The organism is Streptomyces sp. NPDC111520 (genome assembly GCF_055635295.1).
On record NZ_JBVKBW010000004.1, the window covers coordinates 457,409 to 652,188 of the forward strand.

At 72.1% G+C, this 194,780-nt stretch carries 98 protein-coding genes, 4 pseudogenes and 1 riboswitch (1 of these 103 cut by a window edge); of the genes and pseudogenes, 55 read left to right on the plus strand and 47 right to left on the minus strand.

Features of this window, described 5'->3' with window-relative positions:
* On the plus strand, positions 1 to 15,102 hold the 3' portion of the coding sequence (locus ACZ7MY_RS11825; protein ID WP_499601211.1) for an SDR family NAD(P)-dependent oxidoreductase. It extends 12,486 nt beyond the left edge of the window; the window shows 15,102 of its 27,588 coding nt (coding positions 12,487-27,588); its start codon lies beyond the left edge, outside the window; it ends in the stop codon at positions 15,100 to 15,102.
* Between the two features lie 65 nt (positions 15,103 to 15,167).
* On the plus strand, positions 15,168 to 32,039 hold the full coding sequence (locus ACZ7MY_RS11830; RefSeq protein ID WP_499601212.1) for an SDR family NAD(P)-dependent oxidoreductase: 16,872 nt from the start codon (positions 15,168 to 15,170) through the stop codon (positions 32,037 to 32,039).
* Positions 32,040 to 32,127: 88 nt separating this feature from the next.
* Here ACZ7MY_RS11830 and ACZ7MY_RS11835 read toward each other — a convergent pair whose 3' ends face one another.
* The 3 genes from ACZ7MY_RS11835 to ACZ7MY_RS11845 all read right to left on the minus strand — a co-directional run bounded on the left by ACZ7MY_RS11835 (position 32,128) and on the right by ACZ7MY_RS11845 (position 35,185).
* Complete coding sequence (locus ACZ7MY_RS11835) at positions 32,128 to 33,147, minus strand: ACP S-malonyltransferase (protein ID WP_499601213.1); 1,020 nt, start codon at positions 33,145 to 33,147, stop codon at positions 32,128 to 32,130.
* Positions 33,148 to 33,332: 185 nt separating this feature from the next.
* A complete protein-coding gene (locus ACZ7MY_RS11840) occupies positions 33,333 to 34,181 on the minus strand; it encodes an ABC transporter permease (protein ID WP_499601214.1) in 849 nt (282 codons plus the stop codon).
* Entirely contained in the window at positions 34,178 to 35,185 is a 1,008-nt protein-coding gene (locus ACZ7MY_RS11845; RefSeq protein WP_499601215.1) for an ABC transporter ATP-binding protein, read from the minus strand. Before ACZ7MY_RS11845 ends, ACZ7MY_RS11840 begins: the two co-directional genes overlap by 4 nt.
* 451 nt (positions 35,186 to 35,636) lie before the next feature.
* Between ACZ7MY_RS11845 and ACZ7MY_RS11850 the strand changes: the two genes are divergently transcribed.
* From ACZ7MY_RS11850 to ACZ7MY_RS11865, 4 genes are all read left to right on the plus strand, one after another.
* The gene (locus ACZ7MY_RS11850; RefSeq protein ID WP_499601216.1) at positions 35,637 to 36,296 is read left to right on the plus strand and encodes a glycosyltransferase family protein; all 660 of its coding nucleotides are present in this window, start codon (positions 35,637 to 35,639) and stop codon (positions 36,294 to 36,296) included.
* Entirely contained in the window at positions 36,293 to 36,976 is a 684-nt protein-coding gene (locus ACZ7MY_RS11855) for a thioesterase II family protein (protein ID WP_499601217.1), read from the plus strand. Before ACZ7MY_RS11850 ends, ACZ7MY_RS11855 begins: the two co-directional genes overlap by 4 nt.
* Before the next feature lie 217 nt (positions 36,977 to 37,193).
* Complete coding sequence (locus ACZ7MY_RS11860) at positions 37,194 to 38,597, plus strand: class I adenylate-forming enzyme family protein (protein WP_499601218.1); 1,404 nt, start codon at positions 37,194 to 37,196, stop codon at positions 38,595 to 38,597.
* A gap of 58 nt (positions 38,598 to 38,655) precedes the next feature.
* Complete coding sequence (locus ACZ7MY_RS11865; RefSeq protein ID WP_499601219.1) at positions 38,656 to 39,711, plus strand: sulfotransferase; 1,056 nt, start codon at positions 38,656 to 38,658, stop codon at positions 39,709 to 39,711.
* A 39-nt stretch (positions 39,712 to 39,750) separates the two neighbouring features.
* On the opposite strand, the gene ACZ7MY_RS11870 is transcribed toward ACZ7MY_RS11865, so the two are convergent.
* The 5 genes from ACZ7MY_RS11870 to ACZ7MY_RS11890 all read right to left on the minus strand — a co-directional run bounded on the left by ACZ7MY_RS11870 (position 39,751) and on the right by ACZ7MY_RS11890 (position 48,092).
* Positions 39,751 to 41,412 carry a flavin monoamine oxidase family protein gene (locus ACZ7MY_RS11870; protein ID WP_499601220.1) on the minus strand — a complete coding sequence of 554 codons (1,662 nt, stop codon included), beginning with the start codon at positions 41,410 to 41,412 and terminating at the stop codon, positions 39,751 to 39,753.
* Positions 41,413 to 41,589: 177 nt separating this feature from the next.
* Positions 41,590 to 42,312: a 4'-phosphopantetheinyl transferase family protein gene (locus ACZ7MY_RS11875; RefSeq protein WP_499601221.1), complete on the minus strand. Its 723-nt coding sequence runs from the start codon at positions 42,310 to 42,312 to the stop codon at positions 41,590 to 41,592.
* Positions 42,309 to 43,271: a metallophosphoesterase family protein gene (locus ACZ7MY_RS11880; protein ID WP_499601222.1), complete on the minus strand. Its 963-nt coding sequence runs from the start codon at positions 43,269 to 43,271 to the stop codon at positions 42,309 to 42,311. The genes ACZ7MY_RS11875 and ACZ7MY_RS11880 overlap by 4 nt, the downstream gene beginning before the upstream one ends.
* Positions 43,252 to 46,146, minus strand: a complete 2,895-nt coding sequence (locus ACZ7MY_RS11885) for a helix-turn-helix transcriptional regulator (protein WP_499601223.1) — start codon at positions 46,144 to 46,146, stop codon at positions 43,252 to 43,254. Before ACZ7MY_RS11885 ends, ACZ7MY_RS11880 begins: the two co-directional genes overlap by 20 nt.
* Before the next feature lie 692 nt (positions 46,147 to 46,838).
* Positions 46,839 to 48,092, minus strand: a complete 1,254-nt coding sequence (locus ACZ7MY_RS11890; protein WP_499601224.1) for an MFS transporter — start codon at positions 48,090 to 48,092, stop codon at positions 46,839 to 46,841.
* A gap of 530 nt (positions 48,093 to 48,622) precedes the next feature.
* Here ACZ7MY_RS11890 and ACZ7MY_RS11895 point away from each other — a divergent pair.
* Positions 48,623 to 50,794: an acyltransferase family protein gene (locus tag ACZ7MY_RS11895; protein ID WP_499601225.1), complete on the plus strand. Its 2,172-nt coding sequence runs from the start codon at positions 48,623 to 48,625 to the stop codon at positions 50,792 to 50,794.
* A 70-nt stretch (positions 50,795 to 50,864) separates the two neighbouring features.
* Here ACZ7MY_RS11895 and pdxR read toward each other — a convergent pair whose 3' ends face one another.
* On the minus strand, positions 50,865 to 52,298 hold the full coding sequence (pdxR, locus tag ACZ7MY_RS11900; protein ID WP_499601226.1) for a MocR-like pyridoxine biosynthesis transcription factor PdxR: 1,434 nt from the start codon (positions 52,296 to 52,298) through the stop codon (positions 50,865 to 50,867).
* 47 nt (positions 52,299 to 52,345) lie between these two features.
* Between pdxR and ACZ7MY_RS11905 the strand changes: the two genes are divergently transcribed.
* The 3 genes from ACZ7MY_RS11905 to ACZ7MY_RS11915 all read left to right on the plus strand — a co-directional run bounded on the left by ACZ7MY_RS11905 (position 52,346) and on the right by ACZ7MY_RS11915 (position 57,254).
* The gene (locus ACZ7MY_RS11905) at positions 52,346 to 53,575 is read left to right on the plus strand and encodes an MFS transporter (RefSeq protein WP_499601227.1); all 1,230 of its coding nucleotides are present in this window, start codon (positions 52,346 to 52,348) and stop codon (positions 53,573 to 53,575) included.
* A gap of 568 nt (positions 53,576 to 54,143) precedes the next feature.
* Positions 54,144 to 56,096: a LamG-like jellyroll fold domain-containing protein gene (locus tag ACZ7MY_RS11910; RefSeq protein ID WP_499601228.1), complete on the plus strand. Its 1,953-nt coding sequence runs from the start codon at positions 54,144 to 54,146 to the stop codon at positions 56,094 to 56,096.
* A 159-nt stretch (positions 56,097 to 56,255) separates the two neighbouring features.
* Positions 56,256 to 57,254 carry a hypothetical protein gene (locus ACZ7MY_RS11915; RefSeq protein ID WP_499601229.1) on the plus strand — a complete coding sequence of 333 codons (999 nt, stop codon included), beginning with the start codon at positions 56,256 to 56,258 and terminating at the stop codon, positions 57,252 to 57,254.
* A 180-nt stretch (positions 57,255 to 57,434) separates the two neighbouring features.
* Here ACZ7MY_RS11915 and ACZ7MY_RS11920 read toward each other — a convergent pair whose 3' ends face one another.
* Complete coding sequence (locus ACZ7MY_RS11920) at positions 57,435 to 58,097, minus strand: DUF4097 family beta strand repeat-containing protein (RefSeq protein ID WP_499601230.1); 663 nt, start codon at positions 58,095 to 58,097, stop codon at positions 57,435 to 57,437.
* A 235-nt stretch (positions 58,098 to 58,332) separates the two neighbouring features.
* Between ACZ7MY_RS11920 and ACZ7MY_RS11925 the strand changes: the two genes are divergently transcribed.
* On the plus strand, positions 58,333 to 59,085 hold the full coding sequence (locus ACZ7MY_RS11925; RefSeq protein ID WP_499601231.1) for a helix-turn-helix domain-containing protein: 753 nt from the start codon (positions 58,333 to 58,335) through the stop codon (positions 59,083 to 59,085).
* A 66-nt stretch (positions 59,086 to 59,151) separates the two neighbouring features.
* Here ACZ7MY_RS11925 and ACZ7MY_RS11930 read toward each other — a convergent pair whose 3' ends face one another.
* The 5 genes from ACZ7MY_RS11930 to ACZ7MY_RS11950 all read right to left on the minus strand — a co-directional run bounded on the left by ACZ7MY_RS11930 (position 59,152) and on the right by ACZ7MY_RS11950 (position 62,044).
* On the minus strand, positions 59,152 to 59,484 hold the full coding sequence (locus tag ACZ7MY_RS11930) for a hypothetical protein (RefSeq protein WP_499601232.1): 333 nt from the start codon (positions 59,482 to 59,484) through the stop codon (positions 59,152 to 59,154).
* A gap of 125 nt (positions 59,485 to 59,609) precedes the next feature.
* Positions 59,610 to 60,101, minus strand: a complete 492-nt coding sequence (locus tag ACZ7MY_RS11935; protein ID WP_499601233.1) for an FBP domain-containing protein — start codon at positions 60,099 to 60,101, stop codon at positions 59,610 to 59,612.
* 146 nt (positions 60,102 to 60,247) lie between these two features.
* Positions 60,248 to 60,826, minus strand: a complete 579-nt coding sequence (locus tag ACZ7MY_RS11940) for a hypothetical protein (RefSeq protein ID WP_499601234.1) — start codon at positions 60,824 to 60,826, stop codon at positions 60,248 to 60,250.
* 63 nt (positions 60,827 to 60,889) lie between these two features.
* The gene (locus tag ACZ7MY_RS11945; RefSeq protein WP_499601235.1) at positions 60,890 to 61,357 is read right to left on the minus strand and encodes a GNAT family N-acetyltransferase; all 468 of its coding nucleotides are present in this window, start codon (positions 61,355 to 61,357) and stop codon (positions 60,890 to 60,892) included.
* Positions 61,358 to 61,444: 87 nt separating this feature from the next.
* Positions 61,445 to 62,044, minus strand: coding sequence for a PadR family transcriptional regulator (locus ACZ7MY_RS11950; RefSeq protein ID WP_499601236.1), 600 nt, complete (start codon positions 62,042 to 62,044; stop codon positions 61,445 to 61,447).
* A 69-nt stretch (positions 62,045 to 62,113) separates the two neighbouring features.
* Between ACZ7MY_RS11950 and ACZ7MY_RS11955 the strand changes: the two genes are divergently transcribed.
* The gene (locus ACZ7MY_RS11955) at positions 62,114 to 62,812 is read left to right on the plus strand and encodes an ABC transporter ATP-binding protein (protein ID WP_499601237.1); all 699 of its coding nucleotides are present in this window, start codon (positions 62,114 to 62,116) and stop codon (positions 62,810 to 62,812) included.
* Positions 62,813 to 62,817: 5 nt separating this feature from the next.
* Positions 62,818 to 65,613: an ABC transporter permease gene (locus tag ACZ7MY_RS11960; RefSeq protein ID WP_499601238.1), complete on the plus strand. Its 2,796-nt coding sequence runs from the start codon at positions 62,818 to 62,820 to the stop codon at positions 65,611 to 65,613.
* A 64-nt stretch (positions 65,614 to 65,677) separates the two neighbouring features.
* Here ACZ7MY_RS11960 and ACZ7MY_RS11965 read toward each other — a convergent pair whose 3' ends face one another.
* Both ACZ7MY_RS11965 and ACZ7MY_RS11970 read right to left on the minus strand, forming a co-directional pair.
* The gene (locus ACZ7MY_RS11965; RefSeq protein ID WP_499601239.1) at positions 65,678 to 69,805 is read right to left on the minus strand and encodes a carboxypeptidase regulatory-like domain-containing protein; all 4,128 of its coding nucleotides are present in this window, start codon (positions 69,803 to 69,805) and stop codon (positions 65,678 to 65,680) included.
* Between the two features lie 318 nt (positions 69,806 to 70,123).
* Positions 70,124 to 70,924, minus strand: coding sequence for a barstar family protein (locus ACZ7MY_RS11970; protein ID WP_499601240.1), 801 nt, complete (start codon positions 70,922 to 70,924; stop codon positions 70,124 to 70,126).
* A gap of 136 nt (positions 70,925 to 71,060) precedes the next feature.
* On the opposite strand from ACZ7MY_RS11970, the gene ACZ7MY_RS11975 reads away from it, so the two are divergent.
* The 3 genes from ACZ7MY_RS11975 (at position 71,061) to ACZ7MY_RS11985 (ending at position 72,270) form a co-directional block, all read left to right on the plus strand.
* Positions 71,061 to 71,285 (plus strand): hypothetical protein, encoded by a 225-nt coding sequence (locus tag ACZ7MY_RS11975; RefSeq protein WP_499601241.1) that lies wholly within the window; start codon positions 71,061 to 71,063, stop codon positions 71,283 to 71,285.
* An 89-nt stretch (positions 71,286 to 71,374) separates the two neighbouring features.
* Positions 71,375 to 71,770, plus strand: a complete 396-nt coding sequence (locus ACZ7MY_RS11980) for a hypothetical protein (RefSeq protein WP_499601242.1) — start codon at positions 71,375 to 71,377, stop codon at positions 71,768 to 71,770.
* Between the two features lie 158 nt (positions 71,771 to 71,928).
* Positions 71,929 to 72,270, plus strand: a complete 342-nt coding sequence (locus ACZ7MY_RS11985; protein ID WP_499601243.1) for a DUF5713 family protein — start codon at positions 71,929 to 71,931, stop codon at positions 72,268 to 72,270.
* A gap of 63 nt (positions 72,271 to 72,333) precedes the next feature.
* Here ACZ7MY_RS11985 and ACZ7MY_RS11990 read toward each other — a convergent pair whose 3' ends face one another.
* Complete coding sequence (locus tag ACZ7MY_RS11990) at positions 72,334 to 73,026, minus strand: class I SAM-dependent methyltransferase (RefSeq protein WP_499601244.1); 693 nt, start codon at positions 73,024 to 73,026, stop codon at positions 72,334 to 72,336.
* A gap of 169 nt (positions 73,027 to 73,195) precedes the next feature.
* On the opposite strand from ACZ7MY_RS11990, the gene ACZ7MY_RS11995 reads away from it, so the two are divergent.
* Both ACZ7MY_RS11995 and ACZ7MY_RS12000 read left to right on the plus strand, forming a co-directional pair.
* Positions 73,196 to 73,813, plus strand: coding sequence for a hypothetical protein (locus tag ACZ7MY_RS11995; protein WP_499601245.1), 618 nt, complete (start codon positions 73,196 to 73,198; stop codon positions 73,811 to 73,813).
* 348 nt (positions 73,814 to 74,161) lie between these two features.
* Positions 74,162 to 81,103, plus strand: a complete 6,942-nt coding sequence (locus ACZ7MY_RS12000) for a glycoside hydrolase domain-containing protein (protein WP_499601246.1) — start codon at positions 74,162 to 74,164, stop codon at positions 81,101 to 81,103.
* Positions 81,104 to 81,578: 475 nt separating this feature from the next.
* On the opposite strand, the gene ACZ7MY_RS12005 is transcribed toward ACZ7MY_RS12000, so the two are convergent.
* Positions 81,579 to 85,787, minus strand: coding sequence for a Kelch repeat-containing protein (locus tag ACZ7MY_RS12005; RefSeq protein WP_499601247.1), 4,209 nt, complete (start codon positions 85,785 to 85,787; stop codon positions 81,579 to 81,581).
* Positions 85,788 to 86,468: 681 nt separating this feature from the next.
* On the opposite strand from ACZ7MY_RS12005, the gene ACZ7MY_RS12010 reads away from it, so the two are divergent.
* Positions 86,469 to 90,587, plus strand: a complete 4,119-nt coding sequence (locus tag ACZ7MY_RS12010) for a carboxypeptidase regulatory-like domain-containing protein (protein ID WP_499601248.1) — start codon at positions 86,469 to 86,471, stop codon at positions 90,585 to 90,587.
* Positions 90,588 to 90,677: 90 nt separating this feature from the next.
* Here the strand turns inward: ACZ7MY_RS12010 and ACZ7MY_RS12015 are convergent, their stop codons facing one another.
* A complete protein-coding gene (locus ACZ7MY_RS12015) occupies positions 90,678 to 91,892 on the minus strand; it encodes an FAD-dependent oxidoreductase (protein WP_499601249.1) in 1,215 nt (404 codons plus the stop codon).
* 64 nt (positions 91,893 to 91,956) lie between these two features.
* Here ACZ7MY_RS12015 and ACZ7MY_RS12020 point away from each other — a divergent pair, with 64 nt between their 5' ends.
* Positions 91,957 to 92,562 (plus strand): PadR family transcriptional regulator, encoded by a 606-nt coding sequence (locus ACZ7MY_RS12020; protein ID WP_499601250.1) that lies wholly within the window; start codon positions 91,957 to 91,959, stop codon positions 92,560 to 92,562.
* A 36-nt stretch (positions 92,563 to 92,598) separates the two neighbouring features.
* On the opposite strand, the gene ACZ7MY_RS12025 is transcribed toward ACZ7MY_RS12020, so the two are convergent.
* Positions 92,599 to 93,243, minus strand: a complete 645-nt coding sequence (locus tag ACZ7MY_RS12025; RefSeq protein ID WP_499601251.1) for a dihydrofolate reductase family protein — start codon at positions 93,241 to 93,243, stop codon at positions 92,599 to 92,601.
* Between the two features lie 334 nt (positions 93,244 to 93,577).
* Here ACZ7MY_RS12025 and ACZ7MY_RS12030 point away from each other — a divergent pair, with 334 nt between their 5' ends.
* The 3 genes and pseudogenes from ACZ7MY_RS12030 (at position 93,578) to ACZ7MY_RS12040 (ending at position 95,643) form a co-directional block, all read left to right on the plus strand.
* Positions 93,578 to 94,405, plus strand: a complete 828-nt coding sequence (locus ACZ7MY_RS12030; protein ID WP_499601252.1) for a universal stress protein — start codon at positions 93,578 to 93,580, stop codon at positions 94,403 to 94,405.
* A 71-nt stretch (positions 94,406 to 94,476) separates the two neighbouring features.
* Positions 94,477 to 95,285: pseudogene (locus ACZ7MY_RS12035) on the plus strand (universal stress protein).
* Between the two features lie 124 nt (positions 95,286 to 95,409).
* Positions 95,410 to 95,643, plus strand: a complete 234-nt coding sequence (locus ACZ7MY_RS12040; RefSeq protein ID WP_499601254.1) for a hypothetical protein — start codon at positions 95,410 to 95,412, stop codon at positions 95,641 to 95,643.
* Between the two features lie 96 nt (positions 95,644 to 95,739).
* On the opposite strand, the gene ACZ7MY_RS12045 is transcribed toward ACZ7MY_RS12040, so the two are convergent.
* The 4 genes from ACZ7MY_RS12045 to ACZ7MY_RS12060 all read right to left on the minus strand — a co-directional run bounded on the left by ACZ7MY_RS12045 (position 95,740) and on the right by ACZ7MY_RS12060 (position 101,251).
* Positions 95,740 to 96,510 (minus strand): NUDIX hydrolase, encoded by a 771-nt coding sequence (locus ACZ7MY_RS12045; protein ID WP_499601255.1) that lies wholly within the window; start codon positions 96,508 to 96,510, stop codon positions 95,740 to 95,742.
* 69 nt (positions 96,511 to 96,579) lie between these two features.
* Positions 96,580 to 99,249: a CHAT domain-containing protein gene (locus ACZ7MY_RS12050; protein WP_499601256.1), complete on the minus strand. Its 2,670-nt coding sequence runs from the start codon at positions 99,247 to 99,249 to the stop codon at positions 96,580 to 96,582.
* A gap of 72 nt (positions 99,250 to 99,321) precedes the next feature.
* The gene (locus ACZ7MY_RS12055; RefSeq protein ID WP_499601257.1) at positions 99,322 to 100,869 is read right to left on the minus strand and encodes a CATRA conflict system CASPASE/TPR repeat-associated protein; all 1,548 of its coding nucleotides are present in this window, start codon (positions 100,867 to 100,869) and stop codon (positions 99,322 to 99,324) included.
* A gap of 34 nt (positions 100,870 to 100,903) precedes the next feature.
* Entirely contained in the window at positions 100,904 to 101,251 is a 348-nt protein-coding gene (locus ACZ7MY_RS12060) for a CATRA system-associated protein (RefSeq protein ID WP_499601258.1), read from the minus strand.
* 264 nt (positions 101,252 to 101,515) lie between these two features.
* Between ACZ7MY_RS12060 and ACZ7MY_RS12065 the strand changes: the two genes are divergently transcribed.
* From ACZ7MY_RS12065 to ACZ7MY_RS12090, 6 genes and pseudogenes are all read left to right on the plus strand, one after another.
* Positions 101,516 to 101,761, plus strand: a complete 246-nt coding sequence (locus ACZ7MY_RS12065) for a plasmid mobilization protein (protein WP_499601259.1) — start codon at positions 101,516 to 101,518, stop codon at positions 101,759 to 101,761.
* A complete protein-coding gene (locus tag ACZ7MY_RS12070; RefSeq protein ID WP_499601260.1) occupies positions 101,758 to 102,132 on the plus strand; it encodes a fic family toxin-antitoxin system, toxin component in 375 nt (124 codons plus the stop codon). Before ACZ7MY_RS12065 ends, ACZ7MY_RS12070 begins: the two co-directional genes overlap by 4 nt.
* Positions 102,133 to 102,419: 287 nt before the next feature.
* The gene (locus ACZ7MY_RS12075; protein WP_499601261.1) at positions 102,420 to 102,626 is read left to right on the plus strand and encodes a helix-turn-helix domain-containing protein; all 207 of its coding nucleotides are present in this window, start codon (positions 102,420 to 102,422) and stop codon (positions 102,624 to 102,626) included.
* A pseudogene (locus tag ACZ7MY_RS12080) lies at positions 102,569 to 103,075 on the plus strand (RNA-guided endonuclease InsQ/TnpB family protein); the annotation flags it as partial. The gene ACZ7MY_RS12075 and the pseudogene ACZ7MY_RS12080, both read left to right, overlap by 58 nt.
* A gap of 448 nt (positions 103,076 to 103,523) precedes the next feature.
* On the plus strand, positions 103,524 to 103,757 hold the full coding sequence (locus ACZ7MY_RS12085; protein ID WP_499601262.1) for a hypothetical protein: 234 nt from the start codon (positions 103,524 to 103,526) through the stop codon (positions 103,755 to 103,757).
* A gap of 92 nt (positions 103,758 to 103,849) precedes the next feature.
* Positions 103,850 to 104,335 carry a hypothetical protein gene (locus tag ACZ7MY_RS12090; protein ID WP_499601263.1) on the plus strand — a complete coding sequence of 162 codons (486 nt, stop codon included), beginning with the start codon at positions 103,850 to 103,852 and terminating at the stop codon, positions 104,333 to 104,335.
* A 367-nt stretch (positions 104,336 to 104,702) separates the two neighbouring features.
* Here ACZ7MY_RS12090 and ACZ7MY_RS12095 read toward each other — a convergent pair whose 3' ends face one another.
* A complete protein-coding gene (locus ACZ7MY_RS12095; RefSeq protein ID WP_499601264.1) occupies positions 104,703 to 105,572 on the minus strand; it encodes an LLM class F420-dependent oxidoreductase in 870 nt (289 codons plus the stop codon).
* A 174-nt stretch (positions 105,573 to 105,746) separates the two neighbouring features.
* Here ACZ7MY_RS12095 and ACZ7MY_RS12100 point away from each other — a divergent pair, with 174 nt between their 5' ends.
* Together ACZ7MY_RS12100 and ACZ7MY_RS12105 are read left to right on the plus strand one after the other, a co-directional pair.
* Entirely contained in the window at positions 105,747 to 106,280 is a 534-nt protein-coding gene (locus tag ACZ7MY_RS12100; RefSeq protein WP_499601266.1) for a GNAT family N-acetyltransferase, read from the plus strand.
* Between the two features lie 948 nt (positions 106,281 to 107,228).
* The gene (locus tag ACZ7MY_RS12105; protein WP_499601267.1) at positions 107,229 to 109,895 is read left to right on the plus strand and encodes an outer membrane protein assembly factor BamB family protein; all 2,667 of its coding nucleotides are present in this window, start codon (positions 107,229 to 107,231) and stop codon (positions 109,893 to 109,895) included.
* A 101-nt stretch (positions 109,896 to 109,996) separates the two neighbouring features.
* Here the strand turns inward: ACZ7MY_RS12105 and ACZ7MY_RS12110 are convergent, their stop codons facing one another.
* Positions 109,997 to 110,980, minus strand: coding sequence for a helix-turn-helix domain-containing protein (locus tag ACZ7MY_RS12110; protein WP_499601325.1), 984 nt, complete (start codon positions 110,978 to 110,980; stop codon positions 109,997 to 109,999).
* A 129-nt stretch (positions 110,981 to 111,109) separates the two neighbouring features.
* Here ACZ7MY_RS12110 and ACZ7MY_RS12115 point away from each other — a divergent pair, with 129 nt between their 5' ends.
* From ACZ7MY_RS12115 to ACZ7MY_RS12125, 3 genes are all read left to right on the plus strand, one after another.
* Entirely contained in the window at positions 111,110 to 111,382 is a 273-nt protein-coding gene (locus ACZ7MY_RS12115) for a DUF3253 domain-containing protein (RefSeq protein WP_499601268.1), read from the plus strand.
* A 120-nt stretch (positions 111,383 to 111,502) separates the two neighbouring features.
* Positions 111,503 to 111,856, plus strand: a complete 354-nt coding sequence (locus tag ACZ7MY_RS12120) for an antibiotic biosynthesis monooxygenase family protein (RefSeq protein WP_499601269.1) — start codon at positions 111,503 to 111,505, stop codon at positions 111,854 to 111,856.
* 130 nt (positions 111,857 to 111,986) lie between these two features.
* Positions 111,987 to 113,459 carry a hypothetical protein gene (locus ACZ7MY_RS12125; RefSeq protein WP_499601270.1) on the plus strand — a complete coding sequence of 491 codons (1,473 nt, stop codon included), beginning with the start codon at positions 111,987 to 111,989 and terminating at the stop codon, positions 113,457 to 113,459.
* Between the two features lie 51 nt (positions 113,460 to 113,510).
* Here the strand turns inward: ACZ7MY_RS12125 and ACZ7MY_RS12130 are convergent, their stop codons facing one another.
* Positions 113,511 to 114,041, minus strand: coding sequence for a hypothetical protein (locus tag ACZ7MY_RS12130; RefSeq protein WP_499601271.1), 531 nt, complete (start codon positions 114,039 to 114,041; stop codon positions 113,511 to 113,513).
* A gap of 413 nt (positions 114,042 to 114,454) precedes the next feature.
* Here ACZ7MY_RS12130 and ACZ7MY_RS12135 point away from each other — a divergent pair, with 413 nt between their 5' ends.
* The gene (locus ACZ7MY_RS12135) at positions 114,455 to 119,095 is read left to right on the plus strand and encodes a family 78 glycoside hydrolase catalytic domain (protein WP_499601272.1); all 4,641 of its coding nucleotides are present in this window, start codon (positions 114,455 to 114,457) and stop codon (positions 119,093 to 119,095) included.
* Between the two features lie 212 nt (positions 119,096 to 119,307).
* Here ACZ7MY_RS12135 and ACZ7MY_RS12140 read toward each other — a convergent pair.
* The 3 genes and pseudogenes from ACZ7MY_RS12140 to ACZ7MY_RS12150 all read right to left on the minus strand — a co-directional run.
* Positions 119,308 to 119,475: pseudogene (locus tag ACZ7MY_RS12140) on the minus strand (tannase/feruloyl esterase family alpha/beta hydrolase); the annotation flags it as partial.
* 428 nt (positions 119,476 to 119,903) lie between these two features.
* Positions 119,904 to 121,010: a hypothetical protein gene (locus ACZ7MY_RS12145; protein WP_499601273.1), complete on the minus strand. Its 1,107-nt coding sequence runs from the start codon at positions 121,008 to 121,010 to the stop codon at positions 119,904 to 119,906.
* 426 nt (positions 121,011 to 121,436) lie between these two features.
* Entirely contained in the window at positions 121,437 to 122,099 is a 663-nt protein-coding gene (locus ACZ7MY_RS12150; RefSeq protein WP_499601274.1) for a TetR/AcrR family transcriptional regulator, read from the minus strand.
* A 338-nt stretch (positions 122,100 to 122,437) separates the two neighbouring features.
* Here ACZ7MY_RS12150 and ACZ7MY_RS12155 point away from each other — a divergent pair, with 338 nt between their 5' ends.
* A complete protein-coding gene (locus tag ACZ7MY_RS12155; protein ID WP_499601275.1) occupies positions 122,438 to 122,947 on the plus strand; it encodes a cupin domain-containing protein in 510 nt (169 codons plus the stop codon).
* 235 nt (positions 122,948 to 123,182) lie between these two features.
* On the opposite strand, the gene nicT is transcribed toward ACZ7MY_RS12155, so the two are convergent.
* The gene (nicT, locus tag ACZ7MY_RS12160) at positions 123,183 to 124,280 is read right to left on the minus strand and encodes a Nickel transporter NicT (protein ID WP_499601276.1); all 1,098 of its coding nucleotides are present in this window, start codon (positions 124,278 to 124,280) and stop codon (positions 123,183 to 123,185) included.
* 28 nt (positions 124,281 to 124,308) lie between these two features.
* Positions 124,309 to 124,510, minus strand: a riboswitch (cobalamin riboswitch).
* Positions 124,511 to 124,892: 382 nt separating this feature from the next.
* Between nicT and ACZ7MY_RS12165 the strand changes: the two genes are divergently transcribed.
* Complete coding sequence (locus ACZ7MY_RS12165; RefSeq protein WP_499601277.1) at positions 124,893 to 125,678, plus strand: thioesterase II family protein; 786 nt, start codon at positions 124,893 to 124,895, stop codon at positions 125,676 to 125,678.
* Between the two features lie 60 nt (positions 125,679 to 125,738).
* On the opposite strand, the gene ACZ7MY_RS12170 is transcribed toward ACZ7MY_RS12165, so the two are convergent.
* The 3 genes from ACZ7MY_RS12170 to ACZ7MY_RS12180 form a co-directional block, all read right to left on the minus strand.
* On the minus strand, positions 125,739 to 148,856 hold the full coding sequence (locus ACZ7MY_RS12170) for a non-ribosomal peptide synthase/polyketide synthase (RefSeq protein ID WP_499601278.1): 23,118 nt from the start codon (positions 148,854 to 148,856) through the stop codon (positions 125,739 to 125,741).
* A 66-nt stretch (positions 148,857 to 148,922) separates the two neighbouring features.
* The gene (locus tag ACZ7MY_RS12175; protein WP_499601279.1) at positions 148,923 to 164,858 is read right to left on the minus strand and encodes a non-ribosomal peptide synthase/polyketide synthase; all 15,936 of its coding nucleotides are present in this window, start codon (positions 164,856 to 164,858) and stop codon (positions 148,923 to 148,925) included.
* Positions 164,859 to 165,275: 417 nt separating this feature from the next.
* Positions 165,276 to 165,488 carry an MbtH family protein gene (locus tag ACZ7MY_RS12180; protein ID WP_499601280.1) on the minus strand — a complete coding sequence of 71 codons (213 nt, stop codon included), beginning with the start codon at positions 165,486 to 165,488 and terminating at the stop codon, positions 165,276 to 165,278.
* A gap of 348 nt (positions 165,489 to 165,836) precedes the next feature.
* On the opposite strand from ACZ7MY_RS12180, the gene ACZ7MY_RS12185 reads away from it, so the two are divergent.
* The 3 genes from ACZ7MY_RS12185 to ACZ7MY_RS12195 all read left to right on the plus strand — a co-directional run bounded on the left by ACZ7MY_RS12185 (position 165,837) and on the right by ACZ7MY_RS12195 (position 168,420).
* Positions 165,837 to 166,415 carry an SUKH-4 family immunity protein gene (locus tag ACZ7MY_RS12185; protein ID WP_499601281.1) on the plus strand — a complete coding sequence of 193 codons (579 nt, stop codon included), beginning with the start codon at positions 165,837 to 165,839 and terminating at the stop codon, positions 166,413 to 166,415.
* A 371-nt stretch (positions 166,416 to 166,786) separates the two neighbouring features.
* Entirely contained in the window at positions 166,787 to 167,389 is a 603-nt protein-coding gene (locus ACZ7MY_RS12190; protein ID WP_499601282.1) for a GPP34 family phosphoprotein, read from the plus strand.
* A 188-nt stretch (positions 167,390 to 167,577) separates the two neighbouring features.
* Positions 167,578 to 168,420, plus strand: a complete 843-nt coding sequence (locus ACZ7MY_RS12195; protein ID WP_499601283.1) for an ArsR/SmtB family transcription factor — start codon at positions 167,578 to 167,580, stop codon at positions 168,418 to 168,420.
* Between the two features lie 33 nt (positions 168,421 to 168,453).
* On the opposite strand, the gene ACZ7MY_RS12200 is transcribed toward ACZ7MY_RS12195, so the two are convergent.
* Positions 168,454 to 169,203: a hypothetical protein gene (locus tag ACZ7MY_RS12200; RefSeq protein WP_499601284.1), complete on the minus strand. Its 750-nt coding sequence runs from the start codon at positions 169,201 to 169,203 to the stop codon at positions 168,454 to 168,456.
* A gap of 205 nt (positions 169,204 to 169,408) precedes the next feature.
* On the opposite strand from ACZ7MY_RS12200, the gene ACZ7MY_RS12205 reads away from it, so the two are divergent.
* On the plus strand, positions 169,409 to 170,494 hold the full coding sequence (locus ACZ7MY_RS12205) for a hypothetical protein (protein ID WP_499601285.1): 1,086 nt from the start codon (positions 169,409 to 169,411) through the stop codon (positions 170,492 to 170,494).
* 55 nt (positions 170,495 to 170,549) lie between these two features.
* On the opposite strand, the gene ACZ7MY_RS12210 is transcribed toward ACZ7MY_RS12205, so the two are convergent.
* Positions 170,550 to 171,056, minus strand: coding sequence for an SRPBCC family protein (locus tag ACZ7MY_RS12210; RefSeq protein ID WP_499601286.1), 507 nt, complete (start codon positions 171,054 to 171,056; stop codon positions 170,550 to 170,552).
* A gap of 3 nt (positions 171,057 to 171,059) precedes the next feature.
* On the minus strand, positions 171,060 to 171,401 hold the full coding sequence (locus ACZ7MY_RS12215) for an ArsR/SmtB family transcription factor (RefSeq protein ID WP_499601287.1): 342 nt from the start codon (positions 171,399 to 171,401) through the stop codon (positions 171,060 to 171,062).
* A gap of 105 nt (positions 171,402 to 171,506) precedes the next feature.
* On the opposite strand from ACZ7MY_RS12215, the gene ACZ7MY_RS12220 reads away from it, so the two are divergent.
* The 3 genes from ACZ7MY_RS12220 (at position 171,507) to ACZ7MY_RS12230 (ending at position 174,376) form a co-directional block, all read left to right on the plus strand.
* A complete protein-coding gene (locus tag ACZ7MY_RS12220) occupies positions 171,507 to 172,964 on the plus strand; it encodes a glycoside hydrolase family 47 protein (protein ID WP_499601288.1) in 1,458 nt (485 codons plus the stop codon).
* A gap of 113 nt (positions 172,965 to 173,077) precedes the next feature.
* Positions 173,078 to 173,605 carry a carbonic anhydrase gene (locus ACZ7MY_RS12225; protein WP_499601289.1) on the plus strand — a complete coding sequence of 176 codons (528 nt, stop codon included), beginning with the start codon at positions 173,078 to 173,080 and terminating at the stop codon, positions 173,603 to 173,605.
* A 315-nt stretch (positions 173,606 to 173,920) separates the two neighbouring features.
* Positions 173,921 to 174,376, plus strand: a complete 456-nt coding sequence (locus ACZ7MY_RS12230) for an NUDIX domain-containing protein (RefSeq protein ID WP_499601290.1) — start codon at positions 173,921 to 173,923, stop codon at positions 174,374 to 174,376.
* Between the two features lie 67 nt (positions 174,377 to 174,443).
* Here the strand turns inward: ACZ7MY_RS12230 and ACZ7MY_RS12235 are convergent, their stop codons facing one another.
* Positions 174,444 to 176,333, minus strand: coding sequence for an ABC transporter ATP-binding protein (locus tag ACZ7MY_RS12235; protein WP_499601291.1), 1,890 nt, complete (start codon positions 176,331 to 176,333; stop codon positions 174,444 to 174,446).
* Between the two features lie 431 nt (positions 176,334 to 176,764).
* Here ACZ7MY_RS12235 and ACZ7MY_RS12240 point away from each other — a divergent pair, with 431 nt between their 5' ends.
* From ACZ7MY_RS12240 to ACZ7MY_RS12260, 5 genes are all read left to right on the plus strand, one after another.
* Positions 176,765 to 177,145: an HIT family protein gene (locus ACZ7MY_RS12240; protein ID WP_499601292.1), complete on the plus strand. Its 381-nt coding sequence runs from the start codon at positions 176,765 to 176,767 to the stop codon at positions 177,143 to 177,145.
* A gap of 219 nt (positions 177,146 to 177,364) precedes the next feature.
* Positions 177,365 to 178,651: a tetratricopeptide repeat protein gene (locus ACZ7MY_RS12245; RefSeq protein ID WP_499601293.1), complete on the plus strand. Its 1,287-nt coding sequence runs from the start codon at positions 177,365 to 177,367 to the stop codon at positions 178,649 to 178,651.
* Between the two features lie 192 nt (positions 178,652 to 178,843).
* Positions 178,844 to 179,278, plus strand: a complete 435-nt coding sequence (locus ACZ7MY_RS12250) for an Rrf2 family transcriptional regulator (RefSeq protein WP_499601295.1) — start codon at positions 178,844 to 178,846, stop codon at positions 179,276 to 179,278.
* A 290-nt stretch (positions 179,279 to 179,568) separates the two neighbouring features.
* Entirely contained in the window at positions 179,569 to 181,239 is a 1,671-nt protein-coding gene (locus tag ACZ7MY_RS12255) for a hypothetical protein (RefSeq protein ID WP_499601296.1), read from the plus strand.
* 492 nt (positions 181,240 to 181,731) lie between these two features.
* Positions 181,732 to 181,932 (plus strand): dehydrogenase, encoded by a 201-nt coding sequence (locus tag ACZ7MY_RS12260; protein WP_499601297.1) that lies wholly within the window; start codon positions 181,732 to 181,734, stop codon positions 181,930 to 181,932.
* Positions 181,933 to 181,973: 41 nt separating this feature from the next.
* Here the strand turns inward: ACZ7MY_RS12260 and ACZ7MY_RS12265 are convergent, their stop codons facing one another.
* Positions 181,974 to 183,023, minus strand: a complete 1,050-nt coding sequence (locus ACZ7MY_RS12265) for an aldo/keto reductase (protein ID WP_499601298.1) — start codon at positions 183,021 to 183,023, stop codon at positions 181,974 to 181,976.
* A gap of 75 nt (positions 183,024 to 183,098) precedes the next feature.
* Here ACZ7MY_RS12265 and ACZ7MY_RS12270 point away from each other — a divergent pair, with 75 nt between their 5' ends.
* Entirely contained in the window at positions 183,099 to 183,635 is a 537-nt protein-coding gene (locus tag ACZ7MY_RS12270; RefSeq protein ID WP_499601300.1) for a TetR/AcrR family transcriptional regulator, read from the plus strand.
* A 194-nt stretch (positions 183,636 to 183,829) separates the two neighbouring features.
* Here the strand turns inward: ACZ7MY_RS12270 and ACZ7MY_RS12275 are convergent, their stop codons facing one another.
* Positions 183,830 to 184,438, minus strand: coding sequence for a TetR/AcrR family transcriptional regulator (locus tag ACZ7MY_RS12275; RefSeq protein WP_499601301.1), 609 nt, complete (start codon positions 184,436 to 184,438; stop codon positions 183,830 to 183,832).
* A 46-nt stretch (positions 184,439 to 184,484) separates the two neighbouring features.
* Here ACZ7MY_RS12275 and ACZ7MY_RS12280 point away from each other — a divergent pair, with 46 nt between their 5' ends.
* The 3 genes from ACZ7MY_RS12280 to ACZ7MY_RS12290 all read left to right on the plus strand — a co-directional run bounded on the left by ACZ7MY_RS12280 (position 184,485) and on the right by ACZ7MY_RS12290 (position 185,635).
* Positions 184,485 to 184,949, plus strand: a complete 465-nt coding sequence (locus tag ACZ7MY_RS12280; RefSeq protein ID WP_499601302.1) for an SRPBCC family protein — start codon at positions 184,485 to 184,487, stop codon at positions 184,947 to 184,949.
* Between the two features lie 80 nt (positions 184,950 to 185,029).
* Positions 185,030 to 185,206, plus strand: coding sequence for a hypothetical protein (locus ACZ7MY_RS12285; protein ID WP_499601303.1), 177 nt, complete (start codon positions 185,030 to 185,032; stop codon positions 185,204 to 185,206).
* Between the two features lie 102 nt (positions 185,207 to 185,308).
* Positions 185,309 to 185,635 carry a hypothetical protein gene (locus ACZ7MY_RS12290; RefSeq protein ID WP_499601304.1) on the plus strand — a complete coding sequence of 109 codons (327 nt, stop codon included), beginning with the start codon at positions 185,309 to 185,311 and terminating at the stop codon, positions 185,633 to 185,635.
* An 801-nt stretch (positions 185,636 to 186,436) separates the two neighbouring features.
* Here the strand turns inward: ACZ7MY_RS12290 and ACZ7MY_RS12295 are convergent.
* Positions 186,437 to 186,931 (minus strand): hypothetical protein, encoded by a 495-nt coding sequence (locus tag ACZ7MY_RS12295; protein ID WP_499601305.1) that lies wholly within the window; start codon positions 186,929 to 186,931, stop codon positions 186,437 to 186,439.
* A 617-nt stretch (positions 186,932 to 187,548) separates the two neighbouring features.
* On the opposite strand from ACZ7MY_RS12295, the pseudogene ACZ7MY_RS12300 reads away from it, so the two are divergent.
* Positions 187,549 to 187,777, plus strand: a pseudogene (locus ACZ7MY_RS12300) (transposase); the annotation flags it as partial.
* A gap of 68 nt (positions 187,778 to 187,845) precedes the next feature.
* Here ACZ7MY_RS12300 and ACZ7MY_RS12305 read toward each other — a convergent pair.
* Both ACZ7MY_RS12305 and ACZ7MY_RS12310 read right to left on the minus strand, forming a co-directional pair.
* Positions 187,846 to 189,288, minus strand: a complete 1,443-nt coding sequence (locus ACZ7MY_RS12305; RefSeq protein WP_499601306.1) for an MFS transporter — start codon at positions 189,286 to 189,288, stop codon at positions 187,846 to 187,848.
* 115 nt (positions 189,289 to 189,403) lie between these two features.
* Entirely contained in the window at positions 189,404 to 190,849 is a 1,446-nt protein-coding gene (locus tag ACZ7MY_RS12310) for an aldehyde dehydrogenase family protein (protein ID WP_499601307.1), read from the minus strand.
* 308 nt (positions 190,850 to 191,157) lie between these two features.
* On the opposite strand from ACZ7MY_RS12310, the gene ACZ7MY_RS12315 reads away from it, so the two are divergent.
* Positions 191,158 to 191,982, plus strand: a complete 825-nt coding sequence (locus ACZ7MY_RS12315; RefSeq protein WP_499601308.1) for an SDR family NAD(P)-dependent oxidoreductase — start codon at positions 191,158 to 191,160, stop codon at positions 191,980 to 191,982.
* Positions 191,983 to 192,185: 203 nt separating this feature from the next.
* On the opposite strand, the gene ACZ7MY_RS12320 is transcribed toward ACZ7MY_RS12315, so the two are convergent.
* The 3 genes from ACZ7MY_RS12320 to ACZ7MY_RS12330 form a co-directional block, all read right to left on the minus strand.
* Positions 192,186 to 192,761 (minus strand): TetR/AcrR family transcriptional regulator, encoded by a 576-nt coding sequence (locus ACZ7MY_RS12320; protein WP_499601309.1) that lies wholly within the window; start codon positions 192,759 to 192,761, stop codon positions 192,186 to 192,188.
* An 83-nt stretch (positions 192,762 to 192,844) separates the two neighbouring features.
* Positions 192,845 to 193,087 carry a hypothetical protein gene (locus ACZ7MY_RS12325; protein ID WP_499601310.1) on the minus strand — a complete coding sequence of 81 codons (243 nt, stop codon included), beginning with the start codon at positions 193,085 to 193,087 and terminating at the stop codon, positions 192,845 to 192,847.
* Between the two features lie 494 nt (positions 193,088 to 193,581).
* Complete coding sequence (locus ACZ7MY_RS12330) at positions 193,582 to 194,340, minus strand: SDR family NAD(P)-dependent oxidoreductase (RefSeq protein ID WP_499601311.1); 759 nt, start codon at positions 194,338 to 194,340, stop codon at positions 193,582 to 193,584.
* Between the last annotated feature and the right edge of the window lie 440 nt (positions 194,341 to 194,780).

The window sequence follows — 194,780 nt, forward strand, 5'->3', positions numbered from 1 at the left end:
GGCGCCGGCATGCTGCTCGTGGAGCGGCTGTCCGACGCCCGCCGCAACGGCCACCCGGTCCTGGCGGTGGTGCGGGGCTCGGCGGTCAACCAGGACGGTGCGAGCAACGGCCTCACCGCCCCGAACGGTCCGTCGCAGCAGCGGGTGATCCGCGCCGCGCTGGCGAACGCCGGCCTGACGGCTGCGGACGTCGACGCCGTGGAGGCCCACGGCACGGGCACGACCCTGGGCGACCCGATCGAGGCCCAGGCGCTCCTGGCCACCTACGGCCGCGACAAGACCGAGGACCAGCCGCTGTGGCTGGGCTCCATCAAGTCCAACTTCGGCCACACGCAGGCCGCGGCCGGTGTCGCGGGCATCATCAAGATGGTCCTCGCGATGCAGCACGGCGTGCTGCCGGAGACCCTGCACGTGGACGCGCCGAGCCCGCACGTCGACTGGTCCGAAGGCGCGGTCTCCCTGCTGACCGAGCAGATGGACTGGCCCGAGACCGGCCGCCCGCGTCGCGCCGGCATCTCCTCGTTCGGCATGAGCGGCACCAACGCCCACGCCATCATCGAGCAGGCCCCCGACACGGTTCCGGCCCCGGCCCCGGTCCCGGCCGGGGACGCGCCCGCCGCGCGGACCCTCCCGTGGCTCCTCTCCGCCCGGACGCCGGAAGCGCTGCGCGCCCAGGCCGGCGCCCTGCACGCCCACGTCGAGGCCCACCCCGACGCCCGCCCCGCCGACATCGGCCACTCCCTCGTCACCAGCCGCGCCCTGTTCGACCAGCGCGCGGCGGTCGTGGCGGCGGACCGGGGCGAGCTGCTGCGCGGCCTGGCCGCTCTGGCGGCGGACGGCCCGTCGGCGTCGGTGACGCGGGGCGCGGCCGGGGCCGGGAGGCTGGCGTTCCTGTTCACGGGGCAGGGAAGCCAGCGGCTGGGGATGGGGCGTGAGCTGTATGCGGCCTATCCGGTGTTCGCGAAGGCGCTGGACGCGGTGCGTGAGCGGCTTGGGCTGGATGTGCTGTTCGGCGACGACGCCGAAGCGTTGGACCGTACGGAGTCCGCGCAGCCGGCGCTGTTCGCGGTCGAGGTCGCACTCTTCCGGCTGCTGGAGAGCTGGGGTGTGAAGCCGGACTTCGTGTCGGGTCACTCCGTAGGTGAGATTGCCGCGGCCCACGTTGCGGGGGTGCTGTCCCTGGACGATGCCTGCACGCTGGTCGAGGCGCGGGGCCGTTTGATGCAGGCGCTGCCTTCGGGTGGTGTGATGATCGCCCTCGAAGCGGCCGAGGAAGAGGTTCTGCCGCTGCTGAACGGGCGGGTGAGCATCGCCGCCGTCAATGGCCCGCGGTCGGTGGTCATCGCGGGTGACGAGGATGCCGCGGTCGCGATCGTGGAGTCCTTCGGGGACCGGAAGTCGAAGCGGTTGACGGTCAGTCATGCGTTCCACTCCCCGCACATGGACGGCATGCTGGACGCCTTCCGCGAGGTGGTGTCCGGGCTGACGTTCGCAGCCCCGCGCATCCCCGTGGTCTCCAATCTGACCGGCGCCCTGGTCACCGACGAAATGGCCTCCGCGGACTTCTGGGTGCGCCACGTCCGCGAAGCCGTCCGCTTCCTCGACGGCGTCCGCGCCCTGGAGGCGGCCGGCGTCACCACGTACCTCGAACTCGGCCCCGACGGCGTGCTCTCGGCGATGGCGCAGGAGTGCCTGACCGGTGAGAACGCCGCCTTCGCCCCGGCTCTGAGGAACGGCCGTCCGGAGGCCGAGACGCTGCTCACGGCGGTCGCGACCGCCCACGTGCGCGGTGTCCCCGTCGACTGGCAGTCGTACTTCGTCCCCGACCGCCCCCAGCGCGTCGACCTGCCGACCTACGCCTTCCAGCGTTCCGTCTACTGGCTGGACGCGGGTCGTTCGCAGGGCGACGTCGCGTCGGCCGGTCTGGGTGCGGCGGATCACCCGTTGCTGGGTGCGGCCGTCGAGCTGCCGGATTCGGACGGGGTCGTCTTCACCGGTCGTCTGTCGCTGAGCACGCATCCGTGGCTGGCGGATCACGCGGTGATGGGCTCGGTGTTGCTGCCGGGTACCGCCTTCGTCGAGTTGGCGGTGCGTGCGGGTGAGTTGGTCGGGTGTGAGGTCCTGGAGGACCTGACGCTTGAGGCGCCGCTGGTGCTGCCGGAGCACGGTGGTGTGCAGCTGCGGCTGTCGGTGGGTGCCGGTGACGGTGAGGGCCGTCGGGCGCTGGTGCTGCATTCGCGGTTCGAGGGTGCGGTGGAGGATGCGTCGTGGGTGCGGCACGCCGCTGGTGTGCTGGCCGGGCGAGGCGCGGTGCCGGCCTTCGACCTGGCGGTGTGGCCGCCGGTCGGCGCGGAGCCGGTTGCGATGGACGGGTTGTACGAGGGTCTGGCGGATGCCGGCTTCGGTTACGGGCCGGTGTTCCGTGGGCTGCGGTCGGTGTGGCGTCTCGGTGAGGACGTGTTCGCTGAGGTGCGGCTGCCGGAGTCGGTGGAGTCCGAGGCGGGTGCGTTCGGGGTGCATCCGGCGCTGCTGGACGCGGCGCTGCACGCGCTGGGCGTGAGCGGCACCGACAGCGCGGACGGTGAGGCGAAGCTGCCGTTCTCATGGCAGGGCGTGACTGTCCACGCCGTCGGCGCGTCCGCGCTGCGCGTGCGGTTCACCCCCGTCCACGGCGACGAGGTCGCCCTGCAGATCGCCGACGCCACCGGTGCACCGGTGGCGTCCGTGGCTGGCCTCGCTCTGCGCGGTGTGAGCCGCGACCAGCTGAGCACGGCCCAGGACGCGACCCGTGACGCCCTGTTCCGCGTGGACTGGCCCGAGCTCCGGACCGCCGACGCCGCAGGTTCCGGGGCCGACGACTGGATGCTGCTGGGCGCCGGATCCCAGGCGTTCGCCGACCTGGCGGCGCTGCGCGGTGTGGCCGCCGAGGGCGGGACCGTCCCGGCGGTGCTGGTCGTACCGTGCGAGACGGACGAGCCGGCGAGGGACGTCGCGGATTCCGCGCACGCCGCCGCTCAGCGGGCGCTGGACCTCGTGCAGGAGTGGCTGGGCGACGAGCGCTTCGGCGACTCGCGTCTGGTGTTCCTGACGCGGGGCGCCGTCGCTGCCCTGCCGGGTGAGGACGTGGCGGACCTCGCGCACGCCTCGCTGTGGGGCCTGGTGCGTTCGGCACAGTCGGAGAACCCGGGCCGGTTCGGCCTGATCGACGTCGACGAGGACAACGACTCGCTCTCCGGGGACGTACTGTCCAAGGCGCTGGCGACCGCCGAGGCCCAGCTCGCCGTACGCGGCGACACCCTCCGCGTGCCGCGGCTGGCCGCCGCCGTGGCGGGCGACGACACCGTCAGTGCGCTGGACGCGCAGGGCACGGTGTTGGTGACGGGTGCCAGTGGTGAGCTGGGCGGCCTGTTCGCCCGCCATCTCGTGTCCGAGTACGGGGTGCGCAACCTGCTGCTGGTCAGCCGCAGAGGTGAGGACGCCCCGGGTGCTGCGGACCTGACCGCTGAGCTGGCGGGGCTGGGTGCGTCGGTGGCGTGGGCGGCGTGCGACGTCGCCGACCGCGATGCGCTGGCCGGGGTGCTGGAGGCGATTCCGGCGGAGCGTCCGCTCACGGCGGTGGTGCACACCGCGGGTGTCCTGGACGACGGTGTCGTCGCATCGCTCACGGCGGAGCGTCTGTCGGCGGTGCTGCGTCCGAAGGTGGACGCGGCGTGGAACCTGCACGAGCTGACGCGGGACATGGATCTGGCGGCTTTCGTCCTGTTCTCCTCCGCGGCCGGTGTGTTCGGTGGCGCCGGGCAGGCGAACTACGCCGCCGCTAACGTCTTCCTGGACGCACTCGCCGCGCACCGCCGGGCGCAGGGCCTGGCCGCGACGTCGCTGGCCTGGGGCCTGTGGGACGGCGGCATGGGCGGGGACCTGGGGGAGACCGATCGCGGACGGATCAACCGCGGCGGCATCACCGTACTGGCCCCTGAGACCGGCCTCGCTCTCTTCGACGCCTCACAGCGCACGACCGAACCGCTGCTCGTTCCGCTGCCGCTGGACATGCCCGCCCTGCGCCTCCAGGCGCGCAGCGGGATGCTGCCCGACCTGCTGCGCGGGCTCGTCCGCGTCCCGGCGCGACGGGCGGCCGCGCACGGTGCCGCCGCCGGCGCGTCCGCGTTGCGCGAGCGGGTGGCCGGACTCGCCGAGAACCAGCGCCTCGCCGCGCTGCTGGACGTGGTGCGGGGTGAGGTGGCGGGTGTTCTGGGTCACGGTTCCGTTGATGAGGTGCCTGCGGATCGTGCGTTCAAGGAGTTGGGCTTCGATTCGCTGACCGCGGTGGAGTTGCGGAACCGGTTGGGTTCGGTGGCCGGTGTGCGACTGCCGGCGACGCTGGTCTTCGACTACCCGACGGCCGGGGCGCTGGCGGAGTTCTTGCTGGGCGAGGTTCTGGGTCTGGTCGAGCAGCCGGCCGGTGCCGCGTTGGTGCCGGTGCGGGCCGGGGTGCTGGACGACGAGCCGATCGCGATCGTGGGCATGAGCTGCCGGTATCCGGGCGGGGTGGAGACCCCGGAGGATCTGTGGCGGCTGGTGCTGGGTGGCGGCGATGCCATCTCGCCGTTCCCGCAGGGTCGTGGCTGGGATCTGGACGCGCTGTTCGATCCGGACCCGGACGGCCGGGGCACCACCTACACCCAGTCGGGCGGGTTCCTGCACGACGCGGGTCGGTTCGACCCCGCGTTCTTCGGGATCTCGCCGCGTGAGGCGGTGGCGATGGACCCGCAGCAGCGGCTGCTGCTGGAGACCTCGTGGGAGGCGTTCGAGCGGGCCGGCATTGACCCGGCCGCGATGCGCGGCAGCCGTACCGGCGTCTTCGCGGGCATCATGTACCACGACTACGCCACCCGGATCACCTCCGTGCCTGACGGCGTCGAGGGATACCTCGGCACGGGAAATTCCGGGAGCATCGCGTCGGGTCGTGTGTCGTACGCGTTCGGGCTCGAGGGTCCGGCGGTGACGGTGGACACGGCGTGTTCGTCGTCGCTGGTGGCGCTCCACTGGGCGATCCAGGCACTGCGCAACGGTGAGTGCACGATGGCGCTGGCCGGTGGTGTGACGGTCATGGCGACGCCTGGCACGTTTACGGAGTTCAGCCGGCAGCGTGGTCTGGCGCCCGACGGGCGTATCAAGTCCTTCGCTGCGGCGGCGGACGGTACGAGCTGGGCCGAAGGCGCGGGCATGCTGCTCGTCGAGCGGCTGTCGGACGCGCGCCGCAACGGCCACCCGGTGCTGGCGGTGGTCCGGGGTTCGGCGATCAACCAGGACGGCGCGAGCAACGGCCTGACGGCGCCGAACGGTCCGTCGCAGCAGCGGGTGATCCGCGCCGCGCTCGCGAGCGCGGGCCTATCGGGCGACGAGATCGACGCGGTCGAGGCGCACGGCACGGGCACGACCCTTGGCGACCCGATCGAGGCGCAAGCCCTTCTGGCCACCTACGGTCAGGAGCACAGCGACGAGCAGCCGCTCTGGATCGGCTCCATCAAGTCCAACATGGGCCACACGCAGGCCGCGGCCGGTGTCGCGGGCATCATCAAGATGATCATGGCGATGCGCCACGGCGTGCTGCCGCAGACCCTGCACGTGGACGAGCCGACCCCGCACGTCGACTGGACCGAGGGCGCGGTCTCCCTCCTGACCGACTCGGTTCCGTGGCCCGAGACCGGCCGTGCGCGTCGCGCCGGCATCTCGTCCTTCGGCATCAGCGGCACCAACGCCCACACGATCATCGAGCAGGCCCCCGACGACCTCGCCCCGATCACGAAGGCCCGGCCGACCCCCGCCGCTCCGGCAACCACCGCACTGCCCTACGTGCTGTCGGCGAAGACCGAGGACGCCGTGCGCGACCAGGCGGCCCGCCTGCGTACGCACCTCCTCGAAGAGGCCCCGGAGATCGGCACCGCCGATGTGGCCTACTCGCTGGCCACCCGGCGCGCCGCATTCCAGCAGCGTGCGGCGGTCGTGGCGGCGGACCGCGACGAGCTGCTGCGCGGCCTGTCCGCCCTCGCCGAGGGACACGGTGCCGCGGGCCTGGTGCGGGGTTCGTCCTCGGCCACGGGCAAGCTGGCGTTCCTGTTCACGGGGCAGGGAAGCCAGCGGCTGGGGATGGGGCGTGAGCTGTACGACGCCTATCCGGTCTTCGCGCGGGCGCTGGACGCGGTGCGCGAGCGGCTTGGGCTGGATGTGCTGTTCGGCGACGACGCCGAAGCGTTGGACCGTACGGAGTCCGCGCAGCCGGCGCTGTTCGCGGTCGAGGTCGCACTCTTCCGGCTGCTGGAGTCCTGGGGTGTGAAGCCGGACTTCGTGTCCGGTCACTCCGTAGGTGAGATTGCCGCCGCCCACGTTGCCGGGGTGCTGTCCCTGGAGGACGCGTGCACGCTGGTCGAGGCTCGCGGGCGGCTGATGCAGGCGCTGCCTTCCGGTGGTGTGATGATCGCGTTGCAGGCGTCGGAGGACGAGGTTCTCCCGCTGCTGAACGAGCGGGTGAGCATTGCCGCGGTCAACGGGCCTTCGTCGGTCGTCATCGCCGGTGACGAGGACGCCGCGGTCGCGATCGTGGAGTCCCTCGGTGACCGGAAGTCCAAGCGCCTGGCGGTCAGCCACGCGTTCCACTCGCCGCACATGGACGGGATGCTCGACGCGTTCCGTGAGGTGGTGTCCGGGCTGTCGTTCGGGGCCTCGCGCATCCCGGTCGTCTCCAACCTCACCGGTGCGGTCGTCACGGACGAGATGGCCTCGCCCGAGTTCTGGGTGCGGCATGTCCGTGAGGCCGTGCGCTTCCTGGACGGCGTTCTCGCCCTGGAGGCCGCGGGCGTCACCACGTATCTCGAACTCGGCCCCGACGGTGTCCTGTCGGCCATGGCGCAGGAGTGCCTGACCGAGGACGGGGCCACCTTCGCCCCGGCACTGCGCGGCGGCCGGCCCGAGGTCGGCACCCTGACCGCTGCTCTAACCCAGGCCTACACCGCCGGAGTCGCCGTGGACTGGGAGGCGTACTTCGCGCCGACCGGCAGTCGGCAGGTCGAACTGCCCACTTACGCCTTCCAGCGCGAGTGGTTCTGGCTCGAGTCGGGCGGCGCACAGGCCGGCCCCGGCGATGCCACGGGATTCGGTCTCGGTGCGGCGGATCACCCGTTGCTGGGTGCGGCGGTTGAGCTGCCGGATTCGGATGGGGTGGTGTTCACCGGTCGTCTGTCGCTGAGCACGCATCCGTGGCTGGCGGATCACGCGGTGATGGGTTCGGTGTTGCTGCCGGGTACGGCCTTCGTCGAGTTGGCGGTGCGTGCGGGTGAGTTGGTCGGGTGTGAGGTCCTGGAGGACCTGACGCTTGAGGCGCCGTTGGTGCTGCCGGAGCACGGTGGTGTGCAGCTGCGGCTGTCGGTGGGCGCCGGTGACGGTGAGGGCCGTCGGGCGCTGGTGCTGCATTCGCGAGTGGAGGACGGGCCGTGGGTGCGGCATGCCGCTGGTGTGCTGGCCGGGCGAGGCGCGGTGCCGGGCTTCGACCTGGCGGTGTGGCCGCCGGTCGGGGCGGAGCCGGTTGCGATTGACGGGTTGTACGAGGGTCTGGCGGATGCCGGCTTCGGTTACGGGCCGGTGTTCCGTGGGCTGCGGTCGGTGTGGCGTCTCGGTGAGGACGTGTTCGCCGAGGTGCGGCTGCCGGAGTCGGTGGAGTCCGAGGCGGGTGCGTTCGGGGTGCATCCGGCGCTGCTCGACGCGGCGCTGCACGCGCTGGGCGTGAGCGGCACCGACAGCGCGGACGGTGAGGCGAAGCTGCCGTTCTCCTGGCAGGGCGTGACCGTGCACGCCATCGGCGCGTCCGAGATACGGGTGCGGTTGTCGCGTACGGGCCGTGATGTCGTCGCGCTGGAGCTGGCGGACGCTGAGGGTGTCCCAGTGGCGTCCGTGGCCGGTCTCGTGTTGCGGGCGTTCTCGCCGGAGCAGTTCGCCGGGCCGGGTGCCGGGCAGGGTGACGCGCTGTTCCGGGTCGAGTGGTCGCCGGTGCCGGCCGGCGGTTCGGTCGACGACTGGACGCTGGCGAGTGCCGGACTCGAGACCTTCGAGGCTGAGAGCGGCGCGGTTCCGGCGGTGCTGGTGGTGCCGTGTGTGGCCGACGAGTCGGTGCCGGACGTGGCCGGTGCCGTCCATGCGGAGACCGGGCGGGTGCTCGCGTTGGTCCAGGAGTGGCTGGATGACGAGCGGTTCGCCGACTCGCGTCTGGTGTTCCTGACCCGGGGCGCGGTGGCCGCTGTGCCGGGCGACGAGGTCGCGGATCTGGTGCACGCCCCGGTGTGGGGTCTGATCCGGTCGGCGCAGTCGGAGAATCCGGGCCGGTTCGGTCTGGTCGACCTCGACGGTGAGATCGCCCCGGAGGTCGTGGCGGCGGCGTTGGCCGCCGGTGAGCCGGAAGTCGCGGTCCGGGAAGGGGAGTTCCTGGCCCCGCGTCTGGCGCGGGCCGTCGCGATTCCCGACGCTGAGCCGCTTGCCCTGGACGGCACGGTGTTGGTGACGGGTGCCAGTGGTGCGCTGGGCGGGTTGTTCGCGCGTCATCTGGTGTCCGCGTACGGGGTGCGGGATCTGCTGCTGGTGAGCCGCCGCGGCGAGGCTGCGCCGGGTGCCGCGGAGCTGGCGGCGGAGCTCACGGATCTGGGTGCGTCGGTGGCGTGGGCGGCGTGCGATGTCGCCGACCGGGACGGCTTGGCGGGGGTGCTCGATGCCATTCCGGCCGAGCGTCCGCTGACAGCGGTGGTGCACACTGCCGGTGTCCTGGACGACGGCGTCATCGCGTCCCTGGACCAGGAGCGCCTGTCGGCGGTGCTGCGTCCGAAGGTGGACGCCGCGTGGAACCTCCACCAGCTCACGCAGGACATGGACCTGGCGGCCTTCGTCCTCTTCTCCTCCGCCGCCGGCGTGTTCGGCGGCGCCGGTCAGGCGAACTATGCGGCCGCCAATGTCTTCCTGGACGCACTCGCCGCGCACCGCAGGTCGCAGGGCCTGGCGGCGACATCGCTGGCCTGGGGCCTGTGGGACGGCGGCATGGCCGGCGAGGTGGTGCGTTCCGGTCGGGGCGGCGTGGACGCCCTGACGGAGGACGAGGGCCTCGCCCTCTTCGACACCGCCCACGCCACCCAGGCCCCGGTCCTCGTGCCCATGAAGCTCGACCTGGCCGCGCTCCGCGCCCAGGCGGGCAGCGGGATGCTGCCGCCGCTGCTGAGCGGCCTGGTCCGCGTTCCCACTCGCCGCGCCGCCAAGGCCGCTTCGGCCGCGGCGGGCAAGCTCGCCCGGCAGCTCGCAACGCTGCCCCAGGACGAGCGGGCCGAGGCCGTACTCGATGTGGTGCGGGGTGAGGTGGCGGGTGTTCTGGGTCATGGTTCCGTTGATGAGGTGCCTGCGGATCGTGCGTTCAAGGAGTTGGGCTTCGATTCGCTGACCGCGGTGGAGTTGCGGAACCGGTTGGGTTCGGTGGCCGGTGTGCGACTGCCGGCGACGCTGGTCTTCGACTACCCGACGGCCGGGGCGCTGGCGGAGTTCTTGCTGGGCGAGGTTCTGGGTCTGGTCGAGCAGCCGGCCGGTGCCGCGTTGGTGCCGGTGCGGGCCGGGGTGCTGGACGACGAGCCGATCGCGATCGTGGGCATGAGCTGCCGGTATCCGGGCGGGGTGGAGACCCCGGAGGATCTGTGGCGGCTGGTGCTGGGTGGCGGCGATGCCATCTCGCCGTTCCCGCAGGGTCGTGGCTGGGATCTGGACGCGCTGTTCGATCCGGACCCGGACGGCCGGGGAACGAGCTACACGCAGTCGGGCGGGTTCCTGCACGACGCGGGTCGGTTCGACCCCGCGTTCTTCGGGATCTCGCCGCGTGAGGCGGTGGCGATGGACCCGCAGCAGCGTCTGCTGCTGGAGACCTCGTGGGAGGCGTTCGAGCGCGCGGGCATCGACCCGGCCGCCATCCGCGGCAGTCACACCGGTGTCTTCGCCGGTGTGATGTACCACGACTACTCGAGTCGGCTGACGGCTGTTCCCGAGGGCGTCGAGGGATACCTCGGCACCGGTAACTCCGGGAGCATCGCGTCAGGTCGTGTCTCGTACGCGTTCGGGCTCGAGGGTCCGGCGGTCACGGTCGACACGGCGTGCTCCTCCTCGCTGGTGGCGCTGCACTGGGCGATCCAGGCACTGCGCAACGGCGAGTGCACGATGGCGCTCGCCGGTGGTGTGACCGTCATGGCATCGCCCGGCACGTTCACCGAGTTCAGCCGCCAACGCGGTCTGGCCCCCGACGGCCGGATCAAGTCCTTTGCGGCCGCTGCCGACGGCACCAGCTGGGCCGAAGGCGCGGGCATGCTGCTCGTCGAGCGGCTGTCCGACGCCCGCCGCAACGGCCACCCGGTCCTCGCGGTGGTCCGCGGTTCGGCGATCAACCAGGACGGCGCCAGCAACGGCCTCACCGCCCCCAACGGCCCCTCCCAGCAGCGGGTGATCCGGCAGGCCCTGGCCAACGCCCGGCTCACCGCGGCCGAGATCGACGCGGTCGAGGCGCACGGCACGGGCACGACGCTGGGCGACCCGATCGAGGCCCAGGCCCTCCTGGCCACCTACGGCCAGGAGCACGCCGACGAGCAGCCGCTGTGGCTGGGCTCGGTCAAGTCCAACATCGGCCACACCCAAGCCGCGGCAGGCGTGGCGGGCATCATCAAGATGATCATGGCGATGCGTCACGGTGTGCTGCCGCGGACCCTGCACGTGGACGAGCCGACCCCGCACGTCGACTGGACCGAGGGCGCGGTCTCCCTCCTGACCGAGCAGACGGACTGGCCCGAGACCGGCCGCCCGCGCCGCGCCGGCATCTCGTCCTTCGGCATCAGCGGCACCAACGCCCACACGATCATCGAGCAGGCCCCCGACGACCTCGCCCCGAGTCGTATCGTCGCCCAGGATCCCGCCGAGGACGACGGTTCCGTCTGCGCGTACGTGCTGTCGGCGAAGACTCCGGACGGCCTCCGCGACCAGGCGGCCCGCCTGCGGGCCCGCCTCGAAGAGGCACCTGGCCTCGCCTCCGCCGACGTGGCGTACACCCTCGCCACCCGGCGCGCCACCTTCGAGCACCGTGCGCTCGTCGTCGCCCCCGGCCGGGACGAGCTGCTGCGCGGCCTCGCGGCCGTTGAGGCCGACGGCCCGGCGGCCTCGGTGGTGCGGGGCACGGCAGGCGCCGGAAAGCTCGCCTTCCTCTTCACCGGGCAGGGCAGCCAGCGGCTCGGCATGGGCCGCGAGCTGTACGACACGTACCCGGTGTTCGCCGACGCGCTCGACGCGGTCTGCGCGCACCTCGCCGTGCCGCTGAAGGACGTTCTGTTCGGCGACGACAGCGACCTGCTGAACGAGACCGCCCACACGCAGCCGGCGCTCTTCGCCGTCGAAGTGGCGCTCTACCGACTGGTCGAGTCGTGGGGCGTGAAGCCGGACTACCTGTCCGGTCACTCCATCGGCGAGATCGCCGCCGCGCACGTGGCCGGGGTGCTGTCCCTGGAGGACGCGTGCACGCTGGTCGAGGCGCGCGGACGGCTGATGCAGGCACTGCCCACCGGCGGCGTGATGATCGCCCTCGAAGCGGCCGAGGACGAGGTCCTGCCGCTGCTCAACGACCGGGTGAGCATCGCCGCCGTCAACGGGCCGCGTTCGGTGGTCATCGCGGGTGACGAGGACGCCGCGGTCGCCATCGCCGCGGAGTTCCCGGACCGCAAGACCAAGCGGCTGACGGTCAGTCACGCCTTCCACTCCCCGCACATGGACCCCATGCTCGCGGACTTCCGCAAGGTCGCCGAGGGACTGTCCTACGCCGCGCCCCGTATCCCCCTCGTCTCCAACCTCACCGGCGCCCTGGTCACGGACGAGGTGACGTCGCCCGACTTCTGGGTCCGGCACGTACGTGAGGCCGTCCGCTTCCTCGACGGCGTACGCGCCCTTGAGGCCGCGGGCGTCACCACGTACCTCGAACTCGGCCCCGACGGAGTCCTCTCCGCCATGGCCCAGGACTGCCTGACCGCCGAAGGCGCGGCCTTCGCCCCCGCCCTGCGCGGCGGCCGGCCCGAGGCCGAGACCGTCACCACCGCCCTCGCCCAAGCCCACGCCACGGGAGTGACCGTGGACTGGGAGGCGTACTTCGCGCGGACCGGCGGCCGGCAGGTCGAACTGCCCACCTACGCCTTCCAGCGGGAGTGGTACTGGCTGGAGTCGGGCGGCCACTTCATCGGGGACGTCACCTCGGCCGGACTCGGTGCGGCGGACCACCCGCTGCTCGGCGCGGCGGTCGAGCTGCCGGACTCGGACGGGGTCGTCTTCACCGGGCGCCTGTCGCTGACCACGCACCCGTGGCTCGCGGACCACGCGGTCATGGGCTCGGTGCTCCTGCCGGGCACCGCCTTCGTCGAGCTGGCGCTGCGCGCCGGCGAGCAGGTCGGCAGCGAGGTCCTTGACGACCTGACACTGGAGGCGCCGCTGGTGCTGCCGGAGTCGGGCGGTGTGCAGCTGCGGCTCTCCGTCGCCGGCGCGGACGACGACGGCCGCCGGGCCGTCGTGCTCCACTCGCGCGGCGAGAACGCGCCCGCCGACGAGCCGTGGACGCGGCACGCGGGCGGTGTGCTCGCCCCCGCGGCGGCGGTCCCCGCCCCCGCTACCGACCTGACGGCCTGGCCGCCGCCCGGCGCCGAGCCGGTCGCCATCGACGGGCTGTACGACGGCATGGCGGCCGCCGGATTCGACTACGGCCCGGTCTTCCAGGGCCTGCGCGCGGCCTGGAGGCAGGGTGACGAGGTCTACGCCGAGGTGAGCCTCGACGAGGACGCGGCCGCGACGGCCGAGTGGTTCGGTCTGCACCCGGCCCTCCTCGACGCCACCCTGCACGCCGCCGGCCTCGGCGGACTCGTGGAGGACACCGGGCAGGGACGTCTGCCGTTCGCGTGGGGCGGAGTGCGCCTGCACGCCACCGGTGCGGCGGCGGTACGGGTCCGCCTGGCCCCGGCCGGCCGCGACACGGTGTCCCTTCACCTGGCCGACGCGACCGGGGCGCCCGTCGCCTCGGTGGAGTCGCTGGTGCTGCGCGCCGTCTCGCCCGAGCAGATCGGCGCCGCGGCGCGCGGCGGGCGCATGGAGTCGCTCTTCGAGGTCGACTGGACGGCGCTGCACCTGGCACCGGTGCCGGCCGCCCAGCAGCGCCCCATGGCACTGCTGATCGCCGACGGTTCCGGCCACACGGGTCTCGACGCCGCAGGCGTCCGCTACGAGACCTGCGCGGGCCTGACCGCCCTCGCAGATGACGGCGAGGTCGTGCCGGAGGTCGTCGTGGTGCCGCTGGCCGGCGCCGCCTCCGACGACCTGCCGGGTGCGGCGCATGCCGAAACCGGGCGGGTGCTCGCACTGCTGCAGGAGTGGCTCGGCGACGAGCGGTTCGCCGACTCACGCCTGGCCTTCCTGACGCGGGCCGCGGTGGCCTCCGTACCGGACGACGAGGTCGCGGATCTGGCGCATGCCCCGGTGTGGGGCCTGGTGCGGTCGGCCCAGTCGGAGAACCCGGGCCGCTTCCTCCTGATCGACACCGACGACGCCGAAGCCTCCTACCAGGCGCTGCCCGCCGTGCTTGCCGCGGGCGAGCCGGAGGCCGCGGTGCGGGACGGCGCGGTCCGCGTGCCGCGCCTCGTCCGCGCGGTCGTGGCACCGGACGCCGAACCGCTCGCCCTGGACGGCACGGTGCTGGTGACGGGTGCCAGTGGTGCGCTGGGCGGCCTGTTCGCCCGTCACCTGGTGACCGAGTACGGCGTACGGGACCTGCTCCTGGTCAGCCGCCGAGGCGAGGACGCCCCGGGCGCCGCGGACCTGACCGACGAACTGGCGGAGCTGGGTGCGTCGGTGGCCTGGGCGGCGTGCGATGTGGCCGACCGGGACGGGCTGTCCGCGGTGCTGGAGGGCATCCCGGCGGAGCGTCCGCTGTCGGCGGTGGTGCACACCGCCGGTGTCCTGGACGACGGCGTGATCGCGTCCCTGGACCACGAGCGCCTGTCGGCGGTCCTGCGTCCGAAGGTGGACGCGGCGTGGAACCTGCACCAACTCACCCGGGACCTCGACCTGTCGGCGTTCGTCCTGTTCTCCTCCGCCGCCGGTGTCTTCGGCGGTGCGGGCCAGGCGAACTACGCCGCCGCCAACTCCTTCCTGGACGCCCTGGCAGCGCACCGCAGGTCGCAGGGCCTGGCGGCCACGTCGCTGGCGTGGGGCCTGTGGGACGGCGGCATGGCCGGCGAACTGGAGGCCGGCGAGGTGTCCCGCCTCGGACGCGGTGGCGTGAACGCCCTGTCCGAGCAGGAGGGCCTGGCCCTCTTCGACACCGCGGCCGCCTCGGTGACCGCGGCCTTCGTACCCGTCAAGCTCGACCTGACCGCCCTGCGCGCCCAGGTCACCGGCGGAGGCATGCTGCCGCCGCTGCTCAGCGGCCTGGTCCGCGTCCCCGGCCGGCGTGCGGCGGGCGCCGTCGACACCGGCACGCAGGGAGGCGCCGCCCTTCGGGAGCGCCTGGCCGGACTGTCGCCGGAGGGACGCGAGGAGGCGCTGCTCGAGCTGGTCCGCGGTCACGTCGCGGGCGTGCTCGGCTTCGCCGGTCCCGAAGCGGTCGACGGCGCACGGTCGTTCAGCGACGTCGGCTTCGACTCCCTCACCGCGGTCGAGCTCCGCAACCGCCTGGGCGCGGCGACGGGAGTGCGGCTGCCGGCCACGCTCGTCTTCGACTACCCGACCCCGAACGCCATCGTGGAGTTCCTGCGGGACGAGCTCTGGCAGGGCGGCGCCGCGGCGGTTCCCCCGCTGCTCGCCGAACTGGACCGCCTGGAGCGGACGCTCGTCGAGGCCGTACCGGACGACGACGGCCGGAACCGGATCACCGAGCGGCTGCAGGCCCTGCTGGCGGCCTGGAGCGCGGCCGGCGAGCCGGCGGGACCCGCCGGCGCCGACGTGGCCGAGACGCTGGAGACCGCCACCGATGACGACCTCTTCGACTTCATCGGCAAGGAATTCGGGATCTCCTGACGCGACGGCCCGGCCCGCCCACCCGACGACTCCGCCTTTCTGACTTCCGTACGAGGGATGCAAGCATGAACGAGGAAAAGCTTCGGTACTTCCTGAAGCGCGTGACGGCCGATCTCCACGAGACCCGCCGCCGCCTTCAAGAGGTCGAGTCGGCGGAGCCGGAACCGATCGCGATCGTCGGCATGAGCTGCCGCTTCCCGGGCGGCGTCGAGTCGCCCGAGGGCCTGTGGCGGCTCGTGTCGGAGGGGACCGACGCCATCTCCCCGTTCCCCACCGACCGGGGCTGGGACATGGAGCGGCTGTTCGACGCCGACCCCGACGGGCAGGGCACGAGCTACGTCCAGCAGGGCGGTTTCCTGCACGACGCGAACTGGTTCGACCCCTCCTTCTTCGGGATCTCGCCCCGCGAGGCCGCGGCCATGGACCCCCAGCAGCGCCTGCTGCTGGAGACCTCGTGGGAGGCGTTCGAGCGGGCCGGCATCGACCCGGCGACCCTGCGCGGCAGCCGGACCGGTGTCTTCGCGGGCGTCATGTACCACGACTACGCGGCGCGGCTGCGGGCCATCCCCGAGGAGGCGGAGGGGTACCTCGTCACGGGCGCCTCCAGCAGCGTCGCCTCGGGCCGCGTGTCGTACACCTTCGGCCTGGAGGGACCGGCGCTCACCGTCGACACGGCCTGCTCCTCCTCCCTCGTCACCCTGCACCTCGCCATGCAGTCGCTCCGCAAGGGCGAGTGTTCCCTCGCCCTCGCCGGCGGCGCCACCGTGATGGCCACGCCGGGCACCTTCACCGAGTTCAGCAGGCAGCGCGGCCTGTCCTTCGACGGCCGCTGCAAGTCCTTCGCCGACGCCGCGGACGGCACCGGCTGGGCGGAGGGCGCCGGCATGCTGCTGGTCGAGCGCCTCTCGGACGCCCGGCGCAACGGCCACCCCGTACTGGCCGTCGTGCGCGGCTCCGCCGTCAACCAGGACGGCGCGAGCAACGGCCTCACCGCCCCCAACGGCCCGTCCCAGCAGCGGGTGATCCGCGCGGCCCTGGCCGACGCGCGCCTCACGCCCTCCGACGTCGACGCCGTCGAGGCGCACGGCACCGGTACGACGCTCGGCGACCCCATCGAGGCGCAGGCACTCCTGGCCACCTACGGCAAGGAGCACAGCGACGAGCAGCCGCTATGGCTGGGCTCCATCAAGTCGAACATCGGGCACACGCAGGCCGCCGCCGGCGTCGCCGGCATCATCAAGATGGTCATGGCGATCCGCAACGGCAGGCTCCCCAGGACCCTGCACGTGGACAAGCCCTCGACCAACGTCGACTGGTCGGCCGGTGCGGTCTCGCTGCTGGCCGACCCGGTCGCGTGGCCGGAGACCGGTCGCGCGCGCCGGGCCGCCGTCTCGTCGTTCGGCGTCAGCGGCACTAACGCGCACATCATCATCGAGGAAGCCCCCGCCCCCGTTCCCGACGCCCCGGAGACCGCGGGCGTGGCCGAGGCCGAGGCCGGCGACGAGGCGACCGCCGGCGAGGTGACTCCCGAGGCGGCGCCGCTGCCCGTCCTGGTCGCGGCGACCCACGACCCGTCCACGTCGGACCCGTTGCACTCCCTGCCCTGGACCCTGACGGCCAAGACCGAGGGTGCGCTCCGCGGCCAGGCCGAACGCCTCCTCGCGCACCTGGACGCCGACCCCGGCCTGCGGCCCGTCGACGTCGGCCACTCCCTGGCCACCACCCGCGCCGCGCACGCACGGCGCGCGGTCCTGGTCGGCCGCGAGCGCGCCGACTACGTACGGGCCCTCACCGCACTCGCGGCGGGCGAGCCATCGTCCCACGTCGTCCAGGGGTCGACCCTCGGCGGCAAGACGGTGTTCGTGTTCCCAGGGCAGGGTTCGCAGTGGGTCGGTATGGCCGTGGAACTGCTGGATTCCTCGCCGGTGTTCGCGGAGCGGATAGGGGAGTGCGCTCGGGCGCTGGAGCCGTTGACCGGCTGGTCGCTGGTCGATGTGCTGCGCGGTGTCGAGGGTGCTCCGTCGCTGGAGCGCGTGGACGTGGTGCAGCCTGCGTTGTTCGCGGTGATGGTGTCGCTGGCGGAGGTCTGGAAGGCGGCCGGCGTGCGTCCCGCGGCCGTGATCGGGCATTCGCAGGGTGAGATCGCGGCGGCCTGTGTCGCCGGGATTCTCTCGCTGGAGGACGCGGCCCGCGTTGTGGCTCTGCGGAGTCAGGCGATTGGTCGGGTGCTGGCCGGTCTCGGTGGCATGGTGTCGGTGGCGTTGCCCGCGAAGCAGGTGCGGGAGCGGATCGCGGCGTGGGGTGAGGAGCGGATCTCGGTTGCCGCGGTGAACGGACCGTCCTCCGTGGTGGTCTCCGGTGAAGTGCAGGCTTTGGAGGAGCTGCTTGCCTCGTGTGAGGCGGACGGGGTGCGGGTGCGGCGGATCGCGGTGGACTACGCCTCGCACTCGGCTCAGGTCGACCTGCTCGAAGAAGAACTCGGGAAGTTGTTGGCGCCGATCACCCCGGGTGAGGCGCAGGTGCCGTTCCTGTCGACGGTGACCGGCGAGTGGATGACCGGACCCGAGCTGAACGCCGGGTACTGGTTCCGCAACCTGCGGCAGACCGTCGAGCTGGAGCAGGCGGTCCGGACGCTGCTGGAGCAGGGCTTCGGGTTGTTCATCGAGTCCAGCCCACACCCCGTCCTGACGGTCGGTCTTCAGGAGACCGTCGAGGACTCCGGTCGTGAGGCCGCCGTCCTGGGCTCCCTGCGCCGCAACGAAGGCGGTCTGGAGCGGTTCTGGCTCTCCCTTGGCGAGGCCTACGTCCATGGCGCGTCGGTGGACTGGCAGGCGGTGTTCGCCGGGGCCGGCGCCCGCCACGTCGACCTGCCCACCTACGCCTTCCAGCGCGAGCACTACTGGCTCGACGCCGGAACCATCGGCTGGGACATGTCCTCGGCGGGCCTTCGTTCCGCCGACCACCCGCTCCTTGCGACGTCCGTGGTCCTCGCGGACGCCGACGGCCTGCTGCTCACCGGACGGCTGTCCCTCGACACGCACCCGTGGCTCGCCGACCACGCCGTCTCCGGCACGGTCCTGCTCCCCGGCACCGCCTTCGTGGAACTGGCCGTGCGCGCCGGCGACCAGGTCGGCTGCGGCCTGGTCGAGGACGTCACCCTGGAAGCGCCGCTCGTGCTGCCCGAGGGCGAGGGAGTCGAACTGCAGATCAGCGTCGGGGCGCCCGACGAGTCCGGCCGGCGGCAGGTCGCCTTCCACTCCCGCGGCGACCGCGCCGCCGACGACGAGCCGTGGGTGCGGCACGCCACCGCTGTCCTGGCGGAGCGGGCGGAGGAGCCGGCGTTCGAGTGGGCCGCCTGGCCCCCGGCCGGTGCCGAGCCCGTCGCCATCGACGGACTGTACGAGGCCCTGGCGGTGGCCGGGTTCGAGTACGGTCCGCTCTTCCAGGGGCTGCGGGGCGTCTGGCGCCGGGGCGAGGACGTCTTCGCCGAGGTGACCCTCGGGGAAGAGGCGGAGCCGGGCGCCGAGCACTTCGGCCTCCATCCGGCACTCCTGGACGGCGCGTTGCACGCCATCGGCGTCGGCGGTCTCGTCGACGACGCCGGGCAGGGACGTCTGCCGTTCGCGTGGTCGGGCGTGACCGTGCACGCCATCGGGGCGTCCGAGCTGAGGGTGCGGCTCTCCCGCGCGGGCCGTGACACGGTGGCGCTGGAGGTGGCGGACGCCGAGGGCGCGCCGGTGGCGACCGTGCGCGGTCTCGCGCTGCGGACCTTCTCGCCCGAGCAGTTCGCCGGCCCGGGCACCGGGCAGGGCGACGCCCTCTTCCAGGTCCAGTGGTCGCCCCTCCCGTCCGGCGGTACGACGGTCGCCGCCGAGGAGTGGACGACCCTCGGCCCCGCAGCGGCGTACGCCGACCTCGCCGCGCTGGGCGCGGCCCTCGCGGAGGACGGCACCGTCCCCTCGGTGGTGGTCGTGCCATGCGTGGCCGACGAGCCGGTGGAGGACGTGGCCGGTGCGGTGCACGCGGCGACCGGGCGCGTGCTCGGCCTCGTGCAGGAGTGGCTCGCCGACGAGCGCTTCGCCGGCTCACGCCTGGTGTTCCGGACCTGGGGCGCCGTGGACGCCCTGCCGGACGAGGACGTGAAGGACCTGGTGCACGCCGCGGTGTGGGGCCTGGTCCGGTCGGCGCAGTCGGAGAACCCCGGGCGCTTCGGTCTGGTCGACCTCGACGGTGCGGGCGACGGCGAGGCCGACGCGCGGGCACTGTCGTCGGCGCTCGCCTCCGGCGAACCGGAAGCCGCCGTGCGCGACGGTGTGGTGCGGGTGCCGAGGCTCACCCGGGCGGCGGTGGAGCCGGAGGCCGAGCTCCCGGTCCTTGAGGGCACGGTGCTGGTGACGGGTGCGAGCGGCCTGCTGGGTGGGTTGTTCGCGCGTCATCTGGTGTCCGCGTACGGGGTGCGGGACCTGCTGCTGGTGAGCCGTCGTGGTGAGGACGCGCCGGGCGCCGCGGAGCTGACGGCGGAGCTCACGGATCTGGGTGCGTCGGTGTCGTGGGCGGCGTGCGATGTGGCCGACCGCGATGCGCTGTCCGCGGTGCTGGCGGAGCGTCCGCTGTCGGCGGTGGTGCACACGGCCGGTGTCCTGGACGACGGTGTGATCGCGTCCCTGGACCAGGAGCGTCTGTCGGCGGTGCTGCGTCCGAAGGTGGACGCGGCGTGGAACCTCCACGAGCTCACGCGGGACATGGACCTGTCGGCGTTCGTCCTGTTCTCCTCCGCTGCCGGTGTCTTCGGCGGCGCCGGGCAGGCGAACTACGCGGCGGCCAACTCCTTCCTGGACGCCCTTGCCGCGCACCGCAGGGCGCAGGGCCTGGCGGCGACGTCGTTGGCCTGGGGTCTGTGGGACGGCGGCCTCGCCAGCGAGCTGGAGGCCGATGACGTGTCGCGGCTCGGACGCGGTGGCGTGAACGCACTGTCCGAGCAGGAGGGCCTGGCTCTCTTCGATGCCGCCTGTGCCTCCGGCACCGCGCTCTTCGTGCCGGCGAAGCTGGACCTGGCCGCCCTGCGTGCCCAGGTGGCCGGCGGGGGCATGCTGCCGCCGCTGCTCAGCGGACTGGTGCGCATGCCCGCTCGGCGTGCCGCGCGGGCGGGGTCGGCCTCGGCGGGCAAGCTGGCCCGGGAGTTGGCCGCGCTGCCGGTGGCGGAGCGGGAGGCGTCCGTGCTGGAGCTGGTGCGTACGCAGGTGGCGGCGGTGCTCGGGTTCACGGGTCCGGAGGCGGTCGAGCCGGGGCGTGCCTTCAGCGAGGTGGGCTTCGACTCGCTGACCGCCGTGGAGCTGCGGAACCGGCTCGGCACGGCGACCGGTGTGCGGCTGCCCGCGACCCTCGTCTTCGACTACCCGACACCGACCGCCCTCGCCGGCTATCTGTGCGCCGAACTGCTCGGCCGGCAGGATGCGGCGGCCGCGCCCACCGCGATCGCGGTGCGCGACGACGAGCCGATCGCGATCGTGGCGATGGCGTGCCGCTTCCCCGGCGGCGTCCAGAACCCCGAGGACCTGTGGGACCTGGTCTCGGAGGGCAGGGACGCCATCTCCGCGATGCCGGACGACCGCGGCTGGAACGTCACGGACCTGTTCGACCCCGACTCCGACCGGCCGGGTACCAGCTACAGCATGAACGGTGCGTTCCTCTACGACGCGCACCACTTCGACCCGACGTTCTTCGGCATCTCCCCGCGTGAGGCCCTTGCGACCGACCCGCAGCAGCGGCTGCTGCTGGAGACCTCCTGGGAGGCGTTCGAGCGGGCCGGCATCGACCCGGCCTCGGTGCGCGGCAGCCGGACAGGCGTCTTCGCGGGCGTGATGTACAACGACTACGGGACGCTGCTGCACCGCGCGCCGGAAGGGCTCGAGGGCTACATCGGCACGGCGAGTTCGGGCAGCGTCGCCTCGGGCCGGGTGTCGTACACCTTCGGTCTGGAGGGCCCCGCGGTCACGGTCGACACGGCCTGCTCGTCCTCGCTGGTGTCACTGCATCTCGCCGCCCAGGCGTTGCGCAACGGCGAGTGCGATCTGGCGCTGGCGGGCGGTGTGACCGTGATGGCGACACCGGGCACCTTCGTCGCGTTCAGCATCCAGCGCGGTCTGTCCGCCGACGGCCGCTGCAAGCCGTTCGCGGCCGCCGCCGACGGCACGGGCTGGGGCGAGGGCGTCGGCATGCTGCTCGTGGAGCGGCTGTCCGACGCGCGCCGCAACGGTCACCCGGTGCTGGCCGTGCTGCGCGGTTCGGCGGTCAACCAGGACGGCGCGAGCAACGGCCTGACGGCGCCGAACGGCCCGTCCCAGCAGCGGGTGATCCGCGCCGCGCTCGCGAGCGCGCGTCTGTCGGCCGGCGAGATCGACGCGGTCGAGGCCCACGGCACGGGCACGACGCTGGGCGACCCGATCGAGGCACAGGCGCTGCTGGCGACGTACGGCCAGGAGCACAGCGACGAGCAGCCGTTGTGGCTGGGCTCGGTGAAGTCCAACTTCGGCCACACGCAGGCCGCGGCGGGTGTCGCGGGTGTGATCAAGATGGTGATGGCGATGCGGCACGGTGTGCTGCCGCGGACGCTGCACGTGGACGAGCCGTCCCCGCACGTGGACTGGTCCGAGGGCGCTGTCTCGCTGCTGACGGAGCGCATGGCCTGGCCGGAGACGGGCCGCCCGCGTCGCGCCGCCGTGTCGTCGTTCGGCATCAGCGGCACCAACGCCCACACGATCATCGAGCAGGCCCCCGACGACCTCGCCCCGAGCGACAGCGTCGCCCTGGCTCCCGCCGAGGACGACGGCTCGGTGCTGCCGTACGTCCTGTCGGCGAAGACCCCGGACGGCCTCCGCGACCAGGCCGCCCGCCTGCGGGCCCGCCTCGAAGCGGCGCCCGGCCTCGCCGCCGGCGACGTGGCCTTCACGCTCGCCGCCAAGCGCGCGGCCTTCGACCACCGTGCGGCGGTCGTGGCCGCCGGCCGGGACGAACTGCTGCGCGGGCTGGCCGCCGTGGAGGCGGACGACGCGGCGGGGCCCGTGGTGCGGGGGACGGTGAGCGCCGGGAAGCTGGCCTTCCTGTTCACCGGGCAGGGCAGCCAGCGGCTGGGGATGGGCCGGGAGCTGTACGCCACGTACCCGGTGTTCGCGCAGGCGCTGGACGCGGTGTGCGCGCGGCTGGATGTGCCGTTGAAGGATGTGCTGTTCGGCGAGGACGCCGAGGCGCTGGATCGTACGGAGTTCACGCAGCCCGCGCTGTTTGCGGTCGAGGTGGCGCTGTTCCGGCTGCTGGAGTCCTGGGGGGTGAAGCCGGACTTCGTGTCCGGTCACTCCATCGGTGAGATCGCCGCCGCTCACGTGGCCGGGGTGCTGTCCCTGGAGGACGCGTGCACGCTGGTGGCGGCTCGCGGCCGCTTGATGCAGGCGCTGCCCACGGGTGGCGTGATGATCGCGCTGCAGGCGTCCGAGGACGAGGTCCTTCCCCTGCTGGACGAGCGGGCGAGCATCGCCGCCGTCAACGGCCCGCAGGCCGTGGTGATCGCCGGTGACGAGGATGCCGCGATGGCGATCGTGGAGTCCTTCGAGGACCGGAAATCGAAGCGGTTGACGGTCAGCCACGCGTTCCACTCCCCGCACATGGACGGCATGCTCGACGCCTTCCGCGAGGTGGTCGAGGGGTTGTCGTTCGGGGCTTCGCGCATCCCGGTCGTCTCGAACCTGACCGGCGCCGTGGTCACCGACGAGATGGCGTCGCCCGAGTTCTGGGTGCGCCATGTCCGTGAGGCCGTGCGCTTCCTGGACGGTGTACGTGCCCTGGAGGCCGCGGGCGTCACCACGTACGTGGAGGTCGGCCCGGACGGTGTGCTGTCGGCGATGGCGCAGGAGTGCGTTGACGCTGACACCGCGGCGTTCGTGCCTGTTCTGCGCTCCGCCCGGCCGGAGGCCGAGACGGTGAACGGTGTCCTGGGCTCCGTGCAGGTGCGCGGTGGCCGGGTGGACTGGGAGGCGTACTTCGCGGGCGCAGGTGCCCGGCGGGTGGATCTGCCGACGTACGCGTTCCAGCGGGAGCGGTACTGGATCGACGTGCCGGTGTCGCAGGTGGGTGATGTGGCGTCGGCGGGTCTGGGCCGGGCCGAGCATCCGTTGCTGGGTGCGGCGGTGGAACTGCCCGATTCGGAGGGGTTGCTGTTCACGGGCCGGTTGTCGCTGGAGTCGCACCCGTGGCTGGCCGACCACGCCGTGTCGGGTGCGGTGCTGCTGCCGGGGACGGCGTTCGTGGAGCTGGCCCTGCACGCCGGTCAGCGGGCGGGTACCGGGCTGTTGGAGGAACTCACCCTGGAGGCACCGCTCGTCCTGCCCGAACGCGGTGCGCTCCAGCTGCAGATCAGCGTCGGGGCTGCCGACGCGTCGGGACGACGGCCGGTCGCCTTCCACTCCCGCGCCGATCGTGCGGTGGACGAGGTGCCGTGGGTGCGGCATGCCTCCGGTGTGCTGGCCGTGGACGAGGCGGAGCCGGTGTTCGACCTGGCGGCATGGCCGCCGGCAGGGGCGGAACCGGTCGCCGTCGACGGACTGTACGAGGCCCTGGCCATGGCCGGGTTCGAGTACGGAGCGGTCTTCCAGGGCCTGCGGTCGGTCTGGCGTCTCGGTGACGACGTGTTCGCCGAGGTCGGGCTCGGGGACGAGACGGCGGCCGGGGCGGAGCGGTTCGGTCTGCATCCGGCGCTGCTCGACGCGGCCCTGCACGCCATCACCCTCGGCGGACTCGTCGAGGACACGGGACAGGGACGTCTGCCCTTCTCGTGGTCGGGCGTGAGCGTGTACGCGGTGGGCGCGTCCGAGGTACGGGTGCGGCTGTCGCGTGCGGGCCGTGACGTGGTGGCGCTGGAGGTGGCGGACGCCGAGGGCGTGCCGGTGGCGTCGGTGCGGGGTCTGGCGCTGCGGGCGTTCTCGCCCGAGCAGTTCGCCGGGCCGGGTGCCGGGCAGGGTGACGCGCTGTTCCGGGTCCAGTGGTCGCCGGTGCCGGCCGGTGGCTCTGTCGACGACTGGATGCCGCTGGGGGACGGGTCCCAGGCGTTCGCAGATCTGGCGGCGCTGGGTGCGGCCGCCGAGGGCGGCGCGGTTCCGGGGGCGCTGGTGGTGCCGTGTGCGGCCGACGAGCCGGGTCCGGACGTGGCCGCTGCGGTGCATGCGGAGACCGGGCGGGTGCTCGCTCTGGTGCAGGAGTGGCTGGGTGACGAGCGGTTCGCGGACTCGCGTCTGGTGTTCCTGACCCGGGGCGCGGTGGCCGCTGTGCCGGGCGACGAGGTCGCGGATCTGGTGCACGCCCCGGTGTGGGGCCTGATCCGTTCGGCGCAGTCGGAGAACCCGGGCCGGTTCGGCCTGATCGACCTCGACGGTGAGATCGCTCCGGAGATTGTGGCGGCGGCGCTGGCCACCGGTGAGCCGGAAGTCGCGGTCCGGGACGGGGCGTTCCTGGCGCCGCGTCTGGCGCGGGCCGTCGCGATTCCCGACGCTGAGCCGCTTGCCCTGGACGGCACGGTGCTGGTGACGGGTGCCAGTGGTGAACTGGGCGGCTTGTTCGCGCGTCATCTGGTGTCCGAGTACGGGGTGCGGGATCTGCTGTTGGTGAGCCGGCGTGGTGCGGACGCCCCGGGTGCTGCGGACCTGACCGCTGAGCTGGCCGGTATGGGTGCGTCGGTGGTGTGGGCGGCGTGCGATGTGGCCGACCGGGACGCGCTGGCCGGGGTGCTGGCGGAGCGTCCGCTGTCGGCGGTGGTGCACACCGCCGGTGTGCTGGACGACGGCGTGATCGCGTCCCTGGACCAGGAGCGCCTGTCAGCGGTGCTGCGTCCGAAGGTGGACGCGGCGTGGAACCTGCACGAGCTCACGCAGGGCATGGACCTGGCGGCGTTCGTCCTGTTCTCCTCCGCTGCCGGTGTCTTCGGCGGCGCTGGTCAGGCGAACTACGCGGCGGCGAACGTCTTCCTGGACGCCCTCGCCGCGCACCGCAGGGCGCAGGGCCTGGCGGCGACGTCGTTGGCCTGGGGTCTGTGGGACGGCGGCATGGCCGGCGAGCTGGAGGCCGGAGAGGTGTCACGGCTGGGGCGCGGTGGCGTGAACGCCCTGACGGAGGACGAGGGCCTCGCCTTCTTCGACACCGCGGCCGCCTCGCCGACGGCTGCGTTCGTTCCCATGAAGCTGGACCTGGCCGCCCTGCGTGCCCAGGTCGCCGGCGGCGGGATGCTGCCGCCGCTGCTCGGCGGGCTCGTCCGGATGCCTGCTCGGCGTGCCGCGCGGGCGGGTTCGGCCTCGGCGGGCAAGCTGGCCCGTCAGCTGGCCGCGCTGCCGGTGGCGGAGCGGGAGGCGTCCGTTCTGGAACTGGTGCGTACGCAGGTGGCGGCGGTGCTCGGGTTCGCCGGTCCGGAGGCGGTCGAGCCGGGGCGTGCCTTCAGCGAGGTCGGGTTCGACTCGCTGACCGCCGTAGAGCTGCGGAACAGGCTCGGCACGGCGACCGGTGTGCGGCTGCCCGCGACCCTCGTCTTCGACTACCCGACCCCCGCTGTACTGGCCGAGTATCTCTGCTCCGAGCTGCTGGGCGTACAGGAGCCGATCGACGCGCCGGTGGCCGTCGCGGTACGTGACGACGAGCCGATCGCGATCGTGGGGATGGCGTGCCGCTTCCCTGGCGGCGTGCGCACGCCCGAGGACCTGTGGGACCTGGTGACTGAGGGCAGGGACGCCATCTCCGCGATGCCGGACGACCGCGGCTGGAACATCGCCGAGCTGTTCGACCCCGACTCCGACCGGCCGGGCACCAGCTACAGCATGAACGGCGGGTTCCTGCACGACGCGCACCACTTCGATCCGACGTTCTTCGGCATCTCCCCGCGTGAGGCCCTTGCGACCGACCCGCAGCAGCGGTTGCTGCTGGAGACCTCGTGGGAGGCGTTCGAGCGGGCCGGCATCGACCCGGCCTCGGTGCGCGGCAGCCGGACGGGTGTCTTCGCGGGCGTGATGTACAACGACTACGGGACACTGCTGCAGCGCGCGCCGGAGGGGCTCGAGGGCTACCTGGGCACCGCAAGCACCGGCAGTGTCGTGTCCGGTCGCGTGTCCTACACCTTCGGCCTGGAGGGCCCCGCCGTCACGGTCGACACGGCCTGCTCCTCGTCCCTCGTCACCCTCCACCTCGCCGCCCAGGCGCTGCGCAACGGCGAGTGCGATCTGGCGCTGGCGGGCGGTGTCACCGTGATGGCGACGCCGGGCACCTTCGTGGCGTTCAGCATCCAGCGCGGGCTGTCGGCCGACGGCCGCTGCAAGCCGTTCGCGGCGGCCGCCGACGGCACCGCGTGGGGTGAGGGCGTCGGCATGCTGCTCGTGGAGCGGCTGTCCGACGCGCGCCGCAACGGCCACCCGGTGCTGGCGGTGCTGCGGGGCTCGGCGATCAACCAGGACGGTGCCAGCAACGGCCTGACGGCTCCCAACGGCCCGTCCCAGCAGCGGGTGATCCGGCAGGCCCTGGCCAATGCCCGGCTCACCGCCGCGGACGTGGACGTCGTGGAGGCGCACGGCACGGGTACGACGCTGGGCGACCCGATCGAGGCGCAGGCGCTACTGGCGACCTACGGCCAGGAGCACAGCGACGAGCAGCCGCTGTGGCTCGGCTCGGTGAAGTCCAACTTCGGTCACACGCAGGCCGCGGCAGGCGTGGCGGGCATCATCAAGATGGTGATGGCGATGCGCCACGGCGTGCTGCCGCAGACGCTGCACGTGGACGAGCCGTCCCCGCACGTCGACTGGTCCGAGGGCGCCGTCTCGCTGTTGACCGAGCAGAGGGACTGGCCGGAGACGGGCCGCCCGCGCCGGGCCGGCATCTCGTCCTTCGGCATCAGCGGCACCAACGCCCACACGATCATCGAGCAGGCCCCCGACGATCCGGCGCTGCTGGTGGGCGTGACGTCGCCCTCCGCGGAACGCGCCGAATCCGTTCTGCCCTACGTGTTGTCGGCGAAGTCCGCTGACGCGCTGCGCGATCAGGCGGCCCGCCTGCTGACGTGGCTCGAGGACGCCCCGGAGACGGGGAGCGTCGACGTGGCCTACACGCTCGCCACCAAGCGCGCGGCCTTCGACCACCGTGCGACGGTCGTGGCCGCCGGCCGGGAGGAGCTGCTGCGCGGCCTCGCGGCCGTGGAGTCCGACGGCCCGGCGGCCTCGGTGGTGCGGGGCACGGCAGGCGCCGGAAAGCTCGCCTTCCTCTTCACCGGGCAGGGCAGCCAGCGGCTCGGCATGGGCCGCGAGCTGTACGACACGTACCCGGTGTTCGCCGACGCCCTGGACGCGGTCTGCTCGCACCTCGATGTGCCGCTGAAGGACGTGCTGTTCGGCGACGACGCGGACCTCCTCGACCGGACGGAGTGGACCCAGCCGGCGCTGTTCGCCGTCGAGGTCGCGCTGTTCCGGCTGCTGGAGACCTGGGGTGTGAAGCCGGACTTCCTGTCCGGTCACTCCATCGGTGAGATCGCCGCCGCGCATGTCGCCGGGGTGCTGTCCCTGGAGGACGCGTGCACGCTGGTCGAGGCGCGCGGACGGCTGATGCAGGCGCTGCCTTCCGGTGGCGTGATGATCGCGCTGGAGGCGGCTGAGGACGAGGTCCTGCCGCTGTTGGACGACCGCGTGAGCGTCGCGGCCGTCAACGGGCCCCAGTCCGTGGTCATCGCGGGTGACGGGGAGACGGCCGCGGCCGTTGTGGAGCTGTTCCCGGACCGCAGGTCGAAGCGGCTGACGGTCAGCCACGCCTTCCACTCCCCGCACATGGACGGCATGCTCGACGCCTTCCGCGAGGTCGCAGAGGGCCTGACCTACGCCACCCCGCGCATCCCGGTCGTCTCCAACCTCACCGGCGCCCTCGTCACCGGCGAGATGACCTCGCCCGACTTCTGGGTCCGCCACGTCCGCGACGCCGTCCGCTTCCTCGACGGCGTCCGCGCCCTGGAGGCCGCAGGCGTCACCACCTACCTCGAACTCGGCCCCGACGGCGTCCTGTCCGCCATGGCCCAGGACTGCCTGACCGCCGAAGGCGCCGCCTTCACCCCCGTCCTGCGCTCCGCCCGCCCGGAAGCCGAGACGGTGAACGGTGCCCTGGGCTTCGTGCAGGTGCGGGGTGGCCGGGTGGACTGGGAGGCGTACTTCGCCGGCACCGGTGCCCGCCTGGCGGACGTCCCGACGTACGCGTTCCAGCAGGAGCGGTACTGGATCGATGTGCCGGTCGCGCAGGTGGGCGACGTGGCGTCCGCCGGTCTCGGGCGGGCGGATCACCCACTGCTGGGCGCGGCGGTCGAACTACCGGACTCCGAGGGCCTGTTGTTCACCGGCCGCCTTTCTCTCGATGCCCACCCGTGGCTGGCCGACCACGCCGTCTCCGGCGCCGTGCTGCTGCCGGGGACCGCGTTCGTCGAGCTGGCCCTGCACGCCGGTCAGCGGGCGGGCACCGAGCTGCTGGAGGAACTCACCCTGGAGGCACCGCTCGTCCTGCCCGAGCGCGGCGCGCTCCAGCTGCGGCTGTCGCTGGCGGAGCCGGACGCGAACGGCAGGCGCGCGCTGCACGTGCACTCGCGCCCCGAGGCCGCGAGCGGCGAGAGCGCGCAGGACGTGCCGTGGACCCGGCACGCGAGCGGTCTGCTCGGCACCGGGACCGCGGTGACCACGCCGCAGGCGCAGGATCCGGCGCTCTGGCCGCCGGCCGGGGCCGAACCGCTGGACGTGACGGGACTGTACGACGGCTTCGCCGCCGTCGGGTTCGCGTACGGCCCGGCGTTCCGCAACCTGCGGGCGGCCTGGCGCCGCGGTGACGAGCTGTTCGCAGAACTGCTGCTGCCCGAGGCGACCTTGGCCCAGGCGGCGCAGTTCGGGGTGCACCCGGCGCTGCTGGACGCGGGGCTCCACGGCATCGTGCTGGGTTCGTTCCTCACCGCCGACGACGAGGAGCGGGGTGAGGAGGGCCCCCGGATGCGGCTGCCCTTCTCCTTCGGCGGCGTCGGCCTGCACGCCGTCGGCGCGGGCGCGCTGCGGGTGCGGCTCGCCCCCGCCGGCTCCGGCGCGGTGTCGCTGGTGGCCTTCGACGAGCGCGGCGAACCGGTCGTGTCGGTCGAGTCGCTGCTGCTGAGGGAACTCGACCCCGCCCGGCTGCGGGCCGCGGCCGGCCCGGCGTTCCACGACTCCCTGTTCCGGCTGGAGTGGCCCGCCGTGGCCGGTGCCGGGGCCCCCGACGGCGGGACCTGGGCCGTGGTCGGCACGGACGCGCTCGGCCTGGAGACCATGCTGCGGGCAGCGGGTGCGGCGGTCGACGTGTACGCGGACGTGGACGCGCTGGCCGGTGTGGTGGCGGCGGGCAAGCCGTCGCCGGACACCGTGCTGGTGTCGTACGCCCCGGCCGGCGCCGGGAGCGCGGCGCGGGTCGCGGAGGAGGCCCGGCACGCGGCGCACTCCGCGCTCGGGCTCGTGCAGGCGTGGTCGGCCGAGGAGTCGCTCGCCGCTTCGCGCCTCGCGTTCGTGACGCGCGGCGCGGTCGAGGCCCGGCCCGGCGAGGGCGTGCGGGACGTGGCCCGGGCGGCGGTGTGGGGCCTGGTGCGCTCGGCGCAGTCCGAGAACCCCGGCCGCTTCCTGCTGCTCGACCTCGACGCGGAGGACGACGGCGGCGACGCCCCGGCGAAGCTCGGCCCGCTCCTGGCGGCCGCCGCTGCCGCGCAGTCGGCCGGCGAGCAGCAACTCGCCGTCCGCGGGGGAGTGCTGCACGCCGCACGGCTGGCCAGGGTCCCCGCGGCGCGACCCGAGGCGACCGAGCCCGCCGAACCTGCCGAGGACACACAGGTCCCCGCCCTCGACCCGAAGGGCACCGTCCTCATCACCGGCGGCACCGGTGTGCTGGGAGGCCTGCTGGCCCGGCACCTGGTCACCGAACGCGGCGTGCGGCACCTGCTGCTGACGAGCCGGCGCGGTCTCGACGCCGAGGGCGCCGCGGAGCTCGTCGCCGACCTCACCGCGCTCGGCGCCGAGGCGACCGTCGCCGCCTGCGACGCGTCCGACCGGCAGGCCCTGGAGGCGCTGCTGGCGGGCGTCCCCGCCGAGCACCCGCTCACCGCGGTCGTCCACGCCGCGGGGCGTCTCGACGACGGCCTCGTGCCCTCGCTGACCCCCGAACGGATCGACACCGTCCTGCGTCCGAAGGTGGACGCGGCGCTGCACCTGCACGAGCTGACACAGGACGCGGACCTCGCCGCCTTCGTGCTGTTCTCGTCGGTGGCCGGCACGCTCGGCAACCCCGGGCAGGCCAACTACGCGGCGGCGAACGCCTGTCTCGACGCCCTGGCCCAGCACCGGCGCGCGGCGGGGCTGCCCGCGGTGTCGCTGGCGTGGGGCCTGTGGGAGACGCCGAGCGGGATGACCGGCGAGCTGACGGCCGCCGACATGCAGCGCCTGGCGCGCGCCGGACTGTCCCCGCTGACCTCGGCGGAGGGCCTGGCCCTGTTCGACACGGCCTGCGCCCTCGCCGCGACGGACGAGCGGACGGACACACCGTCGGACGGGGCCGGCAACGGCGTCCTGGTCGCCATGCACCTGGACACCGCGCCGCTGCGGGCCCGGGCAGAGGCCGGCGGCCTGCCGGCGGTCTTCCGGGGCCTGGTGCGCGGTGGGCCGCGCAGGGCCGCCGGGCACAGTGCCGGTGAGGCGGCGGCGTCGGCCGCCGCGCGACGGCTCGTGGAGCTGCCCGGGCTGCCGGAGGAGGAGCAGGAGAAGGTGCTGCTCGACGTGGTGCGCGCCCAGGTGGCCGCCGTGCTCGCCTACCCCTCGCCCGACGCGGTGGGGGAGTCCCAGGAGTTCCTGGAGCTGGGTCTGGACTCGCTGACCGCCGTGGAGCTGCGCAACCAGCTGAACGCCGCGACGGGTCTGCGCCTGCCCCCCACGCTGCTCTTCGACTACCCGACCCCCGTCCTGGTCGCCGGACTGCTGCGCTCCGAGCTCGCCGGGGCCGCCGGCGGCGCGGCGTCGCCCGCCGCGGGCGACGCGGGGAACGCCGGGCAGGAGGGCGACGGCGGGGTGTTCGGCGCGATGCTCCAGGAAGCCGGCGCGCAGGGCACCTCGGGGCAGTTCATGGAGATGCTCATGCAGGCCTCGCGGTTCCGGCCCTCGTTCTCCTCGCCCGCGGAACTGCGCAAGGCACCCGCCTTCGTGCGGCTCTCCCGGGGCGAGACGCGGCCCGGAGTGGTCTGCTTCCCCTCGATCCTGTCGATCTCCGGCCCACACCAGTACGCCCGGTTCGCCTCGGCGTTCCGGGGGCGCCGGGACGTGTGGGCGATGGGCGTGCCGGGCTTCCTGCGGGGCGAGCAGCTGCCGACGAGCGTGGAGGCGGTCATCGACGCGCAGGCGGAGGCCGTCCTGCGGCACACCGACGGCGCGCCGGTCGTGCTGCTCGGCCACTCGTCGGGCGGCATGCTCGCCCACGCGGTCGCCGCGCGGCTGGAGGACCAGGGCGCACGCCCGGACGCGGTCGTGCTGATCGACATCTACTCGCACGACGACGACGCGCTGGTGGGCCTGCAGCCCGGCCTGGGCCAGGGCATCGCCGAGCGCCAGGACAGCTACGTGCCCGTCGACGACACCCGACTGCTGGCCATGGGTGCCTACTTCCGGCTCTTCGCGGGCTGGAAGCCGACGGCCGTGACGTCGCCGACGCTGCTGGTCCGGGCCGGTGAGCGGTTCTTCGACTGGTTCCGGCCCACCGACGGCGACTGGCGTTCCTACTGGGACCTGCGGCACACCGCCGTGGACGTGGAGGGCGACCACTTCACCATGATGGAGCGGCACGCGGCGACGACCGCGCGGGCCGTCGAGGAGTGGCTGACCGGCACCCTGTGACGGGGGCCGCCGGCCGGAACGACGGAGGGCCGGACCCCACCACTCCCGGTGGGGTCCGGCCCTCCGCCGTCGTTCCGGGCGTTCCACATCAGGCGCGCCGCGGGCGCTCCCGTTCCCGCTCCCGGGAGCGCTTCTTCGGCAGCCCCACCGTCACGACCTCGAAGGAGTCCTTGGTGAGGTCCAGCCGGTGGAAGAGGTTGTCGGGCCCGGTGACGCAGACCGTGCCGACACCGAGCCCCTTGAGGCCCGCCACCACGTTCGGCCAGTGGATCGGCCGGTCGAAGGTGTCCAGCATCATCGTGCGCAGCGCGGCGGCGTCGCGGACGACGGTCCCGTCCACGTCGTTGACCACGGGGAGTGCGGGGTCGGCGAGCTCGTACGCCCCGAACACCTCCGCCTCCGCCTTGCCGCGCAGCGCCGAGAAGGACGCGGCGTGGACGGCGGGCCGCATGGAGTACATGGAGTAGCCGCCCGCGGCGCTGATGAGGGCCTTCAGCCCGTCGAGTTCCTTCTCCTGCACCGACAGCATGTGGAAGCCGGCGTCGAGGCGCCCGGAGACGTCGTACCAGGCGCCGCGGTCGTCGAGGTCCGCGAGGATCGCGTCGAACGGCTCCTGCGGCACGCGGACGAAGCAGTGGGTGACGACGTCCTGGTAGGAGCCGGCGAAGTAGTCCTCCTCGCAGCGGGCGCACTCCTCCGTGAGCCGTACGACCTCGGCGAAGGAGAGCGAGCCGACGAAGGCGGCGGCCGCCTTCTGGCCGAAGCTCGGCCCGGCGCACACGTCGGGGGAGACCCCCAGGGAGTCCACCGCCCGGTCCGCCATGGCCATCGAGGCGATCAGGAAGGCGATCTGCGAGTAGGCGGAGTAGTCGTCGTCCGCGGCACGGAAACGGTCGAACAGCGAGTAGCCGAGCGCTTCGTCGGCCTCGGCGAGCCGATCACGCGCGTAGGGGTCCAGCAGCAGGAACTTGCCGATCTCGGGGAAGGACGAGGGCCCCATGCCGGGGAACACGATCGCCGTGCGGGTCCGGCCGGCGTCGTCGCCGGAATGCGGCGGAGGGGCAGCGGCGCCGCTGTCGGTGTCGGGGGTCAGCTCGGAATTGCTCATGGTGTGGATGCCTTTGCCGCCGGCCGGTTGCCCGGTCATGGTCGCAGTACGTCGGGAGCGGTTCGGAAAGGGCCCCGTGCACCCGGCCGCGCGCGGGGTGCGCGCGACCCGGTCCACGAGGCCCTGGGAAGTACGGAGGACGCAGAGAGGAGGGAGGAGCCGGGAACCCGGGATGCCGGGCGCCGTCAGTCCTGGGCCCTGCGCAGGAAGCCCGCGATGCCGATCGCCCCGAAGATCACGATCGCCCCGCTGAGCGCCAGCAGGTCCACCCACAGCGGGATCGAGGCCGGGCCCGCGGCCGGCAGCATCAGGTCCCGGATGCCCTCGCTGACGTACGTCAGCGGGTTGACCGTGCACAGCACCTGGAACCAGCGCATGTCGGAAAGGGCCCGCCACGGGAACTGGGTGCACCCGGTGAACATCAGCGGGGTCAGCGTCACGGCGAAGACCACGCTGATGTGCCGGGCCGGGGCGAGGGTGCCGATGGTCAGGCCCACCGTGCTGCCCGCGAGCGCGCCCATCAGGAGCACACCCAGCGTCGGCAGGAAGGTGTCCAGGGGCCAGGAGACGTCGTCCAGGACGAGCAGGCCGATCGGGATCATCACCAGAGAGGCGATGACGCCGCGCAGCGCGCCGAAGACGAGCTTCTCCACGGCGACCAGGGTGGTCGGGATCGGGGCGAGGAGCCGGTCCTCGATCTCCTTGGTCCAGGAGAAGTCGATGACCAGCGGCAGTGCCGTGTTCTGCAGGCTGACCAGGAAGCTGTTCAGCGCCACGACGCCGGGCAGCAGGACCTGCTGGAACCCGCCCGCGGTGAAGCCCAGGTCGCCCAGCACCTTGCCGAACACGAAGAGGATGAACAGCGGCTCCACGAGCACCTGGGCCAGGAAGATGCCCAGTTCGCGGCCGGTGACGAAGACGTCCCGCCACAGGATGAAGAAGAACGTGCGGGTCGCCGTGCGCACGCCGGTGCGGGCGGGCCGCAGCTCCTCGGGGAAGCCGGCGACGGGGTCGGGGGCGGTGGTCGTGGTCATCGCAGCTCCCGGCCGGTCAGATCGATGAAGACGTCCTCGAGGGTGGCGGTGCCCACGCTCAGGTCCTTGATGTCGCAACTGGCGTCCGCCAGGGCGGTGATGACTGTCGGCAGCACTGAGCCGGACGGCGCGTCGCTGTAGAGGCGCAGGCGCACCAGGGCCTGCGCGTCGGCCTGCTCCTCGGTGTCCTCCTGCTGCACCACCTCCACCCGTTCGACGGTCTCGATCCCCTCCAGCAGGCGAACGACGCCCTCCGGGCCCGGCTGCGCCGGCTGCACGGTGAGGGTGAGCGCGGTGCTGCTCAGGCTCTTCAGCAGCGCCTGCGGGGTGTCGAGGGCGAGCAGCCGGCCGTGGTCGACGATGCCGACGCGGTCGCAGAGCTTGGCGGCCTCGTCCATGTCGTGGGTGGTGAGCACGGTGGTCACGCCCCGCGCGCTCAGCTCGGCGATGCGCTCGTGGATGAACAGGCGGGCCTGGGGGTCGAGCCCGGTGGACGGCTCGTCGAGGAAGAGCACGTCGGGGCGGTGCATCAGGGCGCGCGCGATCATCACCCGCTGCGCCTGGCCGCCGGACAGTTCGTCGCCGCGCGCCTTGCGGCGGTCGGCGAGCCCGACCCACTCCAGGCACTCGTCGGCGAGCCGGTTCCGCTCCGAGCGGCTCATGCCGTGGTAGCCGGCGTGGAAGACGAGGTTCTGGCGCAGGTTCAGGGACCGGTCCAGGTTGTTGCGCTGCGGTACGACGGCGAAGGCGCGGCGCGCCCGGGCCGGGTGGGCGGTCACGTCGACGCCCTGGACGAACGCCCGGCCCGAGGTGGGGGCGACCCGGGTCGTCAGGACGCCGATCGTCGTCGTCTTGCCCGCGCCGTTCGGTCCGAGGAAACCGAAGACCTCGCCCCGGCCCACCGAGAAACTCAAACCGTCCACCGCGGGACGGTCGCGCCCCGGGTATTTCTTGACCAGCCCGTCCACCACGACGGCGGAATCCGTGGTCTGATGTGATGTCATTGACGCCTACGAATCGTGCGGGACGCGGCAACGGCAGTCCGGGGATTCGCACGGGAATGTCGTGTGACCGGCCGCGCGTCGAGCGCCGACTGAATAGGGCATGGGTGTGGTGCGGATCCTGTCTAGCAGAAGGGGTTTGACCGGATAAAGATTTCTTGTCGGTCTAGGGGGGCGGCAGGGAATTCTAAGGGTGATTAGGGGGACGGTCGTTCGTTCCCGGATCGCTTTTCGGGCCGCGTGGGCAAACAATGGGGAAAGACGTGTTGCCACCCGGTCGGGAATCCCTCTAGCATCGCCGCATGATCGCGCCGAATTGCATCGCGGGAATTGAATTTCCGGCGGGTCGTGCTCGTGCGAGTTTTTCCGCGGCCGCCGGATCGCCGTCGCGGACGGTGCCCGGCGCGACCGTCGCCGCCGTCCTGCGCATGCTCCTCCCGGGCGGGGAGACCCCGTGAAGGCCCTCGTGGTGCCGGCGAACGGACCTGCACTCCTGCACGCCCTGCGGGGGATCGCCGACGCGGGCGTCGTGGACGTGGGCGTCGTCGTGGCCGGCCCGGACGACGGCGTCAGGGCCGAGGCCGGGGACGGCTCCCGCTTCGGCGTCAGCATCACCTACCTGCCGGGGCACCAGCAGCGGGCGGGTGTGGCCGGCGCCGTCCGCAGCGCGCGCGAATGGCTGGCCGACGACGACTTCGTGCTGTGCGCGGGCGACGGGTTCCCGGCCGGCGGGATCGGCGCGCACCTGGAGGAGTTCCGGGTCCGGCGGCCCGCCGCGCAGATCGTGGCGGACCGGAACCCCGGCCCTCCCCCTTGGGAGGTGTACTTCTTCACCTCGGCCCTGCACACGGCCGTGGAGGCCGCCGAGCCCCGAGCCCAGCCCGCCACCGGGCCCCCAGCCGGGCCTCAACCCGGCCCCCAAGCCGACCCTCCCGCCGAGCCGGAGGCCCGGCCCCCCGCCGGGAGCGGGCCCGGACTGTCCGACGCCCTGCGGTGGCTGTACGACCGGGGACTCGGCGTCACCGCCTGCGTGGGCCCGGCCGAAGAGCACGGCGAACCGGTCGGCACGGGCTCCGCGCCCGGGGCGGCCGAGGTGGGGACCACCGGGGGATGAGCACCGAGGGCAGCAGCCACGCCCGCGCCGTAGCGGACGTCGCGCTCGACGACGTCGTGCTCATCCGGATCCAGCAGCCGGCGGTCCCGAGCAGGTACCGCCTGGTCTGCTTCCCCGACCTGCCCGACGCGGGGAACTCCTCGGTCTGCTACCTCGCCATGTCGGAACTGTTGCTGCCCACCGTCGAGTTGCTGATCGTCCAGTACCCGCTGCCGGCCGCCGCGGAGGCCGGGCCGGCCGGGAACTGCCCCGGCCTCGCCGACAAGATCTACGACGCGGTGCGCGACTGGACCGACCGCCCGCTGGCCCTGTTCGGACACGGTCTGGGCGCCGAACTCGCCTACGGGGTCGCCCAGCGGCTGGAACGGGAGACCGGCACCGTGCCGCTGACGCTCTTCGTGTCCGGCCGCCCGGGCCCCGGTCACCGCGGCTTCCTGGGCCCGCCCGCCCTGCGGTGCCGTGTCGTCGCCCTGACGGGGGACCACGACCCGCAGGCGCCGCTGCCGGGCGTACGGGCCTGGCGGCGCTGCACGGCGGGCCGGTTCGACCTGGAGGTCTTCCCCGGCGCGCCCGGCTACCTCGACTCGCACCGCCGCGAGGTCGTCAATCTCGTCCACGACCAGCTGATCTCGCTCCACGGACCGGAACCCGACCGCACGGCGCCGAAGCAGGGGCCCTAGGGGGCGGAACAGGGGTACCCCGCCCCGTCCCCTGGTCCCTAGCGTGACGGGTGGAGAACCGCGTCCACCGGACGGGACCGACCGACCGCACCCCCGTCGTGCGGGCCCGCGCATCCCGTCCCCGCGATCCCCCTACGGGTCCGGACACGCCGTCGGCACCGCGCGGACCACGTCAGCACCGGCCACGTTCGGCCCAGAGGAAGGACAAGTGCGACCGATGACCGCGAAGATCTTCGCAGCAGACTCGGTACGACCCGTCGACGACTTCGAGCAGGACGCCGTCCGCGTCGCCGACGTGCTCAGGGAACACGGGATCGGCCCCGGCGACCGCGTCATGCTGAAGGCCGGGAACTCCGCGAGCTACGTCTGCGTGCTGTACGCGCTGATGGACGTCGGCGCGTCCATCGTCCTCGTCGACCAGCAGGAGCACGTCGAGGAGACCCGGCGGATCGCCCTGCGCACCGGCGTCAAGGTCACCATCGTCGACGACGAGACCCCCATCGACCAGGGCGCCGACCCCCTGTACCTGTACGAGCTGATGGTCGCCACGGCGGGCCTGCCCACCGTGCCGCGCACCCTGTCGTTCGAGACGTGGGGCGAACTGCCCGACGGCCTGATCATGTGGACCTCCGGCTCGACGGGCTCGCCCAAGGGCGTGGTCAAGTCCGGCGCAAAGTTCCTGCGCAACCTGCGGCGCAACGCCGAGCAGGTCGGCCACCGCCGCGACGACGTGCTGATGCCGCTGCTCCCCTTCGCCCACCAGTACGGGCTGTCGATGGTCCTCATCGCCTACCTCACCCGCTGCTCCCTGGTCATCGCCCCCTACCGGCGTCTGGACCGCGCCCTGCGCATGGGCCGTGACGCCGGCGTCACCGTCATCGACGCCACCCCCTCCAGCTACCGCAGCATCCTGAGCCTGGTGACGCGCAAGCCGGCGCTGCGCGAACACGTCGCCGGCGCCCGGATGTTCTGCGTCGGCGCGGCCCCGCTGGACGCGCCGCTGGTGGCCGGCTACGTCGAGGAGTTCGGCCTTCCGCTGCTGGACAGCTACGGCTCCACCGAGCTGGGCAACATCACCTTCGCCACCCTCGGCAACCCCGTCGCCTGCGGTCGCGCCATGGACGGCATCCGGCTGCGGATCGTCGACGAGGACGGCGCGCAGGTGCCCGCGGGCCGGCCCGGCGAGATCGAGGTCGACACCCCCGACGCGCTCGAGGGGCAGATAGCCGACGACGGCTCCGTCGTCCCCGCCCCCACCGGGTGGCAGCGCACCGGCGACCTCGGCCACCTCGACGAGGCCGGGAACCTGCACGTCCTGGGACGCAAGTTCGCCGTCCACCGGATGGGCTACACGCTCTACCCCGAGCTGATCGAGCGGAAGGCCTCGGCCGCCGGCTGCCCCACCCGGATCGTGCCGCTCCCCGACGAACTGCGCGGCTCCCAGCTGGTGTTCTTCGTCGAGGACGAGGAACAGCGGGACGCCGGCTACTGGCGGGAGCGGCTGTGCTCGCTGCTGCCCGCGTTCGAACAGCCCAACCGGGTCGTCGTGCTGGAGCAGTTCCCGCTCAACCGCAACGGCAAGCCGGACAAGAAGCAACTCGCGCGGATGGCCGCCGAGTGACAAGGCGTCCGCCCCGCCGGGGGCGGCGCGCACGACCAGCACGTGAAAGGACGCCGGTGTGCTTCCCGAGCAGTTGACCTTCGTCGTCGGTACCGGGCGCTGCGGCTCGACGGCGCTGTCGGCGGTGGTGAACCTGCACCCCGGCGTCCTCAGCCTCAACGAACTCTTCGCGAGCGTCACCGACCCCGGTGCGTTCGGGGAGGAGCCGTTGAGCGGAGCCGAGTTCTGGGGCTGCCTGGCCCGCCCGAACCCGGTCAGCGACAGCCTCGTCCGCAACGGCGCGCCGCCTCCGGAGTTCCTGTACCACCGCCACCCGCAGGGGCGCTACTCCGCCGAGACGACGGGCATCCCCGCCATCAGCATGATGGTCCTCCCGCACCTCACCGACGATCCCGACGGGCTGCTGGACGAGCTGGAGCCCGAGGTCAGCGCCTGGCCCACGCGCCCCGCGCCGCTGCACTGGCAGGCGTTCTTCAGCACCCTCGCGGAGCGGTTCGGCACCAAGGGCGCCGTCGTCGAACGCTCCGGGCTCTCCCTGGGCAGGGTCGAGGAGCTGCACGCGCTCTTCCCGCGGGCACGCTTCGTGCACCTGTACCGCAACGGCCCCGACTGCGCCCTGTCCATGAGCCGGCACATCGCCTTCCGGATGATCCCGATGATCGCGGAGATCACCGAGCGCTGCGGCGTGGACTCGCCCTACGAGCTGACCGCGGACCACTTCGCCCAGCTCCCGCCCGACCTCGCCCCCCTGCTGACCGGCACCTACGACCCCTCCCTCGTCATGGACCGGCCGATCCCGCTCACCGTCTTCGGCGAGATGTGGTCGCGCTGGATCGTCGACGGCGTACGGGCCCTGGACGGGCTCCCCGCCGGCACCCACACCTCGCTGTCCTACGAGCGCCTCCTGGAGCGGCCGCACGAGGAGCTGACCCGGCTGGCCGGGTTCATCGGCGCCGGGGCCGACCCCGGCTGGCTGGAGGCCGCCGCCCGCCACCTCGACGGCGACGGCCGCCGCGGCTCCGCCCTCCGGCTCGGTCCGGCGGAACTGGAGGAGCTGCGCGCGTCCTGCGCGGAGGGCACCGCGGCGCTGGAGGACGCCGTCGGCCGGCCGTAGTCCGGCGTCCGGCGGCGACGCGTACGGGGGACCCGCGCCTCAGGCGTCGTAGGGCAGGTCCAGGGGCGCGAGGGCCTCGAAGAGGTCACCGGGCCCGGGATTGTCCGGGTGCGTGGTCCCCCCGAGGTGCTCCAGGACGCCCCACACGGCGTTCAGCGCCGTCGTGACCGCGCCCTCGGCGAAACCGGCCGTCCACGACACGTCGTCGCCGCACAGGAAGAAGCCGCGCTCCGCGGCGGGCAGGCCGCGCTGCATGAACTGGGTGAACAGCCGCCGCTGGTAGCGGTACTGGCCCGGCAGGTTCGCCTTGAACGCGCCCATGAAGTGCGGCTCGGTCTCCCACGTGATCGTCAGGGGGTCGCCGACCACGTGGGAACGGATGTCCAGCCCGGGGTAGACGAGGGCCAGCTTGTCCAGCAGGACGTCCAGCCGCTCGTGCGGGTCCAGCGTCGCCATCTTCAGCGAGTCGTCGTTCCACGTGTACGACAGGCACATCACCCCGGGGCGGTCCGGGCCGTCGTCGAAGAGGTACACCCCGCGCGGCATGCGGTCCGTGAGGGTCATGCTCATCACCGGCTCGCCGGTGAGCGGGTCCCGGTCGTGCCAGAACGGGCGGTCGGTCAGCACGAACAGCTTGGAGGCGCCCATGTAGTGGGTGCGCTCCACCGCGGTCCACAGCGGCTGCGTCAGCAGCGCCGGGTCGCACTCCACGCGGTTCAGCAGCGTCCACAGGTGCGGGGTGAACACCACCGCGTCGAAGCGGTCCTCGCGCCCGGAGGCGTCGGTCACCCGGAAGCCGCCGCCGTCCCGGACGACCGAGCGCACCCGGGGCCGGACCGAACCGCCGTTCAGCGACATCAGGGACGTCCCCGCCGGCCAGTGCGCGCACCGCTGCGGCCGGTGCTCCCACAGGCCGTACGGCAGCCGCTGGGAACCGCCGGTGATGGCGACCTGGTTGTCGTCGGCCTCGGTGTAGACCACGCGCAGGATCTCCAGCAGCGAATTCGGGAAATCGGTGTCCCAGCCGCCGGTGCCGAATCCCACCTGGCCGAAGATCTCCCGGTGCCGGAACGACTGGAACGCCGAACTCGTCGCGAGGAAACCGTAGAAGGACTGGTCGTCGAATTCCCGGACCAGCCGGTTCCACACCCGTTTCAGGGTCTCGGTGTCACGCCGCTGGACGGCGTCGCGCATCGTGGCGAGTTCGGCCCGCTCCTGCAGCGCCTTCTCCCACGCGGAGGCCACCTGCTGGTAGACGTCCGGGAGGTCGTCGGCGACCTCCGCCCGGTGCCGCTCGCCCATGAGGTGGACGAGCGTGCTCGGCGTGCTCGCCGCCAGCGGATTGGGGAAGGGCGTGGTGCGCAGCCCCAGCAGGTCGACGTAGTGGAACAACGCGCGGGCGGAGAGCGGGAAGCGCATCGCCCCCATCTCCGCCACGCGGTCCGGCTGCCCGGGGAAGGGCACCGAACGCATCCGGCCGCCGATCTGCTCCGCCTCGTACACGACCGGGCGCAGGCCCAGCCGCATCAGCTCGTACGCGGCGGTCATGCCCGCCATGCCACCGCCGACCACGGCCACCGGCGTCCCCAGGCGCTCCGGCGGCAGCGCGCCGAGCCCGGCCGGATGGCTCAGCCAGCCGTCGTAGGGGAACGGGAAGTCCGGCACGAGCATGGTGACGGGGGCCGGGCTGACTGACGTCATCGGGAATACCTCTCGGGCCGATTCCACAGCGCTTCCAGGAAACCGGAGACGATTCGAGCGGAGCCGGGAAATCACAGCGCGAACCGCTGCTCCCGCAGAACGGGACGCCGCGGTCCGCGACTGCGCAGTCGCGCCGGTAATGCCACGCTATTTCGGCGGCCGACGGCGCTACAACCCCTATCCACCCTGGTAACGGACCGTACCCGGACGGCTTTCCGCCGCCGCCGTAGGGGCGGGAAAGGCGATGGCCGTGACGACGATCCCGCGGTCCGCCAGCCAGCGGCCGGAGAACCGCTCGACGAGCCGGCCGTCCGGAGCGCGCCGCGGGCGCAGGACGCGCGCCGTGAACGTGCCCTGCGGGCGGCCGGCCGCACTGTCCTCGCGGAAGGCGATGTCGGCGTCGTCGAAGTCCAGTTCGGTGCCGATCAGCGGGTACCACGTCTTGTAGACCGCCTCCTTCGCGCTGAACAGCAGCCGGTCCCGGCTCACCCGGGAGCGGGTGCCGCCGGCGCGCGCCCACACCAGTTCGCCCGGCAGCGCGATCGACTCCAGCACACCGTCGGGCAGCGGCAGATCGGGCTCGGCGTCGATGCCGATCATCGCCAGATCGGTGTCCCGGGCGAGCGCCGCGGCCCGGTAGCCCTCGCAGTGGGTCATGCTGCCGACGACCCCGGCCGGCCACCGCGGGACGTTGCGCACGCCGGGCAGCACGGGGGAGGGCGGCAGCCCGAGCTCCGCGAGGGCCCGCCGGGCGCACGCGCGCACCGTGGCGAACTCCTCGCGGCGCCGGTCCGGCGTGCGGGCCACGACCGCCGCCTCCTCGGGGTAGAGCGTCGCGGAGCCGTCGGGCCCGAAGGACTCGCCGGTGGCCGCCGCCTCGGGCAGCAGTGCCTCGATCACGTCCGCGCCTCCCGCGCTCCGGGCCCGGCGGCCTCCTGCGGTTGCCGGGAGTCGGCGTACGGCAGGATCTGCCGCAGCAGCCCCTTGGGGTGGCCGCGGCGCCGCCACTCGCGCGGGTAGCCGATCGACACCTCCTCGAACCGGACCCCGTCGTACCAGGTGGTCCGCGGGATGTGCAGGTGCCCGTAGACCACGGCGGCGGTGGTGAACCTGCGGTGCCAGTCGGCGGTCAGCACGGTGCCGCACCACTGCGCGAACTCCGGGTGCCACAGCACCTGCGTGGGCTGGCGCACCAGCGGGAAGTGGTTGACCAGCACCAGCGGCACCGACGGGTCCTGCGCGGCCAGGCGTCGGCGGGTCTCGGCCACCCGGGCCCGGCACCAGTCGTCGCGGGTCCGGTACGGATCGGGGTGGAGCAGGTACTCGTCCGTGCACACCACGCCGGCCTCGTGCGCCCGGGCCAGGGACTCCTCCTTGGTCGAGGTGCCCGCCACCCGGAACGTGTAGTCGTAGAGCAGGAACAGCGGCGCCACCCGCACCGGCCCGCCGGGCCCCTCCCACAGCGGCCAGTCGTCCTCCGGGGTGAGGACGCCGAGCCCGCGGCACATCTCCACCAGGTACCGGTAGCGCTCCTCGCCCCGCAACTGCAAGGCGTCCTCGCGCGGCGTCCACAGCTCGTGGTTGCCCGGCGCCCACACCACCTTCGCGAACCGCCCGGCCAGCAGGCCGAGGGCCCACGCGATGTCCTCGGTCAGCTCGCCGACGTCACCGGCCACGATCAGCCAGTCGTCCTCGTGGGAGGGCCGCAGCGACTCCGTGATCGGACGGTTGTCGGCCATGCCGACGTGCAGGTCGCTGACGGCGAGCAGCCGCGGCCCCGGAGGCGGCGCGCCTCCCGGCGCGCCTTCCGGCGCGGTGGGGGCGTGGAGCGCGGCGGGGTCAGGCGATATGGGCGACATCGAGGTCCAAACTGACGGGCAGGTCACGACGGTGAGAGATGTTGATCTTCCGGTAGACGCGGGTCAGGTGCTGCTCGACGGTGCTGACCGTGATGAAGAGCTTCGCCCCGATCTCCCGGTTGGTGTAGCCCTGCGCGGCCAGCGAGGCCACCCTGCGCTCCGCGTCCGTCAAGGCGGCCGCGGCCGCCGGCTGCGCCCGCTCCGGCGCCTTCGGCGCGGCGGCCTGGCCGGGCTGCTCGGACTGCAGGGAACGGCCCAGCTTCTGCGCGCCGCAGCCCTCGGCGATCCGCCACGCCCGGCGGGTGTGCAGCTTGCTCTGGACCGGGTCGCCCAACTGCTTGTGGGCCTGGCCCAGATCGGTCAGCGTGCGCGCCAGCTCGTACCAGTCGCCGACCGCCTGGAGGAGCGTGACCGACTCCGACAGCAGCCGCGGCCGCTCGCCGACGGGCCGGGCCGCCGCCAGCGCGCGCAGCGCGATCCCGCGCACCCGCGGTCCGGCGTCCCCGGCGAGCTGCTCCCGTGCGAAGTGCTCCACCTGGTCCCGGCTGCCCAGGGCGAGCCAGGCCTCCGCGACCCCGACCCGCCAGGGTGCCAGCGTGGAGCGGTCCATCCGCCAGCGCCGCATCAGCCGGCCGCAGGTCGTGAAGTCCGTGAGGGCCGCGTGCGGCCGGCCCGTCTCCAGCTCGTGCCGGCCCCGCGCGTACAGGTACTCGATCCCGAAGCGGGTGGTGAACATCTCCTCGGGCACCGGGCGGTCCACCAGTTCGGCGGCCGCCTCGTGGTCGCCCATCGCGGTGCTCGCCTCGATCAGCACCGCCAGCGGGGCACCGATGCCCACGCCCCAGCAGTGCGGGGGCAGTTCCTCGAGGGCCTGCTCGGCCATCTGCCGCGCCTGCGCCAGGTGCCCGTGCCGCAGCGCCATCTGCGCCCGGAAGGCCCGCAGGATCGCCGTCGAACTCGCCGGCCAGCGGGCGGTGACCTCCGCCAGCAGCCGGTCGGCCCATTGCGTCGCGGTCCCCAACTGGTCGGCGTACACCAGGGCCAGCAGGCAGATGTGCACCGTCGGCTCGGTCTCCTCCGTCAGCTGGAGAGTGGCGAGGATGCGGTCCGCGGTGTCGGAGAGGCGCACGTCCTCCTCGTCCGGCGACGTCCCGCCCCCGGCCGCACCGCCGGACAGCACGCCGTGCAGCGCGGCCGCCGCCGCGAGCCGGTTCTCCTCCGGCCGGGAGACCGGGACCTCCACCGCGTTCTCGTGCAGCGGCGCCAGCGCGGCGTCGACCCGCTCCAGGACCTCGGGGTAGGTGCTCGCCAGAACCGACCGCAACCACCGGACCTGCGCGGCGAGTTCGGAGTCGGGCCGCGAGGCCGCCCCCGCCGTGTGCCGCATCGCCGTGACCGCGTCGTCGGCCCAGCCGTTCCACAGCAGGTCGGCCGCGAGCCGCAGCGCGTCGACCGCCTGCAACTGCCCGGCCCGCGCCGCCCCGGCCAGCGAACGCACCTGCCGCGGCCACGCGGAAGGGGTGACCCGCCAGATGATCCCGGCCAGGGCGAGCCTCACCTGCGCGCGCTCGCGCTCGCTGCGGCAGCAGCCCTCGGCCATGCGCAGACAGCTCACCGCGAAGCCCACCCGCTGCGCCGCCATCGCCTCACGCGCGGCGTCCGCCAGCACCTGGGGCACCCACTCCTCGTCGGGCGGGCTCATGTCGTGCCCCAGCAACTGCTCGGCCACGAGCAGCGGGGGAGCGCCGTCCTCGTACAGCAGGCGGGCGGCGCGTCGGCGCAGCCGCGTCACGGCCTCGTCGTCCAGGCTCTCCGCGACCGCCGCACGCACGCCGGGGTGCCGGAAGCAGCCGTCGTCCAGGACGCCCGCCTCGGCCAGCGCGGACACCACCTGCCGGACGGCGCGTTCCTCGACCTCCACCAGCCGGGCCAGCAGCGGCAACGGTGCCTCGCCGCCGAGCAGGGCGATCCCCTGGGCGACCCGCAGGCCGTCGGCGCCGACGCGGTGCACGATCAGCAGCGCGCTGCGCAGGAAGCGCTCGCCCGCGAGGAGCGGCCCGTCCGGGGTGCCGTCGTCGTCGGAAGGGGCCGACGGCCGTTCCTGGGCCTGGGAGAAGTGGTCCTCGACCAGGCCGTGGACGAGCAGCGGATTGCCACCGCTGGCCGTGTGCACGGAACGGGCCAGCCGGCCGGTGGGCGCGGCGCCGGCCGGGCGCTCGCCCGGCTCGCCCCCGTGGGCCCGGGCGGTCAGCAGCCGTTCCACCCCGGCGACGCCGAGCGGCCCGACCCGCACGTGCAACCCCCGTGTGGGGTGCAGCAGTTCCTCCAGCACCCCGGGGGGCGTCCGGCGTGCGTCGGCGCCGAGCGTCACGATCACCGACACGGCGCCCGCGCCCGTCGAGGGGAACCGGCGCAGCGCGTACGACAGGACGTGCAGCGACTGGGGATCGGCGTACTGGACGTCGTCCAGGGCGATCAGGACCGGCGCACGCGCGGACATCCTGCCCAGTTCGGCGTGGAAGCTCTGGAGGATCTCGGCCGCCACGGGTTCCCCGCAGGAGCCCGGATCGTCCGCCCGTGGCGCGCCGACGAGTAAAGGCGGCAGGGGGCCGTGGGCCGGCTGCCGGGCGTCGCGCAGCAACTGCTCCATGACGCCGAACGGTATGGCGTGCTCCGCCGGGGAGCCGACGGCGGTGAGGAGCCTGTGCTCGGCGACCACGTGGTCCTCCAGGACGCGGTGGAGCAGTGCCGTCTTCCCGGACGCCACGGGCCCGCTGATCACCGCCGTCCGCCCTGACCCGAAGGCCGTGCCGGGGCTCTCACCGGAGGCGAAGGCGACAAGCCTTGCGATCTGCTCATTTCGTTCCACTAGCACGACGTGCAACCCTCCGCAATGCGATGTGAAATAGCGCCACGGTGGGCATGATTTCCGATGTCCGGCCACTTCGCGTGGTTCCGCGCACGGGATCCCGGAAATGACGCTGCGGTAACATAGGGAAACTCGCAGATGCTCACAAGGCGCACTGACACCCCCCGGTCATTCCTTTTCGACCCCGTTCCGGACTGTATCAACGTCCCAGAGCCGACGCCGTCTCAATCTGTCGTCCGGGTATTGCCGCAGAGTGAGCAGCCGGTGGACGCCGGGTGGCGGGGACGATGTGTGTTGTCGCAGGTCACAGATGTGCGCCCGGGAAGGGGAGGGCGGTAACCTCAATAGAACCTCAAATGTGGAACGGGGTCTTCGAGAACGGGGTCCGGGAAGACCGTTCCGCGGCGCGGACCGACATAGGGGGGTCCTCGCGGAGAATAGGGGTGAGCGAAGACGGGGCGATTGGTGCGCCACGCGTCGCGAGGGGTCCCGAATTGATCCCCCGTCGATCTCGCCGGGCGGGTGGTGTGGAATGGCCCGCAAGAGGGCTGAGGTGCGCAATCCGCACCGGCCGGGCCTGAATGATCTTAACCGCGGCCCTTTGCGGAGTAATAGCGGGGCACCGGTGAGGAAGATCACGTTTGTCTGCCGGGAGCCGGGAGCCGGGAGCCGGGTCCGTACGTCCGGTCGCGCGCGGCTCAGCCGTACGTCGAGACGGGGGCGGACGTCTCCGCCGGGGCACGGTCCCGCGGCCGGCGGAAGCAGAGGCCGGTCAGGCAGAGAAGCACGGCCCCCGCGAGGAACGGGGCCCGCGGCCCGATGCCGTCGTAGGCCAGCCCCGCCAGCAGGGTCCCCAGCGCGCCCGCGCACATGGAGGTCATCTGGAAGGACATCGTCACCCGGCTCAACAGCCCCTCCGGTACCTGGGACTGACGCAGCGACACCGCGGTGGCGTTCCACACCAGGCCCACCGTGCCGTACACGGCGATCAGCGCCGTCGCCACCGTGAAGGACCGGGCCGAACCGATGCCGGCGCAGAGCACCGCGGTGGCCACCATGCCGATCCGCAGCACCCGGCGGGCCCCGATCCGGGCCTCCAGCCGGGGCGCGAGCGGCACTCCCGCGATGCCTCCCAGGGCGTAGGCCACCGTCAGCACCGCATAGCCGGGGCCCGCAAGACCCAGCGTCTGGCGGGCGTACAGCACCAGGACGGACATCAGGCCGACCACGACGAGGTTGCCCATGACGGCCACCGCGCACAACTGCCGCAGCAGTCGGTGCCTCCACAGCCAGATCAGCCCCCGCAGGGCGTCGTCCCGCAGCGATCGCCGCACCGGGGCGCCGTCCTCGGGAAGGGCCCGGGCGCGCCCCGCCACCAGCAGGATCAGCGCCGCCGAGCACGCGTACGACACGGCGTCGACGGTGAGCGGGAGCACCGGCGTGACGCCGAACAGGACCGCCCCCACCGGGGTGCCCAGCATGGTGCCGGCCAGCAGGGCACTGACCTGCAGGCGCGCGTTCGCCTTGGTCAGCCGTTCGGGCGGCACCAGCGCCGGCACGATGCCCGACCAGGCTCCGTTGAAGAGGGTCTGCCCGCAGCCCAGGAGGAAGGCCACACCCGCCAGCACCGGTATGGACAGGCCGTCGACGAGGGTGAGGAGCGCCAGGCCCGCCATCACGACCGCACGGGTCACGTCGACCAGGCACAGGATGCGCCGGCGTTCGAACCTGTCCGACAGCGCGCCGGACGCCAAGCCCACCAGCAGCCAGGGGAGTTGTCCCGCGAAGGCCACCAGGGCGACCTGCCGGGCGTCCTCCGTGAGGCCGGCGGTGAGCAGCGGGAGGGTGATCAGGCGCATGCCGTCGCCGATGCCGGAGATCGTCACCGAAGCCCACACGGCGTAGAACGGGCGTGGAAGTCGGACGCGGCCGCCGGACGTGGGAGTGCTCATGGCTGGGTCGCAGTTCCTCGGAGCCGGAGGTGGACGGGTCGCGTGTCGGACTCGGCCGCAGCGCATCCGGAACGAGCGCCATGCTGTTCGGGCGTGCCCAACGAACGGGGACATCGGGGGCGACGCCCGGTTGCCGGCGCGTTAATTCACGGGAGCGGGACCGCGGGCACGCCGCCAAGAGCGGTTGTCCGGCGGCGTCTTCGCCGACGCGACGGGCGCGCCGTCGCCGGTGGGCGACGTCGTTCCGGCATCCGGACGACACCGGGGCGCACACCGGTGGCCGCCTGCGTCCGTCCCGACGGCGGCGCGTACGGTGCGGTGTGCGATCCGGCACCCCGCGAGGAGGCGGGGAGATCGTCGCCGCTCCCCGGGGCCCCGCGACGATGAACGGCCGGGCAACAGCGGGCGTGCGGTCGGCGAAGAGCGTGCGAACCGAACCGGAGGACCACAACCCCGCCCGGAGGCGGGAGGTCTTGGCCGGTGGCGTCGGGCGGGTGGGCGTCCGTCAGCAGTGGACTAGGGAGAGTTTCGTGGTGCGAGCGTCGTGGCCTGCCGAGAGCGTGAGGCCTGCGCCGGAGTCCCCACCGCCGACCAAGGGCGACGGCGAGGGTCCGGGGCCGGCCGGTGGCGGGCCCCAGGGACCGCCGGCCGCCGGCGGACGGCTGCGCTCGGACATCCAGGGACTGCGCGCGCTCGCGGTCGTCCTGGTGGTGCTCTCGCACGCCGGGGTCCGGCGGCTGGCGGGGGGCTACATCGGGGTCGACGTGTTCTTCGTGATCTCGGGCTTCCTCATCACCTCGCTGCTGTCACGCGAACTGGCCAGGACCGGCCGCGTGTCGCTGCGCCGGTTCTACGCCCGCCGTGCGCTGCGACTGCTCCCCGCCTCCACCGCCGTGGGGCTCGTCACGCTCCTCGGGGCATGGCTGTTCCTGTCGAAGGTCCGGTTCAGCGAGTACGCCGGGGACGCGCTCAGCAGCATCTTCTACGCGGTGAACCTCCGGCTGGCGAGCGCGGGCACCGACTACCTCAGGGCGGACAGCCCGCCCTCGCCGTTCCAGCACTTCTGGTCCCTGGCGGTCGAAGAACAGTTCTACCTCCTCTGGCCGTTGCTGCTGTGGGCGAGCTGGCGGCTCGCCCGGCGGCGCACGGCCCTGCTGGCGGCGCCCCTCGCCGTGCTGTGCGTGATCTCCTTCGTACTGAACGTCTCGATCACCGCCGACTCGCCCTCCTGGGGGTACTTCGGCTCCCACACCCGTCTGTGGGAGCTGGGCACGGGCGCGCTGCTCGCCCTCTCCGCGAGCAGGCTGGAACGGCTGCCGGCCCGGACGGCCGCGGCCCTGAGCTGGACCGGCCTGGTGTCGCTGCCGGCGGCGGCCCTGCTGTTCGACGACGACACGCCCTTCCCCGGGTGGTACGCCCTCGTGCCCGTGCTCGGCACCGCGCTGGTCCTGGCCGGCGGTTGCCCGCCCGTCCGGTCGGGCGCCGGCCGGCTGCTGTCCCTGCGCCCGGTCACATGGGTCGGCGGCCTGTCCTACAGCTGGTACCTGTGGCACTGGCCGGCGCTGATGATCCTGCCGAGGGCGCTGAACAGACCGCCGGGCGTCGGTTTCGCACTGGTCTGCGCGGCGGTCGCGCTCCTGCTCGCCTGGGCGACGCTGCACCTGGTGGAGAACCCGGTGCGGTTCCACCGCGTGTTCCGCGGCCGTCCGGTACGGGCGCTGGGGCTCGGGGCCGGGCTGACGGCGTGCGCGGTCACGGCGGCACTGGTCGCGACGGCCTTCCCGCCGTCCATCGACTCGGGTGTGGCAGCGCCGCGGCTGAGGAGCGTGCTCGACGGGGCCGCCGACCCGCAGGCACGCCTGACCGAGCTGCTGTCGGAGCCGTCCCCGAGCCTGCCGGCCAACCTGCGGCCCGGACTCGCCCGGATCAAGTCGTCGTCGTCCGCCATCTACCGGGACGGCTGCCACATCGGCTACGAGAGCGAGGCGACCCCGCGGTGCGTCTACGGCGACCGGTCGGCGCCGAAGACCGTGGTGCTCTTCGGGGACTCGCACGCGGCCCAGTGGTTCCCGGCCCTCGACCGGCTGGCCCGTGCACACCACTGGAGGCTGGTCTCGCTGACGAAGGCCTCGTGCAAGGTCGCCGACGTCACCACCGTCTACCAGGGCAGGCCGTACACCTCCTGCGACCGGTGGCGCACCAGGGAACTGGCCCGGATCAGGTCCCTGCACCCCGCGCTGGTCGTCGCCGCCTCCTCGGACGCGGCCGACCTGGCCGGGCCGTCCGGCGACCCGCGCGCGCGGTGGACGGAGGGCTTCGAACGGACCTACCGCGAACTGAGGGCCTCGGGCGCCGAGGTGCTGGCCGTCGAGGACACCCCCTGGCCCGACGGCGACGCGGTCGAGTGCGCCGGGGAGCATCCCCTGGAACTGCGGCGGTGCGCCTCCGAGATCGGGCGCGCGGTCAGGGATCCCGGCAAGAAGCGCGAGATCACCGAGGCGGCGGCGGTCACCGGCGTCACGGTCCTCGACCCGGCACCCTGGCTCTGCGGCGCGGGCGGGGTCTGCCCCGTCGTGGTCGACGACACCTTCGTCTACCGCGACGACAGCCACCTCAGCGAGTCCTACGCCGAGGCCATCGCCCCGGTACTGGACCACGCGATCGCCGGCCTCTACGGAGCCGACCTGAGCCGGCATCCGTGACCCGCCCCCGCTTCCACTCCCGCCCCTGGGACCGGCACCGCGACCGGTGACGCGCTCGGGCCCGCCGGCATCAGTCCGCGAGCAGCCCGCCGACGGCGGCGACGCCCTCGGTGATCGCGCGGCGGCCGGTGTTGCCGAAGCCGAGTACCAGGCGGGGCCGCCCGCCGGCCGCGTCCGGCGCCGCGTGGTGTCCGGCCATCCCGTAGAGGCCGACCCGCCGGGCCCGGGCCGCGGCCACCACCCGTTCCTCGTCGCGGCCCGGCCCGAGGTGGGCGACGGCGTGGAAACCGGCGGCCAGCCCGGTGAGCCGCACGCCGGGAGCGTGCGCGGCGAGTGCCTCGACCAGGGTGGCGCGCCGGGCGGCGTACTCGGCGCGCATGCGGCGCAGGTGGCGGTCGTAGCGACCCGAGGTGATCAGGTGGGCCAGGGCGATCTGGTCGAGGGTGGGAGATCCGCGGTCGTCGGCGGCCTTGAACGCCACGACGGCGCCGAGGAGGGCCGGCGGGCAGAGCAGCCAGCCCAGCCGGAGCGCCGGTGCGAGGGACTTGCTGACGGTGCCGATGTTCAGCACCCGGTCGGGGGCGAGGCCCTGGAGGGAGCCGACGGGGTCGCGGTCGTAGCGGAACTCCGCGTCGTAGTCGTCCTCGATGACGAAGGCGTCCCGCCGCTGCGCCCAGTCGATGAGCGCACGCCGACGCCCGGCGGTCATGACGACGCCGGACGGCCACTGGTGCGCCGGGGTGACGAGGACCGCCCGCGCGCCGGTGGCCTCCAGGGCCCGTACGTCGACCCCGTCCTCGTCCACCGGCACCGGTACGGCCGTCATCCCGGCGTGCACGGCGGCCCGGGACGTCGCGGCGGGCGCGCCGGGATCCTCGTGGGCGAGGGTGGTCACGCCGCGGGCGGCCAGCGCCCGCAGGGCCAGCGCGAGCCCCTGGGCGTAGCCGGTGCAGATGACGGTGCCGTCCGCGTCGGCGGCCGCGGCCCGTACCCGCCGCTGGTACCCGGCCACCACCTCGCGCGCCAGGGGCGGGCCGTGCGGGTCGCCGTAGTCGAGGGCGGCGGTCGGCAGGGTGCGGGCGGCCTCACGGACCGCCCACAGCCAGTCGGCGAGCGGGACGGAGGCGAGGTCGGGGACGCCCGAGCGGAAGTCGGCGACGAGCGGCGGCCCGTCCGGCCGTTCCCCGGACGGTGTCCGGCCGGGCGGCGCGGCGAACGCGTGTTGGGGGCGGGCGCGGGCGGCGACGGTGGTGGCGGCGCCGATGCGGCCGGTGAGGTAGCCCTCCGCCTGGAGCTGGGCGTAGCAGTCCTGGACCAGGCCGCGGGAGACCCCGGTGCGGCGGGCCAGTTCGCGGGAGGACGGAAGGCGTTCGCCGACCTGCAGACGGCCGGCCCGGATGGCGTCCCTGATCTGGCGTTCCAGCTGCGCGCGCAGCCCCTCGCCGCTGTTCCGGTCCACGGCGAGCAGCAGTTCGGGTGACAGACCGGACCACTGCAGCGGCATGGAAATGGAGCTTACCGGGGGACCGGTGGGCTTCTAGCGTCGATGCCATGACCACGCCACCCAGCACCCCGCCCGGCATCCCACCCCGTATCCCGTCCACCACCGCGGGAGACGGCACCGCCCCGCACGTCCCGGCACCGGCCCCCTCGCCCGACCGCCCCCCACTGGTGACCCGTCAGCTGCTGCTGCGCTTCTGGACGGTGGTCGGAGCTTCCGCGAGCTTCTTCCTGCTGCTGTCGGTGGTGCCGCTGTACGCCGAACGCGGCGGCGGCGACGCGGGCCTGGCCACCGGCGCCCTGATGTTCGCCACCGTCGGCGGCGAACTGGCCACGCCCCGGCTGGTGGCCCGCTACGGCTACCGGACGGCGCTGGCCGCGGGCCTGGTCCTGCTCGGCGCGCCCGCACTGGTGCTCACCGCCGGGGACGGCATGGCCTGGATGGTCGCGATGTGCCTGCTGCGCGGGCTGGGCTTCGCCCTCACCGTCGTCGCCGGCGGCGCCCTGACGGCCTCACTGATCCCGGCCGCCCGGCGCGGCGAGGGGCTGGCGCTGGCCGGGATCGTGTCGGGCGTGCCGTCCCTGGTGGGCCTGCCGCTCGGTGTCTGGCTGGCCGCGCACATCGGGTTCACGCCGGTGTGCGTGGCCGGTGGGCTGGCGGCGCTGGCCGCGGTCGTGGTGGTGCCGGGGCTCCCGGGACGGGAACCTTCCGCCGCCCGGGACGCGGGAGTGGGAGTGGTCGCGGGTCTGCGTGACGGTGCCCTGGCCCGGCCCACAGTGGTGTTCGCCACGACCGCGCTCGGCACGGGGATCCTCGTGACGTTCCTGCCGGTCGCCGTCCCCGCGTCGCTGTCCGCCCTGGTGACGATCGCGCTCTTCGCGCAGCCCGCGACGTCCACCGTGGCCCGCTGGTTCGCCGGCCGGTACGGCGACCGCCACGACCCCGCCCGCCTGGTGCTCCCGGGCCTGCTCGCGTCGGCCGCCGGTCTGCTGCTGACGGCGGCGACGGGCAGCCCGGCGGCCGTGCTCGCCGGGGTCACGCTGTTCGGCGCCGGCTTCGGGGTCGCGCAGAACGCGACGCTCACGCTGATGTACGCCCGGGTCCCGGAGTCCGGGTACGGCACGGTGAGCGCGCTGTGGAACGTGGCGTACGACGGCGGCATGGGGGTGGGAGCCCTCGCCTTCGGCGTGGCGGCGGCCCATACCGGCTACCCGGCCGCCTTCGCGCTCGCCGCCGCCGTGATGCTCGTCGCCCTGGCCCCGGCCCTGCGCGACCGCTGAGGAGGGCGGCCGCCACCGAGCGCGGCCCCCGGCCCGGAACCAAGGAGGCGCGCCCCGTCCGTCGCCGTTTGCTCGCGGGGCTTCGCCTCGCTAAGCTCACCGATGTCAGTACTTGACTCGTCAAACAATGATCGCGGCGGGGTGTGCGAGCGGTCACCTGTCGCGGCCGTTCGCGGCGCACGCGTAAGCCACTGATTTCGCACCGGCCGTTCCCGGGGATCCGCCGCGGGTAATTCCACGCGCCTTTCCCGTCGTTGCGCCGTCCGCGCCGCCCGACGCCCTCGCAATGGGCCACGATGCGCCCGGAATCGGGAAAGTGTGACGCCCTGCCGTGCGATCGGAACGTCCGCACAACCCATTCCGTCGGTATTCCTGGCGGCGGTCACGCACCCCGCCCGACTTGGTGACCAACCGTCATGACCCCACGTCACGGACTGGGATGGCGGGCTCGCATTCCGGTTCTCGTCAGGCACTGGATCTGTTTTCGTCATCTCCTGTCCGCCCGGGAAGCGACGCTCCTGACTAACGTCGTTGGTGTTTGAAACTATCGACCCCAGAAGGGCCCCCTATGTGCATTCACGATGACAACCCGTCGCACGAGCCGGACGGGCAGAGTCGGCGGGGGTTCCTCCGCAACGCAGCGCTGGCCGGTGCGGGGGCGGCGGCCGCGGGTGCCGGTGTGTCCGCGCTCGTCGGTACGCCCGCGTTCGCCGCGGACGCGAGTCAGAGCGGCAGGACCGGCAGTTGGAGCCCGGACCCGACCGCCCTCCAGTTCACCCTCGCGGTCATGCCGGACACCCAGTTCCTCTACTGGGGCAGCCAGGACAGCGTCAACCGGACGCCGCAGGAGGAGTCGTTCCGCTACATCATCGACAACAGCGGCGAGGGCACCGACAACATCGTCTTCATGGCGCACCTCGGTGACCTGACGCAGGACGCCGATGCGTCGTCCTTCGCCCAGGTCGACAAGGCGTTCGCCCTCCTGGACTCGCACGGCGCCGCCTACAGCGTGGTCGCCGGCAACCACGACGTGAGCGGTGACGACTCCCGCGGCGACACGCCGTACCTGCAGACCCTGGGGCCGCGGCGGTTCAAGCGCTCGAAGACGTTCGCCGGTTCGGACCCCACCGGTTACAACACCGCCCACGTCTTCAAGGCCGCGGGCCTCTCCTGGCTGGTGCTCGCCCTGGACTGGCGGACCACCGACCAGGGCTTCGCGTGGGCCAACGACGTCATCAAGGCCCACCCGAAGATGCCGGTGATCCTCACGGCGCACGACATCGTCTACTCGGACTACGACGACAACGTCTTCCCGTACGAGTCCGGCAACCCCGAGGACAACGCCGACCTCTCCGGCTACGGGCAGACGATCTGGGACAAGCTGATCAAGGACAACGACCAGATCTTCCTGACCCTCAACGGCCATTACTGGCCGTCCGGGCGTACGACCAGGAAGAACACCGCCGGCAACGACGTGCACCTGCACATCACGAACTACCAGAACCGCTACTTCGGCGGCGGCGGCATGATCCGGCTGTACCACTTCGACCTGGCCCGCAACACCATCGACGTCGAGACCATCAACCCGTGGATCCTGGCCCAGGACCCGGAGTCCCGCAACAAGCTGGCGGCCGAGCACGCTCGGATCACCGGCGCGGTCGACGACTTCTCGGTGCCGATCGACTTCGAGAGGCGGTTCTCGAGCTTCATCCCGATCCCGGTCCGCCCCGCCCGCCCGGCGAGCAGGCAGCTGGTCAAGGGCACGCTGGCCTACTGGCGTTTCGACGGCCAGGGCGCGCCCGGCACCCCGCTCACCGCGGGCGACACGATCCGCGACCTGTCCGGCAAGGGCAACGACCTCACCGTGGTGACCGTGCCGGGCAGTGCCGCCGACGCGCTGACCTGGTCCGACGACCACCACCCCGACCAGCCCGCGCACGCCAGCCTGAAGTTCGCCGGTGGCAGGAACCCCGTCAACGGCTCCTACCTGACCACCGGGGCCAAGGCCCCGCTGAACGCCGAGACGTTCAGGTCCGGGTACACCTTCGAGACGTTCGTGCGGATGCCGCTCGACTGGGACGCCGGCAGGAACGGCAACGCGTCGATCCTCAGCCGCCGGGGCTCGGCCGGGGCCGCGGGCAAGCACGGCAAGAACACCGACGCGAACGAGCCCCTGGCCCAGTTCGCCATCACGAACAACGGCCGCGAGGCGCAGTTCAACCACTACCCGCTCAACAACACCTACCCGACGACCAACTGGGGTCACGGCATGGTGGAGCTGAAGTGGTGGCACGTGGCGGTCGTCAACGACGGCCGCTACACCCGGATGTACGTCGAGGGCGCGCCCGTCGCCGACAACCCGAAGCGCGTGTCGCAGGGCCTCACCACGCTCGGCCTGCCCTGGCTGGTCGGCGGCCACGAGTACGCCGGTGCGGTCGACGTCGTCCTCCACGGCAACGTCGGTGACATCCGCATCGTCAACCGCCCGCTGTCCGTGGACGAGTTCCTGACCGCGGAGTAGTCCTTCGCCCTTCCGCCTCCGGCCCACCCGCCGGAGGCGGAAGGGAACCCCGCCGGGGCGCGGGCCCGTCGGTGGAACCGGCCCGACGGACCCCTGCGGGGCGTCCGGTCCGCGTCTGGCAGGATCACCGCGACGTGAACCGGGTCAGGGGGGGTCGAAGTGGGATTCTTCGGGAACAAAGACCGACGGAAGGGCGAACAGGAGGCGATCGATCATCTCGTCGAGCGTGTCCTGACGCTTCTGCGGCAACCCCCGGCCGAGCGGGAAGCAGGGCTGCGCGACTGCCTCGCCACAGCCGAGGTCCGGTTCGGCGACGAGCACCTCGTGACGGACTATGTGCTCTGGGCCCTCTGTGCCCACCTCGAATCCGAGGGTCAATGGCCGGAGGCGGAAACGAGGGTGCTTCGTCTGCGTACCCGCCACGACACCTTGGAGATCTGGATCCTGCATGTCAGGATCTTGTCCCAGCAGGGCCGTCACGAAGAGGCGGCACGTGAACTCGACGAGCTGATCGAAGCCGCTTCGACGTCGCTGGACGAGTTCGGGGCACAAGTCCTGCTCTGCCGCGCGGTGCGTGGGAACGAAAGGTTCTGGCTGGGCCGGGTCGAGGAGAGCGAGCAGGAACTGCGCAGTGTCCTCGAGCGGAGCCGGCTCCTGCCGCCGCCCGCCGGGTTCGCCGCGCGCTGGTTGGCGACAGACCTGCTGTCCCACCTCTTGACGAGCACGGGACGCCCGGAAGAAGGACTGGCGATCGCGGAAGAAGCGTTGGGAATGGTGACCCGGTACGACGAAGGAGAACTGCGGTTGCGGTTCGGTCTGGAGCTGTGCTGTGCCCATGCCCTGAACCGTCTGGGGAGCCATTCCCAAGCGTTGGAGAGCGCGAGAAGTGCCTATGCCGTGATCGCCGGGGCCGCGAGGTCGGCCATGCCCCCGTCTGTGGTGACCCTGCAGTCGGCGGAAGCCCTGTCGGGCATCCATGCCGCGGAGGCCCTGCTCGGGTTGGGGCGACGTGAGGAGGCCGCGCGGGAGGGCGGCAGCAGCATCGCCACCCTGAGGAGGATGCACGGCCCGCACTTCGGAATCCTCCGGCAGGCGGAGCGCAGCCTCGCCGACCTGCTGGATATCACCGCAGGCGACGCTGACGCCGTGACCGCGTAGGGCTTCGACCGGGTCGAGGCGTGTGGATGGTTCTCGCTGCGCCGATGTTCGGACGCAGGTGTACGAGGGGCATGACGGGGACGGAGAGCCGTCATGGCTGGGTTTGCGCGCCCCGGGGTCCCGCGTGCTGTCCGCGGGGCCCCGGGGGTGGCTGGGCCGGTCGGCGCCGGCGCCGTTCCCTCACGCGCTGCGGGCGGTGATGTTCCCGTGCGGGGTGGTGGCGTGGATGTGGAGTTCGGTCGCGCCGTCGTTCTTCAGGGCGTTGCTGACGCGGCCGTGGCCCGTGCCGGCGTCCAGGGCGGCGGACACCCCGGAGGCGGCGGTGACCGTGATGTCGCCCATCTGGGTGCGGAGTTCGACCGTGCCGCGGACGGCCTCGGTGATCCGTATGTCGCCCCGCGCGGTGCTGATGTTCGCGGGGCCGGTGAGCCGGCCGACCTCGACGTCGCCGTCGACCGCGGTGAGACGGACGCCGGAGGCCTCGTCGATCTTGATCTGCTGGTACGCGCCGTCGAAGACGACGTCGCCGAGCCGGCCGACCCCGCGGAGCTCGCTGCCGGAGGTCTTGCCCTCGACGCGCGATCCGGTGGGCAGTTGGACGGTGACCTCCAGGGCCCCGGAGGGGCCGAGGAGCCGGTTGCCGGAGGCGGTGCGGATCTGCAGGACGCCGTCGGAGTAGGTGACGGTGGTCTGCTCCGCGGTCCGGACGTCGCGGCTCTTGGCGGGGTCGGCCGGCAGGACCTCGACGACGGTGTCGGCGCGGTCGGCGGCGATGAACTGGACGCGTCCGGCCGGGATCTCCAGGACGGCGGAGATGGGGGCGGTGGTGTCGAACTTCTGCATCGTGCACTCCCGTGCTCGCTGTCGGTTTCTGACATGGGAAACGCTACGTTGCTTTCCAGTCGACGGCAACGTTCTTGTTGCGTCAAATCCCCATCACCGCAGGTGAGATGAGGGAATTTGTTGCAACGATCCTGAAGATAATGCAACGTCGGCCGCTTCGATCATTGCAATGGTTGGGAAGTGAACGCTATGGTGCGGCAATCGGGGACATCGCGCGATCACCAGGGAGATCACGATGCCGGGAGGCAGGCTCACCCAGCAGGAACGCCAGCAGATCGCGTCGGGGCTGGCCGACAGCCTTCCGTACGCCGAGATCGCCCGGCGGCTGGACCGTCCGACCTCGACGGTCACGCGCGAGGTGATGCGCAACGGCGGCCCCACCGCCTACCGCGCCGACCTCGCCCACCGGGCCACCGAGCGCCGGGCGCACCGCCGCAAGCCCGCGGCCGTCAGGGGGGCGCAGTCGGCCCCTCCGGCGCACGGACGTGATCCGGAGGCCGTGGCCGAGTACGAGGAGACGTTCACCACGGTCATGATGGCCTCCGGTCTCAACAAGATGGGGGCCCGGGTGCTGACGTGCCTGTTCACCACCGACGCGGGCAGTCTGACCGCGGCCGAGCTCACCCAGCGGCTCCAGGTCAGTCCGGCGTCCATCTCCAAGGCGATCGCCTTCCTGGAGAGTCAGAGCCTCGTCCGTCGGGAACGGGACGAACGCCGCCGTGACCGCTACCTCGTCGACGACGAACTCTTCTACCAGGCGACCATCGCCAGCGCCCGGGCCAACGACCAACTGGTGGCGACGGCGCGCCAGGGCGTGGCCGTCCTCGGCCCCGACACCCCGGCCGCCGCCCGCCTGGAGAACATCGCCCGCTTCCTCGACTTCATCAGCGAAAGCGTCACCCGCGCCGCCGAGCAGGCCCGCGCCGTCCTCCACACCAGGCCTGACGCGACCTCACACGACGCGCCGCAGCCGGGCCGGGACGCGTGAGGGACCCGCGGCCACGGAGGCGGGCGTGGGCAGGAGAGCCCCGGGACCGGAACGGGACGGGTGTCGTCAGCGCTGCCTGCGGATCACCCGGTAGCGGCGCTCCACGTCGGCCATGAACCATTCCGGCACCTCGCCCACGGCGCGCAGGTGCCTGCGCTCCTCGGGGGAGAGGCCCTGCGCGGCGTCGTCCACGGCCAGCGCGTAGTCGGCCATCCTGTCCGACGCGTACTCGCGTCTCAGGTCACCGCCCGTCGTGGTCGCGCCGTCGTTCCTGCTGAACAGGACCGTGATCCACCCGAACACGCGCAGTCGGCCCGCCTTCTTGCGCAGCTCGTCGCGGACGACGAGCCAGCACAGGCGCTCGTCGGTCACGTTCGGCATCGCTCGTGCCTCCGCCATGCGCTCTCCCCTCCCCGCACGCGTTCACCTGATCCGCGTGGCGGCGGGAGCCTACCGGCCGGGAGCCGCCGTGCCGCGCCATTTACCGCGCGTACGGCCTGACGTGCCTCCGGTCCCGACCCGTCTCAGGCGGCGACCTTCGCCAGGAACGCGGCGAGGTTCGCGACGGTCCGCTGGATCTTCTCCTCCAGGGTGAGGGTCTCGTGGAGCCGCGCGCCGATGCCCGCGTCCTTCTTGCCCCGTACGTACAGCGGGCAGGCGAGGTCGCTGCACATGTAGGCACCCACGGTGTTGCCCTGTTGCCCGGCCTTGCCGGCCCTCGGGGCGACCATGAGGGAGACGCCCCCGGAGTGGGTGGTCAGGCACATGGAGCACATGCTCAGCCGCGCCTGCCAGGAGGCCGTGTTCGACGACCGCAGGACGACCGCCGTCGTGCGCCCGTCCAGCTCCGTGACGAGGTACGACCGGTCCGGCGCCTGGGGGTCGCGCCAGCCGAGGAAGTCCAGGTCGTCCCAGGGCTGCTCGGCCAGGTCGCGGGGCACGTGCAGGCGCTTCGCCTCGCCCTTGCTGCAGTTCACGAAGGCGCCGCGGATCTCCCGCTCGGTCAGTGGCTTCATGAACGGCAGGCTAGTTTACCTAAAGGTATTAGGCAAATTATTAATGTGTGCAGCTACGACGCAGGGCCGTGATGGTTTGGGGAGGCTCGGCGCTCGCCGGGCGGTTACCGGGCCGGCGAGGGGTGATCGGCGGTTGGAGCGCAGGCTCAGCGGTAGTCCTCGGGGTGGCCCTGCATCCAGCGGTTGATCCGGTCGCGGGTCGCCACGAGGTCGTCCTGGTGTTCCTTCAGGTTCTCGAAGGAGGTGTCCTTGCCGAGGGTGCCGTGCAGTCGCGCCATCCACGCGAGCGGCTCGCGGAAGTGCCCGGGGCCCTGGGGGTCGGCCTTCATGGCCTCGTCGAGTCCGGCGAGTTCGTCGTGCACCCGGGTGAGGAAGTACGCGCACTCGCCCTGGGACGTGGTGGGCGTGCAGCCGGAGTGGTAGGTCGCCTGGAGGGTGGCGAAGGCGTCGCGCACCTTCTCCACCGGGACCTCGGGCTGCCCCGCCGAGGGGGACTCGGACCCCGCCGGTGCCGACTCCGAACCGGCCCCCGGTGCCGACTCCGAACCGGCCCCCGGAGCGGACGCCTCGGCCGGCTCCGAGGCGGACACGGGCGTACGGGTGCCGCCGGCGGTGCGGTCCGCGCCGTCGTCCGACGGCGCGGAACACGAGAGGAGGAGCGCCACGAGCGGGACGGCGAGCAGCGGGGCGGCGGGAAGGCGCCGAGCGGTGGGTTCCTTGATCATGGCAGGTACGACGTGGGGCGGGGCCGCACGGTTCCCCGCCGCCCGGGCAGATCCGCCGGCGCCTCAGGCCTGCAGCGTGTAGCGGAAGACGCGGGTGTCCCGGACGAGGAAGCCGAGACGTTCGTACAGCCGGTTCGCCGCCTGCCGCGAGGGCCGGGACGTGAGGTCCACCGTACGGGCTCCGGCGACGTCGGCCAGCCGGATCGCCTCCTCGGTGAGGGCGGCGCCGACGCCGTAGCCGCGGGCGGCCTCGTCGACCACCACGTCCTCGACCCAGGCGCGCATCCCGGTCGGCAGGGGGAACATCGCCAGCGTGAGCGTCCCGACGACGCGACCGTCGACACGCGCCACCAGTACCGTGTTCGCCTCGGCGGCCAGCAGCCTGCGCAGCGATTCGCGGTCCGGCGGCGCCGCGCTGGCGGACAGTTGGGGGAGCAGGCGTGTGAACGCCTCGACCAGCTCGTCGTCCGCCTCGCGGACGACCTCTACCTCAACGCTCATGATCCGGTTCCTGTCCAGGTGTCTCGGCACCGGGTGGCGTCCGCGGTGCCCGGGGAGCGGCCTGATGCGGCCGCGGGCTCCAGTCTTCTCAGGAACCCGACGCCGGGCCATTCCTGCTCATCCACCCGTGGCCGGTGCCGTGGGCGCGTCCACGGCCGGGGGTTCCTCCGTCGCTTCGTGCGAGGGGACGCCGGGTCGCGCGAGCACCGCCAGCCGGTCGGCGGCGGTGTCGACCAGTTGCAGGTCGGTCTTGGTGTGGGCGATGGCGGCGTCGATGAGGAGGGCGACGAGGGGGTCGTCGGTGTGGGTGCGGCGCAGGCGGGTGAGGGCGGCGAGTTCGGAGAGGTAGGTCTGCCGCTGGTTCGCCACGAGGGTGTCCAGGGCCTCGGGGCCGAGCGAGGCCGCGCCGAAGAGCTTGAGGAAGAGTTCGTCGCGGTATCCGCCGGTGCGGACCCAGGCCGACGTCGCCCAGTTGTCGAGCTCGTCGAGTCCCTGGTGGGTGAGGGTGTAACGGGTCTTGTCGGGGCGGTCGTTCTGCGTGACGTGCGACCGGGTGACGTGGCCGTCGCGGACCAGCCGTTCGAGGATCTGGTAGAGGTGCCCGATGTTGAGGCCGCCCCACTGCGGGCCGATCGCCTCCTCGAAACGGCCCTTGAGCTCGTAGCCGTGACTCGGTCCCTCGGCCAGCAGCGCGAGCACCGCGTGGTGCAGTGGCATTTTGCATCCCCTCTGTGTTGTGACAATGTACCCGTGCATTGCCGCAATGCAGGAGGGGTGGTCGGAAGCATGGGCGTGACCTTGCGGGGCGTGACCCGCCGGCATCCGGGGGTGGTGGCGCTGGACGGCGTCGACCTGGAGATCGGGGACGGCGAATCGGTGGCCCTGACCGGTCCGTCCGGCGCCGGGAAGTCGACCGTCCTCCACCTGGTGGGCGGCATGGATCTGCCGGACTCCGGCACCGTCGAGGTCGACGGCACCGTCCTGGCACCGGACGGGCTCGACGCCCACCGCCGCCGGATCGGCTTCGTCTTCCAGCGCTTCCACCTCCTGCCCGCCCTCACGGTGCTGGACAACGTGCTGGCACCGGTACTGCCCCGCCGGGTGGACTTCGACCGGCGCGCCCGCGGCATGGAACTGCTGGAGGCCGTGGGCCTGGAGCGGCGCGCCGGCGCGCTGCCCTCGGAGCTGTCGGGCGGTCAGCAGCAGCGCGTGGCCGTCGCACGGGCGCTGGTCAACCGGCCCGGCCTGCTGCTGGCGGACGAGCCGACCGGCAACCTCGACAGCGCGACGGGCCGGGAGATCATCGACCTGCTGCTGTCCCTGACCGCGCAGTTCGGGATGACGCTGCTGGTCGCGACCCACGACGTGGAGGTGGCCGCCAGCTGCGACCGGATCCTGCGCCTGCGCGACGGGAAGGTCGTGGCCGACGAACGCGTCACGCCCGCGGCCGACGTCCTGGACCGGCTCGGAGGCCTGCGCCCGTGATCGCCATGATCTGGTCACAGCTGCGCCGGCACCGGGCCCGCGCGCTGGCGCTGGCCGCGGGCATCCTCGTGGCCGCCACCAGTTTCACCCTGCTCACCTCGACCGTGACCACCAGTCAGGCGCGGACCACCGAGACCGTGCGGAAGAACGCCCGCTCCGCGTACGACGTCCTGGTCCGCCCCCACGGCAGCCAGACCGCCCTCGAACGCGGCGACCAACTCGTCGGGGCCAACTTCCTGTCCGGGATCTTCGGCGGCATCGGCACGAGCCAGTACGAGCGGATCAAGGAGATGCCAGGGATCGAGGTCGCCGCGCCCGTCGCCAACGTCGGCTACCTGATGGTGCAGGGAACGCTGAAGGTGGACCTGTCGTCGTTCGTGGACGGCGAGGCACAGGGCCAGATGCTGAGGATCCAGCCGACACTGACCGCGGGGCTGGGCCGCTACCGTGTCGCCGACCAGTACCTGTACGTGAGCCGCAACCCGATCAAAGCGTCCGAGACGCTCTCGGACTCCACGTACCCCGGCCTGCAGGAGGAACACGCCGACCACCGGACCTATCCGGTGTGCTGGTACTACAACTACAACAAGACCGACATTCACGTCGAACACACCGCGGACGGCGCATTCGGTCCGCTGCAACCCAACCTCATACGCGAGGACCGCCGCGAGAAGTCGCCCTTCGACCCCGACATGAACAGCTGGCTCACCTGCCGGTCGGCGGGGGGCAGGGCGGTCGCCGAGATCCCCGTCTCCTACCCGGTGCTGCTGTCGGCGGTGGATCCCGCCGCCGAGGACCGGCTGGTGGGCCTCGGGCACGCCGTCACCTCCGGCCGCATGCTCACCGAACGGGACAAGCCCGCCTGGGGCCGCAAGGAGAACTGGTCCAACGAGTCCTACTGGACGATCCCGATGGTGCTCAGCGACCAGAGCCTGACCTCCGGGACCATGAATGCCACCGTGGAACGCCTGGACACCGGCGACCCCGCGACGCTGCGCGGCAAGCTCGGCAGCCCCGCCGCCCACGACTTCGTCAACGACCTGCGCGGAACACCGGTCGGACGCGTCAGCGCCGAACTCGAGCAGGGCTTCCCCGGCGCCTCCCTGTTCGCCCCGCAGGCCGACAGCTACTGGACGGTCGGCCCCGTCGACTACCGCCGCACCGGGACGGACCTGGCGCCGCGCGCCCGCGCCGACCAGTCCCCGGAGCTGTGGCGCACCAACAGCGACCGCCAGTTCATCCAGCTCGTGCCCGAGGAGAACACCGGCGCCCAGTTCCGGGAGGTCGTCAGCCACCCCGGAACCGCCTGCTGGGGCACCCGTACCTGCGCGTACGAGGACTACGGAAGGACCCCGGTCCCGTACCTGAAGCCGGTCGGCCGCTACGACGCCACCGAACTCCCCGGATTCTCCACGCTGTCCGCCGTGCCGCTGGAGACCTACCGCTCACCGCAGGTCACCGGCGCCGACGACGCCGGGCGGGCGGCCCTGCACGACCGGCCGCTGCGCCCGGACCGCAACCTCGGCGGCTACCTGGCCGCACCGCCCACCATGCTCACGTCCCTGGACGCGCTGCCCGTACTGACCGGGAGCCGCCGGCAGCCGAGCGTGCAGGACAAGGCCCCCATCAGCGCCATCCGGATCCGGGTTGCCGGCGTGACCGGCGTCGACGCCGCGTCACAGGCCCGGGTCAACGCGGTCGCGGGGCGCATCCGCACCGCGTACCCCGGCCTGCAGGTGGACATCACCATCGGCAGTTCGCCGGCGCCGCAGACCATCGCGCTGCCCGGCGTCCACGTGGTGGAGAACTGGACCGCCAAGGGCGTGGCCCTGCGCATCCTCAAGGCCGTCGACGCCAAGAGCGCGGTGCTGTTCGTGCTGGTCCTGATCGTCTGCGCGCTGTTCCTCGCCCAGGCCGCCCTGGCGTCGGTGCGTTCACGGCGCATCGAGATCGGCACCCTGCGCTGCCTGGGCTGGAGCCCGCCGGAGATCATGCGCCTCATCCTCGGCGAACTCCTCGTCATCGGCCTGGGCGCGGGCGCCCTCGGCGCCGTGCTGGCCTACGTCCTGGGCGTGGTGCTGGGACTGCCCGACGCGGGGCGGAAGGCGGCGCTCGTGCTGCCCGTCGCGCTGTTGCTCGCGGTCACCGCGGGGCTCTTCCCGGCCTGGCGCGCCACCCGGCTCAAGCCGCTGGACGCGATCACGCCCCCGGTGACCGCCACCGGACGGGCCGCGCCCGTCAGCTCCGTCCTCGGGCTCGCCGTGCGCAACCTGCTGCGCTTCCCCGGCCGTACCGTGCTCGGCGCGGCCGGACTCGCCCTGGCGGTGGCGGCCTTCACCGTCCTGCTCGCCCTCACCCTGGGCTTCCGCGGCGAAGTGGCCGGCTCCCTGCTGGGCAACGCCGTCGTCGCGCAGGCCCGGACCGCGGACTACCTGAGCGTCGCGCTGTCGCTGCTGCTGGGCGCCGCCGGGGCCGTCGACGTCCTGGTCCTGTCCATGCGTGAACGCGCCGCGGACCTGGCCGTGCTGCGGGCCACCGGCTGGACGACGCGTGAACTGGCCCGGCTCAGCTACTACGAGGGTGCCCTGCTCGCCGTGCTGGGCGGCCTGGCCGGCGCGGTCACCGGGCTGGTGACGGTACTGGCGATCGGCTGGGGCACGCTGGGCGGGCGTCTTCCGGCCGTCGGCGGCGCGGCACTGCTGGCCACCCTGGCCGCTGTGGTCCTGGTCTGCGCGGCCCTGGCCCTGCCGGTCCGCGCGCAGTCGCGCGTCGCGCCCGCCCGTCTGCTGGCCATGGGGTGACCACTGCCGCGGGCAGGCGCGGTGGGGCCGGTCCCGACGGACCGGGCCCACCGCGCCGTTGCGCCTAACGCCTGGTCAGGACCACATCGGCGGTGACGGCGTCACGACCGCCCGTCCGCACGGTGCGCTCGGCCGTCCGGTAGCCCTCGGCTCCGACCCTCAGCGCGACGGTACGTCCGGCCTCCGGGAGCCACAGCTGGTAGGTGCCGTCGACGGCGGTGCTCAGCGTGTGCGCACCCGTCCCGGTCCCGACCCGCACCGTGGCCCCGGCCAGCGGCGTGCTGCCGCCGTGCCGCCCCGCGCCGCTGACGGTGCCGCTCAGGTGCGTCCACCCCGGTGGCGCCACCACGGTCATGGTGACGGGCACGGTGACGGAGCCGTACGGCCCGTCGCTGTCGACGACCAGCCGCGCGCGGTGCACACCCGCGTCGGCCGGGCCCATGCCCCGGGCGTCGACGGTGACCCTCAGTTCCGCCGTCCCGCCCGCGGCGACGGACGCGGAACCCGCCTTGCCCGCCAGCCACGCCACGTCCCCGTGGGGCGAGTCGTAGCCCGGCAGTTCCAGGGCGGAGCTCTGCATCACCCGGTCGGCGCTCAGGCCGCCCATGACGGACCAGCCGGGTGCTCCCGCCGCCGCGTACAGCGGCTGCGGCAGGTTCGGCAGCGCGCTCCACGCGTCCGTGCCCGGATCGTAGGCGTACGCCTCGTTGGTCACCGCGGCGGCCCCGACCAGCACACCGCCGGCGGCCATGAGCCGGCCCGCCCCGACGGCCGTCGCCGCGCCCCAGAAGTCCACCGGCGGATCGGCGATCGGGGTCCAGCGGCCCGCGGCACGGTCCAGGGCGTACCCGGCCGCCGTGGCGTGCGGAGGCTGCCCGTCGCCCTGGTGGACGCCGCCCGCGCAGTACAGCGTCCCCTCGACCGTCCCGCAGCTCTGCCAGGAGGTCGGCAGGGGGTAGGCAGGGCCCGCCGACCACGTGTCGCTCGCCGGGTCGTAGACCTGCACGTCGCGCGAGCCGCAGGTGAAGCTCGTGCAGCCGCCGACCACGTACAGCCGGTCGCCCACCGCCGCCGCGGCGGAACTGCCGTACGCCTTGGGCGCGTCGGCGATCCGCGACCAGGTGTCGGTCGCCGGGTCGTAGACCTCGCCCCCGGCGATCGGCGCGCCCGCGCGGTTCTTTCCGCCGACGACGTACAGCTTGCCCCGGACGAATCCGTAGGCCGCGCCGGTGCGCTTGGTGACGGCCGGCGCGAGGTCCTTCCAGGCCGCCGTGGCCGGGTCGTAGGAGCGCAGGGCGGTGGTCCACTGGCCGTCGGGCGTCTGGCCGAGACCGGCGTAGAGGACGCCGTCGTACGCGGCCGCGATGCCCCCGCTCATCGGCTGCGGGAGATCCGCGAGCGGCTGCCACGCCTGCCCGGCGGTCGCCCCGCCGGCCCGGCCCTCGGCCGCGACGGCGGTCGCCGTGGTGCCGAGCGGATCGGGGCTTGCCGCCGTCCGCTCCCTGACGGCACCCGCCGCACGCGGGGCGTCCGCGACGGCCTGCTCGCCGACGGCGAGTGAGGCGGGGGCCCCTCCGGTGTTGCGGACCTTCACGGTGACGGTCCTCTTCCCACCCCACGGAACGGTGACGCCGACCGAACCCGGGACGGCCTTCAGCCGGGACGGGTGGAGGGCGAAGTCCGCGGCGGTGACGGCGCCGGCCTTGACCGTCACGCCGGACGTCCGGGCCGGGTAGCCGAAGGCGGGCAGCCCGGCCGTGAACTCCTGGCGGCCGGTGCGGGAGGAGAAGGCCCAGTACAGCCCGTCGCCGACGGCCGGGTCGTCCGGCGTGGCGATGCTGCGCCCGCCGTCCTGCGGGGCCTTGGCGGCCGAGACGGCCGCTCCGGCGATCCCGGCACCGGTGTTGGCGTCCGTCACCCGGCCCGTCAGCAGCCCGCCGGGCACTGTGACCAGCGAACGGGTGCCCACGGCGACGTTGTCCAGCTGCCAGATGCCCGTCAGCGAGCCCGCGAAGTGGAAGCGCAGCCGCACCGAGGGATTTCCGGCGTAGTCCGTGAGCGGAACCGTCTGGTGGGAGGGGCCCTCCACGACGTCCGTGTGGTGCCAGAGGTTCTCCCAGTGGTCCCCGCCGTCGGTGCTCACGTCGATGTCGGCCGTCGGGTCGTTGAAGCGCCACAGACTGGGCAGCGCGGTGTCGAACTCCAGCGCCGGCCGGGTCTGCGCCGAGAAGTCGTAGGAGGGACTGATCAGTTCGGTGTCGACCTCGCCCCAGCCGAGGGCGTAGTCGTCGACCTGGGCGAAGCCGCCGTCACCACCGCTCTGGTTGCCGCGGGTCAGCGGGTCGTCGAAGCCCCAGCCCCCGGCGCCGGTGTGGTTGACGACGCTCCACCCGGCGGGCGTGGCGGCGGTGTCGAAGGACTGGAAGCCGCCCCCGTGGTAGTCGACGGCGTAACCGGGCGGGAGGGCACCGGAGCCGACCAGCGGGAGCGCCAGGTCCGCGGTCCGCGGGGACGAACCGAGCACGACCTGCGTCTCGGCCGGCCGGTAGCCGGGGTACAGGCCGGTGGCACGCAGCGTGTAGGTCTTGCCGCGTTCGAGGCGGACCGAGTAACGGCCGGTCGCGGGATCGGTGTAGACGGTCCCTGGGACGCCGTCGACGGTGAGCTGGGCGTAGACGCCCCATCCGTGTCCGCCGCCGTCCCGCACGGTGCCGGAGACCGTGGCGGTCGGCACCGCCGCGAGCGCGGCGTTCCGGGTCAGCTCCGCTCCGTCCGCCAGGGTGACGGTGCCCAGGTCCTTCCGGTCGTAGCCGAAGGCGTCGACCTTCAGCGCGTACGAGCCGGCGGGCGCCGCCAGCGACCAGCGGCCGTCCGCCGCGGTGCGTGCCGTGAGCGTGCCCAGCCGTACGGTCGCCCCGGACAGCGCCTTCCCGGTGGCCCGGTCGGTGACCTTGCCACCCACCGTGCCGTGCGGGCCCGCCCGGAAGGCGTCCACGCCCTTCGGGGTGCCGAGGCCCGTCGGACCGTCGTAGCCGGGGCCGGCGACGCAGCTGTTCGCGGGATCGCACGGGGGCGCCGTGTCCGGGTCGCAGGGCGCGTCGTCGGAGCAGTGGGCGTTGCTGCCGGCGGTCACGTCGTTGAGGCCGTCCCGCGTGCGGTACGGGTACGCGGCCGGGTAGGTGCCCGCGACGGGCGTCCCGGCCAGCGCGTACAGACCCGCGATGATCGGGGCCGAGGCGCTGGTGCCGCCGTACACGCCCCAGCCTCCCCCGGAGTAGGTGTTGTAGACCGCCACACCGGTGTCGGGGTCGGCGACCGCGCTGACGTCCGCCACCGAACGCCGGTCGCATCCCGTGCCCGTCTGGAACGCCGGCTTCGGCTGGTACGCCGAGCACCCGGAGCCCGTGCCGCTCCACACCGTCTCCGTCCAGCCCCGCGCACCGGTGTCGCTCCTGCGGAGCGAGGTGCCGCCGACCGACGTCACGAACGGGGAGGAGGCCGGGTAGCTCAGGCCGTGGCCGTAGTCGCCGGAGGCGAACACCACGGCGGTCCCGGGATGGTCGAAGTACGCGGCGTCCAGGGCGGCGAGGTCGGGTCCGTCGTAGTAGGCGCCGTAGGAGTTGGAGACGTAACGCGCGCCCAGCGCCACCGCGGTGTTGACGGCGGCGCCCAGGTCGTCCGTGGCGGAGCTGTCGGCCTCGACCAGGAGGATGTGCGCCTTCGGCGCGACGGCCGAGACCATGTCCAGGTCCAGGGAGATCTCGCCGGCCCAGCCGTCGTTGGGCAGCGGGAGGTCGGTGCCCCCGCGCTGGTCGACCTTGCGGAAGCAGCCGTCGTCCGCCGTGCACGGCGGCAGCCCGTACCGGGCCCGGTAGGCGGCGAGGTCCTGCTCGGCGTTGGGGTTGTCGTACGCGGCCACGACCGCGACGGTCGCCCCGGCGCCGCCGTCGGCGGGCAGGCCGTACGCCGAGCGCAGGTCCGCCGGGCCGAACCCCTCGGGCGCGGCGGAACGCGCGCCGGCTCCGCCCGCGCCCTGCGTCTGCCGCACCGCGAAGCAACCGAAGTGCCCGGGCTGCGGCGTGCCGCACAGCGACTCCGTCGCGGGCCCGGTGTCGTCGGCGACGGCCGGGCTCTGCTGCGGGACTTGGACGGCGAGAACCGCCAGCAGCAGGGCCGCGGCGGCGCCGGTCACACGTTGCCACGGGGATCCCGTCGGCCGGGCGGGGACACTCCTCGGGAACCGCAGGAGGCGTGAGGGGCGGGGAACGGGCACAGGGCGACTCCGATGGAGGGCGGAGCGGACAGGACAGTACGCCGACGACGCGGCCGGACGACTTCACGGTTGCCGGAAGAAAGATCGCGTGCCCACGACAACCAGGTCAATGGGCGGACTTGGCGTCTTGGCGCCATGTGTCGTATTCACGCCGCGCCGCGCTCCGCGGCGACCCAGTGGTTCCGTACCGCGCTTCTCCGCGCGCCTGACGCCCACGCCGTGCCCACCGGCCGCACGTCAGCGGAGGATCACATCGGCGCGGCGCCTGCCGAAGATCTCGAGCACGACGTCGAACAACGTGGCGACGTCACCGTTGTAGCGGTAATGGGGCTCGGTCAGTCGTGACCTTGCGAGGTCCGAGTGGTTCCACTCCAGCGTGAACGGGGTGGACGCGCCCCAGCCGCCGATGAGGCAGTCGTCCAGGGCCGCGGTGTTCCAGCCGAAGTATCCGCCCGGCCCGTTCACCGCTTCCCCCAACGCGCAGTAGAAGCTGTCCTCGTCCACGACGTGCAGGCCGTCCAGAGTGAAGACCCGCCCCGCGGGCGCGTCTTCACGGGGCCGGTAGCCACGAGAGTAGAGGGCCACCGACAGCCAGGCACGGCGGCCTGTCGGGCCGAGTGAGCGCCACAGGCCCTTACGGTCCAGCCTCCCCGTCCTGATCAGGTCCCATGACCAACCGGACTGGGGAAGGGCGTCATCGCACCACAGGCGCACGGTGACGTCGACGGAGCCCGGATGAAGGGCCGACGCCCTCGCACCTGTGACTTCCAGCCCACCGACGAAGTATCCACCCATCCGGGTTCCCCGGGCGTCGAGGAGGTCCAGGTACGCGTTCCCCGCCTGAGCCCGTCGGCCGCCGATGTGGTCGAGGCAGTCCAGCAGACCGCCCTGCGGTGCGCATCCGAGGAGCTCGACCCGCCGGTATCCGCCCTTGAGGGGGACGAACAAGCCACGGGCTTCGCGTGCGTGGCCCCAGAAGTCCTCCGGATCCTCGTCGCTGGTCAGGGCGTACCCGAATCCCTGCTGCCCTTGCGGCACTTCGTACCCCCCGGTCGTGATCGGGGTTGATCCTACGGTCCGTACGACACCGGGGTCAGAGCGGCTGCGGTCCTTTCGACCCACAGCGCCCCCGAACCGGTGCCCCGGGCTCCCGACGGCGGTGCACCATGGAGCCGTGCGAGTCTTCGGCAACCCAGCGACGGCCCCCCGGATGCTGTTGCTCAACGAGGTGAGGTTCGATCCGGGCCTGCTCTACCGCCTCGACCGCTCCTTGTTCCTCATGCCGGGAGACCGGATCTCCCTCGACGGTGGCCGGCTCCTCGTCCGGCGGGCCGACGGCCGGGAGGAACGCCCTGCCGCCGACTGCGCTCCGTGGTGCGGGCGTTGGCGGCTCGACTGATGCAGCGGGCCCTCTTGCGGAAGGTTCACGAGCTCACGTCCGCCGGAAACGCCATGACGCCGTCGTGCAGGGTCCTGCATGATCGAGTGGTGCTGGTCGAAGTCATGAGTTTCGCGCCGTCCGACGGCGGCCTCCCGCTCGCCGAGATCAAGACGGCCTTCGGCAGCATCGCCCTTCGCTGGCTCGGTCCTCCCCGGGCTGAGCCGGGTGAGCACTTCGTCGAGTGGACCGTCGACGAGCCCATCGTCTGGGGGCGGAACGCCCAACCCGTCGACGGTTGCGGACCGGCGGTCCGACCCGAAGGACGCCGTGTCGTCCTGCGCGGACAGCTGGACCCCGCGGAGGACGGTGTTGCCGTCCTGACCCTCGAAGGCACGCCGGTGCTGCTGGACGTGGCGTGCCCACTACCGTCCGACGTCGCCGACACCTGGGTGGAGCTCTCCCTCGATCCGGACGAGATCACCCTCTTCCCCTATGAGCTCTGACCACAGAACGGACGGTGCACCGTCGCGTGCGGCCATCCGTCTCGGTGCTCGACCGCCGGTCCAACCGTGCGAAGAGGGCCTGTCGTCCGCTGGGGCGCTGTTGTCAGTGGTGCTGTGCATGATCGGCGGGTCAGCTTCTCACGGAGTTAGGAAGTGCCATGCCGATCAAGAACCACCAGGTGTCCGGGCACGCGTTCTTGCGGCAGATGTATGACGACCCGTACTTCCCTGATCCCGTGGTCGACCACGGGAAGGCGATCCTGCTGCGGCTGTGCGAGCAGATCGAGGCCGAGCAGCCGTCGGACATGGGAGGTCTGTACGCGCTCGCCCAGGTCGCGACGGAGGAGTTCAACCTGCTGGACAAGGAGTTCGTTGCGGCCGGGAGTGAGATCGAGACGGTCGCGCGTGAGTGGATCTGTGATGAGTTCTGCTTCGTCGCGTCGGCATACGGGTTCACAGAGGCGGATGCGGAGGAGTTGACCGCCGGCCGGGACTGGTGAACGAGGACGGGAAGGCTGGTCGTTGCAGTCGCCGCATGGCTGTGACCGGTGCGCGACCCCGGGTCAGGATCCGGCGGTCGCCGGACGCGGAGGGGCAAAAGGTGCGGGCTGCTCCGGCTTGCGGGCGAGTAGGCAGGCGCGCGGTCTGCTCGCCCGGCCGCCCGGCTCCTGCTCCAGCCTCGCGGTGACGACGAGTCCGGCCTGCTCCATCAGGCCGATCACGCGGTTCAGGGGCAGGAGGTACGACTCGTAGGACACGGGATGGCCGTAGCCCTGGGTCGGCCGCAGCCGTTCGTCGCCGACGTAGTCTCCCCAGAGCAGGTGACCGCCGGGCGCGAGCGTGCGGTGGAACTCGGCGAACACCGCAGGCAGCCACTGCGGTGGCGTGTGGTGGGTGGAGTACCAGGCCAGGATGCCGCCGAGCTCGCCGTCCCCCGTCTCCAGCGCGGTCAGCGAACCCTCGGTGAACCGCAGGTCCGGATACGCCTGCCGGGCCAGCCTGATCATCTCCGGCGACAGATCGACGCCGAAGGCGGACACTCCCAGCCCGGCCAGGTGCGCCGTGACGCGGCCGGGGCCGCATCCCAGGTCCGCGACCGGCCCGGGGCCGGCCGTCCGCACGAGTTCGGCGAACGCCGCCAGCATGCCGCGTGACAGCGGGTCCATGGCGGCCGGCGGCGGAATGCGTTCGACGTAATCGGCGGCGACCGTGTCGTACGACTCGCGGACGGCGGTCAGATAGGAGGGCTCAGCCATGCCGGCGACCCTAGACGAGCGGTCCGACAGGCGGCGTCACGACCGGCGGTTGGGCACGCCGGTCATTGCGTTACGTCGCGAGTGGCCGGAGCAGGCGCCCGAGGGCCGGGACAGCCGGAGGCGGCGCGAGTCGGATGCGCCCTCGTGGATCGCGGCCTACCCTCGCACGATGGCCGGCTTCGAGACCCATCGCCGCCGCGTGCACGACGCGGATCTGCCGGTCCGCGCCCGCCACAACGCCCTGCGCACCTGCGTGGTGAGCTTCGCTCCGTACGGGTTTCGCGCGACGTACCACCACTTGTGCCGCAGCGCCCGGATCCCCGCCGTCCTGGAGGACGATCCGGCGGCACTGGTCCGTGCCGTGGAGGAGCTCCGGTCCGCACGCCGACTCTGGCTCGCCGACGAGACCGCCTACGTGACCCGCCGCCGGCGGGAGAAGGGCCTCGGGCGACGTGTGCCACAGCCCGACGGCGGCTGGCGGGACCAACGACGGGGACCAGAGGGCTCTCTGGCCTTCTGCCCCGATCCCGAGTTCCACCCCTCCGAGCCCCTGCCGACCGTGGTGGGACGCGTCCTCGCCTCCGCGATCCCGCTCGGAACCGACAGCCCGCGATGCCGAGCCTGCGGCAGCGACGCGAAGACGTGCTCCTGGAAGAGCGGTCGCCACGTGTACCGCCTGTGCGCGCGATGCGGAGTGAGTCTCGGCTCACGTCCATCGGACGTCGACCGGCGCCTCCTTGCCGCCAGGTCCCTGCGATGGAAGGAACTGTGGAAGCGCGCGGCCTGACCGACGCGGGGCCGTCGCACCCGGCGAAGTCCCGGGAAGTCCCGGGAAGTCCCGGGAAAGCCCGTCAGATGCGCGCCGAAAGCCGCGGAGAACACGGCTGTTATCCGGACATGGCACCCGGCACGCACCTTCTGTGCGATTTTTGTTCGCTTCCCGTATGCCTTCGGCGTATCTGATGATCGAAGGCCGTGAACGCGGCGGGGGTGTGAACCCGTGCGTCCACTGCCGTCTCGCTCTGGGTTGCACGCCCGGCGTCCCGGGCTGACAACGTTGTCTTCGGGTGGGCCGATCCGTGCGTGCGTACTGCGACGCTGGAGAGGTCACGTGTCCATCAGATCCCATGTCCCCTTGCCCCGCGCGGTTCCACCCGGAACCGCCCCCCGTCGTGGCCGCCCCCTGCGCGCGACGGTCGCCGCGCTGCTCTCGGGCGCGCTCGGCCTCGCCGCACTCGCGGGCGGCGGCGCGGCCGCGGCCGTCCCCCTCGCGACCTCGTCCGCGGGGTCCACGGGAAGCTCCGCAAGCGGGGGCACGGACTACACGAAGCTGGTCGACCCCTTCGTGGCGACCGCCGGCGACGACGGCAACGACCTGCCGGGCGCCCAGGCGCCCCACAGCCTCGCCAAGGTCAGCCCGCTGACCACGCCGAACCGCAACCACCCCGGGTACGACTACAACGAGGACCACATCGCCGGGTTCACCGCGACGAACCTCGACGGCGTCGGCGGCTCGGGCGGCGGCGGTGACCTGCTGGTCGTCCCGACCTCCGTGCGGTACGACAAGCGCCCCGCGCCCAGCACCTACGCGCACGCGTACAGCCACGACGACGAGACCGCGACGCCCGGCTACTACCAGGTGGGCCTCGGCGCCATCTCCGGAACCGGCTCCGCGGTGACGCAGGACCCCGGCACCATCAAGGCGGAGGTGACCGCGACCACGCGCACCGCGCTGGAGCGGTACAGCTTCCCCGCCGGTTCGGAGCCCGAGCTGGTCCTGGACCTCGCGAACAACTTCACCAGCCGCACCCGCTCGACCGTGCAGGCGACGACGCTCCCGGACGGGACCACCTCGCTCAGCGGGCTCATCGCGGGTTCGTTCAACGGCGCCTCGTACAAGCTGTACTACAACGCCACCACCAACGTGCCCGTGACCTCGCTCAAGAGCTGGGGCAACGACGGCAAGCTGAGCGACGCGACCGCGCAGGACGGCTCCGACACCGGCGTCGTCCTCGGGTTCGACACGTCCCACGGGAACGACGTCGAACTGCGCGTCACGCTGTCGCCGATCAGCGCGGAGCAGGCCGCGACCGACCAGCGCAACGAGGTGGGCGACCTCACCTTCGACCAGGCGCGCGCGAGGACGAAGGCGGAGTGGAACAGCGCGCTCGGCGCCGTCGACGTCCGCGCCTCGGCGAAGTCCGACCCCGGGTCGACGCTCACCAAGGAGTTCTACACGCACCTGTACCGCATGTACGCGCTGCCGGTGAACGCCACCAGCACCACCGGCACGTACCGCGGCGCCGACGGCGCGGTGCACAAGACGAACGGCTTCACGTACTACGACGGCTGGTCGACCTGGGACGACTTCCGCAAGTACTCCGTCGAGTCGTACATCGACCCGGCCACCTACCGCGACATGATCCAGTCGCTGATCGAGCTGTTCGCCGACGCGCGCGCCTCCGGCAAGAGCCTCGGCAGCCTGACCCACTCGGTCCCGACCGTGCGCTGGGAGCGCTCGGCCGTGCTGGTCGCCGACGCGCTGTCGAAGGGCTACAAGAACTTCGACCGGCTCGACGAGGCGTACCCGGCGCTGCTGCAGTACAGCGGCTACTACACGGGTGCTCAGCTGCGGCAGGGCTACGTCACCGGTGACCCCGGCACCACCGTCCAGCGCGGCTACGACCAGTGGGCGCTGTCCGTCATCGCCGACGCGCTCGGCAAGGAGGACGACGCCAAGAAGCTGCGCGCCCAGTCGACGATGGCGATCGACAACCTCGTGAAGTCCGGCGCCTGGACCGCGGCCGACGGCACCGAGGTCGGCCTGCTCACCCCGCGCGCCGCGAACGGCGACTGGCAGAGCGCCGACTACGAGAAGTTCGAGGCGGCCGGTCTCTACCAGGGCACGCTCTGGCAGTACCACTGGTACGACGCCTACGACATGGGCGGCCTGATCGAGGCGATGGGCGGCCAGAAGGCCGGCAAGGCCGCGATCAAGCACATGTTCGGCGAGGACTCGGCCGTCGACGACGGCTCGACCATGCTGCACTCCAACGCGAACGAGATCGACCTTCAGGCCCCGTACCTCTTCAACTACGTCGGCGAGCCGAGCCTGACGCAGAAGTGGGTGCGCGCCATCTACACCGGTACGACCTGGAACCGCTACATCGCGACGGGCTCCACGAACGAGGCCCCCAGCTCCGGCGGCGAGTTCCGCCCGCCGGTCAAGACCCAGGTCTACAAGCTGTCCCCGAACGGCTTCCTGCCGACCATGGACAACGACGCCGGCACCATGTCGACCATGTTCGTCGGCGCCGCCCTGGGCCTGTTCCCGGTGACCGCCGGCTCCAGCCAGTTCCAGATCGGCAGCCCGTTCTTCGACTCCACGACGATCAGCTACGCCAACGGCTCCAAGTTCACGGTGAAGGCCGACGGCGTCTCGCCGGCCAACTACTACGTGCAGAACGCGACCCTGAACGACAAGCGGTTCGACAACACGTGGCTGGACTACTCGCAGATCATCGCGGGCGGCACCCTGGACTTCACCATGGGTTCCAAGCCCTCCCAGTGGGGCGCCAAGACCAAGCCCGCGTACTCGCTGGACACCGACTCGGGCGACACGGGTGACGGCGACACGGGCACGGACAAGGGCGACACCCTCGTCTCGGCCCGTCCGGGCACCGTCGACACCGACGAGGACGGCACCGTCGACGGCAGCGTGAAGCTCACCCTGTCCGGCCCGGCGACCTTCGACGCCCACAAGGGAACCAGCCTCACCAAGACCGGTGCGGCGACCGTGACCGGCCTGCCGAAGGGCGTCACCGCGGACCTGCGCGTCGACGACAAGCGGACGGCGACGCTGTCCCTCACCGGCACCACTCAGGTCGACGCGCGCTTCGGGATCACCTTCCGCGACGCGGCCTTCGCCCACGGCGTACGGGCCTCGACGGTGAGCGGCACCGGGATGTCCCCGACCGACCCGCTCCTCATCTCCGCCGCCGCGGTGCACCGCAAGGCCCTGGGCGCACTCGTCGACCAGGCGTCCGTGGTGCGCGGCGCCAACTACTCCGACGGCTCCTGGAACCTGTTCCGGTCGGCCCTCGAACGCGCGCGGACCGTCCTCGCGGACTCCGGCTCCGCGACGGGCACGATCATGGCCGCGCAGGACGCGCTGCAGACCGCCATCAACGGGCTGACCATCGACGAGGGCGGCTACGCCGTCCTGCAGGCCGAGTCCCCCGACCAGAAGGAGGGCCCCAGCCTCATCAGCGAGCGGAACAACTCGGACGGCAACCTCGGTGGCGTCACCGAGGGATCGTGGGAGCGGTTCAGCAAGCTGGACTTCGGCGGGGTCGCGCCGCGGACGATCTCGGTCCGCTACGCCAACTCGCAGCCGACGAACGCCAAGCCCAGCAGCGTCGACATCCACGCCGGCGCCGCCGACGGCCCCGTCGTCGCCACCGTCTCGCTCCCCGGGACCGGCGGCTGGCAGTACTGGAACACGGTGCAGGCGGCCGTCACCGACCCGGACGCCCTGCTGGGCGCGAAGAGCGCGACGTTCGTCTTCCACGCCCCGTCGGGTCAGCAGTGGGTGTCGAACTTCGACTGGTACCAGTTCTCGCCGTACGAGGTTTCGACGTCTCCCACGACCACGCTCGCCACGCTGACCGCGGTGAACAGCAGCGCGACCGGCAACGGTTCGCTGCCGCTCAACCTGGGCAACGGCATCTTCGAGAACGTGACGAACGGCGCGTGGGCGCAGTGGAAGGACACGGACCTCCGCAACGGCGCCGACACCGTGACCGTCCGGTATGACAAGCCCCAGTCGCGGGCGGCGTCGGACTCGCACATCGAGCTGCACCTCGGCTCGAAGGACGGTGCGACGAGCGTCGACATCCCGCTGGACTACAGCGGTTCCGGCTGGGGAACCATCGCCACCACGAGCGTGCACCTCGACCCGAGCGTCTTCACCGGCGTCCAGGACGTGTACGCGGCGTTCGTCTCCAGCACGCAGACCGCCTCCCAGCCCTACGTCGGCAACGTCTACTCGCTGGCCCTGACGCAGACCGCCGACGCCCCCGTGGGCTTCGACGCCACCGCGTGGCACTCCAACAGCGGCGGCGGCCTCAAGAGCGAGCCCGTCGGCTGGACCGGCTCCGGTTCCACCACCGACCTCGGCGGCACCTACAACGGCGCCTGGGTCAACTACGGGGACATCGACTTCGGCGGTTCCCCGAAGAGCACCGTCACGATCACCTACGTCAACAACTCCGCCCGCTGCGGCACCGGATCCGCCGTCCAGCTCTACCTGGACTCCTTCGACACGGCCGACCCCGGCACGCCGTACGCGACCGTGCCGCTGCCCGTCACAGGCTCCGCGTGGTCGTCCGGCGGGGCGACGAGCCTGACGCTGCCCAAGGCGATCACCGGCAAGCACACCGTCTACCTGCGGCTGACGACCACCCCGGACTCCTCGCACCCGTACGTCGCGAACCTGGGCCGGATCACCTTCAACCACGTCGAGACGCCCGCCGTCACGGACAAGACCGCCCTGCGGAAGGCGATCGAGCAGTACGAGGGGCTCTCCGCCGACGCGGCGCGCTACGACGCGATCGACTTCGGTGTGTACGGACGTGAACTCGCGGCCGCACGCACCCTCGTGGCCGCCGACGACGCGACCCAGCTCGAGGTCGACACGCAGACGCGCAGCCTCACCCTGGCCGCGGGCCAGCTGATCCCGCTCCCGCGGCTGAAGCTGGAGGACCTGGTCACCACCGCGTCGGCCCTCGACAACGACCGCTACACGGACGCGTCGTGGAAGGCGTTCACCGCGGCACTCGCCGCGGCGAAGACCGCGGTCGCGGACGGAACGGCCACGGACGCGGCCCTCACCACCCGTTACGAAGCCCTCCGCCACGCCATGGCCGGGCTCATCACGAAGCCCAGGACGGTGCCGGCCGCGCCCGACGCGGTGTCGGCGACCTCGTCCGGCACGAGCGTGACCGTCGCCTGGTCCGCGCCCAAGGACACCGGTGGCTCACCGGTCACCGGCTACCGGATCACCCTCAGCGACGGCCACCAGATCAAGATCGACGATCCGGACAGCCGGAGCACGACCTTCACCTGGCTGCGGTCCGGCAGGTCGTACACGGCACGCGTCCAGGCGGTGAACTCCGTCGGCACCTCCCAGCCGAGTCCCGCCACGGCACCCGTGGTCACCGGCGGCGGCAAGCCGCAGAAGCCGGCCGTGACCGGTGTGATCACCGACGGCAAGCAGGTCCGCGTGACCTGGCGCGCCGCCGGCGACGGCGGATTCCCGGTCATCGGCTACACCGTGGCCCTCGACGACGGAACCACCGCGCACGTTCCCGCCACCACGGGCACGACGCTGCTGACGACGGCGGGCAAGGCGAAGGCCCACGCGGCCACCGTCACCGCGGTCACGCTCGCCGGAACCTCGGACGACACCGCCGCGACCCCCCTGGTGACCACCTCGGCGGCCGCCGCGGCGGACGCCTCCGATCCGGCGTACGAGCCGTCCCCCTTCCCGGACGACACGCTCAACGCCACCTACGCGTCGGACAAGTGGCCGGGCACCGGTGACGGGACCGACTACTTCTACGGCCTGCTCAACGGCTTCGAGGACCTCGACTCCGGCATCCTCGCCGCCAACACCAAGGTGCCGGGCGGCACGCCGCTCACCGCCGAGAACGACCGGATCGCGGTGCGCATCAACAACGCCGCGACGCAGAAGGAGGTGGACCGGGCCGAGGTCGACGCGACCAACAGCTCCACCGTCACGATGGCCGACGGCCTCGGCTCCCGGCTCGGCCAGATCTACCTGGACGCCCTGAACGGCGGCCGGCTGCCGAAGACCGGCGCGCTGTTCTCGCGCGTCACCAAGGGCCTCGACATGGGCGGAGCGGCGAAGGACCACTTCGGCTACCAGCGCCCGTACGTGCGGCTCGGGTTCGTCGGCGACGGCGGCGCCGTCTACGAGTCGCAGGACGGCTCCTACGGCAGCCTCACCACCAGCGGTTCGTACCCGAGCGGCCACACCTATGGCGGCTACGAGGCGGGGACCATCCTCGCCACGCTCCTGCCGGAGCTGGCACCGTCGATCCTCGCCCGCACCTCGGAGTACGGGGACAACCGCATCGTCCTCGGGTTCCACTACCCGCTCGACGTCATGGGCGGCCGCATCGCCGCACAGGCCACCGTCGCGCACCGGTGGGCGGACCCCGACTTCGCGAAGCTGCTGACGCAGGCCCACACCGAGATGGAGAACGTGCTGCTCGCCAGTTGCGAGAAGGCCGGCTACGGCGACACGCTCGAGGCCTGCGCGGGCGACTCCTACGCCGGCCTGAGCACCGCGCAGCACGTCGACCTGTACACGCAGCGCCTGGACTACGGGTTCTCCCGGGTCGGGGAGTCCGGGCAGGCCCTCAAGGCGCCGTCCGACGCGGCGGCCCTGCTGAGCACGGCTTTCCCGGAGCTCACCACCGATCAGCGCACCCAGATTCTCGAACAGACCGCGACGGACTCCGGCTCCCCGCTGGACCTCACCGCGGACGGCGGAGCGAGCTGGGAGCGGATCAACCTGTCGGCCGCGATGGCGGCGAAGGTCGTCGTCAACGCCGACGGATCGGTCAAGGTGACGAACCACACCGACGCCACCAAGGCCAGTGTTGCCGACGCCAAGGCGATCACCGTCGGAGGCGTCGCCATCGACGGGTTCGACCCGGCCGTGTCCACGTACGTCGTGGACTGGCCGAAGAACAGGAAGATCCCGGCGCTGTCGGCCGTACCGGCCGAGTCCGGCGCGCGGGTGAAGGTCACCGACGGCAGCTCGGTCCTCTCGTCGACCGGGCACCGGTTCACCACCCGCACCATCAAGGTGACCTCGGCCAGCGGTTCGGTCACCCGGACCTACACGGTCGGGTTCCAGCCCACGGACAGCGACCACCGGCCGATGGCGGCCGGCGGCGGCCGCGACGGGACCGGCTCCGACGACGACGCCGGATTCTGGGCGACGGTCACGGAGTGGGCGACGCACAAGTGGCTCCCCTGGTCGTAGGGCACGCTACGACCGCCGGACCTGCCGCCCCCGTGAGGGCGCGGCAGGATCCGGCTGATCCCCAGCGGGCGCCACACCGCCGAGGGCCCCTGTGGGTGAACGCATGCTGTTCACCCACAGGGGCCCTTCGGCGTTGCCATGCCGGGCTCAGAGCACCCCCACCAGCACGATGACCACGGTGGGGAGTGTGATGAAGACGGTGCCGAGGGGGCCGGGCCGCGCGTCGGATGGCTGGGGCAGCGTCAGCGGATGTGGCCGGGCGCCGTGCTCGGGGATACGGCGCCCGGCCCGCCGACGGGACGAACCCGTCGCGGCTGTGTCGAGGGTCCCGCCCCGGCCGTCGGGGCGGTGCCGCGGCGCGCCCAAGGGAGCGCGCCGATCGTCCGGTCGGACCACGGCGGCGGCCGCGTACGGCCTCCGGCAACCGGGCGCGACGGAGGGGCGCGGGACCCCGGCGTCCCGCGCCCCCGGTGCGCTACGCCCGTTTCAGGGTGACGTCGTGGGTGACGACGACTCCCTTCTTGAGCCGGACGGTGGCCACGGTCGGCCGGTACCCGTCCTTGGCGACGATGACGGTCAGCGGGTTGTCACGGGTGTCGAGCCACAGTCCGAAGGTGCCGTCGGGGCGCGTCGTCAGTGTGTACGAGGCGGCCCAGCCGTCGATCTGCACGGTCGCGCCGGCCAGTGGGGCCGATCCGCCCGAGGCGGTCGCCCCGCGGATCGTCCCGCTGATGCCGCCCCAGGTCTTCGGCGGGTCGACGTGCAACGAGACGGGGATGTCGGGCAGGACGTACGGGGTGTCGCTGAACAGCGCCAGCCGGGCCGCGTACTCGCCGGGTTGCGCCGCCTCCAGGGCCGTGGTGTCGAAGGTGAGCGTGAGCACCGTCTTCTGGCCGGGGGCCAGGGTGATCCTCTTGCCGGACTCGCCCAGCCAGCCGACCTCTGACAGCCCCGCCTGGTCGTATCCGGGCAGGAGTTCGACCGCCGTGGTGGGGGAGAGCTCGTACGCGTCGACGGTGCCGCCGACCTTGTAGAAGCCCGACGCGCCGCCGCTGCGGAACGTGGGGGTGTTGGCGTTGGGCAGCGCGTCCCAGGTGCCGGTCGCGGGGTCGAGGGCGAACCCCTGGTTCGTCAGCAGACTGTCGTCGGTCACCCCGCTGGAGATCAGCAGCAGTCCGTTGGCCGCGGTGTGCGCCGCGCCCCACAAGGGGATCGGCATGTCGGGCAGGGCCGACCACTTGTCGGTGGCGGGGTTGTAGACGTACACCGAGGACACGGCGACGGCGCCGCCGCTCTCCCCGCCGGCGCAGTAGATCCTGGTGCCGATGGCGGCGCAGGACTGCCAGGCGATGGGCTCCGGGTAGGGGGCGATCGCGGACCAGCTGTCGTCCCCGGGGTCGTAGACGGAGGCGTCGGTCGTGCCGCAACTGTTGGCCGCGCAGCCGCCGATCATGTACAGCCTGCCGTCGAGGACGGTGCTGCCCGCCCCGGCGTACGCCCTGGGTGCCTTCGCGCCGCTGCTCCAGCGGTTGCTGACCGGGTCGTAGACGTCGAGGCCCGGGTCGATGCCCCCGGTGCTGCTGCCCCACCCGCCCGCGGCGTAGAACTTGCCGCCGATGAAGCCGTGCGCGGGTGCGCGGCGCGGGTGCGGGGACGAGGTGAGCCGGGTCCAGGCGCCCGTGTCGGGGGAGAGGCGGTACAGGTCCCCGGTGTCGTCCTCGCCGTCGTAGCCGTAGGCGGAGTAGACCTTGCCGTCGTAGGTGTCGACGGCGTTGTCCATGATGGCCGCGGGCAGGTCGGCGACGGGCTTCCAGGCGTCACCCGACGGTCCGGTCCCGCGCGTGGCCGGCGCGTGCCCGCCGCTGCGCGTGGTCCTTCCGTCGATCTGCGCGGTGTCGCGGCCGTCCGCACCGGGCGCCGGCAGTCGGCGCAGGGCGGAACGCCGGAGGGGCGCGCCGTCCTCGGTTCCGCCGGAGCCCGCGCGTTCCGCCAGCGTCAGGGTCGCCGGGGCGCCTCCGGTGTTGCTGACGGTCAGCTGGTGGGTGGTGGTCCCGCCGAGGACGGCGGTCGCCTCGATCGGGTCCGTCGTCAGGGACAGCCGGCCCGCCTTGAGCTTCCAGGTCGAGGCGACGGCGGAGTCGGCGCGGGCGGTGACCGTCTTGGTCTGCCCGGTGTAGTGCGGTGCCTCCGCGGTGAGGGTGTGCTTGCCCAGCGGCGCGGTCAGGGTGAAGAAGCCGTCGCCGAGGTTGGGGTCGTCGGGGGTGGCGGCCGTGATCGCGCTCGGGGCCGGCCCGTCGCCGCCGGTGACGGTGGCGGACACCAGTCCCGCGCCGGTGTTGGCGTCGGTGACGGTTCCGGTGATGAGACCGGCCGGGGTGGGCGTGAGGCCGCGATCGCCGATGAACACGTTGTCCAGGGCCCACCACAGGGCGTAGGAGGCGGTGTAGTGGAACCGCAGCCGCACGGACGGCTTGCCCGCGTACGCGGCCAGGGGGACGTCGAGGTGCTTCGGGCCGGCCGCGTCGGTGGTCAGGGAGCGGACGTTCTTCCAGGTCTCGCCGTCGTCGGTGCTGGCGTCGAGGTCGGCGGTCTGCCCGAAGAAGGGCATCAGGTCGGTGTCGAAGGCCAGTTCGGGAACCGTGACGTCGGTGAAGTCGAACCGCGGACTGACCAGGCTGGAGTCCTGGGCGGCCGGGTAGCCGTAGTGGTCGCTGTCGACGATCGCGAAACCGCCGTCCCCGCCGGTGGTGTTGGACCGCCCTCCGGGGTCGTCGAACGCCCAGCCGCCCTCGGTGCCCTCGGCGTCGACGACCGACCAGCCCTCGGGGGCGGAGGCCGTCGAGGTGAACGCCTGGGTCGGGCCGGTGAGCTTCGGTGCGTAGGCGGGGGCGCCGGCCGACCAGACGTCGGCGGGCACCGGGACGTCGAGCTTCTGCGCGGCCGTGCCCGCGTCGAGGTGCCGGACGACCTCCTCGTAGCCGGGGACGGTGGCCGCGATCCGCAGTGTGTGCGCACGGTTCTGGGGGAGCGTGAGGCTGTACGCCCCTGTTACGGGGTCGCTCCACACCGGGCCGCCGGGCGAGCCGTCCACGGTGATCCTGGCGTAGAGCGGCCAGCCGTGGCCGGATCCGTCGGTGACCTTCCCCGTGACGGTGCGGCTGGGCACGGTGCGCAGCGCGAAGTCCTTCGTCAGGGCCGCCCCGTCGGCGATCGTGACGTCGGGTGCGGACTCGGTCGCGTAGCCGAAGGCCTCGACGTCGATGTCGTAGGTTCCGGCCGGCAGTGACAGGGTGTAGGCCCCCGAGGCGTCGGAGTGCACGACGACGTCACCGCCCGAGATCGCGGCCCCGGCCAGCGGCTCGCCCGTCCCGGAGTCCCTGACCTTCCCGGAGACCTCGCCGCGCGGCCCGCCGCGGAACGCGCCCAGGCCGCGGGGCGTGCCCAGCCCCGTCGGGCCGTCGTATCCCGCGCCCGCGGTGCACAGGTACGCGGGCTCGCACGTGCCGTTGGAGCCGCTGGTCACGTCGTTGAGGCCGCTGGCGGCGGCGTAGGGGTAGGAGTTGGGGTAGCTGCCGGCCGCCGGGGTCCCGGCGGCGGCGTACACCCCCGCGATGATCGGTGTGGCCGCGCTGGTCCCTCCGTAGACCTGCCAGCCGCTCTGCCCGTAACTCTGGTACACCGCCACGCCGGTGGCGGGGTCAGCGACGGCCGAGACGTCCGCGACGGTACGCCGCGGGCAGCCGGTGTCCTTCTGGAACGCCGGTTTGGCCTGGTAGGCGGAGCAGCCCGAGCCGGTGCCGCGGTCGCCGTTGCTCCAGACCGACTCCGACCATCCGCGGGCGGTGTTCGGGTCGCGGGCGAGGGAGGTCCCGCCGACGGAGGTGACGTAGGGGGACGCGGCGGGGTAGGGGACCCCGTAGTTCAGGTCGCCCGCGGCGACGACCATGGCGACGCCGGGGTGGTCGTAGTGCGGGTCGCTGGTCTCGGCGGGGTCCTCACCGCCCCCGGGGAGGCTGTCGTAGTAGGAGCCGTAGGAGTTGGAGACGACCTCGGCGCCGAGCGCGACGGCCTGGTCGACGGCTGCCCCGAGGTCCTCGCGGTCGGCGCTGTCGGCCTCGACGAGCAGGATGTGCGCGTTCGGGGCCACCGCGGAGACCATGTCGAGGTCGAGGGAGATCTCCCCGGCCCATTCGGGGTCGGGCTGCGGGAAGTCGGTGCCGCCGCGCTGGTCGACCTTGCGGAAGCAGCCGTTGTCGGTGGTGCAGGCCGGCAGGCCGTACTGCTCCCGGTACACGGCCAGGTCCTGCTCGGCGGTGGGGTCGTCGTACGCGGCGACTACGGCCACGGTCCGGCCGGTGCCGCCGCCTGACGGGAGGTCGTAGGCGCCGCGCAGGTCGGCGGCGCCGTAACCGGCGGGTTCCGAGGCCCGCCTGGCGGTGCCGAGGTCCGTGCGGCGCAGGGCGAAGCACACGAACTCGTCCTTCTCCGGGGCGGAGCAGGAGGGTTCCGCGGACAGCCCGTTGTCCCTGGCGGTGTCCGCGGTCTCCCGTGCCGCGCCGGCCGGTGCCTGTGCCGTGGCCGGTGCCTGCGTCCCCAGCAGGGTGAGCAGCGACAGGCCCAGCACCGCCAGTCCGGCAGTGAGTCTGTGCCGTCCTGAGCGGGTGGGCTTTTTTGGTATCTGCACGTGCCTGTTCCCATCTGTCCGTTGACGCGCGATCAACCAGGCGGCCGGCGATCGAATGAATCCATTCACCGCGGGCGGCCCCATTAGACATCGCTTCTTCTCGCGAGGTGGCCCGTCCGACTGATCACGCGGCGGGGCGGGTGACATGGAACGAGGAATTCCGGTCCGGCCGAATATGCGGGCGGCTCCGCGGGCGCATCAAACGTCGACGGGGATAAAATTCGGGCAATGTCCCGGCTGCGGGGCTGAATTCGCCGGACGGAAACCGGGAAAGTCGGGGATGTCGGTGAATGGCGCGGCACATCGCGTCAAGGGGGCCGACCGGGCGCAAGCGGGGCGCGCGCGGTGCAAGGTGGCGCTGCCCGGGCGGAGAGCCGGGAATCGGGCGATGCGTGCGTCAACCACCGTCATGGCGGGGCCTGTCGTACATCACGCCATTCATCCGCGTCCTGTCTCCGGATTCCGGACGCATTCCGGTCGGGCGCACCGGAGAACGCGAAACTGCGGCCCTTTCCTGCCCTTTGCGGCGTTGACACGGATACAAGATCTCTCCGCTAATGGTCTCCCGGCGAGCGACCACCGGAGTTCGCCGCCGAACCCTCAGGTTCGGTGTTCCCGTGCTGATTTGGGAGTCGGACGTTGCGCGTACCACACATATCCCCTCCACCGCTGCGGCGAAGGATGTCCACCTGGCCGGCGGTGATCGTCACCGCCGCGCTGGCCGTCCTGGGCGTCCAGACACCGTCCCAGGCCGCGGCGCCCTCCACCGCGACCGCCGCCACGACCGCCGCCCCCGCCGAGGGTGGCGCGCCCTACCAGGCGGCATGCGGCGCCGCCAAGAAGGGCGAGGCCACCTGCTACGCCCTGCGCCGCACCGATGTGAAGCCGTCCAAGGGCCTGCGGACCCAGGCGGCCCCGGGCGGGTTCGGCCCGGCCGATCTGCGCGCGGCCTACGACCTGCCGGCGGGCGGCGGCGCCGGGCAGACGATCGCCATCGTGGACGCCTTCGACGACCCGACCGCCGAGGACGACATGGCGGTCTACCGGGAGCAGTACGGCCTGCCCGCCTGCACCACCGACAACGGCTGCTTCCGCAAGGTCGACCAGCGCGGCGGCACCGACTACCCGCAGCCCGACCCCGACTGGGCCGGCGAGATCTCCCTCGACCTCGACATGGTCTCCGCGGTGGCCCCGAACGCGCACATCCTGCTCGTCGAGGCCGATACCCCGGGCTTCGAGGACCTCGGCGCGGCCGTGGACCAGGCCGTCGCGCTCGGCGCCAGGTTCGTGTCCAACTCCTACGGCACCGACTACCGCTTCGGCAGCGGTGAGGACCCCTACCAGACGGCGGTCCTGGACGCCCACTACGACCACCCCGGCGTCGCCATGGTCGCCTCCTCCGGCGACTACGGGTACGGCGTCTCCTACCCGGCCGCGTCGCCCCACGTGACCGCCGTGGGCGGCACCTCCCTGACCGCCGACAGCGGCACCGACCGCGGCTGGACCGAGACGGCCTGGGCCGGTGCGGGGTCGGGGTGCTCGCTCTACGAGCCCAAGCCCGCCTTCCAGAAGGACACCGGCTGCGCCAACCGCGCCGTCGCCGACGTCTCCGCGGTCGCCGACCCCGCAACCCCGGTCGCGGTCTACCAGACCTACGGCGGCGGCGGCTGGGCCCAGTTCGGCGGGACCAGCGCCGGCTCACCCATCATCGCCGCCGTCTACGCCAACGCCGGCACCCCGGTGGCGGGCACCTACCCCAACTCCTACCCCTACGCGGCGGACGCGGGGCTGCACGACGTCACCACCGGCGACAACGGCACCTGCACCCCGGCCTACCTCTGCACCGGCGCCGCCGGATACGACGGCCCGACGGGCCTCGGCACCCCCGACGGCCTGCGGGCCTTCCGTACCGGCCCGCACGGCACGTTGTCGGGCACCGTCACCGACCAGGCCACCGGCAAGCCCCTCGCCGGCGCCACCGTCAGCGCCGGGACCGGCAACCTCACGCGCACCGCGTCCGACGGCCGCTACACCCTGGGCCTCCCCGTGGGCGGCTACGACGTCACCGTCGACGCCTACGGCTACGCCAGTGGCGCCGCCGAGGATGTCGACGTCACCGAAGACGGCTCCCTCACCCGTGACTTCGCGCTGAAGCCGGTCCCCAGCCGGAGTGTCTCCGGCAAGGTGACCGACGGCTCCGGCCACGGCTGGCCGCTCTACGCCAGGATCACCGTGGACGGAGTCCCCGGCGGCCCGGTGTGGACCGACCCGGCCACCGGCGCCTTCACCCTCAGCCTTCCCGAGGGCCACGACTACACCCTCCACGCCGACGCGGCACTCCCCGGCTACACGACGGCGACCAGGAACCTCACCGTCACCGACGCCCCCCAGTCGCTCCGGCTGGCCCTGCGCGCCGACCCGTGGAAGGCCACCGCACCCGGCTACGCCGTGCACCTGGACGGCGCCACCGAGCACTTCACGTCCACCGACTCCGCCCCGCAGGGCTGGCGCGTCGTCAACGCCGACGGCAGCGAGGGCGGCTGGACCTTCGACGACCCCCAGGGACGCGGCAACCAGACCGGCGGTGACGGGGCCTTCGCCATCGCCGACAACCCCACGATCGGCTCGCCCCACGACACCCAGCTGATCAGCCCCGCCTACGACCTGACCGGCACCGCCGATCCCGAGCTGGCCTTCGACGCCATGTACTGGGTGTCCGACGGCAAGGCCGTCTCGGTGGACGCCAGTTCCGACGACGGCGCCACATGGACGTCGCTGTGGACGGCGACGGCCGGCTTCGCGGACCACGCGAAGGTCGAGATCCCGCTCGACGGCCTCGCCGGCAAGCGGGACGTGCGGGTGCGGTTCCACTTCGTCACCGAGTTCGCCTGGTGGTGGGGCGTCGACGACGTGTTCGTCGGCGACCGCGGCTACACGGCCACCCCCGGCGGCCTGGTCACCGGCACCGTGACCGACGCCAACACCGGCGAGGGCCTGGCCGGAGCCGCCGTCACCGTCGCGGGCGAGCCGGGGGCGACCGCGACCACCGTCGCCACACCGCAGGACCCGGCGCTCGGGGACGGGCTCTACCTCATGTTCTCGCCGGCCCTCGGCGAGCACGGCATCAGTGCCGCGAGGGCGCGGTACACGGAGCAGACCAAGACCGTCGGCATCGCCGCCGACAGCGCCGTCCGGGCCTCCTACAAGCTGAAGGCCGGGCAGTTGACGGTCACCCCGGACTCCGTCGGCGCGAGCCTGGGCTGGGGCACGTCCACCACGCGCAACATGACGGTCAAGAACACCGGAGGCGCGCCCGTCACCGTCACCCTCGGCGAACGGGCCGGCGGCTTCCACGCCCAGGCCCTCGGCGCCGGCGCACCCCGGCAGACGGTCAAGGGGACGTTCTCCCCGTACGCGAGCAAGAAGGGACCGGCCGCGGCCGGCGCGCAGCACTCCGCCGCGCCGTCCGGTGACGCCTGGCAGACCGCCCCGAACCTCCCGGAGACCGTCCTCGGCAACGCGGTCGGCAGCCACGGCGGCAAGGTCTACTCCGCCTTCGGCTACACCGGCTTCGACGTCACCAACGCGATGTACGTCCTGGACCCCGTCGTCGGCACCTGGAGCCGGGCGGCCAGTGCGGCCGACCGCCGGGAGGCGCCCTCTGGCCAGTTCGTGGACGGCAGGTTCTACGCCGTCGGCGGCTGGCTCCCGGACAACACCACCGACCCCAAGCTGGAGGTCTACGACCCCGTCACCGACCGCTGGAGCACCGGGGCACCGGCGCCCGCGGCCTACGCCGGCCAGGGCAGCGCGTCCCTCGACGGAAAGTTCTACACGGTCGGCGGCTGCGACGACCGGTGCGGCACCGCCGAGGCGTACGCCTACGACCCCGACACCGACTCCTGGTCCCGGATCGCCGACTACCCCGAGAGGGTCGCCTGGGAGTCCTGCGGCGGCGTCAACGGCAAGCTGTACTGCGCCGGCGGCGACGCCGACTCCCTCGGCGAGAGCAAGCACGCCTACGTGTACGACCCGGCCGCCGACACCTGGACGGCCCTCCCCGACCTGCCCGTCCCGCTGTGGAGTTCGTCCGCCACCGCGGCCAACGACCGGCTCGTGGTCTCCAGCGGCATCAGCCACGAGGCCCTCACCAACCAGGGCTTCGCCTACGACCCGCAGGCCGGCGCCTGGACGGCCCTGCCCAACGCCAACGTCGCCACCTACCGCGGCGGCGCCGCCCTCGGCCTGTACAAGATCGGCGGCGGAAGCGAGCCGTACACCCCGAGCAGCACCGTGGAGCTCCTGCCCGGCTACGACCAGGGCGGCACGACCGACGTCCCGTGGCTGAGCGCGAGCACTCGGCACTTCACCCTGCAGCCCGGCGCGAGCACGACCGTCACCGTCACGCTGGACGCCTCGGTGCCCGAGGTCACCCAGCCGGGCGACCTGACCGCGCAACTGGCACTGGACAACGACAGCCCGTACGGGATCCGGAAGGTCCCGGTGTCTCTGCACGTCGACCCGCCGAAGACCTGGGGCAAGATCACCGGAACCGTCCGGGGCGTCCAGAGCGACGGCACGAGCAGGCCGCTGGCCGGCGCCACCGTCGAGATCGGCAGCTGGGCGGCCGACTACTCCCTGAGGACGGCGGCCGACGGCACGTACTCCCTGTGGCTGGACACCCGCAACAACCCGCTGGACGTCATCGTCGCCAAGGACGGCTACCGGCCGGTGGCCACCACGGTGAAGCTCAAGAAGGGGGCGACCGTCACCGTCGACTTCACGCTGAAGAAGCAGTAACCGCCCGTCCTGCGGAAGCGGACGCGGGCCGGCCCCTTCGGGCCGGCCCGCGTTCCGTCCGGTGCGACGGTCCCGTCCGCTCACGGCCCGTCACACGACCGGGGCGTCGAAGTCGATCGGGTACCGGAACTGCCAGGCCTTCTTCTCGGGCTTGGCGAGCTTGAACATCGCCGGCAGCAGCGCGTCGCGGACCACCCGGCCGACGGGGCCGGCGGCCTTGCGGGCGTTGGTGCGGGCGGTGTCCTTGATGATCCGCTCCACCCGGGGCCGGCGCAGCTCCTCGTAGCGGGACAGCGCACGGGGCAGGGGCAGGTCGCGCAGGCAGCGGGCGAGTTCGACGGCGCTCTCCGCCGCGAGCGAGGCGCCCTGGCCGGAGCTGGACGAGGGAGCGTGGGCCGCGTCCCCGGTCAGGACCATCCGGCCGCGGCTCCAGCGCACCGAGCGCGGCATGTTCTCCGTGCTGCCCGCGAACAGCATCGTCTCCGGGTCGGTGGCCGCGAGCATCCGCGCGGCCGGGGTGGCGTCGCCCTCGCACACCTCCGCCAGGTGCTTGAGCCAGTAGGCGCCGCCGCGCTCGCGCTGCTCGCCCACCGAGAGGGCCTGCGTCACCGGCAGGTTGACGAACCAGATGCCCGTGCCGTCGGCGAACACCTGCCAGGCGAAGAAGCACCGCTTGCCGAAGGCCATCTGCATGAAGCCGCCGGTGGGCGGGACGCCGGTGGCGGCGACCGTCGCGCCGAACCCGGCCGTGCCGGCGAACTCGGGCTCGGGCGCGGACGGGTCGATCAGCCGGCGGACCGTGGAGCGCAGGCCGTCCGCGCCGATCAGGACGTCGGCGGTGGCCGTGCCGCCGTCCTCGAAGCGCGCGGTGACACCGTCGGCGTCCTCGCTCGCGTCGACGATGCGCTTGCCGTAGACGGTGGTCACGTCGCGCTCCTTCGCCGCGTCCCGCAGGGTGCGGAACAGCTCGGCCCGGATCACGAAGCGCGTCGGGCCGATGCCGGGCAGCGTGCCGAACTCGGCCAGCTTCCTGCCGTTCCAGCTCCGCAGCACCATGCCGTTCATGTCGGTGCTGACCGCGCGGATCGCGTCGCCCACGCCGATCGCGTCGAACGCCTCGAATCCGTTGGGTGCCAGCCCCATGCCGCCGCCGACCCCGTCGGCGGGGCCTTCGTACGCCTCGAAGACCGTCGCCTCGATACCCGCCCGCCGGAGCGCCATCGCGGTGACGGGCCCGGCGATGCCGCCGCCGATGACCAGTGCGGAGCGGACCGTGCCGTTGGTCGTGCCAGTCGAGTTCGTCATGACGGAATAGTTGCACTGCGACTAGTTGCTAGTCAACTAGTTCGACTGAGGGTAGCATCGGACCATGAGCGCTGCCCCCCGGAGTTCCCCCCTCGCCCTGACCGTGCTGGCCCTGCTGCACTACAAGCCGCTGCACCCGTACGGCGTCCAGCGGCTGCTCAAGGAGTGGGGCAAGGACCAGGTCGTCAACGTCGGCCAGCGGGCCGGCCTGTACCGCACCATGGACCGTCTGCTCGCCGCCGGACTCATCGCCGTCCGCGAGACGGGCCGGGACGCGCTCTACCCGGAGCGCACGGTCTACGAGGTCACCGACGAGGGCAGCGCGACGGCGCACCGCTGGCTCGACGAGATGCTCTCCACGCCGAAGCAGGAGTTCCCCGAGTTCCCCGCCGCGCTGTCGCTGCTGATGATGCTGACCCCGCAGGCGCTGCGGGACGCGCTCGGGCGCCGCGCGCGGGCCCTGGAGACCGCCCTCGCGCGGCACGACGCGGACCTCGCCCGCGAGGTGGAGAGCGGGCTGCCGCGCATCGCGACGCTCGAGCTGGGGTACGTGCGCGCGATGACGGCTGCCGAGCTGACCTGGGTCCGGGGCGTGCTGGCGGACTGCGCGGACGGAAGCCTGGACTGGTCCCCCGAGGAACTGCTGGCCCACGCCGGTGACGACGGCTGACCGATCGCCCGGCTCGGCCGCCCGCGCGGGACGGCGTCAGCCCTCGCGCCGCACACCGCGGTCGGGCGCGCTCATGTCCCCCGTCCCCGGGATGCCGCCGGCCAGCCCGTAGCGCAGGTACACGGTGCCCCTCGGATTGGCCACCGGCGGTTCGAGGAGCGTGACGTTGGTGGGCACCGCGCCGCCGTCGAAGACCTTCTTCCCGACGCCGAGCACGATCGGGTGCACCCACAGGTCGAGGCGGTCGAAGAGCTTCTCGCGCAGGAGGGTCTGCACCAGGTTCAGGCTCCCGACGACCTTCACGTGCTCGTGCCGGTCGCGGATCCCGCGCACCGCGCCGGCCAGGTCCGGGCCGAGCTGCGTGGACCCGGCCCAGGAGAGGTCCGGCCTGCCGCGCGAGGCCACGTACTTGGGGACGGCGTTGAAGAGCTCGGCGATGCGGCCGTCCTCGCCGCCCTTCTGGTGCGGCCAGTAGGCGGCGAAGATGTCGTACGTCCGCCGGCCGAGCAGGAGGGCGTCCGTGCCCTCGTAGGCGGCGCCGACCTGCGCCCCGGCGACCTCGTCCAGCAGGGGCGCCTGCCAGCCGCCGAACGGGAACCCCACCGGGTCCTCGTCGGGGCCGCCGGGCGCCTGCCCCACGAGGTCGAGGGTCGCGAACAGTTCGATGTGGATGAGGCCCACGGTCTTCTCCCGATGCGTCGCGTTCGTGTCGTCGTGTTCGTGTACGGGAGGTAGACCCGCGGGCGCCCGCGGACTCATCGCCGCGACGGCGACCGCCCGCGCCGGGCCCCGCGGCCGGCGAGGGCGCCCCGGGATGCGCCGCCGGCCGAGCCGGGGCAATCTGGCCGGGGGGAAGGGGCACGTCGTGGTGACGCCGTCCCCGGCCGGGAGGGGCTTCGGCCTCGAGCCGCCCCACAGGGCCCTCCAGAGCCTTCCGGGGACCCTCGCGGAGCGTGACACCGCACGAGCGTGCACCGCGACCGACCTCGTGGATCCACGCGGGCAAGGAGTTCCGGTGAGCAATGTCGTCGTGGCAGGAGTCGACGGTTCGGCGTCCAGCCTGGACGCGGTGGAGGAAGCCGCCCGGGAAGCCCTCCGGCGCCAGGCGGAACTGCGCGTCGTCCACGGGCTCTCGCTGCCCGCGATGCCCATGCACGTGCCGATGGACCCCGCACCGCTCGGCCCGCCCGAGGACAGCCTGCGGAAGGCCGCCGAACGCTTCGTCCGCGAAGCCGCGGAACACGCCAGGCGCACCGCGCCGCAGGTGGACGTCACCAGCGCCGTGATGAACGGCGACGCCCTGACGGTCCTCGAACTGCAGTCACGGACCGCGGACCTCGTGGTCGTCGGATCACGGGGCATGGGCGGGTTCATCGGGATGCTCCTGGGATCGACCGCGGTCTTCCTCACCGCGCACGGACAGTGCCCGGTCATGGTGGTCCGGGAACCCCCGGTCGTCTCCGGGCCGGTCCTGCTGGGCGTCGACGGTTCCACCGCCGGCGACAAGGCCGTCGACTTCGCCTTCGGCGAAGCCGTGCTGCGCGGGGCCGAGGTCGTCGCGCTGCACGCCGGCGCGGACCCGTCCCGTGCGGCGGACGAGGGCGCGGAGATGACGAGGGCACTCGCCCCCCACTGCGAGAAGCGCCCGAACGTCGCGGTGCGGCACGCGCTGGTGCACGAGGGCCCGCGGGAGGCGCTGATCGAGGCCAGCAGGACCGCGCAGCTGACGGTGGTCGGCGCGCGCGGCCGCGGCGGGTTCGCCGGGCTGCTGATGGGTTCGGTGAGCCAGGCCCTCATGCAGCACGCGCACTCTCCCGTCGCGGTCGTCCGCGGCAAGGGGTGAACCGCCGGCGCGCACGGCGGTGACCCCGACCGCGGGAGCGCCCGGAGACCGAAGCGAAGGACGGAGGAGCCGTGGGCAGCCTGGTCGTCGTAGGAGTGGACGGCTCGACGTCGAGTGACGCCGCGGTCGTGCAGGCCCGCCCGGGAAGCCCACCGGCGCCGTGCGAAGCTCCGCGTGGTGCACGCTTTCACCTGGCCGGCCGGGCCCACGTACGCGCCACTGGACCCGTCGCCCCTCAACCGCATGGCGCACGACGCCGCCGAGCGCGCCCGCGGTGCCGCGCCCGGCACGGAGGTCACCGGCACGGTGATGCTCGGCGGTGCGGTGTCGGTGCTGACGGCCGAGTCCCGGGCCGCCGACCTGCTCGTCGTCGGCAGCCGGGGCACGGGCGGCTTCCTCGGCATGCTGCTGGGCTCCACCGCGGTGTCCGTGGCCGCACACGCCGAGTGCCCCGTCATGGTGGTCCGCGAGGACCCGCCGCACACCGGTCCCGTCGTGGTGGGTGTCGACGGCTCCCCGCACGGTGAGGACGCGATCGCGTTCGCCTTCGCCGAGGCGGCGCTGAGGGAAGCGGAGATCCTCGCGCTGCACGCCTGGCTGCCGGACTACGCCCCGCCCGGTACGGGCGTGGAGAGCGCGGAGCGTCTGCTGTCCCTGGCGCTCGCCGGCCACGGGGAGCGGTATCCCGACGTCACGGTCCGGCAGGAAGTGGGGAGCGGAGAGACCCGGGAGGTCCTGATCGAGGCGAGCAGGACCGCCCAGCTGACGGTCGGGGGCCAGGGGCCGCGGCGGCTTCACGGGACTGCTTCTCGGCTCGGTGAGCCAGGCGCTGCTGCACCACGCGCACGGCCCGGTCGCCGTCGTCCGCGGCGAGGCCTGATCGGGCGCCGGAACCGTACAGGATGTGGCAGTTGGGGTCACGCCGCGTGGCGGGCGGATAGATTGGTGGTCTGCTGCGACGGGTTGCCGGATGTGGGATCCGGTGAGGTTGGGGGAGTCTGGTCATGGGGGAGGAGGAGCCCGGGTTCACCGAGCGCTGGCTCGAGACCGGCTCGGGGCCCGGTGCCGTGGTCCGGGCCCGCGTGACCCGGGTGAACCACGAGGCCCAGACGGCGTACCGGGCCTGGCTCGACCACGCCACCTCGTGCCCCACCTGCCAGGACGGCGCCGCCCGCCGGTGCACCGTCGTACAACCCCTCTGGGACGCCTACCAGGCGGCCGGCCACGCGGACTTCTGAACGGTCACCGGCGCGACGAACCGGCGCCCACCGGCGAGCGGACGGGGAACAGGGCTCCACGTCCACGTCCTCCGGCGCCCGGTGGACGGCGCGGCCTCAGGGGGCCGAAGGCAGCAAACCGCGGGCCGTGGCCAGGCTCCAGGCCGCCAGGGTGAAGCCGTCGTGGATCTGCCCCTCGGCGAGCGCGGCGCGCATCTCGGCGGGGGTGAGGGCCCGGAAGGCGTCGATCCCCTCCTCGAGCGCGTCGGGGCCGGGGGTCTCCGGGAACGAGGACGAGGCGAGGCGGGCGAGGTACAACTGGTCGCGCCCGCTGTGCATGCCGGTGTCGGAGCTGAGCTCGCCGAGATGGATCATCTCGGTCACCTTCCCCCCGAGTTCCTCGAGCAGTTCGCGGCGTGCCGTGGTGGCGGACTCCTCGCCCGGCGCGCCGAAACCGCGGGGGATCTCCCAGTGCCAGTCCCGGTCGGCGTGCCGGAAGTGGTGCAGCAGGACGATCCTGCCGTCCTCAAGGACCGGCAGGACCGCGGCACCCCCGTCCACGCCCTCGGCGACGAAGCGGATGTAGGTGTTGACGCGCCCGGAGCGGAAACGCACGGCGTCGCGGATCATGCACACATAGGGGTCGCGGAAGACGACGCCGATGTCCGCGCAGTCCGCGGGGAAGCCGAACGCGGTGGCCACCTTCTCCACTTCCCGCGTCACATGGTCCTGGTCGGCGCGCTCCAGCAGGATCTCGTACGCGGTTCCCGGGGGGTTCACGAAGAGCTCCGGCCGCCGCTCCCGCAAGGCGTCGTACGCCCTCAGCCGTGCCTCCCTGCGCTCGCGCACCTGGTCCTCCGCGTGGTCCGCGTGGTCCGCCTGCGTCATGTGTCCCCTCGTCTCTTCCGGTTGGTGCCGATCTCGGACCCGGGCCGCGCCGGCGGCGGGCCGCGGTGGCTACAGGTACAGGGCCAGCGGGGTGTGCTGGATGCGGCCGGCCAGGTTCGGATAGTCGTCCAGCACGTCGAGGTAGTGCTCGTGGAGGGCCTGGACGACGTCGAAGGGCGCGCTGTCGGCGTCGCCCAGGGCACGTCTGCTCTTGCGCAGCAGAGCGCGTACGGTCTCCACCATCGCGATGTCCAGGACGTACCACAGGGGCAGGCACACGGCTCCGGCGCCGCTGATGATCAGCGAACGCATGAATCCAAGGACGTCGCCCCCGTCCGAGCGCATGCCCTGCCCCGCCACGCACGCTCCCAGCACGGACAACTTGTTGCGCGGCAGGTTCACGCGCAGGGCGAGGTCGAACTGGGTCAGCACGTCCTGGTCGCCGAGGTGGAGCAGCGGGCCGGAAGCCTCCGGGCCGTCCAGGTAGGTGCCGTGCCCGGCGTACACGAAGAACTCCGGTTCCACGGCGGCGAGGGCGCCGAGCCCGTCCCAGTCGGCGCCGTGGGCGGGCCCGCCGTAGTCCAGGCCCTCCGGCGGGTGCCCGGCCACCACGACGTGGTCGCGGTCCCAGCCCGTGCCGACCAGTTCACGTCCCGAGGCGTCGGAGTCGGTGGACAGCAGGGCCGCCAGGTCGTCGTCCCGTTCCACGAGCTGGCGCTTGAGCAGGTGGCGCCCCTGCGTGACGAAGGCGGCGACGCTGACGGAGTGGGAGAGCGGGACCCGTGCGGCGAGCGGTCGGGTGTCGCCGGGCCCCACCGCGACGTGCAGCGGTACGGCGAAGACGTGGTCGGTGGGGATCAGGGTGAGATGGATCGTGGTGCCGCCGTCCTCGACGCGGTCCCACACGGGTGCGACGAGCAGGTCCCAGACACGGCGGCAGGTCGCCTCGGAGGGCCACGGCGCCTCGGGATCGGACAGGTCGGCCCACACCAGCTCGGCCAGCTCCGTCACACTCTCGTACGGGATGCCCGGCACGGTCGTCAGGCGCCCGTCCCGGCAGACCATGATGCCGAGGGAGTCGGACACCGCTCCGCCGCCGCCCGTCACGCCGTCGGGCGCCGCGTAGCGGAAGTAGCGGACCACGCAGGAGCCCGGATGGTTGAGGGTGTACTGGACGAGGCGGTGCGCGATGTCCTCGTCGTGCGGGACGGAGGCCAACGGGGCTTCCAGGAAACGCTCTTCGTACTCGCGCTCACGGTCGGCCAGCACCTCCCGGAGGGCCCGCGCCAGCTCCGGTGAGGCGGAGCGCAGACCGGCGCGCACCGCGGGCGCGGCGCCGCCGCCCTCGGCCGCGGGGGCTCCGGCGATGTGACGGGCGGGCGGTCCGAGGACGGAGGGGCGGGAGGAGCCGAGCAGGTCCAGCAGCTCACGGCCGGCGGACTCCTCGACCAGGGAGAGGATCCGCTCCTGGTCCGCCTGGCGGTCGTGCCCGCGGACGACGGCCTCAGCGGTGGCGTGCAGGAACGCCGGCCGCATGTGACGGTTGTACGTCCGCTTGTACGCGGGCAGGGCGATGGCCGACCGGACCGAACGCGCCAGCCCCAGCCGCCGCGTGAGGACGTCCTCGGGACGGCTGTCGGGCGGCAGGGTTTCGGCGGTCCGCTGGTACCCGCGGACGGTGTAGGCGTAGAAGTCGACGTCCAGCCCGGCGTGGTGCCCGTCCGCGGAGTCGTCCTGCTCGATCTCGTCGAGGAGTTTCCTCAACTCCGCCAGCCCCGAGCCGCCGCCGCTGCGGAGCGCGAGATTCTGCCGGGCGATGGCCCTCCAGCGGTGCAACGGGAGGGTCAGCAGCTCCTCGAAGTGCTGCTGGGCGTTCTCCGGGTCGCACAGGGCCTGATTGGTGCGCGACTGGGCCACCCGGTAGACGTCGGCGAGGCCCTCGGAGATCGCCAGGGAGCGTGAAGTGACCGCCAGCGACCGTGCGGGCTGCCCGGCCTCCCGGAGCGCGATGGCGAGATTGTGCAGGACGTTGGAGTAGCCGCGGAGGAACTCGCGGTGGCGGGCCGGAGCGCCCGGCGCCGGAGGAGCGACGAGGCCGACACCGTGAAAGTGCGCCAGCTCCTCGATCTCCCCGAGGAGCACCTCGAGTTCCCCGGCGAACCCGGCAGTGTCGGAGCCCTTTCCGCCGTCCCGGTTCGCCTGCCCCTGCTCCTCGAACCGTGCCCGTTCGCGGTTGCTGCGCAGATCCGGCACGGCCCACCACAGCCCGGCCTGCTCCGCGACGTCCACCGCGGTGCCGAAGGAGATCCGGGCCGAGGTGAAGCTGCCCAGCCGGTACCGGATCCGGCCCTCCCCGTCGAACCACCGGGCGAGCGCGTAGGCGGCGAAGGGGTCGTCGGCAGGCAGCGCGCCGCGGAGGTGGAGGTCGTGCAGCCGCCGGGCGTCGTCGCGTGAGGCCTTGATCAGCTGCAGGCCGCTGAACAGCCGGTACGCCACGTCCGCGTGGACGATCTCGCACCAGTGGGCGCCCACCCGGCGCGCCGTCGCCCGGACGTCGTCGGGCCGGCCCTGATCGGACTCCGCGGCCAGCCGTAGGAGGCGCAGGCCGTCGTCCTGCCGCATGGGGACGTCGAAGTCCACGTCGAAGCGCAGGATGACGTCCTCGACGTCGAGCTGTCCGATCAGCTCGAGGACGGCCGAGACGGGGTCGTGCGGCGGTGGGCTCGTCGACTGGGGCATGGTCTGTTCGGCTCCCGCTTCTGTGAGGACGGGCGGTGGTCGGCAGTCGGGGGCGGGGACGAGCCGGGGGAGTCAGCGGCGGCGGGCCGCCCGGTGGACCGCCGCGGTGACGGCCAGTCCCACGGCTGCGCACGCGCACAGCGTCACCAAGGGCGGCAGCAGGGTGTGACCGAGCCGGAGGCGCCACACCGTCAGCGCCAGCCAGCACACCGAGGACCCGAGCAGGCCTGCGGCCGCCGAGTCGATCCAGCGGTAGGAGAGGGAGACCGCCGACACCGCGGCCTGCCTGAGCACGGCCAGCGGCAGGAGCAGCGCGACGGCCGCGAGGACGAGGATCGCCGGCAACTGGGCCGGCTTCGGGAGCGGAAGGTCGTAGTCGAGGGTCTGCACCACGGTCAGCGCGGTCAGCAGGGACCCCAGGGTCGACGTCTGCACCAGACTCAACCGGTTCCGGTACTCGTTCAGCGCCCGGTCGGTGACGGCGGTGGCCGCGGCGCGCGCCGACTCGGCGCGTTCACGGGCGGTCGACATGTACTCCACGTCGTTCTGGACCTGGGTGATCAGGGCTTCGGCGGCCGCCACGTCGCGCTCCGGCCAGGAAGTGCCGGTACCGACGCGCCGTGACGGGGGCGTGTACCGGCGCATGTTCGCGACCGCGATTCCCACGGTGCGGGCCAGGTCGCGATGTCTGGTGAGGGTCCAGAGTGTTCCCTCCGGCCCGAGCCGTGTCCGGTCCAGCTGGGCGGCCGCGGCCAGGACGTCCTTCAGGCTCACCGGTTCGCCCGCCGCGCTCGGCTGCAGTGCCCGCAGCAGGGCTTGACTCTCCCGGTCGCTCGCTGCCAGGCGCTCGTGGAGGGTCCCGGAGGCGAGTTGGTGGACGCGGGCCTCGAAACCGGCCTTGGCGGCATGCATCAGGTACCGGGTCAGCGGCCGCATGCCGTACTCACCCGGCGCCGCCCAGGCCCACTCGTCCAGTGCCTCCTCGGCCGGCGCCGGAGCCAGCACGCAGAAGTCGCCCACCACCTGCGCCGGGTCGTCCCGGCCGGTGCGCCAGACGGAGAACCCGTGCTCGGTGACGTCGTGCCCTCGCCACCAGGTCTCCTCTCCGTCGCCGGAGGCCGGTGCGTGGTCTCGGACCACTTGGGCCATGGACCGATCCGAGCCGGGTGTGTCTCCCCGGTACAGCGCGGTGAAGACGTGGAACTCGCCCAGGATCTCCGTCGGCGGAGGATCGGTGGCTCCTGCTCGGGACACGGCCGCCGACCACTGGTTCAGCAAGGTGTTCCACTGTTCGGGGCCCGCGTCGGGGTCGTTCGGCGCGAGTAGGGCGACCAGCCCCACCACGTCGTGCTCGGCGAACAGCAACGCGGCGTGGATGCCGGGACCGTCCGTCTGCTTCCGCGCCCCGGCCAGGACGGTGTACGCCGCGATAGTGGCCGCACGATCGTCCAACCTGAGATGCTCGTCCGTGGGCAGGCCGTCGATCGGGGCCGTCATGCCGAGCAGTCGGCAGGCGTCCCACAGGCGTCGCAAGTAGGCGTGGGGAGAATCCCTGCCCCGCTTCGGTACGGCCGGTGCGAAGCAGGTGATGATCAGCGACGGTTTGGCGAACCGGTGCACCAGGCGTCACCCCTTCCAGGAGGACGAAGGACGCTCAATCGTCCGAGGCCGGCGCGTCCCCCGTGCCGCCCTGTCCGTCCGTTCCGTCCAGGCGGAGGCCGAGTTCGCAGACCAGGGCGTTGCGCTGCTCGAGCAGATCCGCCGGTATGGGGGACTTCCGGCCACCCGGCAGGGCCTTGGCACGGTAGCTGGACTCCAGCCCCTGCAGTGCGTTGAGGGCCTTGGTGACCGCATCGTCGCGGTCCGCGGTCTTCCCGGCCGTCAGTGCCGCGCTCAGGCCCCGCAGCACCTCGTCCACCTCGAGCCATTTCTCGGCCGACAGGAACCAGTCGTCCAGAGCCTGAAGCCGTCGGGCTGCACGCCGCGTCGCGTCAGCATCCACCGGTAGCCCCCCGTTGCTGCTTCCCCGCGTCCCTGACGGGACGGGGAGCCCAGAATAGCGCCGCATCACCGGGCGTGCGGCCTGAATTCCTCTGTATGCAGGGGCTGTTCGCCGGATGTGGAGGCGGGCGGGACCGCGGACGCGGCAGTGGTGCCAGGAGCATCGCGGGGGCGACGAAGTGGTGCCGCTCGACAAGCCGTCCAGGGCGGGAAAGGGGAGCGCCGATTCGACGTAGCGCTACGTACGGGCTGCTACAGTGCCGGTATGAGCAGCCAGAGGCAGATCAACGTGAGGGTGGACGCGGAGACGGCCGCCGGCATCGAGGCGCGGGCCAAGGCCGCCGGAATGAGCGTGTCCGACTACGCCCGCCAGGTCCTGGCGGACGAGGCCAACGACCTCCGGCACCGGTTCCTGGGCGCGGGCGCGCACTTCGCGGACGCCTGGGGCGACACCTTCGCGGAGGCGTTCGGCCACCCGAAGCCCGGCGAGGGTGCCGGGGCCGCGGCGTGATCGTCCACATCGACCGGGCGTGGCTGCTGGACCTCGCGCACCGGCACATGCCCGGCGACCCCGACATTACCGACTTCGGTTCCATGGCGGCCGCCGTGGCCAGGCACGCCGACAAGGTGATGGACACCCCCGTCTACACGGAGGTGCACCACCGCGCCGCCGCACTCATGCACCAGCTGATCCGGGTGCCGGCGCTGGAGCACGCCAACGAGCTGTTCGCCGCGGTCGTCGCGGCGGCGTACCTGACGGCCGGCGGGGCGATCGTGACCGTGGGCGCGAAGGAGGCGGCGGAGCTGGCGGCGCGGATCGACCGGGACGCCCTGGACGTCAGGGCGGTCGCCGAGGTCGTCCGCGGATGGGTGGCGGCGTAGGCGGTCCTCTCCGGCGGACGTGACGGACCCCGGCCCCGCGAGGGCCGGGGTCCTCCTGCTTCCTTCCCCTGCGCACCGAGCCCGGGGCATCGGCTGCCGCCGCGGTGCGCTCGGCGCAGGTGGTCAGGCGGGGGCCGCGGCGAGCGCGCCGATCCGGTCGGCCGCGGCCACGTCGCCGCCGTCGGCGCGGAGCCGCGCCAGAAGTGTGGGGTGGCCGTCAGAGCAGGGGCGGCACCCGACCGCACTGCGACATAGAGGCTCACATGTAAAATGATAGAGTGTCAGGTATGGCGCAGCAGGTTAAGCGAGCTTTCAGGTATCGCTTTTACCCCACGGACGGGCAGGCAGCTGAGCTGTCGCGCACGTTCGGCTGTGTACGCCTGGTGTACAACAAGGCGCTGGAGGAGCGCACTCGTGCCTGGTATGGCGAGCGGCGCAGGATCTCCTACATGCAGTGTCGACTCGTCTCGTCCGTGAGAACCAAACGGTCGTGATCGAGGACCTCGCCGTCCGCAATATGCTGAAGAACGGCAAGATCGCACGTGCCATCTCTGACGCCTCGTGGACGGAACTGCGCTCCATGCTGGAGTACAAGTGCGCTTGGTTCGGGCGTGACCTCGTCGTGATCGACCGCTGGTTCCCCAGCTCGAAGCTCTGCGGAGACTGCGGCGCAGTTCGCGAGAGGCTGCCGTTGCACGTTCGCGAGTGGCGGTGCGATTGCGGCGCCATGCACGACCGCGATGTCAATGCGGCGCGCAACATTTTGGCCGCCGGGCTGGCGGTGTCTGCCTGTGGAGGCGGTGTAAGACCTCGACGGGAGTCCTCCTGGACGGGGCAGTCGTCGGTGAAACAGGAACTGCAGCGGGCAACCGCTGGAATCCCCCGTCCACGGGCGGAGGAGGAGGCCAAGCAGTCGATCACCGCGAGGTCGGCCGACTCTTGAGACGGACTCGCCGCTAGGCCACTGGGCGGGACCAGGGTCGGTTAAGGCGACGAAGGAGGCCGTTGGGCAGTTGGCCCCGGCCTTGGATGATCAGAGCCTGCCGAGACGTTGGAGTCGCGGCGGAACTACACTGCCCCGGTGCCGGGATGTTTCAGGAGCCAGGCGTCTTCGCGCCTAACCAATGGAGTGGTCGACGAGCAGGGCGACCGCCGTCGACACTCCCTGGACCAGCATGGGCCGCTGGTCGTTGCGCATCCGCGGTGAGGTGGTGTCGAAGACGCCTCCGCCCCGATTTGGCTTGCGGGATTCCGCCCGTACGGTGCGGGCCCGTGACGGTGCCCGGATGCCGGGGAGGATCGCGTGGCGTGGGCGGCGGCCCGATACATTGGGGTGTCCGTCGGTGGGGCCGGCCGGATGCGGGATCCGGCGAGGTTGGGGGAGTCTGGTCATGGGGGAGGAGGAGCCCGGGTTCACGGAGCGCTGGCTGGAGACCGGTTCCGGTCCCGGTGCCGTGGTCCGGGCGCGTGTGAGCCGGGCGAACCAGGCGGCTCAGACGGCGTACCGGGCCTGGCTCGACCACGCGACCTCGTGCTCCACCTGCCAGGACGGCGCCGCCCGCCGGTGCACCGTCGTACAACCCCTCTGGAACGCCTACCAGGCGGCCCAGCAGGCGGCCTTGTGACTCCGACGTGGCACCGATGACGCACCGATGACGCCCCATGAGCTTCGGCGGAAGCCGGCGGTCATGGCGGCCCCGAGGGCTACGATGCCTCCATGCCCGAGCAGTTGTACGCCCGTACGAGCCGCGGTTGCACGGTCGGGGACCTGGATCCCCGGCTGCGCACGGCGGTACTGGCCACGGCCGAGACCGAACTGCTCGGCGACGTCGCGGCGGCCGCGACCGCCTGTGTGGAGACCCGCAGCGTGCCACGGCGCCGTCCCGGCGTCCTCGCGCGCCTGACCGGGGGCGGCGCCCTGCGCGAGACGCTGACCGCCGCCGTGCTGCTGCCGAGGCACCTGCTGGTCTCGGTGACCGACACGAGCACGGGGACGACCACGGCGCGTTCCGGGCGGCTGGCCGACATGACCCTCACCGAAGGCGATCAGCGACTGGCCGTCGACAGCGGGATGTCGGTGTTCACCCGCTGGTCGGACCGGTCCGAGGCCGAGTCCCTGCACGTCGCCCTCGGCGACGACCCCGCCGGTAGCTCGTTCAAGGACGCGCTGCGCGACGCCGTCCGGGCGGCGAAGAGCGGCTGAGCCGCCCCGCGCCGCCCGGACGGCGCGCTGCGGCTCCGCCACGCCGCCGCGGACGAGGCGGCGGCGACCACTGCCGCGCCGCCGCGGCCGGACCCGTCACGCGACGGGTGGCGGGCGGGAACTCAGACGCGGTGCTCGGGTGCGACGTACTCGAGGCGGCTGCGGAAGGGGTGGACCGGTCCTGGGTCATGGATGCGTGTGTGTCTCGGGCGCACGGGAGCCCACCTTCGGCGGCGGACGCCGGCGGTCACGAGGTGCCCGCCGAAGTGCTTTCCCGACGAGGGTGGTTGCTCTCCGTGTGGTCACCCCCCTGACCGGGTCGGCCGCGGGTTGGTGACACCCCTCCGCCCGCCGTGTCGGCCCGGCGTCAGCCTGCGTCGGGGATCCAGGTGCGGGCGAGTCGCGCGACCCATGCGGTGGCGGCGTCGGGGTCCGGCGGGGGCGCGCCGACGACGACGAGTTCCGAGACGCCCGCCGAGGCGAGGGCGGGCAGGTGTTCCGGCGTGCCGTCGCTCAACGCGACCGCGACGGTGAACTCGTCGAAGGCGCGGCCGTGGCGGGCGCACGCGTCGGCGAGGACGGCCGTGCGCGAGGGGACGTCGGCGGCGGGGACGTTGAAGCCGTACCAGCCGTCCGCGTGCGCCGCCGCGCGGCGCAGCGCGGTGTCGCTGTTGCCTCCGACGACGACCGGGAGCCGGGCGCCGCGCAGCGGCTTGGGGTTGACCCGGATCGCGTCGAACCGGGTGAACTCCCCGGTGAAGGTGGCCGGGTCCTCGGCCCACAGGGTGCGCATCGCGGCGAGGTACTCCTCGGCGCGCCGGCCGCGCGCGGCGAAGGGCACGTCGAGCGCGGCGAACTCTTCCGCCGACCAGCCGACCCCCACCCCCAGGGTGAAGCGTCCGGCCGAGAGCACGTCGAGTGTGGCGGCCTGCTTGGCGAGCGCCACAGGGTGGTGCTCCGGCAGCAGGAGCACCCCGGTGGCGAGTTCGATCCGGCTGGTGACAGCGGCGGCGTAGGTGAGGGCGAGCAGCGGGTCGAGCCAGTCCGCGTCCGCGGGCACGGCGATGCGTCCGTCGGGGGAGTACGGGTACCGGGAGGCGGGTGCGTCCACGAGCACCACGTGCTCGCCGCACCAGAGCCTGGCGAAACCGTGCGCCTCCGCTGCCGCGGCCACAGCGGCGACGACCTGCGGACGGGCACCGTCACCGATGCCGAGCGCGTGCAGTCCCACTCGCATCCGCCACCTCCTGGCGTCACCCTAGGCGGGAAGCGCGGACCCGCCCGGGTGACGCGGCAGGCCGCGCGGAGCCCGCCCGGTGCGTCACCCGGACGGTGCAGGCCACCGGGGGCGGCCGGGACGGGCCGCCGCACCGGTTACCCTTGCGGCCTCCACCTCCGACGGGAAGAGCCGATGACCGAGATCCAGACCCCCCGCCTGCTCCTGCGCCGCTGGCAGGACGACGATCTGGTCCCCATGGCCGAGATCAACGGCGACCCGCGGGTCATGCGCTGGGTCGGCGACGGCTCCGTGCGCGACCTGGAACACACGGCGGAGGCCATCGAGCGGTGGGAGGAGGAATGGGACGAGGAGGGCTTCGGCCTCTTCGCCGTCGAGTTGCTCGCCTCGGGTGAACTGGCGGGCTTCACCGGCCTCACGCTGCCCGGGTTCCTGCCCGAGGTGATGCCCGAGGTGTCCGTCTGCTGGCGGCTGGGAGCGCAGTTCTGGGGCCAGGGGTACGCCTCGGAGGCCGCACACGCCGCGATGGAGTTCGCGCTCCAGGACCGCGGCCTGGAACGCCTGGTCGCGGTCGCCCGGATCGGCGACACCGCCTCGGAGAAGGTGATCCGCAAGCTCGGCATGGTGCCGGAGCACGACACCACGCATCCCACGTACGGCTTCCCGCTGCGCGTCCACACCATCGACCTCACCGAGTACGAGGCCTGAACCGGCGCGACCGCCCCCGCCGGCGTCGGCGGGGGAGCCACCCTGCATGGCGACGTCCTGCACTGGAAGTTCCGTGCCAGACGCATGAACTTGCGTGCCACGCTTGCCGAGAGCCGAGGCAGAGGGTGGGCGCCGCAACGCGGTACCGCACGACGAAATGTCCTCGGTGAGTACCGCCTTTCTGAGGACGCGTCATCCTTGTTTCCGCCTTCGGTTCGGGGCTTCGCCGGAGAGGGGAGGCGAGGCCCGACCGGCCGCGACCAGAATGTGGCGGTGGGCACTGTGCTGTTGCGCTCCCTTTCACATCGGGCGAGAAGCCGGGATGCCGCTTCCAGCGGGCGTTCGGGAACGAGGACGTATTCCGCGCCGTGCGCGTCCGCACCTCCTTCCGGGAGCGTTTCCTCTCGGCTCCACGGCGGTGCCGTTCGGGGCCCTGCGGCTGACCCCGATGGGTCGCCCCCTTCCTGCGAACGTGCTGCTCGTGCTGCTCCGGCCCGGCGGAGGAGCGTCCCGCACTCGCTAGGCGCCTCTGAGACGGTCTTTCCGCACCGAAGTGCGTTCGGAAGCTGTTCCGGCTGAACGGTGCTGCATCTGCGTCCCGCAGCCTTCCCGCCTCCTCTTCGGGGAATTCAACCGTCCAAGGGATTCGCGGCACCCCGACCTTCACGGGAGGCTTGCGCGGAGTTCCCTCGCATTCCGCAGCCGTCAGCGCTCACATGGAAAGCGCCGGTCAATTTGGAAGGGCATCGCCGTACGCCGCCCCGATTTCCGGAAACGGCGCCCCGACGGCCCTTTTTCCTTCACCGCTGCGGCCGCATATCGCGCCATGAAGGCGACCGCCCGGCGCCGCGGGGCGTCCTTATGCTCTCGACCGCAAGATCACCAAGGATCGGGAGGCGCTTACTCATGTCCATACCCCGCACACCAGCCCGAGCATGGCGAGGGCGGATGCGTGCCGCCCTGGCCGGGCTCGCGATGGCCGCACTCACGGCGGCCCTGCCCGCCACCGCCGTGGCGGCGACGGCCGTACCGTCCGCGACGGCCGCGACCCCGGTCGTACCGGCGGCCTCCGCGTCCGACTGGCCGTACGCGGGTGGCGACCTCGGCGACACGCACAACGCGGCCGCCGAGCGCACCATCGGCACGGGCAACGTGGCCGCCCTGAAACCCAAGTGGACCTTCACCACCGGGGACAGCGTGTCGGCCACACCCACGGTGGTGAACGGCTACGTGTACGCGCCCGACTGGGCCGGCAACCTCCACAAGGTGCAGTCGACGACCGGTCAGAAGATCTGGAGCCACCGGATCAGCGACTACACCGGGATCGCCGGCGACATCTCACGGCTCAGCCCCGCGTACTGGAACGGCACGCTCGTCACGGGCTCGGGCGAGCAGCGCGGCAACAGCACGGAGGGCGCGTACCTCTTCGGGATCGACGCCCTGACCGGCACGCGGCTGTGGAAGACCCGGATCGACGCGGACCCGGCCGCCATCGTGACGTCGTCGCCCGTCATCGCCGACGGTGTCGTCTACGTCGGCGTGTCGTCCAAGGCCGAGCGGTTCGCCCCGCCGTACACCTTCCGCGGCAGCGTCGTCGCGCTGGACGCCGCCACCGGCAAGCAGCTGTGGAAGACCTACGTGATCCCCGAGGGCTACACCGGCGGCGCCGTGTGGGGCAGCAACCCGGTGGTCGACAGGAAGACCGGCCTGGTCTACGTCGGCACGGGCAACAACTACACCGTGCCGCCCGGCGTCTGCACGTCCCCCGACGAGACCGACTGCGACCCCGGGGCGGCCGACAACTACCAGGACTCCATCGTCGCCTTCGACCTGCACACCGGCGCGATCGCCTGGGCCACCAAGACCCTGACCGCCGACACCTGGACCGTCGGCCAGCGGTTCGGTGACGACTTCGACTTCGGCTCCGCGCCCAACCTCTTCACCACCACCGTCGACGGCAAGGCCACCGACCTGCTCGGCATCGGCCAGAAGAGCGGCGTCTACTGGACGCTCGACCCCGCCACCGGAAAGATCGTCTGGGCCACGGCGGTCGGCCCCGGCGGCAACCTCGGCGGCCTCCAGTGGGGTTCGGCCGTGGACGGCAAGCGCATCTACGTCGCCAACACCAACACCAACCACCTGCCCATCACGCTGACGTCGGCGACCGGACAGAAGTCGACCACCACGGGCGGTTTCTGGGCGGCCCTGGACCCGGCCAGTGGCACCATCCTGTGGGAGACCGCGACGCCCGACTCGGCGTCCCCCATGTCCTTCGTGTCCAGCGCCAACGGCGTCGTCTACGGCGGCTCCACGAATCCGGCCGGCAACAACATGTACGCCATGGACGCCGCGACCGGCGCGATCAAGTGGGGCTTCCCCAGCGGGGGCGCGGTCCTCGGCGGCGCGTCGATCGTGGACGGCTCGGTGTACTGGGGCTCCGGCTACCACACCCAGAACATGGGCCCGTTCTTCCCGGCCAAGGGTGACAACAACAAGCTCTACGCGTTCTCCCTGCCGCAGACCCTCCCGCAGACGGTCTACGTCTCGCCGTCCGCCGTCGCCTCCGCGGCCGACACCAGCTGCAGCACCCCTGCCTTCACTTCCGTCAACGCGGCCGTCAAGGCGGTGGCCGGCGGTGGCCGGGTCGTCGTCTGCAACGGAACGTTCCACGAGAACGTCGCGGTGACCAAGCCGCTGGCCCTCGAAGCCCGTTCGAACGTCACCATCGACGCCACCGGCCTGATCAACGGCATCGAGATCAGCGCGCCCGACGTCACGGTGACCGGGTTCACGGTGAGGAACGCCGTCGGCGAGGGGATCCTCGTCAACAGCGTGAAGAACGCGACCATCGCGAACACCATCGTCTCGGGCAACAACACCGGCACGGGCCCGAACGCCGTCGCCAACGCCTACATTTCGTGCGGGACGCCCGCCGAGCCCGGTGACTGCGGCGGAGGCATCCACCTGCTCGGCAGCTCCCACGCCACCGTGCTGGCCGGCACCGTCAGCGGCAACGGCGCCGGGATCGTCGTCAGCGACGAGACCGGTCCCGCGACGGGCAACACCTTCAGCGGGAACTCCGTGCACGGCAACGCCTCGGGATCCGGCTTCACCCTGGTCTCCCGCAACGGCGCGGCGGCCCCCGGCGGCGTGCGGGCCACCGACGCCGGAGGCGTCTTCAGCAACGGCATCACCGGCAACAACGTGTTCGACAACGGACTCGACACGGGCGGCGGCGGAGTCACCCTCGCGTCGGCGGTGACGGGCGGCGCCGTCTACGGCAACACCGTGCAGAGCAACGTCATGACCGGCAACGGCTGGGCGGCCGTGGCCGTGCACGGTGGCGCGTCCGGCGTGGACCTGGGCGGCAACGTCATCGGCAACAACCAGATCGGCACCAACAACACCGTCGGTGACAGCGACACCGGCGCCGGCGACGATCTGCAGACCACGGGCCTGCTGGTGAGCACCGTGGACCCGATGTCCGTCCGGATCACCGGGAACACGATCTCCAACAACGTCCTCGGCATCTGGACGCACGGCCCGGTCGCGGCGGGCGACGCCGCAGGCGCCAACAAGTTCAGCAACGTCACCGTCCCGGTGTCGGCCCACTAACCCCGGGCCCGCCCACCGCCGCGTCCTGCCGGACACCGCTCCGGCAGGACGCGGCGGCGAGCCGCCGTGCCCCGGAGCGCGGACCGCGCCCCGTCACGGCCTCAGGGAGTGACGGCGCTCGGAGCCTCGCCGAACTGCCGCTTGAAGGCGCGGCTGAAGTGACTCACGTCGGAGAAGTGCCACCGGGCCGCCACGGCGGAGACGGTGTGCCTTCCGCCGAGTGCGACGAGTTCCTCGCGTGCTCGCTCCAAGCGGCGCCGCCGTACGTAGGCCATCAGGGATTCGTCGGTCTCGGAGAACGCCCGGTGCAATGTGCGAACGGACACCGAAAGGGTCCGCGCTATCTCCGCCGGAGACAGGTGGGGGTCCAGGAGGCGGGATTCCACGCAATTGCGTGCGGCTGTGCGGAGCGAAGGGCGGAGGGCGGTGTCGGCGGAAATTCCCTTGGCCATGAGCGCGCCGGCCAGCAATTGCAGAACGGATTGCTGAGCGGCACGGACGCCCGCCGGACTCAAATCGCCCCGTGCCTCGCGGACCAGATGGAGCTGCCCCAGCAGAAGTCGCGCCTCCGGTGTCCTCTGGGAGATGAGCGAGAGTGCCGGAGCCCGGTCCAGCCCCGCGTCGGTCAGGGTCCCGGACGGCAGCAGCAGCACCCGTGCCCGTGTGCCGGGCCGGTAGGAGAACTCCCGCGGCACCTGCGCATCCCGCACGCACAGGGTGCCCGGCGCGACCTGGACGGTGCGACCCGCCTCGGTGAGGCTCAGCCCGCCGCTCTGCACGATGTGGACCGCCGTGCGCCGCTCCGTGGAGCGCTTCATGCCGATGACGCCTTCCACCGCGTCGCCGTACTGTTCGCTGACCGCGATGTTGCCGATGGAGAAGGAATCCAGCCAGCACCGGTAATGGCCCGTCGTGTACTGCCTGGGTACGCGTAGCGAATGCACCTGCCAAGGACGGGCGTCGTTCAGTCCCTGCCACCGCTGTTTCAGCAATTCATCGCGTCGCGCATGGGCCAGGGCGACCTGGATGTGAATTCTGGGTGAACGGGAACGGGATGGCGTACCGGCGCTCGAGTTGGCTGACATGATCACATCGAAAGTATAGTGGAGTACCCGGTCGTGATCGCGGACCGGGAAACCGAATGCGGCCCGAATGCCTCGTCGGTGATCTCAGGGGGCTTTGAATGCCCCGACGGAAGCTGCGACACTGGTCGTGTGTCCGGCGACGAGCGGCGAACAGGCCGGCGCCTGGAGCGAGCCATCCTGGAGCTGCTGGACGATCGTGCTCCGACCGCGTCGATCTGCCCTTCCGACGCGGCGAGGGCGGCGTACGAAGGCGATGACGACGGCTGGCGGGAGCTGATGGAAGCGGCCCGGCGCGCGGCCCGGCGGCTCGTGGCGGCCGGCGAAGTGGAGATCACGCAGGGAGGCCGTCCCGTCGAGCCGGACGAGGCCCGCGGCCCCATCCGCATCCGTCGCCCCCGCTGACGTACGGCGCTGCCTGGCGGAAACCGCGGAGCGGCGCCCTCGAGGGGCGGCGTCAGGTCATCAGGGGGTAAAGATCCGACGGCCTGTCACAGGGCCGAAGCGCCGCCGGTCACCGTGTGCATGAGTCACTCCCTGGAATCGAAGACCGGCGTCGACGGCCCGGTCACCGTCATCAAGAGCTACACCGTGCCGGCGGACGAGGCCGACCACTTCGCCGAGGTGTACCAGGAGAACGCCCGGATCATGTCGGCCCAGCCCGGCTTCCTCCGCTCCCGTCTGCACCGCCCCCTGGCCGACGCCCCCGAGACGCGGTTCGTCCACGTCGCCGAGTGGGCCTCGGGCACCGCCCTTGACAAGGCGACCGGCAACCCCGAGTGGCATGCCTCGCTGCAGCGCATGTTCGACGACCCGGGCCTCCACATCACGTCAGAACCCGTCGGCTACCGCGTCGTTGTCGAACTGCACCCCTCCTGACGGCAGCGGCGAAGGGAGGGCCGCCGCTGCCGGCGGCGGCCCGAGCCGACGGGAAGACGCGCCGGCGAGATCGCGTGCCGGCCGCGGACCACCCCGCGTCGCGTCGGAGGCCGCCTGACATCCTGGCCGCATGGATGCCGATGCCCTGACTCCGGTCCACCTCGGCGGGGTGATGGACGGCCTGGCGGCGAATCCCGCCTTGCCGGCTCCCATGATCCGCCGGCTGTTCGCCTGGCGGCGGGGCATGGGGAAGGTGGCGCGGCGTCCGGATCTCACCGAGGACATGGTCGCCGAGATCGTGGCGATCGACGACGACCGGCTCCTGCACGGCCTGGCGCTGAACGACCGTCTGCCGGACCGGCTCCGCGTCCGGCTGGCCGCCCATCGGGACAAGGGGGTGCGGTCCGCGCTCGTGGTCAACGCCGCGACCGCACCGAGGGAGATGCTGGAGCAGCTCATCGACGACCCCGCTCGACAGGTCCGCGAGAACCTGGCCAAGGGCCGCCACACGCCGCCCGACCTCCGGGCCCGGCTCGCCGACGACCGCGACCCCACGGTCCGCGCCGCGCTGGCGAGGCACTGGACGGGGGCGCCGGAAGCGGTCCGCCGGATCCTGCTGACCGATCCCGAGGCCGAGGTCCGGGCCGCGGCCTGTTCGACCTACTTCGCGGCCGAGCCCCATCCGGTACCGCCGTCGGATCTGCTGCCGGCGTTGCTCGCGGACCCCGTGACCCGTGCGGGCGCGGTGATCCACGCGGTTCTCGATCCGGGCACCCTCCGGCGGCTCGCCGACGATCCGGACAGCGACGTGCGCGCCGAGCTCGCCCGGCACCCCGACCTGCCGCCCTCGGTCCGCGACGTCCTCGCCGTCGATCCGGCGCTGAACGTCCGGGTGAAGGTCTTCGCCCGGCCCGACACGCCCGAGCACGTGCGGGAGCGGATCCACGCCTCGGTCCACGAGGTGTCGCTTTCGCAGGCCGACCCGGGCCCCGACGCCGACGACGACGCGGTCCTGCGGTGGTTCCAGGACTCCTTCGCGCCGACGGAACTGCGGATCCTGCGGCTGCCATGGGTCACAGCCGACCCGCTGCCGCACATCGACTCGCCCTACGTCGGCTTCCGCGTCTCGGCGGCCGCCGGCAAGGGCCTTCCCGCCGAAGCGGTGGCCCGGCTGCTCGACGACGAGGAGGAGATCGTCCGCCTCACCATGGCGGCCGCCGCTCCGCACCTGGTCGGTCCCGCGACCGCCGAGAGCATCGAGCGCCGCTACCGCAGGCGGGACAAGTTCACGTTCTGGTGGGACCGGGCCGAGGTCCTGGCGTTCCCCCCGGAGGTGCTGCGGCGCTTCGCCACGGACGCCGAGCCCCGGCTTCGCTCCTTCGCGCCCCGCGATCCGGATCTGCCCGCGGAACTCGCCGGGAAGCTGGCCTCCGACCCCGAACAGCGCGTCCGCAGCGCGGTCGCGGCTCACCGCAACCTTCCGCTCCCGTCCCTGTTCCGGCTCCTCGCCGACTCCTCGGAGCACGTCGCGGAGGCCGCCGCTGCCTCGCCGCACCTGCCTGTCGAGCGCATGGAGTGGCTGCTCACCCGGGCGGGCCTGTAGCCGTCACGTCGGAGCAGGGCAGCTCCGGGACGACCGACCGGTGCCTTCCCGTCAGCGTCCCCGGCCCTTGGGGTGCTCCCCGAGGCTGACCGCCCGGTGGATGACCGCCGCCAGGTCGTGGATGTCCTCGGTGAAGGTGTCGACGTGGATCCGGCGTCCGTTGCGCAGGTGGATCCGGCACGTGGAGCCCATGCCCCGGGCTTCGGCGAGCGGCCGGTCGTCGCCGCCGGACGTACTCACGTGCGCGACGTCCTCCCAGGGGATCACGGTGGCGGTGCCCGCCACCCGGTAGGTGAACCCGCGCTCGTGGATGTCGAAGCACTGTTCCCGGGTACGGAATGCCTGCACCAGCCGCCAGGTCCCCAGGCCGAACCCGACCAGGCCGAGGCCGAGCAGGAGCCCTGCCAGTCCCGGTGCCCCCTCGGTGGTGCCCACCGACGCGATGGCGATCGGAAGCCCGATGGCCGTGCCCGCGGCCCCGACGAGCAGCCAGATGCCCGCCTGCCGCAGACGCCGTGCGCCGTCGGTACGGTGCTCGCGCACGAACCTCCCCAGTTGCCTGGCCGCTTCCGTACGTCTCATCGGGCCCCTCCCAGGTCGTGGACACTTCAAACTAGGCTCACACCTCCGAGCGATCCACCCCTACCGCCGGGTGTTGTCGGGACGGCCGGCGGACGGCCAACGGCACTGTCGCCGTGGTCGGTTGGGGCGATGTCGGCACGGCGGACGATTCCCGCTCCCGACATCGCCCGGCAGCCTGATCCGGAACACGGTCTTCGCCCCCGCCGGGAGCGCGGCAGGCCGACTCGGGTGCCGGGCCGCCAAGGCACCGGGTCAACCCCCTCCAGCACAGGATGCGATGGACCCGTCGGGTTAAACCGTTTCATTGATCTATCGAATCTGTGCGAGCAAGTCTGTCCAACTCGTTGCCAGAGTGGTGAGATGCCCTCCAGAGTGTCATTGAAGCGATTCATTACGCCTCTTGAGGAGCGCCCGTGCGTCAGCACATCGCCGCCGTGGTCGCTGCATCTGTCCTCGTCGTGGTGCCCACCACGACGGCGACTGCAGCGAGTCCACCCGCCGCCCCAGCCGCCGCTGCAACGAGCGTCAGCCATCTGACGGTCAACGCCCTTGACGAGCCGCTCGGCATCCCGTTGACAGCACCCACCCTCGGCTGGCAGCTCGGCTCAGAACGCCGCGGCGTCACGCAGCGGGCCTACGAGATACACGTCGCCTCTTCGGCCGGCCGCATCGACAGACCCGACGTCTGGGACAGCGGGAAGGTCACCTCACGCCAGTCGGTCGGCGTCCGCTACGGCGGCCCCGCGCTGCGGCCGCACACCGACTACGTCTGGTCCGTCCGGGTGTGGGACGACCGGGGCACCGCCTCCCAGTGGAGCAAGCCCGCCACGTTCGGCACCGCTCTGGGCGGCCGGCCGTGGAGCGCCTCGTGGATCGGCGCCGACACACCGGCCCTCGGCGCCCAGTGGAAGGACTACACGGTCGAGTTCACCGCTTCCGGCATCAACGGGGCTCTCGGCGTCTACTTCCGCGGCCAGGACACCGAGAACGCCTACATGTGGCAGATCAGCGAGGCCGACGACGCGCTGCGCCCCCACGTGAAGCGCAACAGCGGCTACTCGGTCCTCAAGGCGACACCGTTCCCGTCCGGGTTCGACTTCGCCGCCGAGCACGACTACGCGATCGCCGTCGACGGCGACACGATCACCACCACCGTCGACGGCAAGCAGCTGGACCGGCGCACCGACACCACGTTCGGCGGCCCCGGCACGATGGGCTTCCGCACCAGCGGCGCGGAGCGCGGACTGGTCCGCGACGTCACGGTCACCAGCGCCGACGGCACCGTCCTGGCCGACACCGCCTTCCCGGCGGGCGACCGCACCTTCGCGTCCGGCACCGTCACCGCCGGCGGCCTGCGCGTCGACAGCGAGGGCGGCGAGGCCTGGCTGCGGCGCGACGAAGCCGTCCCGCTGCTGCGCAAGGAGTTCGACCTCGGCGGCAAGAAGGTCGCCCGGGCCCGCGTCTACGCCTCCGCGCGCGGCGTGTACGAACTGCGCCTGAACGGCGCACGGGTGGGCGACGCCGAACTCGCGCCCGGACTGACGGCGTACGACAAGCGCATCGACTACCAGACCTACGACGTGACCCGCCAGGTCCGCGCCGGCGCCAACGTGCTCGGCGCCGAGGTCGCACCCGGCTGGTACAGCGGCAAGGTCGCCATGTTCGGTACCGACGTCTACGGCAAGGACGACTCGGTGATCGCCGAGATGCTGGTCGAGTTCACCGACGGCACCAACACCACCGTCCGGACCGACGGCACCTGGACCACCACCTCCGGTCCGACCCGTGAGGCCGACCTCCTCGACGGCGAGTCCTACGACGCCCGGGTGGCGAAGCAGGTCGACGGCTGGGACAAGCCCGGTTACGACGACGCGGACTGGGCCACGGCGGAGGTCCGCGACGAGCCGGTGAACGTGCTCGAACCCCAGACCGCGGTCGACGTACGGGTCACCCAGGAACTCAGGACCGCGAAGCGGATCGACTCGCCGACCCCGGGCACCTTCCTCTACGACCTCGGGCAGAACATGGTCGGCCACGTCCGCCTCACCCTCAAGGGCGAGCCCGGCCGTACGGTGACGATCCGTCACGGCGAGGTCCTCAACCCCGACGGGACGCTCTACACCGCGAACCTGCGCACCGCGAAGGCGACCGACCACTACACCTTCGCCGGCGACCGGCCGGAGACCTTCGAGCCCTCGTTCACCTTCCACGGCTTCCGCTACGTCGAGGTGTCCGGCGTCGACGAGGCCCCCGCGGCCAAGGACCTGGTCGGCGTCGTCGTCGGCACCGACGGCGACCTCACCAGCAGCCTCGACACCGACTCCGACCTGGTCGACCAGTTGCAGAGCAACATCGTCTGGGGCATGCGCGGCAACTTCCTGTCCATCCCCACGGACACCCCGGCGCGCGACGAGCGGATGGGCTGGACCGGCGACATCAACGTCTTCGCCCGCACCGCCGTCTACAACATGGACGCCCAGTCCTTCCTGACCAAGTGGCTGCAGGACCTGCGGGACACCCAGCGGCCCAACGGCTCGCTGCCCGGCGTCGCCCCCGTGGTCCCCGGACGCTTCGACGGCGGCTACGAGTCGGCCGGCTGGATGGACGCCGGCGTGCACGTGCCGTGGACGCTGTGGCAGGCCTACGGCGACACCGACGTCATCCGCGACAACTACGACATGATGAAGGCCTACGTCGACTTCCTCGACGCCGACTCCACCAACCACATCCGCTCCGCCGGCGGTTACCTCGACTGGCTCAACCTCGACGACGCGACCCCGGCCGACGTGCTCGACACCGCGTTCGTCGCCAAGAGCACCCTCGAGTTCGCCCAGATGGCGGCCGCCGTCGGACGGGACGACGACGCGGCCGCGTACCGGCAGCGCCACGAGGCGATCAGGTCGGCGTACCAGGCGGCGTTCATCGGCGCCGACGGCACCGTCAAGGGCGACAGCCAGACCTCGTACATCCTGACGCTCACCAACGACCTCGCCCCCGCCGACCGGCGCGACGCGATCGTCGCCAAGTTTGTCAAGACCCTCGAGCGCCGCGACTACCACCTGTCGACCGGCTTCCTCGGCGTCGACGGACTGCTGCCGGCGCTCACCGAGGCGGGCCGCACCGACATCGCCTACCGGCTGCTGCAGCACACCGACTACCCGTCCTGGGGCTACGAGATCGGCAAGGGCGCGACCACGGTCTGGGAGCGGTGGAACTCCATCAACCCCGACGGCACCTTCAACGACGTCGGCATGAACTCGTTCAACCACTACGCGTACGGCGCGGTCGGCGAGTGGATGTACCGCACCATGGCGGGCGTCTCGGCGGCAGAACCGGGCTACCGCAAGGTGCTCATCGCCCCCGAGCCCGGTGAGGGCGTCGACCACGTCGACTTCAGCCACCAGACGCCGTACGGCACCGTGCGCAGCGCGTGGGACACGACCGGCGGCGCGATGAAGCTCGACGTCACCGTGCCGGCGAACACCACCGCCGAGGTGCGCATCCCGGCGGCGAACCGCTGGGCGGTCACCGAGGGCGGCACGCCGATCGGCGACGTCGACGACGTGGCCTACGTCGAGCAGGCCGGCGGCGACGTCGTGCTGGAGGTCGGCTCGGGGCACTACGCGTTCGCGGTCGACCCGGTGCTCGGGGACCTGGGGGCGGCCCGGGCCCAGGCGGGGTCGTTCGCCGACGACGTCGACGCGCTGCAGGTGCGCGGTCTCGGCAAGATCGCCAAGGGGCACCTGCAGCTTCGCACCGCCCTGACGCGCAAGGAGCTCGACGCCGCGTGGCGCCTGCAGGCCCAGGGCGCGGACGAGCGGCTGACCGCCGCCGCGGTGCACCGTGCGCTCGCCGGCGTGGCCGACCTCGACCGGTGGACGCGGACGTACGCCGAGCAGGGCGCGATCGACAAGACCGCGGCCACGAAGCTGCGTGACTCACTGACCGGCATCGAGAAGGTCCTTTCGCGGGCGTCGTCGCGCCTGGTCGGCGCAGTGGCCGCGCTGGACGTGCCGGCCGGCGAGATCCTCCCGGGCGACGTCGTCCGCGTGAACGTGGCGTTGAAGAACACCGGCAAGCAGCCGCTTACCGGCGTCGATTCGACACTGCAGGCACCCAGCGGCTGGACGGTGAAGCCCGTGGGCCGGCACGCGACCACGACGGGCGCGGGCAGCACGCTCGAGCACGCCTACGACGTCACCGTCGCGAAGGACGCGCCGGCGTCCGTGGCCGACCTCACCGGCTCGGTGTCCTACCAGTACGCGGGAGGAACGGCGACGCTACCGGTGTCGGCGGGCCTGGTGATCGCCCCCGGCGTCGCCATCGGCCGGGTGTCCACCACGCCCGACCCGGCCGCCCCGGGCGAGCGGACCACCGTCCGCACCGTGCTGACCAACCGCACCGACGTCGCGCAGTCCGGCAAACTCACGCTCGGCCTCCCCGACGGCTGGCCGACGCCGGACCCGGTCGGCTACCAGATGGCCCCGGGGCAGGAGACGACGGTCGACACCGTGGTGACGGTGCCCCTATCCGTCGTCGAGGGCCCGGCCGCGGTGACCGCGGCGACCGGCTCGACGGCGGCGGAGCAGGCCACCGGCTCGATCACGGTCTCCCTGCCCACCCCGCCCGCGCAGTCGGGCGACCACGTCGACCTCGGTGACGGGACGTCGGAGTCCGCCCACCGGCTCACGGCGTCGGAGCACTCGGGGACGAACACCGAGGCCGGGCTGACCCGGCGGTACACCCACTCCTCCTACCCGGGCGGCTGGTTCGAGTTCGACGCCGCCGTACCCACCACCGGCCGCTTCGTGGTCCGCGTCGTCGAGACCTTCGACGGCCCTCGGCGCAAGACCTACGACGTCCAGGCCGACGGCAAGGCGGTGCACAGCGTCGACCTGAGGCGGACCGAGGGCGGCCAGGGCACGATCACCCACCAGTTCGTGGTCGATCCCTCCGCCGACACGGCCGACGGCACCGTACGGCTCCGCTTCCAGGACACCGGCGCCGACTACGACCCCTCGATCGCCGACGTGTGGGTGATGCCGGCCGACTGACACCGCCTGTGAACGTCGTGTGCCCGGGTTCCCCGCGGTCGGGGAACCCAGGCACACGACGCGCGGCACGGGTGTGGGGGAGTGACGGGAGGTGTGGCGCCGCCGCCTGAACCGGTCGCCGGTGCCGGGCCCGGGGGCATCCCGGGGACGGCACCGGCGGCATGGACGTCCCCGAGGGCTCCGGCCGACTCCCTCAGCCCGTCACATCGAGGTCAGTGCCGGGACGGGGCGACGCAGCGGAAGCTGGAGGCGTCGTGCGGGTCGCCGTGGCCGTCGTGGCGGGAGACCTCCGGGTAGCGGCACAGGTCACGGTCGACCTCCTGCCCGGCGGAGTTCAGCAGGGTGGCGGGCAGGGTCCTGGGGGCCTTGCCGTGCTCGACCCGGGTCCCGTCACCGGCGGCTGACCGACGGCAGCCGGGCCGGACGTTCCGGACTCGCGCCCCAGGCCGAAGCCGCTGGCGACCTGGACCGGGTCGTCGCTGTCGGCTCCTCGATCGTCCGCGCGACCGTCCGGGCGAACGTCCCGCAGGGCGCGGCCGCCGGGTCGCCGCCTTCGCCCACACAGACGACCCGCGGCCGGTCGCCCTGCGCCACCAGTACGGCCGCTACCTGCCCCGCGCCTTCTCCGGCCCGGGGCACGCAGCCCGCGAACCTCCACCCGGTCGGGTTCTGTTTGCGACGGCACGCGTCGCAGGCGTGACGATCTCGTTCGCCCGTTTGAGAGCGGCGTTCTGCATCCACGGCCACGTCGCCGGCGTCAAACCTTCGGCACCGCGTCCGCGTCGAGGACGGCCGGAGGCTCCCGCCCTCAGGCCGTTTCGGCGTAGCGCTCTCCCGCGTACGCCCGGATGACCGGGACGACCGCCTCCGCGCCGCCGGGCAGGCGGTCAAGCCGGACCAGGGCGTAAGCCTGGTGGCCGTCCAGCAGATAGCTGTGCGGGAGGTTCGTGGGCGTGCCCGGCAACGGCCACACCACGACCCACGGCCGCGTGTCCCGGCTACCCGGAGACCGGGGTCCGACCGAGACAGCCGCGACCTGCGCCCAGGTGAAGTACTGCTCCTCCTCGGTGAATTCACGCATGCCGATCCCGGCGGGGCCGACCCGCAGCCGCAGGGGCCGGTGCCATCGGAGGAGGGACCGGCCGGCGAGGGGCCAGCAGGCGACGGCACCGACCAGGCAGCAGAGCGCGATGACGGTCACGAAGCCCTCGGTGGGGCGGCTGATCAGCTCCCAGAAGGAGTACGTGAGGACGGCGGCCGCCGCAGCCCACACCACGGCCCAGGTGCCGGCCTGGCGGGTGTCGGCGAAGACCTGCTCGCCACCGGACACATCCCGTTCGGGCCCCGTCACGGCCACCGGGATCGGCGGCCGCACGGAGCGCGGCGCGGTCTCGAAGCGGGCTCCGGCGTGCTCCGCGAGGGCTGCGGTCAGCTCGGAGACGCTCTGGTCCAGGTCCGTGCAGTCCACGAGGGTGTAGCGGATCCGGTCGTCGCCGAAGGTCAGGTCGGGCTTGCGGCGGAGTGTCACGCCAGGTGCGGTCCACAGGGTCAGCAGCGACTTGGGCGACGCGGGGAGCTCGTCGACGTTCTCCGCGGAGTTGGGGACCTGCCGGAGAGAGACGGTGTCGATCTGCTCCCAGGCCAGCTCGGCGTCGTGCAGCGTGATGCCGAACCCGTCGACCCGCAACTGGAAGGGCCGTTTCGCCTTGCGCAGGTCGCGCCACCCCCGGAGGACCGACACCACCGACAGGAACAGGACGAACCACGCGGCCATCGCGCTGTCGCTGCCGGCCGTCGTCCTGCCGTTCGTCTTCAGGTCGGCCAGCCACAGCAGGGCGACCGCCGTCACGATGATCCCCCCGACGAAGAACCGTCTGCCGCGCCGTCTCAGCGTCCGCTCGACCGTGAATTCCATTGCCCCCGCGTTTCCCCTCGTCATCCCGCCCGAACACACCCATGGTGCGGCTCCGCATGCCCGGGTCGCGGGTCCCGGCGACGCGGTGTTGCCCAACCGTGACGCCCGCGAGACAACACCGCCCGGCGGTCGCCCGGGCGGCTCCCGGCGTTCATCCGCGCGCCACGGCATCGTGGTTCTCCAGGCGCAGCGCGCCGGACCGGAGGCAGTTGCTCGTCGGGTGTGCCTCCGGACGTCCCGGAAGGCGTCAGCCGCTGCTCGCCGTTCGCGCCGGGTTCCACCGGCGAAGAATTGCCCGCCCCCGCCGCCGATGCAGGTCGCGATATCGACGCCGCTGGTGCGGTGGTGCCCTCGCCTGCACCACCATCCCCGAGCCCTGGTGAACCGGCTGTCCCGCCCTCGCGGCCTGAGGCCGGAAGCAGGGACCTATGAGCCGAGCAGCCCTCGGATCACCACCTCGCTCAAGGATTCCGTCTTCTGCCGCCACTCCTCCGCCTGAGGTTCCCCCTCCTCGTTCATGCGGCGTACGAGTTGCCTCTGGGTCATGACGACTGCGGGCCCCGTGAGCGCGCTGAACAGGACGTCCATGCTCATGGCCGGCATCCGGCCCGAGGCGATGAGCCGCTGCGCCAGCGGTTCGAGCTTCTCCACGAAGCGGCCGGTGTACTCGCTGTACAGATAGTTCAGGCGGTCGGTCTCGAGAATGGATTCGTCGGAGATTATGCGGTTCGCATGGGGCATGTTCGCCGCCAGGGCGTGGAAGGTCCGCACGACGCACTTGAACTTGTCGACGTCGTCCAGGTCACCGTCGAGGATGGAGCTGAGCCGTTGGACGGGAGCCCTGAGGGCATGGTCGACCGCCGCGCGCCAGAATTTCTCCTTCGAACCGAAGCGGTCGTTGATGAAGTTGTGGTTGACCCCGAGGCGCTTGGCCAGTTCCCGCACGGACGCGCCCGAATAGCCCAGTTCGGCGAAGGCCTCGAGTCCACGCTGGAGGATCTCGGCATCGCTGAGGTCGACCTGCGGCGATCTCGCCCGGCGGCGGTCGTCCCGCGTGTCGTCCATCGCGCCGTTTGCCGGCACTGACACCTCACCCATCCTTCTGACGTCTCATCGGCCGAGCGGCCGAATCCCAGCTGGTGGCCGGAAGTCACGCCACCTGCGCCGCGGTGCGCCACCACCCTGACGGACTTCGGGGCTCGAGCGGCCTCGGGAGGCGGCGCCCCATCGAACATTACCGCCGCACGTCGCTGAAAGCCGACAGAGGTCCGACGGTCGCGCAGTGGCCTGACCTGGGAGGTCCGGGAAGCGCGCTGCAGCAGGGGCTGCCTGTCTGACAGCTGTCAGGGCCGGGTAATCTGACAGCTGTCAGGCGCCGGGTCGACCGCGCCTGCTTCTACTGTGAGGAGTCCTGGATGAGTCTTCCCATGCTGCAGATGGACACCGACGACCCTCGCTGGACGAAACGTGGAGCCATCCACGTGCCCGCCGGCGAAGGCATCACCAAGTGGGTGTCGGACAACGTCTACTCGGTCAAGGTCCACACCGACAACACAGACGGACACCTGGGCTTCGTCGAGGCGGACATACCGCCCGGCGCGGGGCCGGTGGCGCATGTCCACAACCGCAACAGTGAAGCCTTCTACCTGCTCGACGGCGAACTCGAGTTCCTCAACGGCGACGAGAAGATCATCGCCCGATCGGGGGACTTCCTGTACGTCCCGCCCGGCATCCGCCACCGTTTCCTGAACAAGAGCACCCGTCACGCCAAGATGCTCTTCCTGTTCACCCCCGGCGGCCCCGAGGCCCTCTTCATGAGGGGCGACGAGCCCGTACCCGGTGTGCCCGCCCCCTTGTGGGACGCCCAGCGATTCGCCGATTACGGGGAATCGCTCGCCGATCTGGACATCGACTCACCCGTGATGCCGGAAAGCTGAACCGGCCCCCTGACGCTCACACCTTGGGGCCTTGCGGGCGCTCAGTTGCCCGTCAGGCCCCAAGGGCCCTGCCCCCGTCGCTGCGGCTCTGCGTGCAGGTAGGGCAGGCCGCACCACGGACCGATGACCGGCACCCATCCCTTGAGGGCCGGACGTGGGAGGACCGTTCGGAGGGATCGTGGGCGATGCGCCCGGTGCCGGCTGCGCGTCGGGTGCGCCTCCGTCCCGGAAGGCGTCAGCCGCCGCTCGCCGTTCGCGCCGCCCAGCGATCCTCCACCCTGGCGAGGCGCCAGTAGGCGATCGCGACGGCCCACACGGCCACGAACAGGCCGACGATCACGTAGCCGACGTTGTCGAGGTCGAGTCCCGCCACCCAGCCCGTGAAGCCGTCCGTCATGTCGAGCTTGTCGTGCAGGACACCGATGAGCTCGATGGTGCCGATGAGGAAGGCGACCGCGATCGACAGACCGGTGATCGTGAGGTTGTAGTAGACCTTGCGGACCGGGTTGGAGAACGCCCACTGGTAGGCGAAGTTCATGAAGGTCCCGTCGAGCGTGTCGAACAGGCTCATGCCGGCGGCGAACAGCAGCGGCAGGCAGAGGATCGCGTACCACGGCAGTCCCGCCGCGGCCCCGCTGCCGGCCATGACCATGAGCGCCACCTCGGTGGCCGTGTCGAAGCCCAGCCCGAACAGGAAGCCCAGGGGGTACATCTGGCCCGGGCGCGTGATCGCCTTCGTCAGCCGGCCCAGGATCCTGTTCATGAAGCCGCGCGAGTCCAGGTGCGCCTCGAGTGCGGACTCGTCGAAGGACCCCCGGCGCATGCTCCTGAAGACCCGGAGGATGCCCAGCAGCGCGACGAGGTTGAGCGCGGCGATGGCGTAGAGGAAGGTTCCCGAGACGGTGGTGCCGACCAGCCCGAGCGTCTGGTGGGTGCCGGAGTCCTCGTCGGCGAGGGTGCCGGCGAGCTGCGTGCCCCCGGCGACGAGGGCCGCCAGCGCCACGACGACGCTCGAGTGCCCGAGGGCGAACCAGAAGCCCACCGAGACGGGCCGCTTGCCGTCCGCCATGAGCTTGCGCGTGGTGTTGTCGATGGCGGCGATGTGGTCGGCGTCGAAGGCGTGCCGCATCCCCAGCGTGTACGCGGTGATGCCGAGGCCGAGACCGAAGGCCTTGGAGCCGACCTCGTAGTGGTTCGGCACCACGAGGAGGAAGAGGATCCCGAAGGCGACGACGTGCAGAGCCACGATCACCGCCATCAGGCCGACGGTGCGGACGGTGTCCTCGCGCCGCCAGCGGAAGGCCCCGGGCAGGTCGGATGTGGGCAGGGTCATGCGGTCACGCTCCAGCACCTCGTGGATCACTTCGTGAGATGCCGCGGCCGGTCTCCTGGCTTACGGGCGAAGCGCGCCCGCCTCTGCCTTCCCGGCCTTGGTGAGGCCAGTGGCACCGCCGATGGCGGAAGAGGCGGGAACTACCCGATCACAGTGGCGAGGGCCGCTCCGGAGTGAGCTTGTGTCAGCTGTCACCGGTCTTCCCGAGCACCGCGGCGCAACCACCCTAGATTCCCTGGTGGGAGGCCTGCAAGGCTCCGGGACCGGAGGGGTTGAAGATCACATCCGGGCCTGCGGAGGCGTCGCCCGTGCACCCCGTGCCCGACCGGCGGCCCGCCCGTGCCGGCGGCTCCCCGCCGCAGGCGGACGGACCCGTCCGGCGGTGGTGCTCGGTGTGCCGCTGCCGACGGCCGACGATAAACTCAGGCCGACAAGCCGCACGCTCCGGAGCAGGTACGTCGCCGGGTCCGTCTCCCCCCGCCCTTTGGCGCCGCGCACACGATTCGGGCGCTCTTGGCATCCCCGGGGTCACCGGGCCGGCGAAGTCCACGGACGGATGGCGCAACAAGGCGAGGCGGCGCTGACGCCGCGATCCCCATCGGACGGATCCACGTGAACCCACAGAATGCCGGCACCTCCCCTACGGCGACCAGTCGCTGGTTCCGGACCATCAGGCCCGCTCCGGCCCCCACGCTGCGACTCGTGTGCTTCCCGCACGCGGGAGGAACCGCCAACTTCTTCCGTCCGTGGAAGGGTCTCGTACCCGAAGGCGTGGAACTGCTCGCCGCCCAGTACCCGGCGCGCGAGAGCCGCTTCCTGGACGCTCCGGCCGAGACGATGGACGAGCTGGTCGCGGACCTCGCCGGCGCGTCCCGTGAACTTTTCGACGTCCCTGTCGCCTTCTTCGGACACAGCATGGGGGCGTCCGTCGCCTATGAGCTCGCCACTCGCCTGAGGGAGGAACACGGGCGGACCGTGACCGCACTGTTCGTGTCGGGACGCGGCGGCCCGGGGAAGGAGCGGAGGAGGCCGGGGCTGGCGGACGCGGGCGACGAGGAGCTGATCGCGGACCTGTCCGAGATGGGCGGCACACAGGCCGAGGTGTTCCGCGACCCCGCGTTGGTCGAGCTCGTGCTGCCCGCGATCCGCGCGGACTACCGCCTGCTGGAACGCTACGACGCCCGCGTTCCCGACGAGGACTCCCGTCTCGACGTTCCCGTTGTCGCGTACTACGGGAACGGTGAGAAGGACCTCGATCACGAATCCGTCATGGCGTGGTCGGCGATCACGAGGGCGAGTTTCGATTTCCGGTCCTTCGAAGGCGGCCATTTCTACCTCGTGGAAGAAGCCGACAGCCTCGTGAGGGACCTCCTCGCACGGCTCCGGACAGCGAACTGATTCCTGCTGTCCCGGTGGAGCGTGGGGCCCACGCGCGATCCCGCGCGTGGGCCCCGGATGTCACTTCGAACGCCCCGTCAGGACGGCGGCCAGTACGGCCCCCACCTGAAGCAGGGGCCCGGGCCTGGTCATGTCGTTGTGCGAGGCGGCGACAGGATGGATGTGCAGGCTCCCGTCGACGTAGGGCGCCCACCGCCGGATGACTTCCTCCTGCGGGTACCCGGTACCGGTCGCGGGGAAGTGGAGGACGTCTCCGGTGAAGTGTCCCGGCGTGGCGCGCCGGACCATCCGCCAGTTGTCCCGGGTGTTCCGCACGACCCCTCGGACGTGGTCCTCGGTCAGCTCCCGCAGGTCGGCCATCTCCTCCTTGATGATCTCCAGTGCCCCGGGCACGGTGAGCGGTTGTCCCGCGGTGTCCACCGTGAGCCCCAGGGCGTGCAGGAGCTGGACCAGGACGGTGTGGTCGTCGGCCTCTCCATGGACGGCGTCGGTGTCCGGCGGGTAGGCGTCCATCATGGCCAGCAGGGCCACCTCCTGCCCGGCCTGCTGGAGCCGTACCGCGACGGCGTGCGCGAGGTTGCCGCCCATGGACCAGCCGAGCAGGTGGTAGGGGCCGCTCGGCTGGACGCCCGTGATGTGGTCGACGTACCAGGTGACCAGCGCGTCGAGGTCGGACGGGGGCGTCCGCGTGTTGCTGACGCCCGGAGCCTGCAGTCCGTACACGGGTCGGCCGGCGTCCAGGTGACGCACCAGGCCGATGTAGGGCAGGCCGAAACCGCTGGCGGGCGGCAGGCAGAACAATGGCGGCCGGTCCCCGTACCCGCGGAGCGCGACCACCGGCTGGAAGAGGTCCTCCTCGGTGCCGGTGCCGGTGCCGGTGCCGCTGCTGGCGCCGAGCAGCGATGCCAGGCCCGCCACGGTCGGGTTCTGGAACACGCTCACCAGTGAGAGGTGCGCGCCGGTGGTGTTGCGGATCTCGCCCAGCAGCCGCACGGCGAGGAGCGAGTGCCCGCCGAGTTCGAAGAAGTTGTCATCCACCCCGGCCACGGGAACACCGAGGACGTCGGCGAACATCTCGCGGAGCAGGTGTTCTTCGGCGGTGCGCGGCTGCCGGCTCGTGTGTCCGGTGGTGTGGTCCGGGGCCGGCAGCGCCGCGCGGTCGAGTTTGCCGTTCACGGTCAACGGCAGCGCGTCCAGGACGACGATCGCGGAGGGGACCATGTAGTCCGGCAACACGGCTGACAGGCCGGCGCGGACTTCCGCGGTGTCCACGTCTCCGTCCGTACCGCCTGCCGGCACGATGTAGGCGGTGAGGCGTCGGTCGCCGGGTTGGTCCTCGCGGACGATGACGGTGGCGTGGGCGACGGCGGGGTGGGTGAGGAGTGCGGTTTCTATTTCGCCGAGTTCGATGCGGAAGCCGCGGATCTTGACCTGGTGGTCGGTGCGGCCGAGGTACTCGAGCTGTCCGTCGGTGTTCCAGCGGGCGAGGTCGCCGGTGCGGTACATGCGTGCGCCGTGCTGGCTGTGGGGGTTGGCGACGAAGCGTTCGGCCGTCAGGCCGGGCCGGTCGAGATAGCCCCGGGCCAGCTGGACGCCCGCGAGGTAGAGCTCGCCGGCGACGCCGGGGGGTACGGGCTGGAGTGCGGCGTCCAGGACGTAGGTCTGGGTGTTCCAGACCGGGCGTCCGATCGGTACGACGCTGTTGGTGTGGGGTTCGCAGGTGTGGGCGGTGACGTCGATGGACGCTTCGGTCGGGCCGTAGAGGTTGTGCAGCGGGATCGGCAGCACGGCGTGGAACTGGTCGCGCAACGAGGCTGACAGCGCCTCGCCGCTGCAGACCACGGCGCGCAGAGATGTGCACTCGCGGGCCGTGGGTTCGGCGGCGAAGACCTGGAGCATCGACGGGACGAAGTGGGCGATGGTGACATGCTGGCGCCGGATGAGGTCGGCGAGGTAGTCGGGGTCGCGGTGGCCGCCGGGGCGGGCCACGACGAGGGTGGCGCCTTCCAGGAGGGGCCAGAAGAACTCCCAGACGGATACGTCGAAGCCGAAGGGGGTCTTCTGCACGACCCTGTCGTTGGGGGTGAGCCGGTAGGTGTGCTGCATCCAGGTGAGTCGGTTGACCACACCTGCGTGCGGGACGGTGACGCCCTTGGGGCGTCCGGTGGAGCCTGAGGTGTAGATGACGTAGGCGGGGTGGGGCGGCAGCGGCATCTGGTCGGGGTCGGTGTCGACCTGCGACTCCAGATCGGTCGCGGGGTTGTCCAGCACCACCCGCGCCACGCCCTCCGGCAGTGCGCCCTCGAACTGGCGGGTGGTCACCACCAGCGCCGGTGAGGCGTCGCCCAGCACGTAGGCCACGCGCTCCGCCGGGTACTCCGGGTCGATCGGCACATACGCGGCGCCGGACTTGAGGACGGCGAGCAGCGTGACGGCAAGATCCGCGGAGCGGTCCATCATGACCGCTACCCGCTGCTCCGGGCCCGCACCATGCGCCGCCAGCAACCTGGCCAGCCGGTTGGCCGCCGCGTTCAGCTCCGCATAGGACAGCGCGGTGTCCTCGAACACCACCGCGGCCGCGTCCGGGGTGCGGGCCGCCTGGGCCTGGAACAGCTCGGGGAGCGTCGCCGGAGGAACGGCACGCGCGGTGTCGTTCCACTCGGTCAGGATCCGCTCCCGCTCGCCGGTTTCCAGCACCCCGACCTGGGCGAGCGCGGTCGACGGTGCCGTCTCCAGTGCCGACACGATGGCTTCCGCCGCCGTGGTCACCATCGAGGCAAGGGCGCCCGGGTCGATCAGGGACACGGCCTGGGCCTTCACGACGAAGCCCTCACCGGTGTCGTCGATGCTGACGGCGACGGGGAAGTTGGTGCGCTCGCGCGCTTGGAGCAGAGCGACACCGTCAAGCCCGGAGCCGGCGGCGGCAGCCTCGCTGTGGCGGTAGTTGAACAGCGAAGTGAACAACGGCGTCTGGGCAGGCACCTTGCTGGCCTGCTGCGCCACCGCCAGCGGGGCGTGCTCGTGCACCAGCAGCTCCGCGAGCTGCCGCTGCATCCCTTGCACCGCCTCCAGCACGCCCCCGGCACTCGCGTCCATCCGGACGGGAAGGGTGTTCATGAACAGTCCCGGCACCCGGTCCGAGCCCGTTCCGGCGTTCATCCGGCCGAACAGCACTGTGCCGAACACCACGTCGTCACGGCCGGACGTGGCCGACACGACGCGCGCCCAGGCGACGTGGAACAGCGTCGCCGGGCTGATACCCAGGCTCCGCGCCTGCTCCCGCAGGCGCACCGCGAGGCCCGCGTCCAGGGGCGTGCGCGCCTCGGTCACGTCACGGCCGTCCCCGAACACGTCGAGCAGGCCGTACGGAGCGGTGGGCTCGCTCACGTCGCCGAGCAGCGCCGCGAAGAACGCCTCGTGCTCCCGGGTGGACGCGCCCAGCCTGGCCTGCCCGACGAACTCCCGGAACGGCAGCGGATCGGGCAGGGTGTCCTGCCGCCCGTCGAGGAACGCGGCCACCTCACCCATGACCACGTCCAGCGCGGTGTGGTCCTGGATCAGGTGATGGACCTGGAGGACCACCGTCCAGTGGTCCCCGCCCGGCCGCCGGGCCACATGGGCGCGCAGCAACGGGCCCTGGGAGAGGTCCATGCTCGGCGGGCAGGCCGCGAGGAGCCGTTCCGCCGGGTCCGCGCCGCCATGGCCGGGCTCTGCGGCGAGGTCCACCTCCCGCACGGGGAGTGTCGCCCGGCGCGCCACCACCTGGACCGGCTCGCGCAGACCCTCCCAGACGAAGGAGGTGCGCAGGATGTCGTGCCGGTCGACCACGCGCTGCACCGCGGCGAGGAACGCGTCCACCCGTACCCGGGAATCGAAGCGCAGCGCGATCGGCAGGACGTAGGGGTCGCTGTTGTTGTCGCTCTCCATCAGGGAGTGGAAGAAGATGCCCTCCTGCAGCGGGGCCAGCGGGTAGATGTCGGCGATGTTGGCCGCCCCTCCGGGAACGGCGGCGACGATCCGGTCGATCTCCTCACCGGCGAGGTCGATCAGCGTCACCATCCCCGGCGCGATCGCTGTGGCGCCGTCGGGTATGCCGTTCGGCGGGACGGCCACCTGTCCGCTCGTCCGTTCGACGGCCGCGGCCAGTGCCGCCACCGTCGGGCTGACGAACAGCGAGCGGACGTCCACGGCGATGCCCCGCTCGCGCGCCCGCTCCACCAGCGTCACCGCGAGGAGGGAGTGCCCGCCGAGCTCGAAGAAGTTGTCGTCGACCCCGACCCGGGGCAGGTTGAGCACGTCGGCGAAGACAGCGCACAGGATCTCCTCCCGGACGTTCGCCGGAGCCCGGCCGGAGGAACCGGCACCGAAGTCGGGAGCCGGGAGTGCCTTCCGGTCCAGTTTGCGGTTCGCGGTGAGCGGGAGCGCGTCGAGGACGACCACGGCCGCGGGCACCATGTAGTCGGGCAGCAGTCCGGCGACGTGGGCGCGCAGTTCGGCGCCGTCCGTCTCGGCGTCCGCGACGACGTAGCCGACGAGGCGCTTGTCGCCTGGCTGGTCCTCGCGGACGATGACTGCGGCCTGGGCGACGGCCGGGTAGGCGGCCAAGGCGGCCTCGACTTCGCCGAGTTCGATGCGGAAGCCGCGGATCTTGACCTGGTGGTCGGTGCGGCCGAGGTATTCGAGCTGCCCGTCGGTGTTCCAGCGGGCGAGGTCGCCGGTGCGGTACATCCGCTCGCCGGGTGTGCCGTAGGGGTTGGCGACGAATCGTTCTGCGGTCAGCGCGGGCCGGTTGACGTATCCCCGGGCCAACTGCACGCCGGCCAAGTACAACTCGCCCGCGACGCCGGGGGGCACCGGCCTCAGGGCGGAGTCCAGCACGTAGGCGCGCATGTTCCACAGGGGTGCACCGATGGGGGGAACGCCGGCACCGGACAGGGGGGTGCTGGCCAGGGAGGCGACCGTCGCTTCCGTCGGCCCGTAGATGTTCAACATGAGCCGGTCGCGAGACCACCGCTCCGCGGTCTCCGGCGGGCACACGTCACCGGCGACCACCAGCGTCACCCCCTCCGGGAGACCGCCCGCGGAGGCGAGCAGCGGCAGCGTCGCGGGCGGCAGGGTCGCGTGCGTGACGCGCTGCCGGGCGACCAGCTGGGCCAACGGCGCGCCGGGGGACATCTCGTCCGCCGAGGCCAGCACCACGGCCGCACCCGCCAGCCACGCCGGCCACATGTCGGCCACCGAGGCGTCGAAGCTGGGCGAGGCGAACTGGAGCAGCCGGCTGCCCGGTCCGATCCGGAGGCGTTCGATGTGGTCGGCGGCGAGGTTCGGCACACCCCGGTGGGTGACGAGGACACCCTTGGGGGTGCCGGTCGAGCCGGAGGTGTAGATGACGTAGGCGGGGTGGGCGAGCAGCAGCGGGCCGTGGCGTTCGGCGTCGGTCACGTCGTGGCCGGGTCGGCCTGCCAGGTCGTCCCGCAGGTGCGCGTCCTCCAGGGACAGGTGCTCCACGTCGGTGGGCGGCAGCTCGCCTTCTGTCGCCCGTCCGGTGACGAGAACCGCCGGTCGGGCGTCGGTGAGCATGTGGGCGATCCGGTCCGCGGGATAGCGCGGATCGACCGGCAGGTAGGCGCCCCCGGCCTTCATCACCGCCAGGATGGCGACGACGAGGTCGATCGACCGTGGCAGGGCCAGAGCGACGATGTCCTCCGGCCGTACGCCGCGGTCGATGAGAACGCGGGCGAGCCGGTTGGCCCGGGTGTTGAGTTCCGCGTAGGACAGTGCGGTGTCCTCGAACACCACCGCGGTCGCGTCCGGGGTGCGGGCGGCCTGCGCCTGGAACAGCTCGGGAAGCGTCGCGAGGGGAACGTCGCGGGCGGTGTCGTTCCAGCGGACCAGGACCCGGTCCCGCTCGGTGGCGTCCATGACCTCCGCGCGGTTGACCGGCACCGACGGATTCGCGGTGACGGATTCCATGACGCGGGCGAAGCGTTCGGCGAGGTCGGCGGCGGTGTGGTGGTCGAACAGGTCGGTGGCGTAGGTGATCACGCCGCGGAGGCCGGCGGGCTTGCCGTCGTCAGTGAGGTGTTCGTTGAGCTGGACGTCGAGGTCGAACTTGGCGGGGCTGTCGCCGGTGGGCCAGGCCTCGATGGTCAGGCCGGGCAGTTCCAGCGTGGCCTGTGTGAGGTTCTGCAGGGTGAACATCACCTGGAACAGGGGGTGGCGTGCCATGGACCGGGCGGGTGTGAGCTCTTCCACCAGGCGTTCGAAGGGCACGTCCTGGTGGGCGTAGGCGTTGAGTGCGCGTTCACGAGTGCGGTGGAGGAGCTGCGTGAAGTCGGGGTTGTCCGACAGGTCGGTGCGCAGGACGAGGGTGTTGACGAAGAATCCGACGAGGTCGTCGAGTGCCTGGTCGGTGCGTCCGGCGATGGGGGTGCCGATGGGGATGTCGTCGCCGGCGCCGAGGCGGTGCAGGAGGGTGGCCAGTGCCGCCTGGACGACCATGAAGACGGTCACGCCGTGGGCGCGTGCCAGGTCCACGACTGCTTGGTGGACGTCGGCGTCGATGTGGAGGTCGACGGTGGCGCCGCGATGGGTGGCCACGGGGGGACGCGGCCGGTCGGTGGGCAGTGCCAGTTCTTCGGGTACGCCGTCGAGTGCGTTGCGCCAGTGGGCGAGCTGCTCGGTCAGGAGGCTGCCGGGGTCGGAGGCGTCGCCGAGGAGTTCGCGCTGCCAGAGGCCGTAGTCGGCGTACTGGACGGGCAGGGGCTCCCAGGTGGGCGCGGTGCCGGTGGTGCGGGCGGTGTAGGCGGTGGACACGTCGTGTGCCAGCGGGCCGAGCGACCATCCGTCGCCCGCGATGTGGTGGAGGACCACGACCAGCACATGCGCATCGGGACCGATCTCGGCCAGCGACATGCGTACGGGGATGTCGGTGGCCAGGTCGAACCGGTGCCCGGCGGCCTCGCTCACCCACGCTCGCAGAGCGTCCTCCGTCACCGGGGTGACCCTGAGCAGGTCACCGACCGCGTCGGCAGGCGTGACCCGCTGGTGGGGCCGGCCGTCGACGGTGGTGATCACGGTGCGCAGGACCTCGTGCCGGGCCACGACGTCGCGGAGTGCGGCGTGCAGGGCGTCGGTGTCGAGAGCGCCGGTCAGCCGCAGGGCCATGGGGATGTTGTAGGTGGGGGAGGGGCCTTCGAGTTCGCCCAGGAACCACAGGCGTTGCTGGGCGAAGGACAACGGCACGAGTGCCGGCCGCTCGGCGGGCAGCAGCGGCGGCCGGGACGCGCTGGTGGTCGTCAGCCGGTCCGCGAGTTCGCGGAGCGTGGGTGCCTCGAACAGGGTCCGGATGGGGAGCTCGACGGCGAACGTCGATCGGATGCGGCTGATCAGGCGTGTCGCGAGGAGGGAGTGGCCGCCGAGTTCGAAGAAGTTGTCGTCGATTCCGACGGACGGCAGGCCGAGTACTTCGGCGGCCAGCGCGCACAGGATCTCTTCCTGGGCGTTGGCCGGGCCCCGGCCGGTGGCAGCGGTGGCGTAGTCGGGGGCGGGCAGGGCCTTGCGGTCCAGTTTGCGGTTCGCGGTGAGCGGGAGGGCGTCGAGTGTGACGATCGCCGCCGGCACCATGTAGTCGGGCAGCAGGCCGGCGACGTGGGCGCGCAGTTCGGCGCTGTCCGTGGTGGGGCCCGGGACGACGTAGCCGACGAGGCGCTTGTCGCCGGGCTGGTCCTCACGCACGACCACCGCCGCCTGGGCGACGGCCGGGTGGGCGGCCAAGGCGGCCTCGATCTCGCCGAGTTCGATGCGGAAGCCGCGGACCTTGACCTGGTCGTCGGTACGGCCCAGGTACTCCAGCTGCCCGTCGGCGGTCCACCGGGCGAGGTCGCCGGTGCGGTACATCCGCTCGCCGGATTGACCGTACGGGTTGGCGACGAACCGCTCCGCGGTCAGCGCCGGCCGGTCGAGGTATCCCCGGGCCAGGCCGGCCCCGGACACGTACAGCTCCCCGGCCACGCCGGCCGGCACCGGCCGAAGCGCCGTATCCAGCACGAACACCCGGGTGTTGGTGATCGGCTCCCCGATGTACGGGACCGCGCTGTCGGCGGTCAGCACCGCCATCGTCGTGCAGACCGTGGACTCGGTCGGGCCGTACGCGTTGACCAGCCGTCGCCCAGCCGCCCATCGGGCGACCAGATCCGGCCGCAGTGCCTCACCGGCGGTCACCAGCGTCGTGACCGTGGGCAGGCTGTCCGCCGCGAGACCCGCCAGCATGACGGGTGGCAGGGTTACATGCGTCACCTTGGCGGCGGCGAGGAGGCGGGTCAGCGCATGCTCGTCCACCAGGTCGTCCTGGGCCGCGAGGACGAGGCAGGCTCCGCTGCCGAGGGTGACGGTGAGTTCGGCGATGGCGGCGTCGAAGCTGGGTGAGGCGAATTGCAGGACGTGGCTCGCGGGTGTGACGGCGAACTTCTCCGCCTGTGCGGTGACCAGGCTGGCCAGGCCGTGGTGGGTGACGGTGACGCCCTTGGGGCGCCCGGTGGAGCCGGAGGTGTAGATGACGTAGGCGGGGTGGGCGGTCAGCAGGGGGCCGTGTCGCTCGGTGTCCGTCAGGTCGTGGTCGGGGAGGGCAGCCAGGGCCTGTCCCAACTGCGTGTCGTCCAGGGTCAGGTGCGTGACGTCCGCTGCGGGCAGCTTGTCCCGTGTTGCTTCGTCGGTGATGACGAGTGCGGGCGCTGCGTCGGTGAGGAGGTAGGCGATGCGGTCGGCGGGGTAGGCCGGGTCGATGGGCAGGTAGGCGCCCCCGGTCTTGGTCACGGCCAGGAGGGCGACGACGAGGTCGACGGAACGGGGCAGTGCCACGGCGACGAGTTGCTCGGGTCCGGCGCCATGTTCGGCCAGGTGGCGGGCGAGGCGGTTGGCGCGGGCGTTGAGTTCGGCGTAGGTGAGTTCGGTGTCACCGAACACGACCGCGGTGGCCCCCGGCGTACGGGCGGCCTGCGCCTGGAACAGCTCGGGCAGCGTCACCGCCTGCACGTCCCGCGCCGTGTCGTTCCACTCCACCAGGACCCGCCGGCGCTCATCCGCACCCAGCACTTCGAGGCGGCCCACGGGAAGGTCCGGGTCGGCCGTTGCCGCATCCAGTACCTGGACGAGTCGTGCGACGAGCACGTCGACGGTCGCCTGGTCGAACAGATCGGCGGCGTAGGTGACGATCCCGTTCACGCCGGCGGCATCGCCCTCGGTGTCGAAGGCCTCCGCGACGACGAAGGACAGGTCGAAGACGGGGTTGTCGCCGACCTCGATCCTCTCGATGTCCAGTCCGGGCACATCGAGCGTGGCCGGTGCGACGTTCTGGAGTACGAGCATGGTCTGGAAGAGCGGGTGGCGGCCCGTGGACCGCGCGGGGGCGAGGTCCTCCACCAGGCGTTCGAACGGCAGGTCCTGGTGGGCGAGGGCGCCCAGGCTCTGGTCGCGGACGCGGTGGAGCACGTCGCGGAATCCGGGGTCGCCGGACAGGTCGGTGCGGACGACGAGGGTGTTGATGAAGAAGCCGACGAGCTGGTCGAGGTTCTCGTCGGTGCGTCCGGCGACGGGGGTGCCGATGGGGATGTCGGTGCCCGCGCCGAGGCGGGAGAACAGGGTCGCCAGTGCGGCGTTGAGCACCATGAACATGGTGACGCCCTCGGCCCGGGCCAGGGCGGTCATCCGCTGGTGCAGGGCGGCGTCGACGCGCAGGGCTGCGGTGCCGCCCCGGTGGGTGGCCGTCCGGGGCCGGGGGCGGTCGACGGGCAGGGCGAGTTCTTCCGGCAGCCCGGCCAGCCTCTCCCGCCAGTAGGCCAGTTGGGCGCTGTGCAGGCTCGCGGGGTCGTCCGGGGCACCGAGGAGGTCGCGCTGCCAGAGGGTGTAGTCGGCGTACTGCACCGGCAGCGGCGCCCAGGTGGGGCCCTGGCCGGCGGAGCGGGCGGCGTAGGCGGCCGACACGTCCCTCGCCAGGGGGCCCAACGACCAGGCGTCGGCGGCGATGTGGTGCACCACGATCACCAGCACGTGTTCCTGCGGGCGCAGCCTGAGGAGCCGGGCGCGCAGCGGGATGTCGGTGCGCAGCTCGAACGCGGAGCGCGAGACCCGCTCGATCTCGTCCCGCAGGTCCTCCTCGGCGATGTCGACGAGCGGCACGTCGAAGGCCACGGACTCCTTCGCGAGGACCGACTGCCGCGGTGTGCCGTCGGGGGCCGGGAACACGGTCCGCAGCACTTCGTGCCGTACGAGGACGTCGCGCAAGGCGTCACGCATCGCCTCGGCATCCAGGGCGCCCGTGAGGCGCAGGACCACCGGGATGTTGTAGTTGGCGTTCCCGCCCTCCAGTTGACGCAGGAACCACAGCCGGGTCTGGGCGAAGGACGGCGGTAGGACGTCCGGCCGCGGCCTGGGCGTGACCCGGGGCCGTGCCTCGCCCGCGTCGCCCAGCCGCGTCGCGAGTCCGGCGACCGTGGGGCTCTCGAACAGGGCCCGGATGGGGACCTCCACCCCGAGCACCGTGCGGATGCGGCTGACCAGCCGTACGGCGAGCAGCGAATGGCCGCCGAGCGCGAAGAAGTCGTCGTCCACACCGACGTGCGGCAGGCCGAGGATGCCCGCGAACACCTGGCACAGCAGCTGCTCCTGGAGGGTCCGCGGCTCCCGGCTTCCCTCGGTCGTCCCGTACACGGGCGCGGGGAGCGCGCGGCGGTCGAGCTTGCCGTTGGAGGTGAGCGGCAGTGCGTCCAGGACCACGACCGCCGACGGCACCATGTAGTCGGGCAGCAGACCGGTGACGTGGGCGCGGACACCGTCGGCGTCCACGTCCGTTCCCGCGACGACGTAGCCGATGAGGCGCTTGTCCCCGGGTTGGTCCTCGCGCACCACCACTGCCGCCTGGGCGACGGCGGGGTGGGAGGTGAGGGCGGCCTCGATCTCGCCGGGCTCGATGCGGAAGCCGCGGATCTTGACCTGGTCGTCGGCGCGGCCGAGGTATTCGAGCCGGCCGTCGGTGGTCCAGCGGGCGAGGTCGCCGGTGCGGTACATGCGCTCGCCGGGCGTGCCGTAGGGGTTGGCGACGAAGCGCTCGGCGGTGAGCGCGGGGCGGTGCAGGTATCCGCGGGCGAGCTGGGCGCCGGCGACGTACAGCTCGCCGGGGACGCCGGGGGGAACCGGCCGCAGGGCCGCGTCGAGCACGTAGGTCCGGGTGTTCCACATCGGGCGGCCGATGGCCGTGATTCCCCGGCCGGCGTCGCCGGCGGCGAGGTCCACGGGGTGGTCGGTGCAGCCGACGGTGGTCTCGGTCGGTCCGTAGTGGTTGACGACGGGCACGTCCGGGTGGTCCCGGTGCCACTGCTGGAGTTGCGCCGAGCGCAGCGGTTCGCCGCCGAGCATGAGCTGCCCGGTGGGCGCCCAGTCGCCGGGGAGGGTCTGGAGGAACGCCAGGTGGCTGGGGGTGGCCTTGAGGAAGGTGATCTCGTGGCCGGCGAGGGTGGCGGGGAGCGTCTCGTCCCAGGTGGCGATGTGGAGTCGTCCGCCGCTGGTGAGCGCGCCGTACAGGGCCGTGACGCCGAGGTCGAAGGCGATGGACGCGTGCAGCAGGGTGCTTCCGCCGAGGTGCGGATAGGCGTCCCAGGTGCGGGCGATGTAGTTGACAACGCCCTGGTGGGTGATGGTCACGCCCTTCGGCCGTCCGGTGGAGCCGGAGGTGTAGATGACGTACGCCGGGTGCGCGGGCCGCAGCGGGCCGTGCCGCTCGGCGTCGTCGAGGTCGCCAGCGGGCAGGCCGTCGAGGGCGGTAGCCGTGTCCGGGTCGTCGAGGACGACGCGGGGGACGATCCCCTGCGGGTCGACGGCTCGCGTGGTGACCAGGAGCGCCGGACGTGCGTCGGTGAGCAGGTGGGCGATGCGGTCGGCGGGGTGGTCGGGGTCGACGGGCAGGTAGGCGGCGCCCGTCTTCAGTACGGCAAGCAGTGCGACGATGAGGTCGGTCGAGCGGGGGAGCGCCAGCGCGACGAGGTGTTCCGGTCCGGCGCCTTGTGCGGCCAGGAGGCGGGCGAGCCGGTTGGCGCGCGCGTTGAGGTCGGCGTACGACACCTCGGTGTCCTCGAACACCATGGCGGTGGCGTCCGGGGTGCGGGCCACCTGCGCCTGGAACAGCTCCGGCAGCGTGGACGCCGGCACCTCGTGTGCCGTGTCGTTCCACTCCACGAGCACCTGGCGGCGTTCGGCCGCACTGAGCAGGTCGATGCCGGTGACGGGCCGCTCGGCGTCGGCGGCCACGGCGTCGAGGAGCCGGACGAGCCGCTCGACGAGTGTGACGACCGTGCTGTGGTCGAACAGATCGGCCGCGTAGGTGATGACGCCGGTCAGGCCGTTCGGCCCGCCGTGGGGAGCGAAGGTCTCCTGGAGCTGGACGTCGAGGTCGAACTTGGCCGGCTGCTCGCCGGCCGGCAGCGGGGCGGTACCCAGCCCCGGCAGGTCGAGGACGGGTGCGGCGGTGTTCTGCAGGCCCAGCATGACCTGGAACAGCGGGTGGCGGGCCATGGACCGGGCGGGGGCGAGGTCTTCCACCAGCCGTTCGAACGGCACGTCCTGGCGGGCGAGGGCACCCAGGTTCTGCTCGCGGACGCGGCGCAGCATCTCCCGGAAGGACGGGTCGCCCGACACGTCGGTACGGAGAACCAGGGTGTTCACGAAGAACCCGACGAGCTCGTCCAGGCTCTCGTCGGTGCGGCCGGCCACCGACGTACCGATCGGGATGTCGGTGCCCGCGCCGAGGCGGGACAGCAGGGTCGCCAGTGCGGCGTTGAGCACCATGAACATGGTGACGCCTTCGGCACGGGTTAGGGCGCCGAGCCGCTGATGCAGGTCGGCGTCGATGCGCAGGTGCGCGGTGCCGCCGCGGTGGGTGGCCACGGGGGGCCGGGGGCGGTCGCCGGGCAGGGCGAGCTCCTCCGGCAGACCGGCCAGTGCATCGCGCCAGTAGGCGAGTTGCGCGCTGTGCAGGCTCCCGGGGTCGTCGGGGTCACCGAGGAGCCGGCGCTGCCAGAGGGTGTAGTCGGCGTACTGGACCGGGAGCGGTTCCCAGGTGGGGGCGTGGCCGCCCGAGCGGGCCGCGTACGCTGTGGAGATGTCCCGTGCCAGCGGGGCGAGCGACCAGCCGTCGCCGGCGACGTGGTGCAGGACCAGGAGCAGGACGTGGTCCTGCGGCGCCACCGTGAACAGCCGTGCCCGCACCGGGATGTCACGGGCGAGGTCGAAGGCGCGGTGGGACTCCTCGGCCACCGCCCGCTCCAGCTCGCCTTCCGGCACCTCGGCCGTGGTCAGCGGGAGTTCGATCGCGTCCGGGCCGAGGATGTGCTGCTCCGGCGTGCCGTCGACGCTCGGGAAGACGGTACGGAGAGCTTCGTGCCGGGCGATGACGTCGGTGAGGGCGGCCCGCAGGGCGTCGTGGTCGAGGTCGCCCGTGAGACGGAGGGCGATGGGGATGTTGTAGAGCCCGGAGGGTCCTTCGAGTTCGCCGAGGAACCACAGGCGTTGCTGGGCGAAGGACAGCGGCACCGTCGCGGGGCGCGGTCCGGCGGTGAGCCTCTGACGTGCCGTCCCGGAGTCCGTCACGCGCTGCGCGAGTCCGGCCACGGTGGGGGTCTCGAACAGGGCCCGGATCGGGATCTCGGTCCCGAGGGCGGCGCGGATACGGCTGACCAGGCGCGTCGCGAGGAGGGAGTGGCCGCCGAGGTCGAAGAAGTTGTCGTCAACGCCGACGTGCGGGAGGCCGAGGACGTCGGCGAACGCCTGGCTGAGCAGCTGTTCCTGGAGGGTGCGGGGTTCGCGTCCCGTGCTCGTGGCGGTGTGGTCGGGGGCGGGCAGGGCCTTGCGGTCCAGCTTGCCGTTCACCGTGAGCGGGAGCGCGTCGAGGACCACCACGGCCGAGGGCACCATGTAGTCGGGCAGCAGCCGGGACACGTACTCCCGGACCTCCCCGCCGTCGACGGCGGTCTTCGGGACCACGTAGCCGACGAGGCGCTTGTCGCCGGGGTGGTCCTCGCGGACGACCACGGCGGCGTGGGCGACGGCCGGGTGGGAGGTCAGGACGGTTTCGACCTCGCCGAGCTCGATGCGGAAGCCGCGGATCTTGACCTGGTGGTCGGTGCGGGCGAGGTACTCCAGCTCTCCGTCGGCGTTCCAGCGGACCAGGTCCCCGGTGCGGTACATCCGCTCGCCGGGCCCGTCGTAGGGGCTGGCGACGAAGCGCTCCGCGGTCAGCTCCGGCCGGTTGACGTACCCCTGGGCCAGCCCGGCCCCGGACACGTACAACTCCCCGGCCACCCCCGGCGGCACCGGCCGCAGGGCGCCGTCCAGGACGTACAGCCGGCTGCCGGAGACCGGTCCGCCGATCGGCACGGAACCGCCATCGACGCGTTCCACCGGCTGCCAGGTCGCGAACGTCGTCGTCTCCGTCGGCCCGTACACGTGCAGCAGGCGCTTCGGCGCGCCGAGCTCCAGGAGCCGCCGCACGCTCGAGGGGTCGACCGCCTCGCCGCCGAACAGCAGGTGCCGCAGGCGTCCGAGTCCTTCGGGCGACTCCGCCACCAGGCGGTTGAAGAGCGCGGTGGTGACGAACATCGCGGTGATCCCGTCGCGTTCGATCTGCGCGGTGAGCCGTTCGGGCGCCAGCAGCACCTCCCGGTCGACGCCGACCAGCGTCGCGCCGTTGACCAGCGCACCCCAGATCTCGAACGTGGCCGCGTCGAACGACACCGACGACGCCTGGGCGACGACGTCGTCCGTGCCCAATGCGACGTAGTTCGCCTGCCGGACGAGGCGGACGACCGCCTGCTGCGCGACGAGCACCCCCTTGGGGCGCCCCGTCGACCCGGAGGTGTAGATCACGTACGCCGGGTGGACGGACAGCAGGCGCCCGCCGCGCTCCGCGTCCGACAGGTCCTCCCCACCGAGCTCCTCCAGCGCGGAGGCCGTGGCGGGATCGTCCACCACCACATGCTCCCCGGGGATGTCCGCACGGTCCTGGGCCTGCTGCGTGACCAGCAGGGACGGCCCGGCGTCGGCCAGCATGAAGGTGATCCGGTCGACCGGATATGCCGGGTCGATCGGGACGTAGGCCGCCCCCGCCTTGACCGCCGCCAGCAGCGCGACCACCAGATCGGCCGAGCGGTCCATCATCACCGCCACCCGGTCCTGCGGCCTGACGCCCCGGGAGACCAGGAGCCGCGCCAGACGGTTCGCCCGTGCGTTCAGCTCCGCGTAGGACAACGTGACGCCGTCGAACTCGACCGCCGTGGCATCCTGCCGGCGGGCCACCTGGGCCTCGAACAGCTCCGCCAGGGTGGCCTGCGGCGCCTCGCGGCCGGTGTCGTTCCATTCGGTGAGCAGCTGCTTGCGCTCGACGTCACCGAGGAGGTCGACGCGGGTGACCGGCAGCGCGGGGTCCGTGGTCACGGCGTCGAGCACCCGGATGAACCGCTCGCCGAGCGTCCCCACGGTGGCGTGGTCGTACAGGTCGGTCGCGTAGGTGAGGGTGCCGGACAGGCCCGCGGGCCGGCCGTCGGCATGGGTCTCGCGGAGCTGGAGGTCGAGGTCGAACTTGGCGGGCAGGTCCCCGTTGCTCAGCAGACGGCTGTCCAGGCCGGGCAGGTCGAGTGCCGGGTCGGCGGTGTTCTGCAGGGCCAGCATGACCTGGAACAGGGGGTGCCGTGCCATGGACCGGGCGGGCGCCAGGTCCTCCACCAGCCGTTCGAACGGCACGTCCTGGTGGGCGAGGGCGCCCACGCTCTGCTCGCGGACGCGCCGCAGCAGCTCCCGGAAGGAGGGGGCGCGCGACACGTCGGTACGGATCACCAGGGTGTTCACGAAGAACCCGACGAGGTCGTGCAGGCTCTCGTCGGTCCGTCCGGCGACGGGGGTGCCGATGGGGATGTCGGTGCCCGCGCCGAGGCGGCTCAGGAGGGTGGCCAGCGCGGCGTTGAGCACCATGAACGTCGTGACGCCCTCCGCGCGGGCCAGCGCGGTCAGCCGTCCGTGCAGGTCCGCGTCGATGCGGACGGCGGCCGTGGCGCCGCGGTGGGACGCCACCGGCGGCCGGGGGCGGTCGGCGGGCAGGTTCAGCTCTTCCGGCAGGCCGGCGAGGGCCTCACGCCAGTGGGCCAGCTGCGTGCTGTGCAGGCTCGCGGGGTCGTCCTCGCCCCCGATGAGGTCGCGCTGCCAGAGGGTGTAGTCGGCGTACTGGACCGGCAGGGGCTCCCAAGCGGGGACCCGGTTGTCGACCCGGGCGGCGTACGCGGTGGAGATGTCCCGCGCCAGCGGTGCCAGTGACCAGCCGTCGCCGGCGATGTGATGGACGACCACCACCAGGACGTGGTCCTGCGGCGCCACCGCGAACAGCCGTGCCCGCAGCGGGATCTCGCGCCCGAGGTCGAAGGCGCGGGCGGCTTCCTCGCTGATGGCCTGGGCGATCCCACCCTCGGGTACGTCGATCACGGGCAGTTGGAGGTCGATCGCATCGTGGCCGAGGACGCGCTGGCTGGGCGAGCCGTCGACGTTGGGGAAGACGGTGCGCAGGACTTCGTGCCGGGCGACGACGTCGTGCACGGCGGCACGAAGGGCCTCGTGGTCGAGGTCGCCGGTCAGCCGGAGGGCGACGGGGATGTTGTACAGCCCGGAGGGGCCGTCGAGTTCGCTGAGGAACCACAGCCGTTGCTGGGCGAACGACAGCGGGACGACCTCGGGGCGCGCCCTGGCGGTCAGCCTGCGCCGGGCCGTCCCGGCTTCGGCCAGACGGCCGGCGAGTCCGGCGACGGTGGGGGTCTCGAACAGGGCCCGGATCGGGAGTTCCGTCCCGAGGGCGGAGCGGACCCGGCCGACCAGCTGCGTCGCGAGCAGCGAGTGCCCGCCGAGTGCGAAGAAGTTGTCGTCCACCCCGACCTTCGGCAGGCCGAGGACGTCGGCGAACATCTCGCACAGGAGCTGTTCCTGCGGGGTTCGCGGTTCGCGGCCCTCCTCGGTTGTCGCGTACGCGGGCGCGGGCAGGGCCTTGCGGTCCAGCTTGCCGTTCACGCTGAGCGGGAGGGCGTCCAGGACGACCACGGCCGAGGGCACCATGTAGTCGGGCAGCAGGCCGCCGACGTGGGTGCGGACCTCGGTGCCGTCGATGTCGGCCCTTGGGACGACGTAGCCGACGAGGCGCTTGTCACCGGGCTGGTCCTCGCGGACGATGACTGCGGCCTGGGTGACGGCGGGGTGGGAGGCCAGGGCGGCCTCGACCTCTCCGGGTTCGATGCGGAACCCGCGGATCTTGACCTGGTGGTCGGTGCGGCCGAGGTACTCCAGCTGCCCGTCGGTGTTCCAGCGGGCGAGGTCGCCGGTGCGGTACATCCGCTCGCCGGGCGTGCCGTAGGGGTTGGCGACGAAGCGCTCGGCGGTCAGCCCGGGCCGGTTGACATATCCCCGGGCCAGGCCGGCTCCGGAGACGTACAGCTCTCCGGGCACGCCGATCGGCGCCGGGCGAAGCGCCGCGTCGAGCACGAACACGCGGGTGTTGGTGAGGGGGGTGCCGATGTGGACGCCGGTCGGCGGGGTCAGCCGGGCGAGGGTGGCGCAGACCGTGGTTTCGGTGGGCCCGTAGGCGTTGACGAGGGTGCGGCCGGACGCCCAGGGGGCGACCTGGTGCGCGGGGAGGGCCTCGCCCGCGGTGATGAGGGTGGTGAGGTGGGGGAGTTCGCGGGGATCGAGGTGGGGGAGGACGGCCGGGGGGAGGGTGGCGTGGGTGACGTTCCGGCCGTTGACCAGACGGGTCAGCGCCGGGCCCGGGACGAGGTCGTCCTTGGCGGCGAGGACGAGGCAGGCTCCGCTGCCGAGGGTGACGGCGATCTCGGCGATGGCGGCGTCGAAGCTGGGTGAGGCGAATTGCAGGACGCGGCTGGCGGGTGTGATGGCGAACTTCTCCGCCTGTGCGGTGACCAGGCCGGCCAGGCCGTGGTGGGTGACGGCGACGCCCTTGGGGCGGCCGGTGGAGCCCGAGGTGTAGATGACGTAGGCGGGGTGCGCGACCAGCAGGGGGCGGCGCCGTTCGGCGTCCGTGAGGTCGTGGTCGGGGAGGGCCGCCAGTGATTGCCCCAAGTGGACCTCGTCCAGGTCCAGTTGCGCGGCCTCGGCTGCGGGCAGCTTGACCTGCGTTGCCTCACTGGTGATGACCAGTGCGGGCCGGGCGTCGGCGAGCAGGTAGGCGATGCGCTCGGCGGGGTAGGCGGGGTCGACGGGCAGGTAGGCGGCGCCGGCCTTGGTCACGGCCAGGAGGGCGACGACGAGGTCGACGGATCGGGGCAGTGCCACGGCGACCAGTCGTTCCGGTCCGGCGCCACGCTCGGCCAGGTGACGGGCGAACCGGTTGGCGCGTGCGTTGAGGTCGGCGTAGGTGAGTTCGGTGTCGCCGAAGACGACCGCGGTCGCGTCCGGCGTACGAGCGGCCTGCGCCTCGAAAAGCCCGGGCAGCGTCACCGCCGGCACGTCCCGCGCCGTGTCGTTCCACTCCACCAGGACACGCCGGCGCTCATCGGCACCCAGCACCTCGATGGCGCCGAGCGGCGCGTCCGGCGCCGTTTCCAGCGCGGCGACCACCCCTTCGCCGACGGTCTCCATCATGGCGCACAGGACGTCCGGCGACCCGGGCGCGACGACCTGGGCGGTGAGCACGAACTCGTCCCCCGTGTCGTCGACGATCATGCCGACGGGGTAGTTCGTCCGCTCCTGCATGAACAGCACGTCCATGCCCGGGAGCCCGTCACGCGCCTGCTCGGAATCCGTCCTGCTGTGGCGGTAGTTCAGGAGCGAGGTGAACAGCGGGGCGTCCCCGCGGATGCCGCTCGTCCGCTGCGCCAGCGCAAGCGGTGCGTGCTCGTGCAACAGCAACTCGGCCAGCTGCGCCTGCACGGCGCGTACGACGTCGCGCGTGCCCGCGCCTCCGGTGCGGACACGGACCGGGAGCGTGTTGATGAACAGGCCCACGACCCGCTCGGCACCCGTGCCCATGCGGCCGAACAGGATGGTCCCGAAGACCACGTCGTCGCGGCCCGAGGTCGCCGCCAGCACACGGGCCCAGATGACGTGGAACAGCGTCGCCGGGCTCACACCGAGGCGACGTGCCTGCTCCCGGAGCCGCCCCGCGAGTCGCGGATCCATCCGGGCGGTGGACTCGGTGGCCCCCGTGCCGTCCCCGTGGACGTCCACCAGCCCGAACGGGGCGGTCGGCTCGGTGACGTCGCCGAGCAGGCGGCCGAAGTACGCCTCGTGCTCCTGCCGGGACACCTGGCCCCGTGCCTGGGCGACGACGTCGCGGTACGGCGCGGGCGCGGGCAGTTCGTCGTCGCGCCCCTCGATGAACGCGTGCACCTCGCCCAGGATGACGTCGAGCGCGGTGTGGTCCTGGATCAGGTGGTGGACCTGCACCAGCGCGAGCCACTGATCGCCGCCCGGCTGCGCGGCCACGTGCACACGGATCAGAGGGGCACTGCTGACGGTCATGGACGCTTGGCACGCGGCCAGCAGCCGGCCGACCCAGTCGTGGTCGTCGGCCGGGGCATCGCCGTCGCCGGTCAGCGCGACTTCGTCCACCGGCAGCTCGGCGTGCCGGAGCACCACCTGCACCGGTTCGGGGAGCCCTTCCCACAGGACGGCCGTTCGCAGGTTGTCGTGCCGGTCCACCACCTTTCGCAGGGCGGCCACGAACGCGTCGAGCCTGCCACGGGAGTCGAAGCGGAGGACGGTGGGCAGGACGTACACGTCCTCATCCGCGGTCCCGCCGCCCATGAGGTGGTGGAAGAGGATGCCCTCCTGCAGCGGGGCGAGCGGGTACACGTCCAGCACATTCGCGGCGCCGCCGGGGATGCGGGCGGTGATCTCCGCGATGTGCCCGACGTCCAGGTCGACCAGCGGAAGCATGTCCGGCGTGATCACCTGCGCACCGGCCGGGATGCGGTTCGCGGGCACCTCCACCTCGGTCCGGCCGGTGGTCGCCGCCAGACCGGCCACGGTGGGCGTGGTGAACAGGGACCGTACGTCGATCGACAGACCACGGGCACGCAGCCGCTCCACCAGCGTCACCGCCAGCAGCGAGTGGCCGCCGAGGTCGAAGAAGTTGTCGTCGACCCCGACGTGCGGCCGGCCGAGGATCTCGGCGAAGGCTTCGCAGAGGATCTCCTCGCGGGGGGTGCGCGGCCCTCGGCCGGCGTGCCCGGAGGTGTACTCGGGGGCCGGCAGGGCCCTGCGGTCCAGCTTGCCGTTCACCGTGACAGGGAGGGCGTCCAGGACGACCACGGCCGAGGGCACCATGGAGGCGGGCAGCAGGCCGCCGACGTGGGCGCGGACGTCGGCGCCGTCGACGTCCGTCTTCGGGACGACGTAGCCGATGAGGCGCTTGTCGCCGGGCTGGTCCTCGCGGACGACGACGGCGGCCTGGGCGACGGCCGGGTGGGCGGCCACGGCGGCCTCCACCTCGCCGAGTTCGATGCGGAAGCCGCGGATCTTGACCTGGTCATCGGTGCGGCCGAGGTACTCCAGCTGACCGTCCGCGGTCCAGCGCACGAGGTCGCCGGTGCGGTACATCCGCTCGCCGGGCTGACCGTACGGGTTGGCGACGAAGCGCTCCGCGGTGAGGCCGGGGCGCCGGAGGTAGCCGCGGGCGAGCTGGGCGCCGGCGAGGTACAACTCGCCGGGGACGCCGGGCGGAACGGGCCGCAAGGAGGCGTCGAGGACGTAGGTGTGGGTGTTCCACACCGGCCGGCCGATGGGGACGGTCGGGTCGTCGGCGGTGAGGTGCGAGGCGTGCGTGACGTCGATGGACGCCTCGGTGGGGCCGTAGAGGTTGTGCAGTGGAGCGTCCAGCGTGCGGAGGAACTGGTCGCGCAGGTCGGGGGTGAGGGCCTCGCCGCTGCAGAGGACCGCGCGCAGGGTGGTGCAGTCGGACGCCGAGGGTTCGGTGAGGAAGGCCTTCAGCATGGACGGCACGAAATGGGTCACGGTGACCTGCCGCGCCCGGATGAGGCCGGCCAGGTAGCCCGGGTCACGGTGCCCGCCGGGGCGGGCCACGACCAGGACGGCACCCTGGAGGAGGGGCCAGAAGAACTCCCAGACGGACACGTCGAATCCGAACGGGGTCTTCTGCAGCACCCGGTCCGCGGCCCCGATCGGGTACTGGTGCTGCATCCACTCCAGCCGGTTGACCACGCCTCGGTGCGGTACGGCGACCCCCTTGGGCCGCCCTGTGGAGCCGGAGGTGTAGATCACGTACGCCGGGTGCGCGGGCAGCAGCACACCGTCGCGGTCACCGTCGCCCAGGTCGGCCGGGGACAGGCCGTCGAGGGCGAGCGCCGTGTCGGGGTCGTCCAGGACGAGGTGCCGCACTTCCCCACCGTCGGGAAGACGCGGGTGGAGCGCGCCGGTGGTGACGACGACGGCGGGCCGGGCGTCGGAGAGCAGGTGGGCTATCCGGTCGGCGGGGTGGTCGGGGTCGATCGGGAGGTAGGCGCCGCCGGCCTTCACCACCGCCAGGAGGGTGGCGACCAGATCGGCGGAGCGTTCGAGATGCACCCCGACGAGGCTTTCCGGGCCGACGCCGTGGGCGGCCAGGTGGCGCGCGAGGCGGTTGGCGCGGGCGTTGAGGACGGCGTACGACACCTCGACGTCCTCGAACACCACCGCCGTCGCGTCGGGGGTGCGGACCACCTGCGCCTCGAACAGTTCGGGCAGCGTCGCCGCCGGGACCTCGTGCGCGGTGTCGTTCCATCCGGCCAGGACCTGCCGGCGTTCGTCGTCGCCGAGCAGGTCGATGGAGTCGACGGGCCGCGCCGGGTCGGCGGTCACCGCGTCGAGCACCCGGACGAGCCGCTCGGCCAGCGCCTCCACGGTGCCGTGGTCGAACAGGTCCGCCGCGTAGCCGATCCCGCCCCTGAGACCGGCCGGGACGCCGCCCGGGCCGAAGGTCTCCCTGATGGAGACGGCGAGATCGGCCCTGGCGGGCGCCTCCCGGCTCACGAGCACGGTGACGTCGAGGCCGGGCAGCGCTAGGACCGGTTCGACGTTGTCCTGCAACGCCAGCATGACCTGGAACAACGGCTGACGCGCCAGCGACCGGGCGGGCGCGAGGTCCTCCACCAGCCGCTCGAAGGGCAGTTCCTGATGGGTGAGCGCGTCCAGGTTCCGCTCGTGCACCCGGGCCAGAACGTCACGGAACGACGGGCGTCCCGACAGGTCGCCCCGGATCACCAGGGTGTTCACGAAGAAGCCGATGAGCTCGTTCAGATCGACTTCGGTACGCCCGGCCACCGGAGTGCCGATGGGGATGTCGGTGCCGGCGCCGAGACGGGAGAGCGTGGTGGCGAGCGCGGCATGGAGCACCGCGAACATGGTGACGCCCTCGGCCCGGGCCAGGGCGGCGATCCGCCGGTGCAGGTCGGCGGTGATGTCGAGGTCAGCGCTGTCGTCGCGGTGGCTCGGCACGGACGGTCGCGGACGGTCGAACGGCAGGGGCAGTTCCTCCGGCAGATCGGCCAGGGCCTCCCGCCAGTACGCCAGTTCCCCGTTCAGGAAGCTCGCCGGATCGTCCTCGCCGCCGAGGAGGTCACGCTGCCAGAGCGCGTAGTCGGCGTACTGGACCGGCAGCGGCTCCCAGTCGGGGGCCCGGCCGCCGACCCGGGCGGTGTACGCCGCCGAGACGTCCCGCGCCAGAGGCGCCAGGGACCATCCGTCGCTGGCGATGTGATGGGCCACCAGGACCAGCACGTGGTCCCGCGGCGCCACCGCGAGTAGACATGCCCGCAGGGGGATCTCGCGGGAGAGGTCGAACGGGCGGGCGGACTCCTCGGCCACCACCGGCGCGATCTCGTCCTCCGTCACCTCGATCACCGGCAGGCGCAGCCCGGCCTCCTCCGGCGTGAGGATCCGCTGCTGGGGGATGCCGTCGTCCGTCGCGATCAGCGTGCGCAGCGCCTCGTGCCGCTCGATCAGGTCCACCAGTGCCGTGTGCAGGGCCTCGTGGTTCAGGTCGCCGGCAAGCCGCAGGGTGATCGGGATGTTGTACATCCCGTTGGGGCCTTGCAGTTCGCCGAGGAACCACAACCGCTGCTGGGCAAAGGACAGAGGAATCATCGGAGCTCTCTACGACAAATGACGGACTGAACAGGTGGAACTGCGGGACCGAGCGGGGCGGCGGCGCTAGCGCTGCCGGGGACGCAGGGCGGGCCGGCTGTGCTTCTCCGGTCCCAGCCGCTTGGCCAGTCCGGCGGGGGTGGGCGTTTCGAAGATCGCGCGGATCGGGACGTCCCTGTTGAGGGCGGCGCGGATGTGGCCGGCGAGCTGCGTGGCGAGGAGGGAATGCCCGCCGAGATCGAAGAAGTTGTCGTCCACTCCGAAGTCGGGGAGGCCCAGTACCTTCGCGAAGATGCCGCAGAGAGCCGCCTCTTCGGGTGTGGCGGGTTCCCTGCTCTCGGCTTGGCCGGCGTAGTCGGGCTCCGGGAGGGCGGAACGGTTCAGCTTGCCGTTCACCGTGACCGGCAGCTCGTCCAGGACGACGATCGCGGACGGGACCATGTAGTCCGGCAGGAGCGTGCCGACATGGGTCCGCAGCACGCCGCCCGCCGCCGCCCGGAAGGCGCTGACGTCCTCGGCGGACACCTCGGGGGACGGCACGATGTAGGCCGTGAGACGTCGGTCGCCGGGTTGGTCTTCGCGGACGATGACGGTGGCGTGGGCGACGGCGGGGTGGGTGAGGAGTGCGGTTTCGATTTCGCCGAGTTCGATGCGGAAGCCGCGGATTTTGACCTGGTGGTCGGTGCGGCCGAGGTATTCGAGTTGCCCGTCGGTGTTCCAGCGGGCAAGGTCGCCGGTGCGGTACATGCGTTCGCCGGGCGTGCTGCTGTGGGGGTTGGCGACGAAGCGTTCGGCGGTGAGGCCGGGCCGGTCGAGGTAGCCGCGGGCGAGTTGGATGCCGGCGAGGTAGAGCTCGCCGGCGACGCCGGGGGGTACGGGTTGGAGTGCGGCGTCCAGGACGTAGGTCTGGGTGTTCCAGATGGGGCGGCCGATGGGGACGACGCTGGTGGTGTGGGGTTCGCAGGTGTGGGCGGTGACGTCGATGGATGCTTCGGTCGGCCCGTAGAGGTTGTGGAGCGGGATGCCGAAGGCTTCGTTGAAGCGGTCGCGGAGTTCGGCGGGGAGGGCTTCGCCGCTGGCCATGACGGCGCGCAGGGACGGCATCGTCCACTGTGATGTTTCGGCCGCCGCCGTGAACACCTGGAGCATGGAGGGGACGAAGTGGGCGATGGTGACGTGCCGGCGCCGGATGAGGTCGGCGAGGTAGTCCGGGTCGCGGTGGCCGCCGGGGCGGGCGACGACGAGGGTGGCGCCTTCCAGGAGGGGCCAGAAGAATTCCCACACCGATACGTCGAAGCCGAAGGGGGTCTTCTGCACGACCCGGTCGTTGGGGGTGAGTTGGTAGGCGTGCTGCATCCAGGCGAGTCGGTTGACCACGCCTGCGTGCGGGACGGTGACGCCCTTGGGTCGTCCGGTGGAGCCTGAGGTGTAGATGACGTAGGCGGGGTGGGCCGGGAGCGGCATCTGGTCGGGGTCGGTGTCGGCCTGCCCCTGCAGTTCGGTCGCCTGGTCGTCCAGTACCAGCCGCACCACACCCTCGGGCAATGCACCCTGGAACTGGCGGGTCGTCACCACCAGCCTCGGCGTGGCGTCGTCCAGCACGTAGGCCACGCGTTCCGCCGGGTACTCGGGGTCGATCGGCACGTACGCGGCGCCGGACTTGAGGACGGCGAGCAGCGTGACGGCAAGATCTGCGGAGCGGTCCATCATGACCGCCACCCGCTGCTCCGGGCCCGCACCATGCGCCATCAGCAGTCGCGCCAGCCGGTTCGCCCGCGCGTTCAGCTCCGCGTAGGTCAGCGTGGTGTCCTCGAACACCACCGCGGCCGCGTCCGGCGTACGGGCCACCTGCGTCTGGAACAGCTCGGGAAGCGTCCCCGGAGCAACATCCCGGGCGGTGTCGTTCCACTCGACCAGCAGCCGGCGTTCCTTGTCGTCCAGGACGTGGATTGCGCGCAGCGGCCGCTCGGGCTCCTCCTCCAGCGCCGTGACGAGGTCCTCGACCGCGGTGTGCATGAAGGCGCCCAGCGACCGCGGATCGACCGGGTCCACCGCCTGGATGGTGAAGGTGAAGTGGGGGTCCTGGTCGTTGACGGCGAATTCCAGCGGGTAGTTGGTGCGCTCGTGCCCGTGCAGCAGTTCCATCCCGTCGGGGCCCGGTGCAGCCGTGTCCTCGGCGTGACGGTAGTTGAAGAGTGACGTGAACAGGGGTGTCCGGGCGGGAAGGGCGCTGGCCCGCTGGGCCAGGATGAGCGGCGCGTGCTCGTGCACCAGCAGGTCCGCGAGTTGTTGCCGCATGGCGTACACGGCCTCGCGCACGCTCACGGAGCCGACGTCGAGGCGGGCGGGCAACGTGTTGACGAACAGACCGGGTACCCGGTCGGCTCCGGCGCCCGCGTTCATCCGGCCGAACAGCACGGTGCCGAACACCACGTCGTCACGGCCCGAGGTGGCCGACACGACGCGCGCCCAGGCGACGTGGAACAGCGTCGCCGGGCTGACACCCAGGCTCCGTGCCTGCTCCCGCAGCCGCTGCGCCACATCGGGACCGAGGGGCATGCGCACCTCGGACACGCCGCGGCCGTCGCCGTGCACGTCCAGCAGCCCGTACGGCGCGGTCGGCTCGCTCACGTCCCCCACAAGCCCCGCGAAGAACCGCTCGTGCTCCTGCGCCGGGATCGTGAGCCGTGCCCGCGCTACGAACTCGCGGAACGGCAGCGGCGCGGGCAGCGTGTCCGCGCCTCCGGAGAGGATCGCGCGGATCTCGTCGAAGACCAGGGCGAGGGACGTACGGTCCTGCACGAGGTGGTGCACCTCGAGCAGCACGACCCACCGCCCGTCGTCGGGGTCCTGCGCGACCGCGGCCTGCAGCAGGGGCGCCCGCCGGACGTCCATCGGCGCCGTGCGCGTGTCCAGCAGGCCGCCGACGACGTCCGCGCCCTCCAGCCGGAGCGTCCTGACCGCGACGGGGGCCGTGCGCAGGACGACCTGGACGGGCTCCCGGAGCGCTTCCCACAGGAAGGCCGTACGCAGGATGTCGTGCCGGTCGACGACCTGCTGCACGGCGGCGAGGACGGCGTCCACCCGCTCCCGGGAGTCGAAGCGGAGGACGTACGGCAGCGTGTACAGGTCGCTGCCGTTCTCGCCCTCCAGCAGGTGGTGGAAGAGGATGCCCTCCTGGAGCGGCGCCAGCGGGTAGATGTCTGCGATGTTGGCCGCGCCGCCGGGCACCTCCGCGGTGATGATGGCGATCTCCTCCGCCGTGAGCTCGGCCAGCGTCACCATCTCCGGTGTGATCGCCGTGGCCCCCGCGGGGATGCCGTTGGCCGGCAGCGCCACCTTCGGTACGCCCTCCAGCGCCGCGAGACCGGCCACGGTCGGGCTCGTGAACAGCGTCCGCACGTCCACCGCGACACCCGCCGCCCGGGCCCGTTCCACGAGCGTCACCGCCAGCAGGGAGTGCCCGCCGAGCTCGAAGAAGTCGTCGTCGACACCGACGGAGGGCAGGCCGAGCACCTCGGCGAACAGCGCGCACAGGATCTCCTCCTGCACCGTCGACGGCCCGCGGCCGGTGACCGCGGCGGCGTAGTCCGGAGCCGGCAGCGCCCTGCGGTCGAGTTTGCCGTTGACCGTCAACGGCAGTTCGTCCAGGGCCAGGATCGCGGACGGGACCATGTACTCGGGCAGCACCTGCGCCAGGCGTGCGCGCATCTGCGCGACGTCCGCGTCACCGGCCGCCACCACGTACCCGGCCAGGCGCTTGTCGCCCGGGCGGTCCTCGCGGACCACCACGGCCGCCCGCGTGACGGACGGGTGGGCGAGCAGGGCGGCCTCGATCTCGCCGAGTTCGATGCGGAAGCCGCGGATCTTCACCTGGTCGTCGGTGCGGCCCAGGTACTCCAGTTGCCCGCCGGTGTTCCAGCGAGCCAGGTCGCCCGTGCGGTACATCCGCTCGCCGGGCGCGCCGTGGGGGTTGGCGACGAAGCGCTCGGCGGTCAGGCCCGGCCGGCCCAGATAGCCGCGGGCCAGCTGCACACCGGCCAGGTACAGCTCGCCCGCCACGCCGGGCGGTACCGGCCGCAACGCGGCGTCCAGCACGAACACCCGGGTGTTCCACACCGGGCGTCCGATCGGCACCCCACCGCCGGCGTCCGCCCCCGGCTCGCACGTGAAGGCGGTGACGTCGATGGCGGCCTCGGTCGGGCCGTACAGGTTGTGCAGCGGGATCGGCAGCACGGCGTGGAACTGGTCGCGCAACGCGGCCGGCAATGCCTCGCCGCTGCAGACCACGGCCCGCAGGGAGGCGCACTCCCGGGCGGCGGGTTCGGCGACGAACACCTGCAGCATCGACGGGACGAAGTGGGCGACGCTGACCTGCTCGCGCCGGATCAGTCCGGCCAGGTACCCCGGGTCGCGGTGACCGCCCGGACGGGCCGCCACCAGCGTCGCGCCCTCGACCAGCGGCCAGAAGAACTCCCACACCGACACGTCGAACCCGAACGGGGTCTTCTGCACGACGCGGTCGTCGGCGGTCAGGCGGTAGGCGTCCTGCATCCACGCCAACCGGTTGACCAGGCCCCGGTGGGTGATCGTCACGCCCTTGGGGCGCCCGGTGGACCCGGAGGTGTAGATGACGTAGGCGGGGTGATCGACCAGAAGGCCCCGCGTGCGCTCGCCGTCGTCCAGGTCGGCCGGGGAGAGGGCGTCGAGGGCGAGCGCGGTTTCCGGGTCGTCGAGGACGAGGCGGGGGAGCTGCCCGCTGGCTGCCGGGTTCAGGGCGGCGCTGGTGACCAGGAGTACGGGACCGGCGTCGGCGAGGAGCCCGGTGATGCGGTCGGCCGGGTGGTCGGGGTCGACCGGGAGGTAGGCGGCGCCTGTCTTGAGGACGGCCAGCAGCGTGACGACGAGATCGGCGGAGCGCTCCAGGAGGACCGCGACAAGGGTCTCGGGTCCGGCGCCGCGTTCGGCCATGAGCCGGGCGAGCCGGTTGGCCCGTGCGTTGAGGTCGGCGTAGGACACCCGCTCGTCCTCGAAGACCACGGCGGTGGCGTCAGGGGTGCGTGCGGCCTGGGCCTGGAAGAGGTCCGGAAGCGCCGCCGCCGGCACCTCGTGAGCGGTGTCGTTCCACGTCGCCAGCACGGTGTGACGCTCGTCCGGGCCGAGCAGGTCGATGTCGGTGACGGGGCGTGCGGGGTCGGCGGTCGCCATGTCGAGAACGCGGAAGAACCGCTCGGCCAGTGATTCCGCCGTGCCGTGGTCGAACAGGTCGGCGGCGTAGGTGACGGAGCCGGTCAGGCCGCCGGCGCCGGTCTCGCGGAGCTGGACGTCGAGGTCGAACTTGGCGGGCAGGTCACCCGTGTGCAGGACGTGGGTCTCGACACCGGGTAGGGCGAGGTCGGCCGGAGCGGCGTTCTGCAGCGCCAGCATGACCTGGAAGAGCGGATGACGGGCCATGGACCGGGCGGGGGCCAGGTCCTCCACCAGCCGCTCGAACGGCACGTCCTGGTGGGCGAAGGCGTCCAGACCCCGTTCGCGTACGCGGTGCATCAGTTCCCGGAAGGACGGTTCGCCCGAGACGTCGGTGCGGATGACCAGGGTGTTGACGAAGAAGCCGACCAGCTCGTCCAGGTTCTCGTCGGTGCGGCCCGCCAGCGAGGTCCCGATGGGGATGTCGGCACCCGCGCCGAGGCGGAAGAGCAGCGTGGCGAGGGCGGCTTGCAGCACCATGAAGACGGTGACGCCCTCGGCACGGGCCAGATCGGTGATCCGCTCGTGGAGTTCGCCGTCGATGCGCAGGCCGACGGTCCCGCCGTGGTGGGAGGCCACCGGCGGCCGGGTCCGGTCGGTGGGCAGGGTGAGTTCCTCCGGCAGACCGGCGAGGGCCTCGCGCCAGTGGTCCAGTTGGCGGTTGAGGACGCTCGCCGGGTCGTGGTCGTCGCCCAGGAGTTCGCGCTGCCAGAGCGTGTAGTCCGTGTACTGGACCGGGAGCGCTTCCCACGCGGGCGTCCGGCCGCCTGCCCGGGCGGTGTAGGCGGTGGAGATGTCGCGGGCGAGCGGCGCCAGGGACCAGCCGTCGCCGGCGATGTGGTGCAGTACCAGGACCAGCACGTGTTCCCGCGGGGCGACGGCGAACATCCGTGCCCGCAGGGGAAGTTCGTCGGAGAGGTGGAAGGGGCGACGCGCCTCCTCGGCCACGGCCCGCGCCACCTCGCCCTCCGGCATCTCCTCCGAAGAGAACGGCAGGTCGATCGCCTGAGGGGCGAGGACGCGCTGCTCGGGTGCGCCGTCGACATGCCCGAAGACGGTCCGGAGCACTTCGTGGCGCGCGATGACGTCGGCGAGCGCGGCCCGGAGGACGTCGGGATCGAGGTCGCCGGTGAGACGGAGGGCGATGGGGATGTTGTAGAGCGCGGACGGCCCTTCCAACTGCTCCAGGAACCACAGGCGCTGCTGGGCGTACGACAGCGGCACCGTCGCGGGCCGCGGCCGGACGGTCAGCGGCAGACGCGCGGCGTCGGCGCCGCTCTGCGCGAGACGCAGGGCGAGCCCCGCGACCGTGGGGGTCTCGAACAGGGCCCGGACCGGGACCTCGGCCCCGAGGGCGGTACGGATACGGCTGACCAGACGGGTGGCCAGGAGGGAGTGTCCGCCGAGGTCGAAGAAGTTGTCGTCCACCCCGACGTGCGGGAGGCCGAGGACGTCGGCGAACGCCTGGCTGAGCAGCTGCTCCTGGAGGGTCCGCGGTTCCCGGCCCGGGCTCGCGGCGCTGTAGTCGGGGGCGGGCAGGGCCTTGCGGTCCAGCTTGCGGTTGACCGTGAGCGGGAGCGCGTCCAGCTCGACGATCGCCGACGGCAGCATGTGGTCCGGCAGTACGGCCGACAGGCCGGCACGGATGTCCGCGACATCCGTTCCGCTCGCCGGGACGACATAGCCCACCAGGCGCTTGTCGCCCGGCTGGTCCTCGCGGACGATGACAGCCGCCTGGGCGACGGACGGTTGGGCGAGCAGAGCCGCCTGGATCTCGCCGAGTTCGATGCGGAAGCCGCGGACCTTGACCTGGTCGTCGGTGCGGCCGAGGTATTCGAGCAGCCCGTCGGAGTTCCACCGGACCAGGTCCCCGGTCCGGTACATCCGCTCGCCGGGCGTGCCGTAGGGGTTGGCGACGAACCGCTCCGCCGTCAGGCCGGGCCGGTTGACGTACCCCCGCGCCACCTGCACGCCGGCGAGGTACAACTCCCCGGCCACTCCCGGAGCCACCGGCCGCAGCGCCGCGTCCAGCACAAAGGCCCGGACGTTCGCCAGCGGGCGGCCGATGGGCGGAGTGCGCTCCCACGACCGTGCGGCACACCGCATCAGCGTGGCGCCGATGGTCGTCTCCGTCGGCCCGTAGCTGTTGTAGAACTCCCGGTCGGCAGTGGCCCACCGGTTGACGAGACCCGCGTCCGGCGCCTCACCTCCCACCACTAGCGTTCGCAGCTCCGGCAGGCGCGCGGGGTCCAGTTGCCGCGCGACCCCCGGTGTCACGTGCGCCACGGACACGTCCTGCGTACGCATCAAGTCCTGGAGGCGTTCGAGGTCGACCCGGTCCTCATCGGCGGCGAGCACGAAGGCCGCACCGGAGACCAGGGTGATGAAGAGGTCCTGCACCGACACGTCGAAGCTGAACGCCGTCGCCCCCAGCATCCGGGAACGCTCGTCGATCCCGTACTGCGGCGCGACGGCGGTGATGTTGTTGGCGAGCGAGCGATGCGTGACCGCGACGCCCTTGGGACGCCCCGTGGAGCCCGAGGTGTAGATGACGTACGCGCGGTGGTCGGGCAGCAGCGGGTTGCCGCGGTCCGCGTCGGACAGATCATGCGTGGCCCGGCTCGACAGGTCGTCGAGGGACGGACGAGTGACGTCGACGCCCGGCAGGCTCTCCCACGTCGCGTCGCCGCCGATGAGGACCGAGGGCCGTGCCTCGGCTAGCAGGTACGCGATGCGATCGACCGGGTGACCGGGATCGACGGGGAGGTAGGCCGCGCCTGTCTTGAGGGTGGCCAGGATGGCGACGACGAGGTCGACGGACCGGGGAAGGGCCAGCGCGACCAGCCGCTCGGGTTCCGCGCCGTGTTCGATCAGCAGCCGGGCGAGCTGGTTGGCGCGCGCGTTGAGTTCGGCGTAGGACACGTCCACGCCTTCGAACACCACGGCGGTGGCGTCCGGGGTGCGTGCGACCTGGGACTCGAACAACTCGGCGACCGCGGCCTGCGGCAGCTCCCGGGCCGTGTCGTTCCACTCCACCAGGACGCGGTGGTGTTCGGCCGGGCTGAGGACGTCGATCCGGCTCACCGGGACGGACGGATGCGCGGTGACAGCTTCCAGGACCCGGGTGAAGCGTTCGGCGATGGCGGCGGCGGTGTGGTGGTCGAACAGGTCGGTGGCGTAGGTGATCGCGCCGTGCAGGCCCGCGGGCTTGCCGTCGCCGGTGAGGTGTTCGTTGAGCTGGACGTCGAGGTCGAACTTGGCGGGACCGCCGCCGGTGGGCAGGGCCTCGGCGGACAGGCCGGGCAGGTCCAGCGTGGCCCGCGCGTTGTTCTGCAGGGTGAGCATGACCTGGAACAGGGGGTGGCGGGCCATCGACCGGGTCGGCGAGAGCTCTTCCACCAGGCGCTCGAACGGGATGTCCTGGTGCGCGTAGGCGTTGAGCGCGTGCTCACGCGTGCGTTCGAGGAGCCGGCTGAAGTCGGGGTTCCCCGACAGGTCGGTGCGCAGGACGAGGGTGTTGACGAAGAATCCGACCAGGTCGTCGAGTGCTTCGTCGGTGCGCCCGGCGATGGGGGTGCCGATGGGGACGTCCTCCCCGGCGCCGAGACGGTTCAGGAGCACAGCCAGTGCCGCCTGGACGACCATGAACACGGTCACACCCTGCGCCCGCGCCAGGTCGACGACCGCCTGGTGGACGGCGGCGTCGATGTGGAGGTCGACGGTGGCGCCGCGGTGGGAGGCCACGGGGGGACGGGGCCGGTCGACCGGCAGCGCCAGCTCCTCCGGCGCCCCCTCCAGCGCGTGGCGCCAGTAGGCGAGCTGCTCGGTCAGGAGGCTGCCGGGGTCGGACGCGTCCCCCAGCGACTCCCGCTGCCAGAGGGCGTAGTCGGCGTACTGCACGGGCAGCGCTGCCCAGGTGGGGACGTCACCGGTGGCGCGGGCGGTGTAGGCGGTGGACACGTCGTGGGCCAGCGGGCCGAGGGACCAGCCGTCGCCCGCGATGTGGTGGAGGACGACGACCAGCACATGCTCATCGGGACCGGTCCGGATCAGGCGGGCGTGGAGCGGGATCTCGTTGGCCAGATCGAAGCGGTGCGCGGCCGCTTCGGCCCCGGCCTGTGAGGCCTGTTCGACGTCGACGAAGGTGAGCAGGTCAGGGACTTCGTCCGTGCCGATGATGCGCTGGTGGGGCCGGCCGTCGACGGTGGTGATCACGGTGCGCAGGACTTCGTGCCGGGCCACGACGTCGTGCAGCGCGGCGCGCAGGGCGTCGGTGTCCAGGCTGCCGGTCAGGCGCAGCGTCATCGGGATGTTGTAGGTGGCTGTGGGGCCTTCCAGTTCGCCCAGGAACCACAGGCGCTGCTGGGCGTACGACAGCGGCACCAGCTCCGGCCGCCGCGCCGGCGCCGGCCGGGGCCGGGAGGCACGGGAGGTGGTGGTCAGCCGGCCGGCGAGGGCGGCCGGGGTGGGGGTCTCGAACACCGTCCGGATCGGCACGTCCACCCCGAGCACCGACCGGATGCGGCTGACCAGCCGGGTCGCGAGCAGGGAGTGGCCGCCGAGTTCGAAGAAGTCGTCGTCGACCCCGACCGACGTCAGGTCGAGCACTTCGGCGAAGACCGCGCACAGGATTTCCTCCTGCGCGCTCGACGGACCGCGGCCGCCGACACCGGTGCCGTAGTCGGGGGCGGGCAACGCCTTGCGGTCCAGCTTGCGGTTGATAGTGAGCGGGAGCCCGTCCAGTGCGACGACCGCCGCCGGCACCATGTAGTCCGGCAGCACGGCGGACAGGCCGGTACGGACGTTCCCGATGTCGAGCCTTTCGGTTCCGCTCGCCGGGACGACGTAGCCGACCAGGCGCTTGTCGCCCGGCTGGTCCTCACGCACCACCGCCGCCGCTTGGGCGACGGACGGGTGGGCGAGCAGAGCCGCCTCGACCTCGCCGAGTTCGATGCGGAAGCCGCGGATCTTGACCTGGTCGTCGGTCCGGCCCAGGTACTCCAGCTGCCCGTCGGTGTTCCAGCGGACCAGGTCCCCGGTGCGGTACATGCGTTCGCCCGCCCCGTCGTAGGGGTTGGCGACGAACCGCTCCGCGGTCAGCGCGGGCCGGTCGAGATATCCCCGGGCCAGGCCGGCTCCGGATATGTACAGCTCCCCGGGCACGCCGAGCGGCACCGGCCGAAGGGCCGCGTCCAGCACGAACACCCGGGTGTTCCAGATGGGCTGCCCGATGGGGACACGGGTGCCGTGTCCGGGATGCAGGGGCGCCAGCGTCGACCACACGGTGGTCTCCGTCGGGCCGTAGAGGTTGGTCACCGACACCGCTGCTGCCGTCAACTGCTCAGCGAGCGCCGATGTCAGTGCCTCACCGCCGACCAGCGCCCGCAGCCCGCCGATCGCGTCCGGTGCCTCCGCGGCCAGGGCCTGCCACACCGCGGGCGTCGCCTGCAGCACTGTGGCGCCCGACTGGCGGATCAGTTCGGCCAGGGCCCGCGGGTCCCGGGCGGTGTCACGGTCGGCGAGCACCACGCGGGCGCCGGACACCAGGGGTACGTAGACCTCCAGCGTGTGGATGTCGAACGCCACCGTGGTCACCGCGACGAGGGCGTCGTCGGTGCCCAGCGCCAGGTGCTCGCGCAGGGCGGCCACGAAGTTGCCGAGCGCGTGGTGCGAGACCACCGTCCCCTTCGGCCGGCCCGTGGAGCCGGAGGTGTAGATCACGTACGCGGCGTGGGCGGGCAGCAGCGCCACGCCGCGCTCGGCGTCGGTCAGGTTCCCGCCCTCACGACGTGAGACCGCCTCGGCGGTCTCCGGGGCGTCCAGGACCAGCCGCGCCGCGCCTTCCGGCAGCACTGGTTCCACCGCACGCGTGGTCACCACCAGCGCGGGCCGGGCGTCGGCCATCACGTAGGCGATGCGATCGGCCGGGTGGCCGGGGTCGATCGGGAGGTAGGCGGCGCCTGTCTTGAGGGTGGCCAGGATGGCGACGACGAGGTCGACGGAGCGGGGAAGGGCCAGCGCGACCAGTCGTTCGGGCCGTGCCCCGTGCTCGGCCAGCAGCCGGGCGAGCCGGTTGGCGCGGGCGTCGAGTTCCGCGTAGGACACGTCGACGCCCGCGAACACCACGGCGGTGGCGTCCGGGGTGCGTGCGGCCTGCGCCTGGAACAACTCCGACACCGTGGCCCGCGGCACCTCACGGGCGGTGTCGTTCCACTCCTCCAGGATGCGCTGGTGTTCGGCCGGGCTGAGGACGTCGATCCGGCGCACGCGGACCGACGGGTCGGCGACCACCGCCTCCAGGACCCGGACGAGACGTTCGCCGATGCCGGCGACGGTGTGGTGGTCGAACAGGTCGGTGGCGTAGGTGATCGCGCCGTGCAGGCCCGCGGGCTCACCCGCGTCGGTGAGGTGTTCGCCGAGCTGGACGTCGAGGTCGAACTTGGCGGGCACCTCGCCGGTGGACAGGATCTCGACGTCCAGGCCGGGCAGTTCGAGATCCGGTGTGGTGTTGTTCTGGAGGGTGAGCATCACCTGGAACAGGGGGTGGCGGGCCATCGACCGGGCCGGGGTGAGCTGTTGCACCAGCCGTTCGAACGGCACGTCCTGATGCGCGTACGCGCTCAGCGCCGTCTCACGCGCCTGACCCAGCACGTCCAGGAACGTCGGATCACCGGACACGTCGGAGCGCAGGACGAGGGTGTTGACGAAGAACCCGACGAGGTCCTCCACCGCCTCGTCGGTGCGTCCGGCGACGGGGGTGCCGATCGGGATGTCGTCCCCGGCGCTGAGGCGGTTCAGGAGGACGGCCAGTGCCGCCTGGACGACCATGAACACGGTGACGCCATGTGCGCGGGCCAGCTCGACCAGCGCCCGGTGGACCTCGACGTCGACGTGGAGGTCGACGGTGCCGCCGCGGTGGGTGGCCACGGGGGGACGGTGCCGGTCGGTGGGCAGGGCCAGTTCCTCGGGCGCCCCGTCCAGCGCGTGGCGCCAGTAGGCGAGTTGCTCCGACAGGATGCTGGCGGAGTCGGCCGCGTCACCCAGCAGCTCCCGCTGCCACAGGCCGTAGTCGGCGTACTGCACCGGCAACGCGCCCCACGCGGGGAGTTCACCGGTGACGCGGGCGGCGTAGGCGGCCGACAGGTCACGCGCCAGCGGGCCCAGCGACCAGCCGTCACCCGCGATGTGGTGCACCACCATGACCAGCACATGGTCGTCCGGCCCCACCTCGGCCAGCGACGTGCGGACGGGGATCTCGGTGGCCAGGTCGAACCGGTGCCCGGCGGCCTCGGTCACCCAGGACCGCAGGGCGCCTTCCGCCACCGGTACGACCGGCAGCACGACACGGGCCTCCTCGGACGGAAGGATCCGCTGGTGGGGCCGGCCGTCCACGATGGTGAAGACCGTGCGCAGCACCTCGTGCCGGCCCACGACGTCGTGCAGCGCGGCGCGCAGGGCGTCGGTGTCCAGAATGCCGGTCAGCCGCAGCGCCATGGGGATGTTGTAGGTGGCCGAGGGGCCTTCCAGCTCGCTGAGGAACCACAGGCGCTGCTGGGCGAACGACAGCGGCACCAACTCCGGTCGCCGCGCGGGCGTCAACGGGGGCCGGGACGCGCCGGAGGCGGTCAGCCGGACCGCCAGTTCACGGAACGTCGGTGCTTCGAACAGCGTCCGGATCGGCACCTCCACCCCGAACACCGACCGGATGCGGCTGACCAGCCGGGTCGCGAGCAAGGAGTGCCCGCCCACCTCGAAGAAGTTGTCGTCCACCCCGACGGAGGGCAGGTTGAGCACGTCGGCGGCCAGCGCGCACAGGATCTCCTCCTGTGCCGACGCGGGACGCCGGCCGCTGCTGTCCGCATCGTGATGCGGAGCCGGCAGCGCCTTGCGGTCCAGCTTGCCGTTCACCGTGAGCGGCAGTGCGTCCAGTGCGACGATCGCCGCCGGCAGCATGTAGCCGGGCAGTACGGCTGACAGACCGGCCCGGACGTCCGCGATGTCGACACCGTCCACGCTGCCCGCGCCGTCGGGACCGCTCACCGGGACGACGTAGCCGACGAGGCGCCGGTCGCCGGGCTGGTCCTCACGTACGACCACCGCAGCCTGGCCCACGGACGGATGCGCCGTCAGCGCGGCCTCGACCTCACCCGGCTCGATCCGGAAACCGCGGATCTTCACCTGGTCGTCCGCCCGGCCCAGGTACTCCAGTTGACCGTCGGCGCCCCATCGTGCCAGGTCACCGGTCCGGTACATCCGCTCGCCAGACGCGAACGGGCTGGCCACGAACCGCTGCGCGCTCAGGGCGGGGCGGTCCAGGTATCCCCGCGCCAGCTGCATGCCGGCGATGTACAGCTCGCCCGTCACACCCGGCGGCACCGGCCGCAGCGCACCGTCGAGCACGTACGCCCGGGTGTTCCACACCGGGCGGCCGATGGGCACGGTGGAGTGCCCGCGGTCCGCCGCATTCCACCGTCCGTACGTGACCTGGATGGTCGTCTCGGTCGGCCCGTACAGATTGATCAACGGAACGCCCCACGCCTCGGCGACGCGCGCCGCCAAGGGAGCGGGAAGCGCCTCGCCACCGGAGAGGACGAGGCGGAGGCGACCGGCGTCCTCCAGGGGGAGGGTGTCCAGGATCGAGGGAACGAGCTGCGCCACCGTGACGCCGTGGCCCACGATATGGGCCATCAACCTCTGCGGGTCCCGGGCCTCCTCGGTGGAGACCAGGGACATCGCGGCGCCGCTGACCAGTGGCAGCCACACCTCGCAGCCGGCCGCGTCGAAGCTCGCGGACGTACGTGCCAGCACGACGTCGCCGGCCTTCGTGCCGCTTGCCTCGCGCAGGCACAGCAACTGGTTCACCAGCCCCGCGTGCGGTACCGCCACGCCCTTGGGCCGGCCGGTGGACCCGGAGGTGTAGATCACGTACGCCGGATGCGCGGCCCGCAGCACCGCGCACCGCTCGGCGTCGGTCAGGTCGGCGTCACCCAGGTCCTCCAGCACGGCGACGGTAGCCGGGGCATCGATCGCCAGAGCGGTCACCTCGTCCGGCAGTTCCTCCCGCGCCGCCTCACTGGAGAGCACGAGGCCGGGCCGGGCGTCCCGGAGCAGGTAAGCGATCCGGTCGGCGGGATAGGCGGGATCCACGGGCACGTACGCCGCCCCCGCCTTCACCACCGCGAGCAGGGCGACCACCAGGTCGGCCGAGCGGTCCATCAGCACGGCCACCCGGTCCTCCGGCCCCACACCCTTGGCGACCAGCAGCCGCGCCAGACGGTTCGCCCGGGCGTTCAGCTCCGCGTACGTCAGCCGGGTGTCCCCGGACGCCACCGCGGTCGCGTCCGGCGTGCGCGCGACCTGCGACTGGAACAGCTCGGGAAGCGTCGTGAGGGGAACGTCCCGCGAGGTGTCGTTCCACTCCACCAGCATCCGGTGGTGTTCGACGGGGGTGGCCAGGTCCAGCCGGGCGATCGGCGTGTCGGGCTCCAGGCCGGCCAGGGCGGTGAGCAGATGCAGGAACCGCGTCTGGTGGGCGGCGTTCTCCTCCTCGGTGTAGAGCGCCGGGTTGGCCAGGAAGTCCAGCCGCAGACCCGTGTCCCGCTCGTAGATGAGGATCGTCAGGTCGTCCACCGCACCGTTCGCCAGGTAGGTGCGCGCGGTGGTCTCGCACTGCCCGAACCGGGGCATCGCCCGGTCGTCGGGAAGGAAGTTGATCGCGGGACCGAACACGCGGCCGCCCGTGCGGGCGAGTTTGAGGTCGCGGTACAGGTCCTCGTACCGGTAACGCTGGTGCTGCAGCACCCCCCGGCTCCGCGCGGACGCCTCCCTGGCCAGGTCACGCACGCTCATGCCCGCCGCGACGCGCATGCGCAGCGGCAGCACCTGGGCCATGCTCGCCACCGACCCCTGCACCCGTGACCCCTTGCGCGCCGTGACGGTCAGCCCCATCACGACGTCCTGCGCCTGTGCCACCCGGTGCACGTACAGCCCGGCGGCCCCGATCAGCAGGGCGGGCATGGCGACGCCCGAGGCGCGGGCCACCTGCCGAAGCGACTGCGCCACCTCGGCCGAGACCTCGGCGGTGCGGCGGTGAGCACGGTGGGACGCCGACGCCGTCCCGGAGGCCAGGGTGACGGCCTCGGGCGCGTCCTGCATCCGCTCGGCCCAGTACGCGCGGTCCCGCGCGAACCGCTGGCTCGCGCGGTAGGACTCGTCGTCGGCCAGGATCTCCTCGAGGGTGGCGAACGGCGTGAACGGGCAGTCGCGCCCCTCTTCGAGGGCGGTGTAGATCTCCGTCACCCGGTTCAGCCACACCCCGTAGCCGACGGCGTCCACCGCGATGTGATGGGCCCGCAGGTACACCACGGTCCTGTCCTCGCCCACCGTGAGCGCGGTGAAGGTGATGATCCGGCCGTGTTCGAGATCGGCGGGGCGGGCCGCGTCGGCCCGCATCCATGCCTCCGCGGCCGCCACCGGCTCGGGCTCCGCCCGCAGGTCGACCACGGGCAACCGGTAGTCGGCCAGGGGTTCCGCCACCTGCCACGGGCCGTCGTCGTCCTGCCCGAACCGCCGGTGCGACACCTCGGCCTCGGCCAGCGCCTGGCCGAACGCCGCCTCCAGCAGGGCGAGCTGCAGAGGGCCGGCGATGTCCAGGTACTCCACCATGTTCTGGGCCGGGCTCTCCGGATCCAGTTCCTGGGCGTACCAGATGCCCTTCTGAGCCGCGGTCAGGGCCTTCTTGGCATGGTTAGGCATATTGAATACCCCGTGTACTTGATATCCAGCGAGAAATCAGCGCGAATTCCTGTGCCACACGGACCCCGTATCTGTCGGCGACAGATTAATTTTGCTCTCGGAGTCCGGCCGCGTGCGCGGTGCAATGCGGGCCCCCGGGGTGGCGACCGGGGAGGCCCTTTAGTTGTTTTTGAAGGTGTGGTGCGTTCTCGCTGACATCAGAAGAACGAGGGGTTGCCTTGAATGCGGCCCGGGCGAGCGGTCCGGCGCCCGTCGGGTCACCCGTGGTCCGCGTGCGGTCCCCGGGCGGTTGGCGGGGGAGCCGCTCCGGAGTTCGGGGAGCGGCGAGGCCGCAGGGTGCGTGCGGCGGCCCCCGCCCGGTCGCTCGGCTCCGAGTGCGGTCCGCCGGGATTCAACGGACGGCAGGCGCCGGTGCGTTCAGTTGCCACCCATGGCGTCGACCAGGCTCTTGGGCCGCATGTCGGTCCATGTACGCTCAATGTAGTCCAGGCAGTCCTGTCGTGAAGCCTCGCCGAATGCGATCTCCCAGCCCTCGGGGACGTCGACGAAGGTCGGCCACAGCGAGTGCTGCTCTTCTGCGTTGACCAGCACCAGGTAAGTGGCGTCCTGGTCCTCGAACGGGTTCGTCATTTCCGGTGCTTTCTGATATTCGCGCAAATTACTTGTGCTTTACCGAGCTTTACTTCCGCGGAATGTAGCGATGGTAGGCAAACTTGGAGTTACTTCCAGTGAGCACAGGGATGATCTTGCGGTGGCAGGGCGATCGCGGTGCACCCGCCGCATCGCCTGGGTGAACGAGGCCCCTCACTGCGACCACTTCCCTGGATCGGCTGTCGCCGGAGGGCGGGTGAGCGACCTGCGCGAGAGCGTCCGGCAGTGGCGTCGAGCGCCGCGGCACCGCTCCACCGGCGGCGAGCGTCAAGGAGAGGAGACGTAGCCTGAGTCCGTTTCAGATGGATCCGTCGAACAGGAAGCACCATGATCGCCTCCGTGACCCCCGCCCTCCTCGCCGAGGTCTTCGCTCCGGGGCGCATCGTGCGCGTCCCCCTCGACGTGCAGGGGGACCTGCTCGTCCACGAGGCCACGGCCCGCTTCCTGGCCGAAGTGGGCCTGCCCCGGGCCGACGGTGTGCTCTTCGAACTCCGGGAGGACCTGGCGGACGGACTGACCCCGTTGTCCGCGCACCGGGACGTCGGTCGCCTGGTGGACTTCGAGGGCTTCACCTCCGACGCGCACCACTGGCTGCATCTGGGCCGGGTGTTCTCGAGCGACGTGGTGCTCGACGGGAGGACGGGGTCCGTCCGCGCGATCAACCCCGACACCCGCCGGATCGAGGACGTCCACACCGACGTCTCCGGGATGGCCTACGGCATGTACCTCCTGGAGCGCCGCCGGCCTGACTACGACCCCCCGGACGAGTTCCCGGAGATCGACGACCTGATCGCCGTCGCGGAGGAGATCAGGGAAGCGCTGTCCCGGGTCGACCCGCTTCCGTACGCGGACGGGGACGGAATCTGGGAGACCGTCCACGACGAGGTGTCCGGAGGGATGTGGTGACGTCCGCCCGCCGGCACCACGGCCGCCCGGCGGGGCCGAGCCGTGCAGCCCGGTATCTGGTGACGCTCCATGGTGCCCGGCTACGCCGAGCGTCTCGTGGATCCGGCCACCGATCCGGCGGTCGGGTCGCCGCGTGTGACGGTACGTCGCGCCGATGCGGTCATACGTCGACACGACCGGGAGAATGCCCAGGTCTCCCCGCGCCTACCGCTGCTGGCGCGCCGTCCGGGAGCAGGGCCGCAGAAACGCGCTTCCGCGACCCGCGACGTCCGCTCCGGAGGACGGGCGGGCGGCGGCGGCCCTGTCGTGTCGACGGCGGGACCGGGGTCGCCTGCGACGTACTGTGGTGGCCTCTACGACGGAGAGTCGCCATGACCACACCGCGGGACCTGCTGATCGTCGTCATGCATGTGTCGCCGAGCCCCCCGGTACCGCAGGGCGACCTGTCTCTCGCCCTCGCGGGGGCCGAACTGCTGGACCTGCTCGCCCACGGAGCGGCCACCCTGGACGGTGACCTCGTCGTTCCCGGTGACCGCTTCTCCACGGGCGACCGCCTCCTGGACCGGGCCGCAGCCGCCGTCGCACCTGCACCGTACGAGTCGGTCAAGGACTGGCTGTGGCGCAGGGGCCGCGACCTGACAGCCGCCTATCGGGAGGACCTGCGGGCCTCCGGAGTCGCCGTCATGCGGCGCCGCCACTGGTGGCCACTGGAGGCCGGCGAGCTGGTGATGGTCGAGTCCGCCGCCCGCCAGGAGGCCGTCGAACGGTGGACGTCCAGGGAGCCCGTCCTGGTCGCACTCGCCGCCGCGGTCAGGGTTCCCGCGGACCCCGGCAGTGAGGCGCCCGACGTCACGGACGACACGGTGGCGACCGTGCTCGCCGAGGTGAACGCCGCCGTGGAGGAACTGGAGGCGGTGCGGCAGCGCCTGACGATCGAGCAGGAGGCGTACGACAACATCTGGCGTGCCCCCTGACGCATGCCCGCAGCGGCGCTCCATCCTGCGCCGCCACCACCGCCTTCCGTTCGCTGCCTCGCCTCGCCACTCGCTCCGGTCTCGCCTCGTAGGAGCCCCCGGCCGCGGAGTCGGCCGGGCGGTTGACATGCAGCCGATTGGCTGCCTATCTTGACATGCAGCTGTTCGGCTGCATATGGAGGCTCAGGATGGACGAGGTGTTCAAGGCGCTGGCGGACGCGAGCCGGCGCCGGTTGCTGGACAGCCTCAACAACCGCAACGGACAGACCCTGTCGGAGCTGTGCGTGGGTCTGGACATGGCCCGGCAGTCGGTCAGCAAGCATCTGGCCGTCCTGGAGGGTGCCGATCTGGTCACCACGGTCAGGAGCGGCCGGGAGAAGCTGCACTACCTCAACGCCGAGCCGATCAACGCCATCGCGGACCGGTGGATCAGCCGCTACGACCGTGCGCGTGTGCACGCGCTCGCCGACCTGAGACAAGCACTGGAGACACCACCCATGGGTGACACCGAATTCCTCTACACCACCTACATCAAGACGACGCCGGACAAGCTCTGGCGGGGCCTGACCGATCCCGCTTTCACCCGCCGCTATTGGGGTGTGGAGATCGTCAGCGACTGGAAGGCCGGCTCGCCCATGACCTGGGTCGGTCAGGGGCTGGCGGACGCGGACCCCGAGCAGGTCGTCCTGGAATCGGATCCCTACCGGCGGCTCTCCTACACCTGGCACACCTTCACCTCCGACTGGGCCCGGGCGGCCGGCGTGGAGGACGAGACCTTGGCCAGGATCACCGCGGAACCGAGGTCCCGCGTCACCTTCGACATCGAGCCCCTCGGCGCGATGGTCAAACTCACCGTGCGCCACGACGGTTTCGAACCCGGCAGCACCGTGCTGCAGATGCTGCAGAGCGGGTGGCCGGCCGTCATCTCCAGCCTCAAGAGCCTGCTCGAGACCGGAAGTGAACTTCCCGGGCCGGCCCCCGCGGAGCCGGAGCAGGAGCCGGAGCACGAGGACACGGACGCGGCGAGCTGACGCGCACCCCGCCGCGGCGCGCCGTGGACCGACCTACGTCGCGGGCCAGGTGCCCAGTGCGCGGGCCAGCCGGTCGCTCTGCTCCCGGGTGATGCCCTGGGCGATGCGGACGCCGCACCGCGGGCTCATGGGCTCGTCGCACTGCAGGATTCCCCGGAAGGGCTCCTGGCTGCCCGAGAGCGGGGACGGGGCGAGCGGCGTCCACTCGACCGGCTCCCACAAGGGGTGGTCGGTGAGGAGGGATTCGGCGAGGCCCCGGCTCGGAATGATGCCCACGTGATTCAGCGCCTTGTCGACGTGGTCCGCGGCGTCCTCGGGTGTGTCCTGGTCGCCGAGCGCGGGCAGCAGGAGGAGCAGGCGGACGTGCTCGTCGTGGATCCCGGGGGCGTCGTGATCGGGCGTGCGGGCGATGTGGTGGAGTTCCCGCCAGGAGAGCCCCGGGCCGGCGTGGTGGCCGCCTACGGAGGCCAAGTGGCCGTGCCGTCCCCATGCGGGATGCGTGATGAAGTACTCCGTTCCCGGGTCGTCGGGGATGTTGACGCCGAGGACCGTCGCCGTGTGGCCGCCGGTAAAGGGGATCCGGAAGACGGGCCAGCGATCCTCGTCGTTCAGGGCGTCGTAGGCCGCGTCGGCATCGGCCCCGTCGACGTCGAAGTACGACAGGGCCGGGTCGTAGTCCTCGGTCTGGCTCAGCCACAGGAGGTAGGCCGCCCAGAAACCGGGCAGCGCCAGCAGTTCCTCCCCGGCGACGACGGGGGCCTTCTCGAATCCTTCTATCAGCACCGGACCAGGTTCTCATCCGCCGCGCCGCACCGACGGACCGTGGGGCGACACAGCCGTGAACGGACGGGGACGCGGGGAAGGCCGGTCGGAGCCGATGTCCCGTGGCCGTCACAGAAGGGCAACCACCTGTCGCCGAGGGCGGGAGTGCCGGTCAGCAGGGACGCATCATGGTGCCGCTGGGGAACGACAAGGGGGGCGGGGAGCAGTGGAATTCACGGTCGAACGGACGCTGAGAAGACGCGGGAGGCTGTGGGTCGGCTGGGGCATCGCCCTGGCGACGGGCGCGCTCGTGTGGCTGTTCGCCTCCCGCAGCGCCGACCCCGGTCAGGCGCTCCTGGGAGTCCTGTCCGTGCCGGTCACGGGGTACGGGTGGATGCAACTGCGCCGGGTGCGGCGGCCGTTCCGGCTGCGCATCGACGCCCACGGGCTCACGTTGCACGACGCCACGCTGTCCTGGGAGCAGATCCACGCGGTCTCCCTGTGGCACGAGAAGGCGGCCGACAGCGACACCACGCCGCCACCGCCGCGCCTGCTGCTGTGGACGGTGCCGGGGGTCACGCTGCCGCGCGTACAGGACCGGAGCCTGGACGCCTGGAACCGCTACACCCTGGTGAACTGCGCGGACCTGGACCAGCATGTCGGGCAGCTCACCGCTGCCCTCGCCGAACACGCCGGCGACCGCTTCGAGACGGCACCGCGCGCGGTACGACCGCCGATCCCGGTGACCGTCTCCGGACCCGAACTGAGCGTCCCCGGCGGGGAGCGGAGGTTCACGGCCGACCTGGGCGACGGCCGGCGGACGCGTGTCCGTACGGTGTGGGCGCTGGCGTTCAGCGCGCTGTTCGTGTCGGTCTACCTGTACGTGATCCTCAACCACGACCGGATCGACGGCGACTCGGGAATCGGGATCCCCCTCACGGTGTCGATGCTCGGCACGCTCGTCTGCTGGATCCAGGTGCGCTTCGCGTACGTCCGCTGGCGCAAGCCGATGGAGCTGCGGATAGGTGCCACCGGCATCGGAATGCGCGAAGTGGCAGGCGAGGAGCGGTTCTTCCGGTGGACCCAGATAGCCACCGTCACGGTCGGCCGGCGGCCGTACGGTGCCGACTCCCACCCCGCGCTGACGGTGTGGGTGCTGCCGGGCGCGCATGCCTCCGCTCACCCCGAGCACTTGATCGACGGTCACCGGGCCTACGTCCTGGACCGGATCGACCGCCTGCCGGGTGGCGCGGAGGCGGTCGTACCCGTGCTGCGGGCGTATGCGGGGGAGCGGTACACCGAGACGGCCTGATCGCCCGGCGAGACCGAAGAGGTCGTCGCTGCGCTGAAGAACACCTTCCCGGCGATCAGCCCTGGGACTCCTTCGGTGCGAGGCCGGTGACGTAGGCCGCCAGGTTGCCCAGGGTCTGTCGACCGCCCTCGATCGCGTGGTACTTCTCGACCGCCTCGTCGCGCAGTTCCCTGGTGGGGAACACCGTGCGCATCACGATCCGGGTTGCCGCGCCGTCCGGTGCGAAGGTCAGGAACGACTCGAAGGCGTTCGGGTCGTCGCGGTACTCACCGTGCAGCAGCGCGATCCGCTCGGGCGGGGTGATCCGCTGCCAGCGGATCCACTCGGGGTAGTCGGTCCCGTCCGGCCCGTGCAGGGTGAAGTTCCACTCCCCGCCCTCACGGAACTCGAAGGACCGCGTGGTGGTGGAGAACCCTTCCGGACCCCACCACCGAGACAGGTGCCGGACGTCGGTGAACGCCTCGAACACCAGCTCCCGCGGGGCGTCGATGACCCGCGAGATGACGATCTCCCGGTCGGCCGTCTCCTGCTCCGCCGGCGTTTCCTGCCCTGACGCTGCCATCGGTCATTCCTCCTGCTGTGTCTGCTTGAGGTCCTGCACGTAGGTGTCCAGCCGGTCGAAACTCTCGTTCCAGAAACGCTCGAATCCGCCGACCCACTCACGGACCGGGCGCAGCCCGTCCGCGTCCAGGCCGTACAGGCGCTGCTTGCCCGCCTCGCGGACCCGCACCAGCCCCACCTCCCGGAGCACCCGCAGGTGCTTGGACGCCTGCGGCTGGCTCATGCCCAGTTCCCGGGCCAGCTCGGTCACCGGCCGCTCACCCGTCCGCAGCAGCGCCAGGATGTCCCGGCGCTGCGGCTCGGCGATCGCGTTGAACGCGTCCGACGTCGTCGCAGCTCGTGCCATGACCGCCATCGTATGCCCATATCGGCATGCGTCAAGGCCGGGAGTACGGGTGATGTTCCGTGCTGCCCGAAGATCGAACGGCGCTTTCGGGGGATGCCTCAGGACATGAGGAAATGCTCGGGTCGCGGCGGAATCTCACGGCGCGGGCTGCTCGGTGCCCTCGCGGCCCTCGCCCCCGTCGCTGCCGCCCCGGTCGTGTCGCTGCCCGGCACGGCCGCCGCGGCAGCGGAGCCGTACGCGGGTCTGGGGGAGGAGGCGGTGGCCGCGTTCCGCAGTGCCTGGGACGCGTACCGGCGGCTGGCCTGGGGCCGGGACGAGCTGCGGCCGCTCAGTGGCCGTGGCGCGGACTTCTTCGCCCCGGGCCACACCTTCGGCCTGACGATCGTGGAGGCCCTCGACACGCTGTACCTGATGGAACTCGACGAAGAGCTGGCCACGGCTGTGCGGTGGGTGAAGGACGAGCTCACGCTCGACCAGGACGTCTCCGTCCAGGTCTTCGAGACGGTCATCCGGATGGTCGGAGGGCTGCTGTCGGGGCACCTCGCGACCGGGGACCCCGTACTGCTCGACCGCGCCCGTGACCTCGCGGACCGGCTGATGCCGGCCTTCTCCCGATCGCCGACGGGCGCGCCCTACCGGTACGTCAACCTCGCCACGGGTGCGGTGAGCGGCCGGGTGAACTACGTCGCCGAGATCGGCAGCTGCGTCACCGAGTTCGGCGAGCTGTCCCGGCTCACCGGCGACCGCTCCTACTACGAGGCGGCCAAGGAGGCGCTACGGGCCGTCTGCGAACGCCGCTCACGGCGGGACCTGGTGGGCACCGCCCTCGACGTCGAGACCGGCGAGTGGACCGGGACCACCGCCACCCTCAATCCGCCGGTCGACTCCTTCTTCGAGTACCTGTGGCACGGCTGGAAGCTGTACGGCGACCAGGAACTGCACCACTGGTACACCACGCTCACCGCCGCGGTCTTCAGGTACCTCGCCGACCGGGGGACAGGGCGGCTGTGGTTCCGGCAGGCGGAGATGAGCACGGGGCGCGCCACCGGCAGGCTCGAGTCCGAGCTGACCGCCTTCTACGCCGGACTGCTGGCCCGCAGCGGCCGTGTCGCCGACGGCGAGAGCTACCACGACAGCTGGACGGCCGTGCTCGACACATACCGCCTGCCGCCGGACCTCGTCGACTACCGGAACCTCCGTGCGACCGACCCGTCCTATCCGCTGCGCCCCGAGTACGCCGACTCCTGTCTGTCGTTGTGGCTGATCACCGGGAAGGAGCTGTACCGCGCACGCGCCCGCGAGATGTTCCGCCGTCAGGAGCGCTACTGCAAGGTCGCCAACGGCTACACGGTCGTCCGCGAGGTGACGGCGAACCCGGTGAAGCTGGGGGACCTCACTCCGGCGTACTGGTTCAGCGAGAACGCCAAGTACTACTACCTGCTGTTCGCTGAGGCGCGGCGCTTCGACTACGGCTCCGCCTATCTGACGACGGAGGGCAATGTGCTGCGCGGGCTGCTGGACCCCGCTCCCGCGCCGGGCAACGAGGGCGCCGTCGGGAAGTGACCTTGCCGTCGCGTGGCAGGGGAGGCAGCGGCAGGGCAAGGTGGGCGGCACGTGAGCAGGCCGTCGGCGTCACCCGGGGGCCGGGCTGAGAGCGAGAAGGGGTTGCCGTCACTGTGATCGACACGGATGAGCTGGCCAGGCGGAACGCCGGGTTCACCGATACCGGGGCATTCGCCGGTCTCAAGCTCTCACCCAGCGGCAGTCTGCAGGTCATCGGATGCGTCGACCCTCGTGTGGACCCGTCCGAGGTGCTCGGGCTCGAGCTCGGTGAGGCGGCGGTGATCCGCAACGTCGCAGGGCGGGTCACGCCGGCGACGCTCCGGACGCTGGGGATGCTGTCGAAGGTCGTGCAGGCCCGGACCGGCGCCACCGGCCGGCGGGTCATCCACTATGCGGTCATGCACCACACCGACTGCGGGATCACGGACCTGGTCCCCTTCCCCGAGCTGCTGGCCGACTACTTCGAAGTGCCGGCCGCTGAGCTGGACGCCAAGGCGGTCACCGACCCGGTCGCCGCGGTCCGGGTCGACGTGCAACTCCTCAAGCAGCGGATCCAGGCCGGAGCCTTCGTCTCTGGGCTCGTGTACGACGTGGCCACCGGGCTCATCGACGTCGTCGTCCCGATCGCGCAAGTGGAGTGACCCACCACGCGGCGACCGCGGCCGGCGGGTCCGGCGCGTCCGGCGTGGTCGTGCGGCGTGCGCCGGAATCCTCCTTGTCGTGCCGGGCGGGTTCTGAGCGATGACGACGTCCCGCGGGTGACACGAGGTGGACTGAGCGGACCACCCTGCCACGCGCCCCACGCACATGCGGGCCCGGATGAGCCTGCCCGGATCATCAACCGTACGACGGGCCTTACGCCTGTCCACTCGGCGTGTTTGGAACGCCGCCCGTCGATGCGCGATCGTGTCTCTTCCGCGGGACGTTGCGGCGACCCATTTTCCGAGAGGCACGGCATGAAGCGCATCATCGCTGGATTGTGGCGGATGATTCGGGGGTCCCTGCAGTGGCGGATCATGTGGTTGACGAACAGCACGTACATGGTCGGCGTCACCGGCGTCGTCCGCGACGCCGAGGGCCGCGTGCTGCTGCTGCGCCACCGGCTGTGGCCCGAAGACCGCCAGTGGGGCCTGCCCACCGGCTACGCCAAGGCAGGTGAGGACTTCCGCGACACGGTCGCCCGCGAGGTCCGTGAGGAGACCGGCCTCGAAGTCGAGGCCGGCGAGTTGGTCCACCTCAAGAGCGGATTCAAGCTGCGGGTGGAAGTGGCGTATGCCGCGAGGCTCGTCGGCGGCACCTTGGCGATCGACTCGTTCGAGGTCCTCGAGGCCAGGTGGGCGACGCCGAACGACCTGCCGGCGGGGTTGCAGGAGTCGCACCGAATCCTGATCCAGGGCGGGCCCGGCGCCTGACCCGCCGCGCCGGTCCACCACGTGTCGGCGGGCTCCGGTCGCAGCGTCCGGCTCCCGCACCCGGTCGTCAGCGGTCCTGGGAGAGTTCCAGGAGTTCGGCGAAGGTTCCGCCGGCGTGGAGGAGTTCGTCGTACCGTCCCTGTTCGGTGATGCGGCCGTGCTCCATCACGACGATGTGGTCGGCGATCCTGGTGTTCTCCAGGCGGTGCGTGACGACGATCGTGATGCGGTCGGCGGCGATGGCCTTGATCTGCTCAAAGACCTGGTGCTCGCCGCGCGGGTCCATCTGGGAGGTCGGCTCGTCCAGGATCAGCAAGCCCGGACGCCGGTACAGGGCCCTTGAGCAGGCGATGCGCTGCCACTGCCCGCCGGAGAGCTCCGTGCCGCCGAAGACGTCGCGGGCCAGGAGGGTGTCCAGGCCGGCGGGGAGGTCCTCGACGGCCTCGCGCAGACCGACCGCGTCGATGGCCTCCCACACGGGGGTGTCGTCGTGGGTGCGGGGCTGGCCCAGGGTGACGTTCTCGCGGACCCGCAGCGGCCACTGGGCGAAGATCTGCGGCACCAGGCCGGTGTTCGCCCACACCGTGGCGGGGTCCACGTCGGCCAGGTCGGCGCCGTTCCACGTGACCTTGCCCTTGTCCGGCAGGTAGATCCCGGTGAGCAGCCGGGTGAGCGTGGACTTCCCCGAGCCGTTCGCGCCGACGATCGCGAGGATCTGGCCGCGCCGCAGGGAGAGGGAGACACCGTCCACGGCGGGCTTGTCCTTGCCCGGGTACTGGTAGGCGACCTCCTCGAGCCGGATCTCCTCGGTCGGCGCGGCGTGTGCGCGCGGGCCGCGCCTCGGGGCGCGGGCGGCGGCGTCGTCGAGGAAGGCCTGCAGGTCGCCCAGGTACAAGCTGGTGTGGAAGACCGCGGCGCCGTTGACGACCACCTGGGAGAGCGCGGCGAGCGTGGTCTGCACGGCGATGACAGCGGTTGCCGCGACCGCGAGTTCGATGCGGCCGGACACGGCCAGCCACGCCAGCGCGCCCCAGGTCGCGACGAGGAAGACGCCGCCGGCCAGCGCGGCGAGCAGGGCGATCCGCAGGGTACGTGGTGCGGCGGCCAGGGAACGCCGGTCACACCGGTCGGACAGGGCCCGGTACCAGTGGATGAGGTAGCCGGTCATCGAGTTGGCGCGGACCTCGTCGCCGTACTTCGACTCGGTCGCCCACCAGCGCATCATGCCGCGCACGTTGCGGTCGGCGATGTTGGCGTAGTGGATCTCGTAGTCGACCCGGGCGGTGAGCACCGCGCCGACACCGGCCGGCAGTACGGCCAGCAGGAGCGGGGGCAGCATCAGCGGGTTCAGCACCGACAGCACGCCGCCCGAGGTGACCATGCGGATCAACGCCGACAGGAACCGCTGGGCGTCGGTGACCATGACGTGCGTGCGGATCACGCCCATCTCGGCTGCCTCGTGCCGGTCCGAGAACCCGTCCTCCGCGTACGCCGCCGCCTCCACCCGGCACACCGCCTCGACCAGCGCGGAGTCCGTCTCGGTGGTCAGCCGCGGAGTGATCCGCCGTTCGGCGTACGTCGCCACCGCCCCCGCCGCGCGGCCGAGCGCGGCGGCGAGCGCCACCACCAGCAGCGCCGGAAGGGCCCCGTGCAGCCGTTCGGCGGCGGTGCCGTCCCCGAGGACGGGTTCCATGGCGCGGGCGGTGGCGGCCAGCAGTACGGCGGCCGCGACGCCGGTGACCGCCTGGCAGCCGACAAGGAGTTGCACGGCCCGCCGGTCGGTCCGCCACGACAACCGGGCGATCCGGGTGAGGACGGCCGGGATCTGTGCGCACATCCGCCGGAAGGAGACCTCGGCGAGCGGATTGACGGAGTACTGCCCGCTGTAGGTGATCTGTGCGGGAGGTGGTGGAGACGGCGGGTTGTGCTGCTGCTCGTTCGCGGCGGCCGAGGTCAACGTGGTTCCCCCCAAGGGTCGTCCGGCGTGGTCGTGAGGCTCAACGAGCCCGCCCGGATATCGAACTGGTGTATTTCGGTCGCCTCCGGAACCGCGGGACAGGGCGCGTGTCGGAGCGTGGCGGATGCACTGACCCGTCTCCTGCAACAGGAGTACGCGGAACCAGGATTGGCCGAATCGCCGACGGTGCCCGGGCGGTCGGGGCCGCGGGTACGGGGAACGTTGCGGTTGCCGGTGGCCGCCACCGACCCGACCACTCGATCAGGTGAAGGTCGCGATCCGTGCCGATGCGGCAAGCCGGCCGGCGGCAAAGTGTGGTGTCCGGGATGAGTTCCTCACGTTGCCCGGGTCTGAGCCGGTGGCCGGGCGGCTCCGGTCAAGGCCTCGAACGCCGGTGCCCGCCCCTGGCGAACCACGGAGAGTGGCTGACTGTGAAGAGTGGTACTGGTGTCTCCGACTTCTACTGCAACCAGGCGCTGTCCGGGAAGGTGCAGGTGGAGAAGGTCGCGGAGACGGATCGCGCTCTTGCCTTCCACCACACCAACCCGTCCTGTCCGGTGCACATCGTGGTGACCCCGAAGGAGCACGTGCCGTCGCTGACCGATCTGGGCAACTCCGGCGAGGACCTGCTGACCGAGGTCGTCCACCTGGTGCGCACGGTGGCCGCCCGGGTCGAACAAGAGCATGGATCGTGCTCGGTGACCACGAACGTGGGGCTGTACCAGGAGTCCAAGCACCTGCACTGGCACGTGACCTTCCGCGGCGAGACCGACGAACAGGTGCTCGCCACCTACGGACACCACGACGGCTGAATCCTTGCCCGACGGCGCGAAAGGAGCGCTCGGGTACGGGCGGGCGCGATGAGTTGAGCCTGGGTGCGGCGCGGGGTCCACGCACGTCGGCCTCCGGACGGCCTGAGGCTGGGCGTCCACGAGGGGTGTCAGCGGCGGGCGTTAGGGTGCGTGGCCGTGGACGCTTCTGATCTTGATCACCGGGCCCGGACGCGGTCGGGTTGTATCCCGCCGGAGCTCGTGTCGCGGTTGTGCGAGCGCGGCCGTGTCGATGTGGTGGAGCAGCAGGCGGGGCGTGGGGAGTGGTTCTGCGCGCTGGCGTGGGCGCGGTCGCTGGGGGAGCAGGGGCGGCAGGGCGAGGCGCTGGAGGTGCTCGCCCCGTATCTGGCCACCGGCTGGTGGACGGCCGTCGTGGCCGCGGCCGAGTTGCTGGAGGGCTGGGGCCGGGGCGCGGAGGCGATGGAGATCACGCGGGTCCGCATGGCGGCCGGGCACCCGATGGCGCTGGAGTTCTACGCGCGCATGCTTGCCCGGAACGGCCGCGCCGAGGAAGCGTTCACTCTGCTGCGTCCCTACCTCGGCGAGCCGTCCCTTGCCGTGGCGATGGTCGACGTCGCCGGCTCTGCCGGCCGCGACGAGGAAGCCGCCGCGCTGCTCGCCGCCTTCACCCGGCACGAGTGCTCGGACTTCCCGTGGTGTTGCCGGGGTTTCGACCGTGACACGGTGAACGGGCTGATCGCCACGATCCGCGAGCGCCAGGGCCGCATCGACGAGGCGGTCGTCCTGCTGCGCACCGGCAGCACCACGCGCCTCAACAACCGCGAGCAACTGGCCGCGTTGCTGGCGCGGCGGGGCCGGCTCGACGAGCTGCGTGCGGCAGCCCGGGCCGATGACTCGGGGTACGCCGTACGGCAGCTCGCGGGGTTCCTGGAGGACCGCGGCGACGTGGAGGGGGCGATCGCGGCGTACCGCAACGCTGACGAGCCCGTGGCCGGTGGTGCGAACCGCGCTTTCGACCTCGCGCGGCTTCTGGCACGGCACGGCCGGGGCAGTGAAGCGATCGACGTGATGCGCGTCCAGGCCGACGCTCACAGCGGGGACGACTGGATCCTCCACGCCCTGGCCGGCCTGTATCTCGACCATGGGAGCCCAGAGGACGGCTTGGCGCACCTCGACGCGCTCGCCGCCGCCCGCGGGGGCGAGGAGGAGTGGGACCTGTACTGGATGCGGCTGCCGCTGGTCGCCGCCCGCGACGGCGTCGACGAAGCGGTCGCACAGGCCGGCTCCCACCCCGAGGGCGCCACCTCGTACGCGGCGCCGCACATCGCCGAGCTGCTCGCCGGGGCCGGCCGCACCGAGGAGGCCGTCGCCGTCCTTGAACCGCACGCCTCCACGAACCGCCATGACCTGGCCGGGTACCTCATCGACCTCGGCCGCATCGAGGACGCCTTGGCCGTCCTCCAACGGCGCGACCCCCCGCTGCCGCAACCGACGGGCGGCCCCTGGTACGACGACCCCCCGTTCTGAGGCCGCGGTGCGCGGCCGCAGGTCGATGGGTGACAGAGCTCACGCGTCGTGGTCGCCGTGGGCGTCCGGCACCGTTCCTACCTCATGATCGATTCCAGGTTGTCGTAACAGATTGTTACGACAGTCGTCGTAACTGTACTGGTTACGATTGCGTCGTCGAACGTAGGGTGTCCCCGTCGAGAGGAGGGGCCCATGAGCGCCAACAGCAGGTTGACGATCGCGGCCCACGCGCTGGCCTGGATCGGCCTCTACCAACGCCAGGGCAACGACGTCGCCACCTCCGAGCAGATCGCGACCAGCGCCAACACCAACCCCGTGGTGATCAGGCGCCTGCTGGGCGAGCTGCGCCGAGCCGGTCTCGTGGAGTCCAGGCGGGGAGTGGGTGCGGGCTGGGCGCTCGCACGTGATCTGGGGTCGATCAACCTGCTCGATGTGTACGAGGCGGTGGAGCCCGGGCCACTTTTCGCGCTGCACCGAGCCACCCCGGACCACGAGTGCGTCGTCGGCAACGGCATCCAGCCGGCGATGCGAAGCGTCTACGACGGGATCGAGGAGACCGTGCGACGGGAGCTCTCCCGCGTCTCACTCGAGGACGTGCTGCGGGACGTCCTTGCCGCGCCCCGCTAGCGGCGGCGCGACCTCACAGCCCGCACCGGCACAGGCTCAGGGGCCGCGAGTCGTTGATGCCCGGCCCCGGCCCCGGCCCCGGCCCCGGCCCCGGCCCCGGCCCCCCCGGCCCCGACCCCGGGGCGGTGGCGGAGACGCTGACGGTGGCCACCCGCGTGGCCGCGCGAAGGTGTGCGCTATGGTGCCGCGAGGGCTCGGACAAGGTTCGTAGGGGGCCGTATCCGGTGAGCCGTGCGGGCGACACGGCCGGACCGACCTCACCCGTACGCCATCCCAGGGGGAAAGCCACCGTGCGACGAAGCCTCATCCTGTCCGCCGCGATCTCGACGGTGCTCGGTGCCTCGTTCCTCGGGGCGACCGGGCCCGCTCACGGTGCCACCCCCGAACTTCGCGTACTCCGCGCCTACGGCGACTCCCGGCACCCGGGCGTCCTGCATGTCCGCACCTACTCGGACAGCCCGATCACCAAAGTCACCACCCACTTCTTCCTCGTGGGCAGTCCCGAGGGGACGCCGGAGGCCGGTTCCGTCGACCTCTTCAGCCCGGTCGGGGAGCCGGCCGAGAAGACCGCCGACTGGGAGACCCCGGTGCACCTGCCGGAACACGGCATGTACCGGATGACCGTCGACCTCGAGGACGCCTCCGGCGCCAAGGCCACCGGCCTCGTCGCCAGCCCCCAGGGGGTGATGCACTACCGGACGATGATGAGGATCCCCGATCTCACCGTCGCGCCGGCTGCCCCGGACTACTCCCACCAGCAGGTCACGGTCTCGGGCACGCTCTACGCCGAACCGCCGGGCGAGCCGGACGTGTCCGTCCCCGCCGGTGGCGAGGCGGTCGACATCGACACCGGCCACGGAGTGATCACCGCGACCACGGGCGCGGACGGACGGTTCTCCGCCGACTACGTCCCCGTCGCCCACGTCAGCGCGGTGTTCGCCCGGCACCGCTCCTCGGCCGCCGACCCCTACACGATCAACGCGGCGACGCCGTTGACGGACGTCACCACCGCGCAGTCCAACACCAGGGTGTCGGTGAACACCCATACGCTGAACCTCGCCCAGGGCGCCACCGGCACCGTCACCGGTCTCGCGGAGATCCAGACGCCCCTCGGCTGGCGGCCGCTGCCCGGTGCGTGGATCTCGGGCACGAGCGCCCAGGGCGGCGGGACGGAGATCGGCGGCGCCTTCACCGACAGCCAGGGCCGCTACACCGTGAAGGTGCCCTCGAACACCCCCGCCCCCGCCGGCGAGGTCGTCCTCGGCGGCGCTGACGACCCGTTCGCGGCGAAGTCGACGCAGCCCCTGACCGTCCACGTGGCTTTCGCGACCGTCCTCAACGTCAAAGCCGGCCTGGACAACCGGTCCCGGCTCCACGTGGACGGCTCGGTGACGTTCCAGGACAGCCGTGGCCACTGGCCCGCCAAGCCGGCCGTCACGCTCGAGTACTCCAAGGACGGGAAGACCGGCTGGAAGGCCGTCGCCACCCTCCCGGTGCCGATCCGCCACAACAAGCCCGGCGTCGCCGAGACCTTCACCCACACCCGCACGGCCCCCGCCGACGGCTACTGGCGCACCCGATTCCAGGGCAGCCCCGATCTGGCGGCCGCGGTCACCAAGGGCGTCCACCTCTCCCGGCGCGCCACCCGGATCACCGGGTTCAACGCCTCGCCGGAACCTGTGCGCAAGGGCGACCACATCAAGGTGGGAGGCACCGTCCAGTACCGGAGCGGCACCACGTGGAAGGCGCTTCGCGACCTCCGGGTGTCCCTGTACTTCAAGCCCCGCGGCGCGAAGAGCTACCGGTACGTGCACGCCCTGGGCGTCGACGGAAAGGGCCGCTTCTTCAACCTGGAACGGGCGACCCAGGACGGCACCTGGGCGGTGACCTTCGACGACGCGACCGGGACGGGCTACCTCCTCAGCAACACCGCCGCGGACTTCGTCGACGTCCACCCGTAGTCAGGGCGCCTGTCGCGTCCACGTTCTGACGCCGGTGAGGATCGCGCGGGGAACGACCGCAGCCGTTCCCCGCCGATGTGCTCACAGTGCCTTCCTCTCATCCATGGGCGGCACGTCCCCGCCATAGGATCGGGTAGTGATGCAACACGCAATGCTCCGCAAACTGGGCAGAGTCATCGACTGGGCAGGGTTGATCCCGGCAGGGCTCCTGCTTTTCGTCGGCATACGGGACTACCGTGACGGCGGATCCATGGGATGGCTGCTCCTCGGCGCATCGCTCGTCCTGGTCAGCGTCTGGACGATCTACCGCGGGATGTCGCGCGGTGGCGGGGGCAAGCCCACCGAGTCGTACGAAGGCCAACGTGAGGAGCAGCGCGGCTCGTCGACTGAGTGTCCGACTGCGCTATGACGACCCTGCACCCATGCGGACGCCCAGGGACGGCGGCGACCGATGCTTCGGGATGAATAGACCCCTCCGTTAGGGTGCTCGACATGACCGGCGATCTTCCCGCCTGCCCCGACTGCGGGCAGCTCATGAAGTTCGGCGGCCTGGTGCTCTCCCACCGGGAGGACGATGGCCGGCGGGTCTGCCGGTCACTGTGGAAGTGCCCCGAATGGTACGTCTGGTGGGGATGGGCTGACCGGACGGACGAGCCGTTGGAGATCTGCCCGGTGCCGCAGTTGTTCCGCTGACATCCAACGACGACATCAACCGCCGGAGCGGGCGACGGAGTTCACGCGAGAGCCATTCCGGGAACGCGCCGGCGGATGGCCTCCATCTCGGCCTCGTCGGACACGCCCTGCCAGTCGTACCGGGGCGTGTAAGGGGCCTCCAGGGCGCGTACCTCGGTGTCGGTGAGTTCGATGTCGAGGGAGGCCACGGCCTGGTCGATCTGTCCGGTCGAACCAGCGCCGACCAGTGGCGCGGTGACGACCGGCCGGCGTCGCAGCCAGGCCAGCGCGATCTGGGCGCGGCTGACGCCGTGGGCGTCCGCGACCCGTCCGACCGCGTCGATGATCGCGCGGTTGGATGCCTCCTGCTCCGGCGAGTAGAGCAGATCCGCGTATGCGCCGTCCGTCTCGGAGCGCGCCGTCGAGCGGGCGTCGTCCCACGCGCGGGTGAGGCGGCCGCGGGCCAGAGGCGACCAGATGATCGTGCCGACGCCCTCGTCCAGGCACAACGGGATCATCTCCCGCTCCTCCTCGCGGGCGAGGAGGTTGTAGTGGTTCTGCATCGAGACGAACCGCGCCCAGCCGTGCTGCTTCTGCAGGCTCAGCGCCTTCGCGAACTCCCAGGCGTGCATGGACGAGGCGCCGAGGTAGCGCACCTTGCCCGCCTTGACGAGGTCGCTGAGGGCTTCGAGGGTCTCCTCGAGCGGCGTCGCGTGGTCGTTGCGGTGCACCTGGTACAGGTCGATGTAGTCGGTTCCCAGGCGGCGCAGCGAATGGTCGACCTCGGTCATGATCGCCTTGCGCGACAGCCCCCGCCCGTTCGGCCCCAGCCGCATCGGATGGCGCAGCTTAGTGGCGATCACCACGGCATCACGGTCGGCGAAGTCCTTGAGCGCTCGGCCGAGGATCTCCTCACTGGAACCGTTGGAGTACATGTTCGCGGTGTCGAAGAAGTTGATCCCCACCTCGAGCGCGTGCCTGATGAGCGGGCGCGCGTCCTGCTCGCCCTTCGACCAGACGGGGTGCCCGCGGTCGGGCTCGCCGTAGCTCATCGCACCGATCGCGATGGGAGACACGTCGAGACCCGTGGTGCCGAGCTTGATGTACCGCATGACGCTCCTTAGAGTATGTGGAGAACTCTCCATTTAACGTAGTGGAGAACTCTCCACTTAGCAATGTGAGGTCCCATGGCCCGTTCGGACGCCCGCGAGAACAGGGCGCGCATCCTGGCCGCCGCACGCGATGCGCTCGCGGCGGACGGCAGCACGTCCATGAACCAGATCGGCCGGAGCGCAGGGGTCGGCGCGGGCACCCTGTACCGCAACTTCCCCACACGCGAGTCGCTCGTCCTGGCCGTCTACCAGGACGAGGTGGCACGCATCGTCGACACCGTCCCCGGCCTGCTCGCCGCGATGCCGCCGCTGGAAGCGCTCCGCCACTGGACGACCGACCTCGTCGAGGCCATGCGCAAGAAGCACGGTCTCGGTGACGCCCTGAGCCCGGGCGCCCACCAGACGATCAGCGAGCAGAGCTACGGTCCGGTCATCGCCGCGATCACCGCACTCCTCGACGCCGGCAAGAAGGACGAGAGCATCCGCCAGGACGCCGACCCGGCCGATTTCCTCCAACTCACCGGCGCGTTGTGGCGTGCCGCGTCCAGCCCCGAGGACCGGGCACCCCACATGCTCGCGCTCATCCTCGACGGACTCCGCACACGCCGGTAGACGACCCGCACGCGACGCCCCGCAGGCAGTCGGCACCCCGGAGTGTGGTGTCCTTCAACCGGTCGACGACGCTCGCGCGGGCACCGTGCCGGCGGATCAGCAGCCGTGTGAGGACTTGCCGGCCGAGGTCAGCCCGTGGTCGTGGTGCGTACGCTTGCCGACGTCCGGGCCGGGGAAGATGCCCACGCGCCTGGTCACTTCGGGCCGTAGTGCAGCTGGAGGAAGGCCTCCATCGCCGCGTCGACGCCGTCGTGGTCACCGGTGGCGAGCAGGTCGAGGAGCAGGCCGCGGACGGTGGCGAGTCCCAGTCTGGCGCGGCTGCGGGCCAGGTCGGGGTCGGTGCCTGTGGCGATCTCGGCGGCCGCCAGGGGCTCCAGCCAGTCGCTGACGAGCCCTTCGAGGGCGGGAACGGCTTCGGGCCGGCCCCGCAGTGCCTGCACGTAGATCTCGAAGAAGAGCCGCTCCTGATGGGCGAGCCGGGGGTCTGTCAGCTGCTTCCAGAGCAGACGCGCTGCGTCGATGGGCGGGAGGCCGGGCTGCAGGTGCAGCCGGGACAGCAGATCACGTTGTCGCTGCTCCGAGGCGCGGACGATCTCGACGAGGAGGTGTTCCTTGGAGCCGAAGTAGTGGATCAGCATGCGGTGACTGACGCCGATCGCGGCGCCCAGGCCGCGCAGGCTCAAGTCCGCGATGCCGTGCGCCGCGACATGGTCGACGGCCGCGTTCACCAGCTGGGTACGCCGGTCCTCGCCCCTGCCGGGGGCTGCCTCACCGTCGGGATGCGCGTCGGCCGAATTCACCACCTCAGGAGTGTACCAATCGGTACACTCCTTGTGTACCGTTCGGTACATGAAGCCTGTCACCGTGTCGATCGACGTGCCGCAGACGCCCGAGCAGGTCTACGACTTCCTCGATGCCATCGCCAATCACGAGCGATTCACCGACCACTACCTGACCGACTGGCGCTACAGCGGCCCCGGCCGCGGCATCGGATCCTGTGCCACGGTCACCGCCGCACTCGGCGGCACGAAGACGGACGTCACCATCGAGGTGGTCGCTGCGGATCCGCCGCGGCGCATCGTCGAACGGAACGTCAGCGCGGCCGGCCGGCGCCTGGCACACGGCACCTACACCATCGAACCGGCGCGAACCGGTGGGAGCCACGTGGAGTTCACCTACGCCTGGACCCGCACCCCGCTCGCCGACCGCCTGCTGGCCCCTGTGGTCCGGGCCGCCATCCGACGCGCCAACCGCACGGTGATGCAACGCCTGACCGGCGCATTGGTTCACCACACGTCAACTGCCAGATCCTGACGGCGCCCTGCTCAGTCGACTGACCCTGCCGCTGCTTCGAAAGGGCCGTCACCTGCGGTGTGTGCGAGGGGGAGTTGTGGGTGGCCGGCACCCACCGCCTGTCGCTGTTGACGAAGGCCGTGTCCCACAGCGGGTCGGTGGCGTCGCTGCCGATCCGCACCCCGCCCGCGTGGACGAACTTCGTCAGCTGCCGCTTGTTGGGTCTCGACCGTGTCGTCGACCTGGCCGCTGCACGCGTCACTGTCGGTGCACCGTAGGGTACGGGCTTACTGACGAACTCTGTCTCGCGGCGTGACCCATGACAACCGGCAGCCGCACAGACTGGCCCGTCTGGCCTATGCTCCGTGCATAGTGTCCGCATGGATCGATTCGTGGGTCAGGCCCGCCTCGAATGGTGGGCCAATCACTCGACGTGCCTTGAGATGTACGACATCGACGTCACCGTCACTGTCGACGCGGCCGGCAAGTGGCAGGCAACCGGTCGGCATGCCAGTGCACTCGATACGACCCAGCGCGAGGGCTGGGACTTTCTCATGGAGATGGATCCCCACTTCTCCGTTGCGCTTCCCGGTGAGGATCGCGGCGGGATCACGGTGCGAGTTGTCGAGGCAGAGAATGGAGCCCTCACGCTCATGGAGGCACCGGATTGGCACGGTTCCATGAGCGTCACCTTCGATCTCACCTGAGACCTGAGATCAGCCCCCAAGGGCAGGAACCCGACTTCGCTGCCCTGCGACCGACTGCGGCTGTCGCCTCATACTGATCTTTCAGAATGACCGTCGGAGGCGGCGAAGGCATATGAGTCTGCTGAACAGTTCAAGCGGGCCTTGGTGTAGATCGGCGCGTCGTTCGTAGCGGATGCGGAGCCGCTTGAGCACGCACTCCGGACACCCTGCCGACCAAGATCGTTGAGTGCAAGACTGTAGATCAAGTCGTTTTGAAAGGATCAGTCACTGAGCTGTTTCCAACATCAGTTTGAGCCGGTCAGGTGCAGCGTGAGGACGGCTTGGGCGGCGGTGCCGCCGCAACTGCTGCGTGAGGAAGCGGAGGGCAGAGCTGGACACACCGACGCCCGACGGGTAATCAAGCACGTGAAGCTTCTGGCGTAGACGGTTCTCTTGGTCGAAAACCCACGTACCAGGAGATTCGCCACATTGTCAGCCCAACTGCCAGGCGAGCGCTTCAAGTTGGAAAGGGTCGCTGCCTCCGATTGGGATCGAGACAATCCCCTGGCTGTGTTGCTGCCGAGGTAATCCGTGGGCTGGCTGTGGCCCCTGGGGTGGTACTGGAGCGCACCGGAGAGACGGAGCGCTCGCGACGGCCGGCACGCATCCGGACACCTCCACGGCATCAACGTACGAGCACACAGGCTCCTGCCACGCCGACCGGACTCCCCGGCACGCCCCCCTCGCGCCTCATGGCGCGTTCTTTGCACCCGATCGGCCACGCTCCCCGGGCCACGGCTCGGGCAAGGGGTGTCGGAGCGGTCAGCCGACCCCGCCGCTACGGAGTTCGCCGCCTTCCACCTCAACCTCACCGCGCGCCCGGTCGGCGCGTAGGCGTATCGCGGCGGAGACTCCCGCCCAGACGGCGAGCACGCAGACCGCCAGGCCGGCGAAGACAACCGGGTTCACCCAGACCGGCACCAACTCGGTCCCCACACCCTGGTCGGTGACGCACTGCACGCTCACCGGCAGCGTCATACGCGTCACCACGTGGTCGCCGTCGGCGCCGGAAGCCGCACACATCTGGTCCGGGTCCAGGATGTAGAACCCCGACATCACGCCCCAGGCGTACGCGCCCACAGCCGCTGTGCCGGCCAGTTGCACGACCAGCGCACACGACATGGCGTCCGGTGACGTCCACCCATTTGGTGGCTGACCGTGACGTGCGCGCCACACAAGCTGAACGGCCGTGCCCACGACCACCCACGGACACACGAGGGGCGAGAACGCCAGGATCAAGAAGAGAATGGCTTTCACGCCTTACCGGACATCGTCGTGGGGCGACCGGTTCCCTCTCAAGGGCGCTCAGTGAGCCAGGCGTTCCGTGATCCAATGGGCGGCCAGCAGACCCGACCCGGCCGACAGGCCCTGCTGGTCCTGGCCCACCTGCGCTGCGGCGACACCTAGGTTGTGTCTGACAAGTGATCACGACGGGGGTGACCGCGTCCGACGAAAGAATAGATGCCGCTCGTCCAGGCCAACGATCTACGCTGGCTCGATGGGGAACGATGGGCGTGTCCGCCGCCTCGTGGTCAACGAGGCCGTCTGGTGTTGGACTGTCCGGCAGCGGGTGAGACCGGACTACGCTGACTGCCGACTGACGCTTTCCCTCTTCCCACAGGTGTCAGCACAGGGCGCTCAACGCCGATTGACCTTGGTCTTTGCCCCGGGCCCGGACAGAATCGTTTCGAACTCGTACTTCGAGGCGGGCACGGTCGTGCGCCTCCCCGACCGCACCTGGCTCAACCTCTACGAGCCGGGAACGGTCAGAGGTCTGCTTGAGGTTGCGGCGCCTGCTCTGGACATCCAGCCATCGGTGCGGAACCTCGCAGTAGAAGGCTGGCCCCACTTCGCCGAAGTCGTGGACCGCGCCAATGCCGCTGAGTCTCATACTTGATCTTGCGGTTGGTCGTGGCGAGTTGACGGATACGGCGTGGGAGCGGATAGCGCCGCTCTTGCCGACACTGGATGGTCGGGGGCGGCCCTGGCGGGATCACCGGCAGGTGATCGACGGGGTGCTGTGGCGCTTGCGGACCCGGGCTCCCTGGGGGATCTGCCGGAGCGCTATAGGCCGTGGCAGACGGAACGCTCCGACCAGGTGGCCAACCGCACCAGCATCGTCCGAGCTGTCGCCACTCTTGAATTCGCCAGCCGATCAAGATGGAAAAGGCTCACTGTGTTCGGCCCCGTCGGGGCAGGAGCAGCGCCGTCATGGTGGCGAGCAGAGAGGCGCCGGAGGCGCTGAGGAACACCGTGTGAAAGGCGCTTTCGGTGGGGACGAGGGCCCCGTGGAAGGCGGTCACGTCCGTCGTCAGGATCATCCCGAGTACCGCCCCGGACGACGAGGTTCCCAGCGACCGCATCAGGGTGTTGAGGCCGTTGGCGGACGCCGTTTGGGTAGCCGGTACGGCGGTCATGACCAGCAGCGGCATCGTCGAGTAGGCCAGCCCGACGCCGGCGCCGATGATGCAGGCGGTGGCCACCAGTCCCCAGACGGTGTGGGTGAGCTGCAGGCTGAGCAGCCAGCCGAGCGTGACCACCGCACAGCCCGTTGCCAGGGTCGTGCGGGCGCCGAACCTGGCGGACAGCCGCGCCGACGGCTGTGAGGACAGCAGCATGACGATCCCGGGGGGCGCCAGGTACAGGCCGCTGGCGAGCGTCGACAGGCCCAGTCCGTAGTGGGTGCCCTTGGGCAGTTGCAGCAGCTGACTCATCGAGTACGCAAGGGCGTAGGTCGCGTAACCCACCAGCACCGCGGTCACGTTGGTGACGAGCACCTGCCGGCGAGAGGACACCCGCAGGTCCACCAGCGGATGCGGCTGCCGCCACTCCCACCGGCCCCACCAGGCGAGTACCACTGCGGCGGCCAGCAACAGGCCGTAGACGGGAGGGCTCGTCCAGCCCCAGGCCCCGCCCTCGGACACCGCGAGCAGCAAGGCGACCAGGCCCACGGCGAGTCCGACGGCTCCGCTGGTGTCCATCTTGGCGGCCGACGCCGGGCGGGACGACGGGGGCACGACGGCCCGCACTCCCACGAGCGCCACCAGGGACAGGGCCGAGAAGACCCAGAAGAGCAGGTGCCAGGTGACGCCACGGATGAGCAGAGCCGCTCCCGGGAGGGCCAGTGAGCTGCCGACGCCGACCATGGAACTCATCAGCGCGATGGCCGTGCCGACCCGGGCGGCGGGCAGTACCTCTCTCAGGATGCTGATGCCCAGGGGGATCACGGCCAGCGAGCACCCTTGGATCGCACGACCGGCGATCACGACGGGCAGCGAGTCGCCGAGCGCGCAGAGCAGGGAACCGGTGAACAGGGCCATCAGCGTCCACAGCAGGACGCGCCGCTTGCCGAACATGTCGCCGAGGCGCCCGATGATCGGGTTCGCGACCGCTCCGGTCAGCAGGGCGGCGGTCACCGCCCAGGCCACGCCGGAAGGGGAGGCGTCCAGCAGGTGCGGCAGCTGTGGGATGAGGGGGACCACGGCGGTCTGGGCCATCGATGTGATCAGTCCCGCGAAGGCCAGGGCAGCCGTCACCAGCCCTGCGGAGGGAGCGGTGCCCGTCGTGCCTGTGCCGCGGATGCGGGTGCCGGGTGTGCGCTGGAGGCTTCTCATGGTGTGGCTCGTCCTTCGAATCGGTAGGGGATGACGCAAGACGGTGCCGCGCGTCGTCTTTGGACGCGCGCGGCACCGTCTTGCGTGTGTGCCGCTGTCGGGCGGTGGCCTGCGCTCAGCGGTGACCCGCCGATTCGGAGGAGACCGCCTGGTGGATGACCTGCAGTTCGGTGAAGCCCTCCAGCGCCCAGTGGCCGTTCTCCACGCCGACGCCGCTCCACTTGATGCCGGCGAACGGCTGGTCGAAGGCCACGGCGGTGTGGGTGTTCACCCACGTCATGCCGGCCTCCACGCGCTCGGCCACGGCGGCGGCCCGCTCGGGGTCGCTGCCCCAGACCGAACCGCCCAGCCCGAAGTGGGTGGCGTTGGCCCGGGTGAGCGCGTCCTCCACGTCGCGGTAGCCGATGATCGGCAGCGCGGGCCCGAACTGCTCTTCGTCGACGATCCGGACGCCGTCGCTGACGTCGGTCAGGATCGTGGGCTGCCAGAAGTAGCCGTTCCCCTCCATCGGGCCGCCGCCGGCTGCGATGGTCGCCCCCTGGCGCACGGCGTCGCCGACCAACTCGGCGATACGGTCGCGCTGGGGCCGGTTCTGGAGCGGACCGTACTGTGTCGTGGGGTCCGTACCGTCGCCGACCTTGGCCGTGCGGGCCAGCTCCGCGAATGCCTCGACGACCGCGCCGCGCAGCTGTTCGGGGACGTAGATGCGCTTGGGAGCCACGCACACCTGCCCGGTGTTGTGGAAGGCGCGCGGGAAGAGGCCCGCGGCGACGGTGGCCGGATCGGCGTCGTCCAGGATGATCGCCGCGTCGTTGCCGCCGAGCTCCAGCGTGGTGCGCTTGAGATCGTCAGCGGCGACGCGCGAGATGATCTTGCCGGTGGCGGTGGACCCGGTGAAGCTGATCTTGCGGATGAGCGGGTGCTCGGTCAGGGCGGCGCCGGCCTCGTTGCCGCCGCTGATCACGTTGAACACCCCGGGCGGCAGTACACCGCGCAGTACCTCTCCGACCTTCAGCGAGGACAGGGGTGTGTACGGGGAGGGCTTCAGCACCACCGTGTTTCCGGCGGAGAGCGCCGGAGCGATCTTCCCGGCCCCGATGATCAGCGGGAAGTTCCACGGGGTGATGATCGCGGACGGCCCGAGCGGGCGGCGCACGATGTGCACCAGGGCCTCCTTGTCGTCACGGAGCACCTGGCGCTGGAGTTCCATGTCCGCGTAGTAGCGGAAGTAGGCGGCGGCCGTGGCGACCTCGCGAGCCGACTCGGCCAGCGGCTTGCCCTGCTCGGCGGTCAGGATCGCGGCGATCTCGTCCTGCGCCGCCCCCACGGCGTCAGCGGCGGCGTGCAGGGCGGCCCGACGCGCGGCCGGGTCCGACCGCCAGGCGGCGAACGCGTCGTAGGCGGCCTTCACCGCGGTGTCGACGTCCTCCGCCGTGGCGTCCGGGGCGGTGGCGAAGACCTCGCCGGTGGCCGGATTGATCACGGGTATGCCGGCCCGGGTGGGATGGGCCTGGCCCGCGATCGTGGCCGTCAGGGGTGTGGCCGGGGTGAATGTGGACATGAGCGTCACTCCTTGCGCGGTCGCGCCTCTCTCGGCGATGACCTTGTACCGAACGAACTAGTTCGGAGCCTATGTATCGCGAAGCTGATTGTCCAGAACTAGTTCGTTCGGTACGGTTGCGGAGCCGCTCGGTCGTCGGAGGCGGGACCACTGATGGGGGGAGCGCCTGCACCGGCGCTCGCCCCGTTTCCCGGTGGGCCCCGCGCGATCGGCGGCGCCCCACAGCACCGCAATACAGCCTTGCTCACCAGCCCGGACCGCAATGCGCGACCGGAGCTGCAGTGACCGACGGAAGAGGACAGCACGTCATGACGAAGGTGTGGTTCATCACCGGTGTCTCCCGGGGGTTCGGCCGTATCTGGGCCGAAGCCGCCTTGAGTCGCGGCGACCTCGTGGCGGCGACAGCGCGAGACACGCGGTCACTGGAGGTCCTGCGCGAGAAGGCCGGAGACCGGCTCCTCCCGTTGTCGCTCGACGTCACCGACCGCTCGGCCGCGGTCGAGGCCGTCGACCGCGCGCACAGCCACTTCGGGAGGCTCGACGTCGTGGTCAACAACGCCGGCTACGGGTTGTTCGGCGCCGTCGAGGACATCGGCGAGGAGCAAGCCCGCCGGCAACTGGACACCAACGTCCTCGGCACGCTCTGGGTCACCCAGGCCGCGCTCCCGCACCTGCGAGCCGCGAGGACGGGCCACATCATCAATGTCTCCAGCGTCGGCGGGATCGTGGCGTGGCCCCTCTTCGCGCTCTACAACGCCACGAAGTTCGCCGTGGAGGGCTTCAGCGAAGGACTCGCCAAGGAGGTGGCCGGGTTCGGCATCAAAGTCAGCATGGTCGAACCGGGGTTCTACGCGACGGACTGGGGCCGCTCCTCCTCCGTCCAAGCACATCCCTCCGAGGCGTACCAGGCTCTGACCGAAGAACGGGCAGCCCTCGGCGCCTCCGTCCCACCAGGTGACCCGGCAGCCACCGCACCGGCCATTCTCGAACTGGTGGACAGCGTCGAACCGCCGCTGCGCCTCTTCCTCGGGGACGGGCCGCTGACGTTGGCGAAGGCCGCATACTCCCAGCGTCTCGCCGAATGGGAGAAGTGGGATCACCTCGCCGTGCGTGCCCAGGGCTCAAGGGGCTGAGTGCCGGGCCCCGAGGTTCGACGGCCCTGAGGGCGTCGGCGGCCGCGTCGAGCGGGGCGTCCTCGCGCCGCTCGACGCGATCCGGCACTTCAACAAGGCGCCGGCGCGCCGCAGATGCCTCTGGGGCAGCGGCGCTCGGCAGAGAGTGCGGGCGGACGGGGCTGAGGCCGGTCGAACCGGAGCACCTGCGACGTGACGCGCCGTCAGGGCCGCGAGGTCTCGTCCTGGACGATGCGGCTGACAGCGGTGACCACCGCGTCCCTCAGTTGCTGCCATCGCTCAGCCGTCCATGGTGCGCCGCCCTCGGCGACCTGAAGGCCCAGCGGAGTGAGCGCCTGGACGTGCTGGATGGCCCAGTTGATCGCGTAGAGATCGGCGGGGGCGAGCGACTGGCCTGGCTGGGCGGCAGCGAGCATGCCGAGGCGCTGCTGGTAGTAGTCGAGCTCCGGCTGGGTGGGGGCGGGCCGTTCCAGCTGACGCCACAGGGTCAGGCGCACGCGGTCGGGTTCGGCGGCGTAGTAGTCGAAGACGGCACCGGCCACCTGTGGGAGGTCCTCGAAGGATGCTTGCACCCTCTCGACGGCGAACCCCAGGCGCTCGGCGACCACAAGGTCGAACAGTTCTTCCTTCTTGCCGAAGTATTCATAGATGGCGCGCTTGTTCGCCTTGGCATTCTCGGCGATCCGGTCGATACGGGAGCCGGCCAAGCCGTAAGCGGCGAACTCGCGGTAGGCAGCCTCGAGAATGCGTGCCTTGGTCGCGCTGGAGTCTTTGGGCATGCCGCGAGGGTACCGAACGAACCAGATCTTTACATCGAACGCATCCCTGCCCCGCTGGTCGCCGGCCCCCGCACGCCTGTGGCTCAGTGCCTGACGAAGCGCGCGGACTCGTTGCGCCACAGGTCGGTCCCGCTGAAGGGGTTGCGCTGCAGCCGCTCCTGGAACGTACGCACCAGGAACTCCACGATGCCGCAGTCGTAGCGGGTCCACGCCGCTTCATCGGGGCCGTGGTGTCTGCGGCAGATGACGACGGACCAGCCGTCCGGCTCGCCGGCGGTGGTCCGGAACGCGCCGTCGCCGTCGGGGGTGCCACCCCACGAGAGCAAGCCGCCGTGACCAGGTACTCCGGGTGGATGCCCTCCACGCCTTCTTCCTGGTAGGCCTGACCCGGACAGACCCCGGGGCCCCTTCCGATCTCGGCGGCACGGACCGGCGGCATGATCAGGAGGTAGTCGGAGATCTCGCCCGGACTGTAGGTCTCCATGAGCCACTGATGGTCCGTGGGCAACCCGGTCCCGTAGCCTGCACGATCTCCTGCGGACGCAGGAGTTCGGCCCACTTCCCGGCGGGCCGCTCGAGGGGCCGTACGAGCTCGTCCCTCAGTGACATCGACGCCCTCACTCCTCGGGCGACACCCGGTCACGGCGCCACCGGCTCCGCCCCGGGGCCTGCCCGACCTACCCGACGGTCGGCGACGCAGGCGGCCGGTGTACACGGTGTTGTGAGGGCCGCGGGCTCGGTGCCCGGGCTTGGTGTGCGTGGCTGTGCGTGGCTGTGCGGGACCGGTGCCCGGGTCCCGGGTATGAGGCGGGGCGGCGTGTCAGTGCATGTCCAGTCCGCCGTTGACCACAGCGGTGGTGCCGGTCATGAAGGCGTTGTCCTCGGAGGTGTAGAAGGCGACAGCCTGGGCGACGTCCGCGGGCCGTGCGAGCCGGCCGAGGGGGGTGGCTGCCACCTGCCGCTGCTTGAGCTCGTCGTCCAGGACGTCCGCGGAGATACGGGTGTCCTCCACGGGGCCGGGTGCGACGACGTTGACGGTCACCCCCTGGGGTCCCAGTTCCTGGGCGAGGTAGCGGGCGAACTGTTCCAGCGCGGCCTTGGCTGTGCCGAGTGCGATCATGCCCTCCCTGGGCCGGCGGCTGAGGCCGGTGCCGAGGTAGACGATGCGTCCCCACCCCTGCTCGGTCATCGCCGGCAGGACGGCCTTCGTGACGGTGAACGCGGCGCGCATCTCGGCGCCGATCTTGCCGCCCAGTTCCTCCCACGTCATGTTCTGGAACGACGTGACCGTATAAGGGATGAGCGCGTTGTGCACCAGCACGTCGACGCCGCCCCATGTCGCATGCACCTGCTCCATCAAACCCGCGACGGCCGCTTCCTCGCGCACGTCGGCCTGCACGGTCATGGCCTGGCCGCCCGCGGCCGCGATGTCCGTGACGACCTCCTCGGCACCCTCGGCGCTGTGGAGGTAGTCGACCACGACGCGCATCCCGCGTGCGGCCAGGAGGCGCGCGGTGGCCGCTCCGATCCCGCTGCTGGCGCCCGTCACCAACGCCACCCTCGCGTTCGCTCCAGTCATGGCCCGGTTCCTCCTGGTAGTCGCGGCCGCAGGAATTGCAGCGCCGGGATGTTCAGGGCCGACGGCAGGACGGGCGACGGCCGCACGGTGAACACCTCTCCCATGCGTCGCGGTGACCTGAGCGCATCGGGTGGTCATCCGCAGCGACTCCCGTCCGGTGCCCTTCCCGGCACAGCCTCTCGAGCCGCCCGTGGACCGCGCCATCAACTGCTGCCGCATTCACTGACGTAGCATCACATCACCACCCCCCGAGGCGAGCTGAGCCGCGCCGATCAAGCCGAACTCGCGTCGGACGCGATAAGGGGCCGCCGGACCTGCGCGCAGTCCGGCCGTCCCTGCGCACCCTAAGAAGTCATCTCAATTGGCTGGTTCGGTAGTCTGCGGGCGTGGGGATCGTTGAGCGGCTGGTACCGGATGAGTTGTGGGCCTTGTTCCAGCGG

Excerpts from the sequence above, each read along its gene's own strand:
- ACZ7MY_RS11830 (WP_499601212.1), top strand. The coding sequence starts at position 15,168 with ATGAACGAGGAAAAGCTTCGGTACTTCCTGAAGCGCGTGACGGCCGAT.
- ACZ7MY_RS11835 (WP_499601213.1), bottom strand. The coding sequence starts at position 33,147 with ATGAGCAATTCCGAGCTGACCCCCGACACCGACAGCGGCGCCGCTGCC.
- ACZ7MY_RS11840 (WP_499601214.1), bottom strand. The coding sequence starts at position 34,181 with ATGACCACGACCACCGCCCCCGACCCCGTCGCCGGCTTCCCCGAGGAG.
- ACZ7MY_RS11845 (WP_499601215.1), bottom strand. The coding sequence starts at position 35,185 with ATGACATCACATCAGACCACGGATTCCGCCGTCGTGGTGGACGGGCTG.
- ACZ7MY_RS11855 (WP_499601217.1), top strand. The coding sequence starts at position 36,293 with ATGAGCACCGAGGGCAGCAGCCACGCCCGCGCCGTAGCGGACGTCGCG.
- ACZ7MY_RS11860 (WP_499601218.1), top strand. The coding sequence starts at position 37,194 with ATGACCGCGAAGATCTTCGCAGCAGACTCGGTACGACCCGTCGACGAC.
- ACZ7MY_RS11870 (WP_499601220.1), bottom strand. The coding sequence starts at position 41,412 with ATGACGTCAGTCAGCCCGGCCCCCGTCACCATGCTCGTGCCGGACTTC.
- ACZ7MY_RS11880 (WP_499601222.1), bottom strand. The coding sequence starts at position 43,271 with ATGTCGCCCATATCGCCTGACCCCGCCGCGCTCCACGCCCCCACCGCG.
- ACZ7MY_RS11890 (WP_499601224.1), bottom strand. The coding sequence starts at position 48,092 with ATGAGCACTCCCACGTCCGGCGGCCGCGTCCGACTTCCACGCCCGTTC.
- pdxR (WP_499601226.1), bottom strand. The coding sequence starts at position 52,298 with ATGCCGCTGCAGTGGTCCGGTCTGTCACCCGAACTGCTGCTCGCCGTG.
- ACZ7MY_RS11905 (WP_499601227.1), top strand. The coding sequence starts at position 52,346 with ATGACCACGCCACCCAGCACCCCGCCCGGCATCCCACCCCGTATCCCG.
- ACZ7MY_RS11910 (WP_499601228.1), top strand. The coding sequence starts at position 54,144 with ATGTGCATTCACGATGACAACCCGTCGCACGAGCCGGACGGGCAGAGT.
- ACZ7MY_RS11920 (WP_499601230.1), bottom strand. The coding sequence starts at position 58,097 with ATGCAGAAGTTCGACACCACCGCCCCCATCTCCGCCGTCCTGGAGATC.
- ACZ7MY_RS11925 (WP_499601231.1), top strand. The coding sequence starts at position 58,333 with ATGCCGGGAGGCAGGCTCACCCAGCAGGAACGCCAGCAGATCGCGTCG.
- ACZ7MY_RS11930 (WP_499601232.1), bottom strand. The coding sequence starts at position 59,484 with ATGGCGGAGGCACGAGCGATGCCGAACGTGACCGACGAGCGCCTGTGC.
- ACZ7MY_RS11935 (WP_499601233.1), bottom strand. The coding sequence starts at position 60,101 with ATGAAGCCACTGACCGAGCGGGAGATCCGCGGCGCCTTCGTGAACTGC.
- ACZ7MY_RS11940 (WP_499601234.1), bottom strand. The coding sequence starts at position 60,826 with ATGATCAAGGAACCCACCGCTCGGCGCCTTCCCGCCGCCCCGCTGCTC.
- ACZ7MY_RS11950 (WP_499601236.1), bottom strand. The coding sequence starts at position 62,044 with ATGCCACTGCACCACGCGGTGCTCGCGCTGCTGGCCGAGGGACCGAGT.
- ACZ7MY_RS11955 (WP_499601237.1), top strand. The coding sequence starts at position 62,114 with ATGGGCGTGACCTTGCGGGGCGTGACCCGCCGGCATCCGGGGGTGGTG.
- ACZ7MY_RS11960 (WP_499601238.1), top strand. The coding sequence starts at position 62,818 with ATGATCTGGTCACAGCTGCGCCGGCACCGGGCCCGCGCGCTGGCGCTG.
- ACZ7MY_RS11985 (WP_499601243.1), top strand. The coding sequence starts at position 71,929 with ATGCCGATCAAGAACCACCAGGTGTCCGGGCACGCGTTCTTGCGGCAG.
- ACZ7MY_RS11990 (WP_499601244.1), bottom strand. The coding sequence starts at position 73,026 with ATGGCTGAGCCCTCCTATCTGACCGCCGTCCGCGAGTCGTACGACACG.
- ACZ7MY_RS11995 (WP_499601245.1), top strand. The coding sequence starts at position 73,196 with ATGGCCGGCTTCGAGACCCATCGCCGCCGCGTGCACGACGCGGATCTG.
- ACZ7MY_RS12010 (WP_499601248.1), top strand. The coding sequence starts at position 86,469 with ATGTCCACCTGGCCGGCGGTGATCGTCACCGCCGCGCTGGCCGTCCTG.
- ACZ7MY_RS12015 (WP_499601249.1), bottom strand. The coding sequence starts at position 91,892 with ATGACGAACTCGACTGGCACGACCAACGGCACGGTCCGCTCCGCACTG.
- ACZ7MY_RS12020 (WP_499601250.1), top strand. The coding sequence starts at position 91,957 with ATGAGCGCTGCCCCCCGGAGTTCCCCCCTCGCCCTGACCGTGCTGGCC.
- ACZ7MY_RS12040 (WP_499601254.1), top strand. The coding sequence starts at position 95,410 with ATGGGGGAGGAGGAGCCCGGGTTCACCGAGCGCTGGCTCGAGACCGGC.
- ACZ7MY_RS12045 (WP_499601255.1), bottom strand. The coding sequence starts at position 96,510 with ATGACGCAGGCGGACCACGCGGACCACGCGGAGGACCAGGTGCGCGAG.
- ACZ7MY_RS12050 (WP_499601256.1), bottom strand. The coding sequence starts at position 99,249 with ATGCCCCAGTCGACGAGCCCACCGCCGCACGACCCCGTCTCGGCCGTC.
- ACZ7MY_RS12065 (WP_499601259.1), top strand. The coding sequence starts at position 101,516 with ATGAGCAGCCAGAGGCAGATCAACGTGAGGGTGGACGCGGAGACGGCC.
- ACZ7MY_RS12075 (WP_499601261.1), top strand. The coding sequence starts at position 102,420 with ATGGCGCAGCAGGTTAAGCGAGCTTTCAGGTATCGCTTTTACCCCACG.
- ACZ7MY_RS12085 (WP_499601262.1), top strand. The coding sequence starts at position 103,524 with ATGGGGGAGGAGGAGCCCGGGTTCACGGAGCGCTGGCTGGAGACCGGT.
- ACZ7MY_RS12090 (WP_499601263.1), top strand. The coding sequence starts at position 103,850 with ATGCCCGAGCAGTTGTACGCCCGTACGAGCCGCGGTTGCACGGTCGGG.
- ACZ7MY_RS12095 (WP_499601264.1), bottom strand. The coding sequence starts at position 105,572 with ATGCGAGTGGGACTGCACGCGCTCGGCATCGGTGACGGTGCCCGTCCG.
- ACZ7MY_RS12100 (WP_499601266.1), top strand. The coding sequence starts at position 105,747 with ATGACCGAGATCCAGACCCCCCGCCTGCTCCTGCGCCGCTGGCAGGAC.
- ACZ7MY_RS12105 (WP_499601267.1), top strand. The coding sequence starts at position 107,229 with ATGCGTGCCGCCCTGGCCGGGCTCGCGATGGCCGCACTCACGGCGGCC.
- ACZ7MY_RS12110 (WP_499601325.1), bottom strand. The coding sequence starts at position 110,980 with ATGTCAGCCAACTCGAGCGCCGGTACGCCATCCCGTTCCCGTTCACCC.
- ACZ7MY_RS12120 (WP_499601269.1), top strand. The coding sequence starts at position 111,503 with ATGAGTCACTCCCTGGAATCGAAGACCGGCGTCGACGGCCCGGTCACC.
- ACZ7MY_RS12125 (WP_499601270.1), top strand. The coding sequence starts at position 111,987 with ATGGATGCCGATGCCCTGACTCCGGTCCACCTCGGCGGGGTGATGGAC.
- ACZ7MY_RS12130 (WP_499601271.1), bottom strand. The coding sequence starts at position 114,041 with ATGAGACGTACGGAAGCGGCCAGGCAACTGGGGAGGTTCGTGCGCGAG.
- ACZ7MY_RS12145 (WP_499601273.1), bottom strand. The coding sequence starts at position 121,010 with ATGGAATTCACGGTCGAGCGGACGCTGAGACGGCGCGGCAGACGGTTC.
- ACZ7MY_RS12155 (WP_499601275.1), top strand. The coding sequence starts at position 122,438 with ATGCTGCAGATGGACACCGACGACCCTCGCTGGACGAAACGTGGAGCC.
- nicT (WP_499601276.1), bottom strand. The coding sequence starts at position 124,280 with ATGACCCTGCCCACATCCGACCTGCCCGGGGCCTTCCGCTGGCGGCGC.
- ACZ7MY_RS12170 (WP_499601278.1), bottom strand. The coding sequence starts at position 148,856 with ATGATTCCTCTGTCCTTTGCCCAGCAGCGGTTGTGGTTCCTCGGCGAA.
- ACZ7MY_RS12175 (WP_499601279.1), bottom strand. The coding sequence starts at position 164,858 with ATGCCTAACCATGCCAAGAAGGCCCTGACCGCGGCTCAGAAGGGCATC.
- ACZ7MY_RS12180 (WP_499601280.1), bottom strand. The coding sequence starts at position 165,488 with ATGACGAACCCGTTCGAGGACCAGGACGCCACTTACCTGGTGCTGGTC.
- ACZ7MY_RS12185 (WP_499601281.1), top strand. The coding sequence starts at position 165,837 with ATGATCGCCTCCGTGACCCCCGCCCTCCTCGCCGAGGTCTTCGCTCCG.
- ACZ7MY_RS12190 (WP_499601282.1), top strand. The coding sequence starts at position 166,787 with ATGACCACACCGCGGGACCTGCTGATCGTCGTCATGCATGTGTCGCCG.
- ACZ7MY_RS12195 (WP_499601283.1), top strand. The coding sequence starts at position 167,578 with ATGGACGAGGTGTTCAAGGCGCTGGCGGACGCGAGCCGGCGCCGGTTG.
- ACZ7MY_RS12210 (WP_499601286.1), bottom strand. The coding sequence starts at position 171,056 with ATGGCAGCGTCAGGGCAGGAAACGCCGGCGGAGCAGGAGACGGCCGAC.
- ACZ7MY_RS12215 (WP_499601287.1), bottom strand. The coding sequence starts at position 171,401 with ATGGCACGAGCTGCGACGACGTCGGACGCGTTCAACGCGATCGCCGAG.
- ACZ7MY_RS12220 (WP_499601288.1), top strand. The coding sequence starts at position 171,507 with ATGAGGAAATGCTCGGGTCGCGGCGGAATCTCACGGCGCGGGCTGCTC.
- ACZ7MY_RS12230 (WP_499601290.1), top strand. The coding sequence starts at position 173,921 with ATGAAGCGCATCATCGCTGGATTGTGGCGGATGATTCGGGGGTCCCTG.
- ACZ7MY_RS12250 (WP_499601295.1), top strand. The coding sequence starts at position 178,844 with ATGAGCGCCAACAGCAGGTTGACGATCGCGGCCCACGCGCTGGCCTGG.
- ACZ7MY_RS12260 (WP_499601297.1), top strand. The coding sequence starts at position 181,732 with ATGACCGGCGATCTTCCCGCCTGCCCCGACTGCGGGCAGCTCATGAAG.
- ACZ7MY_RS12265 (WP_499601298.1), bottom strand. The coding sequence starts at position 183,023 with ATGCGGTACATCAAGCTCGGCACCACGGGTCTCGACGTGTCTCCCATC.
- ACZ7MY_RS12270 (WP_499601300.1), top strand. The coding sequence starts at position 183,099 with ATGGCCCGTTCGGACGCCCGCGAGAACAGGGCGCGCATCCTGGCCGCC.
- ACZ7MY_RS12280 (WP_499601302.1), top strand. The coding sequence starts at position 184,485 with ATGAAGCCTGTCACCGTGTCGATCGACGTGCCGCAGACGCCCGAGCAG.
- ACZ7MY_RS12290 (WP_499601304.1), top strand. The coding sequence starts at position 185,309 with ATGGATCGATTCGTGGGTCAGGCCCGCCTCGAATGGTGGGCCAATCAC.
- ACZ7MY_RS12305 (WP_499601306.1), bottom strand. The coding sequence starts at position 189,288 with ATGAGAAGCCTCCAGCGCACACCCGGCACCCGCATCCGCGGCACAGGC.
- ACZ7MY_RS12310 (WP_499601307.1), bottom strand. The coding sequence starts at position 190,849 with ATGTCCACATTCACCCCGGCCACACCCCTGACGGCCACGATCGCGGGC.
- ACZ7MY_RS12315 (WP_499601308.1), top strand. The coding sequence starts at position 191,158 with ATGACGAAGGTGTGGTTCATCACCGGTGTCTCCCGGGGGTTCGGCCGT.
- ACZ7MY_RS12320 (WP_499601309.1), bottom strand. The coding sequence starts at position 192,761 with ATGCCCAAAGACTCCAGCGCGACCAAGGCACGCATTCTCGAGGCTGCC.
- ACZ7MY_RS12330 (WP_499601311.1), bottom strand. The coding sequence starts at position 194,340 with ATGACTGGAGCGAACGCGAGGGTGGCGTTGGTGACGGGCGCCAGCAGC.